At 71.0% G+C, this 230,686-nt stretch carries 178 protein-coding genes, 1 tRNA gene, 1 pseudogene and 2 riboswitches (2 of these 182 only partly in view); of the genes and pseudogenes, 63 read left to right on the plus strand and 117 right to left on the minus strand.

Features of this window, described 5'->3' with window-relative positions:
• The 9 genes from ACIRJR_RS00680 to ACIRJR_RS00720 all read right to left on the minus strand — a co-directional run.
• A protein-coding gene (locus tag ACIRJR_RS00680) for a nucleotide pyrophosphohydrolase (RefSeq protein WP_403771671.1) crosses the window boundary here: on the minus strand, positions 1-210 show its 5' portion. 150 nt of this gene lie to the left of the window's left edge; the window shows 210 of its 360 coding nt (coding positions 1-210); the start codon lies at positions 208-210; the stop codon falls past the left edge of the window.
• Positions 207-1,379, minus strand: coding sequence for an AAA family ATPase (locus tag ACIRJR_RS00685; protein WP_403771674.1), 1,173 nt, complete (start codon positions 1,377-1,379; stop codon positions 207-209). Before ACIRJR_RS00685 ends, ACIRJR_RS00680 begins: the two co-directional genes overlap by 4 nt.
• A gap of 55 nt (positions 1,380-1,434) precedes the next feature.
• The gene (locus ACIRJR_RS00690; protein ID WP_403771677.1) at positions 1,435-1,842 is read right to left on the minus strand and encodes a cell division protein SepF; all 408 of its coding nucleotides are present in this window, start codon (positions 1,840-1,842) and stop codon (positions 1,435-1,437) included.
• Positions 1,843-1,917: 75 nt separating this feature from the next.
• Positions 1,918-3,225, minus strand: a complete 1,308-nt coding sequence (locus ACIRJR_RS00695) for a cytochrome P450 (protein WP_403771680.1) — start codon at positions 3,223-3,225, stop codon at positions 1,918-1,920.
• Positions 3,222-3,836, minus strand: a complete 615-nt coding sequence (locus ACIRJR_RS00700) for a GTP-binding protein (protein WP_403771683.1) — start codon at positions 3,834-3,836, stop codon at positions 3,222-3,224. Before ACIRJR_RS00700 ends, ACIRJR_RS00695 begins: the two co-directional genes overlap by 4 nt.
• On the minus strand, positions 3,814-4,167 hold the full coding sequence (locus ACIRJR_RS00705) for a DUF742 domain-containing protein (RefSeq protein WP_403771686.1): 354 nt from the start codon (positions 4,165-4,167) through the stop codon (positions 3,814-3,816). Before ACIRJR_RS00705 ends, ACIRJR_RS00700 begins: the two co-directional genes overlap by 23 nt.
• Complete coding sequence (locus ACIRJR_RS00710) at positions 4,164-4,586, minus strand: roadblock/LC7 domain-containing protein (RefSeq protein WP_403771688.1); 423 nt, start codon at positions 4,584-4,586, stop codon at positions 4,164-4,166. The genes ACIRJR_RS00705 and ACIRJR_RS00710 overlap by 4 nt, the downstream gene beginning before the upstream one ends.
• On the minus strand, positions 4,583-6,160 hold the full coding sequence (locus ACIRJR_RS00715) for an ATP-binding protein (protein ID WP_403771691.1): 1,578 nt from the start codon (positions 6,158-6,160) through the stop codon (positions 4,583-4,585). Before ACIRJR_RS00715 ends, ACIRJR_RS00710 begins: the two co-directional genes overlap by 4 nt.
• A 66-nt stretch (positions 6,161-6,226) precedes the next feature.
• Positions 6,227-7,219: an MBL fold metallo-hydrolase gene (locus ACIRJR_RS00720; protein ID WP_403771694.1), complete on the minus strand. Its 993-nt coding sequence runs from the start codon at positions 7,217-7,219 to the stop codon at positions 6,227-6,229.
• Positions 7,220-7,624: 405 nt separating this feature from the next.
• On the opposite strand from ACIRJR_RS00720, the gene ACIRJR_RS00725 reads away from it, so the two are divergent.
• On the plus strand, positions 7,625-8,512 hold the full coding sequence (locus tag ACIRJR_RS00725) for an SIS domain-containing protein (RefSeq protein WP_403771697.1): 888 nt from the start codon (positions 7,625-7,627) through the stop codon (positions 8,510-8,512).
• A 67-nt stretch (positions 8,513-8,579) separates the two neighbouring features.
• On the opposite strand, the gene ACIRJR_RS00730 is transcribed toward ACIRJR_RS00725, so the two are convergent.
• Together ACIRJR_RS00730 and ACIRJR_RS00735 are read right to left on the minus strand one after the other, a co-directional pair.
• Positions 8,580-9,152, minus strand: a complete 573-nt coding sequence (locus tag ACIRJR_RS00730; protein ID WP_403771700.1) for a hypothetical protein — start codon at positions 9,150-9,152, stop codon at positions 8,580-8,582.
• A gap of 201 nt (positions 9,153-9,353) precedes the next feature.
• Positions 9,354-10,211 (minus strand): transglycosylase SLT domain-containing protein, encoded by an 858-nt coding sequence (locus ACIRJR_RS00735; RefSeq protein WP_403771703.1) that lies wholly within the window; start codon positions 10,209-10,211, stop codon positions 9,354-9,356.
• Between the two features lie 4 nt (positions 10,212-10,215).
• Positions 10,216-10,402, minus strand: a riboswitch (cyclic di-AMP (ydaO/yuaA leader).
• A 356-nt stretch (positions 10,403-10,758) separates the two neighbouring features.
• On the opposite strand from ACIRJR_RS00735, the gene ACIRJR_RS00740 reads away from it, so the two are divergent.
• Positions 10,759-10,989, plus strand: coding sequence for a hypothetical protein (locus tag ACIRJR_RS00740; RefSeq protein ID WP_403771706.1), 231 nt, complete (start codon positions 10,759-10,761; stop codon positions 10,987-10,989).
• A gap of 493 nt (positions 10,990-11,482) precedes the next feature.
• Here the strand turns inward: ACIRJR_RS00740 and ACIRJR_RS00745 are convergent, their stop codons facing one another.
• The 8 genes from ACIRJR_RS00745 to ACIRJR_RS00780 all read right to left on the minus strand — a co-directional run bounded on the left by ACIRJR_RS00745 (position 11,483) and on the right by ACIRJR_RS00780 (position 19,796).
• Positions 11,483-11,674 (minus strand): ferredoxin, encoded by a 192-nt coding sequence (locus ACIRJR_RS00745; protein ID WP_403771709.1) that lies wholly within the window; start codon positions 11,672-11,674, stop codon positions 11,483-11,485.
• A 52-nt stretch (positions 11,675-11,726) separates the two neighbouring features.
• Entirely contained in the window at positions 11,727-12,950 is a 1,224-nt protein-coding gene (locus ACIRJR_RS00750; protein ID WP_403771711.1) for a cytochrome P450, read from the minus strand.
• Positions 12,947-14,185 (minus strand): NAD(P)/FAD-dependent oxidoreductase, encoded by a 1,239-nt coding sequence (locus ACIRJR_RS00755; protein WP_403771714.1) that lies wholly within the window; start codon positions 14,183-14,185, stop codon positions 12,947-12,949. Before ACIRJR_RS00755 ends, ACIRJR_RS00750 begins: the two co-directional genes overlap by 4 nt.
• 84 nt (positions 14,186-14,269) lie before the next feature.
• A complete protein-coding gene (locus ACIRJR_RS00760) occupies positions 14,270-14,917 on the minus strand; it encodes a TetR/AcrR family transcriptional regulator (protein ID WP_403771717.1) in 648 nt (215 codons plus the stop codon).
• A gap of 332 nt (positions 14,918-15,249) precedes the next feature.
• Complete coding sequence (locus ACIRJR_RS00765) at positions 15,250-15,702, minus strand: flavodoxin family protein (protein ID WP_403771720.1); 453 nt, start codon at positions 15,700-15,702, stop codon at positions 15,250-15,252.
• 76 nt (positions 15,703-15,778) lie between these two features.
• The gene (locus tag ACIRJR_RS00770) at positions 15,779-18,049 is read right to left on the minus strand and encodes a heavy metal translocating P-type ATPase (protein ID WP_403771723.1); all 2,271 of its coding nucleotides are present in this window, start codon (positions 18,047-18,049) and stop codon (positions 15,779-15,781) included.
• 175 nt (positions 18,050-18,224) lie between these two features.
• Entirely contained in the window at positions 18,225-18,665 is a 441-nt protein-coding gene (locus ACIRJR_RS00775) for an NUDIX domain-containing protein (protein ID WP_403771726.1), read from the minus strand.
• A 159-nt stretch (positions 18,666-18,824) separates the two neighbouring features.
• The gene (locus ACIRJR_RS00780; protein ID WP_403771729.1) at positions 18,825-19,796 is read right to left on the minus strand and encodes a LysR family transcriptional regulator; all 972 of its coding nucleotides are present in this window, start codon (positions 19,794-19,796) and stop codon (positions 18,825-18,827) included.
• A 149-nt stretch (positions 19,797-19,945) separates the two neighbouring features.
• Here ACIRJR_RS00780 and ACIRJR_RS00785 point away from each other — a divergent pair, with 149 nt between their 5' ends.
• Both ACIRJR_RS00785 and ACIRJR_RS00790 read left to right on the plus strand, forming a co-directional pair.
• A complete protein-coding gene (locus tag ACIRJR_RS00785; protein WP_403771732.1) occupies positions 19,946-20,824 on the plus strand; it encodes an SDR family NAD(P)-dependent oxidoreductase in 879 nt (292 codons plus the stop codon).
• Between the two features lie 237 nt (positions 20,825-21,061).
• The gene (locus tag ACIRJR_RS00790) at positions 21,062-21,907 is read left to right on the plus strand and encodes an SDR family oxidoreductase (RefSeq protein ID WP_403771735.1); all 846 of its coding nucleotides are present in this window, start codon (positions 21,062-21,064) and stop codon (positions 21,905-21,907) included.
• A gap of 150 nt (positions 21,908-22,057) precedes the next feature.
• Here the strand turns inward: ACIRJR_RS00790 and ACIRJR_RS00795 are convergent, their stop codons facing one another.
• From ACIRJR_RS00795 to ACIRJR_RS00810, 4 genes are all read right to left on the minus strand, one after another.
• Positions 22,058-22,612, minus strand: a complete 555-nt coding sequence (locus ACIRJR_RS00795; RefSeq protein ID WP_403771738.1) for a hypothetical protein — start codon at positions 22,610-22,612, stop codon at positions 22,058-22,060.
• 213 nt (positions 22,613-22,825) lie between these two features.
• Complete coding sequence (locus tag ACIRJR_RS00800) at positions 22,826-24,154, minus strand: enolase C-terminal domain-like protein (protein ID WP_403771741.1); 1,329 nt, start codon at positions 24,152-24,154, stop codon at positions 22,826-22,828.
• A gap of 49 nt (positions 24,155-24,203) precedes the next feature.
• Positions 24,204-25,541 (minus strand): gluconate:H+ symporter, encoded by a 1,338-nt coding sequence (locus tag ACIRJR_RS00805; protein WP_403771744.1) that lies wholly within the window; start codon positions 25,539-25,541, stop codon positions 24,204-24,206.
• 100 nt (positions 25,542-25,641) lie between these two features.
• Positions 25,642-26,613 carry a 5-dehydro-4-deoxyglucarate dehydratase gene (locus ACIRJR_RS00810; protein WP_403771747.1) on the minus strand — a complete coding sequence of 324 codons (972 nt, stop codon included), beginning with the start codon at positions 26,611-26,613 and terminating at the stop codon, positions 25,642-25,644.
• A gap of 97 nt (positions 26,614-26,710) precedes the next feature.
• Here ACIRJR_RS00810 and ACIRJR_RS00815 point away from each other — a divergent pair, with 97 nt between their 5' ends.
• Positions 26,711-27,499 (plus strand): IclR family transcriptional regulator, encoded by a 789-nt coding sequence (locus ACIRJR_RS00815; protein ID WP_403771750.1) that lies wholly within the window; start codon positions 26,711-26,713, stop codon positions 27,497-27,499.
• A 178-nt stretch (positions 27,500-27,677) separates the two neighbouring features.
• On the opposite strand, the gene ACIRJR_RS00820 is transcribed toward ACIRJR_RS00815, so the two are convergent.
• From ACIRJR_RS00820 to ACIRJR_RS00835, 4 genes are all read right to left on the minus strand, one after another.
• A complete protein-coding gene (locus ACIRJR_RS00820) occupies positions 27,678-28,904 on the minus strand; it encodes a cysteine desulfurase-like protein (RefSeq protein ID WP_403771753.1) in 1,227 nt (408 codons plus the stop codon).
• Between the two features lie 214 nt (positions 28,905-29,118).
• Positions 29,119-30,594 (minus strand): aldehyde dehydrogenase family protein, encoded by a 1,476-nt coding sequence (locus ACIRJR_RS00825; protein ID WP_403771756.1) that lies wholly within the window; start codon positions 30,592-30,594, stop codon positions 29,119-29,121.
• 322 nt (positions 30,595-30,916) lie between these two features.
• Positions 30,917-32,476 (minus strand): polysaccharide lyase family 1 protein, encoded by a 1,560-nt coding sequence (locus tag ACIRJR_RS00830; RefSeq protein WP_403771759.1) that lies wholly within the window; start codon positions 32,474-32,476, stop codon positions 30,917-30,919.
• 658 nt (positions 32,477-33,134) lie between these two features.
• Entirely contained in the window at positions 33,135-34,343 is a 1,209-nt protein-coding gene (locus ACIRJR_RS00835) for a CaiB/BaiF CoA transferase family protein (RefSeq protein ID WP_403771761.1), read from the minus strand.
• A 242-nt stretch (positions 34,344-34,585) separates the two neighbouring features.
• Between ACIRJR_RS00835 and ACIRJR_RS00840 the strand changes: the two genes are divergently transcribed.
• The 3 genes from ACIRJR_RS00840 (at position 34,586) to ACIRJR_RS00850 (ending at position 38,705) form a co-directional block, all read left to right on the plus strand.
• Entirely contained in the window at positions 34,586-36,019 is a 1,434-nt protein-coding gene (locus ACIRJR_RS00840) for a hypothetical protein (protein ID WP_403771764.1), read from the plus strand.
• 101 nt (positions 36,020-36,120) lie between these two features.
• Entirely contained in the window at positions 36,121-37,431 is a 1,311-nt protein-coding gene (locus ACIRJR_RS00845; RefSeq protein ID WP_403771766.1) for an AAA family ATPase, read from the plus strand.
• On the plus strand, positions 37,428-38,705 hold the full coding sequence (locus ACIRJR_RS00850) for a VWA-like domain-containing protein (RefSeq protein WP_403771769.1): 1,278 nt from the start codon (positions 37,428-37,430) through the stop codon (positions 38,703-38,705). The genes ACIRJR_RS00845 and ACIRJR_RS00850 overlap by 4 nt, the downstream gene beginning before the upstream one ends.
• Before the next feature lie 143 nt (positions 38,706-38,848).
• Here ACIRJR_RS00850 and ACIRJR_RS00855 read toward each other — a convergent pair whose 3' ends face one another.
• The gene (locus ACIRJR_RS00855; protein WP_403771772.1) at positions 38,849-39,814 is read right to left on the minus strand and encodes a DMT family transporter; all 966 of its coding nucleotides are present in this window, start codon (positions 39,812-39,814) and stop codon (positions 38,849-38,851) included.
• Positions 39,811-40,629: an SDR family NAD(P)-dependent oxidoreductase gene (locus ACIRJR_RS00860; RefSeq protein ID WP_403771775.1), complete on the minus strand. Its 819-nt coding sequence runs from the start codon at positions 40,627-40,629 to the stop codon at positions 39,811-39,813. The genes ACIRJR_RS00855 and ACIRJR_RS00860 overlap by 4 nt, the downstream gene beginning before the upstream one ends.
• A 142-nt stretch (positions 40,630-40,771) precedes the next feature.
• Between ACIRJR_RS00860 and ACIRJR_RS00865 the strand changes: the two genes are divergently transcribed.
• From ACIRJR_RS00865 to ACIRJR_RS00890, 6 genes are all read left to right on the plus strand, one after another.
• The gene (locus ACIRJR_RS00865; RefSeq protein WP_403771778.1) at positions 40,772-41,353 is read left to right on the plus strand and encodes a TetR/AcrR family transcriptional regulator; all 582 of its coding nucleotides are present in this window, start codon (positions 40,772-40,774) and stop codon (positions 41,351-41,353) included.
• Positions 41,354-41,650: 297 nt separating this feature from the next.
• Complete coding sequence (locus ACIRJR_RS00870) at positions 41,651-42,799, plus strand: serine hydrolase domain-containing protein (RefSeq protein ID WP_403771781.1); 1,149 nt, start codon at positions 41,651-41,653, stop codon at positions 42,797-42,799.
• 175 nt (positions 42,800-42,974) lie between these two features.
• Positions 42,975-43,121 carry a hypothetical protein gene (locus ACIRJR_RS00875; protein WP_403771784.1) on the plus strand — a complete coding sequence of 49 codons (147 nt, stop codon included), beginning with the start codon at positions 42,975-42,977 and terminating at the stop codon, positions 43,119-43,121.
• 125 nt (positions 43,122-43,246) lie between these two features.
• Entirely contained in the window at positions 43,247-44,002 is a 756-nt protein-coding gene (locus ACIRJR_RS00880) for an IclR family transcriptional regulator (RefSeq protein ID WP_403771787.1), read from the plus strand.
• Between the two features lie 190 nt (positions 44,003-44,192).
• Entirely contained in the window at positions 44,193-45,377 is a 1,185-nt protein-coding gene (locus ACIRJR_RS00885) for a 4-hydroxybenzoate 3-monooxygenase (RefSeq protein ID WP_403771790.1), read from the plus strand.
• A 461-nt stretch (positions 45,378-45,838) separates the two neighbouring features.
• Positions 45,839-46,357, plus strand: a complete 519-nt coding sequence (locus ACIRJR_RS00890) for a hypothetical protein (protein ID WP_403771793.1) — start codon at positions 45,839-45,841, stop codon at positions 46,355-46,357.
• An 84-nt stretch (positions 46,358-46,441) separates the two neighbouring features.
• Here ACIRJR_RS00890 and ACIRJR_RS00895 read toward each other — a convergent pair whose 3' ends face one another.
• Positions 46,442-46,840 (minus strand): VOC family protein, encoded by a 399-nt coding sequence (locus ACIRJR_RS00895; protein WP_403771796.1) that lies wholly within the window; start codon positions 46,838-46,840, stop codon positions 46,442-46,444.
• Between the two features lie 196 nt (positions 46,841-47,036).
• On the opposite strand from ACIRJR_RS00895, the gene ACIRJR_RS00900 reads away from it, so the two are divergent.
• A complete protein-coding gene (locus ACIRJR_RS00900; protein ID WP_403771799.1) occupies positions 47,037-49,049 on the plus strand; it encodes a beta-N-acetylglucosaminidase domain-containing protein in 2,013 nt (670 codons plus the stop codon).
• Positions 49,050-49,168: 119 nt separating this feature from the next.
• Here the strand turns inward: ACIRJR_RS00900 and ACIRJR_RS00905 are convergent, their stop codons facing one another.
• Both ACIRJR_RS00905 and ACIRJR_RS00910 read right to left on the minus strand, forming a co-directional pair.
• Positions 49,169-52,921 carry a S8 family serine peptidase gene (locus ACIRJR_RS00905; protein WP_403771802.1) on the minus strand — a complete coding sequence of 1,251 codons (3,753 nt, stop codon included), beginning with the start codon at positions 52,919-52,921 and terminating at the stop codon, positions 49,169-49,171.
• Positions 52,922-53,248: 327 nt separating this feature from the next.
• A complete protein-coding gene (locus ACIRJR_RS00910; protein ID WP_403771805.1) occupies positions 53,249-54,784 on the minus strand; it encodes an alanine/glycine:cation symporter family protein in 1,536 nt (511 codons plus the stop codon).
• 960 nt (positions 54,785-55,744) lie between these two features.
• On the opposite strand from ACIRJR_RS00910, the gene ACIRJR_RS00915 reads away from it, so the two are divergent.
• Entirely contained in the window at positions 55,745-55,930 is a 186-nt protein-coding gene (locus ACIRJR_RS00915) for a DUF1737 domain-containing protein (RefSeq protein ID WP_403771808.1), read from the plus strand.
• Positions 55,931-56,100: 170 nt separating this feature from the next.
• Here ACIRJR_RS00915 and ACIRJR_RS00920 read toward each other — a convergent pair whose 3' ends face one another.
• Positions 56,101-56,745 (minus strand): TetR family transcriptional regulator, encoded by a 645-nt coding sequence (locus ACIRJR_RS00920; protein ID WP_403771811.1) that lies wholly within the window; start codon positions 56,743-56,745, stop codon positions 56,101-56,103.
• Positions 56,746-57,011: 266 nt separating this feature from the next.
• Between ACIRJR_RS00920 and ACIRJR_RS00925 the strand changes: the two genes are divergently transcribed.
• The 3 genes from ACIRJR_RS00925 to ACIRJR_RS00935 all read left to right on the plus strand — a co-directional run bounded on the left by ACIRJR_RS00925 (position 57,012) and on the right by ACIRJR_RS00935 (position 60,933).
• Complete coding sequence (locus tag ACIRJR_RS00925) at positions 57,012-58,616, plus strand: GMC oxidoreductase (protein ID WP_403771814.1); 1,605 nt, start codon at positions 57,012-57,014, stop codon at positions 58,614-58,616.
• A 20-nt stretch (positions 58,617-58,636) separates the two neighbouring features.
• Positions 58,637-60,034 (plus strand): lipase family protein, encoded by a 1,398-nt coding sequence (locus ACIRJR_RS00930; protein WP_403771816.1) that lies wholly within the window; start codon positions 58,637-58,639, stop codon positions 60,032-60,034.
• 329 nt (positions 60,035-60,363) lie between these two features.
• A complete protein-coding gene (locus ACIRJR_RS00935; protein ID WP_403771819.1) occupies positions 60,364-60,933 on the plus strand; it encodes a hypothetical protein in 570 nt (189 codons plus the stop codon).
• Between the two features lie 318 nt (positions 60,934-61,251).
• On the opposite strand, the gene ACIRJR_RS00940 is transcribed toward ACIRJR_RS00935, so the two are convergent.
• The 3 genes from ACIRJR_RS00940 to ACIRJR_RS00950 all read right to left on the minus strand — a co-directional run bounded on the left by ACIRJR_RS00940 (position 61,252) and on the right by ACIRJR_RS00950 (position 65,135).
• Entirely contained in the window at positions 61,252-61,644 is a 393-nt protein-coding gene (locus ACIRJR_RS00940; RefSeq protein WP_403771822.1) for a type II toxin-antitoxin system death-on-curing family toxin, read from the minus strand.
• Positions 61,641-61,835 carry a hypothetical protein gene (locus ACIRJR_RS00945; RefSeq protein ID WP_403771825.1) on the minus strand — a complete coding sequence of 65 codons (195 nt, stop codon included), beginning with the start codon at positions 61,833-61,835 and terminating at the stop codon, positions 61,641-61,643. Before ACIRJR_RS00945 ends, ACIRJR_RS00940 begins: the two co-directional genes overlap by 4 nt.
• Before the next feature lie 255 nt (positions 61,836-62,090).
• On the minus strand, positions 62,091-65,135 hold the full coding sequence (locus tag ACIRJR_RS00950; protein ID WP_403771828.1) for an AfsR/SARP family transcriptional regulator: 3,045 nt from the start codon (positions 65,133-65,135) through the stop codon (positions 62,091-62,093).
• A 268-nt stretch (positions 65,136-65,403) separates the two neighbouring features.
• Between ACIRJR_RS00950 and ACIRJR_RS00955 the strand changes: the two genes are divergently transcribed.
• Complete coding sequence (locus ACIRJR_RS00955; protein WP_403771831.1) at positions 65,404-65,952, plus strand: hypothetical protein; 549 nt, start codon at positions 65,404-65,406, stop codon at positions 65,950-65,952.
• Between the two features lie 118 nt (positions 65,953-66,070).
• A complete protein-coding gene (locus tag ACIRJR_RS00960) occupies positions 66,071-67,591 on the plus strand; it encodes a PQQ-binding-like beta-propeller repeat protein (RefSeq protein ID WP_403771834.1) in 1,521 nt (506 codons plus the stop codon).
• 316 nt (positions 67,592-67,907) lie between these two features.
• Here ACIRJR_RS00960 and ACIRJR_RS00965 read toward each other — a convergent pair whose 3' ends face one another.
• A complete protein-coding gene (locus tag ACIRJR_RS00965) occupies positions 67,908-68,591 on the minus strand; it encodes an ABC transporter ATP-binding protein (RefSeq protein ID WP_403771837.1) in 684 nt (227 codons plus the stop codon).
• Positions 68,588-69,676, minus strand: a complete 1,089-nt coding sequence (locus tag ACIRJR_RS00970) for an ABC transporter permease (protein WP_403771840.1) — start codon at positions 69,674-69,676, stop codon at positions 68,588-68,590. The genes ACIRJR_RS00965 and ACIRJR_RS00970 overlap by 4 nt, the downstream gene beginning before the upstream one ends.
• A gap of 173 nt (positions 69,677-69,849) precedes the next feature.
• Between ACIRJR_RS00970 and ACIRJR_RS00975 the strand changes: the two genes are divergently transcribed.
• The 3 genes from ACIRJR_RS00975 (at position 69,850) to ACIRJR_RS00985 (ending at position 72,473) form a co-directional block, all read left to right on the plus strand.
• A complete protein-coding gene (locus ACIRJR_RS00975) occupies positions 69,850-71,070 on the plus strand; it encodes a sensor histidine kinase (protein ID WP_403771843.1) in 1,221 nt (406 codons plus the stop codon).
• Positions 71,067-71,702: a response regulator gene (locus tag ACIRJR_RS00980; protein WP_403771846.1), complete on the plus strand. Its 636-nt coding sequence runs from the start codon at positions 71,067-71,069 to the stop codon at positions 71,700-71,702. Before ACIRJR_RS00975 ends, ACIRJR_RS00980 begins: the two co-directional genes overlap by 4 nt.
• Positions 71,703-71,900: 198 nt before the next feature.
• The gene (locus ACIRJR_RS00985) at positions 71,901-72,473 is read left to right on the plus strand and encodes a recombinase family protein (RefSeq protein ID WP_403771849.1); all 573 of its coding nucleotides are present in this window, start codon (positions 71,901-71,903) and stop codon (positions 72,471-72,473) included.
• Positions 72,474-72,687: 214 nt separating this feature from the next.
• Here the strand turns inward: ACIRJR_RS00985 and ACIRJR_RS00990 are convergent, their stop codons facing one another.
• Entirely contained in the window at positions 72,688-72,933 is a 246-nt protein-coding gene (locus ACIRJR_RS00990) for a transposase (protein ID WP_403771852.1), read from the minus strand.
• Between the two features lie 478 nt (positions 72,934-73,411).
• Between ACIRJR_RS00990 and ACIRJR_RS00995 the strand changes: the two genes are divergently transcribed.
• From ACIRJR_RS00995 to ACIRJR_RS01030, 8 genes are all read left to right on the plus strand, one after another.
• The gene (locus tag ACIRJR_RS00995) at positions 73,412-73,759 is read left to right on the plus strand and encodes a hypothetical protein (RefSeq protein WP_403771855.1); all 348 of its coding nucleotides are present in this window, start codon (positions 73,412-73,414) and stop codon (positions 73,757-73,759) included.
• 289 nt (positions 73,760-74,048) lie between these two features.
• Positions 74,049-74,303 (plus strand): hypothetical protein, encoded by a 255-nt coding sequence (locus ACIRJR_RS01000; protein WP_403771858.1) that lies wholly within the window; start codon positions 74,049-74,051, stop codon positions 74,301-74,303.
• Positions 74,304-74,357: 54 nt separating this feature from the next.
• Positions 74,358-74,591: an alpha/beta hydrolase gene (locus ACIRJR_RS01005; protein ID WP_403773730.1), complete on the plus strand. Its 234-nt coding sequence runs from the start codon at positions 74,358-74,360 to the stop codon at positions 74,589-74,591.
• A 246-nt stretch (positions 74,592-74,837) separates the two neighbouring features.
• Positions 74,838-75,353, plus strand: coding sequence for a hypothetical protein (locus ACIRJR_RS01010; RefSeq protein WP_403771861.1), 516 nt, complete (start codon positions 74,838-74,840; stop codon positions 75,351-75,353).
• 12 nt (positions 75,354-75,365) lie between these two features.
• Positions 75,366-76,382, plus strand: a complete 1,017-nt coding sequence (locus ACIRJR_RS01015) for a hypothetical protein (protein ID WP_403771864.1) — start codon at positions 75,366-75,368, stop codon at positions 76,380-76,382.
• A gap of 170 nt (positions 76,383-76,552) precedes the next feature.
• The gene (locus tag ACIRJR_RS01020; RefSeq protein ID WP_403771867.1) at positions 76,553-76,873 is read left to right on the plus strand and encodes a hypothetical protein; all 321 of its coding nucleotides are present in this window, start codon (positions 76,553-76,555) and stop codon (positions 76,871-76,873) included.
• 150 nt (positions 76,874-77,023) lie between these two features.
• On the plus strand, positions 77,024-78,028 hold the full coding sequence (locus ACIRJR_RS01025; protein WP_403771870.1) for a hypothetical protein: 1,005 nt from the start codon (positions 77,024-77,026) through the stop codon (positions 78,026-78,028).
• A 44-nt stretch (positions 78,029-78,072) separates the two neighbouring features.
• Complete coding sequence (locus ACIRJR_RS01030) at positions 78,073-82,545, plus strand: hypothetical protein (protein WP_403771873.1); 4,473 nt, start codon at positions 78,073-78,075, stop codon at positions 82,543-82,545.
• 67 nt (positions 82,546-82,612) lie between these two features.
• Here the strand turns inward: ACIRJR_RS01030 and ACIRJR_RS01035 are convergent.
• The 6 genes and pseudogenes from ACIRJR_RS01035 to ACIRJR_RS01060 form a co-directional block, all read right to left on the minus strand.
• Positions 82,613-82,816 (minus strand): annotated as a pseudogene (locus ACIRJR_RS01035) (transposase); the annotation flags it as partial.
• 122 nt (positions 82,817-82,938) lie between these two features.
• Entirely contained in the window at positions 82,939-83,538 is a 600-nt protein-coding gene (locus tag ACIRJR_RS01040) for an SMI1/KNR4 family protein (RefSeq protein WP_403771876.1), read from the minus strand.
• 480 nt (positions 83,539-84,018) lie between these two features.
• The gene (locus tag ACIRJR_RS01045; RefSeq protein ID WP_403771879.1) at positions 84,019-85,278 is read right to left on the minus strand and encodes a TIGR02679 family protein; all 1,260 of its coding nucleotides are present in this window, start codon (positions 85,276-85,278) and stop codon (positions 84,019-84,021) included.
• Positions 85,269-89,384: a TIGR02680 family protein gene (locus ACIRJR_RS01050; RefSeq protein WP_403771882.1), complete on the minus strand. Its 4,116-nt coding sequence runs from the start codon at positions 89,382-89,384 to the stop codon at positions 85,269-85,271. The genes ACIRJR_RS01045 and ACIRJR_RS01050 overlap by 10 nt, the downstream gene beginning before the upstream one ends.
• Positions 89,381-90,613, minus strand: coding sequence for a TIGR02678 family protein (locus ACIRJR_RS01055; protein ID WP_403771885.1), 1,233 nt, complete (start codon positions 90,611-90,613; stop codon positions 89,381-89,383). The genes ACIRJR_RS01050 and ACIRJR_RS01055 overlap by 4 nt, the downstream gene beginning before the upstream one ends.
• Positions 90,610-92,238 (minus strand): TIGR02677 family protein, encoded by a 1,629-nt coding sequence (locus ACIRJR_RS01060; RefSeq protein WP_403771888.1) that lies wholly within the window; start codon positions 92,236-92,238, stop codon positions 90,610-90,612. Before ACIRJR_RS01060 ends, ACIRJR_RS01055 begins: the two co-directional genes overlap by 4 nt.
• Before the next feature lie 279 nt (positions 92,239-92,517).
• On the opposite strand from ACIRJR_RS01060, the gene ACIRJR_RS01065 reads away from it, so the two are divergent.
• From ACIRJR_RS01065 to ACIRJR_RS01075, 3 genes are all read left to right on the plus strand, one after another.
• Positions 92,518-93,720, plus strand: a complete 1,203-nt coding sequence (locus ACIRJR_RS01065; RefSeq protein WP_403771891.1) for a protein kinase — start codon at positions 92,518-92,520, stop codon at positions 93,718-93,720.
• A gap of 120 nt (positions 93,721-93,840) precedes the next feature.
• Positions 93,841-96,735: a DEAD/DEAH box helicase gene (locus ACIRJR_RS01070; RefSeq protein WP_403771894.1), complete on the plus strand. Its 2,895-nt coding sequence runs from the start codon at positions 93,841-93,843 to the stop codon at positions 96,733-96,735.
• Between the two features lie 10 nt (positions 96,736-96,745).
• Positions 96,746-101,824, plus strand: a complete 5,079-nt coding sequence (locus ACIRJR_RS01075; protein WP_403771897.1) for a class I SAM-dependent DNA methyltransferase — start codon at positions 96,746-96,748, stop codon at positions 101,822-101,824.
• Positions 101,825-101,879: 55 nt separating this feature from the next.
• Here the strand turns inward: ACIRJR_RS01075 and ACIRJR_RS01080 are convergent, their stop codons facing one another.
• Positions 101,880-102,083, minus strand: coding sequence for a DUF397 domain-containing protein (locus ACIRJR_RS01080; RefSeq protein ID WP_403771900.1), 204 nt, complete (start codon positions 102,081-102,083; stop codon positions 101,880-101,882).
• On the minus strand, positions 102,080-102,919 hold the full coding sequence (locus ACIRJR_RS01085; protein ID WP_403771903.1) for a helix-turn-helix domain-containing protein: 840 nt from the start codon (positions 102,917-102,919) through the stop codon (positions 102,080-102,082). Before ACIRJR_RS01085 ends, ACIRJR_RS01080 begins: the two co-directional genes overlap by 4 nt.
• Before the next feature lie 213 nt (positions 102,920-103,132).
• Between ACIRJR_RS01085 and ACIRJR_RS01090 the strand changes: the two genes are divergently transcribed.
• From ACIRJR_RS01090 to ACIRJR_RS01100, 3 genes are all read left to right on the plus strand, one after another.
• A complete protein-coding gene (locus ACIRJR_RS01090) occupies positions 103,133-103,537 on the plus strand; it encodes an ATP-binding protein (RefSeq protein ID WP_403771906.1) in 405 nt (134 codons plus the stop codon).
• 76 nt (positions 103,538-103,613) lie between these two features.
• On the plus strand, positions 103,614-103,892 hold the full coding sequence (locus ACIRJR_RS01095; RefSeq protein WP_403771909.1) for a DUF4357 domain-containing protein: 279 nt from the start codon (positions 103,614-103,616) through the stop codon (positions 103,890-103,892).
• 81 nt (positions 103,893-103,973) lie between these two features.
• Positions 103,974-104,387 carry a hypothetical protein gene (locus ACIRJR_RS01100; protein ID WP_403771912.1) on the plus strand — a complete coding sequence of 138 codons (414 nt, stop codon included), beginning with the start codon at positions 103,974-103,976 and terminating at the stop codon, positions 104,385-104,387.
• A 116-nt stretch (positions 104,388-104,503) separates the two neighbouring features.
• On the opposite strand, the gene ACIRJR_RS01105 is transcribed toward ACIRJR_RS01100, so the two are convergent.
• Positions 104,504-107,533, minus strand: a complete 3,030-nt coding sequence (locus ACIRJR_RS01105; protein ID WP_403771915.1) for an AAA domain-containing protein — start codon at positions 107,531-107,533, stop codon at positions 104,504-104,506.
• A 255-nt stretch (positions 107,534-107,788) separates the two neighbouring features.
• On the opposite strand from ACIRJR_RS01105, the gene ACIRJR_RS01110 reads away from it, so the two are divergent.
• Positions 107,789-114,616 (plus strand): DEAD/DEAH box helicase, encoded by a 6,828-nt coding sequence (locus tag ACIRJR_RS01110; RefSeq protein ID WP_403771918.1) that lies wholly within the window; start codon positions 107,789-107,791, stop codon positions 114,614-114,616.
• Entirely contained in the window at positions 114,613-116,865 is a 2,253-nt protein-coding gene (locus ACIRJR_RS01115) for a UvrD-helicase domain-containing protein (RefSeq protein ID WP_403771921.1), read from the plus strand. Before ACIRJR_RS01110 ends, ACIRJR_RS01115 begins: the two co-directional genes overlap by 4 nt.
• 532 nt (positions 116,866-117,397) lie before the next feature.
• Here ACIRJR_RS01115 and ACIRJR_RS01120 read toward each other — a convergent pair.
• The 4 genes from ACIRJR_RS01120 to ACIRJR_RS01135 all read right to left on the minus strand — a co-directional run bounded on the left by ACIRJR_RS01120 (position 117,398) and on the right by ACIRJR_RS01135 (position 125,560).
• Positions 117,398-117,471 (minus strand) — tRNA-Met (locus tag ACIRJR_RS01120).
• 86 nt (positions 117,472-117,557) lie between these two features.
• Positions 117,558-121,217 carry a S8 family peptidase gene (locus ACIRJR_RS01125; protein ID WP_403771924.1) on the minus strand — a complete coding sequence of 1,220 codons (3,660 nt, stop codon included), beginning with the start codon at positions 121,215-121,217 and terminating at the stop codon, positions 117,558-117,560.
• A 797-nt stretch (positions 121,218-122,014) separates the two neighbouring features.
• On the minus strand, positions 122,015-123,358 hold the full coding sequence (locus ACIRJR_RS01130; protein ID WP_403771927.1) for a class I SAM-dependent RNA methyltransferase: 1,344 nt from the start codon (positions 123,356-123,358) through the stop codon (positions 122,015-122,017).
• Positions 123,359-123,496: 138 nt separating this feature from the next.
• On the minus strand, positions 123,497-125,560 hold the full coding sequence (locus tag ACIRJR_RS01135) for an APC family permease (protein WP_403771930.1): 2,064 nt from the start codon (positions 125,558-125,560) through the stop codon (positions 123,497-123,499).
• 368 nt (positions 125,561-125,928) lie between these two features.
• Here ACIRJR_RS01135 and ACIRJR_RS01140 point away from each other — a divergent pair, with 368 nt between their 5' ends.
• Together ACIRJR_RS01140 and ACIRJR_RS01145 are read left to right on the plus strand one after the other, a co-directional pair.
• The gene (locus ACIRJR_RS01140) at positions 125,929-126,597 is read left to right on the plus strand and encodes a TrkA family potassium uptake protein (RefSeq protein WP_014153600.1); all 669 of its coding nucleotides are present in this window, start codon (positions 125,929-125,931) and stop codon (positions 126,595-126,597) included.
• Entirely contained in the window at positions 126,597-127,274 is a 678-nt protein-coding gene (locus ACIRJR_RS01145) for a TrkA family potassium uptake protein (RefSeq protein ID WP_277331512.1), read from the plus strand. The genes ACIRJR_RS01140 and ACIRJR_RS01145 overlap by 1 nt, the downstream gene beginning before the upstream one ends.
• A gap of 88 nt (positions 127,275-127,362) precedes the next feature.
• On the opposite strand, the gene ACIRJR_RS01150 is transcribed toward ACIRJR_RS01145, so the two are convergent.
• The 8 genes from ACIRJR_RS01150 to ACIRJR_RS01185 all read right to left on the minus strand — a co-directional run bounded on the left by ACIRJR_RS01150 (position 127,363) and on the right by ACIRJR_RS01185 (position 134,872).
• On the minus strand, positions 127,363-128,133 hold the full coding sequence (locus tag ACIRJR_RS01150) for a DUF3159 domain-containing protein (RefSeq protein WP_403771933.1): 771 nt from the start codon (positions 128,131-128,133) through the stop codon (positions 127,363-127,365).
• 3 nt (positions 128,134-128,136) lie between these two features.
• The gene (locus ACIRJR_RS01155) at positions 128,137-128,553 is read right to left on the minus strand and encodes an OB-fold nucleic acid binding domain-containing protein (protein WP_403771936.1); all 417 of its coding nucleotides are present in this window, start codon (positions 128,551-128,553) and stop codon (positions 128,137-128,139) included.
• Between the two features lie 71 nt (positions 128,554-128,624).
• Positions 128,625-129,332: a response regulator gene (locus ACIRJR_RS01160; RefSeq protein WP_403771939.1), complete on the minus strand. Its 708-nt coding sequence runs from the start codon at positions 129,330-129,332 to the stop codon at positions 128,625-128,627.
• A 55-nt stretch (positions 129,333-129,387) separates the two neighbouring features.
• On the minus strand, positions 129,388-131,931 hold the full coding sequence (locus ACIRJR_RS01165) for an ATP-binding protein (protein WP_403771942.1): 2,544 nt from the start codon (positions 131,929-131,931) through the stop codon (positions 129,388-129,390).
• A gap of 168 nt (positions 131,932-132,099) precedes the next feature.
• Entirely contained in the window at positions 132,100-132,834 is a 735-nt protein-coding gene (locus ACIRJR_RS01170; protein WP_403771946.1) for an ABC transporter ATP-binding protein, read from the minus strand.
• Between the two features lie 154 nt (positions 132,835-132,988).
• The gene (locus ACIRJR_RS01175) at positions 132,989-133,759 is read right to left on the minus strand and encodes a DUF3710 domain-containing protein (protein ID WP_403771949.1); all 771 of its coding nucleotides are present in this window, start codon (positions 133,757-133,759) and stop codon (positions 132,989-132,991) included.
• A 1-nt stretch (position 133,760) separates the two neighbouring features.
• Positions 133,761-134,288, minus strand: a complete 528-nt coding sequence (gene dut, locus ACIRJR_RS01180; RefSeq protein ID WP_403771952.1) for a dUTP diphosphatase — start codon at positions 134,286-134,288, stop codon at positions 133,761-133,763.
• Entirely contained in the window at positions 134,288-134,872 is a 585-nt protein-coding gene (locus tag ACIRJR_RS01185) for a PaaI family thioesterase (RefSeq protein ID WP_403771955.1), read from the minus strand. Before ACIRJR_RS01185 ends, dut begins: the two co-directional genes overlap by 1 nt.
• Before the next feature lie 58 nt (positions 134,873-134,930).
• On the opposite strand from ACIRJR_RS01185, the gene ACIRJR_RS01190 reads away from it, so the two are divergent.
• Positions 134,931-135,386 (plus strand): DUF3093 domain-containing protein, encoded by a 456-nt coding sequence (locus tag ACIRJR_RS01190; protein WP_403771958.1) that lies wholly within the window; start codon positions 134,931-134,933, stop codon positions 135,384-135,386.
• A gap of 81 nt (positions 135,387-135,467) precedes the next feature.
• Here ACIRJR_RS01190 and ACIRJR_RS01195 read toward each other — a convergent pair whose 3' ends face one another.
• From ACIRJR_RS01195 to ACIRJR_RS01210, 4 genes are all read right to left on the minus strand, one after another.
• Complete coding sequence (locus tag ACIRJR_RS01195) at positions 135,468-136,418, minus strand: hypothetical protein (protein WP_403771961.1); 951 nt, start codon at positions 136,416-136,418, stop codon at positions 135,468-135,470.
• Between the two features lie 12 nt (positions 136,419-136,430).
• Positions 136,431-136,727 carry a DUF4193 domain-containing protein gene (locus ACIRJR_RS01200; RefSeq protein ID WP_003965732.1) on the minus strand — a complete coding sequence of 99 codons (297 nt, stop codon included), beginning with the start codon at positions 136,725-136,727 and terminating at the stop codon, positions 136,431-136,433.
• Positions 136,728-137,131: 404 nt separating this feature from the next.
• A complete protein-coding gene (locus ACIRJR_RS01205; protein WP_403771964.1) occupies positions 137,132-138,373 on the minus strand; it encodes a sensor histidine kinase in 1,242 nt (413 codons plus the stop codon).
• A 7-nt stretch (positions 138,374-138,380) separates the two neighbouring features.
• A complete protein-coding gene (locus ACIRJR_RS01210) occupies positions 138,381-139,034 on the minus strand; it encodes a response regulator transcription factor (RefSeq protein ID WP_403771967.1) in 654 nt (217 codons plus the stop codon).
• 366 nt (positions 139,035-139,400) lie between these two features.
• Here ACIRJR_RS01210 and ACIRJR_RS01215 point away from each other — a divergent pair, with 366 nt between their 5' ends.
• Positions 139,401-139,574, plus strand: coding sequence for a hypothetical protein (locus tag ACIRJR_RS01215; RefSeq protein WP_167747357.1), 174 nt, complete (start codon positions 139,401-139,403; stop codon positions 139,572-139,574).
• A gap of 102 nt (positions 139,575-139,676) precedes the next feature.
• Here ACIRJR_RS01215 and ACIRJR_RS01220 read toward each other — a convergent pair whose 3' ends face one another.
• Both ACIRJR_RS01220 and ACIRJR_RS01225 read right to left on the minus strand, forming a co-directional pair.
• On the minus strand, positions 139,677-140,477 hold the full coding sequence (locus ACIRJR_RS01220) for an inositol monophosphatase family protein (RefSeq protein WP_403771970.1): 801 nt from the start codon (positions 140,475-140,477) through the stop codon (positions 139,677-139,679).
• A 72-nt stretch (positions 140,478-140,549) separates the two neighbouring features.
• Complete coding sequence (locus ACIRJR_RS01225; protein ID WP_403771973.1) at positions 140,550-141,674, minus strand: ferrochelatase; 1,125 nt, start codon at positions 141,672-141,674, stop codon at positions 140,550-140,552.
• A gap of 124 nt (positions 141,675-141,798) precedes the next feature.
• On the opposite strand from ACIRJR_RS01225, the gene ACIRJR_RS01230 reads away from it, so the two are divergent.
• The gene (locus tag ACIRJR_RS01230; protein ID WP_403771976.1) at positions 141,799-143,043 is read left to right on the plus strand and encodes an MFS transporter; all 1,245 of its coding nucleotides are present in this window, start codon (positions 141,799-141,801) and stop codon (positions 143,041-143,043) included.
• Positions 143,003-144,322 carry a D-arabinono-1,4-lactone oxidase gene (locus ACIRJR_RS01235; protein ID WP_403771979.1) on the plus strand — a complete coding sequence of 440 codons (1,320 nt, stop codon included), beginning with the start codon at positions 143,003-143,005 and terminating at the stop codon, positions 144,320-144,322. The genes ACIRJR_RS01230 and ACIRJR_RS01235 overlap by 41 nt, the downstream gene beginning before the upstream one ends.
• A 24-nt stretch (positions 144,323-144,346) precedes the next feature.
• Here ACIRJR_RS01235 and ACIRJR_RS01240 read toward each other — a convergent pair whose 3' ends face one another.
• Positions 144,347-145,417: a hypothetical protein gene (locus tag ACIRJR_RS01240; protein ID WP_403771982.1), complete on the minus strand. Its 1,071-nt coding sequence runs from the start codon at positions 145,415-145,417 to the stop codon at positions 144,347-144,349.
• A gap of 496 nt (positions 145,418-145,913) precedes the next feature.
• Here ACIRJR_RS01240 and sepH point away from each other — a divergent pair, with 496 nt between their 5' ends.
• Positions 145,914-146,978 carry a septation protein SepH gene (gene sepH, locus ACIRJR_RS01245; RefSeq protein ID WP_403771985.1) on the plus strand — a complete coding sequence of 355 codons (1,065 nt, stop codon included), beginning with the start codon at positions 145,914-145,916 and terminating at the stop codon, positions 146,976-146,978.
• An 81-nt stretch (positions 146,979-147,059) separates the two neighbouring features.
• On the opposite strand, the gene ACIRJR_RS01250 is transcribed toward sepH, so the two are convergent.
• Positions 147,060-147,887 carry a sulfurtransferase gene (locus tag ACIRJR_RS01250; protein ID WP_403771988.1) on the minus strand — a complete coding sequence of 276 codons (828 nt, stop codon included), beginning with the start codon at positions 147,885-147,887 and terminating at the stop codon, positions 147,060-147,062.
• 239 nt (positions 147,888-148,126) lie between these two features.
• Between ACIRJR_RS01250 and ACIRJR_RS01255 the strand changes: the two genes are divergently transcribed.
• Positions 148,127-148,903: a VOC family protein gene (locus ACIRJR_RS01255; protein WP_403771991.1), complete on the plus strand. Its 777-nt coding sequence runs from the start codon at positions 148,127-148,129 to the stop codon at positions 148,901-148,903.
• 151 nt (positions 148,904-149,054) lie between these two features.
• Here ACIRJR_RS01255 and ACIRJR_RS01260 read toward each other — a convergent pair whose 3' ends face one another.
• The 5 genes from ACIRJR_RS01260 to ACIRJR_RS01280 form a co-directional block, all read right to left on the minus strand.
• A complete protein-coding gene (locus tag ACIRJR_RS01260) occupies positions 149,055-150,296 on the minus strand; it encodes an FAD-dependent monooxygenase (RefSeq protein ID WP_403771994.1) in 1,242 nt (413 codons plus the stop codon).
• Positions 150,297-150,628: 332 nt separating this feature from the next.
• Positions 150,629-151,279 carry a thymidine kinase gene (locus ACIRJR_RS01265; RefSeq protein WP_403771997.1) on the minus strand — a complete coding sequence of 217 codons (651 nt, stop codon included), beginning with the start codon at positions 151,277-151,279 and terminating at the stop codon, positions 150,629-150,631.
• Between the two features lie 51 nt (positions 151,280-151,330).
• Complete coding sequence (locus ACIRJR_RS01270) at positions 151,331-152,518, minus strand: alkaline phosphatase family protein (protein ID WP_403772000.1); 1,188 nt, start codon at positions 152,516-152,518, stop codon at positions 151,331-151,333.
• On the minus strand, positions 152,518-153,114 hold the full coding sequence (locus ACIRJR_RS01275; protein ID WP_103515587.1) for a DUF5998 family protein: 597 nt from the start codon (positions 153,112-153,114) through the stop codon (positions 152,518-152,520). The genes ACIRJR_RS01270 and ACIRJR_RS01275 overlap by 1 nt, the downstream gene beginning before the upstream one ends.
• Positions 153,115-153,175: 61 nt before the next feature.
• The gene (locus ACIRJR_RS01280) at positions 153,176-156,112 is read right to left on the minus strand and encodes a GNAT family N-acetyltransferase (protein ID WP_403772003.1); all 2,937 of its coding nucleotides are present in this window, start codon (positions 156,110-156,112) and stop codon (positions 153,176-153,178) included.
• A 164-nt stretch (positions 156,113-156,276) separates the two neighbouring features.
• On the opposite strand from ACIRJR_RS01280, the gene ACIRJR_RS01285 reads away from it, so the two are divergent.
• Entirely contained in the window at positions 156,277-156,558 is a 282-nt protein-coding gene (locus ACIRJR_RS01285) for an HPr family phosphocarrier protein (protein ID WP_018520603.1), read from the plus strand.
• 173 nt (positions 156,559-156,731) lie between these two features.
• Here ACIRJR_RS01285 and ACIRJR_RS01290 read toward each other — a convergent pair whose 3' ends face one another.
• The 4 genes from ACIRJR_RS01290 to ACIRJR_RS01305 form a co-directional block, all read right to left on the minus strand.
• Positions 156,732-157,439, minus strand: a complete 708-nt coding sequence (locus ACIRJR_RS01290) for a GntR family transcriptional regulator (RefSeq protein WP_403772006.1) — start codon at positions 157,437-157,439, stop codon at positions 156,732-156,734.
• Between the two features lie 223 nt (positions 157,440-157,662).
• Positions 157,663-158,457 carry a M23 family metallopeptidase gene (locus ACIRJR_RS01295; protein WP_403772008.1) on the minus strand — a complete coding sequence of 265 codons (795 nt, stop codon included), beginning with the start codon at positions 158,455-158,457 and terminating at the stop codon, positions 157,663-157,665.
• Positions 158,458-158,469: 12 nt separating this feature from the next.
• A riboswitch (cyclic di-AMP (ydaO/yuaA leader) is annotated at positions 158,470-158,639 on the minus strand.
• A gap of 190 nt (positions 158,640-158,829) precedes the next feature.
• On the minus strand, positions 158,830-160,212 hold the full coding sequence (locus ACIRJR_RS01300; protein ID WP_403773733.1) for a M16 family metallopeptidase: 1,383 nt from the start codon (positions 160,210-160,212) through the stop codon (positions 158,830-158,832).
• A 26-nt stretch (positions 160,213-160,238) separates the two neighbouring features.
• Positions 160,239-161,600, minus strand: coding sequence for a M16 family metallopeptidase (locus tag ACIRJR_RS01305; protein ID WP_403772011.1), 1,362 nt, complete (start codon positions 161,598-161,600; stop codon positions 160,239-160,241).
• A gap of 245 nt (positions 161,601-161,845) precedes the next feature.
• On the opposite strand from ACIRJR_RS01305, the gene ACIRJR_RS01310 reads away from it, so the two are divergent.
• Complete coding sequence (locus tag ACIRJR_RS01310; RefSeq protein WP_403772013.1) at positions 161,846-164,296, plus strand: DNA topoisomerase (ATP-hydrolyzing) subunit A; 2,451 nt, start codon at positions 161,846-161,848, stop codon at positions 164,294-164,296.
• Positions 164,297-164,323: 27 nt separating this feature from the next.
• Here the strand turns inward: ACIRJR_RS01310 and ACIRJR_RS01315 are convergent, their stop codons facing one another.
• Both ACIRJR_RS01315 and ACIRJR_RS01320 read right to left on the minus strand, forming a co-directional pair.
• A complete protein-coding gene (locus ACIRJR_RS01315) occupies positions 164,324-165,388 on the minus strand; it encodes a CobW family GTP-binding protein (RefSeq protein ID WP_403772016.1) in 1,065 nt (354 codons plus the stop codon).
• A 21-nt stretch (positions 165,389-165,409) separates the two neighbouring features.
• Positions 165,410-166,573, minus strand: coding sequence for a citrate synthase/methylcitrate synthase (locus ACIRJR_RS01320; RefSeq protein ID WP_403772019.1), 1,164 nt, complete (start codon positions 166,571-166,573; stop codon positions 165,410-165,412).
• 147 nt (positions 166,574-166,720) lie between these two features.
• Here ACIRJR_RS01320 and ACIRJR_RS01325 point away from each other — a divergent pair, with 147 nt between their 5' ends.
• Positions 166,721-168,112 carry a citrate/2-methylcitrate synthase gene (locus tag ACIRJR_RS01325; RefSeq protein WP_403772022.1) on the plus strand — a complete coding sequence of 464 codons (1,392 nt, stop codon included), beginning with the start codon at positions 166,721-166,723 and terminating at the stop codon, positions 168,110-168,112.
• A 26-nt stretch (positions 168,113-168,138) separates the two neighbouring features.
• Here the strand turns inward: ACIRJR_RS01325 and ACIRJR_RS01330 are convergent, their stop codons facing one another.
• Entirely contained in the window at positions 168,139-169,146 is a 1,008-nt protein-coding gene (locus tag ACIRJR_RS01330) for a LacI family DNA-binding transcriptional regulator (protein ID WP_403772025.1), read from the minus strand.
• A 157-nt stretch (positions 169,147-169,303) separates the two neighbouring features.
• Here ACIRJR_RS01330 and ACIRJR_RS01335 point away from each other — a divergent pair, with 157 nt between their 5' ends.
• Together ACIRJR_RS01335 and ACIRJR_RS01340 are read left to right on the plus strand one after the other, a co-directional pair.
• A complete protein-coding gene (locus tag ACIRJR_RS01335; RefSeq protein WP_403772028.1) occupies positions 169,304-171,187 on the plus strand; it encodes an ATP-binding protein in 1,884 nt (627 codons plus the stop codon).
• Positions 171,184-171,861 (plus strand): response regulator, encoded by a 678-nt coding sequence (locus tag ACIRJR_RS01340; protein WP_403772031.1) that lies wholly within the window; start codon positions 171,184-171,186, stop codon positions 171,859-171,861. The genes ACIRJR_RS01335 and ACIRJR_RS01340 overlap by 4 nt, the downstream gene beginning before the upstream one ends.
• Before the next feature lie 24 nt (positions 171,862-171,885).
• Here the strand turns inward: ACIRJR_RS01340 and ACIRJR_RS01345 are convergent, their stop codons facing one another.
• From ACIRJR_RS01345 to ACIRJR_RS01370, 6 genes are all read right to left on the minus strand, one after another.
• Positions 171,886-173,478 carry a cation acetate symporter gene (locus tag ACIRJR_RS01345; RefSeq protein WP_403772034.1) on the minus strand — a complete coding sequence of 531 codons (1,593 nt, stop codon included), beginning with the start codon at positions 173,476-173,478 and terminating at the stop codon, positions 171,886-171,888.
• Entirely contained in the window at positions 173,475-173,915 is a 441-nt protein-coding gene (locus ACIRJR_RS01350) for a DUF485 domain-containing protein (RefSeq protein WP_403773736.1), read from the minus strand. The genes ACIRJR_RS01345 and ACIRJR_RS01350 overlap by 4 nt, the downstream gene beginning before the upstream one ends.
• A gap of 129 nt (positions 173,916-174,044) precedes the next feature.
• Positions 174,045-174,722: a response regulator gene (locus tag ACIRJR_RS01355; protein ID WP_403772037.1), complete on the minus strand. Its 678-nt coding sequence runs from the start codon at positions 174,720-174,722 to the stop codon at positions 174,045-174,047.
• On the minus strand, positions 174,719-175,882 hold the full coding sequence (locus ACIRJR_RS01360) for a sensor histidine kinase (RefSeq protein WP_403772041.1): 1,164 nt from the start codon (positions 175,880-175,882) through the stop codon (positions 174,719-174,721). The genes ACIRJR_RS01355 and ACIRJR_RS01360 overlap by 4 nt, the downstream gene beginning before the upstream one ends.
• A complete protein-coding gene (locus ACIRJR_RS01365; protein ID WP_403772043.1) occupies positions 175,879-176,409 on the minus strand; it encodes a DUF1453 domain-containing protein in 531 nt (176 codons plus the stop codon). The genes ACIRJR_RS01360 and ACIRJR_RS01365 overlap by 4 nt, the downstream gene beginning before the upstream one ends.
• A gap of 122 nt (positions 176,410-176,531) precedes the next feature.
• Entirely contained in the window at positions 176,532-178,658 is a 2,127-nt protein-coding gene (locus tag ACIRJR_RS01370) for a type IIA DNA topoisomerase subunit B (protein ID WP_403772045.1), read from the minus strand.
• 432 nt (positions 178,659-179,090) lie between these two features.
• On the opposite strand from ACIRJR_RS01370, the gene ACIRJR_RS01375 reads away from it, so the two are divergent.
• Complete coding sequence (locus tag ACIRJR_RS01375) at positions 179,091-179,324, plus strand: hypothetical protein (RefSeq protein ID WP_014153643.1); 234 nt, start codon at positions 179,091-179,093, stop codon at positions 179,322-179,324.
• 109 nt (positions 179,325-179,433) lie between these two features.
• Here ACIRJR_RS01375 and ACIRJR_RS01380 read toward each other — a convergent pair whose 3' ends face one another.
• The 6 genes from ACIRJR_RS01380 to ACIRJR_RS01405 all read right to left on the minus strand — a co-directional run bounded on the left by ACIRJR_RS01380 (position 179,434) and on the right by ACIRJR_RS01405 (position 187,512).
• Complete coding sequence (locus tag ACIRJR_RS01380) at positions 179,434-180,264, minus strand: S1 family peptidase (RefSeq protein ID WP_403772048.1); 831 nt, start codon at positions 180,262-180,264, stop codon at positions 179,434-179,436.
• A 128-nt stretch (positions 180,265-180,392) separates the two neighbouring features.
• Positions 180,393-181,937, minus strand: a complete 1,545-nt coding sequence (locus ACIRJR_RS01385) for an RNA polymerase sigma factor (RefSeq protein WP_403772051.1) — start codon at positions 181,935-181,937, stop codon at positions 180,393-180,395.
• Between the two features lie 323 nt (positions 181,938-182,260).
• Positions 182,261-183,127, minus strand: coding sequence for a FadR/GntR family transcriptional regulator (locus ACIRJR_RS01390; RefSeq protein WP_403773739.1), 867 nt, complete (start codon positions 183,125-183,127; stop codon positions 182,261-182,263).
• 181 nt (positions 183,128-183,308) lie between these two features.
• The gene (locus ACIRJR_RS01395; RefSeq protein ID WP_403772054.1) at positions 183,309-185,069 is read right to left on the minus strand and encodes an ATP-binding cassette domain-containing protein; all 1,761 of its coding nucleotides are present in this window, start codon (positions 185,067-185,069) and stop codon (positions 183,309-183,311) included.
• A gap of 146 nt (positions 185,070-185,215) precedes the next feature.
• Positions 185,216-185,980 (minus strand): NUDIX domain-containing protein, encoded by a 765-nt coding sequence (locus ACIRJR_RS01400; RefSeq protein ID WP_403772057.1) that lies wholly within the window; start codon positions 185,978-185,980, stop codon positions 185,216-185,218.
• 131 nt (positions 185,981-186,111) lie between these two features.
• The gene (locus ACIRJR_RS01405) at positions 186,112-187,512 is read right to left on the minus strand and encodes a DUF4192 domain-containing protein (RefSeq protein WP_403772060.1); all 1,401 of its coding nucleotides are present in this window, start codon (positions 187,510-187,512) and stop codon (positions 186,112-186,114) included.
• A gap of 111 nt (positions 187,513-187,623) precedes the next feature.
• Here ACIRJR_RS01405 and ACIRJR_RS01410 point away from each other — a divergent pair, with 111 nt between their 5' ends.
• Together ACIRJR_RS01410 and ACIRJR_RS01415 are read left to right on the plus strand one after the other, a co-directional pair.
• On the plus strand, positions 187,624-189,795 hold the full coding sequence (locus ACIRJR_RS01410; RefSeq protein ID WP_403772063.1) for a RecQ family ATP-dependent DNA helicase: 2,172 nt from the start codon (positions 187,624-187,626) through the stop codon (positions 189,793-189,795).
• Positions 189,796-190,011: 216 nt separating this feature from the next.
• Positions 190,012-190,644: a hypothetical protein gene (locus tag ACIRJR_RS01415; protein ID WP_403772065.1), complete on the plus strand. Its 633-nt coding sequence runs from the start codon at positions 190,012-190,014 to the stop codon at positions 190,642-190,644.
• Positions 190,645-190,701: 57 nt separating this feature from the next.
• Here ACIRJR_RS01415 and ACIRJR_RS01420 read toward each other — a convergent pair whose 3' ends face one another.
• The 6 genes from ACIRJR_RS01420 to ACIRJR_RS01445 form a co-directional block, all read right to left on the minus strand.
• Complete coding sequence (locus ACIRJR_RS01420; protein ID WP_403772068.1) at positions 190,702-191,337, minus strand: hypothetical protein; 636 nt, start codon at positions 191,335-191,337, stop codon at positions 190,702-190,704.
• Positions 191,338-191,395: 58 nt separating this feature from the next.
• Positions 191,396-192,106 (minus strand): ribonuclease HII, encoded by a 711-nt coding sequence (locus tag ACIRJR_RS01425; protein WP_403772071.1) that lies wholly within the window; start codon positions 192,104-192,106, stop codon positions 191,396-191,398.
• Between the two features lie 791 nt (positions 192,107-192,897).
• Positions 192,898-194,715, minus strand: coding sequence for a DUF4153 domain-containing protein (locus ACIRJR_RS01430; RefSeq protein WP_403772074.1), 1,818 nt, complete (start codon positions 194,713-194,715; stop codon positions 192,898-192,900).
• Positions 194,716-194,958: 243 nt separating this feature from the next.
• Complete coding sequence (locus tag ACIRJR_RS01435) at positions 194,959-195,870, minus strand: ADP-ribosylglycohydrolase family protein (RefSeq protein WP_403772077.1); 912 nt, start codon at positions 195,868-195,870, stop codon at positions 194,959-194,961.
• Positions 195,871-195,889: 19 nt separating this feature from the next.
• On the minus strand, positions 195,890-196,549 hold the full coding sequence (locus ACIRJR_RS01440; protein WP_403772080.1) for a histidine phosphatase family protein: 660 nt from the start codon (positions 196,547-196,549) through the stop codon (positions 195,890-195,892).
• A gap of 153 nt (positions 196,550-196,702) precedes the next feature.
• Entirely contained in the window at positions 196,703-197,308 is a 606-nt protein-coding gene (locus ACIRJR_RS01445; RefSeq protein WP_403772083.1) for a YdbC family protein, read from the minus strand.
• Between the two features lie 197 nt (positions 197,309-197,505).
• Between ACIRJR_RS01445 and ACIRJR_RS01450 the strand changes: the two genes are divergently transcribed.
• Positions 197,506-198,036: a TerD family protein gene (locus ACIRJR_RS01450; protein ID WP_403772086.1), complete on the plus strand. Its 531-nt coding sequence runs from the start codon at positions 197,506-197,508 to the stop codon at positions 198,034-198,036.
• A 182-nt stretch (positions 198,037-198,218) separates the two neighbouring features.
• Here ACIRJR_RS01450 and ACIRJR_RS01455 read toward each other — a convergent pair whose 3' ends face one another.
• The 3 genes from ACIRJR_RS01455 to nrdR all read right to left on the minus strand — a co-directional run bounded on the left by ACIRJR_RS01455 (position 198,219) and on the right by nrdR (position 202,237).
• Positions 198,219-198,344, minus strand: a complete 126-nt coding sequence (locus ACIRJR_RS01455; protein ID WP_403772089.1) for a hypothetical protein — start codon at positions 198,342-198,344, stop codon at positions 198,219-198,221.
• 311 nt (positions 198,345-198,655) lie between these two features.
• A complete protein-coding gene (locus ACIRJR_RS01460; protein ID WP_403772092.1) occupies positions 198,656-201,565 on the minus strand; it encodes a vitamin B12-dependent ribonucleotide reductase in 2,910 nt (969 codons plus the stop codon).
• Positions 201,566-201,721: 156 nt separating this feature from the next.
• Positions 201,722-202,237 carry a transcriptional regulator NrdR gene (nrdR, locus tag ACIRJR_RS01465; protein WP_403772095.1) on the minus strand — a complete coding sequence of 172 codons (516 nt, stop codon included), beginning with the start codon at positions 202,235-202,237 and terminating at the stop codon, positions 201,722-201,724.
• Positions 202,238-202,771: 534 nt separating this feature from the next.
• Here nrdR and lexA point away from each other — a divergent pair.
• Complete coding sequence (gene lexA, locus ACIRJR_RS01470) at positions 202,772-203,569, plus strand: transcriptional repressor LexA (protein WP_033305197.1); 798 nt, start codon at positions 202,772-202,774, stop codon at positions 203,567-203,569.
• Between the two features lie 126 nt (positions 203,570-203,695).
• Here lexA and ACIRJR_RS01475 read toward each other — a convergent pair whose 3' ends face one another.
• From ACIRJR_RS01475 to ACIRJR_RS01495, 5 genes are read right to left on the minus strand one after another with little or no spacing between them, the layout of a single operon-like run.
• On the minus strand, positions 203,696-205,663 hold the full coding sequence (locus tag ACIRJR_RS01475) for an ATP-dependent DNA helicase (RefSeq protein ID WP_403772099.1): 1,968 nt from the start codon (positions 205,661-205,663) through the stop codon (positions 203,696-203,698).
• A gap of 50 nt (positions 205,664-205,713) precedes the next feature.
• Complete coding sequence (locus tag ACIRJR_RS01480) at positions 205,714-207,564, minus strand: IucA/IucC family protein (RefSeq protein ID WP_403772102.1); 1,851 nt, start codon at positions 207,562-207,564, stop codon at positions 205,714-205,716.
• Between the two features lie 60 nt (positions 207,565-207,624).
• Positions 207,625-208,347, minus strand: a complete 723-nt coding sequence (locus tag ACIRJR_RS01485) for a GNAT family N-acetyltransferase (protein WP_403772105.1) — start codon at positions 208,345-208,347, stop codon at positions 207,625-207,627.
• Positions 208,348-208,386: 39 nt separating this feature from the next.
• On the minus strand, positions 208,387-210,300 hold the full coding sequence (locus ACIRJR_RS01490) for an IucA/IucC family protein (RefSeq protein WP_403772108.1): 1,914 nt from the start codon (positions 210,298-210,300) through the stop codon (positions 208,387-208,389).
• Between the two features lie 28 nt (positions 210,301-210,328).
• Positions 210,329-211,720: a diaminobutyrate--2-oxoglutarate transaminase family protein gene (locus ACIRJR_RS01495; protein ID WP_403772111.1), complete on the minus strand. Its 1,392-nt coding sequence runs from the start codon at positions 211,718-211,720 to the stop codon at positions 210,329-210,331.
• Positions 211,721-212,061: 341 nt separating this feature from the next.
• Here ACIRJR_RS01495 and ACIRJR_RS01500 point away from each other — a divergent pair, with 341 nt between their 5' ends.
• The gene (locus ACIRJR_RS01500; protein WP_403772114.1) at positions 212,062-213,273 is read left to right on the plus strand and encodes a trypsin-like serine peptidase; all 1,212 of its coding nucleotides are present in this window, start codon (positions 212,062-212,064) and stop codon (positions 213,271-213,273) included.
• A 138-nt stretch (positions 213,274-213,411) separates the two neighbouring features.
• On the opposite strand, the gene hflX is transcribed toward ACIRJR_RS01500, so the two are convergent.
• The 7 genes from hflX to miaA all read right to left on the minus strand — a co-directional run bounded on the left by hflX (position 213,412) and on the right by miaA (position 222,940).
• Entirely contained in the window at positions 213,412-214,932 is a 1,521-nt protein-coding gene (hflX, locus tag ACIRJR_RS01505) for a GTPase HflX (RefSeq protein WP_403772117.1), read from the minus strand.
• Between the two features lie 133 nt (positions 214,933-215,065).
• The gene (locus ACIRJR_RS01510; protein WP_403772120.1) at positions 215,066-216,556 is read right to left on the minus strand and encodes a M1 family metallopeptidase; all 1,491 of its coding nucleotides are present in this window, start codon (positions 216,554-216,556) and stop codon (positions 215,066-215,068) included.
• Between the two features lie 105 nt (positions 216,557-216,661).
• Positions 216,662-218,809: a RelA/SpoT family protein gene (locus ACIRJR_RS01515; protein WP_403772123.1), complete on the minus strand. Its 2,148-nt coding sequence runs from the start codon at positions 218,807-218,809 to the stop codon at positions 216,662-216,664.
• A gap of 140 nt (positions 218,810-218,949) precedes the next feature.
• Entirely contained in the window at positions 218,950-219,822 is an 873-nt protein-coding gene (gene dapF, locus ACIRJR_RS01520) for a diaminopimelate epimerase (protein WP_403772126.1), read from the minus strand.
• A 62-nt stretch (positions 219,823-219,884) separates the two neighbouring features.
• On the minus strand, positions 219,885-220,322 hold the full coding sequence (locus ACIRJR_RS01525) for a hypothetical protein (protein ID WP_403773741.1): 438 nt from the start codon (positions 220,320-220,322) through the stop codon (positions 219,885-219,887).
• Between the two features lie 523 nt (positions 220,323-220,845).
• The gene (locus ACIRJR_RS01530; protein ID WP_403772129.1) at positions 220,846-221,517 is read right to left on the minus strand and encodes a hypothetical protein; all 672 of its coding nucleotides are present in this window, start codon (positions 221,515-221,517) and stop codon (positions 220,846-220,848) included.
• A 484-nt stretch (positions 221,518-222,001) separates the two neighbouring features.
• Positions 222,002-222,940: a tRNA (adenosine(37)-N6)-dimethylallyltransferase MiaA gene (miaA, locus tag ACIRJR_RS01535; RefSeq protein WP_403772132.1), complete on the minus strand. Its 939-nt coding sequence runs from the start codon at positions 222,938-222,940 to the stop codon at positions 222,002-222,004.
• A 174-nt stretch (positions 222,941-223,114) separates the two neighbouring features.
• On the opposite strand from miaA, the gene ACIRJR_RS01540 reads away from it, so the two are divergent.
• Positions 223,115-223,360, plus strand: coding sequence for an antitoxin (locus ACIRJR_RS01540; protein ID WP_403772135.1), 246 nt, complete (start codon positions 223,115-223,117; stop codon positions 223,358-223,360).
• Positions 223,361-223,509: 149 nt separating this feature from the next.
• Here ACIRJR_RS01540 and ACIRJR_RS01545 read toward each other — a convergent pair whose 3' ends face one another.
• Both ACIRJR_RS01545 and miaB read right to left on the minus strand, forming a co-directional pair.
• Positions 223,510-224,229 carry a class III extradiol dioxygenase subunit B-like domain-containing protein gene (locus ACIRJR_RS01545; RefSeq protein ID WP_403772138.1) on the minus strand — a complete coding sequence of 240 codons (720 nt, stop codon included), beginning with the start codon at positions 224,227-224,229 and terminating at the stop codon, positions 223,510-223,512.
• A gap of 14 nt (positions 224,230-224,243) precedes the next feature.
• Positions 224,244-225,764 carry a tRNA (N6-isopentenyl adenosine(37)-C2)-methylthiotransferase MiaB gene (miaB, locus tag ACIRJR_RS01550; RefSeq protein WP_403772141.1) on the minus strand — a complete coding sequence of 507 codons (1,521 nt, stop codon included), beginning with the start codon at positions 225,762-225,764 and terminating at the stop codon, positions 224,244-224,246.
• Positions 225,765-226,026: 262 nt separating this feature from the next.
• On the opposite strand from miaB, the gene ACIRJR_RS01555 reads away from it, so the two are divergent.
• Entirely contained in the window at positions 226,027-226,941 is a 915-nt protein-coding gene (locus tag ACIRJR_RS01555; RefSeq protein WP_403772143.1) for a YceI family protein, read from the plus strand.
• 106 nt (positions 226,942-227,047) lie between these two features.
• Positions 227,048-228,046 (plus strand): TAXI family TRAP transporter solute-binding subunit, encoded by a 999-nt coding sequence (locus ACIRJR_RS01560; protein ID WP_403772147.1) that lies wholly within the window; start codon positions 227,048-227,050, stop codon positions 228,044-228,046.
• Positions 228,047-228,062: 16 nt separating this feature from the next.
• Here ACIRJR_RS01560 and ACIRJR_RS01565 read toward each other — a convergent pair whose 3' ends face one another.
• A complete protein-coding gene (locus ACIRJR_RS01565; protein WP_403772150.1) occupies positions 228,063-229,457 on the minus strand; it encodes an ATP-binding protein in 1,395 nt (464 codons plus the stop codon).
• A 16-nt stretch (positions 229,458-229,473) separates the two neighbouring features.
• Positions 229,474-230,166, minus strand: coding sequence for a response regulator transcription factor (locus ACIRJR_RS01570; RefSeq protein ID WP_403772152.1), 693 nt, complete (start codon positions 230,164-230,166; stop codon positions 229,474-229,476).
• A gap of 362 nt (positions 230,167-230,528) precedes the next feature.
• Between ACIRJR_RS01570 and ACIRJR_RS01575 the strand changes: the two genes are divergently transcribed.
• On the plus strand, positions 230,529-230,686 hold the 5' end (the start) of the coding sequence (locus ACIRJR_RS01575) for an amino acid ABC transporter ATP-binding protein (protein WP_365887535.1). Its footprint extends 628 nt past the window's final position; 158 of the gene's 786 nt are visible here — the first part of the coding sequence; its start codon is at positions 230,529-230,531; the stop codon falls past the right edge of the window.

Here is a 230,686-nt window from a genome sequence, read left to right on the forward strand (position 1 = left end):
CTCGTCCGTGACCCGGAACGCCGTGCCGGGATCCTCCATCACCCTCGCCGACTGCTCCGGCGTCAGCCACTGGAAGATCTCCAGGAGTTCCGACGCCTCGACGCTGAGCGCGACAGCGAGGTTCTTGGGCGTGTGGTACGGCTCCCAGGCCCGGGAGGCCGCGAAGTCGGCCAGGCGCCGCTGCAGTTGCGCTACATCCAGTTCGGTCACGGTGCCAGGTCTACCACTGTCGTGCCGGCCGCCCCGCGGACGGCCGCCGCGGTCGCCTCACCGACCGTTCCCAGCAGGCGCATGTGCCCGTCCGCGCAGATCGACGCCGCCAGGGAAAGCAGCTCCCCTGCCTGCCGGGCGTCGAGGCTGCGGTCGAGTCCGTCGGCCAGGACGGTGAGCGCCTGCATGGCCGACGGCACCTCCGCCGCCGGATCCACCACCAGCACATGAGGCCCCGTCAGCAACACCAGGGCGAAGGCGAGATACCGGAGCTCGCCGTCGCCGAGGCGGCCGATGGGGGTGCCGCGCCCCGGACCCCGGCCGGTCACGGCGCGCACGGTCCCGTCCTCCAGACGCTCGACCGTCAGACCGGTCACCCGTCCCGCGCATCCCGAGTCCGCCGTGGCGACCAGACGGGCGTGCCGTTGCGCGCACTGGCTGTGGGTACGGTGCAGGACGTCGGCGAGGTTGTCGCAGGACGAGGTCAGGCGCCCCTGCCCGACCGGGACAGCCGCGCGCATCCGCCGCGGCTGCGGGTCGCAGACGAAGGCCGACCGCAGGGCGACCACGACCTGTTCGGCGGCGGCCAGGACCCTGAGCTGGCCTTCCGTGGTCCCCGCGACCCGCAGCGGCAGCAGGGCCGTACCGAGCCGGTCGTCGGGGAAGGGAGCGCGCGTCACCGGCACCGCCCCCGCCGTGTACCAGGCCGCCTGGACGGACGGGCGCCGCGGATCCAGCAGGGCCGTGGTCAGGAGGGTCTCCCCGCCGGCGCTCAGGCGCTCACCGACGATCCGGAGCGCGGGCTCGGCCTGCACGGCGAGATCCAGTGTCACCGGGCCCGCCGGTCCCTCCACCGTGCAGCCGATCCTGAAGCCGCGCCGGCCCTGTGCGTCGGCGGCCGCACGGTCCGGTACCCAGGCCCCCGGATCGGGGAAGACGTCCTCCAGCTGATCGCCGGCGGCCAGCCGCGCGAGCGCCTCGTACCCGCGCAGGGCGGTCGTCTTCCCGCTGCCGCTGGCTCCGGCGAGCAGCGTGAGCGGCCCGAGCGGGATGACGGCGCGGCGGTGCGAGGCGAAGGCGGCGAGGCGGAGTTCCCCGACGAAGGGGCGGGCGGGGCGGGCGGCGCCGGACGGCTGCGGAGCCGTCCTCCCCGAGGAGATCACAGTCATGAGCGGACCGTACGCACGCCCCGGAGCGGCGAACCGTTCCGCCCGCGCGACCTTCCTACGATTGAGGTACGCCCGCCGCGGTGACCCCCTCGACCTCCATGCCGACCGGCGCCAGCAGGAACACGTTGCGGTCCACCCGGTGCATCCCGCTGCCGAGACCGAAGACCACACCGCTGCTGAAGTCCAGGATCCGCTTGGCCACGTCGCTCTCCGCCCCGGTCAGGTCCAGCAGGACCGGGATCTGCGCCACGAGGTACTCGGCGACCTCGCGCGCGTCCGCGAACACCTGCACCCTCAGGACGACTAGGCGTCGCTGCTCGGCCGCCTCCCGCTGGTCCGGGACCGTCCGGTGGTCGACCCGGGAAGGCCATTCGTTCCGGCCCCTCAGGGGTACGACCTGGGCGAGCCCTTCCCACTGTTCGTCGGTGGCGTCGTACCTGTCGTACCTGTCGTACCTGCTCACAGAACCACCCCGTCCGTGTGCCGGTTGGCTGTGCGCCGGCTGCGCTCGCTGTTCATCGGGCAATTCTCTCGCCCCTCACCCGTTCGGCGTACCACCGACACGGTCCGGAGCCTGATCGGAGTCGTCCGGTGCGCTCGTGCCGTCCGGTCCGGGCAGCGCGTCGAGCGGGGTGAAGCGGACCGGGAGATGGGCCGGAGCACGGTGGAACGGGCCCGGCCGCCACACCAGCGCACCGGGGTCGACGGCCAGTTCGAGGTCGCAGAGCTGACTGGTGATCTGCTCGATCGCGGTCATCGACATCAGCAGGGCCGGCTGTTTGGCCGGGCATCGGTGCGGTCCGGTCGACCAGGCGAGGTGAGCACCGTCGCCGGAGCGCACGGCGCGGTCCTGGACCGAGGGCGGCGACTGCGTGTTGGCGGCGGCGAACGAGACCAGCACCAGCTGCCCGGCGCGCATCGGGACCCCGTGGAACTCCGTGTCGTGGCGAGGGAAGTGCGCGCCCATGTTGGCCAGCGGCGGATCGCGCCAGAGCACGTCGTCCACCGCCTCCCGCGCGGTCATGGCGCCGCCGTGCAGGGATCCTCCGTATCCGGTGTCACTGAGCATGCGCAGCAGCGCGTTGCCGATCAGGTTGGTGGTGGGGTCGTGGCCCACGCTCATGATGAGCGTGATCTGCCGGACGGCCTCGTCGTCGTCGAGGCCCGCCGGGTGTTCGAGGAGGTACGTGGTGAGGTCGCGGCCGGGTCTGCGCCGCCGGGCGGAGACGAGAGCGGTGACGACGCCGACGAGGTCGTCGTAGGCGGCTGTCGCGTCCGCCGCCGGGTCCATCATCCCGGCGGTGCCGCGGATCACGCGCTCGCTGTCCTCGGGCGCCACCCCGAAGGAGGCGGTGAAGACGTGCAGGGGCAGCCGGCGGGCGTACTGGGCGATGAGGTCGCCGGTGCCGGTGGCCGAGAACGCGGCGATGAGCCGCTGCGCGACCCGGGCGACCTCCGCGCGCAGCAGATGGGGTTCGATCAGGGCGAGGGTGTCGTTGATGGCGTCGCGGTAACGGGCGTGGACGGCACCGTCGGTGAAGAGCGCGGTGGGCCGGTGGCCGAGCACGGGCAGGACCGGCGAGTCGGCGGGGACGCCCGCCTGCCAGGCACGCGGGTCCTTGGTGAAGGTCTCGGTGTCGCGGAGCAGGTCGACGGCCGCGTGGTAGTCGGTGACCAGCAGCGCGTCGACGTCCGGGGCGATGCGCACCCTGGCCACGGGCCCCTGGGCACGCAGCCTGCGGTAGTGGCCGTGCGGGTCGGCGGCGAACCCTGCCCCGTACAGCGCGAGCGGTTCGAGGACGGAGGGGGCGGTGCCGGCCGAAGTGGCGGCCTCGGGAGGAGTCATGACGGTTCCTGGGACGCGGGCAGACAGGTCAGCGCGTGCTCGGCGAGCGCGATCAGGGCGTTGATGCCGCCCGCGCGTTCACGGGCGTCGCACTGCACCAGCGGGGTACGGGCGTCGAGGTCGAGGTGCTTGCGGAGGACCTCGTCCGCGTGGGCGGGGGCATCGGGGAAGCGGTTCACCGCGACGGCGTACGGGAGTCCCTGCTCTTCCACCATGTCCATGACGGCGAAGGAGTCCTCGAGCCGGCGGGTGTCGACCATGACGAGGGCGCCGAGGGCTCCGCGCGCGATGTCCTCCCAGAGCGGGAGGAAGCGCTCCTGGCCCGGGGTGCCGAACATGTAGAGCACCAGGTCGTCCTGGACCGTCAGCCGGCCGAAGTCGACGGCGACCGTGGTCGTGGTCTTGTCCGGAAGCCCGGCGGTGTCGTCGAGTCCCGTGCTGGACTGCGTCATCACCTCTTCCGTGTGCAGGGTCGGGATCTCCGACAGGGTGCGGATCAGGGTCGTCTTGCCCACGCCGAAGGGACCCGTGACGACGAGCTTCATCAGGGTCTCGGCGGCGCTCGGCAGATAGCCGACGCCACCCCGGTCAGTGGAGGGAACGGAGTCCAACGAGCAGCCTCTCGACGAGCGACCGGTCGATCTCACCGGCGCTGGGTATCGGTGGTCGAGCGTGCAGGTGTCCGGCGGCCACGAGGTCCGTGGCCAGGAAGACCGTCGCGCTGACCGGCAGTTCCAGATGGGCGGCGCATTCGACGACGGTGAGCGCTCCCGGCTCCAGGAGCTCACAGAGCCTGCGCTGCTCCGAACCGGTTTCCGGCGCCAGGGCCGAGTCGGTACGGATGAGCACGGCGAGCCGGTCGAGCGCGGGGCCGGTGGGCTTGGAGCGGCCACCGGTGACCAGGTAGGCGGGGATCAGGCGGCGTCCTGGGCCGGGGCTCATGGCCGGGTGGCAGCGTCCGGTTGGCGGGTGGGGGCGTGCATGGCCCGGGTCAGCGCGGTGACCTGCACCTGCATCTGGTAGGCGATGTTCCCCAGGTGTGCGTCGGGGGCCGCGAACAGTGCCAGCGTGGTGTTCCTGCCTGCCGGTACGACGATGGCGAAGCCCAGGTCGGACTCCACGACCGTCTGTGCCAGGCGCGGCGACTCGGCCTCGGTGAAGGCGGTGGTGAAGGCGCGGGCCGAGGCGTGCAGGGTGGCCGTCATCGCCGCGACGCGTTCGGCGGACGCGCGGTCCAGGCCGGGCGACGCGCCCTCGACGAGCCCGTCGCCGGTGGCGACCACGGCGTGCTGTACGCCGGGGAGCTCCAGCAGGGGGGTCAGCACCCAGGCGAGATCACCGGCGGTGGGGGTGGTGCTCACGTCTCGTCGTCTCCTTGGTCGTCCGATGGGGATGCCGGGGGCGCCGCTGGTGCGGGCGCCCTCCTGCCGCTGAGGGTGCCTTCCTGGAGGGCGGCCCAGGCCGCCCCGGCCCGCTCGGGCGTGCGGGGCGGGGGCTCCTCGCCGGCCCTGCGCGGGACGGTGTCCGCCTCCGGGGAGGGCGCTCTGCGGGATCTGCGCCGCCGGGTGGGCAGCCCTGCCGTGGGCACCGCGTCCTCGTCGGCGGAGGTGTCCTCGGCAGTGGGCTCGGTGGCCGGTTCTGCGGGCGCGGGGGGTTCGAGCGGCACGGCGGCCGGTTCTGCCGGCGTGGAGGGCTCTACGGGCACGGCGGCCGGTTCGACGGCGGGCGCGGACGGTCCGAGCGGCACGGCGGCCGGTTCGACGGCGGGCGCAGAGGTTTCGAGCGGCACGGCGGCCGGTTCGACGGCGGGCGCAGAGGTTTCGAGCGGCACGGCGGCCCCGGCCGACGGGGCCGGGCGGGTGTCGGTTCCGGCCCCTCGCGCGTGCACCGGCGTCGGGGCGAGCACGGACAGGGTGCGGTCGTCGTCCATCACGGTCAGCAGATGGGCCGGGATCCGCAGCATCGCGCGCATCCCCCCGTACGGGGACGACTCGATGTGGCAGCTGAAGCCGTAGCGCGCGATGAGCCTGCCCACGACGGCGAAGCCGGTCTGCGGCGGGTCCCCCAGCTCGGTGAGGAGCACCTCGGAGGGGCCCGACAGCAGGGCGCGGGCACGGTTCAGCGCGTCGTCGTCCATGCCGATGCCCGCGTCGTCGACCAGGATCAGCGCGCCGCGCCCCGGGGTCTGCTGGACCGTCACCGGCACCTCGGTGTCCGGGTGGGAGTACGCCGTCGCGTTGGCCAGCAGTTCGGCGAGCGCGATCGCGAGGGGCTCGGCGGCACGGGCGACCAGCGCGAGCCGCTCCTGGCGCAGGTGGTTGGCCACCTTGATCCGCTCGTACCCCGCGACCCGGGACTGGGCGCCGAGGACGACCTCGACGAGCGAGGAGTTCTGCCGGGCGAGTCCCGGCCAGGCGTCGCAGAGCACGGCCGTGGCCTGGGTGCGGCGCAGCGCCAGCTCGTTGCGGAAGTCGAGCTGCAGGATCCGCGGGTCGTCGTACTCGTGCTGGAGCTCCTGCAGCAGGTGCTGCGACTGGTTGAGCAGCGACTGGATCTTGGCGGAGGTGCCGCGCATGGCCGAGCGCGCCGCCGCGTCGACCCGCCGGCGTTCCTCCAGGACCGCCGTGCGCGCGGCCTGGACGGCCTCGCTGAGCAGCCGTGCCGCGTCACCCTCGATGTCCGCGGCCTCGCGCAGCCCGGGGACGGGAGCCGCCCGGTGGGAGAGTGCGGTGGCCGCGGCGGGTATCCGCTTCCGGGCGAGCTGGCGGATCTCCTCGGTGAGGGCGAGGGTGCGGGCCTCTGCCGCCCTGGCCTGCCGTTCCGTCAGCTCGGCACGCGCCGAGGCGCCGTAGGCCTCGCGCCCTGCCTGGTAGCTGCGCGCCGATGACCATATCGCCGCCACGACGGCGATCAGTGCCACGATCCATGCCACCACGGCGTCACCGCGTCTCTGTTGTCGGGGACGGCGTACGGCCCGCGCCGCCGTCGTGCCGGCCGGCCGTCATGCCGGCTCGCCGGTACACGCCGTGCCGGTCTCGTGGGCGACGGCGGCGACGTCGGCCATCACCTCGAGGACCCCGGGGAGTTCGGATCCGTCCAGGTGCCGGTATTCACTTCCGATGGTCACCACGAGCCTCTCCGGGAGGCCGAGGTCCGGGTAGCGGCCTTCGGCGATCACCCGGCGGGCGGCCTCGGTCGCGGGCACCCCCGCCTCGTGGAGGGCGTGGGCGCGTTCGCGTACGTACGCGAGGTAACCCATGTGCTCCCGGACTCCGGCCGGGCCCAGGACGGGTCCGTGGCCGGGCACGATCACCTCGGCCCCGGTGGCCAGGACCCGTTCGCAGGCGTCGATCACATTGCTCAGGGGGCCGGCCCAGTGCACCGGGTGGTCCCCGGGCTGCCGCGGGGTGGAGGAGAAGATGACGTCACCGCTGAACACCGTGCGGTGCGCGGGCAGATGCACGATCAGGTCCCCCGCCGTGTGCGCCGGAGGAAGGGACGACACCTGGACCGTGTGCTTTCCGAGGGTCAGTTCGAGCTCTCCGGTGAAGTACGTCGTCGGCCGTACGGCATCGGTCGCCGACCAGTCGAAGACACCGAAGTGGCGGGAGAGGTAGGCCCCGAGGGGAGTGGACGGATCACTTCCGGCCACCAGGGCGTGCTGCTGCTGCGGGGTGGGGTCGTAGTGGATGTGCTCCCGGGCCTCCCGGGTCACGATGATCTCCGCGTCCGGGAGCACCCCGGCGCCCCAGAAGTGGTCACCGTTGGCGTGCGTGACGATGATCCGGTCGATTCCGGCGCCGTCGGGCAGCCGCTTCTGGCTCTCCACGAGGAACTGTCCGGCCAGCAGGGGGTCGTACGGGGTGTCGATCCACAGCGCGCCGCGCGGCGACACGAGAAGGCCGCAGTTGGCCAGGCCCCAGCCACGCTTCGGCGGCAGCCAGGCGTACAGGCCCCGGCCGAGGTCAACGACGTCCCCACCCGTGATCGACATGGGGCGATTATGCCGACCTCGATCCGGCCGCGCGTTCGAAGTCGGCCAACGCGTCGATCCGATGACGTGAAATCACCGCTCCCACTGACCGTCGGCCGTCGGCCGGTGACCGTCCGGGGTCGCCCCAGATCGGCTTCACAGGGGATTTTCCACCCGATGTGCGGGATAACGACCACTCGGATCGACACGCGCGACGGATACCCACACCCGGGCGACAGAACCGGATTGAGCCGACTACCCACCGAGCATGGCCGAAAACCGACGCTGCATGAATCGCGAAGTCGCACGCCATTTGCTTGTTCCTGCTCGATAGACCCCTGTAACATGCAAAATTGAACAAGTGGGTGACGATTTCACTTGGCCCACCTCATCAGGCGCGAGCAGCAGCGGAAGCGGAGTGCGGACATGTCCCATGTCGAGACCGAGACAGCCGGCCAGCCCGAGTGCTGGCGCCGCGCCGCGGAGATCGCTGCCGACCGGAAGGCGGTCCTGCCCGCCACCGGTGAGCGCATCGCCGTCGTCGGCTGCGGAACGTCGTACTACATGGCGCAGGCGTACGCCTCGCTCCGCGAGGCCTCCGGGCAGGGCGAGTCGGACGCTTACGCCGCCTCGGAGTTCCCCGTCGGGCGCGCGTACGACCGCGTGGTGGCCCTGACACGTTCGGGAACCACGACCGAGGTCCTCGGCCTGCTGGAGCGGCTGCGCGGCACGACCCGCAGCGTCGCCGTGACCGCCGACCCGCTGACCCCCGTGATGGGCGCCGCGGACGAGGTGGTGGTCCTCGATTTCGCCGACGAACGGTCCGTGGTCCAGACGCGGTTCGCGACCACCGCGCTGACCCTGTTCCGCGCCCATCTCGGGCTGCACACGGAGGACGTCGTACGGGACGCGGAGGCGGCCCTCGCGGAACCGCTGCCCGACGGGCTGCTGGAGTGCACCCAGTTCAGCTTCCTGGGGCGCGGCTGGACGGTCGGGCTCGCCAATGAGGCGGCGCTGAAGATGAAGGAGGCGTCGCTCTCCTGGACGGAGTCGTACCCGGCGATGGAGTACCGCCACGGCCCCATCAGCATCGCCACGGCCGGTACCGCGACCTGGATGTTCGGCACCGCTCCGGAGGGGCTCCGGGAGCAGGTGCTTGCGACCGGGGCCCGCTGGGTGGAGAGCGGACTGGACCCGCTGGCCGACCTGGTCCGGGTCCAGCGGCTGGCGATCGCCCGCGCGGCCGCCCGCGGTCTCGATCCGGACCTGCCGCGCCACCTGACGCGGTCCGTGGTGCTCGGCGCCGGAGCCTGAGCCCACCTCATGGCATGCCGAGCACCGGGCCGGCGGGCGGCCCGGTGCTCGGCCGTGGACGCGGAGGTCAGGCCTCTTCGAAGTAGGCGTCCAACGCCTCGTCGAGCTCCGCCGTCCACCCCTTCAGCTCACTCCTGGCCCCGGCCTCGACCTCGGCGTTGAACCACCGGCGGCTCGACAGGTGGACGGTCACGGTGAACCGGCGCCCGAAGCGGCCGGTCTTGACCTCGACCGCGCCGATCTCGGACCAGTCGAACTCCGCCTCCTGGTCGTCGAGCCGGAAGCGGACACCCTCGGCGTCCACCCTGATGGATCCACGGCGGTCACTGACTTCGAAGACGGGTCCGTCCTCGTCGCCGGCGTCCTCGCGCACCGCTCCGGCGTCCTGGACCTCCTCGGCGTCCGGGGTCCCGGCGTCGGCAGCCGTGGAATCGTCCACCGCCTCCTCTGCCGCGTCCTTGACGAGCGGGGCGCCGACGTCGGCGCCCCGGCCCTCCTCGGGCCCCTCGGGCTCCGCCTTCTCCGCTTCCGCTTCCGCCTCCGTCCGCGCGGGGGCAGGGGCCGTCAGGCCGGGGATGTACGCCGGGTCTGTCCCTGCGGCGAACTCGGGCTGAGTGTTCGAATCTATGCGCTGCTCCACGGCGGGCAGTATGGACGACGAACCTGTACGAGACCAGTCACCCCGGTCTTGACCGGCCTGTCGCGCGGGCGGCGCCGCCCTGCGGTGGCTCCGGACACGACTGACGGGTGGTGTGGGTTCCGCCGAACCCGCACCACCCGTCAGTACTGCTCTGTCCCTCTGTCACATGCCGTCTGTCAGAGGTCCCGCGTCCGTGAGGGCTCAGTAGGCCCCGAAGACGTTGTCGATCGAGCCGTACCGGTCCGCGGCGTAGTTGCACGCGGCCGTGATGTTGGCGACCGGGTCGTAGCTGTCCATCGACGTGCCGGGCACGTGGTAGGCCTGGAAGGTCGGGTCGATGACCTGCAGGAGACCCTTCGACGGAACACCGTTGATCGCGTTGATGTCCCAGTTGTTGATGGCCTGGGGGTCACCCGCGGACTCGCGGATGATGTTGCGGTGGATGCCCTCGTAGGTGCCGGGGATGCCGTGCTCGGCCATGACGGCCAGCGACTCCTTGATCCAGCCGTCGAGGTCGTTCGTGTACGAGGTCGACTCGGCCGCGGGAGCGGCCTCCGCTGCGGGCGCACCCTCAGCGGCGATCGAGGTGCTCGTGCGCTCCGAACGGTCGGCGCGGTCGGAGCTCTTCTCGGCACGGTCGGACGCCTTGGATTCAGCCTTCTCGGCCTTGTCCGCGGACTTCTTCTCACTCTTGACGTGAAGGGTGATCTTCAGACCGGGGTGAATCAGGTCCGGGTTTCCGCCGACGACCTTCTTGTTGCCGTCGTACAGGGCCTTCCAGCCACCGCTCACGGAATGCTCGCGAGCGATCTTGGCGAGGGTGTCGCCCACGGCCACGGAATAGGTGGCGGACTTCGACTTCTGCGCGGCAATTCCCTTGCCGGACACAGCAGTAGAGGTTGCGGCCTTTTCCACGGCCACCGGCTGGGCCGGGGCGGCGAAGGCACCGGTGGCACCGATCAGGGGAAGGGCCAGTGCGGCTCCGCCCGTGCTCACGGCGATGATGCCGCGGGTCAGCGAACTGGTCCTGGAACGACGGTGCTTACCGTTTTCGGGCATGCTGAATTCCTCTCCGTCGCCTGCGAAGTGAGCTGTCGGGTTCGAGCTGGAGATGCCCGGCCGCATAGGGATGCGACTTCACCCCGAGCCGCTCCGGGTTACCGGATCGGCGCTTACTTGGGTCCCCCGCTCCTGCCGTACGAGAAGTGGTCGGGTAACCAGGCGGCGGCAGGATTCGGCGTTCCGCCCGGAGTGATGGTGACCGTAGGCGAGAAATAGGGAAAGGAACAAGCCTGGCGCGGTGATCACAATTCATCCGCAAGATCAATTCACGGGAATTCATGTAATCCACCCCACACGGCGCCATCCATTTCTCTTGGCGCAGAAGGGAACCGGCCGCCGCGAACCCGCGTCCGGGACGCAGGAGGTGACCCTGGTCACGGAGTCCGATTCGGGCGATTTGCGCCCGCGCGAAGGGGGCCAGGTCGCACGAAATGGCCTTTTATGGATTACGGGATTAATTTCTAAAAACATTCCAAATCGGGCATATGAGCCACAGTGGACCACTCCGGCATATCTGGAGTGTTGGTGTGGAACCGATCCGCCTATGACGGAAAATCCCTACGCCGCCGCTCCCCGCATCACCGTCCTGCCGGTCCAGCCGGGGGACCCGCCCTTCCGCGTCGTGGAGATCGACGGAGAGGTGATCGGGCGCGCCACCGCCGTGACCGACGTCCTGCTGGCCGCCGCAGCGGCCGGCGTTCCGGTCCACGACCTCGATGACCCGGCCTCCGTCCGCTGGGTGGGGGGCGGCAAGCTCAGCTGGAGGCCGCACTGAGCGGCACGGGGCGGGGCGGACGGGGCAGGGTGGGGAGCAGGGCAGGAACGGGCGGCCGCGGCGGGACACCGAGGCGCCCGCCCGGCCACCGGGCCGACCGCCGCCGAGGGGGGCAGGTGCGGCGGATCCCTGAGCGCCCTTCGCCCGTCAGGCCCCGGACGGTGCGTCGTGGCGGCCGTGGCGCGCAGCAGGTCCAGCGCCGTGTCCGGCGCCGCCTCCAGATGGGTGATCCGGCGGGCGGACTCGGGATGACCAACCCGCGGGCTGCGTTGCTCCCCGGCGCCGGAGGGCGCTACCGGTCGGAGTCACGGAACGGGCACACCGCTCGGGGCCACGGCGCGCACACCGCGCCCCCGGGGGCGGGGCTCCACGAGCGATATCCGCCCCGTCCCCGTAGCGGCCCGCCGGGGAGACAGAGCGGGAGGCCGCCCCTCCCCCGGCGGCCCCGCCGGGGCAGGGCTGTGCGCCACGGCCCTCCCCGGCCTCGGTCGTGTCAGTCCTGGACCGTGATGGCGAGGGCCGGGCAGACCGCCGCGGCCTGCTGGACGTCGTCGGCGCGCGCCGACGACGGCGCCGGGTCGAGCAGTACCGCGATGCCGTCGTCGTCCTGGTCGAACACGTCGGCGGCGGCGACCACGCACTGTCCGGACGCCACGCACCTGTCCTGGTCGAGGGTCACCTTCATGAGCACTCCTTCGTCGTCGGTGTCGCGGTGGGGCAGGGTCGGGGTGAGGGGGTCACCAGGCCACGGGCAGTTCGTGGACGCCGTAGACGGATCCGTCGTGCTTGAACGACAGCTGCTCCAGGCCCGTGTCCAGGCGCAGGGTGGGGATGCGCCGGTAGAGGGTGCTGTAGACGACCTGCAGCTCCATGCGGGCCAGCGGCTGGCCGAGGCACTGGTGCACGCCGAAACCGAAGGCGACGTGGCGTCGGGCGTCGCGCCGGAGGTCGAGCCGGTCGGGGTCGGCGAAGACCTCGGGGTCACGGTTGCCGATGTCGTTGGGCACGATGATCCCCTCCCCCGCGCGAATGACCCCGCCGGCGATCTCGATGTCCTCCAGGGCCACACGCCGGCGGCCCCCATGGGTGATGTTGAGGTAGCGCAGCAGTTCCTCGACGGCGCCGGAGACCGCCTTGGGGTCCTCGGTGTCGCGGAGCAGAGCGAGCTGATCAGGGTGCTCCAGGAGGGCGAGGGTGCCCAGAGCGATCATGTTGGCGGTGGTCTCGTGCCCGGCGAGCAGCAGGAGTACGCCCATCTCGGCGGCTTCCCGGCGGGACAGTTCCCCCGCCTCGACGCGCGTACCGAGGCCGGACAGGAGGTCGTCCGCGGGACGGGCGATCTTGTCGCCCATCAGCTCGTCCAGATACCCGATCAGGTTGCCGTGCGCGGCACCCCGCTCCTCGGGCGCGGCGCTGCGGCTGATCAGGGTCTTGCTGTTCCTCTGGAAGAAGTCGTGGTCGGCGTACGGCACTCCGAGCAGTGCGCAGATCACGAGCGAGGGGACCGGGAGGGCGAACGCCTGGACGAGGTCGGTCCGCGCGGGGCCGGACAGCATCTCGTCGATCAGTCCGTCCACGATCTCCTGGACGACGGGGCGCAGGGCCTCCACCCGCCTGATGGTGAAGGGGGCCGTCACCATCCTTCGCTGCCGGGCGTGTTCGGGGTCGTCCATCAGGATGAAGCTGAAGCTCGACCCCCTCACCGGCGCCGGACTGGGATAGCCGGGGCGGGTCACGTCGGCGCTGATCCTGGGGTCGGCGAGGAGGGTTCGCTGATCGGCGTAACGGGTCACCAGCCAGGGCGTGGTCCCGTCCCACAGGCGGACCTTCCGTAGCGGCCCCTGCTCCTGCTCGGCCTTCAGGGCGGGCGGTGGGTCGAACGGGCACCCCGCCGCCCGGGGCATCGGGAACTCCTCGGCCGAGGGCGCGTGCGCCTCTTCCGGACGTACCGAGCTGGTCATCGCTTCCTCACTTCGTCGTGCGGTGGCTGACGTCGCGTCGACCGCGTCACGGCGCGGACGGTTCGGGGGGACAGGGCGGGGCCGCCGATCTCGGGACGGCGGAGCCGGGCCTGTCCGGGCATGTTCCAGCCGAGGACTCCGGTGACCCGGCCGTCGCGTGCGTAGCGGGCGACGAAGCGGCCGCTCGCCGGTTCGCCGTCCACGACGGTGACCTCGGCATCGGGCCCGAGACGTCCATGGGCCTGGATCCGGGCGTCGAACTGGTCGGTCCAGAAATAGGGCACCGGGACGTACGCCCGGTCGGCGCCGAGGATGTCGTCAGCGACGGCGAGGGCCTGCTCGGTGGCGTTCGTACGGTTCTCCAGGCGCATCGGGGTGCCGAAGACCTCGTGGTGCCAGGCCGCCACGTCCCCGACGGCGTAGATCCCTTCCGCCGCCCGGCAACGGGAGTCGCACACGAGGCCGTCGTCGATGCGCAGCCCGCTGCCCGCCAGCCATCCGGTGGCGGGATCGGCACCGATGGCGACCATGACCACATCGGCCGGGAGCACCTCCCCGGTGTCCATGCGCACCCCGGTCACCCGGCCCCGGGCGGTCGTCAGGCCTCCGACCGCCTCGCCCAGCCGCAGGCGCACGCCGTGTCCGGTGTGCAGGGCGGCGAGCCGGCCCGACACCGCCGGCCCGAACTGCGCCAGCATGGGCGCCGGGAGGGGGCCGGCCAGGGTGACGTCCAGCCCCATGGCGCGAGCGGTGGAGGCGGTCTCGGAGCCGAGCACACCCTCCCCGACCACGACGAGCCGCCGTGACACGAGGAGGTCCGACCGCAGCGCGAGGGGGTCGTCGAGCGTCCTCAGCACATGAACGCCCTCGGTTCCCTGCCCGCCGGGCAGGGTTCTCGGTCGGAGTCCGGTGGCCACGACGACCGCGTCGGCGCCCAGTTCGCGGCCCGACGCGGTGCGCACCGTACGGGTGCGTGGGTCGAGGCCGGCAGCCGGATCGCCGAGCAGGAGTGCGGCGTCCAGGGCCGCCAGCACATCGGGGGTGCGCAGCCGGGTCGTGTCGGGGGACCTGGTGCCGGCCAGCACCTGTTTGGACAGGGGAGGGCGGTCGTAGGGCGGGTGGAGCTCACCGCCGAGGAGCGTGAGCCTTCCGCGGTAGCCCTTGCGGCGCAGCGCCTCCGCGGTGGCCGGCCCGGCGGCGGACGCGCCGACCACGAGCACGCGTGAGGGGGTCATGGGACCTCTGCTCTCGGCACGGGCAGCCCGCGGGGACCGCCGATGCGCTGGTGGGGGGAGTCAGGGGGCGGAGTCGGGGGGCCGTCAGCGGCAGGGCGTGACCGGAGCCGTCCATAGTCCGACGACGGCGTCGATGAGACCGGTGGCGGTGTCGTGCCAGTTCGTTCGGGGCGTGGCGGTGTGCGCTGCGAGCGCGCGTTCACGTTCCGCGCAGGTGTGGAGGATCAGGTTGCGCGACATGGCCGCTCGCTCGACGTGGACGTCGGCCGGCAGGTCGGGCAGGCACCGGTTGAGCCCTTCGAGGGTGCGCAGCGTCGGTGGGCAGGCGAGCGATTCCTCGGCCATGATGTCCTGCAGCGCCGGGTCGGTCATGACCTGGGCGCAGAACCGCGCGAACCAGGTGGGGCTGCCCAGGGCGGCCAGGTGCTCGGTGGTGGGACGCACCAGGCAGGCGACCCATTCCCCTATGTCCGCCGGGTCCTCGATACCGGCCAGCAGACGCGCACGGGCCTCCTCGATGGGGCGGCTGTGTTTCCGCGTGATCGCACGCACGAGGTCGGCCTTGGTCCCGAAGTGGTAGCCGACGGCTGCGTTGTTGCCCTGCTTCGCGGCCTCGCTGACCCTGCGGTTGGACACGGCGTAGACGCCGCGCTCGGCGAAGAGGCGCTCCGCGGCGTGCAGGATCCGTTCCCGTGTCTCGCCGACCTGCTCGGCCCGCGCCGTCCGTTCCATGCGCCGTCTCCTCGGTGGGGGCGTTCGGGCGTCCAGGCAATCCGGTCCGGCGAGGTCGGTCAAGCAACTGACTTAAAGATGGCCGAGATGGTCACACACCCACCGCGGGAAGGTCTCCTCATGTCCGCGGCACCCGTCCCACCTGCCACGATCGGCCCGCGGGTGACGGTGCTCCCGGGGGTGCCCGCCGCCGTGCGGGATGATCCCGCCTGTGCCTGGACCGGGGCGTGAAGTCCTCGGCAGGCGTGCGGGATCGGCGCAAAGCAGCCCGGCGCGCCCCGGCCGCCGACGCGAAGGCGGCGGAACCCGGTCCGTCAGCCCGGCGGGGGCCCTCAGTCCATCAGCCCGGCGGCGACCGTCGCCCCCAGCTCCCAGCACGCCTCGGTGTCGGCCCTGCCCGGCTCGCCGGTGACGGTCACGGCGTCGGCCGTACGGCGCCATCCGAGGCCCGTGGTGATCGCCTCGATGCCCCGCACGGCCCCGGTGACGTCGTTGCCGCCGTGGACGTAGTAGCCGAACGGGCGGCCCTTGGTCGTGTCCAGGCACGGGTAGTAGACCTGGTCGAAGAAGTGCTTCAGGGCGCCGGACATGTACCCGAGGTTCGCCGGGGTGCCGAGCAGGATGCCGTCGGCGGCGAGCACGTCGGACGCGGTGGCGGCGAGCGCGGCCCGCCGCACGACGCGTACGCCCTCGATGTCGTCCGTGGTCGCGCCGGAGACCACCGCCTCGAAGAGCGCCTGGCAGTTGGGCGAGGGCGTGTGATGCACGATCAGTAGAGTGGCCACACCTTCAGACCCTGCCGCTCCGGCCCGCCGGGCGCAAACCCCGGGCGTGTTGCCACGGCCCGGGAGGCGAGCCGCCTCAGCCGGCCGCCCGGAAGCCGCGCAGGCGGAGGCTGTTGCCGACGACGAAGACCGACGAGAGAGCCATGGCCGCTCCCGCGATCATGGGACTGAGCAGACCGGCCGCGGCGAGCGGGAGGGCCGCCACGTTGTAGGCGAAGGCCCAGAACAGATTCGAGCGGATCGTGCCGAGCGTCCTGCGGGCGAGCCGGATCGCGTCGGCCGCCACCCTCAGGTCCCCGCGCACGAGGGTCAGGTCACCGGCCTCGATGGCGGCATCCGAGCCGGTCCCCATGGACAGACCCAGGTCCGCCTGGGCGAGCGCGGCCGCGTCGTTGACGCCGTCGCCGACCATGGCGACGGTGCGCCCCTCCGCCTGTAGCTTCCTGACGACCTCGGCCTTGTCCTGCGGCATGACCTCGGCGATGACCTCGGCGATACCGACTTCGGCAGCGACGGCTTCGGCGACGGCCCTGTTGTCCCCGGTCAGCAGGACGGGCTTCAGTCCCAGGGCGCGCAGCCTCCGGACCGCCTCGGCGCTGGTCTCCTTGACGGCGTCCGCGACCTCGATGACCGCGCGCGCCTCACCGTCCCAGGCCACGGCGATCACGGTGCTCCCGCCCTTCTCGGCCAGGTACTTGGCGCTGCCGAGCTCCTCGGGAAGCACGACGCCCCGTTCGGCCAGCAGTTTCTCGCGGCCCACCAGGACGGCGTGACCGTCCACGACACCCTGGACACCGAGGCCGGCGATGCCCGCGAAGCTCTCGGGAGAGGGCAGAGCACCCACCCTCGCGCCCGCGCCCTCGGCGACCGCGCGGGCGATCGGGTGCTCGGAGGAGTGCTCCAGCGCACCGGCCAGACGCAGGACTTCGGCCTCGTCCGTGGACCCGGTGGTGTGGACCCTCAGCAGCGCCATACGGCCCGTGGTGACGGTACCCGTCTTGTCGAGGAGGATCGTGTCGGCCTTCCGGGTGTTCTCGAGGACCTCCGGCCCCTTGATCAGAATGCCCAGTTGCGCCCCGCGTCCGGTGCCGACCAGGAGTGCGGTGGGCGTCGCCAGCCCGAGCGCGCAGGGGCAGGCGATGATCAGTACCGCTACGGCGGCGGTGAAGGCCGCGGTGAGTCCGGCGCCCGAGCCGAGCCAGAAGCCGAGGGTGGCGAGTGCCAGGGCTATGACGACCGGCACGAACACCGCCGAGATCCGGTCGGCCAGGCGCTGAGCGGCGGCCTTCCCGTTCTGGGCCTCCTCGACGAGCGCGGCCGTCCGGGCCAGCTGGGTGTCGGATCCGACCCTGGTGGCCTCGACGACCAGGCGTCCGCCGGCGTTCAGTGTGGCCCCGGTGACGGAGTCACCCGCGGAGACCTCGACGGGCACCGACTCACCGGTGAGCATCGAGACGTCCACGGCCGAGGACCCCTCGACCACCCTCCCGTCCGTGGCGATCTTCTCGCCGGGGCGGACCAGGAATCGGTCTCCGGCCCGCAGGGCGGCCGCGGGCAGAGTGATCTCACGGCCGTCCCGCAGCACCGTGGCCTCCTTGGCACCCATCTCCATGAGCGCCCTGAGCGCGGCTCCCGCCTTGCGCTTCGAGCGGGCCTCGAAGTACCGGCCGGCCAGGACGAAGGCCGTGACACCGGCCGCGGCCTCCAGATAGATGTTCCCCGCGCCGTCGCTGCGGCCGATCGTGAACTCGAACGGATGCGTCATGCCGGGCATCCCGGCCGTTCCGAAGAACAGCGCCCACAAGGACCACAGGAACGCGGCCGACGTACCGACCGAGATCAGGGTGTCCATCGTCGCCGCACCGTGCCTGGCGTTGGTCCAGGCGGCGCGGTGGAAGGGCCAGGCCGCGTAGGTGACGACCGGCGCGGCGAGCGTGAGGGAGAGCCACTGCCAGTACTCGAACTGGAGGGCCGGGACCATCGCCATCGCGATGACCGGCACCGCGAGCAGGGCCGCGGTGACGAGCCTCCGGCGCAGGGACAGGAGCTCGTCGGCGGGTCCTTCCTCGCTCCGGCCGTCGGGCGCGGTCCTGGAGTCGTCGCCTCGGGGGCGACGCGGGGGCGGCCGCCGGGCGGTGTAGCCGGTGGCCTCGACCGTGGCGATCAGGTCGTCGACCGAGACGTCCTCGGCGTAGGTGACCCCGGCCCTCTCCGTGGCGTAGTTGACGGAGGCCTCGACCCCCTCCATGCGGTTGAGCTTCTTCTCTATGCGCGCCGCGCACGAGGCGCAGGTCATGCCGCCGATGGCGAGCTCGACCCGGGCGGCGCCGGAAGTCGTGGGAGTCATCTCCTGCTCCTGTCCGAACGGGAACCAATATACCCCTAGTGGGTATCAGCCACTCCTTGCATGTATACCCCCCACCCGTATCCATCGCAAGTCGTCCACGCATACCGGTAGGGGGTATATGGCCGGCGGCGCAAGATCTTCGGAGTCCCGGCCTACCGGTTGTTCCTCACCCCGGTCACTCCGGAAAGAGGGGCTCGCACCGCCCCAGCCATGCGTCCTGACCATCGGCGAGCGGCTGCCGCAGGGGAAGAGGGAGGAAGCGGCAGGCGAAGAGGAGACCGGCGTCGTCGCCGCTGCCCCGCACCCGGTGGTGCCACGCGTCCGGGGTGTCCGCCGGCGCCAGGAGCAGGAAGAAGGTGGTCCGGCGCGACTGCCGTGTCCTGGGGTGGGGCCGGTCGTCCACGGCGATCTCGCTGATCACGGTGGCGATCGAGAGGCCGGTCTCCTCCACGACCTCCCGCAGGGCCGCTGCGGCCGGCTCCTCTCCCGGCTCGACTCCCCCGGCGGGCACCTGGGTTCCCGCCTCCGGCATGCCGACGTGGTCGAACACCAGAAGCTCGACGACGGCGCGGCGCCGGACCACGTAGGCGGCGACACGCTTCCTCAAACCGGTCACCCCAGCTCCTCGCGGCCGCCGGAAGGTGCCGCTACGGCTGCGTGAGCGGCGTCGGCCTGCTCGACCAGGAGTGAGGAACTCAGCGGTTCCCAGGGGCATGCCAAGTAACCCTCCGGCTTCCGGCGGCCGGCGCCCGTCCGGATCCCGCTCCGCGAAGGCTCAGGAGGTCACGGGGACCGGCGCGGCGGGCCGGATCTCCCCGGCGCCGTCGTCCGAGGGCGTCCCGCACTCCACCGGGGTCGTCACGCTCCGCCCCCTCGCCCGGAACGACGTGACGGTGTGCCGGACGAAGCGAAGGATGCCCGGTGTCGTCCGCTCCTTCGGCCAGACCAACCGCAGGGGCACGGACGGCCCGTCCTCCAGACGGATGCCGACGGTCCCCTCGGGCGCACCGGCGCCCTCCGACGGCGCGGCCGCGAGCGCGACGGCCTGCCCCAGCCTGACGACCGCCAGCATCTGCAGACCGTCGCTCACCCGGGGGCCCGGCGTGCCCGGCAGCCCGTCCGGCCAGAAGCCCGGGTCGTCGAACGGGGCGCCCGTACCCGCCCAGCCGAGCAGGGGCTCCCCCGCGAGATCGGCGACGCGCAGGCTGTCCCTGCCCGCCAGCGGGTGCCCGGCACCCATCAGCACGCAGACGCTTTCACGGCGCAGTACCACCCCGCTGAGCCCGGGGTCGCGCAGCGGTGCGCGCCACAGCGCGATGTCCGCCCGCCCCGACCTCAGCCGTTCGAGCTGGTCGTCGATCGTGCCGACGGCCGTCCGGGCGGGATGGGCCGGGTCGGTGTCGTTGTACGACCGGACCATCCCGTCCAGCAGAGCCATGTCGCAGCCGGGACCGCTCACCGTCACCGAAGCCCGCTGCTCGGCGACCCGGCGCACGCGTGCGGTCACGTTCCCCGCCTGCGCCAGCAGCGACCTGCCCTCGTCGAGCATCGCGCTGCCGGCAGCCGTGAGCGTGACGCCTTGTGGGGTGCGCAGCAGCAGGGTGGTGCCCATGGTCTTCTCCAGGGCCAGGATCGCCCGGGAGAGTGCGGGCTGCGTCATCGCCAGCCGTCGGGCGGCGCGAGTGAAATTGCCCTCCTCGGCCACAGCGACGAAGTAGTGGACCTGGCGGATCTCGACGTCACCCATACGGACATCCTCCCCCACCTGAGGCCATGCCGTCGGGGCATCGCACCATGCCGGATCGGAACTTCCATGATCGGCGCCGGGGCTGTCTGCTGGAGGCACGGACGGAGGGCGCCCCGCCTTCCGGACACAGCGTCGAATGGGAGCACAGGATGAACGAGCGCACCCCGAAGAGGGCAGTGGTGACGGCCGCCACCGGCGGCATAGGCATGGAGACGGCTCTCGGCCTGGCACGTCAGGGGTGGGACGTCACCGTCGTGGCGCGCGACGAGGGACGGGGAGGGGCGGCGGTGGCCCGCATCGACGAGGCCGCCGGGCGCCGGGCGGGTCGCTTCGTCCGCGCGGATCTGTCCTCCCTCGCGGAGACCCGGCGGATCGGGGAGCGCCTCGCCGGCGAAGGCCCCCTGGATCTGCTGGTGAACAACGTCGGCGGCATGTGGACCGATCGCAGGGAGAGCCCGGAGGGCATCGAGGCGAGCATCGTCCTGAACCACCTCTCTCCCCGTGTCCTGACCGAGGTGCTGCTCGACGCCCTCGCCGCGGCGGCCCCGAGCCGCGTCGTCAACGTCACGTCGAGCGCGATCGCCGCGGCACAGACCGTCTTCGACGACGCCGAACCGCCGGGCCCGCACTACGGCCTGGCCGTCACCGGACGGGCCAAGCTGGCCCATCTCGCCTATTCCATGGAGCTCGCCGGGCGTCTGGGGCCCCGGGGCGTCACGGTCCTCGCCGCCGACCCGGGCGCCGCCGCGACCGACAACGCGGCGCAGATGACCATCGAGATACTGCCGCCGGCCCTGCGACCCCACTGGGAGCAGATCCAGAAGGGCGTCTCGGCTCCCGTCGCGTCCGCCGCGACGGGCCCCTTGGCCGCCGCCACCGATCCCGCCCTGGAAGGACGTACCGGACTGGTCATCGGCCCCACGGGCACCGTGGACGACACGCTTCTGGCCTTCGTCACACCCGAGCTCACCGAGGCCGTACGCGCGTGGACGGCCGGGCTCATGGCGACGGCGGCCCAGCGGTCCTGACAAGGGGCCAGGGGCCCGGAGAGCCGCTCGACGGGCCCGCCGGTGGACCGTGGCTCGAGGCCGGCCCGGACGCGGAGTCCGGCGCGGGCGGGCTCCTCGCGGATAGTCACTTTCCTATAGGTACCTACTATATCGACGGTGCTAGCTTTCGTCGTGTCGCAGCGAGGCCACCCCGGCCCGCGGCGTTCTCGCCCGCTCGGGCGTGAACAACACGGCGAACTGACACGGGAGTTGATCATGATCGTGGTACTGGGAGCGACCGGCAACGTCGGCCGACCGCTGGTGCGGGCACTCGCGGCAGCCGGTGAGCAGGTGACGGCGGTGTCCCGGGGAAGGTCGGAGGTGGTCCTGCCGGAGGGTGTCCGCCACCAACAGGCCGACCTGACCGCCCCTGAGAGCCTTCGGCCTCTGCTCGACGGCGCCGACGCGCTGTTCCTGCACGACGGCGGTGGCAGTGTGCAGTCGTTCAGCCCGCAGGACATCCTCGACGTCGCGAAGGCCGGCGGAGTGGGACGCGTCGTGCTGCTGTCCTCCCAGGGGACCGTCACCCGGCCGCAGTCGCTCTCCCATGGCGGCGTGGGACGGTCCAGGGAGGAAGCCGTACGGCAGTCGGGCACGGAATGGACCATCCTGCGGCCTGGCGGCTTCCACTCCAACGCATACGCCTGGGCCGAGTCCGTCCGTGCCCGGCGGACGGTCGCCGCGCCGTTCGGCGACGTCGGCCTCCCCACCGTCGACCCCTCCGACATCGCGGAGGTCGCCGCAGCAGCCCTGCGCGAGGACGGCCACGCCGGACGGTTCTACGAACTGACCGGTCCCGCCCTCAGCACGCCCCGGCAAGGAGCGGAGGCCATCGGCGACGCGCTGGGCGAGCCGGTCCGGTTCGTCGAGCAGACCCGCGACGAGGCTCGCGCACAGATGCTGCGGTTCATGCCCGAGACCGTGGTCGAGACCACCCTCGGCATCCTCGGCGAGCCCGGTCCGGCCGAGCAGCGGATCAGCCCCGACGTCGAGCGGGTCCTCGGCCGCGCACCCCGCGCCTTCGCCGACTGGGCCCAGCGCAACAGCTCCGCCTTCCGGTAGGAACCGGACCCGCCTGTCGGCCCCGGCCACGGCGTGAGCTGCCGCGGGTGACGGCGCACGAGGGTGTCCTGATGGGTACGGGGCAGGATCGATCCGGCCTCCAGTGGCGGGGCCCGGTGTCGAGGGGAACGGGGGATCTGCCGGTACCGGTCACCGTGTTGTCAGCGCACGGCTCCTCGCTCGGTTCCTCGCGATGTTCCGGATCTTCCTGGTGCTGCCCGACTCGGCGAGCAGGGCGAGCACCGCCGGCGACATCGACGTCTCGGCGAGGACGCGCTGCATCCAGTCCGTGGCGTTCGACAACTCGACCGGTGTCGGCACGTGACCGTCCTCGACGGCCAGACGGAGCAGCCAGTCCTGGATGCGGCGGCGGATGAACTCGCGGTACCCCGCCGTCCGGAACCGATCCGTCTCCGGTCTCAGTTCGTCCGTCCACTGCCGGAATTCGCCAGGCCCGGCGGCCTTCATCGCGATCCCGTCCACGAGGGCGACCACCGCCGACTTGGACACCATGTCGAGGGGATCGCGCAGGATCGTGGCCACGAGCGCCCGGTCCCGGTCGCGGCTCCGCGAGGAGACGGCCACCGAGACGACGCGTCGGTACGCGGACGACCGCACGTGCTCGTCCGCGACGGCGTCGTCGACATCCACGTCGAGGATGCCTGCCCCCGCCAGCAACTCGGCCACATCGGCGTGCAAGGTCACTGTGTCATCCCTTTCACGGGACCGGGCTCCCCGTCGAAGTCGTCGAGCCGGGCTCGGAGTCGCTGCCGCGATCCGCTTCGGCAACATGGGAAGTGTCCGCTCCGGCACACCGTGGCACCAGGCCCGGGACCTGGTCCGTCCGCTCACTCTCGCAGACCGGCCCGGGCCGGCCGGAGCGGCGGCTCCCGGCCGCCGCTCCGGATCCTGGTGTGGCTACCGCACCAGGCAGGGCCGCTTGGCGTCGAAGGTCCAGCCGGGGACGAGGTACTGCATGGCGTCGGCGTCGTCCCGTGCCCCCAGCGCCTCCTGCCGGTAGAGCTCGTGGGCCGCGTGCAGGCGGTCCATGTCCAGCTCGACGCCCAGGCCGGGGGCGTCCGGAACGGCGATCTCGCCGTCGGCGATCCGGGGCGGGTTCACGGTGAGCCGTTCCAGGCCCTCCTGCCAGATCCAGTGCGTGTCCAGGGCGTTGTACTCACCCGGGGCCGCGGCACCGCAGTGGGTGATCATGGCAAGGGAGATGTCGAAGTGGTTGTTGGAGTGGCAGCCCCAGGTCAGGCCCATCGCGTTGCACAGCTGCGCCACCCGCACCGATCCCTGCATGGTCCAGAAGTGGGGGTCGGCCAGCGGGATGGACACCGACTGCAGGGCCAGGGCGTGGGTCAGCTGCCGCCAGTCGGTCGCGATCATGTTGGTCGCGGTCGGAAGGCCCGTCGCGCGTCGGAACTCGGCGAGGACCTCGCGCCCCGAGTAGCCGTCCTCCGCACCGCAGGGGTCCTCCGCGTAGGCGAGGGTGCCGACCAGCGGGGCGCACAGCTCGACCGCCTCCCGCAGCGACCAGGCGCCGTTGGGGTCCAGGGTGATGCGCGCGGCGGGGAAGCGCTCCTTGAGGGCGCGTACGGCCTCTACCTCCTCCGCGCCCGCGAGGACGCCGCCCTTGAGCTTGAAGTCCCTGAAACCGTAGAGGTCGTAGGCGGCCTCGGCCTGGCGGACGATCGACCCGGGCGTGAGGGCCTCCTCGTGCCGGATGCGGTACCAGTCGACGTCGGACGCGGGCTCGCGGACGTAGTCGAGGCCGGTGCGGTCGGGGTCGCCGACGTAGAAGAGGTAGCCCAGCACCCGCACCGAGTCCCGCTGCTGACCATCGCCCAGCAGGGCCGCGACCGGGACGTCGAGGTGCTGGCCCAGCAGGTCGAGCAGCGCCGACTCGACGGCCGTGACGGCGTGCACGGTGGTCCGCAGGTCGAAGGTCTGGGCGCCGCGTCCGCCCGAGTCGCGGTCCGCGAACCGGCTCCCGATCTCACGCAGGACTCGCTTGTAGTCGCCCACCTTCGCGCCGACGACCAGCGACTCGGAGTCCCGGAGGGTCCGGGTGATCTTCTCGCCCCCGGGCACCTCCCCCAGTCCCGTACGCCCCTCGGAGTCCTTGAGGACGACGATGTTGCGGGTGAAGAAGGGGCCGTGCGCTCCGGAGAGGTTCAGCTCCATGCAGTCGCGGCCGGCGACGGGGTAGACGGCGAAGTGGGTGACGGTCGGCTGGTTCATGCGGGTCGGATTCCTTGGGTACGAGAGGGGCAGGGGTGGGATCAGGTGTTCAGGGACTGAGGGTGTCGAGGGCCCACTCCGCCGCCAGGACGCCGCCGAGGCCGAGGACCGCGAGCACCGTCGTGTAGCCGGTACGGACCTTGATCGCCTGGATGACCGAGAGGTTGAAGTACTCCTTGAACAGCCAGAACCCCGGGTCGTTGACGTGGGAGAAGGCGATCGATCCGCACGAGACGGCGAGCACCATCATCTCGGGGTGGGTGCCGCTGCCCGCCAGGAGCGGCAGCACCACGCCGGAGGCGGTGACCACGGCGACGGTCGCGGAGCCCAGCGCGATGCGCAGGATGGCGGCGATGAGCCAGGCCAGGATGATCGGTGAGACGGACCAGTGCTCCGTGAGGTCCTTGATGTAGTCGGATATCCCGCCTTCGACGAGGACGTTCTTGAAGGCACCGCCCGCGCCGATGACCAGGAGGATCATCGCCATCGCCTGGGCCGCCGAGGCGCAGGACGCGCTGACGTCGGCCAGACTGCGGCCGATCCGCGGCCCGAACGCCCAGGCCGCCAGGAGCAGGGCCAGCAGGAGCGCGATGGGCGCCGACCCGATGAAGGCGACCCCGTGGAGGACGGGGCTCTCACCGGTCGTGAGCATGTCGGTGACGGCCGCTCCGGCGATCAGCACCACCGGGAAGAGGGCGACGAACAGCGACCAGCCCATGCCCGGCATCTCCTCGTCGGTGAACTCGCGCTCACTGACCAGACCCTTGGGCATGGAGGGGTTCATGGCCCTGACGAACGGCAGGCGCGGCCAGACCAGCGCGACGAGCGCACCCACGGGTACGGCGATGAAGAGGCCGTAGAAGAGGGTGTGTCCGACGGAGGCGTGGAAGGTCGCCGCCACGGCGGTGGGGCCGGGGTGCGGCGGCAGGAAGCTGTGCATGGTGGACAGCGAGATCGACATCGGCAGGCCCACCCACAGCAGGTTCACGCCGGTGACCCTGACGAGCGTGAACGCGATGGGCACGATGATGATGAAGGCGACCTCGTAGAACATGGTCACGCCGATGAGCATGGACGTGACCACCATGGCCAGCTGGACCCCGCGCGGCCCGAAGGCGTCGAGCAGTCTGCCCGCGATCCGCTGGGCCGCTCCGGAGTCGCCCATGACCCGGCCGACCATGGCGCCGAGGCCGATGGTGAGCATGGTGTCGCCGATCTGGTCCCCGATGCCCGCGGAGAGGACGTCCGGGATCTCGACCGCCGGGATCCCCTGGACCAGCGCGACGCCGACCGCCACGAGGAGGAGCGCGGCGAAGCCGTTGAGTTTCATACGGGTCATCAGGAGCAGCAGCACGACAACGCTGATCCCGACCACGAGGAGCGGCATGTCAGTTCCCCTTTGAACTGTCGGACGGTGGGGCGGTCGGACCGCCGGCCCGCGAGGACTCCCCGGGGGGAGCGACGGGCCGGCGCTGTGAGGGCGTCGCTCAGGCGGAGCGGTGGCGCGGGGCGCCGACCAGGTCCAGCCCGGCGTCGAGGACCTGCTCCAGGTCGGCGAGGTCGCCCGGGCAGGGGTCGGTGAGCGGGGCGCGCACGGGACCGACGGGAAGTCCGCGCAGCCGGGCGGCGGCCTTGACCAGGGACACGGCGTACCCCGGGACGCGGTCGCGCAGCTCGACCAGAGGGACGTAGAAGTCGCGCAGGAGCCTTCGCGTCACCGCGTCGTCGCCGTCCCTCAGCGCGGCGAAGAAGGCGTCGGCGATCTCGGGGGCGAAGGCGTGGACGGCCGATGAGTAGGCGGGGACGCCCACGGTGGAGTACGCGCGGGCCTGGATCTCGGCGGTGGCGGCGCCGTTGAAGAAGAGGAAGCCGCCTGGTGCGGCGAGGGTGAGGCGCTGGAGCCGGTCGAGGTCGCTGTGCCCGTCCTTGAGTCCGATGACGCCGGGGATCTCCGCGATGCGGCGCACCCCGTCGGCGTTGAAGGTGACCTGGCCGCGCTGGTAGGCGATCAGCGGCAGCCGGGTTCCGGCCGCGATCCGGCGGAGCTGCTCGACCAGGCCGTCCTGCGGTGCCGCGACGAGGTAGTGGGGCATGACCAGCAGGGCGTCGGCTCCGGCCTCCTCCGCGATGCGGGCGAAGCGCAGCGCCTGCGCCCAGCCGTAGCCGGTGCCCGCGACCACGGGCAGCCGGCCGCCGGCGGCCTCGACCGCCGTCCGTACGACCGCGCGGTACTCGTCCTCGTCGAGCGCGCCGAACTCGCCGGTCCCGCAGGCCGGGAACAGGGCGCCGGGGGCGGTGGCCACCTGGGCGGTCAGATACGCCCGGTACGACTCCAGGTCGAGGCCGCCGTCGTCCCGGAAGCTGGTGAGGGGGAAGGAGAGCACCCCTTTCGCCATGCCGTCCCGCAGCCGCTGGGCGACGCCTTCGGTGTCCGCGCTGAACCGCTCCACAACTCTCATCCCCATATGCAGATGGCGTACATGTATGAGAACGGAGGTTAGGCGGGTGAACGCGACGGGGTCAATGGGTACGGCGGCCCGGATCTAGGATGAGGAGATGCCGGAGAACAACGGGGTCCGCGGGGTGAAGTCGGCGTCCCGCACCGTCGCGCTGCTCGAACTCCTCGCCGCACGGGGTGACCGGCCGGCCCGCCTCGACGAACTCGCCGAGGAACTGGGCGTGCCACGCAGCAGCATGTACCAACTGCTGCGGACCCTGATCGACTGCGGCTGGGTACGCACCGACACGACCGGGTCCCTCTACGGCATCGGCATCCGCGCCCTGCACACGGGGACGAGCTACCTGGACAGCGACCCGCACGTCCGCGCGGCCCGTCCCCACCTCGACGAGGCGTCGGACGCGCTCGGCGAGACGATCCACCTGGCCCGGCTGGACGGGCCCAACGTCGTCTATCTCGCGACGCGCGAGTCCCATGAGTACCGGCGCACCCTCAGCAGGGTCGGCCGCAGGATCCCGGCCCACGCCGGAGCGCTCGGCAAGGCTCTGCTCGCCGAGCGCCCGGATGACGAACTACCCCTCCCCGAAGGCCCCCTGACGCCCCGTACGGAGCACACGCACACCGACCGCGCCACCCTGCTGGCGGACCTCGCCGGAGTGCGCGAACGCGGCTACTCCGTCGAGCGCGAGGAGACGGTGACGGGCATCGCGGGCTTCGGGTTCGCTCTGCGGTACGACTCGCCGGCCGTCGACGCGATCAGCTGCTCCGTGCCCGTGGAACGGCTCAGCGAGGAGCACGAGACCCGGGTCGTGGCGGTCATGCGGGAGATCCGGACGAAGATCGAGAGCGTCCTGTCCCCCGCGTCGGGCGCTCCCGACTGGCGCTGACCAGGCGCGGCCGGGAGGGCGAAAACGGGCAGGAGCACCGGACGGCCGGGAAGGCGGGACAGCCCGCAGGGCGGGACAGGCGGGAGCCCTGGCCGCCGGAGGCCGCCCCGCCCGGGACGGCCCCCCGGCCCTGATCCGCCGGGCCCGAGCGAGCGCCCGGCCGACGCCGTCCGCCGCCTCAGCCGCGCGGCACGTCGAGCGCGTTCAGCAGCCGGTCGACGTCGTCGTCACACGTGTAGGGCGCGAGACCGACCCGTACGCCGCCCTCGTCGCCCAGCCCCAGCCGCCGGGACGCCTCCAGCGCGTAGAACGATCCGGCCGGCGCGTCCACACCGCGCTCGGCCAGGTGCCGGGAGACGTCTCCCGGCGTCCTGCCCGCCACCGTGAACAGGGTCGTCGGGGTACGCCGTGCCGCCCTCGAATGCACCGTGATGCCGTCCAGCGCGGCCAGCCCCTCCTCGATGCGCCCACGCAGCCGGTCCTCGTGCGAGGCGAGCGCCGTGAACGCGCGGCCCAGCCCCTCCCGGCGGCTGCCCGCGCCGGGGACGAGACCTGCGAGGAAGTCCACGGCGGCCGTCGCACCGGCCAGCAGTTCATACGGCAGCGTGCCGAGCTCGAACCGCTCGGGAACCGCGTCGGACGACGGCAGCAGCTTGTCCGGCCTCAGGCTCTCCAGCAGTTCGCGCCGCCCCGTCAGGACGCCGAGGTGCGGCCCGAGGAATTTGTAGGGAGAGCAGACCAGGGTGTCGGCTCCGAGCGCGGTCAGATCCAACGTGGCGTGCGAGGCGTAGTGCACCGCGTCGACGTGGAAGAGCGCGCCGGCCCCGTGCACCAGCGCCGCCAGGGCCGGGATGTCGGGGCGGGTGCCGATCAGGTTGGAGGCGGCGGTGACGGCCACGAGCCGGGTGCGGCGGGAGAGCACGGCCTCGATGTCCCCGGTGCCCAGCTCACCCGTCGCGGGATCGAAGTCGGCCCACCGGACCGTCGCTCCCACCGACTCCGCGGCCTGGATCCAGGGCCGTATGTTCGAGTCGTGGTCCAGCCGGGACACCACCACCTCGTCACCCGGACCCCACTCCTTGGCCAGGGTGCGCGCCAGATCGTAGACGAGCTGCGTGGCGCTGCGGCCGAACACCACCGTGTCCGCCTCCGATCCGAGCAGATCGGCCAGCGCCCCGCGCGCGCCGGCCACGATCGCCTCGGCGTTGCGCCCGCCCTCCGTGAGCACCCCGCGGTTGGCCAGCGGCCGGGTGAGCGCCTCCGTGACCGCGTCGATGACCGGCTGGGGCATCTGGGTGCCACCGGGCGCGTCGAAGCGGGCCGTTCCCGCCTTCAGCGCCGGGAAACAGGCGCGGACCGCCTGTACGTCGAGGGTGTCGGGGGTGGGGCCGGTCTCGCTGCTCAAGGGGTCTCCAGGGGGGAAGGGCGGATGGCCGGAGCGGCGCGGGTCAGCCCACGCGCTCCTTCACCCGGGCGGCAGGTAGCAGGCCCGGCTCGGGCGCACACCCAGCCGGACCAGGGATTCCAGGCTCAATGATGGCAGCACCGGTCGGGTCTGCGAGGGGGCGGAGGGGCCGTCCCGGGCGAGCCGTCCTGGAGCTCCACGGGCCGCCGGACCGTCAGAAGGGATAGCGCTCGATGTGCGCCTGCGCGGTGATCCACTGCACCTCGGAGAAGGTGTCCAGGCTCGCCCTGCCCCCGAAACGGCCTCCCGTGCCGGACGCCTTGCTGCCGCCGAAGGGGGCCACGGCCTCGTCGTCCACCGTCTGGTCGTTGATGTGCACCGCGCCCGATTCGATCCGGTCGGCGAGCTCCCACGCGGCGAAGGCGTCCCCCGTGAGGATCGACACGGACAGCCCGTACTCCGAGGAGTTGACGAGGTCGATGGCCTCGTCGACGGTCTCGTACGCGACGACGGGGGCGACGGGGCCGAACACCTCCTCGGCGAACGCCGGTGAGTTCAGCGGGACGTCGGTCAGGACGGTGGGCCGGTAGAACAGCCCGTCGTAGGTGCCGCCCGCGGCGAGGACCGCGCCCTGCTCGACGCTGCGTGTGACGATCGAGTGGATCCGGTCGCGCTGCCGCTCGTCGATGACCGGGCCGAGGGCGTTGGCCGGGTCGGTGGGATCGCCGACCGGGAGGGCGTTCGCCTTCTCGACGAGCCTGGCGGCGTACTCGGCGGCCTGCGACACGTGGACCAGATGGCGGCCGGTGGTCATGCAGATCTGGCCCTGGTGCAGGAACGAACCCCAGGCGCCGGCCGAGGCCGCGGCCTCCAGGTCGGCGTCCGGGAGGACCAGGAGGGCGTTGTTCCCGCCCAGTTCGAGGTGGACCTTCTTGAGCAGGGGGCCGGCGGCCGTGCCGATGGCCCGTCCGGCCGGGGTGGAGCCGGTGAAGGAGATGCAGGGGACGTCCGGGTGCGCGACCAGGGCCTCACCGACCTCGGCGCCGCCGGGCAGGACGTGCAGCAGCCCCTCGGGCAGTCCCGCGTCGGCCAGCAGTTCGGCGAGGGCCAGGCCGCCGGAGACCGGGGTGCGCGGATCGGGCTTGAGGACCACCGCGTTGCCCGCGGCCAGGGCGGGGGCGACGGAACGCAGGGCGAGGATGGCGGGGAAGTTGAACGGGCTGATGACGCCCACGACACCCAGCGGGACCCGGCGGACTGCCGAGAGCCTCGGCTTGGAGCTGCGGAGCAGCTCGCCGTACGGCTCCGAGGTCAACGCGGCTGCCTCGTTGAGCTCCGCGACGAGCAGCCCGACCTCGAACCGCGCCTTGCCCTGGCCGGAACCGGATTCGGGGACGAGCCACCGCACGATGCGGTCCGGGTCCGCGGCCAGCAGGGCGGAAGCCTTGATGAAGACCTGCGCACGCTCGGCGTGGCCGAGCTTCGCCCAGACGCGCTGTGCGGTCCTGGCCGCCACGACGGAGGCGTCGACGTCCCCGGCGGTGGCCGCGCCCACGGTCGCGACGGTCGTGCCGGTGGCGGGGGCGATGACGTCCAGGGTGCCGCCCCGCGCCGCACGCCAGGAGCCGTCGAAGATCTTCGCTGACCAGATCGGCGCGGACGCGGAGGGGGTGGAGTCTGTGCTGGTCATGGCGCTTCCTTGTCGCGGGTCGGGGTCGGATCGGCCGGTGTGGAGCTCACACGGCCCGGTCCCCCGATTGCATCACAGGGCTCGTCGCGGGGCTGGTCGCCGTCCGGGAGGCCCTGTTGCCGGTGGCTCGCGGGGGCGCCTCCCGGACACGCGGAGCGGGGGCCGTCGCATGGACAGGAGCGGGGGCCGTCGCATGGCGACGGCCCCCGCTCCGGGATGTCCGGCGGCGAGCCGTCGTCACGGCTCACCGCCTCCTGCCCCGCGGCCGCCCCGGCGGTTCCGGGGCAGCCGGCCCCGGGCACGTGCCCGGGCCTGGCCACTGTCAGGCGTACGTCTCGAATTCGGCGACCTTCGGCGTCCCCGTCGAACCCGTGATCTCGAAGGTGACCTTCTTCAGTGAGGTCTGGGGGATGGTGATCGTCCCCGAGCCGCTGCCGGACTTCAGGACGGCACCGGTGTCACCGTTGATCAGCTTCCAGGAGCCGATGGCGGAGCCCGACGCCTCCCGGATGTTGACCTTCGACACGGAGGTGGCGGTGGACCACTTGACCGAGATGGAGCCGGTCGAACCGGCCGGCGACCAGAAGGTGTTCAGGTTGCCGTCACGCACGTTGCCGTAGCTCGACCCGGAGGCCTTGCTCGAGCCGTCGGCCCCGGCCGCGAGGCTGAGGTTGGTGCCGCTGGGCTGCGTCGGGTCCGGCGTGGGGTCGGTCGGGTCCGGGGTCGGGTCCGTCGGGTCGGGGGTCGGGGTGGGCGTCGGGGTGGGCGTGGTCGGCGAGCAGCTGCCGTCCGACACCTTCAGGCCCTTGTTGGCGCCCGCCGTCTGGCCCACGATGCCGGGCACACAGCTCGCCGCGTCGAGGGTGAAGGCGTAGGGGATGCTGACCGTGGTGTTGGACGTCGGGTTCGGACCCGCCGGGTTGTTCTCACTGCCGCGCGCGGACCACGTCACGTTGTCGAACGTGTTGCCGCTGACCTGCCAGTAGCCGGCCGCGTCGGTGTAGAAGGTGCCCAGGACGTCCTTGGAGTCCTTGAAGTAGTTGTTGTCGACCTTCGCCTTCGCCCCGGCCCGGGAGTTGATGCCGGACTCGTTCAGCTTCACGTAGTAGTTGTTGTACATGTGGGCGATGCCGCCGCGCAGCAGGGGGGCGCGGGAGTCGATGTTCTCGTACAGGTTGTGGTGGTACGTGATGAAGCCGTTCGAGAGCTCGGTCTCGCTCGACCCGATGAGTCCACCGCGGCCGGAGTTGCGCAGGGTGCTGTAGGACAGCGTGACGTACTGCGTGTTGTCCTTCATGTCGAAGAGGCCGTCGAAGCCCTCCGACTCGCCGCCCGAAGCCTCGAGCGTGGTGTGGTCGACCCAGACGTTGCGGACGCCACTCTCCATGCCGATGGCGTCACCGCCGTTGGACGTGGGCGAGCCGGACTTCTTGACGTTCTTGACCGTCACGTTCTGGATGATGATGTTGCTGGACTCACGTATGTGGATGCCCAGCTGGTCGAAGACGGCACCGCTGCCGACACCGACGATCGTGACGTTGCTGATCTGCTTGAGCTCGATCACCCCGGCGGCGGTGTTGCAGCTGTCGCCCGACACCTTCGCGGTGTTGCCGTGGTTGATCGTCCCCTCGACCTCGATGATGATCGGGGTGCTGTCGCTGGCCCGGTTGCACAGCGCCGTGTGGATCGCGGTGCCCGTGGTGGCCCGCACCGTCTGTCCGCCGGCACCGCCGGTGGTTCCGCCGTTCTGAGTCGCGTAGCCGGTGGCACCACCGGCTACCGCGGCCGATGCCTCGGGCATCGTCAGGACCACGCCGGTCGCGCCCGCGACCGCCATCGTGGCCACTGCCGCATACAGTCGCCGTGCGACTGATCGTCTCATGTTCGTGTCCCCATTCGTCTGCGCATGCTGAGGTGATCAGCTGCTTCGTGCCGCGGTCGCAACGGCGAGCCTCCGGGGCTGCCGCCCGGTCAGGGGGGCAGCCTCCGAGGCTGGTTGTGCAGGAACTTCTCGATGCGGCCGGGACGGCCCTTCAGCCGTGACCCGACCCCTGAGCAGGCCCTGTGCCGAACCGGTGGCGGCTCATGCACGTGCGTCGCGAGGCCGTCACGACGCACGCTTCCACCGGAACGGCGCCCAGGAGGGGAAAGCGCTTTCTGTTCGTGACAATAGAGCGGCCCGGCCCCGACTGACAAGGTTCATGACACTTGCGAATCCAGCCCCACCGTGCCGCGCACGGGCCCCTCCGCGACTGCGGGGGCCGCAGACCGCCACGAAGGGCGTGGACCGCCCAACTGCCGTACGAAGAAGGCGTTCCGGTACGCCGGAACGCTCGGTCAGGTGGGTGCCGGAGCTGGGCGGCCCCCTCGGAGGAGACCGCCCGTCCGCCGGGTGCGCGCCCACGACCCCGACCGCGTCACCCTCGGACAGGACGTCGGGGGTGCTCATGCGGAGAGGCCTCCTTGCCGCGGTCGTGCCGGCGTCCCGGATGGCCGGACGGCGCTGCGAGCCGCCGTGGGTGCGGGGGCCGGCGAGCTGCTCAGACGGCGCCGCGGGCGCGCAGTTCGTCGATCCGGGCGGGTGTCCGCCCCAGCTCCGCCAGGATCCGCTCGGTGTGCTCACCGAGGGCGGGGACGGCCTCCATGCGCGGGGTGGTGCCGGCCAGGTCGACGGGCGGGATGAGGGCCTTCACCGTCTCCCCGCCGGGTACGGGCACGTCCCGCCAGCGGTCCCGGCCGGACAGCACGGGATGCTCCAGGAACTGCTTCACGTCGTTGACCGGCGCGTTGGCGATGCCGATGGTGTCGAGCAGCTTCATCACCTCGGCGCTGTCCGACAGGGCGATCCGCTCGGCCACGAGCGCGTCGACCTCGTCGCGGTGGCGCACCCGGGCGGACCCGGTGGCGAAGCGGGGGTCGTCGGTGAGGGCGGGCGCGCCGAGGAACCGCTCGCACAGGGCGGCCCATTCACGCTCGTTCTGCACGGACAGCAGGACGTCCCTGCCGTCGGCCGCCGCGTAGGTGCCGTACGGGGCGATGGTGGCGTGCCGGGTGCCGACCCGGGGCGGCTGGGTGCCGCTGTACGCCGTGTAGTAGGCGGGCTGGCCCATCCACTCCGCCAGCGCCTCGAACAGCGAGACCTCCACGGCGCGCACGGTGCCGCGGGTCGCACGCGTGAACAGGGCGGTGAGGATGCCGCTGTACGCGTACATGCCCGCCGCGATGTCGGCGACCGACACCCCGGCCCGGGCGGCCTCCCGGGCACTGCCCGTCAGGGAGACCAGGCCGGTCTGGCACTGCACCAGCAGGTCATAGGCCTTGCGGTCGGCCCAGGGGCCACTCGATCCGTAGCCCGTGACGGAACAGGGGATGAGCGACGGGAAGCGCTCCGCCAGTGCCTCGGCTCCCAGGCCCATGCGTGCGGCGGCTCCGGGTGCGAGGTTCTGCACGAACACGTCGGCCGTGCACAGGAGTTCCTCCAGGATGCCCCGCCCCTCCTCGGACTTCAGGTCGAGCGTCACCGACTCCTTGGACCGGTTCAGCCACACGAAGTAGCTGGACTGGCCGTGCACCGTGGTGTCGTAGGCGCGGGCGAAATCGCCGCCGTCCGGGCGCTCCACCTTGATCACCCGCGCGCCGAGGTCGGCGAGTTGGCGGGTGGCGAAGGGTGCGGCGACCGCCTGCTCGATGCTCACGACCGTGATGCCGGACAGCGGCAGGTCGTCGGCGGGCGCTGCTTTCTCTGCCATGCGTTGTCCTCCGGAGGTGTCGGTGACCCGGGCGGGAGTGCCATCATGTGCGTTCGTGCGGAGCCGGGGGAAACCAGGGCACCCCTCCGCCACGGGTGGCCCGCTGACGGTGCCGAAGGCCGAGGCCCCGGCGTCCTGGCCCAAAAGGTGTGGCCCCCGCGGGCCGTCCGGGCTACGCTCCCGCCGATGACTACTCGATGTGTTCGCAGATTGGGGGTCCCGTCCGCGCAAGGTGAGTGCTGATGCTCACCGGGACCGCGTTCGGAGATTCCCGCCTTTCCCTCTGGCTGCACGTGCGCGACGTCGCCGTGCCGCCCCTCATGATCCGTACGGCGACGGCCCGGCGCACCGTCGGCGACTGGGCGGGGGCGTGCGCCGCCGCCGGATTCGACGTCGACCTCGACCTGCGTTCCGTCTCCCGCGTCCACGGCGGTGACACGGCGGCCCGCCTCCGGGCGGACCTGCGCCGGCTGGCACCCGATCTGCTGCGGTGGCACCTGCCGAGGACCGCGCCCGACGGCTTCCTGCGGCCGGGTACGACCCTCGTCCTCGCCCGGTACGCCGAGCCCGGGCACGCACGCCCGGTGGACCTCGTGGCGCGCACCGCACCAGCCTGGGCGGGCTCCGGGCAGCGGATCAGCCTCGCCGTGTGGGACGGAGCGGTGCCATCCGGCCGGGAGTCCGGGCCGCGCGGTTACCGCGCCCCCGACCGTCGATTCCGGCTCGACCTGCACCGCCATCTGTGGGACGCGAGCCGCAGCGGTGAACTGCGCGCGCGTTCCGGGGACGTTGCCGCCTCGCGCGGACCGCACCGCCGGCCCCCGCCCACGTGGGCCTCGTCGGTTCCGGACCCGGAGCGGTTCGCACTCGACAGGTGGGCCGCCGAGGCGGCCCTGCTGCTGAGGGCGGAGGAACGTCCCGGGGGAGGCCGGGTCGCGGTCCGCCTCGGCGCCCGGCGCCGGCTCCTGCTGGACGTACGCCCATCTCCCGTCAGGCCGGGGGGAAGTGACGGAACCATGGAGGTGCGGTCGGCATACCTCGCACGGGCGGGCGCCTGCCCAGGGCTGCCGGTCCTCCCCGACGCCGCCACCTGGGTCCTGCCCGATCTGGAACTGCTGCGCGGCGGCTGGATCGCGGCCGGCCGGCTGCACCCCCTGGTAGCGGCGGCCCTGGCGCCGGGAGCAGGCCGGGACGGCCCCGGCGCGGACGAGTCCACGGGCACGGACGACGCGGTGCCACGCGTCGTGGAGTGCCGAGGCTCGCGGCACCGGATCGGCCTGGTCGACGGAGCGCTGGCCCCGCTGGACCACGACCCCGCAGAGATCCGGCGGGAGGAACTCCTCGCCGCGCTCACCGGCACGCCGCTCCCCTGCCTCCAGGTCATCGACGCGGCGCACCGCCGCCCGGGCCGGCTCGCCGACGTCCGTGACCGGCTGGCGCACGGCGATGCCACCGGCGCGCTGGCCAGGGTCGAGAGCACGCTCGGGGCCGGGGCGCTCCTGCGCGACGGCGATCTGCGCGACGCGCTCCACGAGGCCGCCGGACAGCGGGTCAGGCACGGCCTGTTCAGGGCTGGACTGACCGGTGGCGGCCCCGGGCGGCAGGAGCCACCCGGCCGCGCGCCTTCCCGCCCCGCCACCCACCGTTCCCGGCCCCGGCAAGCGGCCTCTCGCTGACCTCTTCCGGAAGCGGATCCGCTTCGGTCCGCCCCTCCTTACCCCTCGCGCGTCCGTCCGCGGGCCGCGACCGCCTTCGACGACCCCTCAGGTGATGCCTCATGCCCACGTACACCCCGTTCTCCCCGGCGCCGCAGCCGACGGATCCCTCCGCCGCCTCCGCCCCGGCCACCGCCCCCTTCGCCTCCTCCCTCTCCGGACCGGCCACGCGCCTCGACGTGTCGGGGGAGCTGCTGGCGCTGCTGCGCGACACGACCACCGCACCACGCCCGGACGCGCAGTTGGAGGCGCTGACCCTGGCCGTGTCGGCCGACCTGCCCGTCCTGCTGTGGGGCGAGCCCGGCATCGGCAAGACGGCCGCGCTCACCCAGCTCGCCACCACCCTGGACCTGCCGCTGACCACGGTGATCGCGAGCGTGCACGAGCCGTCGGACTTCTCCGGACTCCCCGTCATCGGGGACGATCCGGCGGAGAACGGCATCCCGATGGCTCCACCGGACTGGGCGGTACGGCTCGTACGGGCGGGACGCGGCCTCCTGTTCCTCGACGAACTGTCCACCGCGCCGCCCGCGGTGCAGGCGGCGCTGCTGCGGCTGGTACTGGAGCGCCGGGTCGGCGCTCTGCGGCTGCCGCCCGGCGTCCGCATCGTGGCCGCCGCCAATCCCCGGTCCTCCGCCGCCGACGGCTGGGAACTGAGTCCGCCGCTCGCCAACCGGTTCGTCCACCTGCGGTGGGTCCACGACGCCGAGGTCGTGGTGCGTGGCCTCGGTGGTGTCTGGCCCCGGGCCACGCTGCCGACGCTCGATGCCGGCCGGCTGCCCGAGGCCGTGGCGTTCGCCCGCCGCGCGGTGTGCGGACTGCTGGGCGCGCGGCCCGCCCTGGTGCACCGGCTGCCCTCCGGCGAGGCCCTGCGGGGCGGCGCCTGGCCCTCGCCCCGCAGCTGGGACATGGCACTGTGCCTGATCGCGTTCGCCACAGCCGCCGACGCGTCGCGCGACGTCCTGTCGCTGCTCGTCAGAGGCACGGTGGGCGACGGTCCCGGGCTGGAGCTGCTGGCCTACCTGGACAGGATGGACCTGCCGGACCCGGAGGAACTGCTGGCCGATCCCGGCGGCGCGGAGCTGCCGGACCGAGGCGACCTGCGGCAGGCGGCCCTGGACGCGGTGGTCGCCGCGGTCCGCGCCCGACCGGAGCGAGCCCGGTGGGACGCCGCGTGGGCGCTGTTGGCGAGGGCGGCGGAGACCGGTGCCCCGGACCTGCTGGTCGTCCCGGCGACGACGCTCGCCTCCCTGCGCCGCGAAGACTGGGACGTGCCGGTGTCGATCGAAGGGCTGGCCGGGGCGGTCTCGGTGTCCCGGCGGGCCGAACTGGCGACGGTCCGGGCCCTGTCCGTGGCGCGGGCGGACCGGTGAACGGTTCCGCCCCCGGCCGGCCGGTCGCGCCCCGCGCCGTCCCCGGGAGCGCTCTGGACACGGGCAAGCTCTTCGCCGCCCGCCTGCAGGCCGCGCGGGTCCGTCCCTATCTGGCGACGGCACTGTTCGCCCTGCACCCCGTGGAGAGCAGCCGGGTACCGACCATGGCCGTCGACGCGCACTGGAGGTGTTACGTGTCGCCCGCCTACGTGGACCGCACCCCTGTGGAGGAGCTGGCCGGGACGTGGGTGCACGAGGTGTCCCACCTGCTGCGCGACCACCACGGGCGCAGCGACCGCTACGCGCACCGGCACGAGCTGAGCGGCGCGGCCGAGCGGCTGCGGATGAACATCGCGGCCGACTGCGAGATCAACGACGACGTCTTCGGTGACGGCCTGGCAGAGCCCGAGGGGGCCGTCCTCCCCGGGCACCTCGGCCTGCGGGACGGCGAGCTGATGGAGGACTACCTCCGCCAGTTCCGGCTGGGGCCGCACACCGCCCACCTGGCGTGGCTGGAGTGCGGCAGCGGCGCGGACGGTCTCCCGCGCCCCTGGGACCTGGGCCCGGACGGGGCGTACGGGCTCAGCCCGCAGGAACGGGACGCGGTCCGCTTCCGCGTGGCGCGGGGGATCGACGGACGTCCGGGGAGCGCGCCCGCCGGGTGGCGGAGGTGGGCGGAGGAGGCATTCCATCCGCCGCAGCCGTGGCGGCAGTTGCTGGGTGCGGCCGTGCGCTCGGCGGCCTCCGCGCCCGGCACGGGAGAGGACTACGTCTACGGCAGACCGGCCCGGCGCTCGGCCGCGGTTCCCGGCGCCGTCCTGCCGAGCCTGCGGCGCAGACCGACGCGGGTCGTCGTCGTGATCGACACCTCGGGATCGGTCAGCGACGCCGAACTGGGCAGTGCGCTGCTGGAGGTGGCGGCGATCTCGCGGGCGGTGGGCGGCCGCGGCGATCTCGTCGGCGTACTGCCGTGCGACGCGGCGGCGGGCCGGGTCCGCCCCCTGTGCGGGGACACGGAGGGCGTCGAGCTGCTCGGCGGCGGGGGAACGGACCTGCGTACGGGCTTCACCCGGGCCCTGGAGTCCCGGCCCCGTCCGGACGTCGTGGTGGTCCTGACCGACGGTCAGACCCCGTGGCCGTCCCGTCGGCCGGCGTGCCGGACGGTCGTGGGGCTGTTCGGCCGTCACCACGGGGGCTCGTCCTACGACGAGTCCGATCCCGAGTACCGCCCCGACGGCCCACCCGCGTGGGCACGGGTGGTGACCGTCGGTTGATCCCGCGTCTCCCCGGCCCCCGACTCGACGGGGACGGCTCGACGGGGACGGCTCAAGGCCGTCGGCTCCGGTGCCAGGATCCGGCCGGGCCGGGCCGGGGTGGTCGGAGGCTCGCCCGCCCGTGCGAGGCCGGACCCCCGCGGTCAGTTCCGTTCCGCCTTCGCTGTATCCGGGGCTTCGGACAGGACCGCCTTCGCCGTGTCCGGGGCTTCGGACAGGACCGCCGGTCCGCGACGTGCACCGTCCGCCGGCGCCGGCCGCAGCCCGACGGCGACGCCTGCGGCGACGAGCAGAGCGCCCGCGACATCGGCGGGGCCCACCTCCCCCAGCCCGAGCACGACCGTGGTGAGCAGCGCCCCGACCGGGACGAGTCCGGCGAAGAGCCCGGCACGGTCGGCGCCCAGCCGGCGCAGTGCGTCGTACCACAGGAAGAAGGCGGTGGCTGTGACGAGCGCGCCGAGATAGCCGAAGGCCGCCGCCTCGGTGGGCGTGGGCAGGCGCAGGGCGCTCGCGCCGTCGAAGGCGATACCGGCGGCCAGCAGCGCGGGGACGGACAGCGCCGCGGGGTAGGCGGCGACCCTCAGGGGGCCCAGCTTGGGCAGCAGAGGCAGAGCGAGCAGGGAGAAGGCGACCTCGCCGGCGAGTGCTCCCAGCGACAGCAGCACACCGTGCATGCTGCCGCCGCCGAGCCCGGCGGCGACAGCGGCCCCCAGGGTCACGACGACCGCGGCGCCCACGATCCGGGCGGTGGGACGGCGGCGCTGCGTCAGGGGCCCGACCAGGGCGAGGACGACGGGGATCATGCCGACCACGGTGCCGATCATGGCGGGACTCGCGTGCCGGGTCGCTTCCACGAGGAAGATGTTGAAGCCGACCAGACCGGTGGCGGCCAGAGCCGCCAGGAGCAGGAAGTCACGGGGCGTCAGACCGGCGCGGGGTAAGCGCCGGCGGCGTACGACGGCGAGGAGGATCGCGGCGGCGAGCGCGTATCGCAGGGCCTGCCCGCTGAGGACGGGGTAGTCGGCGATCGTCGCGGACACCGCCGTCGACGTGCCCACGAGCAGCATCGCGGCTGCGGCACCCGCCGCCGGTGCGGTGGCCGAACTCATGCCGCGTACTCCTCGGTCCGCGGGGCGACGTCCGGGGGGCTGAGGACCTTACGGGTGACGCGTTCGGCGACGGCGGCGACCAGGGTGCGCGGCCGGCGCGGCAGCAGATGCGCGGCCAGGGCGTTGCCGAGTCCGGGGGTGACGTATCCGCGGTCACGGTCGAGCGCGCGAAGAGCGGCGCGCACCACCGGCTCGGGTGTGGTCATCGAGCCGTTGACGGCCGCCTTACGGGTGCCGATGGCATCGAAGAAGGGGGTGTCGACCGGGCCGGGGCACAGGGTGAGCACGCGTATGCCGCGGTTGCGGTACTCCTGGCGCAGGGCGAGCCCGAAGTTCAGCACGAACGCCTTGGCGGCGCCGTAGACGGCGAAGTACGGGGCGGGCTGGAAGGCCGCGGTGGAGGCGACGTTCACGATCGCGCCCGAGCCGCGCTCCAGCATTCCGGGCATCAGGCGGTGAGTGAGGTCGACGAGCGCGACGACGTTGACCATCAGCTGGTCGTGGTCACGGTCAGCGGATATCTCCTCGAATCGGCCGCACGTGCCGAACCCGGCGTTGTTGACGAGAAGGCCGACGGTCAGGGACCGGGCGGCGAGCCGGCCGTGGATCAGCCGGGCGGCATCGGGCTCGGCGAGGTCCTGGACCAGGACATGGGCACGGATGCCGTGTTCCGCGATCAGCCTCTCGGCGAGGGCGGTGAGCTTGTCCTCGGAGCGCGCCACCAGGATCAGATCGTGCCCGCGGGCGGCGAGCTGCGCGGCGAACTCCGCGCCGAGTCCGGATGAGGCGCCGGTGATGAGCGCTGCACTGTGCACAGGAAGACCCCTTCAAATCGACGAGCAACTGATACGGAATCGTACCCACTTTCTCTGTAACTGCAACACCAATGTCGCAGCTTCTCTGAAGATGGCGCATCGATGTATTGTTTTGTCGTCGATCAGATGAGTGGGAGGCGCCATGAGTGAGTCAGCGGCACGGCCGTTGCGGGCGGACGCGGAGCGCAGTGTGCGCGCGATCCTGGAGGCGGCCGAACGCGTGCTCGCCACCGATCCCGGCGCGACGATGGAGCAGATCGCGACCGCGGCCGGGGTGGCCAGGACCACGATCCACCGACGGTTCGCCCACCGGCAGGCACTGATCGACGCGCTGGCCTCCTCCGCCGCCCGCCAACTCGCCCAGGCCGTGGAGGACGGCCGGCCCGACACCGCCCCTCCGCTGGTGGCACTCCACCGGATCACGGCCAACGTCCTCGAGGTGAAGGGCGCCTGGGCGTTCGCGCTGGAACTCCCGGCCGACCCGGGCAGCGAAGCGGCCGCTCTCCACCAGGACATCGCCCGGCGATGCATCACGGTGCTGGAACGGGCGCGGGCGGACAAGCTCATCGACGAGGCGGCCGACCTCCACTGGGTGCGGCGCGTCTACTACGCACTCCTCGGAGAGTCCCTCCACGGAAGCCCGGACGACACCGGCATCGACACCGACACACTCGCCGCCCGCCTCATCGAGACCCTGCTCCACGGCGCCGGGCCGCGCACCTGACGACGACCGTGCGCGGGCAGGTGCCGCCACACGCCGCTCCCCGGGCGAGTGCCCCGGTCGGGGGCCGCTCGTCCTCGCTGTTCAGGTCCGGGATCCTGGGGCATCCCCCAGCACCCGCATGGCGGGAACTCCCGGCGCGTCCTGAGGGCAGCACGACGGCATGCCAGGGGGACAGCCGGATGGGCCGGCCCTCCTCTCCGCTGGTGGGATGGTCGCCACCAGCGGCTCGGGGGCGACACAGCCGCGGCCACCGCCTGAGCGGCCCCTGAACGCGCAGGCGACTCGAACGGACGTGAAATGATCAAGGATCTGCCACGAAGGCGCCGTCACCTGCTCGCCACCGGTCTGGCCTGCGTCCTCCTCGCCGCATCGGCCGCGCCTGCGGCCGCGACGGAGCCGCAGGGCACCGGCCCGCTCGGACAGCAGGTGGACGTGATCCACGGAACCGGGGCCGTCGGGGTGTCCGCGGAGACGACGTCACCGGCCGGACGGGAGAGAGCGCGCGCCGGGACGGCCCGGACCGGCACCGGGCGCCCGATGCCGTGGGACGGCAGATTGCGGATCGGCAGCGCCACCAAGACCTTCACCGCCACGGTCGTGCTGCAGCTCGTCGGCAAAGGGCGGCTGTCCCTGGAGGACACCGTCGAGAAGTGGCTGCCCGGAGTGGTCCGGGGCAACGGCAACGACGGCAGCCGGATCACCGTGCGGCACCTGCTCCAGCACACCAGCCACATCCCCGAGGTACTGCCGGAGGTACCCGCGCTGAACAGCGCGGACGGCTATCGGGCCGAGCGGTTCCGCACCTACACCCCCGAGGAGCTGGTGGCCACGGCGATGCGACGGGCTCGCGTCCCGGGCTCCGGCTGGTCGTACTCCAACACCAACTACATGCTCGCCGCCATGATCATCCACAAGGTCACCCGTCAGAGTTGGGCACGGGAGGTCGAAGCCCGCATCATCCGCCCACTGAACCTGGAGGGCACCTTCGTGCCCGGCACCTTCCCGTGGATCCCGGGCCCGCACGCCCAGGCCTACACGGCGTTCGGTACGGGCGCAGGCGTCGGCAGCGACGTCACGGTGCTCGATCCGAGCATGGCCGTCGGCTCCGGCTCCCTCATCAGCACCACGCACGACCTGAACACGTTCTACGCCGCACTGCTCGGCGGCCGTCTGCTGCACCGGGACCAGCTCGGCGAGATGACGACCACCGTGCCCACGCCTGACCCGGGCGTGAGCTACGGACTCGGCCTCGGCGAGATCGAGTTGTCCTGCGGCGGCAGCTACTTCGGCCATCCGGGCAACCTGCTCGGCTATCGCACCTGGGGTGGCGCCACCCGGGGCGGGGCCCGGACCGCCGTGGTGTACGTCAACAGCGACGGCGGCCAGGAGACCCAGGGGGCGATGACCGCGCTCGTGGACCAGGCCCTGTGCCGGACCCGCTCCTGACACTCCGTCCCGGGACCGCGTGGGCGCGGGGCCGGCCGCCGGCCCCTGCAGGCGTCGGACCCAGTACGCCTCCGGGGGGCCGACGCGTGTCCACCGGGTGCGGTCCCGGAAGTCCAGGACGGACGTCCCGTGGATCACCCTCCACGGCGCGGCGGCGTGGAGGAACCGCAGCAACATGGTGCCACCGGTGAGCGGGGCGCCGACGGACAGGGAGATCGAGGCGTCCGCCCGCACGGACATCCGGACAGCGAGGGCGTGCACGGTGATCGGGGCGATGGGCGCCGCGGAGGCCGTGCTTCTCCGGATCATCCGGGAGTCCTGATGGGCCTTCGGCGGAGAATGGCCCGACGGGACGCGGTACGGCCGATCGGCGGCCGGTGCGGCACGATCCGGGGCCGGCGGTTTCCACCGCCGCCGGGCGGCGCGGAGCAGGAGCGGAGACGGACGATGGCGAACTCACCCTCCGGGGAGACCCTCACGGAGCGGATCGTGCGCGTCCTGGAGACGTTCGACACGGACCGTACGGTGCAGACGCCCGCCGAGATCGGGCGACGTGCGCGGCTCCCCTCGTCCACCGCTCACCGGATGGTGACCGACCTCGTGGAGTGCGGGCTGCTGGAGCGGGACGAGGACCAGCGGGTACGCCTGGGCATGCGGCTGTGGGAGCTGGCTCTGCGCGGTTCACGCGCGCTCCGCCTGCGGCAGGCGGCGCTGCCCTTCATGGAGCGCGTGCAGGCCCGCATCCGGGAACACACCCAGCTCGCGGTGGTGGAGAACGGCGAGACGCTCTTCGTCGAGCGCCTGTCGCACCCGAAGGGGGGCGCGAACATCGCGCGGGTCGCCGGCCGTCTGCCGCTGCACGCCTCGTCGTCCGGGCTCGTCCTGCTCGCCAACGGCCCCGAGGACCTCAGGGAACGCGTGCTGGCCGGGCCGCTCGAAGCCGTGTCTCCCGAGACCGTGACCGATCCTGCGCGCTTGCGCCGTCACCTGGCCCGCATCCGCCGCGAAGGCGTGGTCGTGGCTCCGGGCTCGGTCGAGGGCGTGTCGACGGGCGTCGCCGTCCCGGTACGGGAGCGCCCCGGCCAGGTGGTCGCAGCGCTGTCGGTCGTGCTGCCCCGGGACGCGCCGTACGGACCCGCGATCGAGGAACTGCGCGCCGCGGCAGCGGGCATCACCGCCGCGCTGGGGGCACAGCGCCCGTAAGCGCACCGGGAGCCCGCGCCTGCGCGCCTGCCAGGGGCCAGGGGCCGCCTTCCGCCTGCTGCCTTCCACCTGCCGCCCGAGACCCGCTTCCCGTTCAATGGCATCCGGCGTCGCCAACGGGCCTCGCTGGCACCAAACTCCCTTTACTCCACCGCCTGTTGCATCCCAACCCCGCGTAGAAGGAGACGTCATGCCCGAACGCACCCGCGTCGCCGTCGTCGGCGCAGGCCCCGCCGGCCTGCTGCTGTCCCACCTGCTCGACCGGTGCGGCATCGAGTCGGTCGTCGTCGACTCCCGCACCCGCGAGCAGATAGAGACCACGATCCGGGCCGGGATCCTCGAACAGGGCACCGTGGAGATCCTCACCGGGACGGGGGCGTCGCAGCGTGTCCTCTCGGCCGGGCAGAAGCACGAGGGCATCGAACTGCGCTTCGCCGGCGAGGGGCATCGCATCGACTTCACCGACACCGTCGGCCGGGCCGTATGGCTCTACCCGCAGCACGAGGTGCTGAAGGACCTCGTGGCCGCCCGGCTCGCAGCCGGGCAGGACCTGCGTTTCGGCGTGACCGCCACACGGGTGGAGGACACCGAGACGGCCCGGCCGCGCGTGATCGGGAAGGACGCCGAGGGCAACGCGGTCGAGATCGAGGCCGACGTCGTGGTCGGCGCCGACGGCTCACGCAGCGTCGTCCGCGAGGCCGTGACAGGTGCGTACGGGGGCTCCTTCCGGGAGTATCCGTTCGCCTGGTTCGGCATCCTGTGCGAGGCCCCTCCCAGCTCCGAGGAGCTGATCTACAGCAACTCCCCCGACGGTTTCGCCCTGATCAGCCAACGCAGCCCCGACGTGCAGCGCATGTACGTCCAGTGCTCCCCGGACACCGACCCCGCGGCGTACACCGAGGAGCAGCTGTGGGAGATGCTCCAGGCGCGCGTCCCCGGCACCACCCTCCGCGAGGGCCGCATCTTCCAGCGGGACGTGCTGCGCTTCCGCAGTTTCGTCGCACACGAGATGCGGCGCGGCCGCGTCGTCCTCGTCGGCGACGCGGCGCACACCGTGCCGCCCACCGGTGCGAAGGGCATGAACCTCGCCGTCGCCGACGTGGTCCTGCTCACCCAGGCCCTGCGGGCGCTCCTGCTGGACCGGGACGAGACCCTGCTCGACGCCTTTCCCGAGACCGCGCGGCAGCGCATCTGGAAGGCCCAGCACTTCTCGTGGTGGATGACGAGCATGCTGCATCTGCAGCCCGGCGCGAGCGGCTTCGACCGCATGCGCCAGATGGGCGAGCTGCGTACGGTCGTCGAGTCGCGTGCCGGCCGCACCTACCTCGCCGAGGCGTACACCGGCTGGCCGCTTCCGGGCGGCCTGCCGGACTGATACCAACCCGGGCGACAGAATCACCGGCCCGCAGCCGACCGGGGGGACAACCTCGGCCGCCATGGTGCTCGTCCAGGGCCTGCAGCACGGCCCCGAGCACTCCGGGCCGGTGACAGAACGCCCACGGAGCGCCCGAGCCGAGGTCGCCGTCCCCGCGCCGCGACGGTGCTCGCTGACCGCCGTCCCCGCGCCGCGACGGCGCTCACTGCCCTCTGTCACCGTCTGCGGAGCCGGCAGGGCGACGGTCGGCCGGGGCCTGGAGCTCGGCGCATCCCGCACAGCGACTGAGCTGCACTTTCAGGTCCCTCCCCTCATGTTGACACCACCACTCACCAAGCATGGCGCCATAAAGACTCTCCAATGGCGTCACTTGTGTGCCATACTGATGCCACCGGGAGAGGTGCCCGGCGTGACCGCCATCGGTGCGCTCGTCACGAAGTCACACACAAGGGGGTCGGGCCATGGAGACAGCAGCGAGCGGGAAGCAGGCGGCGCCAGGGGCCCTCACCGCCTTCGCCCGGTTCGCTCTCTGTGGCGGCGGAGTCGGGATCGCCGCCGGCTTCGCGGTGACGGCCCTCGCCTCATGGGTCCCCTGGGCTCTCGCCAATGCGATGATCACGGTGGTCTCCACGCTTCTCTCCACCGAGCTCCACGCCCGCTTCACCTTCGGCGCGGGCGGACGCGCGACGTGGCGCCAGCATGCGCAGTCGGCCGGATCGGCGGTGGCCGCGTATGCGGTGACCTGCATAGCGATGGTGGTCCTGCAGCAACTGGCGGCGGACCCGGGTGCAGCACTCCAGCAGGTCGTCTACCTGTCGGCCTCCGCCTTCGCCGGCGCAGGGAGGTTCGCGGTGCTGCGACTGGTCGTGTTCGCACGGAACCGCTCGCAGCCGGCGGCCCCGAGCACCGTTCCCGTATGCGCGGCCGAGGCCCGCGTCTCACCCCGGTCCGACCCGGCAACCCTCTGCTGCGCCGCCTGAGGTTGCTCCCGGATCCCGGCGCCTCACGTGCGACCGGCCGGGCCCGTCAGCCGGGCTCCCGTGTCCGCCTCGTATCCAGCATGGTCAGGACGCCCTCCGCTCACTCCCTCCGGGCACGTGGCCCAGGTCCACCACGCAGAAGATGTTGTCGTCCGGGTCGGCGAGAACGACGAAGTCGGGGTCCGGCGGATAGAGGTCCCAGTCGACGGCCCGCGCACCGAGAGCGGTCAACCGGGCCACCTCGCGCTGCTGCTCCTCCCGCGTCTCCGCATAGAGGTCCAGGTGGACACGGGGTCGGGGCTCGGCCGGGGACGTAGTGCGCATCAGCCCGAGGGCACGGCCGGAGCCGTCGGCGTGGTCGAGGAACCGCCACGTCTCGCTCTCCGCCTCACGGGAGGCTACGAGATCCAGGGCCGCGGTCCAGAAGGCCACCGCGCGGGGAATGTCCGCAACACCGATGGCGGGGACTCCGAGTCTCAGCATGGAGCGAGTCTAGGCCCGGCACCCGTCGCACCGCCCGGGCCGGTTCGGGGCGGACCCGCAGAAACCGACACCCCGTCAGGGACCGGTGCGCTCTTTCTCGGAGCTTGATCTTGACACCGGCGCTCACGAGTGGTGGTTTAGACCACTCCACCACCTGAATGCAGTGGTCCACTTTCGTGGAGGTGCAGTGACCCGTATGCCTCGAAGTCATCCGTACCGTCTCCCCCGAGTCCCCCGTCTCCCCCTTCTCGGTGCCGCGGCTCTACTGGCCCTCGGTACGCTCTCCGCTCCCGCCCGGGCGGCCGGAGAGCCGGCGGCCACCACGGCGCCGCCCTCGTCCGGCGGCCCTTCCTCCGCAGGCCGGCCCGTCGTCACCCCCACGCCGCAGCAGATGAAGTCGGCCGGCCGGGACCTCCGGGTCCCGGACCGCGTACGCCTCGTCCTCGGTGACGACGTCGACGCCCCGAGCACCGGAGTCATCAAGAAGGCACTGGCCTCGGCCGGAGCCCGTCACATCACCACGAGCACGGCCGGAGCCTTCGCCTCGGCGCCGCCCGGCCGTGGACCGACGCTGACCGTCGTGGCGGGTTCCGTCAAGGACCGCGCGGTGGCCGCCGCCCTGCGCGCCACCGGCGGCACCGTGCCCGGCTCCCTGGTCCCGGAGGGCTACTCCCTCGCCTCCCGGGGAGACACCGTCGTGCTCGCCGGCAACGACGGGGACGGCATCTACTACGCCGCCCAGACGCTGCGGCAGCTGGTGACCGGGAAGCACACCCTGGCGGCGGTATCGATCACCGACCACCCGGCCATGCCCCTGCGCGGGAGCATCGAGGGCTTCTACGGCGCGCCCTGGTCGCACACCGACCGGCTGGACCAGCTCGCCTTCTACGGCGACGTCAAGGCCAACACCTACATCTACACGCCGAAGGACGACGCGTATCTGCGGGAGGAGTGGCGCGAGCCCTACCCCGCCGACAAGCTGGCCGACCTGCGTGGGCTGATCGAGCAGGCCACCGCACACCACGTCGACTTCACCTACGCCGTCTCCCCGGGACTGTCGGTCTGCTACAGCGACCAGGCGGACGTGAGCGCCCTGAAGGAGAAGCTGGGCACCCTCTACGACCAGGGCGCCCGCAGCTTCTACGTGGCGCTGGACGACATCAGCTACACCAGGTGGAACTGCGACGCCGACCAGGAGAAGTACGGCGCCCCCGGCAGAGGCAGCGCGGGCCGGGCGCAGTCCGACCTCCTCAACGCCGTGCAGCACGACTTCATCGACACCCACGCGGATGCCGAGCCGCTCCAGTTCGTGCCGACGGAGTACTCCGACACGGCCGACTCCGCGTACAAGTCCGTGCTGCGTGAGCGACTGGACCCGAAGGTGATCGTGCAGTGGACGGGCACCGACGTCGTTCCCCCCTCGATCAGCGTGGAGGACGCCCAGGCCGCCTCCACCGTCTGGGGACGCAAGGTGTTCCTCTGGGACAACTATCCGGTCAACGACTACGGGCAGACGGCGGGCCGGCTGCTGATGGCCCCGTACGACAAGCGGGAAGCCGGGCTTCACAAGGCTCTGAGCGGCATCGTGCTCAACCCGATGAACCAGGCCGCGCCCAGCAAGGTCGCTCTCTTCGGCGGGGCGTCCTTCGCCTGGAACGACGAGGACTACGACCCCGACCGCACCTGGCGCGCGGCGGCCGGCTACCTGGCCGGCGGTGACCCCGCGACGGCCCGGGCCCTGCTGGCCTTCTTCGACACGGAACATCTCGCGCCGACCTTCGGCGACACGAACTGGCAGCCGCAGGCACCCGAACTGAGCGCGAGGCTGGCGGACTTCACCCAGGCGTGGAACAGCGGGTCCCCCGCCCGCAGGCAAGAGGCGCTGCGGAAGCTCGGCGCGTACGCCGACGTACTGGCCGGCGCTCCCGAACAGATCCGCTCCGGTGTGCGGGACCCGGCCTTCCTGGCGCAGACGAAGCCCTGGCTGGACGCCCTCGACGTGTGGGGCGGCGCGCTGGACGCCACCCTGGACGGCCTGCGGGACCGGGCCGACTCGGGCGACGGCCAGTCGGACTTCACCAGGGCGGCGGCCCTGGCGAAGCAGGCCGCGGCGTTCACCACCATCCCGGGCACCACCCGTCCGCAGGGCCCGGTCAAGGTGGCCGACGGGGTGCTGGACACGTTCATCAAGCAGGCCCCGACGATGTGAACCGTGCCCCGGGCACCGGGACCCGGCGCCCGGGGCCGCTCGAAGAGTCCGTCACGTGAGGAGGCGGACCGGACCGGCGGCTCCGCGTCGCGCGGAGGCCGCCGGACCACCACCGAACCTCAGCGCACCTCGTACGCGCGGACCAGTGTCTGGCTCACCCGTGCTCCGCGGCTGTCGGTGAGGGTGACCCGCAGGTGCACGAAGCTGCCCGCGGGCGCGTCCGCCGGGAGCTTCGCCTCCCAGGTTCCGTGCGCGTGCACCGGTCGTGCCGTGTGCCAGCCGGAGACCGCCTCGACGGTGCTCTGGTCGCCGTAGGCGTACTCCAGCGTCGCACCCTCCAGGGTCGCGGGGGCGTCGGCGCCGTCGACGACGGCGCCGATCCCGATCGTGGTCGTCTCACCGGCGGGACGCGTGTTGCGCAGGTCGCTGGCGACGTCGATGACCGGGACGAGCAGGCGCTGGGCGCCCTGGTCGGCTGCGCCGGAGGAGAACGTCCACTCGGTCCCGTAGGCCAGGCCCGTGCGGTCGGCGGCCGACACGGGGCGGCGCCACGTCTGGCGGAACGTGATCTCCGCCTTCTCCTGGGGCACGGTGAACATACCCGCGGTGGAGGCCTGCGGCTCGCCGTTCACGAGGAGCTGCCGGGTGCCGTAGTCGCCCCGGCTCAGGGTCGAGTCGTGCCCTCCCGCGTCACCGAACGGAGCCATGACGTACGAGAGGCGGTTGCCGTCACGGGTCATCATCGTCCGGGCGTAGGTGTTGCGGACCGGGCCGTAGGGCGACTTGTACCAGTTGGCGGTCTCCCTGCCCTTCTCGACCGTGTGCGGGCCGTCGTAGGCGGTGCCCTCGTACACGCCGAGGTCACGGCGCATCAGCGTCGTCCAGGTCAGCCCCTCCGAGCCGGCCGGGGTGAAGAACTCGGTGCGCGCCTGCGGCGCCCTCATCCCCAGCGTGGTGCCGCCGGCCCAGACCGACGGCATGCCCGGCAGCCCCACCTGGACGTCCGACCAGTAGGTCGTGTCGCCCGCGTTCTGCACGTGGTAGCGGGCGTCCCGGACGGCGAGGGCGGAGTCGTGGACCCGCTTGCCGCCCGGACGGATCGCGCCGCGCGAGACGTACGCCAGGTTGTAGACGTACGGGCTCTTCGCCGTCGCGGTGCCGGACCAGCGCACGGTGGCCTTGCCCTGGCCGGCCCGCGCCTTCAGAGCCAGCGAGTCGGCCCAGGTGACGGAGGCCTGCTGCACTCCCTCGGCCCCGGACATCTGGAACCGGCCCTCGGTGTCGGGAACCGCCGCCAGGACGCCGACCGCACCGGCCTTCGCCGCGGCTGTCGCCCAGGTGTAGCCGTTGCCTCCACCGGTGCCCGCGTCGACCAGGGCGATCCTGCCCTTCAGGTCGTGGGCGGCGAAGTTCTCGTCCGTGCCCTTGCCCACGGCCACGACCTCGGCGGAGCCCTTCCCGTCGAACTCGGTGGCCTTCTGCAGCGGAAGCGAGTCCAGGACACGGCCGTCGGGGGTGCTCAGCTCGGCGAGCGGGGCGACCTGCCGTGCGGACGCGAGGAAGGTGAGCCGGTCGTCGCCGGAGGTCCGTTGCGCGTAGATCCCCTTCACATAGGACGGCACGGTCGGGACGTAGCCGGCGAGCAGCTTCCTGCTCGTGTCGAGTCCGAAGGTGGTCCCGAGGGCGAATCCGGCCGGCTCACTGGGCCGGTCGGTGTCCCAGCTGACCTCGCGGGCGTCGCGTGCGTCGAGTGTGACGGCGGTGTCGCCGGTCACCTTCAGCTCGGCGTCGTACAGCTGGGAGACGGACGCCACGCTGCCGACGTTGCCCGCCACGTCACGCGTCATGATCACGCCCCCGAGGGCGTAGGTGCCGAGCGCCACCCGGATCGTGGTGCTGCCGGCCGCGGAGTAGCCCAGGGTGTACCGCTTCGCGGTGTCCCGGTGGTCGTCGAACAGCTGGAACGTCGACAGGGAGTCCACCGGGTCGCCGTGCCGGTCCAGGCCCTTGACCGTGAGGTCCGCGGAGGGCTCCTCCATGTGCACGCCGAACGGGACGGTGACACGGGTGCCGTGCGCGCCGGTGCCGACGAGGCGCCCGGTGACGGTGCCGTAGTCACCGGCGTCCAGGCGGGCCGACGGATCGATCCGGACCGGGACGCCGGCGTCGCCGTGCGCCGGGACGGTGACGAGGCGCTCGGCCGGCGTGGCGAAGCGGGACAGCCGGGTTCCGTCGTCGCCGCGCACGTCCTGCACGGTCAGGACGAGGGTGACGGGCTTGTCGGTGATGTTCGTCAGGGTGACCTGCTTCTCGACCGCGTCGAGATCTGCCTGCGGGTACGCGAAGTCACCCAGCAGCGGGACGGGTTCGGCGACCACCGGCTGGGTGGTCGCACGCGCGACGTCGAGCGGGCCCGACCCCTGGTCCAGGACGGGCGCGTCGGTGCGCGCCGCGGAGGCCGTCAGCACCCCTTTGAGCTGGGCCGGGGTGAGTTCGGGGTGCTGCTGGAGAAGCAGCGCGGCGCCACCCGCGACGTGCGGGGTGGCCATCGAGGTCCCGGACATCGACCGGTACGCCTGTTCGCCCCGGCCGCCCGACCTCGCGGCGACGACGTCGACGCCCTGGGAGGCGATGTCGGGCTTCGCGCTGAGGCCGTCCACGGACGGGCCGCGGCTGGAGAAGGAAGCGGTGTGGTCCTTCCGGTCGACGGCGCCGACCGTGAGGGCCTTCGGTGCGCAGCCGGGTGTGGAGACGGTGCCGCGCAGCGAGGCGTTGCCCGCGGCGATGACGAACAGGGCCTTGTCGCTGAGTTTCTGCACCGCGTCGACGTCCGGGCCGCTGCAGCTGGTGGAGCCGTCGGCGCCCAGTGACATGGAGACGATGTCGGCGCCCTGGTCGACGGCCCACTCCATGCCGTTCACGATTCCGCTGAGGCTGCCGGAGCCGTCGTCGCCGAGCACCTTGCCGATGAGGAGGCCGGCCCCGGGCGCCATGCCGGCGTACCTGCCGTGCGAGGCCGCGCCGGTACCCGCGATCGTCGAGGCGGTGTGTGTGCCGTGGCCGGTGCGGTCCTCGCCGTCCTGGGCGTTGACGAACACCTTGGACGCGGCTATTCGTCCGGTCAGGTCGGGGTGGGCCGCGTCGACACCCGTGTCGAGCACGGCGACCTTCACCCCGGAGCCGTCGAGCCCGGCGCGGTGCGCGGTGGTGGCACCGGTGAGCGGGACGGTCGGGGTGCCGAGGGCCGGGGCCGCCGTGCCCCGCACCCTGGCGTCGAGCCAGATCCTGCGAATGCCGCCGGCGGCGGCCTTGGCCCGCCCCTCCTGCGGGGCGAGGGCCTTCCAGGCGTCGGCGGCGGATGTCTTGGTGACGGCCAGACCGGCGCCGCCGATGGAGTCGAGGCCGGCGGTGGTCCTGGTGCCCGGGGCGGCGCTGCGGGGGGTGCGCCCGCCCTCGTAGGCGACGATGACGGGGAGGGTGTCGGTGCGGGCGTCGTCGTAGCCGTCGGACACCAGCTTGCCTATGTCGAACAGCGCGGCGTCGAGCCTGCCCGCGTCCACCAACCGCTCGGTGCCCTGCGGGAACACGTAGGTGTGCGCGCCGTCCTGCCAGACGGCGGCGGGGTGGTCGGTGCCGTCTGCGGTGCGCGGGGCCGCGGACAGGACCCGGCCGGCCGCGTCGACACGGGCGTCGACGATGTCACCGGTGATCAGGGTGACGGTGACGGGCCGTCCGGGGTCCGCGGTGTCCGAGGTGACGGGGGCCGCACCGTCCGCGGAGTCGTCGGCGGTGGCCGCGGGGGTACCGATGCCCAGCAGGGCAACGGCCGTGACTGCGGTGGCGGTTCGCCACCACGATCTGCTGCGTCTCACAGGTGTCTCCTGGGTCGACGGGGGATCCGGTGAGCGACAGCCTCGCCAATTCGTGTGCCGGACGGTGGCATCGGAGGTGGCGAGTGGTGCCGTGGCGAGAATCCGCCACCCCTCGCCGCCCCGGGACGGCGCCTCGCACGCGGGGCGGCCGGACCTGCCCGGTGCCGCGCGACGCGGTGGGCTGCCGGCCCGGAGGCCGGACCGGCTCCCGGACAGCCCGGCTTCCGGGCCTTCCGCCGTCGGCGGGGAAGGAGTCTCACCCGCGGGAACGCGGGACAGGCCCGTTCCCACCCGGGCATCGGGTGGGAACGGGCCTGTCGGAAGCGGTCAGACGGTGGCCTGCACCTGCTCCTGGTCGGTGTCGTCCTCCGGGCCGGCGCCCGCGTCACGCTTCTTCACGTAGGCGAGGAAGGAGTTCAGCTCCCGCTTGACGACGGGGGCGAGGAGGTAGAGACCGATGATGTTGATGACGGCGAGCGTGAACAGCACCGCGTCCGCCAGGTCGATCAGCGTCTGGAGCGTGAGCAGCGAGCCGGCGACGGCGAAGACCGTGTAGACGACCTTGTAGACGAGCTCGCTGATCCTGCTGCGGCCGAAGAGGTACGTCCACGCCTTGAGGCCGTAGTAGCCCCAGGTGAGCACGGTGGAGATGGCGAACAGCAGCACCGCGACGGTGAGGACGTACGGGAACCAGGGCATCACCGTGGCGAAGGCGTCGGAGGTGATCGTGACACCGCCGATGGACGCGTCCGAGCGGGCGTCCGTCAAGCTGGCCGGATTGGCGATGACGATGGTCAGCGCGGTCATCGTGCAGATGACGACGGTGTCGATGAACGGCTCCAGCAGGGCGACCAGGCCCTCGCTCGCGGGCTGCTTGGTCTTGACCGCGGAGTGCGCGATCGGGGCCGAGCCGAGCCCCGCCTCGTTGGAGAACGCCGCACGCTTGAAGCCGATGATCAGCGCGCCGAGCACACCGCCTGCGACTCCCTGCGGGCTGAAGGCACCCTCGATGATCTCGGAGACGGCGGCGGGCACGGCGGTGACGTGCACCAGGATGACGGTCAGGCAGGCGGCGATGTAGAGGCCCGCCATGGCGGGGACGAGCCTGCTGGTGACGTTGGCGATGGAGCGGATGCCGCCGAGGAGCACGATGCCGACGATCGCGGCGACCAGGATGCCGAAGAACAGGGCGCCCGTGGAGGAGCCCATGAGGCCGTCCTCGCCGCCGGTGACGGAGACGAGCTGCGCGTAGGACTGGTTGACCTGGAACAGGTTGCCGCCGAAGAGGCCGAAGAACAGGATCATGAAGGAGGCGAGGACCGCGAGGACCTTGCCGAGGGTCTTGCCGTTCTTGCCGAAGCGCTCGGCGAGCCCCTTGGGCAGGTAGTGCATCGGGCCGCCGGAGACGGTGCCGTCGGCGTGCACCTCGCGGTACTTCACACCGAGCGTGACCTCGACGAACTTGGTGGCCATGCCGAGCAGGCCGCACAGGATCATCCAGAACGTCGCGCCCGGGCCGCCGATCGTGACGGCGACGGCCACACCGGCGATGTTGCCGAGGCCGACCGTGCCCGAGACCGCGGCGGTCAGGGCCTGGAAGTGGTTGACCTCACCGGCCGACCCCTCCTCGTCGTACTTGCCTCTCACGACAGCGACGGCGAGACGGAACTTGCGGATCTGTACGAGCCCGAACCAGCCGGAGAAGACCAGCCCGGCGACGACGAGCCAGGCGACGATGAGGGGGAGGTCCGTTCCGCCGACGGGAACGGCGTAGAAGACGATCTCTCCGAGCCATGTGGCTATGGGTTCGAAGAATCCGCTGACGGCCTCGTCGACGGACTGCGTGATGGAGTCGAGTGACACGGTGAATACCTCGTGACGCAGGACCGGCGCGGGGACTGCGCCGGTAAGTGTGCGGTCTTGGAGCGAACGCCGTTGTCCGATCGGCGAACCGTGGTGTTCCCGGCCCGTGGACGCGGACCGTGATCACACCGGACGTACTCGCCGGCAGTGCGCCGGCCACCGCACAGGTGGCGAGGGGTCGTGCCACCTGCGGAGTTGCGCATTCCTACCACGAGATTCCGAGACGTCGAGTGACGCACTTCACATGACGTACGGTGATCCACGAAAGCCCCAGCGAGCGTGACGCGACCGTTATACGGACATCGATTTACATTCACCGGACACTTATCTCCGCAGGTCAGCGCCTCCCCCGGAGTCACGGGGCGCCTGGAGGTGCGACGAGAGCACCCCCGGCGCACGGAGCCGGGCCCGCTCCCGGGTCAGGCGCTTCCCGGCGCACCCCCCCGGACGCGAGGTACACCGACAAAAGGATTCAGACCGCAGGTAGACGATCCCGAAGTGGCACGTTCCTGTCGCCAGGCAAGGCGCGGTCCCGGCACAGGCTCAGTCGTGGGCAAGCGGCGCGCCACCGGACCGGACGCGGCCCGCACCCGGACACCCGCTCGCGCTTGGATCCCGCGACCGGTGAGCGGCCCGCCGGAGGGCGAGGTGCCACCCGGTATCGGACAGACCTTCCGCCACGGCATTCGGACCGGTGTCGCGGTGCCCGGCAGTTCTTGGACCACACTCTCCAGGGCCGGGCCGGCGCGCTGCCCTCCGCCGAGCGCACAGCATCAAAACAGCGCCCGCTTCGGCACGGATCATCCGACCCGGAGGGAGATCGCCAAGTAGAACATCTTCGTCAATCCGGTCCAGGAGACGGCCTGCCACTACCAGGTCCTGGCCGCCGACAGCTCCCGCCTGCACGGTTCTCACGCCTGCACGTTGGCCTTCGCCGCGGGAACGTCCGAGTCTTCTCCCATGAATACACCACCGGACGGACTGCCCCTCTACCGTGTCATCACCGGCCCGGACGACGCCAATTTCTGCCGACGCGTGAGCGAGGCGATCAGCCTCGGCTACGCACTGCACGAAGGCCCCGCCCTCACCTTCAACGGTGAGAACGTCGTCGTCGCCCAGGCGTTGGTCTGGCGCGCAGCTCTGTAGCGGCCTGCCGACCAATCAGTACGCACCCGGGATGTCCCGACAGGCAGGCAGATCGCCGCCCTCGATGCGACGGTGCCGCCCGGCCGCACGTTCCCACCGGGCGGCAACCGGGGGCTCCGGGGCCCAGGGGCCTCCGTTCGGGGCGGCGGTCCCGTCCACACGAACGGGACTCAGTACGGCAGACCCTCGGCGGCCGCACGCAGAGCGACCAGGATGCAGGTGGCGATTTCGCTGCCCGCCGCCTCGGGTTCCTCCGCGTACCGGCGGGCGAAGTCCTCCGAAGCGGCTCGCAGGGCCCCGTTGAAGGTGGCCGCGTGCACCCTGGTCCGTAGGTCGTCGGGGCTGCCGCCGGACCGCTCGGCGAGGAGCTGGGCCAGGACGGGCAGGGCGTCGTCGTGGGCCTGGAGCCAGACGGCCCGCAGTGCCGGGTCAGTGGTGGTCATGCGGATCAGGTCGAGGATGGCGGGGGCCACGGCGGGCAGGTCACCGGCCCGCAGCGATCGCGTGACGAAGTCCAGCAGGCTCATGTCCGCAGGCCAGTCGCGCAGTTGGGCGACGGCGAAATCGAGCCCTGCGGAGAGCAGCGGCAGGACACAGCTCTCCTTGGTGGGGAAGTGGCGCCACAGGGTGCGCGAGGAGATGCCGACGGCGCGGGCGATCTGTTCGCCTGTGGTGCCGGTGACACCGTGCACGGCGAACAGGCGGACGGCCTCGGCGGCGATCTCGAAGCGGAGGGTCTCCTTCCTCCGCTCGGCCAGCGACGGCCGCGCCGCCTGAACTGTTCTCGCATGTCCGGCCGTTGGTGCTTCGCGCACGTTCACCCCTTCCCGCCCCGCCTTTCGTCGCAGCATATCGAGCCCTTCGAGAATGGCGCGTGCAGACGTCTTGTCTCTCACTGACACACCGACCTACGCTGCCGTAAGTGACCAGCGAGTAACAGCGCTGCTCCATAGGCGTTTGGCATGCACGGGCCATATCGAACGAGTCCAGGCGGCATCGAGCACCGGAGATCCGCCCCGCCTGGGCCGCTCGTACGGCCAACCGATCATCCGGCACCCCATCCCCACGCAAGGAGCCGCACATGCCCATTCCCAGCAGGCGCGCCCTGCTCACCGGCGCTGCCGGAGTGGCAGCTGCCGGTGTTCTCCCCACGCCCACCGCGTCGGCGGCATCCGCACCCTCCCGGGTGAAACTGGCCCGGGAGGAACACCGGGCCGTCATCATCGGCTCGGGCTTCGGCGGCGGAGTGGCCGCACTACGACTGGCGCAGGCCGGCGTGCCGGTCACCGTGCTGGAACGGGGCCGGCGCTGGCCGACCGGCCCGAACGCGGAGACGTTCCCCCGCGTCTCCAGCCTCGACAAGCGTGCGCTCTGGTACGGAACCCTCCCCGCTGCCGTCCGGCCGCTCGCCCAACTCATCGGCGCCCCGCTGAACTTCGGCCCCTACGCGGGACTACTGGAGCCGGTACTCGGAGAGAACATCCTGGGCGTCTGCGCGGCCGGGGTCGGCGGCGGCTCCCTCGTCTACCAGGGCATGACGCTTCAGCCCTCCGAGTCGGTCTTCGACACCTGGCTGCCCCAGGAACTCGACTACCGGCGCATGAACGAGATCCACTATCCCCGGGTCGCGGCGATGCTCCGGGCGGCCACGGCACCGGACGAACTGGTCGGCTCCCGCACCTACTACGCCGCTCGGGTCTTCGCCGAGCGGGTACGCAGGGCCGGGTACGGCCTGGAGAAGATCCCGATGCCCATCGACTGGGACTACGCCCTGGCCGAGCTGCGCGGCGAGATGAAGCCGTCCTACACGAACGGGGACTGCGCACTCGGCGTCAACAACGGCGGCAAGCACTCAGTCGACGTGACCTACCTCAGTCAGGCGGAAGCGACGGGGAAGGTGACCGTCGCAACCCACCACAACGTCACCTCCGTGGAACGCGCACCGGACGGCCGCTGGGAGGTGCACGCCGACCGGACCGACGACACGGGCCAGGTCCTGGAGCAGAAGATCCTCACCACCCGCGCCCTGATCATGGCCGCAGGCAGCATCAACACCAGCAAGCTCCTCGTCCGCGCGGGAGCCACCGGCGCCATCCCCGACCTGCCCGACGGGCTCGGCGAAGGGTGGGGAACCAACGGCGACCGCATATACGCCTGGACCAACCTCCAGGAGGACTTCGGGGCCGAGCAGGGCGGCCCCGTCGTCTACGGCAGCAAGGCATGGGACGACCCCCACACCGCGAACACCATCATCCAGGCGTCACTACCCCCGCTCGGCCTCAACTCCCGTACGACCATGCTGGTCGGCTTCGGGGTGAGCGCCGACCGCGGCCGATTCCGCTACGACGCCGCCACCGACTCCGTGTCGCTGCACTGGCCCCTCGGCGGGGACGCCACCAGCCACCGCGCCATCCAGCGCCGCGTCAACAGGGTCGCGAAGGGGCTCGGTGTCCTCACGGACACCAACGCGCTGGTCAACAGCACCTGGCACCCACTGGGCGGCGCCCCGATGGGCACCGTCTGCGACCTGGAAGGACGCGTCCGGGGCCAGCGCGGTCTCTACGTCCTCGACGGTGCTCTGATCCCCGGCACGACCGGCGCCTGCAACCCCTCGATGACCATCGCAGCCGTGGCCGAACGGGCCATGGACCACATCACCGCCACCGACATCGACACCCTCATCTGACGACGGACCAGGAGCACACCATGAGCCGCAAGAGAACACCTCCCCTCGCCACCCTCCCCGTCCCCGCCGGAACCACCGCCCGCGCCAACCGGACCGGCCGGCGCCTGCTGGCCGGTGTCGTCGCAGTCGGCACCGTCTGCACCGGCCTGTCGGCAGTACCGGCCTCGGCCGCCGCGCCGGGACCCGTCGTCTCCCGCGGCGTCACCATCCCCGCCTTCTACACGCCACCGACCGAACTCCCCACGAAGAACGGCGCTTTGATCCGCACCGAAGCGCTGCCGCTCGGCCTCAGCATCCCCGGCCTGGACGGCCGCCCCATGCCGGGCACCGCCACCCGCCTGATGTACAGGTCGACCGACTCGGCCGGTCTGCCCGTCGCCGTGACCGGCGCCTACATCGAGCCCTCGGCCGCCTGGAAGGGCAGCGGGCCGCGGCCCCTGGTCGCGGTGGCCTCGGGCACCATGGGCCAAGGCGATCAGTGCGCGCCGTCCTTCGCCCTGCAGCACCCGCTCACCCTCAACGGCGACACGGTGTCCGTGGGCTACGAAGCCCTGGCGATCTACCGCATCCTGGCCGGCGGAGCGGCCGTGGTCGTCACCGACTACGTCGGCCTCGGCGCCACAGACCGCCTGCACACCTACGTCAACCGCCTCGACCAGGCACACGCCCTCCTGGACGCGGCCCGCGCCGCCCGCGCCGTACCCGGAGCGTCGATCACCGCGGCCTCCCGCACCGGCCTGTACGGGTACAGCCAGGGCGGCGGCGCCAGCGCCGCCGCCGCAGAACTCCAGCCCTCCTACGCACCCGACATCCCGCTCTCCGGCACCTACGCCGGTGCGCCCCCGGCCGATCTGACCTCCGTCATGAAGGGCATCGACGGCAGTGCCCTCGCCGGGGCACTCGCCTGGTCGATCAGCGGATTCGCCCAGGCCGATCCGGACCTGCGCGCGGTCGTCGACGCCAACGTCAGCACCACCGGCAAGGCAGCCCTGGCCGACGCGTCCACCATGTGCGTCGGCGACGCGCTCTTCGGCTACGGCTTCACCAAGAGCAACAAGTGGACCACCAGCGGCAAGTCCATCGGCGACATCATCGCGGCCGACCCCCGGGCGAAAGCGGCCCTGGACAAGCAGCGCATCGGCAGGCTCAAGCCGACCGGCCCCGTACGCCTGGCCACCGGCGTCCAGGACGACATCGTCCCCCACTCCCAGGCCCGTCAGCTCGCCGTCGACTGGTGCGACAAGGGCGCCGACGTGACCTACGACGCCATCGTGCTGCCGAACCTCGGCGACAAGATCCTCACCAACCACCTCGTGCCGCTCATCACCGACCAGGGCGACGCCGTCTCCTGGCTGACCGACCGCCTCGCAGGCAAGCCCGCCACCTCCAACTGCTGGTCGATGCCCATCCAGCCCTGAACTTGCCCACACCCGCGCTGATCCTGCCGCGCCGACCGGGGCACCCCTGGGCGAGCGCGGCATGATCCTGAGGAGGGGCGGCCCCAGGGACAGCCTCAGCCGGGGGACGGTCGTCGCACCGGCCCCGCGGGCGGAAGACGGTCAGTCACCGTCCCCGCCCGCCAGGGATGTCCACTCACGGCATCACCCGCCACCCCGTGATGGGCTCAACGCGCAGGCGATCGACGTGAAGAACGTGAATACGATCCTGTCGTGCGATTCCGGACTTGATCCCCCCTACAACATCCTTACGTCCATGCCCGCCCCGTGACCGATCGACCGGAAGCCGAATGACCCCCATCGACAGCACTGTCTGGGACGCCACACTGGAACGGCTCCTCGACGAGGTGTACACCCTCGCGATGACCGGGCCCCGACGAGACGACGACTGGGGGCAGGACGTCCTGGCCGTCATGGACCGGTCGGCCACCGACCCGCGAGGCTGGCGGACCCTGGAGTGGCAGATCGACAAGGAGGGGCGTGAGAACGTGCGCCCTTCCTTTCCGTTTCTTCCGCTCACGGCCGAGCAGGTACACGAGTGGACGTATCCCGTCACGGCCTCCGCCGCCGCTGAGCTGCTTGCTTCTCTGACTCAGGAGTGGTTCTTCGAGGGCCGCCCCGTCCGGAGGCGCGTCGACCGTGACGATGTGCTGGCCGACGCCCGGATGGTGCTCAGCCGGTTCGGTACCGACGCCGTCTTCCGTACCTCCTCGGAGCTGGCCCGGGTCTCCGCCTCGCCGGACTTCCTCGCCGATGACCTCGCCGGCGGCAGGGCATTCACCGACTATGTGACGGATCTGGGGCTGATCGCCGTGAACTCGGACGAGGTCGGGATCTTCTGGTCGTTCAACGCGAACTGAGAACACACACACGGGCCGCCGACCACGCTGACGAGATCCGGGATGTGCCCGACCGGGAAATGCCCTGAAACCCCCACCGAGAAGGGCCCGACGCGGCTCAGAACCCGGAGCGCGAGGCGTCCCTCACGTATCCCTCCGTCGCCCACCCGCCGGAGTTCATCGCGAGGCCTCTCAAGGAGATCGATCGGGACAGTGCCGAGAACCTGCTCCTCGCCCTTACGGACGACGGCTGCACCCTGTCCGGGATTGGAACCGCAGGTGTCGAGCACGCCGGCTGCGCCCGAGCAACCCACAAAAGCGCCCCTGCCCCGTCGAACGTCAGGAAACGGGGAACCAGGTCGCGAGGCGCTTGGCGCTCGCAGGTACATCGACGTTGTCCTGCGCGACGTCCTCGACGAACGGCCCGGCCACCGACACGGGCGGCGGGACGGTACTCGCACTGACGCCGTTGAGCCGCAGGAAGACACGCATGGCGAGCCACGCGGTGCGCTGGTTACCGTCGATCAACGCGTGATTGCGGGCAACGGAGTGCAGCAGCGCCGCCGCCTTCTCGTGCAGTGTGGGATACAGCTCGGCCCCGAACACGTTGGTCCGGGGCCGTTCGATCGCGGACACCAGAAGCCCCATGTCACGCACGCTGCGCTCCGTGCCGTTGACCTTACGGGCAATGGCGAGGATCTCGTCGATCTGGATGTGGCGCACCTCGGTCACTTCAGGTAGTCCAGGATCTCCGCATCGCTGTCCATCAGCTCGGCCAGAACGTCATCGACCTTCAGCTCGGCCCGGTCCTGGGCGTCACGGATGGCCTCGATCGCAAGCTCCTGCTTGCTGCGGCGCTCCCGACGAGCCCGCTCGGTGAGCTTGGCGTCAAGGTCAGCGGGGAGTCGGAGTGTCATCGCCATAGAACGATGATACCAGGCTGGTATCTGTGCGGCGGGATGATACAAGCCACTCGAGACCCACGGGCCGGGGAGGTCCGTGGGGCCAGACCTCCACTTCGCGCGTCACCCCGAGCGTCAAGAGTTCGGAGCGAGACCATGACGGCGTCGCCGACGTAAGCGCCTCTCTCGTGAACCCGCAGGTCAGGAAGCCTGCTAGGGCGATCCGCCCTAGCGACCCGGTCCACGGTGGGAAACAGGTCGAACAACCCACCCGGATCAGATGTTCTCTTCAGGCGGGCAGCGCACCTCGTCGCCTCTCAGCCCGTCGCGTGCCATGCCGTTCTGCCGGGGGTGGTCACCGGCTCCGGGCAGAGAGAGGGCGGTCCGGAATTCATGTCGCGCCTCTGCGCGGCGGCCTGCCGCAGCGTACGTGTTACCGAGACGGATGCGTACCTCCATCTCCAGCCATGTGCTCGTGCTCTGTGTGAGGGTGGACAGGGCCTCGTGGTGGATGTCGACGGCAGAGTGGAGATCGCCCTGGACATGTTCCGCGGTGGCGAGACGGGACAGGCTCGCCGCGTGCAGTGGCAGGTCTTCCGCCTCGCGGGTCAGTTCGACCGCCCGCCGCAACAGGTCGGCGGCCTCCGTGTGCCGGCCCAGAGCCAGGTTGGCATCGGCGGCGAAGCACAGGGCGTTGCTGATCGTTCTGGGTCTGCCGTTCCTCTGGGCGATGGCGACGGCGACGGTGTAGTGCTCGAGCGCCTGCTCATGCCGCCCTTGCTGGGATCGGATCGCGCCGAGATTGCAGAGCGCGATCCCGGTCAGCCAGTCGTCGCCGAGCCGGGCCGCCAGCTCCAGCGCCTCGCCCAGGTGAGCAACCGCGTCCTCGATGCCGCCCAGCATCCACTCCGAGGCCCCCATCCCGGCGACGGTCCGAGCCTGGTTCCGCAGATCGTCGTGGCCGCAGCCGTGGCGCCGCGCTTCGGTGAACCAGGCGTGCGCCTGCCGGAACCGCCCCTGGTAGATGTCGACCAGTCCCATGCAGTTGCGCAGCGAGGAGGGCATCCGCCGGTCGGCGGCCATGTCCGCGCACGGCAGCGCGAGCTCCAGGGCTGCACGGCACTCGTGGAACCGGCCCTCGTGGACCAGGTGGTCGACCAGGGCTTCGGCGATCCGGCAGGCGTGGTCGAACTGCCCGGCGGCGGCCGCGTAGGCCACCACGTCGACCAGCTCTCCGCCCGCCGCCTTCAGCCATGCCGAGGCTTCCCGCCAGGTCGGGAACGGTGAACCCCCCGCGCAATCGACACCGGTGGGGAAGCCTTCGGGGCCCCAGTCGCTGGCGGTGCGACCTGCGGCCGTATAGAGGTGCAGGACAGCGGCGCGGTCTGCGGCCGCCTCCTCGGGCGCTTCGGTGGCGAGTCGCCGCGCGTGTGCCCGTACGAGATCGTGCAGCCTGTAGCGGCCGGGATGCGGCTGCTGCAGCAAGCTCGCGTCGACCAGGTCTTCCAGGATGTCCTCGGCGTCCTCATGGGAGTTGCTCAGCATGGCGGCGAGGGTGAGCACGTCGAAGCGTGCGGTCGGAGCCAGGCCCAGTGCGCGGAATGCGCGCCGCTGTTCGGGCGTGAGCTGGTCGTACGACATCCTGAAGGCGGCTTCCACGCTGCGGTCCTCGGCACGCAGCTCGCCGAGGCTGCGTGCGTCGTCGGACATCCGGCCGGCCAGGAAGGCCAGGGTCCAGGACGGGCGGTTCTGCAGCCGAGCGCTCGCGATGCGCAGCGCCAGGGGCAGGCCGCCGCAACGCCGGACAAGCTCGAGTGCTGCCTGGGGCTCGTGGTCCGCGCGGATCTCCCCGATGAGCTCCCGGAGCAGGCCGACGGCCTCGCCCGTGCCGAGTGGCTCGACGGTGAGCCGCAGATCGGCGTCGAGGCCGGGCAGGCGTTGCCGGCCTGCCACCAGAACCCGGCTCCCCGGCCCGGCGGGAAGGAGCGGACGCACCTGCTCGGCACTGCGGGCATCGTCGACGACCAGCAGCAGCCGTAGTGCACTCGTGGCCGCACGCCAGGCCGTGACCAGGTCCACCACGTCATCCAGATCGTCCGGGGTCTCGTCACCGCTGGCGCGGACCGCGCGCAGCAGCCGCCGTAGGGCCCGCTGCGGGCCGACGCTCTCGTGGGCGGCGCCGTGCGTGTGCAGGTCCACGAACAGGCAGCCGTCGGGGTAGGCGTCGTCGAGCGCCCAGGCGGCGCGTACCACCAGGGCGGTCTTGCCGACGCCCGCCGTGCCGTCGACCGTCACCACGGACACGCCCTCTGCGGACACCGGTGCGGTGAGCAGGGCGAGTTCACGTTCGCGGCCGACCAGACAGGCGGTGTCACCGGGAAGGTCGTTTCGACGGGGGCGGGGGCCGCTCGGGTGATCGGATGCGTCGGGGAGGCGTTGCTCGGGCGGGGATTCCTCCGGCTGCGTGTCATGGGGAGTCGGGGTGCCGGACGCGGGCGCCCCCGCCGAACGGGTGGGCAGCAGCTGGTGGTCCCGGCGCAGGACCGCCTGGTGCACGCCGCGCAGTTCCTCTCCGGGCTCCATGCCCAGCTCGTCGAGGAGCCGGCGCCGCATCTCCTGGTAGACGGCCAGCGCCTCGGCCTGCCTGCCGATGCCGTACAGCGCACGCATCCGCAGGGCGGCGAGCGGTTCGTCGTGCGGACGGGCCAGGGGCGCTGCCATGAGCGCGTCCAGGGCCTCCGGGTAGCGCCCGAGCAGCACCAGACACTCCGCCCGGTCCTGGTGCAGCGTGCGTCGCTGCCGTGCCAGCCGCTGCCGCTCCGTGTCGGCGAGCGGCCCGGGCAGACCCGGCAGCGGCTCGCTGCGGAGCAGGTCCAGGGCCCGGCCGCCGTGGTCGAGCGCCGCGTCGAAGTCACCGTCGGCTTTGGCGTTTTGGGTACGGGCGACCAGTCCGACGAGGTCTTCGAGGTCGGTCCGGGCTCCGCCGGGCACGAAGCGGTAGCCGCCGCGCCCACCGTGAATCACCGAGTGGACCGGCCCGGCGCTCGCCCCGTTCAGCGTCTTGCGAAGCGCGTAGACATAGCTCGACAGGACCCGGTGGCCCGTCCCCGGGGGCTCGGTTCCCCATACGTCGTCGAGGAGTTGCCGGTATGTCACGAAGGCCGGTGCCCGCAGGATCAGGGCGGCGAGAACCGCCTGCCGTCGTACCGGTCCGAGTTCGAGCGGCGAGTCGCCGCGTCGGGCCCTGACCGGCCCGAGCAGGTCGATCCGCAGGTGCCCCGTCGAATCGACCGGATTCGCGCCCGAATCCACCGCGTCCACGCCCACTTCGAAGTCCCCACGTCCCCGTGCGCCCCGTGCCGGGGCAGCTCTCAAGTCCCTGCATCAGCAGGATTTCACCGGCATTTCAGCGCGTCGCGAAAGAGTTTGCCAGGTTGCTTCGGTGCCGGCGCCCGGGCGAGGGGTGAGCTGCCCCACGAGTCACCGAACGGTCGGGCATCGGCAGATGGTCAGCCAACAGACCCTCTCGTGCACGAGGTTGCGGACGGCGAACGCCCGGCCGACACGACATCAAGAGAGAAAGAACACCATGTCGCATATCAATCGCACCACCGGCACACAGCCCACCCGCCGCGGTGGGCGATGGGAACGCTACCGGGTCGCCCACCCGTTCTCCGCCAAGGATCAGGCGGGGCTGTGGGGCTTGATCCTGGGCGTCGTAGCACTGGCCGTCCTGCTCGGCTGGGCACTCGACATGAAGGGCGGTGTGGTCATCGTCGCGGCGGTCCCCTTCATCATCACCTGGTTCGAGAAGCGACGCACCGCGTTCCAGTTCGACGCAGCCGGCGCCCGGTTCGGCCACGTCCTGCTGCCGTGGACGGACGTCACCCAGTTCGTCGTGGCCACTCCGCCGAACGACCGGCACGCGCTGATCGGCGCACGCCTGCGTCCCGGTGCGACCTTGCCGGCGGATGCCGTCGGCCCGTCGCAGAACCCGGCCATGCCCGCACCGATCCATGTCGCCGTTCCGCGTACCAGGTTCGATCTGGCGAAGATGGTCCGCAAGGCGCGTAAGTACGCCCCGCCGCACATCGAGATCGTCGTCGCCGATCCGTCCGGCGAACGCGCAGCAGGTTAGGGGCCACCCCATGTCCGCCAGCCATGAACATGCCACCGTGAGATGAGGAGAGAAAGATCGTGACGTTCCGAGTGCGGCGGGGCGAAGACTGATGCCTCGCTCGCCACAGCCCTGGGACATGCCACCCCCGGAGCAGCGACCGGTGCCGGGCAACCCGTACGCCACGGACGGCTACGGCCCTCCGGTGCCGCCGGGCCGCCGCAGGCGCTTCGGGACGATGCCGGCGATCGCCGCGGCCGTCGTGCTTCTGCTCCTGGTGGCAGGTGGAGCGGTGTACGCCGTCTCCGGCGGCGGGTGGGGCGGCTCCACCGCGCCCGAGGCGGAGAAGGCAGCCCGTCCCTCCGGGACGCCGACCGCTCCCCGTACCCCCGCGGTCCGTACCCCCGAACCGAAGCGGATCCCGACGTCGAAGGAGATCAACGCCGCGCGCGAGCCGGGGGATGCCACAGCGTGGATCGTCGACGACCGGACCGATCTGCCCCGTCGGAACATTCATCTCAACGATCTGTGGATCGTCGGCGACGCCGTCGTCCAGGCCGTGTACAGGAAGGTCACCGCCCACCGGCTCTCGGACGGTGCCGAGCTGTGGAGCGTGCCGTTGCCCGCTCCCGTCTGCGAGACACCGGTCGACCCGACCCCTGACGGCAAGGTCGTCCTGGTGTACAAGAACAGCCAGGCCCGGAACGGGAACCGGTGCAACCAGCTCCAGATGATCGACCTGCGGACCGGGAAGGCCGGCTGGCACCGGGAGCTCACCGAGACCGGCTCCGGGGACGACACGATCATCGTGCACACCGCCATCAGCGGGGGCACCCTCGCGGTCGTGCAGGGCATGAGTGCCGCCGCGTACGGGGTCGGCGACGGCGCCAAGCTCTACGACATCCCGATGGAAGACCCTGGGAAGTGCTACCCCGACGACGTGGCGGGCGGCTCCCGGCTCCTGGTGAGCTCCGACTGCGCGATCGGTTCCGACCGCAGCAGGACCTACAGCCAACTCCGCGAACTCGACCCGCGCACCGGCAAGGTTCTCCGGCGCTTCCGGACCCAGCCGGGCTGGAAGGTCGGCAAGGTGCTCTCCGTCGACCCTGTCGTCTTCACGACGCTCCACGCAGAGGAACGCAACGACAACTGGCGGATCGTCGCCCTGGGACCCGGCGGCAAGGTCCGCACCACCATCGACGCGAGGCAGAAGGGCTTCAAGCACTGTGCCGACATGGGGGACGCGGGCGAGGGCATCCAGAACTGCGACGGCACCGCCGTCGGCAAGGACACCGTCCATCTGGGGGGCACCGACCAGGTCGGCGCGTACGACCTCACCACCGGGAAGTTTCTCTGGGGCGTGAAGTCCGATGACAGCACCCTTCACCCCCTGTACGCGGAGGACGGCACGCACGCGCTCGTGTACGAGGCGGCCTCGCTGCGCAAACCGGGCGGGATCATCCGGTTCGGCCCAGGTGGCGTGGACACGGACGAACAGGTGCTCCGGCATCCCGAATCGGCCCGGGCCTCGGAGTACGGGATGCTCGCCGGGAACCTGGCCTACGCCAACGGTCGGATCGTCATCACGCCGTCGTTCGTGAACGGCGACGACGCGCGGCCCGCGGCCCGCATGCTGTCCTTCGCCGCCGAGGCCCCGTGAGCGGGCCGTACGGGCGCTGATGTCCGGCACCGGCACCGTGCCGCGTTCTGTATGCGGGCAGACGATGGACCACCTTGCCGTCCAGGACGCGACCTTCCGGAGGTTTGGCCGCTTGCCACCCGAGTTCGAGCCGGCGTCTCCTACGGCGCGGGCATCAGCCTGCTGATGCCCGCATGGACGCCGTATCGACCGGCTCCCGCAGGTTCAGAGGCCCGGCAGAGGGCGGTCGTGCCCGGTCGGCATCTTCGCGTTCCCTTGGCCGCCGCCGCAGACCCGTGGAGCCGCGTGTGCGGCCGGTACGCACGGGTTGCGCGTCCTACCGGTTCACCGCCGGGAGGCGCAGGCGTCCGTCGTGGGCTTCGGCGATCTGGTCGACGGCGGTGAGGTGGGCGCGGTCGTGGGTGACCAGGATGGTGGCGGTGGCCTGCTGGTGGGTGAGTCGGGTGATGAGGTCGATGACGGCGGCGCCTCGTTCGTGATCGAGGGCGCTGGTGGGTTCGTCGACCAACAGGACGGTGGGAATGTTCATCAGGGCGCGGGCGATGTTGATGCGCTGGCGCTGGCCCCCGGAGAGCTGGTGGGGGCGGCGGCCTGCCTGGTCGGCGAGGCCGACGGCGTCGAGGAGTTCCATGGCTCTGCCGCGTGCGGTGCGGGGTTTGCGGCCGTCGATCTGGGTCATGACCTGGAGTTGTTCGGCGGCGGTGAGGGAGGGCAGCAGGTTCGGCTGCTGGAAGACGATGCCGATCTTGTGGCGGCGCAGTTCGGTCAGTTCGCCGCGGCTGAGGCCGGTGGTGTTCTGGCCGTCGACGGTGACGGTGCCGGTGTCGGGGGTGATCAGCGTGGCGGCGACCGCGAGGAGGCTGGACTTGCCGGAGCCGGAGGGGCCCACCACGGCGCTCAGGCTGCCGTTGGGGACTGCCAGGCTGACCTGGTCGAGGGCGGTCAGACGGGTGTCACCGTCGGGGTAGGTGAGGGTGATGTCGGTCAGGTTCAGGCTCATCGGACGCTCCCGAGGGCGGTCAGCGGGTCGACGGAGGTGATGCGGCGGATGGAAAGGGCGGCGCCGAGCGCGCCGAGGACGATGATCACGAGGGCAGGGACGAGGACGGTGGCGGGGGTCAGGAGGAACGGCACGGCGGAACCGGACACCAGGGCGCCGAGGGCGGCGGCGCTGCCGGTGCCGATCAGGGTGCCGCCGACGAGCAGGACGACGGCCTGGCCGAGGGCGTCCTTGAGCAGGTTGGCGGTGGAGGCGCCCAGCGCCTTGAGGACGGCGACGTCGCCGCTGCGCTGGATGGTCCAGACGGTGAAGAAGGCTCCGATGACCAGGGCGGAGATGGCGAACAGGAAGCCGCGCATCAGCTGCAGCGAGCCGTTTTCGGAGGTGTAGGAGCCGATCGCGGACAGCGAGTCGTCGGTGGTGAGCGTCGTGGTGCCGGCCTGGCGGTCGGTTGCGGCCGTGTCGGCCTGCGAGGTGGTGTTCAGGGCGATGACGGTCGCGGTCGTTCCGCGGTCGGTGCCGGTGGGCGGTGCGGTCTTCTGCCAGGTGTCCAGGCTGGTCCAGATCACCGGGGTGTGGCTGAAGTGGGCGTCGCCCTGGACAGCGGCCACCTTGAGCTGCTGGCCTGCCAGAGTGAGGGAGTCGCCGGGCTTCACGCCAAGGTCGTCGGCCGCCGTGGTGGACAGCACCACCTCGTTGTTGGTGATTTCGTCGCTGTCCGGGGCGAGGCGGGAGCCGGTCTCGACGCCGAAGGCGGAGACCCCGGTGCTCTTGTCCCGTGCCGTGGCCTTGGTCGTGGTGATTCCCAGAGGTTCGGCGCTTTCGACACCGGGTGCCTTGGACCACTGCTGCCACTGCTGCCGGGTGACGGTGGAGTTGGAGTACGACGGGTCCTGCCCCCCGCCGGGCGCCTGGAAAGCGATCTTGTCGGTGGGCAGGCCGGTGATCGCGGAGATGTTCTGCTGGCCCAGTCCGGCCGTCAGCCCGGACAGCAGCCCGACCAGCAAGGTGATCAGCACGATGACGGTCCCCATCAGGGCGAAGCGCCCCTTGGCGAATTTCAGGTCTCTCCAGGCGACGAACACGGCCTTGGACTGTCCTTTCCAGCAGCGGAATCGGGTATGACTCCACCGTCGCCGCCGGCCCCCCGTGCGCGCGTCTGGCGCAGGATGGCACCTGGCGGGCCGAAAGACGGCACGCGAGTTGTAACTTTCGACGGAGGCCCCGCAGCCGCAGTCTCCGTAACCTGGACCGCACTGTGAAAACCGCTGCTCCCGCCCTGACTCCGACCACCCGGCCCCTGGCCTGGTGCCTGCACCTGCTGGTCATCGGCCTGCTCGCACTGACCGCCGCCCGGGCCGTGACCGGCGAGGGGCGCCCCGCCGGTTGGATCACCGCCGCGTCGGCGGCGTGCGGCCTGATGTACGCAGCCGGCCCCGTACTGCCGGTCATACGGCGCTCGCGAGGTGCCGCCGCACTGTGGCTGGCCGCCGTGGGCGCCTGCTGGCTGGTGCTGCTCGCGCTGTCGCCCGACGCCGTGTGGGTGGCCTTCCCGCTGTACTTCCTCCAGCTGCACCTGCTGCCGAGTCGCGCCGCACTGGCAGTCGTGGCCGCCACCACCGCCGCTGCGATCGCGGGTTTCGCCGCCCACCAGCAGTCTTTCCACCCCGCCATGGCCATCGGCCCCGCCCTCGGCGCCGCCGTCGCGGTCGCGGTGGTGTGGGGATATCAGGCCCTGTACCGGGAGAGCGAACACCGCCGACGCCTGATCGAGGAACTCACCTCCACCCGCGCCGACCTGGACGCCGCCCAGCACACCGCCGGGGTGCTCGCCGAACGCGACCGTCTGGCCCGCGAGATCCACGACACCCTCGCCCAGGGCCTGACCAGCATCCAGCTGCTGCTGCGCGCCGCCGAACGCGCTCTGCCCCAGACTCCGCAGGACGCCGCCCGCTACGTCGACCAGGCACGGCAGGCCGCCGTCGACAACCTCGCCGAGGCCCGCCGCTTCGTCGCCGCCCTCACCCCGCCCACCCTGGAAGGCACCACCCTGGCCCACGCCCTGGAACGCCTGTGCACCACCACCTCGGCCCGCCACCGCCTCACCGCACGCTTCCACCTCACCGGGGAGCCCGCCCCGCTCGCCACCGCGCACGAGGTCGCGCTGCTGCGCATCGCCCAGTCCGCCCTCGCCAATACGGTCCGCCACGCCGACGCCACCACCGCTGACGTCACGCTCAGCTACCTCGGCGACCACGTCGCCCTCGACATCGTCGACGACGGACGCGGCTTCGACCCCCAGCGCCTGCCCGCCCCCGACCTCGAGACCGGCGGATTCGGCCTGGCCACCATGCGCGCCCGCGCCCAGTCCCTCGGCGGCACCCTCACCGTCGAATCCACCCCCGGCCACGGCACCGCCCTGGCCGCCCAGCTGCCCCTCACCCCGCCAGCCGAGAGCGAACCCGAGGCCCGCCCGTGACCGACACCCCCATCCGCCTGCTCCTGGCCGACGACCACCCCGTCGTACGGGCCGGACTGCGCGCCGTGCTGGAAACCGAACCCGGCCTCGTCGTCACAGCCGAAGCCGCCACCGCCGAGGACGCCGTCACCCGCGCCGCCGAGGGCGGCATCGACGTCGTGCTCATGGACCTGCAGTTCGGCAAAGGCATGGGCGGCGCCGAAGCCACCGCCCAGATCACCGCCCGCCCCGGAGCCCCCCGAGTGCTGATCGTCACCACCTACGACTCCGACGCCGACACCCTGCCCGCTATCGAAGCCGGCGCCACCGGCTACCTCCTCAAGGACGCCCCGCCCGAGGACCTGGCCGCCGCCGTACGCACCGCGGCCGCCGGGCGCACCACGCTGGCGCCCACAGTCGCGGACCGGCTGATGAACCGGCTCCGCACACCAGGCACCGCCCTGACCCGGCGCGAGAGCGAAGTCCTCGCTCTGGTCGCCGACGGCCTGTCCAACCACGCCATCGGCAACCGCCTCCACCTGACCGAAGGCACCGTCAAGTCCCACCTCGCCCGCATCTACACCAAACTCGACGTCGACTCCCGCACCGCCGCCGTCGCCACCGCCACCGACCTCGGCCTCATCCGCCGCTGACCCGAACGCGCGCCACGCCCGAAGCCGACGCGATCTGGTACCGATCGAGCCACCGCGACGGACAGCCGTTCTCACAAACGACCATCTGGGAGAGTTCTGAGAACGGGCCCCCGGGTGATCACGTTTCCGCAGGTCGCCGTTCGCAAAAATCTTCTCGAAACCGGTGTGTTGTGAGAGGCACTTCCAGAGAGCGCCTCCATGGATCTGACGCCCCATCAGTCCGCACGTGCGATTGGACGTCACGACTGCCCGAACTGTGACGCGCCCGCCGGCAGCGCCTGCCGCACCCGGGGCGGGAAGACCGCCGCGAACTACCACACCCCGCCCTTCGTCTTCGTGCCCGCGGTCGGCGAGGAACTGGAGATCCCCGTCCCCGCCGACCGCGCTTCCGGCCGCGCGTGGAAGCAGGGCTCCACACTCGCCGTCGTCCCCGCACCCCGCACCGAGCTGCCGGTGAGGATCGGGTACGCAAGGACATCGACCGCCCGCCAAGAGCTGGCGAGCCGGCTCGAAGCCCTTCACCGGGCCGAGTGTCACAAGGTCTTCAAGGAGCAGATCAGCACCCGGGTGAAAGTGCGGCCGGAGCTGGAGAAGGCGCTCGCGCTGGCCCACCAGTTCAAGGAGGCCGCACCCGATACACCGGTCATCTTCACGGTGCACGAGCTGAAACGTCTGGCCAGGAACGCGGCCGAGCCGATGACGCTGTCCGCCGAGCTCCAAGCCGGCGGCATCCGGCTCGAACTCCTCACCGGCCTGCTCACCGGGATCTAGGACCCCAACGGCATGGGAGCCATGTTCTTCGCCGTGCTCGCCGGCTACCGCCACGAAAGCGAACGGCTGCTCCAGCTCGCCGCCAACTGGCGCGAGGCGGCGCTGGAACTCGGCGAGTTCGCCCCGCGGCGCCCGCCCTCCGGCTGGTCAGCGAGACGACAGCGGGGGATGAGGACTGAGGGCGGTGGCGCGTGGGCGACGGTCCAGGGGCCAATCACCGGCGTTTCGCGAGCCTCTTGTAGCAGGTGAGGGCTGCTGCGAGGCCGAGGAAGGCGAGGAAGTGGCTGCCTTTTCGCTCGTACCGGACGGTGAGGCGGCGGTATCCGAAGAGCCAGGACATCGACCGCTCGATCTTCCAGCGGTGCCGTCCGAGCCGCTCGCCGGACTCGATGCCGGGGCGGGCGATCGTGGGATGAGGTTCCGGCTGCGGAGCCGGCGCAGGTGCTCGGCGGAGTAACATGCCTTGTCCGCACGGACCTTCCCCGGCCGCCGCCGGGGTCCGCGCCGGGATCGGACGGCGGGTATGCCCAGGATGAGCGGCTTGAACGCCTGGGCGTCGTGCATGTTCGCCCCGACACCGCGACGGCCAGCGGCAGGCCCTGGGCCTCGGACAGCACATGCAGTTTGCTGCCTTTCTTGCCACGATCGACGGGATTCGTCCGGTCAGCGAGCCCCCTTTTAGCTCGTACCGACGCGGCGTCGACGATCGCGGACGACCAGTCCAGATCGCCTCGACGCGACAGATCAACCCTCACGAATCAGCTACATGCCCGTGTGGAGGCTCAGTCGTTGTCACCGCAGGCACCAGATAGCCTGCGCGAAGAGCAGTTCGAATCAACCGGTCTGTCACCAGAGAGGCGTTGCGGTTGCCACACATGGGCGACGCCTGGGTTGAACGGGTACCGGTGCGTAGCATTCCTCGCGAGGAGCTCATCGCCATGCTTCGCGAACAGACCCAGGCATGTGGACCTGCGCGTGAAACCTTGATCGCCGGGGGGACCTTCGTCGTCTTTGACGGTCTGGTTCCCGCCAACCGCCACGCGGGGGTATTCGGACGCCGCATCCGCTCAGCTGCCCGCCGTGGCCACACGATCGAGGGCCTTGCCGACACCGTCGAAATCCTCCGACAGTACGGGGAAGAGCTTCTTCGTACTGGTTTGATTGATTCCGTGGACAGGTCGTCGGTGTTCACGATCTTCCTGAACTCTTCAGCGACAGAAGTCCTTGGCTGTGCCGGCGGGCCGCGGCCCGAACCACCGCAAGTGCCAGCAGACGTCCCCGGGTGACAATCTGTCGGCCTTGGTGGCAACTACCGCGCTTCGGCGCTCAATGCCGCATCAACGAACCGCCACGTGAGACATCCTCTTGGTCGTCGTGCTCGCAAGTTCCGCCAGCTGACGCGTACTCCACGCCACCAGAATCCCTTTCTCCGGCATCGTTTCCGACGCCCATTCAGAACCGTGCCCCAGGGGCACGGTCAACCACGGCCGGTTCCACGCCGGCCCTTGTTGACCCTGCCCCGAGGGCACGGAGTGGGATGGTCGCGACCCCGAACCGGCATGCGGAGACTTTGACATGAAACGGCAAAGCAGTGTCGGCCAGAGCCTGGCCCTCCTGGCGGTCCGCGGCCTGTCACCCGTTCCCAGGGAACCGGCGGACGGGGCATTGTCACCGACCGACAACGCCCTGACCGTGTTCCTCTCCGTCACCTGCAACGACGTCGAGTGGCCCGAGGACGGCAACACCTACCGGCGGGGCGTCACCGAGGACCGCGAACGCTATCCGTTGTTCGGCGCTGCCACCGCCAACATCACACCATGTGCCTTCTGACCCTACGCCGCCGCCGAACCGCCGGTGAAGATCGCCCCCGAGGGCCTGCGCAACGTGCTGCTCCTGCAGAACCGGCGGGACGCGTCGACCCCGCATCGGGGCGGGAAGACGCTGCGCGAGAAGTTCGGGGACCGGGCGCGGTTGGTCACACGAACAGGTTGGCCCGGGCCGTTCGATCGCGGACACCGGAAGCCCCATGTCACACACGCTGCCCTCGGAGTCGGAGTGTCATCGCCGTACAGCGATGACACCAGGGAGCTCCTGACGGACTGGCGATCTTGGTCGTGAACCCGTCCACCAGGCGAATTCTTCACGCCCGCCGTCGAGGACGCCTACCCGACCCCCCGTCAGGCCGAAAGAGTGTCACTACCTCCAGGACCAGCCGAACCCGCTGGTCACAGCCACAACTCAGCGTCTCGTCCGGACCCGGAACGAGTGAGCCTGACATGTCTCGATCACGCAACATCCCTGGCCAGAGCACCCCCCACGGTGTGAAGATCCTTCTCGCACAAATGATCTTAGGATGGAGATTCGATGACGGGCATCCGCTTCAAGAAGAAGGCAGCCGCCTTCGCCACGTCCTTGGCAGCCGTAGCGGCTGTGATGGCGACCGCCGGGCCGGCGCATGCGGCGGAGTTCAAGGTCACCGACAACTGTGACGTGCCGTGGATTACATGCTCGTACGGTGATCTGTGGCTCTTCTATAACACGAAGCAATTCGCCGTCCAGGACGGCTACATCAAGTCGGCGTTCACGACTTTCTACAGCAACGTGTCCGACCACTCGGGTACGAGCCAGTACCAGGGATCGTCACTGACGACCTATCGGTACGTCTTCGGCAACGGTGGCAACGGCAACGGCGCGTACATGAAGAACAATGCGGGGTCCGTGCAGAACTGCGCCCGAGATGACAACTACCGCGTGTACTACAACTCCGGCTACGGCGGCGCATCGCAGTACTTCGCGAAGAACGGGCCCTACGGAGACTGCAATCTCACCGACCTGATCTCCGCTCTGCACAACAACAACGCCTCCTCCCACTTCGCGTAAGAAGGAACCTCCGTGAAGCACACCAAGCGGATAGCCACCGCAGTAGCCCTGACCGCGTCGATGTTCCTGGTCAGCGCCTGCTCCTCCGACACGGCCCCGGACGCCACGCAGAACGTGGCGGACGGCAGAACGATCGTGAACAAGGAGAACTGGCCCGAGAAGACCCCCACCAGGGGCCTGACCAAGGATCTGACCCTTCCCCTGGAGACGTACATGGCCTCCTACGAGGACCAGGTGGCCGTCGAGCAGGCCGCCAACGATCTCCAGCAGTCCTGCATGAAGGACTACGGAATCGACCTGACGCTGCCACGAGCGGGCGCCAACCCGCCTCCCAGCGACAACGATGCCAACATCGAGCGCCGTTACGGCATCACCGACCGGGCCGATGCCGAGAAGTACGGCTACCAGCTCGCCCCGGCACTGCAGGAGCACACCGAGCAGCCCCTGCGCGATCTGTCCGGTGTCGAGGTCGAGGTCCTGACCGGCCACACCAAGCCCGAACCGCTTCAGGCGCCCAGGGGCGTTGAGGCCGGAGAGCCGTTCGCCGGCCCGGGCCAGGGAACCAAGCCGGCTCGAGCCGAGCACAACGGGAAGAAGTTGAAGGCGGGCGGCTGTATCGGCTGGTCCAAGGATCAACTCGGTGTGAAGGAAGCCGACCCGATCATCGTGGCACAGCTCTCCGGCGACAGCCTGATGCAGTCGATGAAGGATGACGCAGTCATCAAGGTCATCGCCGCGTGGTCTTCGTGCATGGACGGCAAGGGACACGCGGGCCTTGCGGATCCGTACAAGGCGATGGACCAGGGTGTCGCCGACGACGGGGAACCGTCGCAGGAGTCCATCGCTCTGGCGGTCGACGACATCGACTGCAAGGAGCAGACGGATCTGGTGAAGGTCTGGTCCGATGTGGAATCTGCGATCCAGGACAAGCAGATCGCCGACAACAAGAGCCGGCTGGCCGGGATCAAGAAGCAGCGCGGCATCGAGATCGCTGCCGCGCGTCAGCAGATGGCGGCCTCCTCCCAGTGAAGACCGACGGCGTCGCGCCCGGACCGTTCAGGGTCCGCGCGCTGTCCCTGATGGCGGTGTGTGTGCTGGCTGCCGGGTGTACGGGCGAAGCCGCTGACAGGGCCTCCGAGTCGCAGCGGCCGGTGACTCCGAGCGCGGAGGAGAGCAGTCCGGAGGTGCGGCCGTCGCCTGTGGCTTCGGTGCACTCCGAGGGCCGGACGCGCGTCCTGGAGTACGGAGACCTGGTCGTGCGTGCCACGCCGGAAGGCAACGGGGTACGAACCGAGATCGCGGTAGCCAATACCTACGAGCGCGATGCGACGTACTCGGTGCAGATCAGCATCGCCGACGGTGAGGGCTGGACCGCGTACAACCGCTTCTGGCTCCAGGATGTCCCTCCGGGAGAGACCGGGCGGCAGGGCTCGGTGATCGGTTCGAAGGACATGGGTCCCCCTCCGGAGGTTCCGAAGATCTACGTCGACGAGTTCAGTCACGTGGTCGACAAGAAGTAGAAGGGGGAACACCGCACGGCGGCGTCCCATGCGAAGGATCCGCCGGACGATCCGAAGGTGTCCATCGATCGCGTGCAGCACTACTGAGAAGTGCGGCCGGCACGCGCCACGCACGTGGGCCACCTCGCGTCACGTAGGGAAGGAAAACCCATGCACGAACTCAGGCGAACGACCGCCGCCATCACTGTCATGCTCGCGACACTCTCGCTCGGTGCCTGCTCCTCGTCGGAATCGGCCTCCGACTCGGCCAAGGCCAAGGCCAAGGCCCCGATCGACCGGGCCGACTGGCCTGCGGAGGTGCCCACTGCCGGACTGGTCAAGGGCCTGGAGCTGCCGCTCGAGTCCTACCTGCCCTCCTACGCGGATCAGGTCGCCGTCGACACCGCGCTGCGCACCCTGCAGACGCGGTGCATGTCCGAGTACGGGCTCACCATCGACCTGCCGCGCCCCGGCGCGAACCCGCCGCCCCACAGCAACGCCGTCTCGATCGAGCGGCGTTACGGCCTCAGCGACCGCGCACAGGCACAACAGTACGGGTACGGGCTGCCGGAGGAGCTGACCCGAAGCCTCGAATCCGTCGAGGAAGGGCTTTCAGGCATCGAGGTGGAGGTCCTGACCGGGCGGAAGAAGCCCGAGTCCGCCCCGCCCAAGGGCGCCAAGGGCGCCAAGGGCGCCAAGAACAGCTACGGCAATTTCGGCAGGGTCCCGGAGCCCGCGCGCGCCGAGCACAACGGAAAGAAGCTGCACGAGGGCGGCTGCGCCGGCTGGGCGAATCGGCGGCTCGATGTGAACGAGGAAGATGCGGGCTTTGTCTCCGTGCTCGCCTCGACAAGCCTCTCCGAGTCCCGGCCGCTGAAGCCGGTCGAGAAGGCCCTCAAGAGCTGGTCGGCCTGCATGAAGGACAAGGGCCGCAAGGCCGCCGATCCCTTCCGGGCGATGGAGCAGGGCTACGCCGACGGCGACGGCACCACCAAGAACGCGATCGAGCTCGCGCTGGACGACATCGACTGCAAGGAGCAGACCCGTCTGATCGAGGTCTGGTTCGAGGAGGAGTCGGCCGTCCAGAAGCGGCTGATCGAGGAGAACAAGGACCAGCTTGCCGCCGTCAAGAAGCGCATGGGCGAGGTCCTTGCGGCCGCGAAGGCAGTCAAGTAAGCAGAGAGGGAACACAGTTGAGACCGATACGTACCCGTCTGCGCGTGCCGATCACCCTTGCGGTGACCATCGCGCTGGCGATACCGCTGAGCCTGCCCGCGCAGGCCGGGGAACCGAAGCCGCCCAAGGGCGCGGCGCAGGGGTGGAGCGACACCACCCAGCAGCAGCAGAAGCTCTCCCTGGAGCCCTCCGCGATCCCCGAGAAGGACCGCGCCGGCCTGCTCGGCAAGGGCTACGAGAGATCCGCGGACACCGCGGTCACCACGACCGGTGACGGCACCGGCTTCCACCTCCTTGCGGGCAAGGAGAAGGACGGCTACCAACTCAGCACGGTGGCCAGCCTGTTCGAGGAGGGCTTTGCCTCGGACACCTGGATCGGCAACCACTGCGTCACCGAGTCCGGCACGTACGCGGCCGTCTCGTACGCGCCGCGGATGTTCACCAACAAGCCCGAGCTGATGGTGCGCGGCGCCTTCACCGCGGTGGTCGACCTGACCTCGGGCAAGGTCACCAAGCTGCCGTTCCAGTCGTCGCTCGCCTACTTCTCGCCCGGCTGCGGCCAGGGCGATCAGGCGGTGTTCACCCAGCTCACCCATGACGGTGACGACAAGCAGCAGACCCGTCTGATCACCGTCGACGCGGCCACCGGCACGGAGTCGACGCCGGTCACGCTCGCCGGCCAGATCACCTCGGCGATCCCCACCGACGCGGGCGTCGTCGCCGCCCACGGCAACAAGCTGGTACGGATCAACGGCACGGCCGAGAAGACCCTGGCGTCCACCACCACGGTGCCGTTCCAGATCACCGCCGACGCCGACGGCGGTATCACCTTCATCGACCGCGAGTTGGACAAGAAGGCGTCCGACAAACCGGCCGCCTGGGCCAAGCACCTGGACCGTGCGAAGGTGAGGCAGGGCAAGAAGACCGAGCCCGTCACCGTCGCCTCCGGCGGACTGCACGCCTGGGACCTGACCCGCTCGGCACGCGGCGAGGTGTTCGTCACCGGTGACGCCACGTCCAGGTCCCTGCCCAAGCGGGTGCACAACCCCGGCAAGCTCCCCAAGGGCGCGGCGATCTCCAGCCACGCCCAGGCGGCCCTGACCACCACCTGGTCCGACGGGAAGACCACCCTGGTCAACCCGGAGGACGCCGCCAAGCCGCGCACCGCCCGTACGGCCCTGCGCATGCTGGGCTCGGGCAGGTCCGTAACCCTCGACCTGCGCCCCGGCGCGCACCGCGTGGGCGACGGGGCACAGGGGCGCGCCGTGTCCCCCGCTCTGCCCACCGGCGGCCCGGTCGACTCCGGCCCGGACACGGGCAAGAAGAGCACAGACGGCCTGTCCACGCAGAGCGTCCGCACCCAGGCCCTCACCGCGCAGGCCGACAACCCGAGCGAGGGCACCGGGGAACGCTACTGCGCGGTGGCCCGCAACGACGTGAAGAAGCAGGCGTTCCAGCCCACTCCGCGCCAGGTCGAATGGGCCGTGGACCAGGCCGTCGTCGGCGAGCTTGACTTCTACCGGTCGCCGGACTGGAAGAACACCGGTACCGGCGGCTACCAGCCCCAGGGCCTGTTCCCGCCGACTGTGCTCGCTGGTGACCCCAACGGGACCCTCGACAATGAGGACCCGGACGTCACCGACAAGTGGCACATCCCCGCGCAGGTGATGCTCGGCATCACCGCGCAGGAGTCCAACATGTGGCAGGCCACCCGCTACGCCGTGCCCGGTGTCACCGCCAACTCCCTGATCGGCAACTACTACGGTGTCGACTACGCCGCCTCGGGCGAGCAGCTCGACCCCTGGCGGATCAACTGGGCGGACGCCGACTGCGGTTACGGCATCACCCAGGCCACCGACGGTATGCGCCTGGCGGGCAGGACCAAGCCGGGCGAGACCGCGCTGTCCACTCTCGCGCAGGAAGCCGTCGCCCTCGACTACACGGCGAACATCGCCGCCGGTGTGCGGATCCTGTCCGAGAAGTGGAACCAGACCTACAACGCCGGGATGAAGATCAACGGCGGCCACCCCAAGTGGATCGAGAACTGGTTCTTCGCCCTGTGGGCCTACAACTCCGGCTTCTACGACACGGCTGACTCCCAGGGGCACTCGGGCGTCGGCTGGACGAACAACCCGGCCAACCCGCTGTGGAAGGCCAACCGCGTTCCGTTCCTGCAGAGCGCGTCCAACCCGGCGGGGGACGACTACAGCCACGCCGCGCACCCGCAGGACTGGCCGTACGAGGAGAAGGTGATCGGCTGGGCGGCCCGTCCGATCTCGGCGATGTTCGCGCCCGGTGACTTCCAGGCCGGCTACCGCCCCGCCTGGTGGACCACCGATGAGGACCGGACCAACGCCAAGCCGCCTGTTGACCTGTTCTGCAGCGGGTCGAACTACTGCGATCCGTCCAAGATCGGCGACAACGACTCCAACGACCAGGGCATGGGCGCCTGCACGCTCGACGCGGGTGACAGCGACACCAACCCGCACTGGCTGCACTGCTGGTGGCACGAGGAGATCACCAAGGAACAGTGGAAGGACTGTGAACGCCTCGCCGAGTGCGGAAACGGCGTGCACCGCTTCCCCACGTCCTACGGCGAGCAGGCCGACGCCGGCTCCTACCCGCCGAACTGCTCCATCGGGTCTCTGCCCGCTGACACCTTGGTGGTCGACGACGTGCCCGACGGCACCACCCCCGCCGGGGTCGGCACCAGCCGCGGCTGCGGGTCGGTGAAGTCGAGCGGCACGTTCAGCCTCGACTACGCACCGTGGGACACCCAGATGGATCTCACCGATGACGGAACGGACAACCCGACCACTGTCACCACGTATCCGGGGAAGATCGACACGCACCAGATCGGCGCGGGCTACGGCAACCACTTCTGGTTCACGCACACCCGCTCGCCGGAGTCCTACCCGGCCAACGCGAATCGTCTGAAGGTCACCGGCACCTGGAAGCTGAACGCTCCGCTGACCAACACGACGCGTCAGGCGAAGGTCTACGCGCACATCCCCGACCACGGGGCGCAGACCTCCAACGCCGTCTACCGGATCCAGACCCCGACGGGGGAACGGGCCGCCGCGGTCTCCCAGAAGTCGAATCAGTCCAACAAGTGGGTGAGCCTGGGCGCCTACACCTTCGGCGACCAGATCCCCGAAGTGCGTCTGGACAACTTCAACGGCGGCTCCGGAGACGCCGACATCGCCTTCGACGCCATCGCCTTCGTGCCGGGAACCTTCACCGGCATGGCGCTCACCGGCAGCATGACGGCCGACCCGACCGCTCCGGAGCCGGCGCCGGTCGAGCCGGACGAGGACATCACCGACGGCCTCCTCTCCGCTGCCGGCAGCTCCTCGGCAACAACCGCCACGGCGGCGCCGATGACGATGGCCGCTACGAGCACCGCGTCCTGCTCGACGGTCAACCACTCCCTCAGCCGCAAGCGCACCACCGGCTGTATCCACAGCGACTACGGGATGACGGAGTACTCGAACACCGTCCCGATCGGAAACGCGGCCTTCGACCTCTACATCACCTACTACCTCGACCCGAAGAGTGCCGAGTTCTCTCAGGTCACCACGATCCGGCTCAAGATGATGGACGGCACGGCGAAAACCGCCACCTTCGACTACGAGACCAAGTGCCGCGGTTACTGCGACGTCACCAGCGTCGACTGGAACGGGTCGAAGACCTTCTCCAAGGGCGACACGCTCCTGCGGACCGTCACCACGCGGTTCAAGTGGACGCCCAGCGGCACCAAGAACACGATCACCCCGTACCTGTCTCTCGGCGGTAAGATCAACACCACCACGATCGTGAACCCGTCCGAATTCGAGAGCACCAAGCTGGACGTCCGCTGCGACTCCCAAGTCTCCAACGCGGGTACCGGCTGCGTGTTCTCCGGCTACAAGCCGACGTATGTCATGAACTCCAAGAAGTTCCCCGGGGCCGCGGCACACATCGACTTGATGTGGCGCAAGACCAGCATCAAGTGGGGTCAGCGCAGCAGCGGCAAGCCGCTCACCTACCTCGGCAACAAGAAGGTACCCGGCGGTACTCGCCTCCAGAAGACCGTCAACCGGGAGAAGCTCTGCACGAAAAGCTCCACGAACTTCAACGAATACGACGTTCCGGGAGACCCCAACCAGGGCACTGGGCTCTTCAGTGACCTGTGGACCGCCGATTCGGGGACCGCGAAGACGGACTCCATCACCTGCGACGAGTTCTCCTTCGCCAACTCTTTCCAGAGCGGCGGCAACATGACTGGCCCGAATCCGGTCAGCACCAATGGCAGCGAGTGTGTGCAGACTTACCTCAAGCGCAACTCCGACGGCACCATGAGCCTTCACCTGCGGCCTGACTACCCGGACCCGGTCTGGAACGAGCCCTGCGGCCGGTCCAGCATGTCGAGGTGGCAGAACACCCAATCCATGCAGCCCTTCGGCGGATTCATCCGTGAACAGCGACTGATGGAAGACGACGACTACTGGGTCGACCTCGACGGGTTCACCCCCTGACAGAACCCCACACAGGGAGGGCCCTCACGGGAGCCTTGGGTTCAAGGGGTCCTCACAACACCTGGTTTCAGGTGGTGAGTAGTTCACGTAGACGCTCGGTCGGGGCATCCCAGCCGAGCGTCTTGCGTGGGCGGCCGTTGAGTCGCCGGGCTACGCGCTCCAGGCCTTCGGGACTTTGGGCCCTCAGGTCAGTGCCCCTTGGGAAGTACTGGCGCAGGAGTCCGTTCGTGTTCTCGTTCGAGCCGCGTTGCCAGGGCGAGGCGGGGTCGCACTCCCTCGATCCCGCACGATCATCACGTTCGACGGCCACGGTCCTCGCAACTCCCGCAGATCGCGGGTGTTGCGAGGGCCGTCAGAACCCAAGAACATCTACGGGGGCCTTCCCCCTGCGCCTCATTGGAGGGTGACGCAGCCATCCTGGATCCGCTGGCTGGTTTCCTCCGGACCAAGGATTCGCTCCAGATCCTCGAGGACCGATGCGAAGAATTCCGAAAGATCCGGGAAGAGGTCCATGGTCTCTACGTCGCCGTCACTCCACTGGCCCACCGAACCCGTCTCCGCGTCGACGAAGAAGCCATACATCTCACCACACGCATACGACTCAGCGGCGAAGGGAATCCACTCCTTCCTCCAATAGCCCTTGTCCTCGCTCGGACCAGGCATCATCTGATGATGCAGCCGCTCGATACTCGACAGAGGCAGCAGCGCCCATCCGCCGACGAGGAACTCGCCTTCCGGGCAGGACCCCGCCAGGCCGTTCGACCCATCGAGCCGGGTGACGGTCCCGTTGTTGACCTTCAGATAGGCACGCAGATCCTCCGGGAACCGCACACCTGCCTTCTCCTCGACAGCGGCGATCTCCTCCTCGCGCGCCGCATCCCCCAGAGCACGGTGACTGACCGGGGCATACTCACGCAGCCAGGACACAACACGCTGCCACGACTCACCTATATCACTCGGCACGCAGACCTCCATCAAAAATGCACTGTTCACGCTGGGACATTCGCGCGGCAGGGAAGATCCTGCCCCTGCGTCACAAGCAAATTCCAGCGCCACGGCCAGTTCACGCCCACACCGCCCCCTCTGCTGACACAGCCAGGAACGTAGGCGGGAGCCCGTGTCGCGGGGCCTTTACGGACCCTGAGCCCCAGATCGGGCCATATCGAGCACGACGTCACCTGCAGAACCCAAGCACCTGACGCCTCATCAGGACGTGCGCCAACCGTGCCTCAGAAGGGCCCAGCGTGCGTCGAACACGCGTGTCGTGCCCCGCACCCTCTTTCCGACCAACATCATGGGCCAGGCCCGCCGGCCGACAACACCCCGCACCCGGGTGGAGGAACTCCTCGGTCTCGGACGCCAACGACTTCGCGCTGCACCGGGAGAACCCCATCACCGTCCCTGCTGATGTCTCCGCCGAACCCGGAACGGTGCACTCTCAACTGCCCCTGTCCAGACGGACGTTCACGATCCTCACGTGAGATCGGACAACAGCGGCTCCAGCTCCCTCTCCTCCTCGACACGAACACCGAGTTCGGCGACGGCCGTAGCGAGTGCGGGCTCCCAGGGGGTCTCCGTCGGGGTGCTGACGAGCGGTGACAACGGAGGTTGGACACAGCGGAGCACGGCGGCGCGGTAGTCCGCGGCCGTGTAGCGCCAGGGCAGCCAGGGGACGCGGCGGCGAAGGACGCCGGCGATCCGAAGCCCTCCCCAGTCGAAGTCCCCGTGGTAGTACAGGGTCGCTCCGTGGTCGCGCAATCCCCGGAGCAGTGTGAGGGCGGCGGCGGAAGGCTGGCCTTGGAGGCAGACCAGGGGCGGGCAGGCAGGGCCGAGCATGTCGGCCGCCGCCGCGAGGACGGTCGGGTTCTCGCAGATCCGCACCACGGGATCGGCGACGGCCGGAGGCCTGCGGGTGAGCTGGCGAAGGGTGAGCACACAGGGTTCGCCGTCTTCGGCCAGGCGGTCCAGGGCCGGGGTGCCGCGCAGGTTCAGGGTCAGGACGGTCGAGGACAGCTCGTCCCGCAACAGCCCCACCGAGGCCCAGGCCTCACGTCGCCATTCGGCGCCCTGACCATCGTGGAAACCGGTCAGCGCACGGGCCCCGGACAGAGTGAGGGTGGCCAGCGGTGTGCCGTCGTCAAGGGCGTGGGCCCAGCCGAGGACCCGGGCAGCGAAGGCGGGCAGCGAGACGACCGGGACGGCGGGGAGTGCGTGCAGGGCGGTGCACACACCGGTGAGCAGGCCGAACGTGACGTCTGGTGTGCGCCCCAGACGCCGCGCCAGGCCGTCGGCGCGTATCCGGGCCGCCCACTCCGCAAGCGCGGGGACCGTGGCGACGAGCTCATCGAGCGGCGTGTGCGCCCTCCCCCAGGCTTCCTCCTCCTCTTGGCGGGCTTGAACGAGCGATGTGACAGGCCCGGTGAGCGCCACGACCGCGGCGGCGAGGCCGTTCGGGCTGGCGCCCGAACGGCGCAGTACAGCGTCGACCGCTTCCAGCCGTACGGTCAGAGACCTGCCGCCACCGGGGGCCCGGGCGAGAAGTCGTTCGGCCGCTGCTCGCTGGGCCGGCGTGGGATCGGCCAGGGACACGGAACCAGTCATTGGCTGCCCGGCCACCAGTCGTCGGCGTGCTCGTTCGACGAGCCAGGAGAGGTCCGGCGTGCCGAGCAGCCTGGCCAGCCGCGGGCTGTCGACTGCTTCGGTGCCGGGCTCGGGCCCGTGGGTCAGCCCCACAGCGACTCGGTCTCCTCAACGCGGGGCGCGTCCTGGAGGGCGTCCCGTACGGGGTCCTCGCGGCGCTGCCGTCGCGTGCCGTCCCATTCCCACCGGGTGACGAGGACCGCCGCCACCTCGTCGATCCGGGACAGCTGGGCGATGGCGATGCCGGGCACCTGCGGGTAGCAGGCCCACTCCCGTTCGCTGGTCATGACCACATCGAGGTCGAAGGCGCTCAGGAGGCCGAGGCACTTGGCGCGGGAGTCGTCGTCCACGCCCGCGAACGCCTCGTCCAGGGTGACCAGGCGGGGCGCGTGCGGGCTGCCCGCGCTGGCGTAGTGGGAGGAGGCGGCGGCGAACAGCGGTACGGACACGGCGAGGACGCGTTCACCGCCGGAGGCGGGTCCGGTGGCGGGTACCCAGCGCCCGTGCTGGTGGCGTTCGACGCCGAATTCGTGCCAGGAGCGGTAGTCGAGCGCTGCGGTGAGGTGCTCGAGCCAGCTGCCCGGGCCGTCGTCGGACTGCTGGCGGGCGATCTGGGCCTGGAGGAACTCGCCCACCGCCGCGCGATCCTCCGACGTCCAGGCGTCCGCGGACTGGCGCAGCCTCTCGCGGGCTTGGTCCAGTCCGGACGGGGCCTTGCGCGAGGCCCGCCACACCAGCCGGAGTCTCATCCCGGTGGAGGTGGGGCGGTCCTCCAGTTCGGTGTTCATGTCCCGCACCTGTCGTTCGGCGGCACCGATGAGTTCCTGGAGGGTGCCGGCGACCTCGGTGATCAGGTGGGTTTCGAGGATCTCGCGTTCGTGCGCGGACAGGATGCGGGTGAGCTCGCCGACCTCCGTGGCGAGTGCTTCGGCGAGTTCGGGCACGGCGCGCTCACGGCCCTGGTAGACGATGTCGACGACCATGCCGTCCTCGACCATGCGGGCGGACGCGCTGTGTCCGTGCCGGGACAGTGTGTCCTGAAGGGCCTTGAGTTCCTCGCTGAGTCGGCGCTGGACGCGTTCCCAGGCCGCGTCCGTGTCGTCGGTGGACGACAGGCCGGAGTCGATGGCCCGGGCGAACGCGATGGCCGGGGTCGCGGCCCAGTGGCCGTCGTCCGAGGCGGGGACGGTGACCTCCGGCAGCGCGACAGCGACCAGGCCGGTGGCCGTGAAGCGCTGGAGCGCGGCGATGGCCTCCGCACGTGCGTCGACGACTTCGGCAAGCTCCTTCTCCAACTGCTCGATCCGCCCTTCGGCCCGGCTCGCCTCCCGGTCCGCCTGGGCGTGACGCTGCCCGGCGTTCTTCCGGTCGGTCTCACAGATCCGCTGTGCCTCGGCGGTCTCGGCGAGGCGCCGTTGGAGTTCGGCGACGGCGGCGCCGACGGTGGAGCGCAGGGTCCGGTGCCGCTCGTCGGCCGCCGCCGCCTCGCGCGCCGCCTCTTCCGCCCGCCGGGCGAGGCCGACGACCCGCTGCTCCGCCTCGGCCGCCTCGGCACGCTCGTCGTCCACCTGCCGTGCGGCCTCCCCTTGTTCGCGCAGCGCGGGCCACAGAGCCGCCAGCGCGGTGGCGAGGGAGCCGAGGGCGTGACGCACGGCGGTGAGTCCGGCCCGTTCGGCGGGCAGCCCCAGATCAGCGGCAGCCTCGGTGAGCTCGGCGGCAGCCCGCTCGGCGAGTTCAGCCGCCTCGACGACCTCGGTGGCACGCCCTTCGTACCGGGCACGGGCCTTGCGCACGGTCTCGGCGGCGGCGCTGACGAGCGCGTGTGCCCTGGTGAGCGGCGACTCGTCGGGGACGTCCGCGAGCTCGGCGTCGAGCGTGCGCCGTCGTGCCGCGATCGCCGCGGAGCGAGCCGCGAGAGTCTCCGACTCCTCGCGCAGAGAGGCGAGTTCGATGCCGAGCGCCGCGACCCGGGCCCGGCGCGCTGCTTCGCGTGCGCCCTCGCCGATGTACGTGGCGGCGGGCTTGGCCCATATGCCGGTGAGCGCACCGACCCGGAAGCGTCCGTCGGGTGCCGCCCATGTCGTGGCTCCTCCCCCACTGTCGAGGCCGATGCAGGCGAGCAGTCGGGGCACCGACGTCTCGTCCAGGGCAGCGGCCCGCCCGTCGCCGTGGTCCGCGGCGGGGCCCAGAACGTCTGCCAGTGAGGGGCCGCTCACCGGTCCGTTCGCCGGGGAGAGGAGGACATCGTGTCCGTTCACGGCGAGGGCGGAGCCGTCGGGCAGCACCCAGGCGTCGAGCAGCCCGGAGGCTTCGAGCGCCGCTTCGAGCCCGGCACGGCCGGCTTCGGGCAGTTCGTCACGGAAGTCGACCAGGCGCCAGAGCGGCGCGCCCGGCAGCGTTTCGCGCAGGCCGGGGGTGCGCGTCGCCGGGGGCCGGGGCTCGCGTCCGGCGCCGGCTTCCAGTGCGGTGAGTTCGCGACGGGCCTCGGCGGTGCGCTCTGCCAGCTCCGTGGTCGCGCGGGCGGCTTCGGCCGCCTGGTCGGCGAGGTCCACCGAGCGGGCGGTGTGCGCCCGGGTGGCCGAGACCCGCGCCGGGTAGGGGCCGTCGAGGTGGCGGGTCCACTCCTGGAGTTCGTCCAGGAGGCCCGTCGGGTCGGCGTAGGACAGCTCCTTCCAGGCGCGGGCGCGTTCGCGTACGTCGTCCAGGAGGGCCCGGCCCGCCCGTGCCGCGTTCTCCTCCGCCTCGCCGTGCGTCTCGGCGGCCAGCGCGTGGTCGGTCTCCGCCTCGTCGAGACGGCCCGACCCCCGGCGGTGCTCGGCGGCGGCCTGTTCGGCCACTTCGAGGCGGCCCTCGATGTGGCCGAGCGCCCGCCGGGCGCGGTCCGCGGCTTCCTCGACGGCCCGCCGCGATGCGGGCTCGGGCAGCAGGTCGTCCGCCGGCAGGGCGACGTGCGCGGCGGCTGCCTGCTCCCGCACGTGGGCACAGGTCTCTTCAGCGCGGCCCCGCGCCGCCCGCAGCCGGTTGTCGGCGGTGCCGAGCCGCCCGAGGGCCTTGGTGTGAAGGGCGTCCGCCTGCTGTTGGTCCTCCCGCGCCCGGTCCGCCGCCTGCCCGGTTCGCGTCACGGCCTGGGCGGCGTGCTCCAGCTCTCGGGCGTCGCGCATCTCGGGCGCCTCGCGCAGCGCTGCCTCCTGGGCCCGCAGACGTTCACCGGTCTCGGCCAGGGAGCTGATCTCCTCTTCGGCCGCCGCTCGCTTCTCCTCGGCCCGGGTTCGGCGCTCCTGGTCCTCGGCCAGATCTCGCTGCACGCGCTCGTAGCGGGAGTGCTCGGTGCGAGGGAGCCGGGCGCGGCGCCGGGTGGCGATCCGGGCGTACCGCCGGTAGTGCTCCAGGAAGGCGGAGGCGGCCCGCTCGGCGGCGGACGCGGCGGCCAGCTCGTCCTTCTCCTCGTCCAGGGAGCGGAACGCCTCGGCCACGTCGGCGACGACGGCCTGGTCCACGGGCGGCAGCGCCTCGGTGAGGGCACGGGAGAGAGCGGCTTCGTTGGGCCGCTTGGAGAGCTGGGGCTGGCGCAGCTGGATGAGCAGGTCGACCAGGGCCGCGTAGCGCTGCTCTCCGAGGCCGAAGAGCGCTTCGTCGACGGCCCTGCGGTACGCCTTGGCCTGGTCGTACACCATGCCGTGCCCGGCGACGGCCTCGGCGAGACGGTCCCTGGACAGGGCCGTGCCGGTGGCGTCGAGGAGCCGGAAGCCCTCCTCCGTCCGTTCGGTGGAGCCGTGGTCGACGCGCTGGCGGGTGACGGCGTACCAGTGTCGGGCGATGCCCCGCCCGCTGACGGCCTTGAGCCCGCACAGCAGGGTGCGGAAGTGCTGCTCGCCGGTCGCGTCGTCCAGCCTGCCGAATTCGATCCAGGTGTAGCCGAGTCGTTCGGTGTGCGGGTGCTCGCCCCCGAGGAGCAGGTTCCACTCCATCCGCTTGCCCGGGTCGCCGTCGGGTTCGACACGACGCGGACTGAGGTCGCCGTCGAGCAGGAACGGCAGGGTCAGGGCGAGCACCTTGGACTTACCGGTGCCGTTGTTGCCGCGCAGCAGCAGGCGCCCGTCCCGGAAGCGGAACTCCTCCACGTCGTAGTGGAACAGGTCGACGAGCCCGATGCGCAGGGGTTGCCAGCGGGAACGCCGCGGGGTGGGGAGGCGGGTCACGAGGTGGCCTTTCGCTGCGGAGGCACGGGGGCGGAACCGGGTTCGCGGATGACGGTCTCGCCGACCGCGTACCGGGCGAGGGCGGGTCGCACCACGACCGCGTAGGGAGTACGGGAGACCAGGCCGAGCGCGGCCAGCCGGGCGACGGCCTGTTCGACGAGCTCGGTCTCCATGCCTGGCTCCCGGGCGGACTTCGACCAGAATCCGCCGTGCTGGGAGGCGAGTTCACGGATCCGAAGGGCGAGCTCGTCGAGACCGACGGGGCCGTCGGCGGCGGCCAGGTGCTCGGCGAGCAGCAGGGTGACATGGCCGTAGGTGCCCTGTTCGGGCATGCGGAGGTCGGTGAGGTCGTCTTCGGGGTCGACCATGGCGATCCCCTCGGCCCGCACCTCGGCGACCAGTCCGGTCAGCTCGGTGATCCGGGCGGTGAGAAAGCCGCGCTGCCGGGTGAGGTAGCCGAGTTCGGCGTCGCTCAGGTCGTCGTAGTAGAGCACCGGATCGTCGAGGAGCCTGCGGGTGAGCGAGCGGCGCATCGCGCGGAAGCGCAGCTCGTCGCTGTCCATGGCCGCTTCGGCGACGAGTTCGGCGAGCCGGTCGTCGAAGGCTTCGGCGTGGACGGTCGAGGGCCCGCGGCGGGATGCCAGAAGCCCGGCGAGGACCCGGCGTTCGACGTCGTACAGGACATCGCCGGCCCCGCTGACGTAGGCCTCTTCCTCGCCCGCGACCCGCCTCAGCACGCCGAGGCCGAGCAGCAGCCGTACGACGGCGGCGAGATCGAGGCGCTCGTCTCGGCGTTCCAGGGCGAACTCGATCCCCGTCGCGGCGAGTCGGGGATCGGCGGCATCGAGGACGATCTGGTCGGCGAGGCGCCCCAGGGCGATCTGGGCCTCGCCGCGTTCGAGGGCGGCGAGCGCGAGGCAGAGCAGGACGTAGCGGCGTCGGGTGAAGGGGGCAGCACCGCGGGTCGTGTCCCGTGCGGGGTGGGTGGGGTCGGTCAGGACACCGGGACTCTTGCGCAGCCGCACGGCTTCCGTGTCTGCCTGGAGCGCCCAGCCGGTGTTGCGGTCGAACCACTCCCGTAGCTCCGACGCGTGCCGGCGGGCGAGGCGGAACTCGTCCGCGTACCGGCCGCGCGCGAGCAGAAGCGGCTGCTTGAGCAGGGCGCGGGCGGCCTTGCGCAGCTCGGCGGCGTGCTGGCCGTCCAGGACCTCGGCGAGTGGTGTGGTCATCGTCGGGGTTCTCCCTCCGTCGGACGGTCTCCGCCCGCCAAGCCGTCTCCGTCCGCCAAGCCGTCTCCGTCCGTCAGGTCGAGGATTTCGATGAGGTGGTCCGGGCCGCTGAAGACACCGCCAGGGGTGCGGACCTCGGCGGTCATACCGTCGGCGAGTGCGGTGAGTCTGATCCCCATGGAGCCGTCGCTGCTGGTGGCGGTGGTGTGCCGCATACCGGGCCGCCATGTGGCCAGGGCGTCCCCGAGCAACTGGAGGAACAGCCCGAAGGAGTCCGGGTCGAGCTCACCGAGGCCGGACAAGCGCGTGACGCCATGGGTGACGAGCCGGGCGCGGGCGCTGACCGTCTCGGCGGCCTGCTTGGCAGCGGTCTCGGCGAGCGAGCGCCGCAGCTCCTCCCGGTCCTCGACCTTGCGGGGCTTGCCTCGCCGCTCGTAGCTGCCGGTGCGGCGCAGCTGCGGGCTGATACGCAAGGGCTCGGCCTCGGCCCACGGAGTGGCGGCCGGGACGGGCCGCGCCGCGCGGGCGGCGAGGGTGTCGGCGTCGACGGTGAGATGCCGGGCCGGATAGAGGCCGAAGGCGGCCCGCCACAGCCGGTGCCGGGCATCGTCGTCGGGCGCCTCGGCGAACCAGCGCGCCAGCGTACGGAAGTCGGCCGACCGGTCGGAGCGGCCGGACCGGCGCTCGCTCAGCGCTCGTACGACGGCGAGGAGCTGGGGAATCGCGCCGAGTGCCCGGCCGCGCAGGAGCCTGGCCTGCGACTCGCGCCCGTCCCTGCTGAGGAACCACGCGCCGAGCCCCGACCAGCGGGCGGCCCACCGCTCGTACATCTCCCGCTCCGCGTTCGCGGCCTCCTCCGGCGAGGCGTCGACGGCCTCCCGCCCGGCGGCTGCGCGAAGCAGGGGCTCCACCCTCCCGTCCTCCTCCAGCTCCAGGATCAGCCGCGCGATCCGTCCGCCCAGCGTGATCAGGTCCTGGATGAACCGCTCCAGGTACTGGATGAGCCGGTCCTTGTAGGCGAGGAAGACCGCCTCTTCGACATCGTGCAGGTCGATGGTCTGCTGGAGCGATCCCATGAAGGCCCGCGCGTTGTCGGCGAGCGCGGCGAACCGGCTGGCCAGCGCGTCGAGCGCCAGATGCGCTTTGGCCGGATCGGGCTGCTCCTCGGCAGCCAGGACGAGAAGGGCGCGCAGCTGGGTGACGATGTCGTGCAGGGCCACGGCCTGGAGGGCACCGCGCCGCCCGAGCGCCTCGTCATAGGCGGACAGCGCCTCCTCGGCGGCCTCCCCCTCCCGCGTGAGCTGGTAGATGAACCGCTTCCGGTAGAAGTCCTCGACCGCGGTCACCCGGGCGGTATCGGGATCCGCCCGCAGATTGCCCCAGCCGACGAGCCTGTCGAGCGCGCCGACGACGGCGTCCGGCTCGGTGGGACGGACATCCGTCGGCAGCGCGGTGTGCACGTCCTCGGGCCGCAGGTGGACCGCGAACCGTTCCTTGGCCGTCAGGAACGTCCGCATCACGTGGCGGTAGAGCGGGGTGTTCGGCACCGTGAGATGAGCGAAGGGGCCGAAGTCCGACGGCTCGGGAAGGGGGCCGGCGGAAGCACCGGGGGCGGTGACAGTCATCGCCGCCATTGTCCCTGAGGCGCGGCAGCCTCGGAAAGAGACCGAAATATCCGGCCGATTCACCCCGTTCCGACCGGTTCAGGATGTCAGGTCGAAGCCGAAGAGGGGGCGTCTCCCGACCGCCCGCGGGCGGTATCCGTTCGGGGCAAGGGTGACCTGCCCCGAACGGGACCTGCTGTCGGATACCGCCGATACCCTTGGCCGTGGGCGCGCGACCGTCCGACCGTACGCGCGCGGCCGTCGCACAGCCTTCGGCAGACCTTCGAGGTGGGGACCAGAGTGAACGCAACGCCGCTGAGCCCGGACGATCCGGCCGAGCTGGGCGGGTTCACGCTGCTGGGTCGGATCGGCCACGGCGGCATGGGCCAGGTCTACCTCGGCGAGTCCGCCGCCGGTGAGTCCGTCGCGGTGAAGGTCATCAAACCCACGGTCGTCGATTCGGAGACCCGGCAGCGGTTCGCCCAGGAGATCGAGGTCCTCAAGACGATCTGGGGACCGCGCGTCGCCGCGTTCGTGAAGGCCGACACGGAGTCGGAGCAGCCGTGGCTCGCGACCGAGTACGTGGAGGGACCCGACCTGCGCCGGCTCCTCGACACCCGGGGTGTTCTCTCGCCTCTGGCCGCTGCTTCGCTCGGAGCGACCCTTGCCGAGGCACTGGCCGGAGTCCACAGCCAAGGGCTGCTCCACCGGGACCTCAAGCCCGCGAACGTCCTGCTCGGGCCGAACGGCCCCAAGATCATCGACTTCGGCCTCGCCGTGTTCGCCGAGTCCAGCGCCTCCCTCACCGCACCGAACATGGTGATGGGAACTCCCGCCTGCATGTCTCCGGAGCAGGCGAACGGGGAGAAGCCGCTGACGGCCCCGGTGGACGTGTACGCGCTCGGGGCGGTGCTGCTCTTCATGACCACCGGCCACTATCCGTACCAGGCCGACCACGTGCAGGTGCTGTTCAGCCACATCGTCAACCCCGAGAAGGCCCCCGACCTGTCGGGAGCCCCCGAGGAACTGGTCGGTCTCCTCTCGTCCATGCTCCGGTACGCGCAACACGACCGTCCGACGATGGACGAGGTCGTCACCGAGTGCGTTGCGGTCATCAAGGCGCACGGGGCGACCGTGGCCCAGGCCCGGCGGCAACTGGCCTCCCTGGCCGAGGTCGCGTACGAACCGCCGGAACCCTCCCCCGTACCGGCTCCTGCGCCACCGCCGACGGACGCCGAGGCCCTCGCCGAGGTGTCGACTCTCCTGGCCCCGAACCCGGCGGCCACGGCGCCGACCATCCCACTGCCGCAGCCGTCCGCCACCCCCGCCCACCCGCCGGGTTACACCCCGACGGTAGCGGTGGCCACCCCGGACACCGAGCCCGCGTCCGAAGCCGCACCGCAGCCCACGCCCGCGCCGCGTCCCGGCCCCCGCCGTTCCGCCGCCGCGCTCCGGATCGCGGCACAGTTGCGGGAGACGTACGCGTCGACGGCTCCGTTCTGAGCGGGACGGCAGGCCGCGAGGCTCCGGGGCGCACGGGACCGAGGCCCCCTCGCCCCTTGTCCGGGGCCGTGGCCCGCACGAAGATCTACACAGTTCAGCAGCTATCAGGAGGTACCGCGGGTGACCGCCCAGCAGTCCAGTAGGCAGTCCAGCGGGCAGCCCGCCCCGGGCACCGGTACGAGCCTCCCGCCCGGCGCCCAGATCGTCGTACGCGACGAGGAATGGCTGGTCAAGAACGTCACCCGGACCGATCACGACGGCGACCGCATCGAGGCCGTCGGGATCTCCGAGTTCGTCCGCGATCAGGAGGCCGTCTTCTTCACGGGCCTGGAGCGCACCCGCGACGGCGAACCCGGCATCGAGCTGATGGACCCCGCCAAGACCACCCTGATCAGCGACGACTCACCGAACTTCCGCCGCAGCCGGCTCTTCCTCGAAGCGATCCTGCGCAAGACCCCGCTGCCCCAGTCCGAGCGCGGCCTGGCCCTCGCCGACAGCTTCCTCCTCGACCCGCTCCCCTATCAGCAGCGGCCCGCGCAGCTCGCGCTCTCGGGCCGGAACCTTCGCCCCCGCATGCTGATCGCGGACGTCGTCGGCCTCGGCAAGACCCTGGAGATCGGACTCACCCTCGCGGAGCTGATCCGCCGCGGCCGCGGCGAGCGGATCCTCGTCGTGACCCCGCAGCACGTCCTGGAGCAGTTCCAGCACGAGCTGTGGACACGGTTCGCCATCCCGCTGATCCGCCTCGACTCGGCGGGCATCGAGCGGATCCAGCGGGAGATCCCGGCCGGCCGCAACCCCTTCACGTTCTTCAAGCGCGTGATCGTCTCGATCGACACCCTCAAGAACACCGATCAGTACAAGCACCACCTGGAGCACATCCGGTGGGACGCCGTCGTCATCGACGAGTCGCACAACCTGATCAACCGCGGTTCGCTGCGCAACCAGCTGGCGCAGCTCCTCGCCCCGCAGACGGACGCCCTCATCCTCGCCAGCGCCACCCCCCACAACGGCAACGCCCGCTCGTTCGCCGAGCTGATCGCGCTGCTCGACCCGGCGGCGATCCGTGACCCGGAGCGTTACTCGGCGGAGGACATCAAGCACCTGTTCATCCGCCGCACCAAGGTCAGCGCCGAGGTACGGGAGAAGATGTCCGGCCAGTGGGCCGACCGAGGCCCTTCCGAGTCGGTGCACTGCCCGGCGACCCCGGCCGAGGAGAAGATCTTCGACGAGCTGGCCCAGGTATGGCTGCCCGCCGAGGGGCGCTCGGTGAGCGACGTCCCGCTCTTCCCGTACACCCTGCTCAAGTCCTTCCTCTCCTCGCACGCCGCCCTGAACTCCACGGTCGAGGCCCGCATCAAGACGCTGGAGAAGAAGAACGACCCTGACGCGACGGGCGCCGAACTGGCCGCCCTCCAGCGTCTGCGGGAGCTGACGGCCGTTCTGACCGCGCAGGATTCCGGCAAGTTCACCGCTCTCGTCGAGCAGTTGAAGGCGATCGGCGTCGGACCGCGCAGCGAGACACGTGTCGTGGTCTTCTCCGAGCGGGTCCAGACCCTCGAGTGGCTGCGGTCCGCCGTGCCTGCCGCGCTCGGGTTCAAGGGCAAGGCCCTGGAGGAAGCGGCCCGCGTGATGCACGGCGGCCTGTCCGACGAGCAGCAGATGCAGTGCATCGAGGACTTCGGCCTCGCCGACGCACCCGTACGCATCCTCTTCACCGGTGATGTGGCATCCGAGGGTGTCAACCTCCACCGGCAGTGCCATCAGCTCATCCACTACGACGTTCCGTGGTCGCTGATCCGCATCGAGCAGCGCAACGGCCGTATCGACCGTTACGGGCAGGTCCACAAGCCTCAGTTCCGCGCCCTGATCCTGACCAGCGAGGTGGACGGCGCGAAGGACGACCGCACGGTCGCCGAGCGTCTCCTCGAACGGGAGGACGAGGCGCACCGCTCGCTCGGCACGGCGGAGGCGGTCTCCGGGCTGTACCGCGCGGAGGCCGAGGAGAAGTCGCTGATCCAGGACCTGCTCAGGGGCCGGACGGTCGACGAGTCGCTCCAGCACACCGCGGACGAGGCGGGCGGCGCGGACGATTTCCTGGCCGGCTTCTTCGCCCAGGTCGACGACGTGTCCGCCGAGCCCGCCGTCGCGGCCCCCGCGTCGGACGGTTCCTCGGTCGCCCCGCCGAAGGCCCACGTGCCCCGTCTCTTCACGACCACCCGCGAGTTCGTCGACGAGGCGGTGCGGGAGGTCTTCCCGGACGCCCAGCAGTCCCTCGGGATGGACCGCGACCCCGAGAACGGCCTGATCTCCTTCAAGCCCCCGGCCGACCTGGTGCACCGGCTGAAGGCGCTGCCGCCCGACTACCGCCGCGAGCAGCGTCTGAGCGAGCGGCTGCTCGTCACCCTCAACCGCAGGCTGGCCGACCGGGCCCTCGTACGGGCCCGTGAGTCGGGCACCTCCAGCTGGCCGGAGATCTCCCTGCTCACCGACCTCCACCCGGTGGTGGAGTGGCTGACCGACAAGGTCCTGGTGAAACTGGGCCGCCAGGAGGCCCCGGTCGTCACGGCCGACGTCGACGCCCCCGTGTACCTCGTGCAGGGCATCTACTCCAACGCCCTCGGCCGCCCCACGGTCGTGAAATGGATGGCTGTCACCGGCGACCACGTCACGGACGACATGGTGGGGACACTGCGCGAGGCAGGCATCGGCCCGACGATGGCCAACCCCTTGCAGCCCCACGACGCCGACGGCCTGCGGGCCGGTATCCCGGCCGCCCTGGAGGCAGCCGAGGCCTTCCTCTCGCGCCACAGCTCGGAGTGGGACAAGGCGCTCCTCGCCCCGATCGAGGAGTACCGGCAGCGTCTGGGCCAGTGGGAACAGCCCACCCTCGCCGGCGAGGAGACCAAGGACGACCTCTCCCGCCTCGCTGACTCCCTGCTGACGACGGGCCGGCCCATGCTGCGCGTCCTGGCCGTCCTCGATTCCGCCCACGGCTCCGCCGCGCACGCCTAGGAGAATCCCCATGACGTACGACTCCCTGGTCAACCGCGGTGACTACTTCTCCGCGCACTACCTGGCCGAGGTCTTCCCGAAGGACCTCAAGTCCGGTCTCCTCGCCTCCTGGAAGACCCGCGAGGAGGAGGCGAAGTCGTCCGAGTCCGTGGATCAGGAAGCGGCCCCGGACGCCCTCCCGGTCACCCCTCGTCTGGGTCTGCGCGCCCTGCGCCGCCCGTACTTCCGTACCCGCGCCTTCTTCGCGGAGGCGGCGGTCACACACGACGACTCGACGACGTACGACGCACCCGAGTGGCGCGAGCGCGCGGCCTCCCTCAACGCCTCCGTCCTCCGCGCCCTCGGCTACGACGCCAAGCCCCGGACCCTGACGGTGTCCCGGGCAGACCACACGTACGAGATCCCCGTCGCGCACGCCGAACCGGGCCTGGTGGCCGTCGACTGCGGCTGGGCCGCCGAGCCGGACGCGGCCCTGGACGCGGACGGCTCCGGCCGCCTCCTCACCCCCGTACAGCTGGACGCGTCCACCGCTCTGCGTACGGGCTCGAAGCTCGCCTCGTTCCTCTTCGCGAGCGAGGACGCGCCGCGGTACGTGCTGCTGCTCGCCGGCGGCGTGATCGTCCTCGCGGACCGGGCGGCGTGGGGCGAGGGTCGCTACCTGGCGGCCTCCCTGGACACGGCCCTGGACCGCAACAACACCAAGGACGGCCAGGAAGTCGACACCCTGGCCGCCCTGTTCGGCGCGGACTCGCTGCGCACTCCGGAGGAAGGCGGCGAGAACCCGCTCGCCGGGCTCGTCGACAAGTCCACGAAGCATGCCGTGGGCGTCTCGTCCGAGCTCCGTGACGGCCTGCGCGAGTCGGTGGAACTCATCGCGAACGAGGTCCTGGCACGGATCGCCGGCCATGAAGGCGTCCGCCTGGAGGACGTGAAGGAACTCCCGGAACTCTCCCGGCAGCTCACCCGCGAGTCGCTCCGCTACCTGTACCGCATCCTGTTCCTCCTGTACGCGGAGGCCCGCCCGGAGCTGGGCATCCTGCCGTCCGACTACCCGGAGTACCACCAGGGGTACGGCCTCGGCCGCCTCGGCGAACTCGTCGCGGAGCGGGACCTGGTGGGCGAGAAGGCCCGCGAGGGCGTGTACCTGTACGAGTCCCTGGACCTGCTCTTCAGCAAGGTCCAGGAGGGCTACCGGCCGCGTCGCACGCACGGGGTGGGCGCCAAGGACTCCGAAGACGTCGGCCTCCGCTTCGAGCCCCTGCACTCGAAGCTCTTCGAACCGGAGTCCATCCGCCTGATCGGCGCCGAGTCGGTCAAGGACCCCCGCCACGACGACGACTCGGACGAGGGCTCGCGCTACCTGGACACCCGCCTCCGCAACGCGACCCTGTACAAGGTCCTGCGGAAACTGATGCTCACCCGGGGCAGGAAGGGCGAGCGCGGCGGCTTCATCTCGTACGCCCAGCTCGGCATCAACCAGCTGGGCGCGGTGTACGAGGGGCTGATGTCGTACGCGGGCTTCATCGCGGGTGAGGAACTGTACGAGGTCGCGAAGAACGGCGACCCGAAGGACGGTTCCTGGCTGATCCCGTCCTCGAAGGCCGACGAGTACGCGGATTCCGTCTTCGTACGCCGCCGGGACGAGGAGACGGGCGCGGATATCCGGGTCCGGTACCGACCTGACTCGTTCGTCTACCGTCTCTCGGGCCGCGACCGCCAGACCTCGGCCTCGTACTACACGCCGGAATCCCTGACGAAGGTCACGGTCCAGCTGGCCTTGCAGCACCGCCTGGACCAGGACGACACGGTCACGGAGGCCCGGGAGCTCCTGGACTGGAAGATCTGCGAGCCGGCCCTCGGCTCGGGCGCGTTCCTCAACGAGGCCATCAACCAGGTCGCGGTCGAGTACCTGCGCCGCCGCCAGGACGAGACCGGCCGGGCCATCGACACCGAGCAGTACCCGGTGGAGCTCCAGAAGGCCAAGGCGTACATCGCGCTGCACAACTCGTACGGCGTGGACCTCAACTCGACGGCCGTCGAGCTGGCCGAGGTCTCGCTCTGGCTGAACACGATGCACCCGGGCATGGAGGCGCCGTGGTTCGGCCTCCACCTGCGGCGGGGCAACTCGCTGATCGGCGGCCGACGAGAGATCTACTCTGCGGACCGCCTGAAGAAGGGCGGCTGGCTGGGCGCCACGCCGGAACGCTTCCCGCTCACGGAGGCGTCGGCGGGCCTGCCGACCGGCTCGGTCCACCACTTCCTGCTCCCGGCGAAGGAGTGGGGCGCGGTCGCCGCCGAGAAGGAGGCGAAGGCCCTGGCCCCGGAGGAAGCGAAGGCGCTGGGCGCCTGGCGCAAGGCGATCACGAAGTCGCCGAGCGCGAAGCAGACGGCCCGGCTTCAGGGGCTCGCGCGTCGGGCGGAGTACCTGTGGCAGCTGGTGGTGCGCCGCCTGGAGATCTCCGAGCGGGACATCAGCCGCAGGATCGACGTCTGGGGCGCGGAGCCGGAGTGGCTGAGGCAGCCGGTGGAGGCAGTGCAGAGGGAAGAGGTCCTGGCGGACCTTGAGGCGGTGGACACGCCGTACTGGCGGCTGAAGACGCTGATGGACGCGTGGTGCGCGCTGTGGTTCTGGCCGGTGCAGGAGGCGTCGCTGCTGAATGGCACGAATCCCCGTTACCGGCAGGCGGCGGAGCTGGCGGAGCAGTCGGCCGTGTATGAGGTGGCGGTCTCGGGGGCGGAGGACGAGGGGGAGGACGAGGACGAGAGCGCCGGTGTCCTGATGTCCTGGGAGGAGGAAGCACTGCCTGGTTTCGGCACTGAGGCCAAGCAGCTGTCCTTGACCCAGGAGTCCGTGGCCAAGCGCCGGATGGGCCGCCGCAAGGAGTCGATCACTGAGCGGCGCCGCGAGGTGATCCCGCTGGCGAACCTGGACGACTGGCTGGACTTCGCGGAGTCGCTGCTGGGGACGCAGGATGTGCCGGCGGAGTCGCTGATCGCGGAGTTCGAGTCGCTCACTGAGCTGACGCCGTATGAGGACGCGCTGCCGGACTTGATGGGGATGGATCGATCTTATTGGCTGGAGTCCCGGTTCCCTTGGGCGGCACAGGCGAAGGACGTCGCTACGCAGCAGGGGTTTTTCCACTGGGAGCTGGAGTACGCGCAGGTCTTTGAGCAGGGGGGCTATGACCTCCAGGTCGGCAACCCGCCTTGGGTGCGGCCAAATTGGCAAGAAGACCTGATCTTGGCCGAGCAGGATCCATGGTTTGCTTTGACAGAGAAACCCAGCGCAAATGAATGGAAAATCCGCAAAAATGAGACCTTGACGGAACGAGCAAAAGCATATTTCCTCAGAGAGCTGAGTCGAAATGTGGGCACAGTCGAGATCCTCGGCTCAAGCGCAAGCTACCCACTGATCGCAGGGACCCGCCCCAATCTATACCGCTCTTTCATGTGCCAAGTGTGGGCTCACGCAAACAGTGACGGAATTTCCGGAATGGTTCACCCTGATAGCCATCTCGAAGGAGTGAAGGAAGGCCCACTCCGAGCAGCCACCTACCACCGCTTGCACCTACACGCAACATTCGTAAACTCGGGAAACTGGGCCTTTGAAATCGGCCGAACAGTTTCCTTCGGTCTCCATATTTACGGCCAGGCAAAGCAAGAGATCGACTTCTTGACGCTCAGCCAACTCCATGCCGCCCAAGTACTTCCCGATTCCCTGACACATGATGGATCAGGCCCCGCCCCCACGCAGAAGTACGCGGGAGCATGGGATGTCCGCCCGCACCAAACCCGGGTGGTTCGCGTCACCAAATCACTGCTCGGCGCTTGGCAAAAGATCGGCGGCGATACAAATGGACCGGTAGAGCACACACAGCTTCTTCACCCAATCACTACCGCAGAGCAGGGCGCCATTACTGCGCTAGCTGGGGCGCAGCAGCGAATTAGACAATTCAACCCACCTGTGAGCTCTGGCTACAATGAGGCAACAGCGAAGACAGACGGCCTAATTCGCTACGAAGTCGGCTACCCCGGCGCCTGGGATGAAGTAATCCTTCAGGGGTCCCACTTCTCCATCGCGACACCGTTCGCAAAACAGCCGAACCTTCCTATGCGCAACGCCAAGGACTGGGGGACCTGGGACCTCACCGCCCTCCCGAAGGACGCTATCCCTCGGGCAACCTACGTCCGATCCTGCAACCGCAGGGAGTACGAAGGTGCGCAGGATCGCTGGGGAGATAGTCGTTATACTCAGCATTTCCGGCTCGCCTGGCGCGCCATGATCGATCCGAAGAACACCGAGCGCAGCCTTTTTGCTGCCCTCATCCCACCTGGCCCGGCTCATGTCCATGCAGTGCACTCAATGGCTCTGGAAGACAACCGATCTACCGCCTTGAACGCGGGCTTTTGGGCCTCCCTTCCCATGGACTACCTCCTCCGTATCACCGGGCGCTCGCACCTGCAGTTCACCGAAGCGCTGAAGATGCCGGCGGCCAGCCCAGAGCACCCCCTCGCAAGCCCCCTTCTGCTTCGCGCACTGCGAATGAACTGCATGACCGAAATCTACGCACCGATCTGGGCTGAGCTGTTTCACCCAACTTGGCCCGGCTATGAAGACTGGGCACACGCATGGCCGCAGATCTCACCCCTCACCACTCACCTTGATTCCGAGTGGCGGCCGGACACCCCGCTCCGGAGTGAGTTTGAGCGTCGGGCAATACTCGTCGAACTCGATGCCCTCGTGGCCGTATGGTTGGGCATTACAGCGGATCAGCTCACTGCCATTTACAAGTCCCGCTATGCCGTGCTTGCCGACCGCGAAGCAGAGATGTACTTCGACGCCGCTGGCCAACGCATTGCACGCGACCCCTACGCGTATGGACGCGGACAGTCCAAGAAGGCGTACTCCGTTCTCCTCGATCACCTGGACAACCCAGCCACCACCCCGCCGCCCGAGGGGTACACCGCCCCCTTCTACAAGGCCGACCGCGAGACCGAGATGCGGGCTGCGCACGCGCACTTCTCTGCTCGGCTCGACGCGGAGATCGCCGCCGGCCGGTGGACGCCACCCGTGAAGGCTGACGCGTAGGAAGACGAGCGGGCCGCACCAACCGGGTTTGGTGCGGCCCGCATTGTCGTACAGGTCAGTGCGACGCGAAGGCGACGAACGTCGCCCACTGCTCCGTGCCGAAGCTCAGCACAGCCCCGGCCTTGTTCTTCGAGTCGCGGACGTGGGTCGAACCGACGACCTGCGCCACCTCCACGCACTCACCTCCCTCGCCGCTGCTGTAGCTGCTCTTGAACCAGGCCGATTCCGGCACGATCCGCACAGACTCTTCGACGCTCATGTCTCTCCCAGCAACTTCTCGACGACGGTCAGCGATTCGCGCGGAGTGAGGGCCTGCGCCCTGAGAAGCCCGTACTGCTCCTCGATCTCCCGCACCGAGTTCCGATCCGTATGAAGGCGGCTGTCTTTGAGCACCTCCACGTAGGCGATCCTCCGCCCTTCCCTCGTCTCGATCAAGGTGAACGGGCCCGCCAACCCAGCATGGTCCTCACGCTCTGTCGGCATCACCTGGATCGCAACGTTGCGGCGGTGTCCCACCAGCAGCAGGTGCTCCAACTGCCCCCGCATCACGTCCCGCCCACCCAAGGGGCGACGCAGCACGGATTCCTCGATCACGAAGCTGATGGTGGGCATCGGCGTGCGGGAAAGAATCTCGTGCCTGGCCAGCCGGGCCGCGACCCGTTCCTCGACGGTCGCCTCATCCAACAAGGGCCGCCGCATTGCGAACACCGCCCGCGCGTACTCCTCCGTCTGCAACAGCCCTGGCACCGCCTGCGCCGCGTACACATGCAGCTCCACGGCCTCCTTCTCCAGCTTCGCCGCGCCCCGGAAGAACGCCGGGTACTGCGCCCGCGCCACCTCCTCCTTCATCTCCTTCAAGATGCCGCGCGCACCCAGCAACTCATCCGCCTGGTCGATGAACTTCGGCGGCGGAATCCGCCGCCCCTGCTCGTACGCCGCGATGGTCGCCGCCGAGTACCCCGCCCTCGCTCCGAACTCCGTCCGGTCCAGCCCCGCCCACTCCCGGAACCGCTTCAGCTGCCGCCCGAACACCTGAAGGATGCCCGAAGCCCCCTGCTCGGCCTCGTGCCCGGCTTCCGATTCCCGATCGTCCATGATCCGCGCCTCCCACGCCCAACGCCCCGGCCGTCCCGCCGGTCACGCCCCGTACCGCCGACACCCTCCGCACCGACGCATACAGCCCGCACCCGTCCGCGCGTCACTCCTGGTCAACGTTACTCACGCAACGCCACCGTTGGTGGCATGAAATCCACAACTCACCCCACCCGGCCCGCACGCGAAATCCACGCCCCCGGTCAGGAGTTCGACATGCGTTTCACATCCACCGCACGCGGCGCGCGGCTCGCCCGGCGCCTCGTCTCGCACCGGCTCCACGAGTGGGGCCACCCGTACGACACGTCCACCAACGACACCGTCACCCTCATCACCGCCGAATTCGCCGCGAACGCCGTACGCCACGGCCACGTCCCCGGCCGGGACTTCCACCTCCGCCTGACCATTGACACAGGCGCAGACGTCAACGCCGGCTCCACGACCATCCGCATCGAGGTCACCGACACCCGCACCGAGCGAATGCCCACCCCCACCTCCCCCGCACCGGACGCCGAAGCCGGCCGCGGCCTGCTCCTCGTGGCGGCCCTCGCGACCCGCTGGGGCATCACACCCCGCACCGCCGCCCCCGGCAAGACCGTCTGGGGCGAGGTGGACGTCTGAGCTCGTCTCCCCTTGACTACAGATTCACTCTGTCGTACTGTCTTCTGTAGAGAGAATAGTAAACAGAGGAGAAACCGTGCACCTTCCCCCGTCCGGCGTCAGCCTCCACACCCTCATCTCACGCGGCCTCCTGCGCCCCGGTGTCACCCTCCACTGGACGCGCCCGCAGTCCGGCGAGACGCACACCGCCTTCCTGCTCGCGGACGGCACCCTCGCCCTCATCGACGGGACGCGCCACACCACACCGTCCGGGGCCGCCAGTCATGTCGTCGGACGCCCCGAGAACGGCTGGGACGTGTGGAAGACAGCGAACGGGAAGCCCATTTCCACGCTCCGATACGGGCTGGCCGTGTAGCCCACCCACCTCGGCTTCCCCTCTCCGGAATGCCAAGATAGACTCTCTCGGAGAGAAAATAGTGGAAAGAGGTCCTTCTCGGTGGACAGGGAGATCCAGGTCGACGAAGAGGTGTACGCCCAGCTCCAGGAGAGGGCCGAGCCGTTCGTGGACTCGCCGAACTCGGTTCTGCGGCGGCTGCTCGGCCTGCCCGACAGCGAGGGCAACGGCGCACCCAAAGGCAAACGCGTCGTACGCCTGAAGCGCGGAGCTCTCCGTCCACTGATCGAGGACGGCAAGCTCACCGAGGGCCAGTCCCTCGTGTGGAAGCGCCGCAACCACGGCGACGCCTTCCACGCGACCGTTCTGGCCGACGGCCGGCTGGAGCTCGACCACGACGGTTCGCGCCATGGGACGCCGTCCGCCGCCGCCACCGGTGTCGCCGGTTACCCGGTCAACGGATGGACCGTCTGGGAAACCGAGGACGGCACCACCCTCTCCACGCTCCGGAGCTAGATACGACTCGCCCTCGGCGGTTCGCCGGCAAGGTGGCCTGGTGATGTCTTCCCTGACCACCGGGCAACGCACCGCGCACACCCAGGACTTCCCGCGCGGCTCGCGGTGAGTCACGGCTACGGCAGCCAGCGGGCCGCCTGTTCCCGGGTGACCCTGGCCGCGTCGACCCACCAGTGCCGGGCCTCCTTGTCCCACTGGGCCCGGAGCAGGCGCTTGGCGTCGTTCCTCTGCTCGTACGAGACATTGAGGTACAGACGGCCGTCCCGTTCCAGTCCCGGGTACACCTTGCCTGCCGGCGCCTCGGCTCGCTGGGCAGGCACCTCGGACGCCGGAGCGGTCTCTCCTGCGGGGCGCCACTGTGCGCGCGCCGGACGTTCCATGCGGGTGCGCTCCATCAGCCGCCGTACGCGGTCGCAGGAGGCCGGGTCGGTGTAGCGCATCATCAGGTCCGTCGGCCCGATGTTCGCGAGCAGGTTCTTCGAGCCGTGCCACAGGACCGAACCGTCCAGGATGAGGACCTTCTCGTGCATGCGGTCGCGGAACTCGACCCGGCAGCCGACAGCCTCCAGCTGCCCGACCAGTTCCCGGTGCCGCGCCACGCGGGAGGGTTCCTGCTGCTCCTCCGGCGGGCGGGTGAAGACCGTGACCTGGATCCCGGCAGCCGTTTTCGGTTCGAGCATCCTGGCCCACCGGCGGACCGGCGGCGCGTCCATGAACGCCGAATACAGCTCGATGCCGCGCTGCGCTCGCTCCACGTCCCATGCCACCGCTTCCAGGACCTCGCTGTGCTCGAAGAAGGCGGGCCGGGCCAGCTCCTCCGCCGACATGGTGGCCAACTGGTCCGCGTCACGGACCGGGATCAGCTGGTCGGCGGAGATGGTCTGCGCGTGTGCCTCCAGATGGTCGACCATCGCCAGTGCCTCGCTGTGCGGGGCCAGGTGCTTGCGCAGGAAGGCGACGTCCGCCACGACGACCAGGTGGTCCTGGGCCCGGCTGAGAGCGACGTTGAGGAGGCGACAGGTCTGCGAGGACAGCCCTGTTCCGCTGTAGAAGAAGCCGGGGTCCTTTCCGGCGCCCGCCACCGTGTCGAGGAGCACCACGGGACGCTGGCTGCCCTGAAACCGGTGGACGGTGTCGACCAGGCCGTCGTAGTCCTCCCCGAAACGGTGGGCCAGGCTGCTCTTGAGGGCCTTGACCTGCTCCCGGTACGGGGAGATGACGGCGAGCCGGTCGGTCGCCCGCTCCCCTTCGGGGACCTCCTGCCACTTGCGGCCGGGCAGGATTCCCTCGTACTGGAGCCCTCGGACCAGTTCGTGAATGACTGCGGCGTGAACGGCGTTCGTCATGTGGGGCTTGCGGCCGCCTCCGGGGATCCGGCGGCCGGACGTGTCGATCAGGATCACCGGGGAGTCGATGAGCGGGGCGAACGGCAGACGGCTGGTGTTGCCGCGCCCGGTCCTGAGCGGGGCGTCCGGATACGCCACCTCGTTGACGACCGCGCAGATCGGTTCCCGCATCCGGTACTGGGTGTCGAGCGCCACCAGTCGAGGGTCCTGGCGTACCCGGCCGGAAGGGTCGACCAGGCCTGCGGCGTGGAAGGCGTCCCGCGCCGCCCACTCACGGGAATGGGCTCGTTCCTCCTCGCTCGCCGCCCGGTCGCCGTCGCCCTTGGTCACGGCGGGCAGCTGCCGGAAGTCGCCCGCCACGATCAGCCTCTTGCGGGCGAGTCCGGCGGCGAACCAGGCCGAGGGAAGGTTGACCATGCCGGCCTCGTCGATCACCACGACATCGACCTCGTCGAGCAGCTTTCTCGACTGGACGGCCTTGGCCACGGTCGCTCCGAGCACCCGGCAACGGGAGCGGACCTCGTCCTGGATGCGCTTGCGTTTCTGCCCGAGTTCGTCGAGTCGCTCCTGGAGAGAGGCAGTGGACTCGACGACGTCCTGCCTGGGCGGGATCCCCACGACGGCGGCGCGGGCAGCAGGGAGGGCTCGGCCGGCCTCGGCGGCCTGCTTCTCACCCGCCGTGTGGCGACGGGCCGCGCGCGAGACGTCCTCCCTGGCCCGCGTCGCCTCGTCCTCCTCATGCGCCAGGGCGGCCTGGAGGTCACGGACTTTCGCCGCTCTGCGCTCGGCGAAGAGCCCGGTCGACTGCCCGGCCTTATTCATCTTCAGCCGCAGCTGCGCGGCCAGGGCGTCCGCGGCAGCCACCGCCTTCGCCGCCGCGGCGTGGTCGCGGCCGGCCCCAGCCATCTCCTGTGTGCCGGTGGCCTGGTCCGACTCCAGCTCCCGGACCCGGTCGTGCAGGACCAGCGCCGCCCGTGCGCCCTTGAGCTGGTCGGCCGCCGTGCTGATCTGCCGGTCGATGCTCTCAACCAGCAGGGCGGCGATCCGGGCCGGGTCGACCTGGTCGCCGTAGCGGCTGCGCAGCGACGGCAGGACGATGCTCCCGGACCGCTGGACGATTCCCTCGGCGAAGCCCTCCTCGTGCTCCAGCAGGGAGCACATCCGCTCAAGGGCCTGGTCCACCGCAACATTCGTGGGAGCCAGGAAAAGGACCTTGAGTCCTTGGCGGAAACTGCCCTCGACGATGTGCCCGACGACATCCGTCTTCCCGGTGCCGGGCGGCCCCCACAGGAACAGCACCTCACTGGCGAGGGCCTGCGCAACGGCGTCACGCTGGCGCGGGTTCAGCTGGAGCCCCGCCCAGTTCGCCACCCACTGCCCCGGGTTCACGGCACGGCCGGTGCGCGGGGTGCCCCGGCCGACCAGCCAGCCCGCGTGGTCCGCGTCGATGGGGCTGTCCTGGCTGCCGGCCGTCTCCAGGCGCTCGGCAAGCGCAGCCCAGTTCGCGGAGTCGTCCTTGCGGATCTGGATGTTCGCGGGCGTCGCCCCGAAATCGGCTTTCGTCGCGAGCCGTACGGTTCCGTCAGGAGCACGCGATGCCTCTGCCGGATCCCATGCCTTCCGGGAACGTGACGGACGGGCGAGGACGGGAGCACCGTCCAGGCTGTCGTGCCACGTGCGGCACTCGAAGAGGTACTCGCGGGTCCCCCCGGACTGCGAGAGGAGCCGACCCTTGGACAGGGCGACCTTCACAGCGCCGTCGGCGTCGCTCCGCTGTTCGGCGAGGATCTCGGCGCGCACCGCCGTCAGAAGCTCCTCGACAGGATAAGGACGTCCCGCCCCGGTCATGTGCACCACTCCCCCACCATCGCCCCAAAGATCCGGTGACTGTACGTGAGTCCGCAACCGCCGAACGGTGCATCGGACGGCCATGGCCAGGCACAACCTGTCGCTGGCCTGAATCATTCGCGATCAGTCATTGCCGGGAGCGATGTCGGCAGCGCCGTATACCGTTGACGCAGCTCACCGCCCTGGCACGAAGCGAAGGAGAACGTCGTGAGGCCCACGCTGGCCGCCGCGCAGCTGCGGGGCAGTCTCACCCAGTACCTCACGACGACGTACGCGCTCACCGACGAGGACACCCGTCGGGCGCTGGAGCGGTTCCTCGAACATCCCGAGACCGGGATGTTCCGTGGCCCCTATCTGCGGATCAGGACTCCCTTCCACAAGGCCGATGCCGGCTGGGAGAAGCACCTGGAGTGGAACCCGGGATTCACCCCGTACCGGCACCAGGCGAAGGCGTACGAGCGGCTGAGCACGCTCCACGGGCCCGCCCTGCCGACGCTGGTCACGACGGGGACGGGTTCCGGGAAGACCGAGTCGTTCCTCGTTCCCGTCCTCGACCACTGCCGCCGCGAGAAGGCTCTCGGGCGCCGCGGGGTCAAGGCCGTGCTGCTCTATCCGATGAACGCGCTCGCCACCGATCAGGCCGGCCGCATCGGTGAGTACCTCGCGCAGCCGGACCTGGCCCAGGTGACCGCGGGGCTCTACATCGGCGACCGGCCGGACACCGACTTCCGCCGGGTGATGACGCGGCGTGAGGAGATGCGGCAGTCGCCGCCCGACCTGCTCATCACGAACTACAAGATGCTCGATCTGCTGCTCCAGCGGACCGAGGACCGCGCGCTGTGGCAGGACGCCGGCATCCAGTACGTGGTGCTGGACGAGTTCCACACCTATGACGGGGCGCAGGGCACGGACGTCGCCATGCTGCTGCGCCGCCTGGCGATGGCCACGGGGCAGAGCGAGCCCGGGCGTCCCCTCGGTTCGATCTGCCCGGTGGCGACCTCAGCGACCCTCGGTGAGGGCGGGCCCGGGACCGGTCCCGGCTCCATCCTGGCGGTGGCCGCTCAGGTCTTCGGCATGCCGTTCTCCCCGGACGCGCTGGTGGGCGAGGAGCGGATGACGCCCGAGCAGTTCACCGGGCCGGTGAACTACGGTCTGCCCGAACCGCCTTCGCCCGAGGAGGTCATCGCCTGCTCGGGCGGCCCCGATGTGGTGTCGCGTCCGGACACGCTCGATCTCAATGCCCTGGCGGCACGGATGCTCGGACAGCAGGGCCTGTCCGCCTTCGAGATCGGACGGCTGCTCAAACAGCACGATTTCACTCAGGGGGTGCTGTCCCTCCTCGACGGGGACCCGCTGAGCGAATGGGAACTCCGAGACCGCCTCGGCCGGTTCGGGTACACCTGGGGCCGGACCGCCCAGGAGAACCCCCGCCTCGCCCTCGCCGCGCTCGCACGCTTCGTCGCCCTGCTGTCGGCCGCCCGCGATCCGGAATCGGACGAGCGCCGCCCGCGCCCCTTGCTGCACGTCGAGACCCACCTGTGGGTCCGGCCGGTCGGCCGGATCGTGCGCGGAGTCGGCCCGGGCAAGCCCGAGTTCCACTGGTACGAGGACGATCGCGCTCGGCGCTCCGCCCTGCTCGCGACTCCCCCTGAGGGCGACGAGGAGCCCGAAGCCGGCCAGATCGGGCACGTGGCGCGTTCTCATCGCGCGCAGTCGGCGATCGGCGCGGACACCGCCGTACGGCAGGCGAGCATAAGGCTGCCTGCCGTGTACTGCCGCAACTGCGGCCGCTCCGGCTGGGCGGCCGTCTCCCCGGAAGCCGATCCCCAACAGCTGGTGATGGCCCACGACAAGATCTGGCGCGCCAGCGTGGGGCGGGAGAGGCGGCGGGTCCGCTATTTCATCGCCGCCACGGCCGCGGAGCAGGAGGACACGCTGGCGGCAGTCAGCCAGTCCCGCCCCTCGACGGGAGGCGGCCAGCCACCGGCGCTGATCCTGGACGGTGCTCAGGGGACGTACCGGCTGCCGGTCGCCCAGGACGCCGGGAGCCTTCAGGACGCCTGCTTCGTCCTGGCGATCACCGAGAAGAAGTCCGCCGACCGGGCCGCCGTCGATCAGCGCTGCCCCGCCTGCGACACGGACAACGCGATGCGCTTCCTCGGCACCCGGCCGGCAGCCCTGGCGGCCGCGACGGTGACCCAGCTGTTCACCGGTCAGGAGGTCGCGCTCGAATCGGAGGAGCGCAAGACCCTCCTGTTCAACGACTCGACCCAGGACGCCGCCCACCGCGCGGGCTACGTGGCGAACCGGTCGTTCACGTTCTCGCTGCGCTCACTCCTCGCGCGCAATCTGGACGAGTCCGGCAAGCCGTCGGCTCTCAACGACCTCATCGGGAACGTGCTCGACTCCGTCGAGGATCCGCAGGCCCTCGCGGCCGTCGTGCCGCCCGATCTGTACGACGAGCCGGGCGTGGACCGGCTGCTCTCCGGGCGGGGCACGGGCGATCTGCGGACCTGGAAGCTCATCGGAGAGCGGCTCGCCTTCGCCACCGTCATGGAGTTCGGGCTCCGTTCCCGGCAGGGCCGCACCCTGGAATTGACCCGGACGGCGGCCGCCGAGGTCGTCATCGGGGACCAGCACCGGATCACCATGCTCGCCCGCGACCTGCACATGGCCCTGCCCGGCCAGCTTCTCGGCACCGGCCTGCCGACGGCCGAGCGCTATCTGGCCTTCGTCCGCGGGCTGCTGGAGCGGGTCCGGCTGCGCGGCGGGGTCCGGCACCGGTGGCTGGAGTCGTGGGTGAAGGACGCCGGGGTGACCCGGTTCAAGATCTGGGGCGGCAGGCCCGACGGCATGCCGGCGTTCCCAGCCGGTGTGGCCGCGCCGCGCTTCCTGCTCGACGGCGACAAGGGCAGGTCCGACTTCGACTCGACGACGGCCCGCACCGGCTGGTACCAGGACTGGGCGCGCCGGTGCCTGGGCCTCGACGCCCCCGGGGCTGCGGAGTATCTCCGCAGGCTGCTGCCGGTCCTCGTCGACGAGGGTCTCCTCGCGGTGCGGACGGCACAGGACCGGACGACGAAGGTCTACGGCCTGCAGCCCGGCCACGTCGAGGTGCGGCTGCTTGAGGACGACATCGTCAACAAGGCCTTCGTCACCTGTGAGGCGTGCGGCTGGCAGCAGGTGGTCCATCCCTCCCGGCGGACCCGCTGGTACGGCCATCCCTGTCCCCGGTACCGGTGCCGGGGACAGATCACCGCACCGCAACCGGGCCAGCCCACGGTGCTGTCCTCCGGTTCCACCAGCTTCGGCGGCCCCCGGCCGCGCGACTACCGCGATGACTACTACCGGCACCTCTACCGGACGGGCGGCACCTTCCGGGTGGTCACGGCCGAGCACACCGGCATGCTCACCCGGCCGCAGCGGGAGCGCGTGGAGCGGGCCTTCCGCGACGGCACCCACTACACCGACCCGAACGTGCTGTCGTGCACTCCGACCCTGGAGCTCGGCATCGACATCGGAGACCTGTCCGCGGTCCTGCTGGGTTCGCTTCCGAAGGGCCCTGCCAACTACGTGCAGCGAGCGGGCCGTGCGGGCCGCAGGACGGGCAACGCCCTGGTGGTGGCCTTCGGTGGTCGCCGGGCCCGCGATCTGTACTACCTCGACGAGCCGCAGGAGATGATCGCCGGGGACATCGTGCCGCCCGGCTGCTATCTCTCCGCGGTGGAGATCCTGCGCCGCCAGTACACGGCGCACCTCCTGGACCTCGCGGCGCGGGGCCGGCTCACGACGAGCGACGGTGAGCCACTGCAACCCGCGCCGCGCCTGGTGTCGGCGCTGTTCGGCAGCACGGCCTGGTGCCAGGATCTCGCGGACGCGGCCCTCGCCCATGGCGCCGTGCTCGTCGAATCGTTCCTGGCCCTCTTCCCCTCACTCCCGGGCCGGCCGGACACCGGGGTCTCCGGCCAGGCCGCCGACGCACTCCGCGCGTACGCGTGCGGTGGCATCGTGCGCGCGCTCCAGGAAGCCGAGGAGGAATGGACCGGCCGCGGTGAGGAGCTCCGGCGCCGGCTCCACGCCATCGACGCGGCGATGGACCAGCTCGTGCGCAGCGACCCCGAGCAGGAACGCGAATGGCGCGAGTTGCGCGCCGAGCGCTACGCGACGGGCAACCTGCTGCGCGACCTGAACCAGACCAGTGCCCACGGGGCTCTCGTCGAGCTCGGTCTCCTGCCCAACTACACCCTCTCGGACACCACCACGCAGCTGGAGGCCACCCTCTACTGGACCGAGCAGCCCGAGACCGAAGAGGCCAAGAAGACCTACCACAGCGAGGTCCGGGACTACGAGCGCTCCCGCCGGTCCGCGCTGTCCGAACTGGCGCCCGGAAACAGCTTCTACGTCAACGGCTACAGGCACGTCGTCCGGGCCCTGGACATCGGCAGTCCGGAGCGCCGTGCCTGGTCGGTGTGGCGCATGTGTCCCGCCTGCGGCTACGTCCGTACGGAGAACGCCCAGGTCGATGCCTCGCCCTGTCCCCGGTGCGGCGGCCGGGAGATCGCCGACGCCGGCTGTGTCCAGCGCGTTCTCGAACCGAAGCGGGTCATGTCGCGCGACAAGCGGGACGACGCCCGCGTCCGGGACGACAAGGACGAGCGCGACAGCCGGAGGTACGCCGTCCTCACCACCGTGGACGTCGACCCCGTGCACCTGGCCACGGGCTCCTGGCGCCACGACACCGCCGTCTTCGGCGTCGACTTCACCCGCCAGGCCGTGGTGCGCACCCTGAATCTGGGCCTCGACCGCCAGGACGGCAGCAGCACCGTGCCCCTCGCCGGGGCCGACGTACGGATCAACCCGTTCTACGTCTGCACGAGCTGCGGCGGCGCCACCTCCGAGGGGCGTCCGGTCGTGGACCACCATCAGGACGCGCTCACCGAATCCCTTGCCGCGGCCACCAGGGCCAGCGCCCACCACCAGCTGTGGTGCCCGCGCCGCAAGGTCCGTACAAGCACCCCGGAAGGTCAGGGGAAGGGAGAGGACGTCCCCCTGCTCCTGGCCCACGAGCTGACCACCGAGGCCGTCCGTATCCTGCTTCCCGCGTCGGTCGCCCGCGTCAAGGAACGCCTCGCGTCCTTCACCGCCGCACTGTTCGTGGGCATCGCCGCACGCTACGGCGGCGACCCGGACCACATCGACATCACCGCCGCGTCCATGCCCGACGGCAACGACCCGGAATGGCCTCGCCGTTTCCTCGTCGTCTACGACCGTCTGCCGGGCGGCACCGGCTACCTGCACCGGCTCGCCACCTCCGAGGGCTTCCGCGAAGTGCTGCTCAGGGCCCGCGAGGTGATCGACAACTGCCCGTGCATCGCGAAGGGCCTCGACGGCTGCCACCGCTGTCTGCTGCGCCGCGTGCCGGCCGGCGACTACGACAAGGTCAGCCGCAACGAGGTCCGGCAGATGTTCGACGAGCTGCTGGGAGCCGACGGCGGCGACTGGGCCACCTCACCGGTCGCGGCCACCCACCAGATCCCTCTGGAACGGCAGGCCGAGAGCGATCTTGAGGTCATGTTCCTGGAGACCTTGGGCGAATGGGCGAAGCAGCCCTCGGCCAAGGCCAGTGCGGACGCCTACACGACCACGGCCGGAACGTACTCACTGGACCTGCGGCTGACCGGCGTGGACGGGGCCACCGTGAGCTGGCGGGTCTCCCAGCAGCGGGTCCTCGACGGCACCCGCCCCGACGTCCTCTTCGAACGTACCGATGCACCCGGTCCGCGGATCGCGCTCTACCTCGACGGATACGAGTTCCACGCCGGGCCGAAGCACAAGGACAGGCTCGCCGACGACGCCGTCAAGCGCACCAGGCTGCGCGCCGACGGAATACGGGTCTTCCAGCTCACCTACTACGACGTGAAGGACTGGCGGACCCGGGTCCGTGACACGGGGTACGCGAGCACCGGGCCGGAGAACCCGGTCTGGGTGCCGTACGGCGATCAGGGCCAGAAGCGTGCCCGTGACTACTACGCGGGCGTGCACGGCGGCCTGCCGGGCGAGCTGTCCGAGAACCTCTGGGTGAATCCGGCCGACCTTCTGATCGCTCATCTGCGTGCCCCGGACGCTTCCTTGTGGCAGCAGCGCGCCGAGGCCGCCGTCGCGGGGCTGCTGGGTGCCGGGGCCCGGATCGCCGCACTGCACCCTCAAGCCGTCGGCGAACAGCTCCTCGCCGCGCTGCGGGGCGGCGCCCCGCAGGGGCCCAAGGGACCGGTGCAGCTGCTGACCGCGGTCGACGCCGCAGGATGTGTGGTCACCGCCGCCGCGGACGGTCGCCACCGGCCGCCGATGTGGACCGGGCTGACCCTGCTCGACGACAGCGACCGGGCTGTCTCGGACGAGGCCGGGCACAAGCGGCGCTGGCAGGGCTGGCTCTACTGGAGCAATGTGCTGCAGTTCCTGGAGCACGGAGGCGGTGACAGTGTCCAGTTGACGACCAGTCTGCTGGACGGATTCACCGTCGACGGCCTCGCCGTCGCCGGAGGCTCGGGCTGGCTCGAATCCCAGCGGGCCGAGAGGCCGGCCGCCGCCGTCACGGCGCCCCCCGCCGGAGACCTCGTGGAAGAGCCCGCCCCGGTCGTCCCCGCCTCTCGGCCGGCACAGCACTCCGACACAGCCCATGACACGGGCTGGGAGCAGGTGCTGGAGTTCCTCGACCCCGATGAACCCGGTCTGCTCCCCCTCAGCCAGGGGCTGCGCGCTCTGGGCGTGGTGCCGCCGGAAGCCGGCTACGAGCTGGACGAGCAGGGCTGGATGGCCGAACTCGCGTGGCCCTCCGCCCGGATCGCCGTGGTGACGGCCCACCGGCCGGCCGACGGGGAGCGCGACCACGACGCGGAGGACCGGGACAGGGCCTTCGCCGCGGCAGGCTGGTGGATCAGCACAGCCGTCTCCTGCACCCCCCGGGACATCAAGGACCTCCTCGCCTCGGCAGAAGGCGAAGACACGGACACGAACGACGGAGACCAGCAGCGATGACGACCACGGGCGTGACCCTGCGTCTGCTCGACAAAGCGGACAAGGAGATCCTGAGGCTGCCTCGTGCGGTCAAGGGCGCGATCTACGACTTCCAGCACAAGTTCAAGGAGAACCCGCAGCTGCGGGGTCTGCGGTTGAAGCAACTGGAGGGTCACGACCGGCTCTGGTCGGCCCGTGTCAACGACGAGTACCGGGCCCTGCTGCTGCGCCTGGCGGAGACCGACTGGCTCATCGTCTCCGTCAAGCACCGCAAAGACGTGTACGAGAAGCTCGACCGGCTCTCCTACGGAATCAACCGGATCACCGGCGGCATCGAGTACGTCGACCTCGAGATCGTCGAGGAGAGCGTCCTGCGTCGAGCGGCGACTCCCGCGCCCGCCACCGCCCCCATCGAGCCTGCCCCGGCGCCCGCTCCCGTCCCGCTGTTCGCCGCGTTCTCCGACGAGCAGCTCACCGACCTCGGCGTCGCGGGACCGCTCGTACCGGTCGTCCGGACCCTGACCACAGAGGATCAGCTCCTCGGCCTGGCGGAGTACGCCCCGCAGCTCACTTCCGAAGTCCTGCTCGCACTTCACGACGGCGCGTCGTACGACGCGGTGCTGGAGCAGATCACCAGTCCCGTCTCCGCACCGGACCCCGTCGACACCGACGACTTCCGGGCCGCCGCCGAGCGGCCGGCCACCATGGTCACGACGACGGACGAGGCGCTGCGCGAAGCCCTGGAAGGCGGCGACTTCGGCCGGTGGAAGGTATTCCTCCACCCGACCCAGTCCCGCCTCGTCGAGCGCGAGTACTCGGGCCCCGCCCGGGTGGGGGGCGGACCGGGCACCGGCAAGACCATCGTGGCCCTGCACCGGGTCAAGCACCTGGTGGACCGGCTCCCTCCCGGCCGCAACAAGCCCGTCCTCCTCACCACGTACAACAAGAATCTCGCCGCCGACCTCAGGTCACGGCTGCTCCAGCTGGGCGGCGAGGAGCTGCTGGCGCGGGTGGAGATCAGCCACGTCGATCAGCTCGCGCTGCGCGTCGTGCGCGAGGCCGAGCCCGGAAGCGCCAAGCAGACGCTCGACGAGAGCCAGGCTCTCCGGGAGTGGCGTGCCATGCTCGACGAGCTGGGCGAAACCGGGTGGGACGCCCAGTTCCTGCACGACGAGTGGTCGCAGGTCATCCTGGGCCAGGCCGTCGTCTCCCGCACCGAATACTTCCGTGCGCGGCGAGCCGGCCGGGGCAAGAACATCGCACGGGCCGAGCGCGCCGAGATCTGGCAGCTCGCGGAGCGTTTCACCCAGCGGCTCGACCGCCTCGGGCGGCAGACCTGGGAACAGGTCGCGGAGCGCGCGGCGCGGCTGGAGATGGACCGCGAGCGGCGGATCCAGGCCGTCGAACGTCAGCGGGAGGAGGCGGGTGGTCTCGACAACATCCATCTTCAGGCCGGCTCCGCGGGCTGGCTGCACCACCGCTTCCAGCACATCGTCGTCGACGAGGCACAGGACCTGCGGGCCGCGCACTGGAAGCTGCTGCGGGCGATGGTGCCGCGTGCCGCCAACGACATCTTCCTCGTGGGCGACACGCACCAGCGCATCTACGGCAACCAGGTCACCCTGGGCAGCCTCGGGGTCCATATCCGCGGCCGCTCGGCCAAGCTGACGTTGAGCTACCGGACGACGCGGCAGATCCTCGGCTCCGCTCTCGGGGTGCTCAGCGGTGAGGGCTTCGACGACCTGGACGGCAGTACCGAGGACCTGGCCGGGTACAGGTCCGTCCTGACCGGAAGCCTTCCGCAGTTGCACGGTTGCGAGGACTGGGAGTCCGAGCAGGAGTCGATCGCCGCACTCCTCGCCGACTGGATCGCCCTGCCGACACCCCCCGGGCAGATCGCCGTCTGCGTTCCGACCAACGCCATGGCGAGCGAGCTTGCTTACACCCTGCTCGCCCACAAGGGAATCAAGGCCGTCGAGATCGGCCCCGAGGGCCCACGCGGCGACGAAGGCGTCCACATCGGCACGATGTTCCGCTTCAAGGGTCTTGAGTACCAGCGCATGGTCATCGCGGGCGTTCGGGACGGACTCGTACCCCGGGAAGCGGTCACCCGCCTGCGGAGCGACGATGCCGTCCGCTACCGGCGTGAGCTCCAGCGGGCCCGCTCACTGCTCTTCGTCGCTGCCACCCGTTCTCGGGACAGCCTCGCCATCTTCTGGCACGGCCGTCCGAGCCCGTTCCTCGAACCCCTCATGCGTGTGCCCGCTTGATGAACGCACCGGGCGGCTGAGCCACCCTGGAGCAGGAGATCCTCGGGGGACTCAGCCGCCCCGTTCGGCGAGCCCAACGCTCGGGAGCATGGCGCAGGTGACCCGTAATCAACAGTGGACGGGACGACGAGAACAGCTCAGCCCAGCGCGATCCCTCGGTCACTCCCGACACGCTTGCGCGATCAGGCCGTCCCTTCAATCCGATGCGGCTTCACCTCCTGCAGAGACAGCCGGGCCTGGAGGTTCGACCTCATCGGTGACACCCAGAGGCAGCTGCGCCGAAGTCAACGTGACAGTCGTCTCTGACACCACAACAGCTCTCGCCGTCGCGGTCGTCTATTTCTCGGACGCAGAGCATCGTGATCGCTAGCGGCTCTCCGCAGTCGGATGGCACGAGGAGGCCACGAAGCGCGCAGAAGGACGCGACGCCCCGTGCGGCTCGGTGAACTCGAGCCTTGAAACACCCGGACACACCCCCTCCGCACCACGACGAAGGCCCGGCACATGACGTGCCGGGCCTTCGTCGTACAAGTAGCGGGGACAGGATTTGAACCTGCGACCTCTGGGTTATGAGCCCAGCGAGCTACCGAGCTGCTCCACCCCGCGTCGGTGAACGCAACCTTACGGTACTCGGAGAGGGTCCTCCTCCCGATGGTCTGTCGGCTTCGGTGCGGCAGCCTGCCCCGGCGAGGTCACCTCAGGCCGATGGCCGAGATCACTTCCTGCTCGACGGTGAATCCGCCCGGCGCCTGCGCGGTGACGCGCAGGGACACCGAGTGCGCGGTGCGCGGCGTGCGCAGGTCGGCCGTCCAGCGGCCGTCACCGCGGCGGTGCAGGTTCACGTTCTGCCAGGTCACGCCTGCGTCGTAGGAGACCTGGAGCGTCGCTGCGTTCGCCTTGACGTCACCGGGGACCGTGGCTGCGCTGACCCCCAGGTCGAGGGTCTTGCCCGCCCGGGCGAGGCCCTGCAGATCGGTGTCGAGGGAGTAGCCGACGTTCAGCAGGGGAACGTCGGCGCGGGCGGCCGGGCGTGTGAAGTCGAAGCCCCACGCCGTGCTGGTCCGGGTGGACGTCGGCCACGTGGTGTTCGACCGCTGTCCGGTCGCCGTCAGTGTGTAGGAGCCGGCGGGAAGGTTGATCGCCCGGCCCGCCCGGGAGTTGACCGCTGCCACCTGGGTTCCGTCGGCGCGCGTGAGGACAGTCCTGAAGCCCGTACCGCCGAAGCCGGTGTGGCTGTCGTCGCCGCCCGACCACATCGGGATGTTCCACTGCAGGGTGCCGCTCACGGAGGCGAAGGCGGCGTAGGCGGAGTCCAGGCGCGGGGCCTGGACCGGCTTGAACCAGTCGTTGTCGTACCGGCGGCCCGCCGTGTAGTGCGCCTCGTCGTTCTGCTCGTACCAGCCGGCCGCGTCGCCGCTGGTGCCCGCATGCTGCTCGTACCAGTAGCCGAGGTCGGAGGGTGCCTGCGTCACGAACTCGGTGACGGTCCGGCCGAAGCGTTCGTATTCGTCGCCGCCCAGGGCCGGGCCCCACGAGGGGACGAAGTACCGCGATCCCTGGCCGAGTGTTCCGGCCGCCGCGTAGTAGCTGCTGTCCACGCGGGCGAGGTCCCGGTCGGAGGGACGGTAGACCAGCGAGTGGTCGGGGACGCTCCCCCGGTAGCTCTGCAGCAGGTCGTACGTGTAGTCCGGGTACTGCTTCTGGCTCACGTGGAGCTTGCCCTTGCCGGACTTCGCCTCGGCGACGAGGCGTGTGCCGCTGTTCCGCATGACCGAGGCGACGGTCAGATCGGCGACGCCGGTGAACCTCTCGTACAGGCGGCCGTTTGTGTCGTTGACGACGATCAGCATCGCCGCGCCCGCCGCGGAGGCCGCCTGGGCGCGCCCGGCCGCGGTGACATCGGCGCTGTGGGCGACGACGACGGCCTTGCCGCGTGCGTCGATGTGCGCGTACTCCGCCGAGGTGCCGGTGCCCGCGTACACCGTCTTCAGCGTGCGGGTGCCGTCATGGAACGTGGAGCCGCCCTGTGACAGCAGTGCGATGTCCTGGCCGGTGCCGGTCCGGGCATCGAGCGCCTTCTCCCGCATCCGCCAGTGGACGAAGACGTCCAGGGTCCCCTTGCTGACCTTTCCGGTCGGGGCCAGGTAGACCGAGTCGTACCTGCTCGAGAGCATGAAGGCGCTGTTCCAGTTGCGTCCCGAGGTGACCGGGGTGCCGTCGTAGGCGCGTGAGAAGTCGATGACCGCCTGGGACGTCTCGCTCTCGCGCTCCGGTACGGCGTATGCCTTGTGCGCCTTGCTCGCGTCGAGGACGGCCGTCGCCCTCGGGTGGGCGGCGTCGAGCGTCGCGTTCGGCGCGATCAACAGCGCCCTGCCGAGCGAGTCGGAGGTCTTGTCGGTCACGTCCATCGAGGACCAGGCGGTGTAGTCGCCCGGGGCCAGCCGCACGGTGGTCTCACCGTCGACGTTGATGTACGTCGGGTCGGTGGATCCGGGGCTGTTCAGCACGACCGTGTCCGCGGCCGGCTTCCCGTCCCGGCCGATGGCCTTGATCGTGTAGTCGTACATCTCCCGCTCCTTGAACAGAGCGAAGCCGGTGTGTGCGACCACAGCGCCCGAGGCGGTGTCGGTGGCGACGACCTGACCGGAGAAGGTGGTGTCGACCGGGACCTTCGACGGGTCGAGGGTCAAGGTCACCTCGGCGGTGCCGTTGGCCGGGACCGCCACGGAGGAAGCCGACAGGCTGTAGGCGGCGTCGTCGGTGTCCAGGGCCAGGCCGAGCGTCACGTCCGCGTCACCGTCGTTGCGGTAGGTGACGGTACGGGTGGTCGCCTTCGCGTCGGCGTGGGGCCAGTTGTACGTGGCCGCTGCCACCGAGCCTGTCGCCTCGATCGTGGAGTCCACGGCCGCGGCGGCGTCCACCCGTCCCGTACCGACCTCGTACGGGGTTTCGGCGGTCTTGTGCGAGGTCGACATCAGGGCGTTCTTGATGCGCTCGCCGCTCCAGTCGGGGTGGCGCTGCTTGAGGATCGCGGCCGTGCCGGCGACCAGCGGTGTGGCCATCGACGTACCGCTCATCGTCCGGTACAGGCCGCCGGTCCAGCCCGCGACGGACTGCGAGGCGGCGGCGGTGACGTCCACGCCGGGCGCGGAGACGTCCGGCTTGAGGCCGTGGCTGCCGGTCAGCGGGCCCTGGCTGGAGAACTCGGCGCGCTGGTCGTTCCTGTCGACGGCGCCGATGGTCAGGGCGGCCGTCGCGGCGCCCGGGGCGCCGACGGTTTCGGGACTGTAGGTGTTGCCCGCGGCGATCACGAAGAGCGGGCCGCCGTTCGCCGACAGGGTGTTGACGGCCTGCGACATCGGATCGGAGCCGTCGGACCCGTCCGGGGTACCGAGGCTCATCGACACGATGTCGGCGCCCTGGTCCTTGGCCCACTCCATGCCTGCGATGACATCGGAGTCGCTGCCGGAGCTGCCCTTGTTGCTCAGGACCTTGCCGACCAGCAGCCGGGCGCCGGGGGCCGCACCCTTCTCCTTGCCGCCGGAGGCGGCGCCGGTGCCGGCGATGGTGGAGGCGGTGTGCGTGCCGTGGCCATGGCCGTCGTCGACATCCTCACCGGTGACGAAACTCCTGGAAGCGGCGACCTGGCCGACGAGGTCGGGGTGGTCGAGGTCGGCGCCGGTGTCGAGCACCGCGACCTTCACGCCCGCACCGTCGTAGCCCTTCTGCCAGGTGTCGGTCGCCTTGATCTGCGACGTCTCGTCCGCAAGGGAGGCCCTGACCCTGCCGTCCAGCCACAACTTGCCAATGCTGTGCGATAGTTGACGCGGTGCACTGCCCGGGGCGACGGACTTCCAGAACGTACGGGCCCGGTCCTTCTCCGTGTGCAGCGCCGTCGCGTGGATCGACGTCAGCGAACGGTCCGCGCTCGCCCCCGCGGGGGCCGCCGGGGGGCGGGCGGAACGGGCGGACGGCGACGCGGTGGCGATCAGGGGGACGGCGTCGGTGTGCGCGTCGTCGTACCCCATGGCGACCAGCTGCGAGACGTTGAACAGGCGCGGGTCCAGCTTGCCGGCGGCCAGCAGCGGCATCGCGTCGACGGGCACCACATAGGTGTCGTCCCCGTACGTCTGCACCTGTACGCCGCCCGAGTTCCCGGCGGCGGAGTCCACGGTCACGACGTCGTGCGCGCCGGACCGGTCGGTGTAGTGGACGAGGTCGCCCGTCACCAGCGTGATGTCGTAGGACTTCCCCGACGGGGTGGCGCCCGGCGCCGGGTCGGCTGCGGGTTGCGCTGATGCGGCCGCAACCCCCGCCCATCCGGTCACGGCCATGGAAAGTGCGATGGCCACGGGGAGCAGCCTGCCGCTGGATATAGGTCTCATGGCAAAGATCTATACGGCGGCCCGTGCAGACCCAAGTGATTCCCGTGTCGGGTCTCCGCCGTGGCGCAGACTCGTCACGGGAACGGTGCTCGGCGCGGTCAGGCGAGCAGCTTGGGAGGGGAACGGTCGCTTCCTTGGGTCCGGCCAAGGACGCGAAGTACTCGATTGTCGCCTTCACGTACTTCGCCGACTTCGGCGTCACCCGCGCGTACAGCGCGTCCACCGCGTCAGCCCCGCACGGGCCGCCTCCAACGCCTACGCCTATCGCGTCAAGCACCTCGAAGAACAAGCAGACGCCTGGCACCAGACCAAGCGCCTGACCGAATACGTCACAGCAGTACGCGACCACGCCACATCGCTGCCACCCGGACAGGAAAGAACAGAGATCGAGGCGTGCCTCGCCTTCACGGACACCCGGCTCCAGCACCTCACCGAGTCCGCCGCAGCGCCGAAGCTGCCCACCCCACCCAAGCCCAGCGGCGACGACCTCAAACCCTTCCTCGGCCACTGGAGCCCTTACGGACCCCGTTCCTACTGAGCCTTAAATCAGGCGATATCGAGCACCGGTTCACCAAGAGACGGTAAAGAGGGAGCCCCCTCAAGCCGTACTCGACACACCGTCACCTGCAGAAACGGGCATCTGGCACCTCATCAGAACGTGCGTCAAACGTGCGTCAGAAGGGCCCAACATGCGTCGAATATGCGTCAAGATATCGCCCGTAACGCCCACAGCGCACATAACGCACACTCGGCGAAACCGCAGGTCAGACACCCTTTGCGGCAGGCTCAAGGATCGCGACGCACTCGACATGGTGGGTCATCGGAAACAGATCGAACGCCCGCAGCGTCCGTACCCTGTACCCGCCCTCCGCGAAGTACGCGATGTCCCGGGCCAGCGCCGCCGGGTCACAGGCAACATACGCGATGCGGCGTGCGCCCAGGGCGACGAGCTGCTTGACGGTGCCCTTGCCCGCGCCGGCGCGCGGCGGGTCCAGGACGATCAGGTCGCACTCGGTGATGCCCGTGCGCGGCAGGACCTGGTCGACCTTGCCGTGTTCGATGCGGACCCGGTCCAGGTCCTTCAGGTTGTGCCGGGCGTCCTCGACCGCGCGCTTGCCGGACTCGATGCCCAGCACCGCACCCTTCTCGCCGATCCGCTGGCCGATGGCGCCGGCGAACAGGCCGACGCCGCAGTAGAGGTCCAGCGCCGTGTCGTTCTTGCGGGGCAGCAGCCCCTGCATGACCGCGCGGACCAGCGTGTCCGCCGCCTGCGGGTGGACCTGCCAGAAGCCGCCCGAGCCGACGCGGTACGTACGGTCGTCGGCGCGCTCGCGGACGAAGGCGCGGCCGTGGACGCGGTGGACTCCGCCGTCCTTCTCCTCGACGCGGAGCACGGAGACCGGCTTGTCCAGCTCGACCAGCGGGAGCCGGCCGCCCTCGCGCGGGGTCAGGATGACCTGGCGGTCGTGGGAGCCGGTGGCGGAGATCGCCTCCACCGTGGCCATCTGCGGCCAGTCCTGCTTCTCGATGCCGAGCTCCGAGACGCCAGGGGCGGCGATCATGCAGTGGTCGACCGGCTGGACCTCGTGCGAGCGGTGCTTGCGCAGTCCGACCAGACCGTCCGCGTCGACCGCGTACTGGACCCGGGTACGCCAGGCCGGGACCTGGCCCGGCGGGAGCTTGTCGCCCTCGGCAGGCATGACCGTGCCGTCCCAGCCGGCCTCCTCGGGCGTGAGGCCCGCGAGGCGCAGGAGCTGCTCGGCGATCACTTCGCCCTTGAGGCGGCGCTGGGCGCCGGGCTTGGCGTGCTGCCAGTCGCAGCCGCCGCACTTGCCGGGGCCGGCGTACGGACAGGGGGCCTCGACCCGGTCCTTGGACGCCTCGATGACGGTGACCGCGTCGGCGCGCAGGAAGCGTGAGTCGCTCTCGCCCTCGGTGACCCTGGCGACGACCTTCTCGCCGGGGAGGGTGTGGCGCACGAAGAGCACCTGGCCCTCGGACGTACGGGCGATGCAGTGGCCGCCGTGGGCGACGGGGCCGACCTCGACCTCGTACTCCCGACCGATCAGCGACTCCCCGGCCTGCGACGACGTGGATTCGTTCTGCATGAGGGGGTGGCTCCAGAGATCAGGAAACGAGGAAACAGCCGGACGGCGCCGGATGACGGCCCGGCGGCGGCCGGACGACAGCCCACCAGTCTACGTGGGCGGAAGCCGACCGCTCACCACAGGCGGCGGGGGACGGAGTCAGCCCTTGTCGCCGGCCTTGTGGCCGGCTTCCTTGGTGTGACGCCGTTCCACGGGACCGCGGCGGACCGAGCCCGGGGCGGTCCAGTCCGCGCGCCTCCTGGCCCGCACCTTCGCGGCCTCGGAGGACTCCAGCTGGTACGGCACCGAGGTCACCATCACACCCGGGGTGAAGAGGAGCCTGCCCTTGAGCCGCAGCGCGCTCTGGTTGTGCAGCAGGTGCTCGTACCAGTGGCCGACCACGTACTCGGGGATGTAGACGCTGATCACGTCGCGGGGGCGGTCCTTGCGCAGGCCCTTGACGTATTCGATGACCGGCCGGGTCACCTCGCGGTAGGGCGAGTCGAGGATCTTCAGCGGGATGTCGATGCCCCGCCGCTCCCAGTCCTCCCTGAGCGCCTTGGTCTCCTCGTGGTCGACGCTGATGGAGAGCGCCTCCAGCTGGTCGGAGCGTACGAGCTTGGCGTACGCGAGGGCGCGCAGCGTGGGCCGGTGGAGCTTGGAGACCAGGACGATCGAGTGCACCCGCGAGGGCCGGACGGTGTCGTCCGACGGGGCCTCGTCGGCGGAGATCTCCTCGGCGACCCGGTCGTAGTGCTTGCGGATCGCGGTCATCGTGCCGAAGAAGATCACCATGCCGAGCAGCGCGACCCAGGCACCGTGGGTGAACTTGGTGGCCAGGACCACGACGAGGACCAGGCCGGTGAAGAAGGCGCCGAAGGTGTTGATCGCCCGGGAGCGGACCATGTGCCGCCTCGCCGCAGGGTCCTTCTCCGTGCGCAGATGACGGTTCCAGTGCCGCACCATGCCGGTCTGGCTGAGCGTGAAGGAGACGAAGACGCCGACGATGTAGAGCTGGATGAGCCGGGTGGAGTCGGCCCCGTAGATCCAGACGAGCAGGATCGCGGCACCGGCCAGCAGCACGATGCCGTTGGAGAAGGCCAGCCGGTCGCCGCGGGTGTGCAGCTGGCGCGGCAGGTAGCGGTCCTGGGCGAGGATCGAACCGAGCAGCGGGAAGCCGTTGTACGCGGTGTTGGCGGCGAGGAAGAGGACGAGCGCGGTGGCCGCCGCCAGGAAGACGAAGAGGAACGTGCCCTCGCCGAAGACCGCCGCGGCGACCTGGGAGATCACCGGGTCCTGGACGAAGCCCGCGCCAACCGCGGCACCGTTGTGGATGAGGTCCTTGGCCGGGTTCTCGGCCATCTTCACGTCGGTGGCCATGGCGAGGCCGATGATGCCGCAGAACATCGTGACGGCCAGCAGGCCCATCGCCGCGAGCGTGGTCGCGGCGTTCTTGCTCTTGGGCTTCCGGAACGCGGGTACGCCGTTGCTGATGGCCTCGACTCCGGTGAGCGCCGCACAGCCGGAGGAGAAGGCGCGCAGCAGCAGGAAGACGAGGGCGAAGCCGGCGAGCCCCTGGTGTTCGGGCTTGATCTCGTAGTCAGAGGTCGGCGCGTGCATGGTGTCGCCGAGGGCGAGCCCCCGGAACGCACCCCAGAGGATCATCACGAAGACGCCGGCCACGAACAGGTACGTGGGGATCGCGAAGAGCTTGCCGGACTCCTTGACGCCGCGCAGGTTCATCAGCGTGAGGAGCACGATGGCGCCTATGGCGCAGAACGTCTTGTGCTCGACGACGAAGGGGACGGCGGAGCCGAGGTTCTCCACGCCGGAGGAGATCGACACGGCGACCGTGAGGACGTAGTCGACGAGGAGCGCGCTGGCGACGGTCAGACCGGCCTTCGGCCCGAGGTTGGTGTTGGCGACCTCGTAGTCGCCGCCACCGCTCGGGTACGCCCGCACGTTCTGCCGGTACGAGGCGACGACGGTGAACATCAGGACCACGACGGCGACCGCGATCCACGGGCTGAAGTGGTACGCCGACACGCCCGCGATGGACAGCACGAGGAGGACTTCCCCGGGTGCGTACGCAACGGAGGACAGCGGGTCGGATGCGAAGACGGGGAGCGCGATGCGCTTGGGGAGGAGTGTTTCCCCCAGCTTGTCGCTGCGCAGCGCCCGGCCGATCAGGATCCGTTTGGGCACGTCGGTCAGTTTGGACACGGTGAGGATCGTAAGCGCTGGCAGGACACGCCGCCGAAGCACCACCCCCTCGGCATCCGGAAAACCTTCATAATTACCCGCCCTCACCGGAAAAGTCCATGGAATCCTTAACGAAATCCTTGCGTGACGGAGGGGTGGCCTCGGGGCGGCGGACGTCCGCCGGGCGCCCCCTCCGGGGGTCGCTTTGCTCATCCGCCCGCGAGGTACGCACACTCGGATGAGGCGGTGCGGTTGTGGCCGCATAAGCTCTTCCCCGGGCAACGCCGAAGGTGGTTGCCCCATTGTTTGCCCCGCAAGCTGAGAGAGAAGTGTGAGCAGGGTGTTTTCGCAGGTCATCCGGACGACCAGGACGGCGAGGTAGGCGCGAGGTGCACATCGTCATCATGGGCTGCGGGCGCGTCGGAGCCGCTCTCGCACAGACCCTGGAGCAGCAGGGGCACACGGTCGCCGTGATCGACCAGGACCCCACGGCGTTCCGCCGGCTCGGTTCCGGGTTCGGCGGCCGGCGGGTCAGCGGGGTCGGTTTCGACCAGGACACACTGCGCGAGGCGGGGATCGAGGAGGCCGGAGCCTTCGCCGCCGTCAGCAGCGGCGACAACTCCAACATCATCGCGGCCCGGGTGGCGCGCGAGATGTTCGGCATCGAGAACGTCGCGGCGCGCATCTACGACCCCCGTCGTGCCGAGGTCTACCAGCGCCTGGGCATCCCCACGGTCGCCACGGTCCGGTGGACCGCGGACCAGATGCTGCGGCGGCTGCTGCCGTCGGGCGCGGAGCCGCTGTGGCGCGACCCGAGCGGCGGTGTGCAGCTCGCCGAGGTGCACACGACGCCGTCGTGGATCGGGCACAAGATCAGCACACTGCAGGAGGAGACGGGCGTCCGCGTCGCCTTCCTCACCCGGTTGGGTGAGGCCATACTGCCCACGTCGCAGACGGTTCTGCAGGAGGGCGACCTGGTCCACGTGATGATGCGTACGGACGAGATCGCGAAGGTCGAGGAGGCCTTTGCCGAAGGTCCCGAGGAGGGCGGTCACTGATGCGCGTGGCGATTGCCGGGGCCGGTGCGGTGGGCCGTTCCATCGCGGCCGAGCTCCTGGAGAACGGGCACGAAGTACTGCTGATCGACAAGGCCCCGACCGCCATCTCGGTGGAGCGGGTCCCGATGGCCGAGTGGCTCCTCGCCGACGCCTGCGAGATCACGTCGCTCGACGAGGCTGCGCTCCAGCGCTGCAACGTCGTGATCGCCTCGACCGGTGACGACAAGGTCAACCTGGTCGTCTCGCTGCTCGCGAAGACCGAGTACGGCGTCCCCAGGGTCGTGGCCCGGGTGAACAACCCGAAGAACGAATGGCTGTTCAACGAGTCCTGGGGTGTCGACGTGGCGGTCTCCACGCCGCGCCTGATGTCCGCCCTGGTCGAGGAGGCGGTGAGCGTCGGTGACCTGGTCCGGCTGCTGCGCTTCAGCCACGGCGACGCCAACCTGGTCGAGCTGACGCTGCCGCCCGAGTCGGCGCTCGCCGGCATCCGGGTGGGCGACGTGGACTGGCCGGAGGACACCTCGCTCGTCACGATCATCCGTGGCACGCGCGTGCTGACGCCGAGCCCCGAGGAAACCCTGGAGGCCGGTGACGAACTGCTGTTCGTGGCCGCCCAGGCGCGCGAGGAGCAACTGGAGGACCTGTTGTCGGTCCGCCGGGAGCCCGCCGAGGACTGAAGTCCGTGATGAACGCGTGGGGCCCGGACCGGTTCCCGGATGCTGTCAGCTGCATCCGCTCCCGGTCCGGGCCCCACGCGCAGGCGTGTCAGATCTCGGAGTCGCGGGCCTCCGCGGCCCGCGCGCTCTGCGCCGCCTTCCGCTCCTTCTCGGCCTGCTCCTCCGCCTCCATCTCGGCGAAGACGTCGATGGGCGGCGGCGCCTTGGCGAGGAAGACCCAGGTCAGGTACACCGCGAGCAGGAACGGCGGGATCTTGAGCGCGACCAGCACCCAGCCGAGCTGGGCGGTGTCGGCCCACCAGTACAGCGGGAAGAGGATCGCGCACTTGGCGAGGAGGATCAGTCCCCAGGCGTAGCTGGCCTTGGCGTACGCCTTCTTGCGGCCGGGGTTCCTGGTGCGCCAGGAGAGGTTCTCCTTGAAGACCGGGCCGAGGATCAGCCCGATCAGCGGCACCCCGGCGAGCGTCGTGAACAGGTAGGCGAGGGCCAGCCCGAGCGTGTAGATCATGCCCGGCAGGTAGAAGTCCTTGGCGTTGCCCGTCATCATCGCGAAGACCACGCCGAAGCCGACGCCGAAGACGCCGCTGAAGGCGTGCTTGACGGTGTCCCTGCGGATCAGCCGTACGGCGACGAGGGCCAGGGAGACCGCCAGGGCGGCGATCGCGGAGGCCTTGAGGTCCTTGTTGATGGTGAAGATCGTGACGAAGAGCAGCCCGGGCAGGACTGTCTCCACCATGCCCCGCACGCCGCCGAACGCCTCGAAGAGCGCGGCTTCCGTGACCGCCTTCGCCTCGGCGTCCTGCTGGTCGGTGCGGTGGGGCTGGTCCGTGTCGGACGTCGGCTTGTCGAGAGACGTCACCGGCTACTCCTTGCCGAGCGGTCGGAGTTCGTATTTGGGATTGAACAGCACCCGGCGTCCGTGGCTCATGGCCACGCGGCCCGACGCTATGAGCTTGCGGCCGGGCTCGATGCCGACGATGGAGCGCCGTCCGAGCCAGACCACGTCGAGCGGCGCGGTACCGTCGAAGAGCTCCGCCTCGAGCGCGGGCACTCCGGCGCGCGGTCGCAGGGTGACGGTCCGCAAGGTACCAGTGACCTTGACGATCTGGCGGTCCGAGCACTCGGAGATGCGCGTACAGCCCGAAGCATGCGTGTCCTCCCGCAGCTCCTCGGACTCGAGGTCCTCCTGGGAGCTGGACAGCCGGTCGAGCATGCGGCGGAAGCGGCCGGACGGCCTCTCCGCCCTGCCTGACTTCTCGAATCGGGGAACGGCGCTCATACCCGAAGGGTACCGGTCTCCCGTGGTGGGGGCTGGCCCGCACGGACACCACCCGGACGAGTGACCTCTGATCACTCCGGAACGGGTCGTCCACGCTCGAAGCGGTATCCCATCCCCGGCTCGGTCACGAAGTGCCGGGGATGCGAGGGGTCCGTCTCCAGCTTGCGGCGCAGCTGCGCCATGTAGACCCGCAGATAGTTGGTCTCGGTGCCGTAGGAGGGTCCCCAGACCTCCTGGAGCAGCTGCTTCTGGCTGACGAGCCGGCCCGCGTTGCGCACGAGGACCTCGAGGAGGTGCCACTCGGTGGGGGTCAGCCGCACGTCGCGGCCCTCGCGGTGGACCTTCTTCGCCGAGAGGTCGACGGTGAACCCCTCGGTCTCGACGACCACCAGGCCGTCCCCGCCGTCCTGGCCGACCGGTTCCGCCCGGCGCACGGCGGCGCGCAGCCGTGCCAGCAGCTCGTCCATGCCGAAGGGCTTGGTGACGTAGTCGTCGGCACCGGCGTCGAGTGCCTCGACCTTCTCGTCCGAGGTGTGGCGGGCGGAGAGCACCAGGATCGGCACCCGTGTCCAGCCGCGCAGTCCCCTGATCACCTCGACGCCGTCCATGTCCGGCAGGCCGAGGTCGAGGACGACGACGTCGGGGTGGCGCGCCGCCGCCAGCTGCAGGGCGGTGGCCCCGTCGGGCGCCGCGTCCACCTCGTACCTGCGCGCCTTCAGGTTGATCACGAGGGCGCGCACGATCTGCGGCTCGTCGTCGACCACGAGGACCCGGGTCATCGCGGACCTGCCTTTCCGGAATACGTGTACGGGGCGGGGGTGCGCCCCGGAGATCTCATGAGGTGACGTGTACGGGAGGGAGCGGGCCGGCCCGGACCTGTCCCGCCGCGGCCGTGAGCGTGAGGACCATGGTGAGTCCGCCGCCGGGGGTGTCCTCGGCGTCCAGGGTGCCGCCCATGGACTCCACGAATCCGCGGGCGACGGCGAGGCCGAGTCCCACTCCGGCGCCGCGCGGGGCGTCGCCGTACCGCTGGAAGGGCTCGAATATGCGTTCCTTGGCCTCGTCGGGGACGCCGCGGCCCCGGTCGGCCACCCGCAGCTCGACCCGCTCGCCCAGGGCGCTGGCGGCGACGGCGACGCGTTCCTGGCCCGGGCTGTACTTGACGGCGTTCTCGACGATGTTGGCGACGGCCCGCTCCAGCAGCCCCGGATCGACGGCGACCATGGGGAGCGTCTCGGGGATGTCCAGGTCGACACTGCCCTCCGGTACGCCGCCGAGCGCCATCGGGACGACCTCGTCGAGGTCGATCTCGCGGATCAGCGGGGTGACCGTGCCGGTCTGCAGGCGCGACATGTCGAGGAGGTTGCCGACCAGGTGGTCCAGGCGGTCGGCGCCGTCCTCGATGGCCGCGAGGAACTCCGCCTCGTCGGCGTCGGACCAGGCGACGTCGTCGGAGCGCAGGGAGCTCACGGCGGCCTTGATGGCGGCCAGCGGGGTACGCAGGTCGTGACTGACGGCGGCGAGCAGCGCGGTCCTGATCCGGTTGCCCTCGGCGAGGCGCCGGGCCGCCTCGGCCTCCCCCACCAGTCGCTGCCGGTCGAGCACGACGGCGGCCTGCGCGGCGAAGGCGCCGAGGACCCTGCGGTCCTCGGCGGGCAGCACACGCCCGGAGAGCGCCAGTGCCATGTGGTCGCCGACGGGCATGTCCACGTCCGCGTCGTCGGGCCGGACCACGGGCGCCGGGCCGACGGATCCCGCACAGGTCCACGGATCGACGTCGCTCTGCCTCTCCAGGAGGGCGACGGACTCCATGCCGAAGGTCTCACGGACCCGGTCAAGCAGGGCGTCCAGGGCGGTCTCGCCCCGCAGGACGCTCCCGGCGAGGGCGGAGAGGATCTCGGACTCGGCGCGCAGCCGGGCCGCCTGGTGGGTGCGGCGGGCCGCCAGGTCGACGACCGAGGCGACCGCGACCGCCACCGCGAAGAAGATCACGATGGCGACGAAGTTCTCCGGGTCCTGCACGGTCAGGGTGTGGGTGGGCGGGGTGAACCAGTAGTTCAGGAGCAGGGAGCCCGCCGCCGCCGAGGCCAGGGCGGGCGCGAGGCCGCCGAGCAGAGCGGCGGCGACGGTCATGAAGAGGAAGAGCAGGACGTCGTTGGCGAGGCCCGGCCCGTTCTCCATGCCGTGCAGGAGCAGGGTCAGGAAGGCCGGTCCGCCCACGCCGACCAGCCAGCCCGAGGAGATCCGGGTGCGGCTGAGCCGCGCGCCGCGTGCGATGGGCAGTCCGCGCCCCTTCGCGACCGCTTCGTGCGTGACGATGTGCACGTCCAGGTCGGGTCCGGACTCCCGGGCCACGGTGGCCCCGACCCCGGGGCCGTAGATGTACTGCCAGGTCTTGCGGCGGCTGGACCCGAGGACGATCTGGGTGGCGTTGACGCCCCGGGCGAACGCGAGGAGGGCCGAGGGTATGTCGTCGCCGATGACGTGGTGGAAGGTGCCCCCGAGGTCCTCGACCAGGGTGCGCTGCACCGCGAGCTCCTTGGGCGAGGCGGAGGTCAGCCCGTCGCTGCGGGCGATGTAGACCGCGAGGATCTCGCTGCCGGAGCCCTTCGCGGCCATCCGTGAGGCGCGGCGGATGAGCGTACGGCCCTCGGGGCCTCCGGTCAGTCCGACGACGATGCGCTCGCGGGCCTGCCAGGGCGCGCTGATGTCGTGCTCGCCACGGTACTGCTGGAGGTACTCGTCGACCCGGTCGGCGACCCACAGGAGCGCCAGCTCGCGCAGGGCGGTGAGGTTGCCGGGGCGGAAGTAGTTGGACAGCGCCGCGTCGACCTTGTCGGACTGGTAGATGTTCCCGTGGGCCATGCGACGGCGCAGCGCCTGGGGCGACATGTCGACGAGCTCGATCTGGTCGGCCCGACGGGCGACCTCGTCGGGGATGGTCTCCTGCTGGCGCACGCCGGTTATCGACTCGACGACGTCGCCCAGGGACTCCAGGTGCTGGATGTTGACGGTGGACACCACGTCGATGCCGGCCTTGAGGAGTTCCTCGACGTCCTGCCAGCGCTTCGCGTTACGGGAGCCCGGCACATTGGTGTGGGCGAGCTCGTCCACGAGCGCGACGGCCGGGGCGCGCTCCAGGACGGCGTCGACGTCCATCTCGGCGAAGACGGCCGAGCGGTACTCGATGTCGCGCCGGCGGACCTGCTCAAGGCCGTGCAGCAGCACCTCGGTGCGCGGCCGGCCGTGGTGTTCGACGAACGCGACGACGCAGTCCGTGCCCCGTTCCACCCGGCGGTGGGCCTCGGACAGCATCGCGTACGTCTTGCCGACGCCAGGTGCCGCACCCAGGTAGATCCGAAGCTTGCCGCGTGCCATGGCCCCATTGTCTTCTCTGCAACCGGCTGCCGCCGATACGGGAGCCACTGTCGAAGCTACCCCGAGAATTTCCGGCATATGGGGTCAGGGCCGGGCTCGGAGGCCGTATTGACGGGATTCTGATGCCGGCCCGGGTGCACGGCTGTACGGCTCGGACTCCGCCCGCGGCTACACGTGCTCGACGATGTGCCCGTCGCTGAGCTCCAGGACCCGGTCGGCGAAGCCGAGCAGCTGGGGGTCGTGGGTGGCGACGAGGACGGTGACGCCCTCGCTTCGCACGACGGCCCGCAGCAGGTGCATGACCGCGAGCCCCGTCTCCGCGTCGAGCTGCCCGGTGGGCTCGTCGGCGATCAGGAGGGCGGGCCGGTTGGCGAGTGCCCGGGCGATGGCGACACGCTGCTGCTGACCGCCGGAGAGCTCCCCGGGGCGCTGCTGGGCGTGATCACCGAGTCCCACCAGGGAGAGCAGCAGCGCCACCCGCTCGTCGCGCTCGCGGGGGTCGGTCCTGCGCAGCCGCATGGGTACACCGACGTTCTCCGCGGCGGTCAGGATCGGGATCAGGCCGAAGGACTGGAAGATGAAACCGATCCGGTCCCTCCGCAGCTCCAGCAGCCCGTCCTCGCCGAGCTCCGAGAGGTCGGTGCCGCCGACGGCGATGCGGCCGCCGTCCGGTGTGTCAAGGCCTCCGACGAGGTTGAGCAGCGTGGTCTTGCCCGATCCCGAGCGGCCCTTGAGCGCGACGAGCTCTCCTCGCGGGATCTCGAAGGAGACGCCGCGCAGGGCGTGCACGGCCGCGGCTCCGGAGCCGTACGAGCGGTGCAGGTCCTCGACCCGCACCATCGGTCCGTCGGCGGAACCCTCGGCCAGGGCCGTGCCGGTCCGCCCGTCGGTGCTCCGTGTCATCGCTCTCCCCCCGTGCGTACGCCGCCGTGCGTACCCGCTCCCTCGGCAGCCGCCAGTATGTGCATGAGGCACCCGGTGAGGCAATGGAGAGGCCGGTGGGCCGCATCCCCTCCCCGGGATGCGGCCCACCGGCCTCGGACGCGCCGGGGCGCGGTCAGCGCACCTCGGTGATCTCGGGCCCGCGCTGGAGCTGGCCCATGCCGCCGGAGAACTTCGAGCTCTCCTGGTCCTCCTGCTGCACACCCTCGGGCACCATCTGGGCGTCGTCGGGAAGCTTGAGGACGATCGGGTCGCGCGGAGCCATCGGTCCGTCACCGCGGACGACGACGGTGTCCCTGAAGATCGTCTCCAGCAGCCCGGCGGCCTCCGGCTGCACCGCGCCCTGGCCGGAGATCACACCGCGCAGGAACCAGCGCGGCCCGTCGACCCCGACGAAGCGCACCAGCTGTACGCCGTTCTTCCCGTCCGGGAGCTGTACGGGCACCTGGGCACGCAGCTCCCAGCCCAGCGGGCCCTCGACCTCGTCGATGATCCCGCCCTGCTGGGTGATGCCCGAGGCGATCTCCTCGCGCACCTCACCCCAGATGCCCTCCTTCTTGGGGGCGGCGAAGGCCTGCAGCTGGACCGCGCTGTCACGCAGCACGACGGTGGCCGCGACGATCGCGTCGCCGGCGACCTCCACCCGGAGCTCCATGCCCTCGACCCCGGGCACGAAGACGCCGCCCAGGTCCACCCTGCCCTCGCCGGGCTTGGAGACCTCGGAGATGTCCCACGGCCCGTCGGGGCGGGGAGCCGGCGGAAGGTTCGTGCGGCGCGAGCCGCTCTCGGCCCCGGTGCCGTCGAGCTCGTCGGCGACCTGCTCGGCCTCGCGCGCTTCGTCCGCCGTGTCCTCGGCGGAACCACTGTTCTTGCGACGTCCGAACACGTCAACGTCCTTCCCGGTCGGATACGACCGAAGCGTAGCTGTTCCCACCCTGGGTGTTACCGCCCGTGACGCCGTCCACTTCGGCATGGCCGCCGGTGGATCCGAAGCCCCCCTCGGCCCGTGCCGAGCCGGGAAGCTCCGTCACCTCGTGGAAACGCACCTTCTCGACCTGCTGGACGACCAGTTGGGCAATCCGGTCGAACCGTTCGAACCTGACGGTCTCGCGCGGGTCGAGATTGACCACGATGACCTTGATCTCCCCACGGTACCCGGCATCGACCGTCCCTGGGGCGTTCACGAGGGCCACTCCGCAGCGGGCGGCGAGGCCCGAACGGGGGTGCACGAAGGCCGCGTAGCCGTCGGGCAGGGCGATCGACACCCCGGTGGGGAGCACCGCCCGTTCCCCGGGGGCGAGTTCGGCGGCCTCGGTGGTGACCAGATCCGCACCGGCGTCGCCCGGATGCCCGTAGCCGGGGATCGGCACGTCCGGGTCGACCCTGCGGATGAGTACGTCGACGGGACGGCGCATCAGGGGTTCACCTCGAAGGCACGCGCACGCCTGACCTGGTCCGGGTCGGACATGGCGGCCTGGATGTCCTCCGGCCGTCCGTTGTCGGTGAAGTGCTCCACCTTGACCTCGATGAAGAGGGCTTCGGCGCGTACCGCGACGGGACCCTCCGGGCCGCCGGTCCGTCCTGTCGCGCGGCAGTAGATCTTCCGGCCGTGGACTGCGGTGGCCTCGGCCTCCAGGAAGAGCACGGTGCCCACGGGGACCGGCAGGACGTAGTCGGTCTCCAGCCGTCCGGTCACCGCGATGACCCGCAGCAGCCAGCTCAGGGCGCCGAGAGTCTCGTCCATCGCCGTGGCCAGGACCCCGCCGTGGGCGAGTCCCGGAGCGCCCTGGTGGGCGGCCTTCACGGTGAACTCGGCGGTGACACTCACGCCCTCTCCGGCCGTCGCCCGGAGGTGCAGTCCGTGCGGCTGTCCGCCCCCGCAGCCGAAACAGTGTTCGTAGTGGGAGCCGAGGATGTCGCCGGGCGCCGGGGCGTCGGGGTGCCGGACGGGCTTCACCGCGTCGGCCGGGGGTGTCAGACGTGCAGATGTTCCACTCACAGGCGCAGACCTTACCCGCGCTGCCGCCCGCGGGTCGCGCCGTGCCAAGCTTGCTTTCATGCAGCCTTCCGCACCCCCCTTCGACGAACGCCTCACCGCACCCCGTTCGTGGTGGCTCATCGCGTTCGGCATCGGCGTCGCCTGCGCGCTGATGCTCCTGCCGGTCGGCACCCTGCCCATGCTCGGCGGCCTGGTCGCCGGCACGGCGGCGGCGTGCGCGGGCGTGAGTTCGTACGGCTCGGCGCGCATCCGGGTCGTGGCGGGCGCCCTCGTCGCGGGCGACGCCCGGATCCCCCTGGAGGCCCTCGGCGACGCCGAGGTGCTGGACGGGGAGGAGGCGCGCGCCTGGCGGTCGTACAAGGCGGATCCCCGCGCCTTCATGCTGCTGCGCAGCTACGTCCCCACGGCGGTGCGGGTGAAGGTCACGGACCCGGCCGACCCGACGCCGTACCTCTATCTGTCAACCCGTGAGCCGCAGGCCCTGGTGGCGGCACTCGCGCCCGTACCCGCCTAGGACCTTCGAGCCCGGCATGATCCGGACGAGAGGCCATGGGGCGGGAGTCTCCGTACCGGGGCGGGTCCTCGTGTCCGGCCGTCAGCGGCCGGGATCGTCCAGGCCCTCGGGGAGCTCCTCCGCGGGCCGCGCGGGCTGTTCCAGCGCGGGAAGCTCCGTGAGGCGGTCCCAGGGGACCTGATCGCGCCGCAGGTCGCTCCTGACCCGGTCGGCGAGCTTTCTGGTGTCCCGACGGTTCATCATCGCGCCGACGGCGGCACCGATCATGAACGGGATGAGATTCGGCAGGTCGCGCACGGTGCGCTTCATGATCTGCTGGCGCAGTTCACGCTTCATCTGCCCGCCCAGGGCCGCGTTGAGCGTGGTGGGGCGGGAGACGTCGATGCCGCGCTCCTCGGTCCAGGACGTCAGATACGCGGTGCTGCGCTGGCCGAGGTTGCCCGGAGGGCGCCTGCCGTAGACCTCGTGCAGCTCGGCGACGAGCTTCATCTCGACGGCGGCGACCCCGGTGATCTCCGCTGCCAGCTCCGCGAGCATGGCGGGAGGTACGGGCATCATCGCGGCGGCCCCGATGCCGGCGCCGACGGCAGCGGTGGCGCCGCACGCGCCCGCGACCAGCTTGTCGGCGAGTTCTTCGGGGCCGAGCCCCGGGAACTGCTTGCGCAAGGTGGCGAGGTCCCGTACGGGGACGCGGGGAGCGATGTCGATGATGCGGTCGGCCACCACGCCGACTGCGGCGACGGCGCTCTCCCGGCTCTTGCGCACGCCTCGTCTCAGTGTGTGCAGGCGGCCGGATCCCTTCGGGGCCGGTCCGTCCTGCCCGGACCCGGAGGGCGGGTCCGCCGCCCGTACCGCTTCGAGCGAGGCCGGAAGGCCCCGCCCGTCGTCAGGTGTGCCGGGAGAGGCAGGCAGGGCGGCCTGGTGCTCGGCAGCGGGGCTCTCGCCCTCTGCCGGGCCTGTGCCGCCCTGATGCGCCTCCGACGACTTCGTGCGCCGCAAGCGCCGCTTCCGGAACGGTGTGTCGCCTGCCACGGCCGACCGGCCTCAGTCGCAGTCGCGGCAGATGGGCTGACCGTTCTTCTCGCGCGCCAGCTGGCTGCGGTGGTGCACGAGGAAGCAGCTCATGCAGGTGAACTCATCGGCCTGCTTGGGCAGGACGCGCACGGCCAGCTCTTCGTTGGACAGGTCTGCGCCGGGCAGCTCCAGTCCCTCTGCCGCGTCGAACTCGTCCACGTCGACGGCGGACGCCGTCTTGTCGCTCCGACGAGCCTTGAGCTCTTCGAGGCTGTCCTGGTCCACGTCGTCGTCGGTCTTGCGTGGGGTGTCGTAATCCGTTGCCATGTCGCTCTCCCCCTCTTGGGTGTCTGCGGTGTCTCAGCGCACGTAACGCGTGAGAGGCCGGACTTGTGCCCGACCTGAGGCGGAGATTTTGCCTCACATCAAGGTCTGTTACTCAATCGACACCCAACCGGATCTCTCGTGAGCGATCAGCTTGGGTGGCGAAGGGGACCGTACACGGTCCGATTGCTGCAGTTCACGGGCGCCACCCCGTGTACTTCCCGTGATATCTACCCCCGGAAACCCGGACGTTTCCAGGCTTTCGGACGGACATGTGATCACGGAGAGTAGAGGGACCTAAATTCGCTTCTGTGATCGATCACACAGGGGCGGAACGGAAACGCGGTTCAAAAATTCCGCCCAAAGCGAACAGAGTCATCCAATGCGACTTCACACCGTGAAGCCTCTCAGACCGGAAGGGTGACGCGCATCACGAGACCACCGCCCTCGCGGGGCTCCGCGATGATACGGCCTCCGTGCGCCCTCGCGACGGACCGCGCGATCGACAGGCCGAGCCCGACCCCCTTGTCGCTGCCCGTGCGCTCCGTGCGCAGCCGCCGGAACGGCTCGAAGAGGTTGTCGATCTCGTACGCCGGCACGACGGGCCCGGTGTTCGAGACGGTCAGGACCGCCTGGCCGTGCTGGAGCTCGGTGGTGACCTCGACCCAGCCCGCCTCCGGCACGTTGTAGCGCACGGCGTTCTGCACGAGGTTCAGCGCGATGCGTTCCAGGAGGACCCCGTTGCCCTGGACAACCGCGGAGGCACGCTCACCGCGGATCTCCACGCCCATCGCCGTGGCCTCGGTCCTCGCCTGGTCGATGGCGTGGTCGGCGACCTCGGCGAGGTCCACGGGCTTGCGCTCGACGATCTGGTTGTCGCTGCGGGCGAGCAGCAGCAGCCCTTCGACCAGTTGTTCACTGCGCTCGTTCGTGGCCAGGAGCGTCTTGCCGAGCTGCTGGAGCTCCGTGGGGGCCTCCGGGTCGGAGAGGTGCACCTCCAGCAGGGTGCGGTTGATCGCCAGGGGTGTCCGCAGCTCGTGCGAGGCGTTCCCCACGAACCGCTGCTGCGCGGTGAAGGCCCGTTCGAGGCGGTCCAGCATCTCGTCGAAGGTGTCGGCGAGCTCCTTCAGCTCGTCGTCGGGGCCGTCCAGCTCGATCCTGCGGGTCAGATCCGTTCCGGCCACCCTGCGGGCGGTACGGGTGATCCGGCCGAGCGGGGACAGGACGCGCCCCGCCATCGCGTACCCGAAGGCGAAGGCGATGATGCTGAGGCCCACGAGTGCGAGCAGTGCCCGGTTCAGCAGCGAGTCGAGGGCGTGCTGCCGCTGGGCCGCGGTGCAGTCCTTGATCGCCTCGTTGAGCTGGCCGTTGTTCTGCGCGGAGCCGAGCTGCGGACACATGTCGCTGGAGATCCGCACGTTGGTCCCGGAGACCTGGAACTCCAGACCGCCCGCGTCGTGCAGTGCCTGGGCGGCCAGCATGTAGATGATCGACAGCAGCAGGATGCCCGCGATGAGGAACATCCCGCCGTACAGGAGCGTGAGCCGTATCCGGATGGTCGGGCGCAGCCAGGGGTACGGGGATTCCTGCGCCTTGGGTTCCCAGGTCGGTTTCGGCGGCGCCTTCATGGGCGCCGGGGAGGCTGCCATCACGTCCTCAGATCCGGTATCCGGAGCCCGGGACCGTGACGATGACCGGTGGCTCGCCGAGTTTGCGCCGCAGGGTCATGACGGTCACCCGCACCACGTTGGTGAACGGATCCGTGTTCTCGTCCCACGCCTTCTCCAGCAGCTGCTCGGCCGAGACGACCGCGCCCTCGCTGCGCATCAGGACCTCCAGGACGGCGAACTCCTTCGGGGCGAGCTGGATCTCCTGCTCGTCCCGGAAGACCTCGCGGCGGTTGGGGTCCAGCTTGATCCCTGCCCGCTCCAGCACGGGCGGCAGCGCGACCGTGGTGCGGCGCCCCAGAGCGCGTACGCGGGCGGTCAGCTCGCTGAAGGCGAAGGGCTTGGGCAGGTAGTCGTCCGCCCCGAGCTCCAGACCCTCGACCCGGTCGCTGACGTCACCGGACGCGGTGAGCATCAGGACCCGGGTGGGCATGCCGAGCTCGACGATCCTTCGGCAGACGTCGTCGCCGTGCACCACCGGGAGGTCCCGGTCCAGCACGACGACGTCGTAGTCGTTGACCCCGACGCGCTCGAGGGCCGCCCCTCCGTCGTAGACGACGTCGACGGCCATGGCCTCCCGGCGCAGCCCGGTGGCCACCGCATCGGCGAGCAGCTGCTCGTCCTCGACGACGAGTACGCGCACGGCGCAGTCCTTCCCTAGATCTCCGAAAAAACGGCGAGCGGCCTCAGATCCGGCCGCCCGCCGCACGTCAGCGGCACCGACTGTGCGCGTCCATCCTGCCCGTAACGCGCATAAACCGGCGGTAAGACGGCGCGGCACCGATCATCGCTCCGGGGAATCGATCGGATTCCCGGGCCAGTTGAGGTTTCTCGCGGGCCGCCGACGGGGAGGACGCTCTCACACCCGCGATCACGCCATGCATGTGGCGTTCCACAGCCCGTCCTGCTTCCAGAGGGACTGCGTGATCACCCGCACTCCGGCCGCCCGCGGACCGGAGGACCACCGGGCACACCCCCGTGCCACCGACCCACGACGAGGGGGCGCTTCATGGACGCTTTCACCGCAGGTCTGCTGCAACGAATCAAGACCACCGAGTCCGACCTCACGAGGGCTCGCGAGACGGGCGACGACTTCCTCGCGGATGTCGAGCAGGGAGAGCTCGACGACCTGCACCGCCTCGCCGCCGAGCACGGCGTGGAAGTCGGCGCCACAACCGTCTGAGCCGCCACGAGAGGGCCCCGGGGCTGTCATGGCTTCCCGGGGCCCTCTCGTGCGCGGTGCGCCGCCCCTGGGTGCCGCGGTGGGCTCCGGGAGGGGCTTGCGTCAGTCGTGCCAGGCGCCCAGTTCCTCGAGGAGCGCCTGCAGCGGCTCGAAGACGCCGGGGGTCGCGGCGACCGTGAGGTCTCCGTCCGCCGGCCGTCCGGGCCTGCCTCCGGTGAGGGCGCCTGCCTCCCTCGCGATGAGATCGCCCGCCGCGACGTCCCAGGGGTGGAGCCCGCGCTCGTAGTAGCCGTCGAGCCGGCCGGCCGCGACGTCGCAGAGTTCGATGGCGGCCGATCCGCCGCGCCGGATGTCCCGCACCCGCGGGATCAGCTGCTGGGCCACGGCCGCCTGGTGGGTGCGGACCTCGGTGACGTAGTTGAAGCCGGTCGCCACCAGGGCCTGGCCGAGGGGGGCCGTGGGGCGGCACCGCAGCCGTTCGCCGTTCCCGTACGCGCCGCCTCCGAGCACCGCGTGGAACGTCTCACGCCGCATCGGGGCCTCGACCACGCCGACGACCCGCTCCCCGTCGCGCTCGGCGGCGATGGAGACCGACCAGGTGGGGAGGGAGTAGAGGTAGTTCACCGTGCCGTCCAGCGGGTCGATGACCCACCGGATGCCGCTCGTGCCCTCGGCGCTCGCTCCCTCCTCCCCGAGGAAGCCGTCGGCGGGGCGGTGCTCGGAGAGGTAGCCGGTGATCAGCTTCTCCGCCCGGATGTCCATCTCGGTGACCACGTCGATCGGGCTGGACTTCGTCGCGGCCACCCCGAGGTCGGCGGGACGGCCGTCCCGCAGCAGCGCGCCGGCCCTGCGGGCCGCGTCGAGGGCGAGATCGAGGAGTTCGGAGAGCAGGGGGTCGGTCACAACGCTCCAGACGTGGTGTCGCGGGGCCGGTACGGGCGTGCGGTGAGCCCGTACCGGCGGGGAGGCGGGCGGTCAGAACGGGCTGTCGGCGCCGGCGGCCGCCGGCTTGGGGGCCCTGGCGGGACAGCAGCCGGCCGGACACAGGTCGTGGGAGGGGCCGAGCGCACCCAGCGCGCACGGGGTGACCGGGCGCTCCTGCTCGGCGGCGGCGCGCTCCAGGAGCAGCTCACGCACGGCGGCGGCGAACCGGGGGTCCGCCCCCACCGTCGCGGAACGGCGGACCGGCAGGCCCAGCTCGGCGGCCTTCGCCGTGGCCTCCGTGTCCAGGTCGTACAGCACCTCCATGTGGTCGGAGACGAAGCCGATGGGGGCCATGACGACGGCGGGGACGCCCTCGCCGTGGAGCGCCTCCAGGTGGTCACAGATGTCGGGCTCCAGCCACGGGATGTGCGGGGCGCCGCTGCGCGACTGGTAGACGAGCCGCCACGGGTGCTCGACGCCGGTCTCCTCGCGCACGGCCTCGGTGATCAGCCGGGCGACGTCCAGGTGCTCGGCGACGTACGAGCCGCCGTCGCCGTGGGTCTCCGCCGGCCCGGAGGCGTCGGCCGCCGAGATGGGGATGGAGTGCGTGGTGAAGGCGAGGTGCGCCCCCGTCCTGACGTCCTCGGGGAGATCGGCCAGCGAGGCGAGCACACCGTCCACCATGGGCCGGACGAAGCCCGGGTGGTTGAAGTAGTGCCGCAGCTTGTCGACGCGGGGCACCGCGAGCCCCTCGGCCTCCAGCGCGGACAGCGACTCCGCCAGGTTCTCGCGGTACTGGCGGCAGCCGGAGTACGAGGCGTAGGCGCTGGTGGCGAGGACGGCGATCCTGCGGTGCCCGTCCGTGATCATCTCGCGGAGCGTGTCGGTGAGGTACGGGGCCCAGTTGCGGTTGCCCCAGTACACCGGCAGGTCGAGCCCGTGGCCGGCGAAGTCCTCGCGCAACGCGTCGAGCAGGGCCCTGTTCTGCGCGTTGATCGGGCTCACGCCCCCGAAGAGGAAGTAGTGCTTGCCGACCTCCTTGAGCCGCTCCTCGGGGATGCCCCGGCCGCGTGTCACGTTCGCGAGGAACGGGACCACGTCGTCAGGGCCTTCGGGACCGCCGAAGGAGAGCAGCAGCAGGGCGTCGTAGGGAGCGGGATCGCGCAGACCGGACATGCACCCGATCCTGCCACCCGCCGCCGGCCGCACGGCAACCGCCACCGGCGGGTCCCCCCTCAGTCGTCCGCCCGTAAGCTGTATCGGCCCCCAGCACTCCTGACAGGCCTTCCCGGAGCACCCCTTGCCCAGCCCTTACCGCGCCATCTTCGCCGCCCCGGGCACCCGGGAGTTCTCAGCGGCCGGGTTCCTCGGCCGGATGCCGCTGTCCATGATGGGGATCGGCGTGGTGACGATGGTCTCCCAGCTCACCGGCCGCTACGGGCTGGCGGGTGCGCTCTCCGCGACCCTCGCCATGGCGGCCGCCGTCACGGGGCCGCAGGTCTCACGGCTGGTGGACCGCTACGGGCAGCGCCGGGTGCTCCGTCCCGTCACACTCCTCGCCGCCGCTTCGGTGGCCGGGCTGCTGGTCTGCGCCCAGCAGCGGCTGCCCGACTGGACCCTGTTCGTCTTCGCCGCGGGCGCCGGCTGCGTGCCGAGCGTGGGGTCGATGGTCCGGGCCCGCTGGGCCGAGATCTACCGGGGCACCGGACGCCGGCTGCACACCGCGTACGCCTGGGAGTCGATCGTCGACGAGGTGTGCTTCATCTTCGGGCCCATCGTCTCCATCGGACTGTCCACCGCCTGGTTCCCGGAGGCCGGTCCCCTGCTCGCCGGCACGTTCCTGGTGGCCGGTGTCTTCTGGCTGACGTCCCAGCGGGCGACCGAACCCGTGCCGCACCCGAAGGAGCACCACACGAGCGCTTCGGCCCTGCGTTCGACCGGCCTCCAGGTGCTGGTGGTCACCTTCGTCGCCACCGGGGCCATCTTCGGAGCGGTGGACGTGGTGACCGTGGCCTTCGCCGAGGAGCGGGGCCACAAGGCCGCGGCCAGCCTCGTGCTGGCCGTCTACGCCCTGGGGTCGTGCCTCGCCGGGGCGGTGTTCGGCCTGCTGCGTCTGCGGGGGAGGTCTTCCACCAGGTGGCTGGTGGGAGTGTGTGCGATGGCCGTGAGTATGATCCCCCTCCAACTGGCCGGGAGCCTGCCGTTCCTGGCCGTGGCGCTCTTTGTCGCGGGCCTCGCCATCGCACCGACGATGGTCACCACGATGGCTCTCGTCGAACAGCACGTACCACGCACCCAGCTCACCGAGGGCATGACCTGGACCAGCACAGGACTCGCGGTCGGGGTGGCGCTCGGCTCCTCCGCCGCAGGCTGGGTCGTCGACGCCTCCGGGGCGGAGGCGGGGTACGCGGTGCCCGCCGTGGCGGGAGCGCTCGCGGCCGCGGTGGGGTTCCTGGGGTATCGCCGGCTCACCGAGCCGGTACCTACGGGAGGGCGCGGGGAAGATGACCGACACCTACGCACGGACGGCGAGCACGTGGCGTAACTGGGCGGGCAACGTCACCGCCCGGCCGGCACGCGTGGCGTCCCCCGCCTCGGTCGACGAACTCGCGGCGGTGCTCCGCAGGGCGTCCGAGGACGGTCTGACGGTGAAGCCCGTCGGCACCGGCCATTCGTTCACCGCGACCGCCGCGACCGACGGGGTCCTCATACGCCCGGACCTGCTCACCGGCATCCGCGACATCGACCGTACGGCGATGACCGTGACGGTCGAGGCGGGCACGCCGCTCAAGCGCCTGAACGCGGCGCTCGCCCGTGAGGGGCTCTCCCTCACCAACATGGGCGACATCATGGAGCAGACGGTCGCCGGGGCGACCTCCACGGGTACCCACGGAACCGGCCGCGACTCGGCGTCGGTCGCCGCCCAGATCCGCGCGCTGGAGATGGTCACGGCCGACGGCACGGTGCTGCGCTGCTCGCCCGACGAGAACCCGGACGTCTTCGCGGTGGCGCGGATCGGGCTCGGCGCGCTCGGCGTGGTCACCGCCGTCACCTTCGCGGTGGAGCCCGTCTTCCTCCTCACCGCCCGTGAGGAGCCGATGACCTTCGACCGGGTGACGGCCGACTTCGACCGGCTCGTCACGGAGAACGAGCACTTCGAGTTCTACTGGTTCCCGCACACCGGCAACTGCAACACCAAGCGCAACAACCGCAGCGCCGGGCCCGCCGCTCCGCCCGGGCGGGTCAGCGGCTGGATCGAGGACGAACTCCTCTCGAACGGCGTCTTCCAGGTCGCCTGCGCGGTCGGCCGCGCCGTCCCCGGCGCCATCCCCTCGATCGCGCGGATCTCCAGCCGCGCCCTGTCGGCCCGTACGTACACCGACATCCCCTACAAGGTGTTCACCAGCCCCCGCCGGGTGCGCTTCGTCGAGATGGAGTACGCGGTGCCGCGCGAGAGGGCCGTCGAGGCCCTGCGTGAGCTCAAGGCCATGGTGGAGCGCTCACCGCTGCGGATCAGCTTCCCGGTGGAGGTCCGCACGGCGCCCGCGGACGACATCGCGCTCTCCACGGCGTCGGGCCGGGAGAGCGCGTACATCGCGGTGCACCTGTACCGGGGCACGCCCTACCAGGCGTACTTCACGGCCGTCGAGCGGATCATGACGGGGTACGACGGCCGCCCGCACTGGGGCAAGATCCACACCCGGGACTCCGGTCACCTCGCCGCGGCCTACCCACGGTTCGGCGAGTTCACCGCCGTACGCGACCGGCTCGACCCGGACCGCCTGTTCACCAACGACTACCTGCGCCGCGTGCTCGGGGACTGAGCACCTCGGGCGCGGCGGCACCGGTCACCGGCCCGTGTCCGTCCCGGCGGCGGGCCCGTCCTGGCCGTCCGGGGCCTCGTCGGCTCCGGACGGTTCCGGTGCGGCCGGTGTGGTGCCGTCGGGGCCCGGTGTCGCCGGGGCGCTGGGCTGCGGGGTGGTGGCCCCGGCGGACGCCGAGGGCGTGGGGGTGGGGCCGGTCGTCGTACCGTCGTCGCCGGAGGGGTCGGGCAGCCCGCTCCGGCCGTCGTCCGGGCCGGTCCCGGGAGTCGTCGGGCTCACGCCGGGCGTGCCGCCGTCGTTCCGCCGGTCCTCGCCGTCACCGTCCTGGACGGTGCTCCCCGAGGGCGACGGCGAGGCCGGGCCACCGTGCCGCTCCCCGCTCACGACGGAGCCGATCGTCGTTCCCCCGTTACCGCCCAGGTCGTGGCCGGAGGCCATTTCGTACACGGTGATCCCGGCCATGGACAGCGCGAAGACCCCGGTGGCCACGAGGACGGACCGCTTCCAGCCCCGGACACGGGTGCCGTGGGTACGGGCGTCGGAGTAGGCGTCGTCCGTGGGCCCGTCGCCGTGGCCGGGGCCTGCCGGGGCGGCCTCGCCGGGCCGGACCTGGCGCAGCATCGTGGTGCGCTCGGCGCCGGGCTCAGCCTCACCGGGCCGGACCTGCCGCAGGAGCGTGGTGCGCTCGGCGCCGGGCTCAGCCTCGCCGGGCCGGACCTGCCGCAGGAGCGTGGTGCGCTCCGCCCCGGTCTCCGCCGTGCGCAGCACCGTCGTCGCGCCGTCCTCCTGGCGGCCCGGCGCGGGCCGTGTCTCCCGGGTCCGCACGGTCACCTGACGGCCCGCCGGATGCTTCACCTGGACGGTGACTTCGCGGATCTGCTCCCCGGTGCGGCGGAAGAAGTGCTGGAAGACAGATCCCCCGCAGGTGGCCACCACACTCATCACGCCGGCGCCGGCGATCGTTCCGTACACACCGAGCTGCGAGGCCATCACCGCCGCCGCGACCGCCGCGACGGCGCTGCCCGCGACCTGCGGCAGGCTCAGATCTATGCGCCTTTCCTTGCGTTCCGCATCACTCTGCGGCTTCTGAACCATGATCAGCCCCTGCTCGACAACTACCCCACCTTGCACCAGGAAGGGACATTTGAGCGAACGAGATAGTTCCATTTCTGGAGATTGTGTGAAGCAGCACACGCATCGGGCACATGCCGCACATCACGGGGCAGTCCAACTCCCGTACTTCGCGAGAACTTCGGCGGCGCGCCGGTCCACCCACGTGGCCCGAATGGAGTACTGTGGCGAGCCCTGGGGCCGGACTCCCGCACGGATGTCCGGAACCTACGGGAGGGGGCCGAAGGCCGGCACCCGAACCGGCGGCGCCGCGGCATCGCACGGGCGCCTGCTGCATGGAGCGACCATCCGGTCGCTCCGCGTCGCAAAGGTGACCGTGTCATAGTGGCGTTCCAGGGCCGAGGCCCGACACGCCGGGTAACTTGGCAAGGTTGTGGCAGGCTGAACCCGGGCAGGTCACACTCGACTAGCGGAAGCAGCGACGCACGTGACGTCGGCAGGCACCACCCGGGAGGTTCCCATGCCCGAACTGCGTGTCGTGGCCGTCTCAAACGACGGCACACGACTGGTGCTCAAGGCTGCGGACAGCACGGAGTACACGCTTCCGATCGATGAGCGGCTGCGTGCCGCCGTGCGCAATGACCGCGCCCGGCTCGGCCAGATCGAGATCGAGGTGGAGAGCCATCTCCGCCCCCGCGACATCCAGGCGCGTATACGTGCCGGCGCCTCCGCCGAGGAGGTAGCCCAGTTCGCCGGCATTCCGGTGGACCGGGTGCGCCGCTTCGAGGGCCCTGTGCTCGCGGAGCGCGCGTTCATGGCCGAGCGCGCCCGTAAGACTCCCGTGCGACGCCCCGGCGAGAACACCGGCCCGCAGCTCGGCGAAGCCGTGCAGGAGCGGCTGCTGCTGCGCGGCGCCGACAGGGAGACCGTGCAGTGGGACTCCTGGCGCCGGGACGACGGCACCTGGGAGGTCCTGCTGGTCTACCGCGTCGCGGGCGAACCGCACTCGGCGAGCTGGACGTACGACCCGCCGCGTCGGCTGGTCCAGGCCGTGGACGAAGAGGCGCGCTCGCTGATCGGCGAGACCGACGACGTCGCGGCACCGGAGCCGAGCTTCCCGTTCGTGCCCCGGATCGCCCGGCTGCCGCGCGACCGGCCGCTGGACCGTGCGCTGGACCGGCAGATCGAGCGCCCCGCATCTCCGGCTCCGGAGCCGGAGGAGCGCGTCAGCGGTGTGTCGGCAGGCGAGCGCGACTCGCTGACCAGCCTCCTGGAGGCGGTTCCGAGCTTCCGTGGCGACATGATCGTCCCGGAGCTGCCCTCCCAGCCCGAGGCGCCCGCGCTCGAGCCCGCGTCGCAGGAGGAGCCCGAAGCGGACGAGCCTCCGGCCGCCGCGGCGTCCGCGGGTGCGGGTTCCGCCTACGCCGATGTCCTGATGCCCCGGGCCGTGGCCGGCCACCGCGACCGGCTGACCGGGACGACGGACCGCCAGGCCGAGGCGGACGGCGTCCGTCCGGGACGCCGTGCGGCGGTGCCCAGCTGGGACGAGATCGTCTTCGGCACCCGCCGGAAGAAGCAGGACTGAGGGCGCCCGGACACCCGTGGCGCGAAGAGGGCCCGTACGCAGAGGCGTACGGGCCCTCGCTCCGTCCGGAGAGCGGCCGTGTCAGACGGGGTCGGGCCCGGTGGCGACGGGACGGGACTCGTCGGAGGACCACTCCGACCAGGAGCCGGCGTACAGGGCGGCCCGGTACCCGGCGAGTTCGAGGGCCAGCACCTCGTGGGCGCCCGAGACGCCGGAGCCGCAGTAGACACCGACCTCTGTCGCACCGTCGGCGCCCAGGGCCCTGAACCGCGAGGTCAGCGAGCCGGAGGGCAGGAAGCGTCCCTCCGGGCCGACGTTCTGCGCGGTCGGGGCGGACACCGCGCCGGGGATGTGGCCGCCGACCCGGTCGATCGGCTCGACGTCCCCCCGGTAGCGCTCGGCGGCACGCGCGTCGAGCAGCAGGCCGGAACGGGCCAGATCAGCGGCCGCGTCCGCGTCCAGGACGTCGAGCGCGCCCGGCTGCGGCCGGAAGTCGCCCTCGGCGGGCTCCGGGATGCCGGTGGAGAGCTCGCCCGTCCACGCCGCGAGGCCGCCGTCCAGCACGCGGACATCGGCGTGCCCGGTCCAGCGCAGCAGCCACCAGGCACGGGCCGCCGCCCATCCCTGGCCTCCGTCGTAGACCACCACGGGAGTCCCGCGGCCGACCCCCGCGCGCCGCATGACCGCCCCGAAGGCCTCCGGGTCCGGCAGGGGATGACGGCCGCCCTCGCCGGCCGGGCCTGCGAGCTCGGCGTCGAGATCGACGAACACCGCGCCCGGCAGGTGCCCGGCTTCGTAGTCGGCGCGGCCGTTCGGTCCGCCGAGCTGCCAGCGGATGTCCAGGACCACCGGGGGTCGCGCCCCCGCCGACTCGCTCGTGTATTCGGATGCGGTGATGATGGGCTTCATGGGTGCCATCTTCGCGCAGGGGCCACCCCTCGTGTCGCCGCATCGAAGCGGACGTACCACATCAAAACGGTCTTAGGTGTTTGCGTAAGCCGCGAAACGCGGCGCGGCCGGGGTGCCTCGGAGCCTGAGTGGTGCGAGCATCTGCACGGAGCGTACGCACCCGTATCCGTACCGCTGGACGCCGTGCAGGCCCCGTCCCCCCGTACGGCCGCCACGATGGTACGAGGAGAGAGAAGAAGATGACCGAGGCTGCCGCCCGGCGCGCGCCCGGAGCGCCGTGCTGGGTGAGTCTGATCGTGCACGGCCTGACCGCGACCCAGGACTTCTACAGCCGGCTGTTCGGCTGGGAGTTCCGGCCGGGCCCTGAACAGCTGGGGCCCTACGTCCGCGCCCTGCTGTCCGGCAAGGAGGTCGCGGGCATCGGACAACTGCCGCCCGACCGGCACCTCCCGATCGCCTGGACGACCTATCTCGCCAGCGAGGACGCGGGAGTCACGGCGGAGGCGATCCGCTCCTGCGGCGGGACGGTGGCCGTCGGCCCCATCGACGCGGGGAACGCCGGCCGCCTCCTGCTCGCGTCCGACCCGAGCGGAGCGGTCTTCGGCGTCTGGCAGGCCGCCGAGCACCTCGGCACCGCACTCGCCGGCACTCCGGGCACCCCCGTGTGGAACGAGCTGGTGACCAGGGAGACGGCGTCGGTCGCCACGTTCTACCGGACCGTGTTCGGATTCGAGACCGAGGCGGTCGTGTCGGCGGACTTCGACTACCAGACCCTGCACCTCCAGGGCCGCCCCGTGGCCGCCCTGCACGGCGTGGGGCACGCACTGCCACGCGACCGCGGCCCTCACTGGATGACCTACTTCCAGGTCGCCGACACCGACGAGGCGGCGGCACGTGTGGTGGAGCTCGGGGGCCACGTGCTGCGGGCCCCCAGGGACGCCTCCAGCGGCAGGCTGGCGACCGTGTCGGACCCCGAAGGCGCGGTGTTCACGATCGTCCGGCCACCTGGCAGCTGACCTCGGTCCGCCGGGTCCACGAGCTGGTCACCACGCCGGCCGACGAGGCGATCGCCCTACTGCTGGTGTCCCCCGGCCCGGACAGGGCCGCCCGGGTGCGCGCTCGAACTCGCGCCGACGGTCCTCCGAGCACAGGCGGCGGTGACCGCCGTCAGGTCGCCCGCCTCACACCGGGCGGACCGGCCTTCAGACTGTGGCCGCCGAAGCCGCTGCGCCGGTCGGATCCGCTGTTCTGGTCCTGCCACCACACGTCGAACTCCGCCTGTTCCATGGCGGACCAGTCCGGCGTGTTCTCGACCTGCGCGCTTCCCATCCTGCGGGCCAGCGCGACCATGGCCGCGCCGACCGGGCCACGGCCCGTGTCGTACCGTTCCAGGACCTCTTTCCAGGTGTCCCCGGCCACCCAGGCGGCCTCCAGAGCGGTGGCGTCCTGGAGCGCCTTCACGCTGCCGCCGCCGATGTGCGGCCGGGCGACGCTCGCCGCATCACCGACGAGCACCATCCGCCCCCAGGTGTAGCGCGGAACCTCCAGGTCGTAGATCGGCTGGATGAAGGTGTCCTCGGCGGGCGTGCACAGCACTCTGGCGGCCCAGTACGGCGGGAAGTTGTCCGACACCAGGGAGCGCAGGCGGGCTGTCAGTCCGGCGTTCAGGCGTCCCGGGGGCAGAGAGGTCGGGGTCCGCAGATCGGGTTGCAGGGCGTCGGTCTGCGGGGGTGCCGTGTAGAGCACCCAGTTGAGCCGGTGTCCGCCGCTCCCGTCCGGGATGCGGTAGATCATGCAGTGGCCGCCGGGGAAGACGATGTTGTGCGCCGAACGGCCTTCCAGGGGCAGCCCGTCGACGTCCGACGAGGTGCCGCGCCAGCCGACGTATCCGGCGTACGTGGCCTCGGTGCCGGGGAACATGGCCTCGCGGACGACGGAGCGGTAGCCGTCGGCACCGATCACCAGGTCGAAGTGCTGCTCGTGGCCGTCGGCCAGACGTAGCGTGACCCCCTCCGGGTCCGGCTCCACCGAGGTGACCGTGGCGCCGGACCGGTAGGTGACCCCATCGGGCACCCGTCGGCGCAACTCGCCCCACAGCGAACCCCAGTTGTAGGCACGGAAGGGGAACGGCTGCTCGCCCACAGCCCGGCCGTGCTCCGCCTCGCCTTCGCGCACGCTCCACACCCGGGTGGTCAGCGGCGCCCAGGGCATCTCGGGGGCGACGTACCCGGCGTCCCGCAACTCGTCGTAGCGGTCGCTCTGCAGGGCTATACCCACGCCCCTGTCACGGAGTTCCGCGTCGGCGCGCTCGAAGACGGTGACCTCACCGGCTCCGCCGCGCGACACGGCCAGAGCTGCGGCACACCCCGCTATGCTGCCGCCGACCACCGCGATGCTGCCTCCACGCATGTACGGCTCTCCACTCACTCGGCGGACCGGTCGGCCGTCCGGGGCCATGCCGCGTCGGCACGATCAGGCTGAAGTACACGACCACGAAGGCCTGTTGTGCCTCTTGGGTGGTCCGGAGCACGGACGGAATCCTATCCCGGGCATACGGTCGGCGAGCGGCGCTCGTCGGCTTCGGCTCGCCCGCCCGATCGCCGTCGAGCACTCCCGGTCGACGGCCGAGGGGAGGACGGGGCCGGGCCCCCGCGCCGCACCATCAGATCGACGGCGCGGGCCCGGGAACTCGTCGCCTCGCCGCCGGCCGTGCCGGGCTCCTGTGACGAGTCGGGGCCTCTCTAGGCCGGGGCGACCGGCAGGACGTCCGGGGAGAGAGCGCCGGCCTGCGCGACGGCGCTCGTCAGCCGACGCCGGTGGTGGCGCCGGCAGAGAACCTCGTAGCCGATCTCGCCCAGCGGCCGGTTCACGTCCCCGACCACGACCTGGGCCCCGTCGGTGACCATCTCGCCGTCTATGGTCCGTGCGTTGTGGGTGGCGCGTGCTCCACACCAGCAGAGAGCCTCGACCTGGAGCTGCTCGATCCTGTCGGCCAGCTCGATCAGTCGCCGCGAACCGGGAAACAGCCGGGTGCGGAAGTCCGTCGTGATTCCGAAAGCGAAGACGTCCTTTTCCAAGTCGTCCACGACGCGCGCCAGTTGATCGATCTGGGCCGGAGCGAGGAACTGTGCCTCGTCCACGATCACATAGTCGATCCGGCCGCCCTTGGTCAGCTGGGCAACCACGTAGGCGTACAGGTCCATCCCCTCGTCCGCCTCGACCGCCTCCGTCACCAGACCGAGCCGCGAGGACAGCTTGCCCTCACCCGCACGGTCGTCGCGGGTGAAGATCACACCCCGCAGGCCGCGCGCCGACCGGTTGTGGCCGATCTGGAGGGCCAGCGTGCTCTTTCCGCAGTCCATCGTTCCGGAGAAGAACACAAGCTCGGGCATGAGAAGTCGGGCGCCTTTCGGGATGTGGTGTGCGGGAGGGGGCGAACGCGGCTACGAGCGTACTTCGAGGAGCGGGACGAGCTGCTCCACAGGGGTGAGGGATCCGTGCATCCCCACCATCGCCGACTCGTGGGGCTCGTTGACCGAAGCGGTGATCACCACGTCGTCGTGGGCGGCCGCGACGACGTCGCCGATCCTGCCGTACACCCGTTCGTCGATCTGCGGCCCGAACCAGCCGGCGGCGATGGCCTCGTCCCGGCTCGCCACCCAGAACTGCTCGCCGAGCACCTCGCGCCAGACGGTGAGCACGTCGGCCTCGGCCCCGGGGACCGCGTACACGTGGCGGGCACGGCCCTCGCCGCCCAGCAGGGCGACTCCCGCGCTCAGCTCCCAGTCCTCGTCGAAGTCGATCCGGGACTGCTCGTCGAACGGGATGTCGATCATGCCGTGGTCGGCGGTGATGTAGAGCGCCGAGCGGGGCGGCAGCTGCTCCGCCAGGCGCCGGGCGAGCCCGTCGACGTACATCAGCTGCCCCCGCCAGGCGTCGGAGTCGACGCCGAAGCGGTGCCCCTGGCCGTCGACCTCGCTGTAGTACGTGTAGACGAGCGATCTGTCGCCGGCGGCGAGGCGCTCGGCCGCGAGGTCCATCCGGTCTTCACCGGTGAGCCTGCCGAGGAAGGAGCCGCCGCTGAGCGCGACCTTGGTCAGCGGGGTCTGCTCGAAGCCCGGGGCGGAGACCTGGGCCGTGCGGACACCCGCCGCGTCGGCGAGCTTGAAGACGGTGGGGTACGGCTGCCAGTCCTTGAGGTCGGTCCACGGCCGCCAGCGGAGCTGGTTCATCAGCGCGCCCGTCGACGGGTTGCGCACCGTGTAGCCGGGGAGGCCGTGCCGGCCGGGAGGCAGGCCCGTGCCGACCGAGGCGAGCGAGGTCGCGGTGGTCGAGGGGAAGCCCGCGGTGACCGGCCGGCCGGTGCCTCCGCGGGAGGTGGGCAGCAGCGAGTACAGGAAGGGCGCCTCGTCGGGGTGGGCCTTGATCTGCTCCCAGCCGAGCCCGTCGATGAGGAAGACGCAGTTCCTGTCGGCGGGGGTGAGCTCCGGGATCGTCGCCTCGAGACCGGGTACGCCCTGGCCGGCGGCGAGCGTCGGCAGCAGATCTGCGAGCGATCCGGTGCCGTATTCGGGTACGGGGGCGCTCTCGGGCGGGAGCAGGACGGGATCCTGCCAGGCGGGCTGGACCATCAGCGGGCGGGCGGCGCGGTCACGGCCGTGGCCTCGGAGAGGGCCTGGGCGAACGCGAGGGTCTGGCGCACGGTGTCCGGGCCGTCGCCGGCCTCGCTGACACGCAGGCTGAGGTCGTCGGCGGTGGAGCTGCCGGTGTAGCCGTGGTCGGCCTCGCAGTTGGGGTCGCCGCAGGCGGCGGGTTCGAGATCGATGCGGGAGACCGCGCCCCAGCCGATGGTCAGGACGACCTCGCGGGGCAGGGAGCCGGGCACGTACTTCTCGGGGTTGGCGACCACACGGCTGACCACGACGGACGAGATCCGGTCGAGCTTGACCGACTCCGTGGACGTCGTGGCGTACGGCGTCGGGGAGCTGGTGTCGGCGGCCTGCTCGTCGGTGTGGCTGACGATGAAGCGTGTGTCCGTCAGGACGAGGACCGTGACATGGCGGCGGACCTCGTTGGAGTCGAAGGTGGTCTCCTGGTGGACCAGGTACGAAGCGACCGGCTCCCCGCCGACGGCGGCCTCCACCGCCTCGGCCACGAGGGCCGGGTAGTAGCCGCTGCGCTCGATCGCCGCGCGCAGCCCCTGGGTCGTCGTACCGGTCTTTGCCATGAGGACCATCCTACGGTGGGCCGGTGGCTGCCGGGGACGCCGTGCGCGGGTCCTCGGACGGTCAGTAGCTGGGAAGCCGGCGGGGACCGAGATCGCTGCGGGCGGGCGGCGGGGCGAGCCGGACGCTCGCGCCGAGCACCGTCAGGCCCTGCGTGGCCACGACCACGGGTTCCAGCGCGACCGACACCACCTCGGGATGGTCGTCGACGAGGCGGGACACCCGCAGGAGAAGCTCTTCGAGCGCGGCGGTGTCCACCGGCGCGGAGCCTCGCCAGCCGAACAGCACCGGAGCCGCCCTGATGGAGCGGATCAGCTCGGCGGCGTCCCGGTCGGTGGCGGGCACGAGGCGGTGGGCCGTGTCCCCCAGCAGCTCGGAGGGCGCTCCGGCCAGGCCGAAGGAGAGGACGGCGCCGGCCGCCGCGTCGATCGACGCCCTGACGACGGTGTCGACGCCCCGGGGCGCCATGGCCTGGACGACGGGACGGAGCTCCGCGGGCGTGCCGAGCAGATCGGTCAGCTCGTCGTACGACCGGCGCAGGGCGTTCTCGTTGGCGAGGTCGAGCCGGACCCCACCGAGGTCGGCACGATGGCGGAGATGGGGAGCGGTGGTCTTGAGGGCGACCGGGTAGCCGAGCTCCGCGGCGGCGGCCGCTGCCGTGTCCGGATCAGGGGCGGGGAGCGCCGACCGCACGGTGACTCCGTAGCGCGCGAGCAGTTCGCGGGCCTCGTCGTGCGTGAGGGGGCGCCCGCGCGGATCGGGAGCGGGGCCGAGCAGCGTCTCGATCAGCCCGGCGGTCCCGTGTTCGTCGATGGTGTCGCCCAGGAACTCGGGCACCTTGCCCGGGGCTGCCGCGTGGCGCCGCCACTGGGCGTACTTCACCGCTTCGGCGAGCGCCCTGACGGCTCGCTCGGCGGCCGGGTACGCGGGGATGCGCCCGGCCGCGGGCCCGGCGGCGCGCGCTTCCGCCGCGGGGGCGTCCGGCACGGGGTCCCCGCTTCCGGCCCCGCCGGCCTCCGGTGCTCCGGGCGGCCTCGGGACGTCCGGCGCCGCGGGCGGGGCGAGCGGCTGGGACGGCGGTGCCGGGTCGGCGGCCGGCGCGGCCGGCCGCCGGCCGGGCGGCGTGGCCGTGCTCGTCGCCGCCGCCAGTGCCTGTGCCAGACCGCCCATCTCCACGTGGACCACCGCCACCGGCTTGGCGGGGCCGGTGGCCGCCGCCTCGCGCAGCGCGGCCGCGAGGACCTCGCCGTCCCCGGTCTCCGCCTCTCCGTCCTCCCCCACCCAGGGGATCGCGGTCACGATCACGGCGTCGCTCGTCCGGTCGGCGAGGGCCTCCGCCAGCGCGTCGCGGAAGTCCCGCGGGCCCGCCGCCGTCGTGAGGTCCCGGGGCGGGCGCGGGCGCAGCCCTTCCGCCAGGCAGGCGTCGTAGGTGAGGAGGCCGAGGGACTCCGAGTTGCCCAGGATCGCCACCCGGGGCCCGTCCGGCAGGGGCTGGCCCGCGAGGAGCAGGCCCGCGTCGACCATCTCCGTCACGGTGTCGACGCGGATCACGCCCGCCTGCCGCATCAGGGCGGACACCGTCGCGTCGGGGATCCGGCTGACGGGGACCGCGTGGCCCGGCGGGTTGGATCCGCTGTGCCGTGCTCCCTTCACGACGACGACGGGCTTCACGGCGGCGGTCCGGCGGGCGAGCCGGGTGAACTTGCGGGGATTGCCGAGCGATTCGAGGTACAGCAGGGCGACATCGGTGCCCTGGTCCTCGAACCAGTACTGCAGGAAGTCGTTGCCCGAGACGTCGGCCCGGTTGCCCGCGGAGATGAACGCCGAAAGGCCCGCGCCCCGGCGGTGGAGGCCGGACAGCACGGCGATCCCGATCGCACCGGACTGGGTGAAGAGACCGATGCGCCCCGCCCGGGGCGACTCGGGGGCGAGCGAGGCGTTGAGCCGGACCGTCTCGGAGGTGTTGATGATGCCGAAGGCGTTCGGCCCGATGATCCGCATGCCGTACGAGCGTGCCTGCCGGACCAGTTCCCGCTGACGGTCCCGTCCCTCCGCGCCGCGCTCGGCGTAGCCGGCGGAGAGGACGACGAGTCCCTGGACCCCGTGCTCCCCGCAGTCGGCGACGGCCTCGGGCACCCGGTCGGCCGGGACGGCGACCACCGCGAGGTCGACCTGCTCGCCGATCTCGCCCACGGAGCGGTGGGCGGGGACTCCCTCGACCGTGCCGAGGTCTTCGGCGAACGACGTGTTCACCGCGTAGGTGCGTCCGGTGAAGCCGGAGCCGAGGAGATTGCGCAGCACGGTCCGGCCGACGCCCCCGGCCGCACGGCCGACGCCGACGACCGCGACGGATCCGGGGGCCAGCAGTCGCTGGACGGAGCGCGCCTCGGCCCGCTGCTCACGGGCGCGCTGTACGGCGAGGGACTCGGCCGTGGGTTCGAGGTCGAGGGTGAGGTGGACCGAGCCGTCCTCGAAGCTGCGCTGCTGGGTGAACCCGGCGTCCCGGAACACCTTGATCATCTTGTTGTTGGCGGGGAGCACCTCCGCGGCGAAGCGCCGGATGCCCCGCTCCCTGGCCACCGCGGCGATGTGTTCGAGCAGGGCCGACGCGACGCCGCGGCCCTGGTGGGCGTCCTGGACGAGGAAGGCGACCTCGGCCTCGTCCGCCGGCGCCGAGGCGGGCCGGCCCCGCCCGTCGATCCGGTCGAAGCGCACGGTGGCGATGAACTCGCCGCCGATCGTGACGGCCAGCCCCACCCGGTCGACGTAGTCGTGATGGGTGAAGCGGTGCACGTCCCGGGCGGAGAGACGCGGATACGGGGCGAAGAAGCGGTAGTACTTCGACTCGTCCGACACCTGCTCGTAGAAACTGACCAGCCGGTCGGCGTCGTCCGTGGTGATGGGCCTGACGCGCGCGGTGCCACCGTCGCGGAGCACCACGTCCGCCTCCCAGTGGTCGGGGTACGCGTGGTGCGGACTCTGCTCCACAGTGGGCTCCATGGGCAAAGCCTACGACCCGGCGCACCGGTCGCGGCGGGTTGACGGCGGAGGCACGCTGAGGGAGCCGGCGGCCGGTGGGCGGCCGGTGCCGACGCCGGGCACAGCAGTGCGCACCACATGAGAGACTGGTCTAGACAACCCATTGATACGTGAAGGGCAGAACCATGGCTGAGCGCCGCGTCAACGTCGGTTGGGCCGAGGGCCTGCACGCCCGCCCCGCTTCCATCTTCGTCCGTGCCGCCACGGCCTCCGGCGTCCCCGTGACGATCGCCAAGGCGGACGGCAACCCCGTGAACGCCGCCTCCATGCTCGCGGTGCTCGGCCTGGGCGCCCAGGGCGGCGAGGAGATCGTCCTCGCGTCCGAGGCGGACAACGCCGAGGCCGCCCTGGACCGTCTGGCGAAGCTGGTCGCCGAAGGACTCGAGGAGCTTCCGGAGACCGTCTGATTCCGGCCGTTCCGAACCGGATTCCTCTCTGCGGAAAAGCCGCGGCACCCCCGACCGGGAGCCGCGGCTTTCCTGTTTCCGGAACACGAACGGCCACGGTCCCGGAATTTCCGAATCAGGGCAGCAGAAAGAAAGCCCTCCGATAATTACCTTCTTTGTATACGGCGCAATTGTTAATGACGGACTCCCGCGATGTTTACGGGGTGTTGCGAAGTCCTCACCCGGGCCGCGCCGCCCCCCGTGTGCCCCGGCCGGTCCGTGCGGCGCAGCCGGTGGGCCGCGGTCACGCGTTCGGCGTGCTGCGCGGCGAGCGCCCGGGCCCGCTCGGCGTCGCGGCGCGCCACGGCGTCGACGAGAGCGCCGTGCTCCGCCCAGGAGTCCGCGGGACGGGCCGGCTGCTCGACGGCGTACATCCAGGTGATCTTGTGCCGGAGCTGGGTGAGCAGCGCGATGAGGGCAGGGCTGCCCGAGGCCTGGGCCAGCGTCTCGTGGAACCAGCCGCCCAGGGAGCGCAGGTCCTCCCCCTCGCCCCTGCGTACCCGCTCCTGCCCCAGCCTGACCAGGCCGCGGAGCACCTTGAGGTGTGCCTCGCTACGGCGCTGCGCCGCGCGTGCGGCCCCCAGCGGTTCCAGCAGCATCCGGATCTCCAGGAGGTCGGCGGCCTCCTGTTCCGTGGGCTCGGCGACACAGGCGCCTGCGTGGCGGCGGGTGACGACGAACCCCTCGGACTCCAGGGTGCGCAACGCCTCTCGCACGGGGACGCGGGAGACGCCGTAGCGACGCGCGAGCACCTCTTCGGTGAGGCGGCTGCCGCGCTCGAAGACACCGGAGACGATGTCGTCACGGATTGCCGTGCATACCGAATGCGCGGGAATGCGCATGTCCGAACCTCCGCCTTAATCCCCGCGAAACGCGGCTGATCGACGCCTGTTCTGTGACTCTATTGCAACCGGCGGGAATTTCCGATGGCGGGGTGGAATCCATGGATATCTTTTGGCCAGGGAGCAGTTCCGCGAGGGGTCTCGCCGTGCCTCTGTCCGGAGGCACGGCGAAGGCCCCGGCGGTGCCGGGGCCTTCGTCGGAGCGATCTCGTGCGGTGTGGGGTCAGACCTGGACGCCGTGGGCGCGGAGGTAGGCGACGGGGTCCATGTCCGAGCCGTACTCGGGGGTGGTCCGGGCCTCGAAGTGCAGGTGCGGCCCGGTGGAGTTGCCGGTCGAGCCGGAGATGCCGATCTGCTCGCCCGAGCCGACGCTCTGGCCGACGGAGACGCCGATCGAGGAGAGGTGGCCGTACTGGGTGTACGTGCCGTCCTTCATCCTGAGCACGATGTTGTTGCCGTACGCGCCGCCCCAGCCCGCCTCGACGACCGTGCCGGCGCCGACCGCGACGACGGAGGTGCCGGACGCCGCCTGGAAGTCCACGCCGGAGTGGGTGCCGGAGGACCAGAGCGCGCCGCCGGACTTGTAGCCGGTGGTCACGTGCGAGCCGGCGACCGGGAGGTGGAAGGCGTTCAGCCGGGCGCGCTCGGCGGCGCGTGCGGCGCGCGCCTTCTCCTCGCGGGCCTCCTTGGCGCGGGCTTCGGCCTTGCGCTTCGCCTCGGCCTCGGCCTTCGCCTTGGCCTTCGCGGCGGCCTTCGCCTTGGCGACGACCTCGGCCTGGTGCGCCTGCGCCGCGGCCTGGGCGTCGATCTGGGCGGCGAGGTCGGTGTCGAGGGCGACGGTCTGCGTCAGGCCGGTGGAGGAGGCGGTGGCGGCCTCGGAGTCCGCGGCGAGGGCCGGGGACGCGGTGGCGCCGATGACACCGGCGGTGGCCAGGGCGGCGATGCCCGCGACCTCGGCGCTCTTTCGCGTCAGGCGGCTCGGGGCACGGTGCTTCCCGGTGGCACGGATGAACGCCATGGAGGGGCTGGTCCTTTCCTTCCTTCTCGCCTACCGGGTTAGCTGACGGGTTCGGAGCAGGAAGGTCTCCTACGGGCCCCTGAGCCCCGTGTGAGGGTGCAGGGATCCGATTCACCCCAGGGACTTCGTGGGTCCCCGGCTCCCCAGGCTCGCGCCTGACGGGGACTCGGCGATGACTGCCCGGCGCCACGGATGCGGCATTCGTCTGGCGGACAGCCGGGCCGACGCTAGAACGGGCCGCTTTGCCCCGCCAAACGGAACGGGTCTTTTGTCGCACATCCCACAGGATGAACCTGTATTTTCCGCTTAAAACAGACAAAAGGCGGGACCCCGGCGAGAGCGCCCCGCCGGGGTCCCTGATGTGCCGTCATGTCAGCCGGTGACGACCGACACCTCACCGATGCCGAGCGCCTTCACGGGCTCCGCGATCTGTGCGGCGTCCCCGACCAGGACGGTGACCAGCCGGTCCACCGGGAAGGCGTTGACCACGGCGGCGGTCGCCTCGACCGTGCCGGTCCCGGCCAGGCGCGCGTACAGCTCGGCCTGGTAGTCGTCCGGCAGGTGCTGCTCCACCTGGTCGGCCAGCGTGCCCGCGACCGAGGCCGCCGTCTCGTACTTCAGCGGGGCGACACCCACGAGGTTCTGCACAGCGGTCTCGCGCTCGGCGTCGGTGAGCCCTTCGGCCGCCAGGGTGCGCAGGACCTTCCAGAGATCCTCGAGCGCGGGCCCGGTGGACTCCGTGTCGACGGAGCCGCTGATGGCGAGCATCGCTGCACCGGCCGCTCCGGCGGGGGAAGCCGGCGCCGTCGAGCGCAGCACCTGCCCGAAGGCCCGGACGCCGTAGGTGTAGCCCTTCTCCTCACGCAGCACACGGTCGAGGCGCGAGGTGAGCGTGCCTCCCAGGCAGTACGTGCCGAGGACCTGCGCGGGCCACACGCTGTCGTGCCGGTCCGCGCCGATCCGGCCGATCAGCAGCTGCGTCTGTACGGCTCCGGGGCGGTCGACGATGACCACACGGCCGGTGTCGTCGGCGGTGATCGGGGGCACCGGGCGCGTCCGGCCGGCGTTGCCCGACCAGTCCCCGACGGTGTCGGCGAGCAGCGCGTCCAGGTCCACGTCGGTGAGATCGCCGACGACGACCGCCGTCGCCGTGGACGGCCGGACGTGGGCGTCGTAGAAGGCGCGCACGGCCGCGGCGTCGATCCGCCGGACGGTCTCCTCGGTGCCCTGGCGCGGACGCGACATCCGCGCCGTGGCGGGGAAGAGCTCCTTGGACAGCTGCTTGGCGGCCCGCCGGGCGGGGTTGGCCTGCTCGTGCGGGATCTCGTCGAGGCGGTTGACGACCAGGCGCTCCACCTCGTTCTCCGCGAAGGCCGGAGCCCGCAGGGCCTCGGCGACCAGGCCGAGGGCCTTGGCGAGCCGGGAGACCGGGACCTCCAGGGAGACGCGGACCCCCGGGTGGTCCGCGTGGGCGTCCAGCGTGGCGCCGCAGCGCTCCAGCTCCGCGGCGAACTCCTCCGCGGAGTGCTTGTCCGTGCCCTCGGACAGCGCACGCGACATGATCGTCGCCACACCGTCCAGCCCCTCGGGCTCGGCGTCCAGCGGCGCGTCGAGGAAGATCTCCACGGCGACGACCTGCTGGCCGGGGCGGTGGCAGCGCAGCACGGTCAGCCCGTTGGGCAGGGCGCCTCGCTCCGGCGCGGGGAAGGCCCAGGGCCTGGCCTCGCCGGCGGTCGGCTGCGGGTGGTACTCCATCGCTACTCCAGTCACGGCGGCGTCGGTCACTTGTCGGCCCCCTCGTGCGCGTCGGTGCCGTCCGTCTCGTCGGCCTCGTCAGCCGGTTCGACCGGCTCGTACACCAGGACCGCACGGTTGTCGGGGCGCAGATGTGCCCGGGCCGCGGCCTTGACCTCGTCGGCCGTCACGTCCAGCACCCGGCCCACGGCGGTCAGGGCGAGCTGCGGGTCACCGAACAGGACGGCGTACCTGCACAGTTCGTCGGCGCGGCCGGCCACCGTGCCGAGCCGGTCCAGCCATTCACGCTCCAACTGCGCCTGGGCGCGTTCCATTTCCTCGGGAGTCGGGCCCTCCTCGGCGAAGCGGGCCAGCTCCTCGTCGACGGCCGACTCGATCTGCGGCACCTCGACACCACCGGACGTCTTGACGTCCAGCCAGCCCAGGGAGGGCGCTCCGGCCAGCCTGAGCAGCCCGAAGCCCGCGGCCACCGCCGTGCGGTCGCGGCGGACCAGGCGGTTGTGCAGACGGGACGACTCGCCGCCGCCGAGCACGGTCAGAGCGAGGTCCGCGGCGTCGCACTCACGCGTGCCGTCGTGCGGCAGCCGGTAGGCGGCCATCAGCGCACGCGCGGGGACCTCCTCCTGGACGACCTCGCGCAGCTGCTCGCCGATGACGTCCGGCAGAGTGCCGTCGCGCGGGGGCTGCTTGCCGTCGTGCGAGGGGATGGAGCCGAAGTACTTCTCGATCCAGGCGAGCGTCTGCTCCGGGTCGATGTCCCCCACGACCGAGAGCACCGCGTTGTTCGGCGCGTAGTACGTGCGGAAGAACGCCTGCGCGTCGTCCAGGGTCGCCGCGTCCAGGTCGGCCATCGAGCCGATCGGCGTGTGGTGGTACGGGTGGCCCTCCGGGTAGGCGAGGGCGGTGAGCCTCTCGAAGGCCGTGCCGTACGGGACGTTGTCGTAGCGCTGGCGGCGCTCGTTCTTCACGACGTCCCGCTGGTTCTCCATGGACTCCTCGTCGAGCGCGGCGAGCAGCGAGCCCATCCGGTCGGCCTCGAGCCACAGGGCCAGCTCCAGCTGGTGCGTGGGCATCGTCTCGAAGTAGTTGGTGCGTTCGAAGCTGGTCGTGCCGTTCAGGGAACCGCCGGCCCCCTGCACCAGCTCGAAGTGCCCGTTCCCCTTGACCTGGCCCGACCCCTGGAACATCAGGTGTTCGAAGAGGTGCGCGAGACCCGTGCGGCCCTTGACCTCGTGACGGGAACCGACGTCGTACCAGAGGCAGACCGCGGCGACGGGGGTCAGATGGTCCTCGGAGAGCACCACGCGCAGGCCGTTGGCCAGGCGGTGCTCGGTCGCCGTCAAGCCGCCGGAACCGGCCTGGGCTGTGGCCGTGTGACCCATGGGCATGTACGTCCCTTCGATCGGTACAGGATTTCCTGCCGGACCTGCCACTCTAAGCAAGCGCACGGGCACCTGGCGAAGTTCCCCCGGGGTGAATGTTGTCGTAGATGCTGCCGTAAACGGCGGTTCCGTGGGCGCCCCGGGACCGCTTCGGACGGGTCGAGGTCGGCGTTGTCGGTACGGCGGTCCACAATGGTCGGCGTCAGAACCTGAGGTTGCCCGACAGAATCTGTGAAGGAGTCGCAGCCGCGATGGCCCGCCGCAGCACGAAAACCCCGCCGCCGGACGACTTCGAGGAGAAGATCCTCGACATCGACGTCGTCGACGAAATGCAGGGCTCCTTCCTCGAGTACGCGTACTCGGTGATCTACTCCAGGGCGCTGCCCGACGCCCGCGACGGCATGAAGCCCGTGCACCGCCGCATCGTGTCCCAGATGCACGAGATGGGGCTCCGCCCCGACCGCGGCTACGTGAAGTGCGCACGGGTCGTCGGCGAGGTGATGGGCAAACTGCACCCGCACGGCGACGCGTCGATCTACGACGCACTGGTGCGCATGGCACAGCCGTTCTCGATGCGCCTGCCCCTCGTCGACGGGCACGGCAACTTCGGCTCCCTGGGCAACGACGACCCGCCGGCCGCCATGCGGTACACCGAGTGCCGGATGGCCGACGCCACGTCCCTGATGACGGAGTCGATCGACGAGGACACCGTCGACTACCAGTCGAACTACGACGGCCAGGAGCAGGAGCCGGTCGTCCTCCCGGCGGCGTACCCGAACCTCCTGGTCAACGGTGCTTCCGGGATCGCGGTCGGCATGGCGACCAACATGCCCCCGCACAATCTCGGCGAGGTCATCGCCGCCGCCCGCCACCTGATCCGGCACCCGGGCGCGGACCTCGAGACGCTGATGCGCTTCGTGCCGGGACCCGACCTGCCGACCGGTGGCAGGATCGTCGGCCTCGGCGGCATCAAGGACGCCTATGCCTCCGGACGCGGAACGTTCAAGATCCGCGCCACGGTCGCCATAGAGAACGTCACGGCACGCCGCAAGGGTCTCGTCGTCACCGAACTGCCCTTCTCCGTCGGTCCGGAGAAGGTCATCGCCAAGATCAAGGACCTCGTCGGCTCGAAGAAGCTCCAGGGCATCGCCGACGTCAAGGACCTCACCGACCGCGCCCACGGTCTGCGTCTGGTGATCGAGGTCAAGAACGGCTTCGTCCCCGAGGCCGTGCTGGAGCAGCTCTACAAGCTGACGCCGATGGAGGAGTCCTTCGGCATCAACAACGTGGCGCTGGTCGACGGGCAGCCGCTCACCCTGGGGCTCAAGGAGCTCCTGGAGGTCTACCTCGACCACCGCTTCGACGTGGTGCGCCGGCGCAGCGAGTTCCGCAGGACCAAGCGCCGCAACCGGCTGCACCTGGTCGAAGGGCTCCTCGTGGCGCTGCTCGACATCGACGAGGTCATCCGCCTCATCCGGGACAGCGACAACTCGGCGCAGGCGAAGGAGCGCCTGATGGAGCGCTTCTCGCTGAGCGAGATCCAGACCCAGTACATCCTGGACACCCCGCTGCGCAGGCTCACCCGCTTCGACCGGATCGAGCTGGAGACCGAGCGCGACAAGCTCACCGAGGAGATCGCCGAACTGACCGCGATCCTGGAGTCGGACGCCGAACTGCGCAAGCTCGTCTCCGCCGAACTGGCCGCGGTGGCGAAGAAGTTCGGCACCGAACGCCGCACGGTGCTTCTGGAGTCGGCGGGTTCGCAGGTCGCCTCGGTGCCGCTGGAGGTCGCCGACGACCCGTGCCAGGTGCTCCTGTCCTCGACCGGCCTCCTGGCCCGTACGGCCAACGCCGAGCCGGTCGTACAGCCCGAGGACGCCAAGCGTACGAAGCACGACGCGATCGTCTCGGCCGTCGCCGCCACGGCACGCGGGGACGTGGGCGCGGTGACGTCCACCGGGCGGCTGCTACGGCTCTCCGTGATCGACCTGCCGCAGCTGCCGGACACCCATGCGGCCCCCAATCTGTCGGGCGGGGCGCAGATCTCGGAGTTCCTGACGCTGGAGCCGGACGAGGAGTTGGTCTGCCTCACCACGCTGGACGAGGAGGCGCCCGGTCTGGCGATCGGCACGCTGCAGGGTGTGGTCAAGCGTGTGGTGCCCGACTATCCGGCCAACAAGGACGAGCTGGAGGTCATCGCGCTGAAGGACGGTGACCGCGTCGTCGGAGCCACGCAGCTGCGCACGGGCGAGGAGGACCTGGTCTTCATCACCTCCGACGCGCAGTTGCTGCGCTATCCGGCCGCCTCGGTGCGTCCGCAGGGACGCGCGGCGGGCGGCATGGCGGGCGTCAAGCTCGCACCGGACACCGTCGTCCTCTCGTTCACAGCGGTGGACCCCTCGGCGGACGCCGTGGTGTTCACCGTCGCCGGGTCGCACGGCACGCTGGACGACTCCGAGCGGACGTGGAAGCTCACCCCGTTCGATCAGTATCCGCGCAAGGGAAGGGCCACCGGCGGGGTGCGCTGCCAGCGCTTCCTCAAGGGGGAGGACGTCCTGGTGTTCGCCTGGGCGGGCGAGGCCCCGGCGCGGGCCGCGCAGAAGAACGGCATGCCCGCGGAGCTGCCGGCCCCCGATCCTCGCCGTGACGGTTCGGGCACCCCGATGACGAGCCAGGTCGCGGTGGTCGCCGGTCCTCTGTAGGACACCGCCCGGACGGCGGCGGAGGCCTCAGGCCCCGTCGTCGTCCGGCTGCCGCACGTACCGCAGGACGCCCCACATGCTGCGCTCCAGCTCCTCGGTGGCGTCCTGCCACGCGTCACGGCAGCCCTCGAGTTCCTTGCGCAGCGCCTCGGCGTCGATTCCGGATCCGATCAGCACCAGCTGGGTCCGCCGCGGTTCGCCGCGGGGCCATGGCTCCGGCACGAAGCGCAGGAACCGGCCGACGGCGTGCAGGACGTACCGGTTGCCGGGGTCGCCCGCACCGAAGTCGGCGAAGCCCTTGATCCGGTAGAGCCCCGCGGGCCTGGAGTCGAGGAACGCCATGAGCCGGCGGGGGCTGAGCGGCACGTCGGTGGCGAAGGAGACGCTCTCGTACGCCGCGTGCAGATGGGCCTCGTGCGTGCGGTCCGCCTCGGGAAGCAGGTCCTCGAACGTCAGCTGGCGGACCGGGTCGTCCTCGTCGGGCCGGAGCACCGGGTCGACGAGCAGCTCCGGGTCGATCCTCCCGTACGCGGTGGAGATGACCGCCGCCCTGCCGCCCGCCGTTGCGACGGCCTCCCGGACGGCCCGCAGCTCCGTGCCGGCGACCCGGTCGGTCTTGTTCAGGACGATGAGGTCGGCGGCTGCGAGGTGGCGGCCGATCTCCGGGTGGCGCTCCCGTGTGGCGGAGAACTCCGCGGCGTCGACGACCTCGACCAGCCCCCCGTACCGGATGTGCGGATTGTCGCTGGCCAGCAGCATCCGCACGAGCTCCTGCGGCTCGGCGAGGCCGCTCGCCTCGATGACGATCACGTCGAGCCGGGCGGACGGCGCGGTCAGCGTCTCCAGGTAGGTGTCCAGCTCGCTCGCGTCGACGGCGCAGCAGAGGCAGCCGTTGCCCAGCGAGACCGTGGAGCCGACCTGGCCCGCGACGGTCATGGCGTCGATCTCGATGGCGCCGAAGTCGTTGACGACGACGCCGACGCGGTTGCCCGCCCTGTTGCGGAGCAGATGGTTGAGCAGGGTCGTCTTGCCGGATCCGAGGAAGCCCGCAAGGACGACGACCGGGATCTGCGAGGTGCGGGGCGGGGGCAACAGGTGGCCTTCCTCGGTGGGTCAGGGCGCCGGCACGGGGTGCGGCGGCGGGGTCCCGACGTAGCGGGCCGCCGGACGGATGATCTTCGGGTCTTCCGCCTGCTCCAGGATATTGGCGCTCCAGCCGACCATGCGCGCGGCGCAGAAGGTGGGGGTGAACATCTCGCGCGGCAGTCCGCAGAGCTCCATGACGACACCGGCGTAGAACTCCACGTTGGTGTGCAGCTCCCGTCCCGGTTTGAGCTCGGCGAGGATCGCCTCCACCTGCCGCTCCACCTCGACCGCGAAGTCGACGAGGGGGCCGCCGAAGCCCAGGGCGACCTCGCGGAGCATGCGGGAACGGGGGTCCTCGGTGCGGTAGACGGGGTGCCCGAATCCCATGATCCGCTCCCCTGCGAGGACCCGCTCACGGATCCAGCCGTCGATCCGGTCCGGAGTGCCGATGGCGTCCAGGGTGTCCAGCGCACGGCTGGGCGCTCCGCCGTGCAGCGGCCCGGAAAGTGCGCCGACGGCCCCGCCGAGGCAGGCGGCGACGTCCGCGCCGGTGGAAGCGATCACGCGCGCGGTGAAGGTGGACGCGTTGAAGCCATGGTCGACGGTCGAGACGAGGTACCGCTCCACGGCGGCGGTCCGTGCCGCCTCCGGCTCCTCGCCGGTGAGCATGTACAGGTAGTTCGCGGCGAACGGCAGGTCGCCGCGCGGCTCGACCGGCTCCAGCCCCCGGCCCAGGCGGTACAGGGAGGTCAGCACCGTGGGGACCGCGGCGCACACGGCGAGCGCGTCCTCACGGCGGCGGTCGGAGCGGATGTCGTACACCGGACGGAATCCCGCTGAGGCCCCGAGCAGCGAGAGCGCGGTCCGGAGGCCGGCGAGCGGTCCTGAGACCGCCCCGGCACGGGCGATGGCGGGCAGCGCCTCCCGCACCTCGGCCGGCAGGCCGCGCAGGCCCGCGGTGCGGGAGGCGAAGGCGGCGCGAGCTGCCCGGCCGGGCAGCTCGCCGTGGAACATCAGGTACCAGACGTCCTCGAAGCTGCGGCTCTGCGCCAGCTCCACCGCCGAGTACTGGCGGTAGTGGTAGAAGCCCTCGCGTCCGCGCACGTCACCGAGCGCGGTTTCGGTGACGATCACGCCGGAGAGGCCCCGGGGCACGTCGAGTGGGGCGGTGTACGTCTGCGTCGCAGGCATGGCAGGTCTCTCCTCCACCGTGAACTAAATATTGATTCAACTGTCCATGCTTGACTAAGAGGGTGTCAATATTGATTGAATCAACATGAGACCCCTGCTACATATGGTCGACATGGACGAGCCATGGACATGGATACGGTGGGCCCCATGACGCATCACTCCTCACACGGGACCGGTACGCGGGGCGCTGGGTCCGGGAGTGCCCCGGACACGCCCAGGCTCACCACCCGTGAGGCGGCCGGACGCCTCGGGGTGAAGCCCGAGACCGTGTACGCGTACGTGAGCCGGGGGCAGCTCACCAGCAGACGGGCCCCCGGGGGCCGTGGCAGCACGTTCGACGCCGCCGAGGTGGACGCGCTGGCGCGCCGCACCGGCCGCCGGGACCCTTCGCCGTCGGCCCCGGGCGAGCTGGTCTTCCGTACCGGCATCACCCTCATCGAGCCGGACCGCTACTTCTTCCGCGGAGTCGACGCCGCGGAGCTCGCACGCCTGCACACCTTCGAGGAGGTGGCCGAGTGGATCTGGACCGGCGAGCTCCGTCCGGGCATCCGGTTCGAGGCCGCGCCCGAGGCCCTCGCCGCGGCGCGGCGCACCGCCGCCGCACTGCCACGGCACAGCAGCTCGACGGACCGTCTCCGGGCCGCCGTCGCCGCCGCCGCCGCTGCCGATCCGCTGCGGTTCGACCTCTCCCCGCAGGGGGTGCTGAACAGCGCCCGCACCCTGCTGCCCACACTGGTGGGCGCCCTGCCCTCCGCCGGGGAAGCCTCCTCGACGGTGCCATCGGCCGGGGAAGCCTCCTCGACGGTGCCATCGGCCTCCTCGCCCGGCGGGGAGGCCGATGCCGGTGACTCGCTCGCCCGCCGACTGTGGCCGAAGCTCTCGGACCGGCCCGCCGACGCGGCGTCGCTGGCAGTGCTCGACACCGCGCTCGGGCTGCTGGCCGACCACGATCTCGCGGCGTCGACCCTGGCCGCACGCGTCGCCGCGTCCACCCACGCGCACCCGTACGCCGTGGTCTCCGCGGGTCTGGGGGCGCTGGAGGGCCCGCTGCACGGCGCCGCGAGCGGAGCGGCGCACCGCATGCTGTCCGAGGCCGTCGGGCGGGGAGGCGCGGCTCCGGTCGTCGCGGAACACCTGCGCGCCGGCCGGCGGGTACCCGGGCTCGGCCATCGCCTCTACACGGGCGAGGATCCACGGGCGGGCGTGCTGTTCGCCCTGCTGGACGAGATCCCGCAGGCGGCCCCCGCGATGGCGGCGGCACGTGACGTGGTCGCGACCACCGCTCGGCACACCCCGCTGCACGCCAACGTCGACCTCGCCCTGGCCGCCCTCTCCGTCACGTGCGGCATGCCCGCGGAGGCGGGTGAGACAGTGTTCGCCGTGTCCCGCACGGCGGGCTGGATCGCGCACGCGATGGAGGAGTACGCCGAACGGCCGCTGCGCATGCGGCCGAGCGGCCAGTACACCGGCCCGCGCCCGCCCCAGCCGCTGCCGTCCCCGAGCCGGGCCGCCCCTCCCGGGACGGGCCCTGCAAAATAGCTACAGCCTGCGCAAAATCCCTCGCCCTAGCGGGGCGGGCGGGCCGTGGAACCGCGGACGACGAGCTCCGGCTCGAAGAGGAGCTCGTCGGACGAGACCGTACGCCCCCCGATCTGCACCGAGAGCAGTTCGACGGCGGCCCTTCCCATCGCTTCGATCGGCTGGCGCACCGTGGTCAGCGGCGGCTCGGTGCAGTTCATGAACGCCGAGTCGTCGTAGCCGACGACGGAGACGTCCCCGGGCACCGAAAGCCCCCGGCGGCGCGCCGCGCGTACGGCACCCAGGGCCAGCGGGTCACTCGCGCAGATGATGCCGGTCACCCCTTGGTCGAGCAGCCGCATGGCTGCGGCCTGGCCGCCCTCGAGCGAGAACATGGCCCGCGCCACCCGCTCGTCCGGAACAGTGGTCCCCGACTGCCCGGCCAGCACCCGTGCGGCGGCGAGTTTCCGCTGGGAGGGCATGTGGTCGGCCGGACCGAGGACGAATCCGATCTTCTCGTGGCCGAGGGAGGAGAGATGGCGCCACGCCTGCTCGACGGCCACCGAGTCGTCGCAGGAGACCGCGGGGAAACCCAGGTGCGCGATCGCCGCGTTGATCAGGACGACCGGGATCTTTCGGTCGGCGAGCACCTTGTAGTGGTCGTGCGGGGCGTCGGCCTGGGCGTAGAGACCACCCGCGAACACGACCCCTGAGACCTGCTGCTGGAGCAGCAGCTCGACGTAGTCGGCCTCGGAGACTCCCCCCTTGGTCTGCGTGCAGAGCACCGGGGTCAGCCCCTGCTGGGCGAGCGCGCCACCGACCACTTCGGCGAAGGCCGGGAAGATCGGGTTCTGCAGCTCGGGCAGGACCAGCCCGACCAGCCGGGCACGCTCACCGCGAAGCTGGGTCGGACGCTCGTAGCCCAGTACGTCGAGGGCGGAGAGGACGGCTTGCCGGGTCGCGTCGGAGACGCCCGGCTTGCCGTTCAGCACGCGGCTGACCGTGGCCTCGCTGACTCCAACTTTCTGGGCAACCTGAGCAAGTCGTCGCGTCATGAACGCAAGATTAGCGCAAGAAACGCAAGAAGATTGCGGAGTGGCCGATACCCACAGAACGCTCACAGATGGACGGCTCAGAGGCAAGAGCAGGGCCTCACCGGGGCCGGCCCCCGGAGATTTCGGTAAGCACGGTTCGCCCTCTACCGTTCGTACGATGAGCGCCCCATCCACCACCGCGCGGGGACCGCGCCGGTTCGGCTGGCCGCAGCGGGTCTTCTCGCAGGTCCTGCTGATGCAGCTGGCCATCATCACCGGTGTCACCGTCCTCGTGACGGGCCTCTTCCTGGCGCCCCTCGGCGCTCAGCTCGACGACCAGGCGATGCGCCGTGCCCTGGCGATCGCCCAGAGCACGGCGGCACAGCCGCAGATCGCCGCCTCGCTGACCAGCACCGAGCCGCACCCCGACGGTGCCGTCCAGACCGCGGCGGAACGGATCAGGCGGTCGACCGGGGCCGAATACGTCGTGATCATGGACAAGCAGGGGGTTCGCTGGTCGCACACCGACACCACCCGCATCGGCGACGTCGTCTCCACCGACCCCAGCACGGCGCTCGCCGGCAGGTCCGTGATGGAGATCGACAGCGGCACGCTCGGACGTTCGGCCCGCGGCAAGGTCCCGCTGCTCGACGGTTCCGACCGGGTCGTGGGTGCCGTATCGGTCGGTATCGCGTACGACAGTGTCCGTGCCCGGCTGCTCGCCGCGATCCCGGGGCTGCTCGCTTACGCGGGCGGGGCACTGGCCGTGGGAGCCCTGGCCGCCTATCTGATCTCCCGCCGTCTCCAGCGGCAGACGCACGACCTGGCGTTCTCCGACATCTCGGCGCTGCTGACCGAGCGCGAGGCCATGCTGCACGGCATCCGCGAAGGGGTCGTCGCACTGGACCGCACGGGCCGCATCAGGCTCCTGAACGACGAGGCGCAGCGTCTGCTCGGCCTCGGCCCGGACGCCGCGGGCAAGGAGCTCGACGAGGCCCTCGGCACGGGCCGGACCACGGACGTGCTGGCCGGGCGGGTGGTCGGCGACGATCTGGTGACCGTCCGCGGCAGCCGCGTACTGCTCGCCAACCGGATGCCGACCGACGACGGCGGGGCCGTGGCCACGCTGCGCGACCGCACCGAACTGGAGTACCTCGGCCGCGAACTCGACTCGACCCGCGGCCTGATCGACGCGCTCCGCGCCCAGGACCACGAGCACGCCAACCGGCTGCACACCCTCCTGGGCCTGCTCGAACTGGAGATGCACGAAGAAGCCGCGGAGTTCGTCACGGAGGTGGTCGGCGTCCACCGGGCGACGGCCGAGCAAGTCACCGAGAAGGTCCATGACCCTCTGCTGGCGTCGCTCCTGGTCGGCAAGGCCACCGTGGCCGCGGAGCGCGGTGTCGCCCTGCGCATGGCTCCGGAGACGCTGCTGCCTGACCGGCTGGTGGACCCGCGTGGCCTCGTCACCGTCCTCGGCAATCTGGTCGACAACGCGCTGGACGCTGCCGCGGGGTCGGCGGAGGCCCGGATCGAGGTCGGGCTGCGGGCCGAGGGCCGCACGGTGGAGGTACGGGTGCGCGACAGCGGCCCCGGCGTGCCGTCCGGCGACCACGAGTCCATTTTCACGGAGGGCTGGTCGACCAAGGAACTGCCGGCGCACGGCAAGCGCGGCCTGGGGCTGCCTCTGGTGCGGCGGCTCGCCGAGCGGCAGGGCGGCAGCGCGTCCGTGTCGGGCTCCCCGGGCGGCGGGGCGGTGTTCACCGTCGTCCTTCCGGAGGCGCTGAGTGAACCGCGACCGCTCGGTGGTCGTGACCCCGCCGGCCCGGAGGACCTGGGCGCTCCCACGCCTGAGCGACCGGACGCTCACGCTCTGGAAAGGCCGGCACGACCGGACGACCCGTCCCCCGGTGGGCCGCCGGAACGTCTGGTCGTCCACGCTCCGGGTGAGTTGGCACGACCCGACCGTCCTGCCCAGGGTGAGCCGGCACGACCGGGCAGCCCCGCCCAGGGCAGCAGTTCGGCCCCCGTACGACCCACGACGTCAGGAGACGCCCCGTGATCGAGGTCCTGGTGGTGGACGACGACGTGCGGGTCGCCCGGATCAACGCGGCATACGTCTCCAAGGTCCCCGGATTCAGGGTCGCCGCCATGGCCCACTCCGCTGCCGAGGCCCTCGCCAGGATCGCCGAGGTGCCCATCGACCTGGTCCTGCTCGACCACTACCTGCCGGACCGCAACGGCCTTGCCGTGGTGCGGGAACTACGGGGTCTCGGCCATCACACCGATGTGATCATGGTGACCGCGGCGCGCGATGTCGCGACCGTGCAGGCCGCGATGCGCCACGGAGCCCTGCAGTACCTGGTGAAGCCCTTCGCGTACGCAGGGCTCCGCACCAAACTGGAGGCGTACGCGGCACTGCGCCGCACGTTCGAGGGCGGCGGCGAGGCCGAGCAGACGGAGGTGGACCGTCTGTTCGGAGCCCTCTGGGCCACGGGCGGCTCCGACCTCCCCAAAGGGCATTCGACGACCACCGCGGAACTGATCCGTCAGGCCCTGCGCGCCGCCGACGGGCCGCTCTCCGCGCAGGAGATCGCGGAGAGCGCCGGAATGAGCCGTCAGACGGCGCAGCGCTATCTGAAGCTGCTGGAACGCACGGGCAGGGTACGGCTGTCCCTGAGATACGGCGAGACGGGCCGCCCGGAACACCGGTACACCTGGGCCACCGGTTCCTGAGACCGCCACCCTCCACGCCGTGGCCTAAGCCGCCCCCGCCCCGGTCAGCGACCGGACCTCCGTCTCCGCGTGCTTGGCCGGGTCGGGCGGCTCGGGTGAGGTGACCGTGCCGATCCAGCCGGCCAGGAAGCCCGCTGGAATCGACACGAGGCCCGGATTCTCCAGCGGGAAGAACGCGAAGTCCACTCCGGGGAGGAGGGAGGTCGGACTCCCCGAGACGATCGGCGAGAGCAGGACGAGCACGACGGCCGGGATCAGTCCGCCGTAGACGGCCCAGACCGCTCCCCTGGTGGTGAAGTCCCGCCAGAACAGGGAATAGAGAAGCGCCGGGAGGTTGGCGGAGGCCGCGACCGCGAAGGCCAGCCCCACCAGGAAGGCGACGTTCAGGTCCTGCGCGAGGAGCCCGAGGGCGATGGCGACCACCCCGATGCCCGCTGCGGCCACCCGCGCCACGCCGACCTCGCTCCGCTGCTTGGCACCTGGCCGCCGGAACGAGGCGTAGAGATCGTGGGCCACGGAGGCGGAGGAGGCGAGGGTGATCCCGGCGACGACGGCGAGGATCGTGGCGAAGGCGATCGCGGCCACGACGGCGAAGAGCACCGTGCCGCCCGTGGAGCCCTCGCCGCCTCCGAGGACGAGCGCCAGCAGGGGAACAGCCGTGTTCCCGGACGCGTTGGACGCCCGGACCTCCGTGGAGCCGACGAGCGCGGCCGCCCCGAACCCGAGCACGATGGTCATCAGGTAGAAGCTGCCGATCAGCCCGATCGACCAGACGACGGAACGCCGGGCCGCACGGGCGGTGGGCACGGTGTAGAAGCGCGACAGGATGTGCGGCAGGCCGGCCGTGCCGAGGACGAGCGCCAGGCCGAGGCTGATGAAGTCGAAGCGTGCCGTCCAGCTCCCGCCGTACCTCAGTCCGGGCGAGAGGAAGTCCCTGCCGTGACCACTGCGTTCGGCTGCGGAGGTGAGCAGGGCGTTGACGTCGCCGTGGAAGCGGGCGAGCACGAGGGCGGTGAGCGCGACGGCTCCGGCCATCAGCAGGACCGCCTTGACGATCTGGATCCAGGTGGTGGCGCGCATGCCGCCGAGCGACACGTAGACGACCATGAGCGCGCCGACCCCGACCACGGTCCAGGACCGGGCGGTGTCGCTCGTGCCGCCGAGCAGAAGGGCTACGAGCGTGCCGGCGCCCACCATCTGTGCCACCAGGTACAGCACCGAGACGGTGACGGACGATGTGCCCAGCGCCGTACGCACCGGCCGCTCCGCCATCCGGGCGGCGACCACGTCGGCGAGGGTGAACCGGCCGCAGTTGCGTACGAGTTCGGCGACGAGCAGCAGGACGACGAGCCAGGCCACGAGGAAGCCGACCGAGTAGAGCATGCCGTCGTAGCCGTAGAGGGCGATCAGCCCCGAGATGCCGAGAAAGGACGCGGCGGACATGTAGTCGCCGGCGATGGCGAATCCGTTCTCCATGGGCGAGAACAGTCTCCCGCCCGCGTAGAACTCCTCCGCGGAACCCTGCCTGTTCCGGCCCACCCAGGTGGTGATGCCGAGCGTCACGGCGATGAACACGCTGAACAGCAGCAGCGCCAGCGTCTGGTGCTCGCCTCTCACCGGCCGGCCCCTCTCGTCATCTCCTGGGTCTCCCAGCGCAGGTCCAGAGCGGCACGGTCCCGGTGCAGACGGGCGTGGCGGGCGTACGCCCAGGTGAGCAGGAACGTGGTGAGGAACTGTCCGAGCCCCGCCACCATGGCCACATTCAGCGCTCCGGCCACGGGACGCGCCATCAGATCGTGCGCGGTGGTGGCGACGATGACATAGGCGAGGTACCAGATCAGGAAGGCGGTCGCCGCGGGCACGACGAACCTCCGGTAGCGGCGGCGGACTTCACGGAACGCCGGGCTGCTCTGCACCTCCAGATAGATCTCCGCCGCGCTGTGGCTGCGCTGCTCCGCCGACCGGGACCGCCTGGCGCCGGAGACGGCCCCCGCACCGTCCGGCTCGTCCCACCCGGCGGCCTGCGCCTCGTACCACGGGTCGTCGAGCCGCACCGCTGCGGCACCCGGCCCTGCTTCCTTCTCCACCAACAACTCCCTTGTCCACGAGCCTTTTCGGCCGCGTAGCCAAGAATGGGCAGATCGGGAAGATCCCGGGCACATCATTCGCTGTGCTTCACCATTTCAGGTGACGGAAGTGCCGGGCGGGTGCGCGATCCCGCGGCCATACGCATAGCGCACCGCCCCTGTTCTGTCGCGTGCCCCCGTCTTGGCGAAGAGATTGTTGATGTGGGTCTTCACCGTGGCCCGGGAGATGTGCAGGGCTCGCCCGATCTCCGTGTTGGACAGGCCGTCCGCGATGAGGACGAGCACCTCGGCCTCCCGCGGAGTGAGTCCGTCGGGCAGCTCCGAGGGCAGCGGTGACCCGCTTTCGACAGCGCGGGCCGTGACCCGCTCCAGCAGTCGGCTCTGCACCTTCGGCGAGAGTCCCGCCTCGCCGGACATCACAGCCGCGACGGCCTGCGCGATCTCCTCACCACGGGCGTCCTTGGTCAGGTAACCCCGCGCACCCGCCTGCAGAGCCGTGAACAGTGAGTCGTCGTCCGCGAAGGTCGTGAGGACCACCACCTGGGTCCTGGGGTGCTCCCGGCGAATCCGGCGGGTTGCCTCGACACCGTCGCAGCGGGGCATCCGCAGATCCATCAGAACCACATCCGGGTCCGTCTCGGCGACGAGAGCGACCGCCTCGTCACCGTCTCTGGCGGATCCGACCACCTCGATGCCCGGCAGCAGCCCCAGCAACATGACGATGCCCTCACGCACCACCGCCTGGTCGTCGGCCACCACCACCCGAGCGCTCACGCGGGCACCCGCAGATTCACCACGAACCCCTCCTCGTCCGGCCCTGCCTCCAGCGTGCCGCCGAGCAGTTCGGCACGCTCCCTCATCCCCACAAGACCGTAGCCGGAACCACTGACCGCGAGCTCGCCCGCCGGACGGCGACCACCCGAATCCCGTATCCGCAGGGCCACCAGATCCTGCTGGTACTCCAGCCGGATCGAGACGACTGCCCCTGGAGCGTGCTTCCGGGTGTTGGTCAGTGCCTCCTGCGCCACTCTGCGCACCGTCTGCGACGCCTCCGCGGTCAGTTCCCGCCGTTCCCCCACCACGGACACCTCGGCGCGCTCGCCGGCCACCAGCTGCCGCAGGAAGTCCTCCACCGGAGTCATCTCCCCTCGCAGCGCGGAAAGCGCCTGCCTCGTCTCGGCGAGGCCCTCACGCGCCATGGAGCGTGCCGCCACCACCCTCTCCAGCACCTGGTCGCGGAACTCCGCCGAAGGCTCCCGTTCGATCAGCAGCCGGGCCGCCTCCAGGTGAACCAGCTGGGCGGAGAGACTGTGGGCGAGTACGTCATGGATCTCGCGGGCGATCCTTGACCTCTCCGCCAGCGCGGCCGCACCGGCTTCAGCCTCCCGTGCGGCCCTCTCCTGAGCGAGGAGCCGGCGGGAGGTGCCGCGGGCCTCGGCATCCAGCCGCAGCACGTATCCGCCCAGACACAGGCTTCCCGTGGTGATCACTGTCGTCAGCCAGCCGTCCTCCTTGACGACGGCGTAGGCGAGGAGCGTCACGGCTGTGAGGGGAACCGCGGCGAACAACGGCAGCCGTTCCAGCGCGACCACGGCGCATCCGCACCACAGCACGACCGCCAGTGCTCCGGCCCCTGCCTCCAGAGCCCCGAACGCCACCACGGTCAGCAGCACCAGCAACCCGAGGGACGGCCCCAGCCGGTGCTCCCTGGTGGTGCGGAAGAACGCTCTGGCAGCCGCCACGCAGCCCGCGGTCACCGCCAGCCCCACCGCGACCTGCCACAGGGCGAACCTCCCGTCCCCGAAGGCGTTCCAGAAGAGGCCGGCGAACACCGCACTCCACACGAACCGCCCGATCAGGGTTCTGGACCGGCTGTGGGGCGCTCGGGTGAGAGCCTCCCTGGAAGGCCAGCTCGTCCATGTACCGCGGTTCACGCCCCACCCTTCGCCATGGCCGCCGACGGCACCTCGCCGGCGTGGAAGCCCGCGGCGGCATCGTGCCGCTCGCGTACGCTCCTGGCCCGCACGGCCAGCACGCCACTGCGCGCGAACAGCATCGCCGCGAGCGATATCAGCAGGGCCGACGTCCCCTGGTGAATGCCGAGCACCACGGCCGCCAGCACCAGTGCGACGCGCAGCGCGATCCCTCCGGCCCATACGAAGAGGGTGGCCCTGGTGCCCCGGCTCCAGACGGATTCGTCGGACTCCTGCCACAGCCGGGCGGTCCATCCCCATCCGGCCCCGGTGACCAGGCCCAGGACGAGTCCCGCGCCCAGCATCGCCGCCGACAGGGTCTCGTGACGGGGATCGAGGACTCCGTCACTGCGCAGAGCGACGATGGAAAGGATCACGGGGAGCACCCACCACCGCTTCCGGTCGCCGACCCGCTGGGCCGAGAACTGACGCGCGGCCACGAGTGCGACAACCGCGACGATCACCAGAACGTCGAAAAGCTCTGACATGGCAGCCTCCGAGGGCGAGAAGATTCGATGTCCTCGACGCTACGGAGACAGAGGGATCAAGGGATCGGCTCACGGGCTGACCGTGGGTGGAGAAAACCTCTCCACCCACGGGTGGAGAGACCTCAGACGTCGATGCGCGAGCGGTCCAGGGTGGCCGCCGAGCTGGTGATGAACTCCTTGCGGGGAGCGACCTCGTTGCCCATCAGCAGATCGAATACCTGCTCGGAGGATTCCAGGTCGCCGATGTTGATCCGCCGCAGGGTGCGGTGGCGCGGGTCCATCGTGGTCTCCGCCAGCTGGTCCGCGTCCATCTCCCCGAGGCCCTTGTAGCGCTGGATCGAGTCCTTGAAGCGGACGTTCTTCCGCTGAAGCTCCAGCAGGGTCTGACGGAGTTCGTTGTCGGAGTAGGTGTAGATGTACTTGTCCTGACCCTTCTTGGGCTGGACGAGCTCGATCCGGTGCAGCGGGGGCACAGCCGCGAAGACGCGTCCCGCCTCGACCATCGGACGCATGTACCGCTGGAAGAGCGTGAGCAGCAGGGTCCGGATGTGCGAACCGTCGACATCGGCGTCCGTCATCATGATGACCTTGCCGTACCGCGCCGCGTCGATGTCGAAGGTGCGCCCGGAGCCCGCTCCTATGACCTGGATGATGGCGCCGCACTCGGCGTTCTTGAGCATGTCCGAGACGGACGACTTCTGAACGTTGAGGATCTTTCCACGGATCGGCAGCAGAGCCTGGAACTCGCTGTTCCGGGCCAGCTTCGCGGTACCGAGGGCCGAGTCGCCCTCCACGATGAAGAGCTCGCTCCGCTCCACGTCGTCGCTCCGGCAGTCGGCGAGCTTCGCGGGCAACGAGGAGGACTCGAGCGCTGTCTTACGGCGCTGCGCGTCCTTGTGCTGACGTGCGGCGATGCGGGTGCGGGCCGCGGCCACCGCCTTGTCCAGCACCGCCCTGGCCTGGGCCTTGGCATCACGCTTCGTAGACGTCAGGAAGGCCTTGAGCTCCTTGGCCACCACGTTGGCGACGATCCTGTTGGCCGCGGAGGTGCCCAGCACCTCCTTGGTCTGCCCTTCGAACTGCGGCTCCGCGAGCCGCACGGTGACGACCGCGGTCAGACCTTCCAGCGCGTCGTCCTTGACGATGTCGTCCTCGGCGACGCGGAGCAGCTTGGCGGACCGCAGGACCTCGTTCACCGTCTTCGTGAGCGAGCGCTCGAACCCGGAGACGTGGGTGCCGCCCTTGGGGGTGGCGATGATGTTGACGAAGGACTTGAGATTGGTGTCGTAGCCGGTACCCCAGCGCAGGGCGATGTCGACGCCCAGCTCGCGGGTGACCTCGGTCGCCGTCATGTGCCCGCGGTCGTCGAGGACCGGCACGGTCTCCTTGAACGTTCCCGTCCCGGTCAGGCGCTGGACGTCGCAGACGGCCTTGTCCTGCGCCAGGTACTCGCAGAACTCGCTGATTCCGCCGTCGAAGCGGAAGGTCTCCTCGGTCTTGCCCTCGCCGTCGATGCCTCGCTCGTCACGCACGACGATGGTCAGACCGGGCACGAGGAACGCCGTCTGGCGTGCCCGCTGGTACAGCGTCTCCAGGTTGAGCTTCGCGTCCTTGAGGAAGATCTGCCGGTCCGCCCAGTACCGCACCCGGGTACCCGTACGCGTCTTGGGGACCCGCTTGCCCTTGCGGAGGCCGTTGGCGGGGTCGAAGGGGCTGTCCGGACCCTGCTCGGTGAACATGCCCGGCACACCGCGCCGGAAACTGATGGAGTGGGTCGCGCTGTTGCGGTCCACCTCGACGTCCAGCCGGGCCGAGAGCGCGTTCACGACCGAGGCGCCGACGCCGTGCAGACCGCCCGACGCGGCGTAGGACCCGCCGCCGAACTTTCCGCCGGCATGCAGTTTGGTCATGACGACCTCGATGCCGGAGAGCCCGGTCTTGGGCTCCACGTCGACCGGGATGCCCCGGCCGTTGTCGCGGACCTCGACGGAGGTGTCGTCGTGGAGGATGACCTCGATGGAGTCGCAGTACCCCCCGAGAGCCTCGTCGACGGAGTTGTCGATGATCTCCCAGAGGCAGTGCATGAGTCCGCGGCTGTCGGTGGACCCGATGTACATTCCGGGGCGCTTACGAACCGCTTCGAGCCCTTCGAGGACGAGAAGGTGCCGCGCGGTGTAGTTGGAGCTGTCCCTGTCTGCGCCGCCTGCTCCGGTCAGCAGCGCAGTGGACGGCACGGAATCGGCGGTCACGCGGTTCGCTCCTCGCTGAATTTCATTTGGGGCCCAGTGGGTAACGGGCTCGGCCTCGGTAGCCGCTGAGAGCCTACCGAGGCCTGGTAGAGCGGTTGTAACGCCACCCAGGGGGAATCATTATGGTAGTCCAGCCTCGCATACACGTTCGATCACTCGTGGGAGTGACGCGCACATCACGTTCCCTTCGAGGCATGAACCATTTAGGCTCCGGGCACGTCCTCATGAACAACCGGCAACCCAGCCGGGGGACCGGCCCACACAAGCAACGCGAAACCGTAGCGCTACGCAATACGGCACATTCGCCGCCAAACGGCAACAGACAGCCACCCTGAGAAGAAGTTTCGAAGAAATGCCACGAGCGGGAACGTTTTCGGCCTGGTTGGATGTTGACCCTGGTACGACAGCTCGTCGAGCTAGAGAAGAGGCGACGTGACTACTGTTCTGACCCCCGCGAGCCCGCTGACCGCAGCAGACCGCTGTGACCGTTGCGGCGCCCAGGCTTATCTGCGCGTCGTCCTCATCAGCGGCGGTGAACTGCTCTTCTGTGCCCACCACGGGCGCAAGTTCGAGCCGGAACTCAAGAAGATCGCCGCGGAAATACAGGATGAGACAGATCGGCTCACTGCCGTGCAGGCCAGTGCCGCCGACGAGGAACAACACTGACACCTCGCATCCACGACGAGCCAAGGGCACGGTCCAGGACCGGCCGACGGGCGGCCTCCCCCACAGGGAGAGCCGCCCGTTCTCATACGTCGCGACGTGATGCCGGAGCTCAGCTGCCGGCGGCCATCCACCCGATCGCCGCTGACACGCGTGTGTACACACCGGGGCTGCCAGGGCTCCCGCAGCCGCTGCCCCAGGAGACGAGCCCGACAAGGCGCCCACGGGCCACCAGCGGGCCTCCGCTGTCCCCCTGGCAGGCATCCCGCCCACCCGCGCTGTCACCGGCGCAGAGCATCGACGAGGCGTCGTACGCGCCCTGTGTGCCGCCGGGGTACGCCCGGCGGCAGTCGCTGTCCGGCAGCACCCGCACGGAGGCGGCACGCAGCCCGGAGGCATAGGCGCCGTATCCGGTGGTGTCGCCCCAGCCGTACACCTTCGCCGCGGTACCCGGCTCGTACGCCGCGCTTCCGGTTCCGGCCATCGGGATCACGCTCCCCTTCGGCAGCGCCCGGACCAGGGTGAGGACAGCCAGGTCGGCGGCGTTCGTGTGCGGGTCGTAGCCCGGATTGACCCACACCGACCGCACGGGGACCTCCTGACCACCCGGCCCGCTCAGCTCATCCCGACCGGCGATGATCCGGAGGTCCCGGATCTCCGGGACGGCGGCCCCCAGGACGTCCTCCCTCAGGCAGTGCGCGGCTGTCAGGACCTTGGTGGGGGCGATCGCCACTCCGCCGCAGAACTGGCCCGCGCGTGTTCCTCCGAACCGGTCACGGCTCGACAGGGCGACGGCCCACGGACTGTCCGCGACGGACACCGGTTTCCCTCCGACGATGATGCTGTCCGCTGCGGCCGACGCCGAGGGACCGAGGGGTATCACTGCCGTGGCGAGCGCCAGGGTGAGGGCAGCGGGGAGAGCGCGGACGGGAACGCGGGGCATGGGAGCTCCTGACGCCGAGGTGAACAGTGCCCACTCAGCGTCATCCGCCGCATCGCCCACCGCATGCGGACGTGGGCCGGGCCCGGAACCTCTTCAGGTTCCGGGCCCGGCCCACGCTCGTCCCCGGTCTAGTCGAGGTAGTCGCGCAGCACCTGCGAGCGCGACGGGTGGCGCAGCTTCGACATGGTCTTGGACTCGATCTGGCGGATGCGCTCGCGCGTCACTCCGTAGACCTTGCCGATCTCGTCCAGCGTCTTCGGCTGGCCGTCGGTGAGACCGAAGCGCATCGAGACCACGCCCGCCTCACGCTCGGAGAGCGTGTCGAGCACCGAGTGCAGCTGCTCCTGGAGCAGCGTGAAGCTCACCGCGTCCGCAGGAACGACGGCCTCGGAGTCCTCGATCAGGTCTCCGAACTCGCTGTCGCCGTCCTCACCCAGCGGGGTGTGGAGAGAAATCGGCTCGCGGCCGTACTTCTGGACCTCGATGACCTTCTCGGGGGTCATGTCGAGTTCCTTGGCCAGCTCCTCCGGGGTGGGCTCACGGCCCAGGTCCTGGAGCATCTGGCGCTGCACCCGCGCGAGCTTGTTGATGACCTCGACCATGTGCACCGGGATACGGATGGTGCGGGCCTGGTCGGCCATGGCCCGGGTGATGGCCTGACGGATCCACCACGTGGCGTACGTGGAGAACTTGTAGCCCTTGGTGTAGTCGAACTTCTCCACCGCTCGGATCAGACCGAGGTTGCCCTCCTGGATGAGGTCCAGGAAGAGCATGCCGCGACCGGTGTAGCGCTTGGCCAGCGAGACCACGAGACGGAGGTTGGCCTCCAGCAGGTGGTTCTTGGCCCGGCGGCCGTCCTCGGCGATGATCTCCAGCTCGCGCTTCAGCTTCGGTGCGAGCTTGTCGGAGTTGGCGAGCTTGTCCTCGGCGAAGAGGCCGGCCTCGATGCGCTTGGCGAGCTCGACCTCCTGCTCGGCGTTGAGGAGGGGGACCTTGCCGATCTGCTTCAGGTAGTCCTTGACCGGGTCGGCCGTGGCGCCGGCGACGGCGACCTGCTGTGCAGGTGCGTCGTCCTCGTCGTCGTCGGAGAGGACGAAGCCCTTGTTCTCGCCCTCGCCCTCCTCTTCCTCACCCTTGCCGGCCTTGACTTCCTCGGCCGGCTCGTCGCCGTCGAGCAGTTCGTCGTCCTGCTTGCCGGACTTCTTCGCGGCGGTCTTCTTGGCGACCGTCTTCTTCGCGGCGGTCTTCTTGGCAACCGTCTTCTTGGCTGCCGTCTTCTTCGCAGGAGCGGCAACGGCGTCGTCGGCCGTCGCGTCCGCGCTCTCGGCCGCCGGGGCGGCAGATGCCGCGACGGTCCTCGTCACAGCCGTCTTGGCCGTGACTGTCTTGGTGGCGGTGCGCTTGACCGGGCTCTTCGCTGCGACGCTCTTGCGGGCGCGCTTAGGCGACTCCGCGGCACTGACCATCAGCGTCACACCCTCTTCCTCGAGGATCTGGTTGAGGCTGCGCAGAACGTTCTTCCACTGGGTTGGCGGAATCTGGTCAGCCTCGAAGGCCCGACGCACGTCATCGCCGGCGATCTGCCCATCAGCCTTTCCCCGCTCGATGAGCGCCATCACAGACTCGGACTCGGCGATCTCCGGCGGGAGCGTACGGGATGTGCTGGCCGACACGAACAACCTCTCGGAACGATGGAAACGGCTTCCGGCCCGGCCCTGGAGAGAGCTGGAACCGACGACCGTCGGCTGGGGATGTCGCCGACGGCGCGGGTTTGGCCTCAGAACTGCACAGCGCACTTCATGGCTGCTGTATTCCTTCCGCGACGGTCACCTCTTAGGTCATCGCACTGTTTCGAGGAGTGTTACGCCCAATTCGCGTGGCCCCAGTCACACCTCATTCGCGACAAACAGAACCAGAGGTCACCTGTCCGTACAAACGCGCCGCCGAACCACTCGGGCCCGGCGGCACACGGTCCGCGTACCCCGGTCGGCCTCGCTCAGTGCTCTCGGGGCGCGGGAACCACTCGGTCCGAGTCGGTATGACCCACCAGAAGCTGCCGCATGGCGGCTTCGGCTCCCGCGGAGTCACCCGACGCGAGAGCCTCGGCGATCCGCGCATGGTGACCGAGCGACGCCTCCGCCGGCCGGTCACAGCCGGTGACGGGGCCGCCGGAGACATGCAGTGCCGCCGACACGATCCCGGAGAGGTGCTCGAGCATTCGGTTGCCCGCCGCCTGGATCAACAGGGCGTGGAACTCCGCGTCCGCCCTGGAGAACGTGATGGCGTCCCCCTGCCCCATCGCGTGTCCCATGATCTCGATCATGTCGCCGAGACGCTGCTGGATGTCCTCGCGCCCATGACCGGCGGCCAGGCGGGCGGCCAGCGGCTCAATGGTCCACCGGAGGTCCTCCAGCTCACGACGCTGGTCATCACGCTGCGGGCCGAAGGCGCGCCATTCGATGATGTCGGGGTCCAGCAGATTCCAGTCACTCACCGGACGGACCCTCGTGCCCACGTTGGGCCGGGCACTGACAAGGCCCTTGGCCTCAAGAACGCGCAAGGACTCCCTCACGACGGTACGGGAGACCTCGAATCGCTGACCGATCTCCTCAGGCACGAGCGGCCGGTCGGCCCCGAGGTCACCGGAAACGATCATCTGGCCGAGTTGCTGGACCAGTTGGCCGTGAAGTCCACGGCCCCGACTGGCCGTGCCGCGCCGGCTCGCCCGCCCGAGGTCGGAGTCGCCACCACCCCAGGGACGGAGCGCGGCACGCTCGCCGGCCGGCGACTCCGTATAGGGGTAGCGATCGAGTTCGCCCGGGCCGGCGAGGCCGGAGTCGGCGGAGCGGGCGGCGGTCATCATGGTGTGCGCAAGGGTACTCACGCATCCTTTTTCGGCGCGGCTCGCCCAGCCCTTGAGGTCTTTGCTGAAAAGCACACGAAAGGGTGATCGGCACCCACCTCTCAATTGACGCGTTATCGGCAGAAATCACACCCTTTCAGGAGAGTTACTCCCAGAGGGTGGCCCGGCCTGGGCGATCCGGTCACCAACGAGCCCTCCCTCGCAGGCTGGTGAACACATACGCGCAGATCAAGGTGGACAACGACAAGGAAAGCGCCAGCCCCACGGGTTGAGCCACGACCCTCACGGCCGCCATGGCCCACCGGTCGGCCTCGTACGGCCACTGCAGCCAGCCGAGTTCACGCAGCCGGCCCGGCAGTCCGGTGATCGAACGAGCGGACGGGCCGGCGAGGAGCTTCTGCATGAGCGGTACGACGAGGACCGGAACCGCCAGCACCGCCGCGACTCCCGCACCGGTCAGCCGGAACACACCGGCCCCCAGGAGTCCCGCCCAGGCGCACCCGACCGACAGCCCTGCCCAACTGGCGGCGAGCTGAGGCGCGTTGTCCGGGACGGCCACCAGGCCGCCGCCGTACACGAGGCGCAGGGCTTCGGCGTTCGCCAACACCGAGAGCACGGCCAGCAGCAGTGCGACTCCCCCGGAGACCGCCAGTTTGGCCAGCAGGAGACCGAGACGGCGCGGAACCGTCCCCCGCCCCGCCGCGAGCGCCGGGTATCGGAACTCGTCACCGAAGGCGAGGGCGCCCAGCACTCCGGCGGCGAACGCGGCGGGAGGCAGCGGCAGCAGGTCCGGCCAGGCGACCAGGAGATCGGGGAGGGGTGTTCCGCCGGAACGGGCCAGCAGCACGGAGAGGCCGGCCGACACGACCAGGACCGCCGCCAGGATCAGGGCGGCGGTCCTGACGCCGAAGAAGCGGCGCAGTTCGTACCGCAGAGGCCGGAGCGGGCCGCGGGCCGGACGTACGGGGATCGGAGGCGGGAGTCGCGAGATCGCCACGGTCGACGCAGGCCCCGGCAGAACGATTCTCGCCGGTTCGCCGCCACGGCCACCGACCGGTACGGCGACGGGGCCCGCGTCGCCCGTCTCGTCGGCGAGTTCGTGGACGGGAACGCCGTGCCGGTACGCCGCGTCCCCGACCTCCGCGCAGCTGCTGCCGTACACGGAGAGCCGGCTCCCCCCCTCGGCCACCACTTCGACGGAGCGCTGGGCGGTGCGGGCCTCGCGGCTCATCACGGCGGCCAGCCGGGCCGCGTGCGGGGTCCGCACAGCGACTCGGGGCCTCAGCCGCGTACGGGAGAAATCGGCGACGTCCTGGTCGGCCACGAGGCGCCCGTGGTCGATGGTGACCACCCGGTCGGCCGCGCGGGCGGCCTCCTTGGGGTCACCGGTCGTGTGCAGAACCGTGCCGCCTTCAGCCGCGTGCGCGCGGAGCAGCCCGTGGAGCCAGCTCCTCTCGCGCGGGGAGAGGCCGCCGGTGGGCTCGTCGAGGACGAGCGTGTGGGGATCGCCGAGCAGCACCGAGGCGAGGCCGAGCCGCCGGTCCATCCCGGCCGAGAGGGTTCCGATGCGCTGGTCCCCCAGGCCCGCGAGACCGACGACCTCGAGCAGTTCGTCGGCTCGCGAAGCCGGCACCCCGGCCGCGGCACAGAGCATGCGGAGCTGACCGCGGGCGGTGCGCGCGGGATGCCCCGGGACATCCCCGAGCAGCACCCCCACCTCGCGCGCAGGATGACCGATGCGATGCAGCGGCCGGCCTTTGAAGTAGGTGACGCCCCTCCCCGCTTCCAGCTCGAGCATCAGGCGCAGGGCGGTGGTCTTGCCGGAGCCGGGAGCGCCGAGCAGCGCGGTGACACTGCCGGGCGGGGCTTCGAAGGTCAGGTCGTCCACGACGGGAGGACGGTCGCGGCGGGGGGCACTGGTGAGTCCGATGGCCTGGAGCATCGCTTCTCTCGCGGAGGGTGAGACCGCTCAGCGGCAGGGTGGGGTACCCCAGCAAGATAACGCGACATTTCGGACTTTTGGCGCACCGATGCTTCTGTGGGCGTTCCGCAGCGTCGCCCGGCGCGAAGCTGTGGGTCGGTACCCGCTCAGACTTCCGGCCTCAGCATCGGAGGGTTCAGCACCGTCGCCGCACCGGCACGGAACAGTTGCGCGGGGCGCCCTCCCTGCCGCGTGGTCGTCCCTCCGGACGGCACCAGGAAGCCTGGTGTTCCCGTGACCTTGCGGTGGAAGTTCCGGGGGTCCAGGACCACACCCCACACCGCCTCGTACACCCTGCGCAGCTCTCCGACCGTGAACTCGGGCGGACAGAACGCCGTGGCCAGCGAGGAGTACTCGATCTTCGACCGGGCCCGCTCCACTCCGTCGTCGAGGATCTTCGCGTGATCGAAGGCCAGCGGCGCCGACTGCTCACCCTCACGGCCGAAGCCACCCCCCGGACCGAGCAGGTCCTCGACGGATGCCCAGCGTGCGCTGTTCGCGTCACCGCCCGCACGCGGGGCGGGGAGGTCGGGCGCCAGTGCGAGGTGCGCGACGCTGACCACCCTCATCCGAGGGTCCCGCCCGGGGTCGCCGTAGGTGGCCAGTTGCTCGAGGTGCGCCCCGTTCCCGGCAGCGGGGACAGCCGGATCATGTGCGCAGAGCCCCGTCTCCTCGACGAGTTCACGCGCAGCCGCCGCACCGAGGTCCTCGTCCGTCCTGACGAATCCGCCAGGTAGTGCCCAGCGCCCCTGGAAGGGCGATTCACCACGGCGGACCACCAGCGCGCAGAGCGCATGGCGTCGCACCGTGAGTACGACCAGGTCGACGGTGACAGCGAAGGGCGGGAAGGTCGACGGGTCGTAGGGCGGCATGCCGAAATCATAGTCGTCTTCCTGACGATAAACACTCCCTTCGCAACACCCTTTACGTGTTCCGACCGCTCCCGATCCGCTCCGGCCGCTGACCGCGGCCGGGCCTGCCTCGCCCGGGGCGCCCCGGGCAGTCAGTCGCGGCTCCTCGCGCCGCGGTGACCGAGCCGCCCGGTCTCACGGACGCCACCCCGGCTCGCGGTCGGCCCGGAACGGGCAACGGAGCTCCGGGCCACCCGAGGCGCCGCCTTCCGTCCCCGCTTCCCGGCCGGGGTCCGCGCGGGCCGCCGCCCGGGCCGTCCCTCCACGCGCCGCCCGCCACGCTCCTGGGCAGGGCTGCCGCTTCGATGTCGCGGTGACGGACTGTCGTCGGCGCGCTCCCGAGGTGGGCTGTCACTGCCATGGCGATCGCGCAGGACGCGCTCCCCCCGGAGACAGCGGCGCAGCGTTTCCGGGTCCAGCCCTTGGTTGCAGGCCTGGTGCAGAAGTTGGGCGAACGTGTAGTCGGGGTCGGCCCGCAGGGCTAGCCCCAGCGCCACCCTGGCGCCCGCCTCGTCACCGGTGGACCACGAGACCCAGCCTGCCAGCGTGAGCGGTGCCGCCGAGTGTTCCACGTACGGGCCGACACACCGGCGCGCGAGCGCACGCCAGAGCCTGAGCGCGGAGTCCGCCTCGCGGCCCTCCATCCACTCTGCGACCCGGTCCCTGGTCTCACGGTCCTGGAGACCGAGAATCACCGCGGCAGCCTCCTCCGACGTGATCAGGCTGTCGTCACCACCGTCGGTCACGGACCGGCCTTCGGCCGGGACACTCCCCAGGCGTTCCATGAGGTCACGAGCGAGCACCAGCGTCTCCCTCGCCACCTCACGTCGCCCGTCGGTGTCCAGGATCCTCGACACCAGCACGGCACCCGCCGAATCGAGAGCCCGCTCCTGCTCCTGAGCCGCCGCGGAGTCCCACGGCGTGAGCCGCACCTCCATGTCCTTCAGCGATCCGCGCACCTGGATACCGGCGAACGCGGCGGCGGCCGCCATCACCGTCGTGCCCGGGAGCGCGAGCGGATTCCCTTCTGCCGGGCAGCAGCGGTCGTCGGGACAGCAGTAGGACCAGTAGCGGCCGTCGGAAATGCAGAGCACTTCGAGCACGGGAACGTCGAGCGCGCCGCAGGCCGTGCGCAGACTCTGCGCGAGCGGCCTCAGCCGCTCCATGGCCTGCGGGGCGCTCTCCCCCTCGGCGGGATCCTGGCAGAGGAAGACGACGATCGCGTCGGGGCGGGAGTCACGCCTCTCGCTCCCCTCGATCAGGCTCCGCGCGAGCTGGTCGGCCACGGGCCCCCACTCCTCCGGCTCCGGCGGAATGCCCAGCCTGAGCCGGCCTCCGAAGCGGCCTCGACCGCCGTGCAGGGCGACCATGACCACGCTGTCGTTCGGATGGAAACCCATCAGGTACGGAAGGGCGTCGGCGAGTTCTGCGGGACCGCGGAGGGTGATCTGCTGCGCGTCCGACGGTCCGGTGGTTTCGTCGTGCTTGTTCATGGCATGACCGTCCCGCGGGGACCGGATTTCCGCGACCCCCTGTGGATAAGTTGTCCACAGGGGCCGGACCACCGTTCGCGGTTTGTCGTGGGCATCGGGTTGCATGGGGGCATGACCAACGCAGACCGCGCAGAGCTCAGGGCCTCGGCCGATTCCGTACTCGCCCGTCTGGTCGGGGACGCCACCGGCACCGCCCGGCTGCGCGAGGACCAGTGGCGGGCCATCGAGGCCCTCGTCGCCGACAAGCGCAGAGCCCTGGTGGTGCAGCGGACGGGGTGGGGCAAGTCCGCGGTGTACTTCGTCGCCACGTCGCTGTTGCGCGCCCGGGGCAGCGGGCCGACGGTGATCGTCTCGCCCCTGCTCGCCCTGATGCGCAACCAGGTGGCGGCCGCGGCCAGGGCCGGCATCAGCGCCCGCACGATCAACTCCTCCAACACCGAGGAGTGGGAGACGGTCCAGGCCGAGGTGGCGGCGGGCGAGGTGGATGTGCTGCTGGTCAGTCCCGAGCGGCTCAACAACCCCGATTTCCGCGACCAGGTGCTGCCGCGCCTCGCCGCGGCGACGGGCCTGCTGGTGGTCGACGAGGCCCACTGCATCTCCGACTGGGGGCACGACTTCCGCCCGGACTACCGGAGGCTGCGGACCATGCTCGCCGACCTGCCGGCGGGTGTTCCCGTGCTCGCCACGACGGCCACCGCCAACGCCCGCGTGACCGCGGACGTCGCGGAGCAGCTCGGTACGGGAGCGGGCACGGACGCGCTGGTGCTGAGGGGGCCGCTGGACCGGGAAAGCCTCAGCCTCGGAGTGCTCCGACTCCCCAACGCCGCGCACCGCCTGGCCTGGCTGGGTGATCACCTCGGGGAGCTGCCCGGCTCGGGCATCATCTACACGCTCACGGTCGCCGCCGCCGAGGAGATCACGGCCTACCTCCGCCAGTGCGGACACCCGGTCACCTCGTACACCGGCAGGACCGAGAACGCCGACCGGCAACAGGCCGAGGACGATCTCCTGGCCAACCGCGTCAAGGCCCTGGTGGCCACGTCCGCGCTCGGCATGGGATTCGACAAGCCCGACCTCGGATTCGTCGTGCACGTGGGGTCGCCGTCCTCCCCCATCGCCTACTACCAGCAGGTCGGACGCGCGGGCCGTGGGGTCGAGCACGCCGAGGTGCTGCTGCTCCCGGGGAAGGAGGACGAGGCCATCTGGCAGTACTTCGCCTCCGTCGCCTTCCCACCGGAGGAGCAGGTCCGCCGGACCCTCGACGTCCTCGCCCAGGCCGGACGGCCTTTGTCCCTGCCTGCCATGGAACCTCTGGTGGACCTGCGCCGCACCCGCCTGGAGACGATGCTCAAGGTGCTGGACGTCGACGGTGCGGTGAAGCGGGTCAAGGGCGGCTGGATCTCCACGGGCGAGCCGTGGGCCTACGACTCCGAGCGCTACGCCTGGGTCGCGCGCCAACGGGCCGCCGAACAGCAGGCCATGCGCGACTACGCCTCCGGGACCGGGTGCCGCATGGAGTTCCTCCGGCGTCAGCTCGACGACGAGGAGGCCACCGCCTGCGGGCGCTGCGACAACTGTGCCGGCCCCCGGTTCGACGACAAGGTCTCCACGGCGGCCCTCGACGGGGCCCGCGGTGAGCTCGGCCGGCCGGGGGTGGAGGTGGAGCCGCGCAAGATGTGGCCCACGGGGCTCTCCGCGGTGGGGGTCGATCTCAAGGGCCGCATCCCGGCAGGTGAGCTGGCCTTCCCCGGCAGGGCGCTCGGCAGGCTCTCGGACATCGGCTGGGGCAACAGACTGCGTCCGCTGCTCGCGGCACAGGCCCCGGACGCCCCGGTACCCGACGACGTCTCCGGCGCGGTGGTCACGGTCATCACCGACTGGGCCAAGGGCCCCGGCGGCTGGGCCTCCGGGGCGCCGGGCGCGGCCCCCCGGCCGGTCGGAGTCGTCACCGTCGCCTCACGGCGGAGGCCGCGGTTGGTCAGCTCGCTCGGCAGCCGTATCGCCGAGGTCGGCCGGATGCCTCTGCTGGGGACGGTTTCCTACGCGCCGGGCAGCGAGGACCTGCGCATCTCCCAGACCAACAGCGCACAGCGGGTGCGGGCGCTGCACGAGGCGCTCGTCGTGGAGCCCGCGCTGGCGGAGGCACTCGCCTCCGCGGGAGGGCCCGTCCTGCTCGTGGATGATCTCTCCGACACCGGCTGGACACTGGCGGTCGCGGCACGGCTCCTCCGACGCGCCGGAGCGGAGGGGGTGTTTCCGCTGGTCCTCGCGGTTCAGGCGTGACGAGTGGCTTCATTCGCCGCTGAACGGGCAGGGATATGTGTGTCATTCCGTCAGATAACCGTCAGCCGCGCCAATTGCTCGTTGCCGCCTGCCGGTACGACAGGAAGAATTGGAGTCGCTCCCCGCACGGTCTTTTCGCGGGCCCGGAAGGGCTGTGCCGCGGCGCGCCCTCATTCGACCCTGCCCGCACCGTGGGCGCGTAGCGAAGGGAGGACCGTGACCTTCGGATTCGCTCCGTCCGCAGCCACTTCACTGTCGGCGTCCGCCGGCTCCGTCAACCACGTCGCCAGGATGCTCGAACCGGCAGAGTGGGCCGCGGCCGGCATACCCCTGCTGCGCAGCCCACGGGAGGTCGTCAGCGGCCTCCACGCAAGGCACCGGCCGACTTCGGCCACCGCGGTCGTCGCCGTCCTCGATCATGAGGAACGGCTCACGGCCAGCGCGTCGTTCGCCCGGCGGGCCACCGCGGCCGCGGACGGCTGGGAGTTCCGCAACGCCCTGCTGGCACACCTGCGCCGGGTGATCCCACACGATCTGCGCCGCCGCACCCCGGTGCGTACCGCGGTCCTGCTCTACTGCCGCGAGGGCGACGAGCGCTGGACGGAGGAGGACGGGGCGTGGATGTGGGGCCTGAGGGATGCCTGCACTCTGCACGGCCTCCGCTGCGGCGCGTACATCACTCTCACACGTGGCGGCTGGCAGGTCCTCGGGGAGGGCAGGGGCGGCCGCATGCCGACGCTGTTGTCCAGGCCGTCGGACCTGGCGGACGCGTCCACGGGGCACGACCCCGTCCCGCTGCGCACCGGTGGCGGGGCCGCCGAGGCACTGCGGCGGAGCGCCGCCCGATGAAGCGGCCCGTGGGTCCCGGCCGTCCATGAGGACGGCCGGGACCCACGGGCGCGGGGATCAGACTCCCGCGCCGAGCGCGGAGTTGACCTTCTGCGGGTCACCGCACACGATGAGCAGCTCTCCGGCGCGCGTCCGCACCTCCGAGAGCGCACGGGCCGCCGTCTCGTCCAGGTCACCGTTGACCGCGACGACGACCACGGAACGCGGTGCGCAGCGGCCTGCGTTCGCCGTGCGGGCGAAGAACACGTCATCACCCGCGTCGTGCTGGGCCCAGTACGCGGCCTCCCCGAAGGAAAGCTCGTGAGCGGCCCAGGGGTGCTGCTCGCCGGTGGTGAGCACCAGGATGTCGCCGGGTGCCCGCCCGGAGTCGAGCAGGAGGTCGACTGCCTCGTCGGCAGCGTCGACCGCGCCGCCGGCCGCAGCCGGAATCAGCTGGAGCTGCGCGGCGGAACGGTCTTCCGGCAGCTTCCGTCCGGCGGGAGCCGGAGCGACGGGAGTGGATGTGGGGCCAGGGCGCGGCGCCGGGGGCGTGGGCCGGGCAGGGCCGCGACCCGGACTTCCGGGGCGGGGCGTGGCCGCGGAACGCGGGCCGGGTACGGGACGGGGGGTCGGCGCGGTGCGGCCGGCGGCCGGAGTGACGCGGGGACCCTGGGCGCTCTCGGGAATCTGAGGCTCCTCGGGGATGAGAGGCATGAATGGTGGTCTGTCACGGCCGACGCGCACGCGTCGGCGGCTGGGTGCGCATGGGCGGTCAGAAGTCGAAGCCGAGCTGGCCCCCGCTTTCCGGTGCCGCCGCCTCGGCGGAGAAACGGACCTTCTTCAGGTGCTGCCACCTGGGCAGCGCGTCGAGGTAGGCCCAGCTGAGGCGGTGGTGAGGTGTAGGCCCCTGTTCCTCCAGTGCGGCCCGGTGGACCGGTGACGGATAGCCGGCGTTCGCGCCGAAGGCGAAGTCTTCGTACTGCCCGGTGTCCGCGCCCAGTTCGGCCATCACCGTGTCCCGGTGGACCTTGGCGATCACCGAGGCCGCGGCCACGGCGATACAGGACTGGTCGCCCTTGATCACGGTACGGACGTTCCAGGGCAGCCCGAGGTAGTCGTGCTTGCCGTCGAGGATCACGGCGTCCGGCCGGACGGGCAGGGCCTCGAGCGCCCTGACAGCCGCGAGGCGGAGCGCCGCGGTCATACCGAGGTCGTCGATCTCCAAGGGTGAGGCGTGCCCCAGCCCGTAGGCCGTGACCCACTTTTCGAGCACCGGGGCGAGTTCGGCCCGGCGCCTGGGACTGATCAGCTTGGAGTCGGTCAGACCCTCAGGGGGTCTACGGAGACCGGTGACAGCCGCACAGACGGTGACGGGGCCGGCCCACGCTCCGCGTCCGACCTCATCGACACCGGCGACGGTCCTGGCACCGGAGGTAGCGCGCAGTGAGCGCTCGACGGTGTGCGTGGGTGGTTCGTACGGCATGGCGCCTGCCAGGGTACGCCGACGGGGACGGCAAGAACACCCCGGGGCACCGTCCAGCGCTCCGGCCCGCGTCTCGTCGTGTCCGGGAGACCGACGGCGGTCGCGCCGCACCGGGTAACAGCGGCCTCGGAAGGCGCGGGACAGCGCTGCGGCCGGACGACCTTCCGGGGCGCCACCCCGGTCCGGTCATTCGCGTAGGCACACATATCCGACTGCACCCAGGTCGGCGTCCGCAACCTTTGGCTCGAAGACACAGACAGGCGCCTGTCTCGCTATCTGCCATCGAGAATTCAATCGACTGGAGAAGTTGATCCCGAGCCACTCCCTGCCAGCAGGAGCAACCCCTGGCACCCCACAATCCGGAATGACATCGCATACGCGAACATCGACACCAGCAAGCTCGTCGCGCTCCCGGACGGAATCACCGGACGCGAGTGACGCCGTCCGGCACCTGCTGCACAGTCCGAAGGTCACCGTCTACTCCGGGCCGCCGGGGAGCTTCGCCACCTGGGCCACCGGAACGACACGGCTTCCCCGAACCGGCTGAGCCGACCGAGCCGACCGAACCGACCGAACCGACTGAGCCGACCGAGCCGGCCGAGCCGGCCGAAGGAGCCGTACCGGCCGAAGGAACCAAAGGAACCGAACTGGTCGAACGGACCACCGGCCGCCCCGAACGCCCCATGACATCGCATCGGAAGCGTTCAGAGGGCCCTGGGTCTCCGGGGCGTTCGTCCACCTGGGCCGGAAGCGGTGGAGCACACGAGCACGTCCTCCCGGTCCGGGACCGCTCAGTACGGATCGTAGGAGGGCTCCTCCTCGAAACCGTCCCGCTCGTCGGCCTCCTGCCCGAGGCCGTAGCACTCGGTCCCGTGGTTCTGGACGGAGGCCGCCTTCAGGATGTCCCTGGCCCTGGCCTCTCCCCAACTGGTGGCGTACCACGGGGTGTCATCGAGGGCGAGATCTCGCTGGAAGTGCTCCAGCACACAGGACCTCAGCGGTTCCGGCAGTTCGTTCAGCGCCGGGACGGCATCCGCGGAAAGCCCCTTCAGGTACTCGATGTCGATCGTCTTGCCGCTCGTGCTGTCACTGGTGTACCGGTGGACGTTCTGCTCGGCGATCATTCCGTCCGGCGAGAGCAGGCCGAAGGCCATCACACCGACGGCGGCACTCGCCGCGATGGCACGCGGAAGCATTCTGGCCCCGAAGATCCCTGCCGCGATGATGAGGATCAGCACCACTCCGAGCCAGAGCTCCACGGCGGCCACGGAGATCCGCAGACGGGTCAGCCCGAAGGCGTGGACGTAGAGGTCCATGCGGCGCAGCGCGGAGGCCACGACGACCAGCGTAAGCACACACAGGACGCCGAGGACACTCCGCACCAGGATCCGGTCGCGTGGCCCTCCTCGCGGAGCCCAGCGCAGGGCGAGCGCGATGACGAGCAGCGTCAGGACGGTGGCCCACAGCAGCTGCCAGAAGCCCTGGCGGGCGTATTCGGCGGGCAGCAGGCCCGTCTCCTCCAGGACCTTGTCGTACCCGCCGAGGAGCACGACGAGCTGGAGCGCGATGAAGGCCGCGAACAGCAGGTTGAGCACGATCAGCGGAATCGCCCACTCCGCCCGTTCTCTGGCCTTGCCCGGCCGGACGGTGATGCCGTCCCAGCGCACCGGGGCCGCAGCACTGTACGCGGCGGTGAGAGCGCCGGCCGCTCCCAGAACGAAGAGGAAGACGCGCCAGGGGCTGTCACCGATCGACACGTCAGGGGTGAGGCTGCCCAGCAGGTCGGCGAAGGCGGCGTCCGCGGAGGCGAAGAGCGCGCCGAAGACGACGAGGAGCACGGCCGCCACCGCTGCGCTGCGCACCACGGCGCGCACACGGCCCCCGGAGTCGCCCGCACGGGCGCGCACCCCCCGCCATCCCCAGCGCACACCGCCCGCCACCGAGGGGAACAGCCCCAGCGATCCGAGCAGCACACCGGGCCAGCTGCGGCTCCCGTGCAGGGCGAGCGAACCAAGGGCGAGGGCCGACACCACCGCGAGGAAGACCGGCCACCCCGCTTCGCGGAGCGCCGGAATCACCAGGAGCGCCAAGCCGCCCACTGCCCACGAAGCGGTCCAGGGCTTCAGCACACGCCCTGCCGAGCGCGCGGCGAAGTACGCCCCCAGAGCAGCGGGCACGGCGACGATCAGCAGGTTGGGCCCCAGACCGTCGGCGAGCAGCAGGGCACTGAGCAACGCCGTGGCCAGGACCGACCAGAGGGTCGCCGACGCGGCTGCGGGCGGGGACGGGGGCCGTAGCCGGGACAGCACGCCTGGTGGCGGCTTCTGCCCACGCCTCTGCCAGACGTCCGTTACCGGAGACGTCCGCAGACCGGCGGACGCTGCCGGGCCGGCGTTCTGCGGCGGTACCGGCGGCGCGGAGGCCTGCGGCGGTACCGGCGGCGCGGAGGCCTGCGCCGGTTCCCCGGCCGGCGCTTCGCTCTTCGGCTCCGCCGCGGCAGTGGACGGGAGACCGGCGCCGGACACGGATTCCCCCGTGCCGCCGGACTCAGGTGACAGCTCGGGCCGGACGGACGTGTCAGGCGACTGATCGGGCGACTGATCGGACATGGGACCCCTCCCCCACCGGGGTCCGCTCGCACGGCCACATCGCGGCGCGACGGCCCCGGAGTCTCTAGGCGCACGCCCACCAAGATCGATGAGCGCGGCGTGGCCGAAAGAGTAAGTCCCGACCGGGCGCCTCAACCGTTCGAGGCCCTCGCTGTGGCAGGACCGTGACACTGAACGGGACCGTGGCGGCCGAGGGCCGGGGAGCCGGGGCCTTCACCCGGCCCCAGGCCCCCCGGCCAGGGATCAGCGACGCCCAGGAGCGAGGGGGACCCAGTCGGGCAGTCGCTCCGTGCGGGCCAGCCAGTCGGAAGGAGGGGCGCCCACCGGTTCCGCGGCGACGATCCCGCCGACGATGGCGCAGGTGGTGTCCACATCGCCGCCCGCCTGCGCCGTCACCCAGAAGGCCTTCTCGAAGTCCCCGAGACTCCGCGCCGCCGACCACAGGGCGAAGGGCACCGTGTCATGGGCACTCGTACGGCGTCCGTTACCGAGCACCGCCGCGACCGTCCCCGCGTCCCGGTAGTCGAGCATGTCGCGGGCCCTGCGCAGCCCGGCACCGACCGCGCTGCGCGGGATGAGGGCGACGACCCCGTCGAGCAGGTCCTCCGGTGCCGGCGGTCCTCCCGGTGCGGCGACGAGGGCGGCGGCCGCGGCGACGGCCATGGCCCCCACGACGGCCTCGCGGTGCTGATGGGTGGTGTACGACGAGATCTCTGCCTGGTGGGTGGCCTGTTCCGGGTCATGCGCGTACCAGGCGCCCAGCGGTGCGATGCGCATCGCCGACCCGTTCCCCCAGGAGCCCTGCCCCTGGAAGAGCGCGGACGCCAGCTCCCGCCAGTCGCCCCCCTCCCGCACCAGCCGGAGCAGCCGGTTCACCGCGGGTCCGTATCCCCGGTCGAAGTCGTGGTGCCGGGCGAAGGAGTGGGCGAGCGCGTCCTGGTCGATCCGCTCGTGCGTGGCCAGCACGGCCAGCACCGAGCAGGCCATCTCGGTGTCGTCGGTCCACTGCCAGTCGTCGGGCGGAAGGTCCCGGGTCTTGAGCAGCGGGTAGTTGGCCGGGACGAAGAACTGGGAGCCGAGGGCATCTCCTACGGAGAGCCCACGCAGGCTGGCCAGAGCGCGTTGGAAACGGTCGGAAGCGGAATCAGCGGTCATGGTCATCGCCCTGTCCACTCTATCCGCTGATGCCGTACGGCTCAGGGGTGCGCCACTGCGCGAAGGGCCGGTCGAGCGTGTAGCGGCCGTCCTCTCCGAGCAGCAGCGTCCTGGATTCGCCGTTTCCGGGATTGGACAGTGATTCGAACTCCGCCACCGACCAGTGGAACCAGCGCATGCAGAAGAGCCTCATGGTCAGCCCGTGGGTGACCAGCAGCACGTTCGGCGGATGGTCGGGGGCCTCGAAGCTGCGGTGGAGGCTCTCCAGGAACGCGTCGACCCGGTCGTACACGTCGGCCCCGGACTCGCCCTGCGCGAAGCGGTAGAAGAAGTGCCCGTACGCGTCCCGGTATGCCTTCTGGAGCCTGACGTCGTCCCGGTCCTGCCAGTTGCCCCAGTCCTGCTCGCGCAGCCGGGGCTCCTCCCTGACCCGCACGCTGGCGGGGTCGAGGCCGAACTCCCTGAACGTCTCGTGCGTGCGCCGGTAGGGCGAGATGTAGACGCTGACGCGCTCGTCCCCGAACGCCTCACGCAGGCGGGAGCCCGTCGCCTCTGCCTGGCGAAGGCCCTTCGCCGTGAGCCTGAGCGCGTGGTCGGGCTCACGTTCGTAGACCGTGTCGTCGGCGTTGCCCTCGGATTCACCGTGTCGGACGAGGACGATGCGTTGGGGTCGTGCCATGTACCGACCCTAGATGCCGTCCGGCCCGATCGAGCAACCGTGCGGGCTCCATCGGGCGTATGTGACCAAGGGAACGACGACGGTACCGGGCGCAGGGGGAACGACGACGGTACCGGGCGCAGGGGGAACGACGACGGTACCGGGCGCGGACGATCAGACCGTCCACGAGGGTTCGAGCTGCACCACGTCCCCGGTGAGCGCCTCGACGTCCCTCTCGGTCTCCGCTCGCGCCGAGAGCCGTGCGAGACCCTCGGGCCGGTACTTGCCGCGCTCGGCGCTCGACTGCCACATCGACAGCACCAGGAACTCGTGCCCCGGAGCTTCCCCGAAGACTCCGCGCAGCATTCCGGGGGACCCCGCCATGGCCGGGTTCCACACCTTCTGCTGCATGAGGGCGAAGTGGTCGACCCGGTCCTCGTACACCCGGCTGTGCGCCACCCTGACGACGTCGGCATCGGTGAAATCCGGCTCGAAACCGGTCTTCACGTCGAAGCGGTACTCGAAGAGCTTCACACGCATGTCCTTGTAGGTGCCGGACTGGGAAGCAGCGAGGCGGTCGTGGCCGCGGGCCATGAAGGAGTCGTAGAAGACCCTGTTCTCCCAGAAGGCGAACACGTGGGCGACTTCCGGCCGCCCCCGGCTCCATCCGCCGCTCTGCCCCAGGAACCCCGGCTCGCCGAGTATCCCCGCCCACTTCCGCTGCCCCCGCTCGAAACCGCGACGGTCGACCACGGAGCAGCGAATCCACTTGACCAGCACAGCGCCATCGTACGGCGCGCGGCGTGGCGCGGGTCACGCTCCGGCCGGACCCGGTGGGACGGGCACCGGCATCACGCGGTCCCGGTCCCCGCCATGGCCCGAATGTGACGCCCGAATCCAACACGGTTGGATTCACGGAAAGTTACGGCCATGATCTGAGGGAGGTCTGTCGGCCCAGCAGCGAGGAGACACGTGCGATGAGCACTCCCAACAAGGACATCGACAAGGTCGAAGTCAGGGTCAAGTGGGACCCGAGCGCCGCCGGCGAACCCGCCAACGACCTCGACATCATCGCGGCAACGTACGGGACGGACGCGCCCTACGGCAGTCCCGTGTACCTCGTGCACTTCGACAGCAGGTCTCCGGACGGGACGATCACGCTGAACCGCGACAGCCGGACGGGACAGGGGTACGGCTTCGACGAGGTCATGACGCTCGAACTGGACCGGCTGTCGGACAGGTACGCCAGGGTGGTGGTCGGCGTCGCCATTCAGCAGCGTGACGGCCGCAAGACCTTCGGCCAGATAGAACACACGGCCGTGCAGATCCGCGAGGGCTACACGAATCTGGCCGAGGACGACTTCTCCGCGGTGGCCTCCGCCACGGCCGCGGTCGTCGCCGAATTCGTCCGGGACTCTTCGGGGGCATGGGGGTTCCGCGGAGTGGTCCGCGGGTTCGACGGCGACCCCGACTCGTTCGCCACCGTGATGGGGAGCGGTTCCGGCTGACACACGGCGGGGCCGCAGTGCCCCCAGGTCCTCCACGGGGACGAACGCGGTCGACGAGGCTTCCTGGACGGGCGGATCGCCTGCGGATGGCGGGCGGCTTCCGGTCGGCCGCGGGCAGCTACCCGTCACGTGGACGGCGCCGCAGCATGCCTCCGGTGCATCCGGCTTCGGCGAGCCGGACCTCACGGCGTGCAGGTCGCCCGCAGTGGGGCCTGCGGGCCCAGCAGACACCGGGGATCCTCGGCCGGGCCCTCCTCGAACACGTCGGCCAGGATGTCCCGCCCGTCGACGACGGCCCTGCGCTCCACTTACCCATGGGTCCCGATCGGTGGCACGACGGTGCGGAGGAACAGGCGGGGTTCTGTGGTCACCGGCCCGACGGTCCCGGAGCCGAGGCGCCTTGTCAGCCGGTTTCGTGCCCGAGGCCGGCCCGGACCGATGCCGCGGTGCCCGGCCGGGCGTGCGGCGGGGATACGGCGGACAGGCGGGACGGCGTCGCGGGCCCGGACCCGGACGCGGCGAAGGGGACCGGCCGCCGGCCGGTCCCCTTCGTCAGCTGCTGGTCAGCCGGCCGCGCGGACCGCGCCGGACGACGTGCCCGGCGCGGTTCCGCCCTTGGTCAGCTGCACCCGCTGGTCGAGCCGCAGCCCTCGCAGATGTAGCAGGACCCGGCGCGCTGCATCTTCGTACCGCACGAGAAGCACAGCGGCGCGTCCGCGCTGATACCGAGCTGCATCTCGACCAGTTCGGCCGAGGTGTGCGCGGTCCTGGGTGCCGGCTTCTCCGCGGCGCTCACCTCGGGCGACGCGACGGCCTTCAGCGGCTCCACGAGCACAGGAGCGGACTGGGCCAGGCTCTCCGAGTCGAGGTCGTCGTCCCCGAAGGCGGGCTCGTACGAACCGGTGTCCAGGTGACGCTGACGCTCCTCGGCGGAGTGGATGCCGAGCGCGGAGCGCGTCTCGAACGGCAGGAAGTCGAGCGCCAGGCGACGGAAGATGTAGTCGACGATCGACTGCGCCATCCGCACGTCCGGGTCGTCCGTCATACCGGCCGGCTCGAAACGCATGTTGGTGAACTTGGAGACGTAGGTCTCCAGCGGCACGCCGTACTGCAGGCCGACCGAGACCGCGATGGAGAAGGCGTCCATCATGCCCGCGAGGGTGGAACCCTGCTTGGACATCTTCAGGAAGACCTCACCGAGACCGTCGTCCGGGTAGGAGTTGGCGGTCATGTAACCCTCGGCGCCGCCCACCGTGAAGGAGGTGGTGATGCCGGGACGGCCCTTGGGCAGACGCTTGCGGACCGGGCGGTACTCGACGACCTTCTCGACCGCGGCGCGGATGGTGTCCTCGGTCTTCGCGGTCACCTCGTCCTTCTTCTCCTCCCACTTCTTGGTGGAGAGGGGCTGGCCGACCTTGCAGTTGTCGCGGTAGATCGCGAGCGCCTTGACGCCCATCTTCCACGCCTCGAAGTAGACCTCCTCGACGTCCTCGACAGTGGCCGTCTCCGGCAGGTTCACCGTCTTGGACAGCGCGCCGGAGATCCACGGCTGGATGGCCGCCATCATCCGGACGTGCCCCATGGCCGAGATGGAACGCTCGCCCATGGCGCAGTCGAAGACCTCGTAGTGCTCGGTCCTGAGGCCGGGCGCGTCGATCACGTTGCCGTTCTCGGCGATGTGGGCGACGATCGCCTCGATCTGCTCCGGCTGGTAGCCGAGACGGCGCAGGGCCTGCGGCACCGTGCCGTTGACGATCTGCATCGAGCCGCCGCCGACGAGCTTCTTGAACTTGACCAGGGCGAGGTCGGGCTCGAGGCCGGTGGTGTCGCAGGACATCGCGAGACCGATGGTGCCGGTCGGGGCGATGACCGAGGCCTGGGCGTTGCGGAAGCCGTTCTTCGCGCCGAGGCGGATCACGTCCTGCCACGCCTCCGTGGCGGCGGCCCAGACCGGCGAGTCCAGGTCGTCCACGTGCACGGCCACGGCGTTGGCGTCCGAGTGCTGCTTCATGACGCGCTGGTGCGGCTCGGCGTTACGGGCGTAGCCGTCGTACGGGCCGACGACCGCGGCCAGCTCGGCGGAACGCCGGTAGGACGTGCCGGTCATCAGCGAGGTGATGGCGCCGGCGAGCGCGCGGCCGCCGTCGCTGTCGTACGCGTGGCCCGTCGCCATGAGCAGCGCGCCCAGGTTGGCGTAGCCGATGCCCAGCTGACGGTAGGCGCGGGTGTTCTCGCCGATCTTCTGGGTCGGGAAGTCCGCGAAGCAGATCGAGATGTCCATCGCGGTGATGACCAGCTCGACGACCTTGGCGAAGCGCTCGGCCTGGAAGGACTGGTGGCCCTCGCCGTCGTCCTTGAGGAACTTCATGAGGTTCAGCGAGGCCAGGTTGCACGAGGTGTTGTCCAGGTGCATGTACTCACTGCAGGGGTTCGAGCCGTTGATGCGGCCGGACTCCGGGCAGGTGTGCCACTTGTTGATCGTGTCGTCGTACTGGATGCCGGGGTCGGCACAGGCCCAGGCGGCCTCGGCCATCTTGCGGAAGAGGGACTTGGCCTCGACCTCTTCGATGACGTCCCCGGTCATGCGGGCACGCAGGCCGAACTTGCCGCCGGCCTCGACGGCCTTCATGAACTCGTCGTTCACACGGACCGAGTTGTTGGCGTTCTGGTACTGGACGGACGTGATGTCGTCGCCGCCCAGGTCCATGTCGAAGCCCGCGTCACGAAGGGCGCGGATCTTCTCCTCCTCCTTCACCTTGGTCTCGATGAAGTTCTCGATGTCGGGGTGGTCGACGTCGAGGATGACCATCTTGGCCGCGCGGCGGGTGGCGCCACCGGACTTGATCGTTCCTGCGGAGGCGTCGGCACCGCGCATGAAGGAGACCGGACCGGAGGCGTTGCCGCCGGAGGAGAGCAGCTCCTTGGAGGAGCGGATGCGGGACAGGTTCAGGCCGGCGCCGGAGCCGCCCTTGAAGATCATGCCCTCTTCCTTGTACCACTCGAGGATCGACTCCATGGAGTCGTCGACGGCCAGGATGAAGCAGGCCGAGACCTGCTGCGGCTGAGGCGTTCCGACGTTGAACCACACCGGCGAGTTGAAGCTGAAGATCTGGTGCAGGAGGGCGTACGCCAGCTCGTGCTCGAAGATCTCGGCATCGGCGGGGGAAGCGAAGTAGTTGTAGTCCTCGCCGGCCTTCCGGTACGTCTTCACGATCCGGTCGATCAGCTGCCGCAGACCGGTCTCGCGCTGCGGCGTGCCGACGGCACCCCGGAAGTACTTGCTGGTGACGATGTTGACCGCGTTCACCGACCAGAAGTCGGGGAACTCGACGCCACGCTGCTCGAAGTTGATCGAGCCGTCGCGCCAGTTGGTCATGACGACGTCCCGGCGCTCCCACGCGACCTCGTCGTACGGATGCACGCCGGGATTCGTGTGGATGCGCTCGATGCGCAGGCCCTGCTTGGTCGCAGTCGACTTGGCTCCCTTGGTGCGGGAACCTCGTGCCGGGCCGCTCGCCGTCTCTGTCATGCCGCCTCCCATATGTGGGCAAAAACGCCCTGAAGTGCCCAGTTCTTCCCAGGGCACAGTGTGTGTCTGATGCTCCGGGCGCCGCGCACAGCGCCTCGGAACAGGTCTGGTGCCGCCCACCGCCGGCCCCGCAGTCCCTGCGGGCCGGCTCGGTGATCAATCAGCGGCGACTGCGGCGGGGGCGGGGACCTCGACGGTCTCGCCGCTCCCGCATGGTTCTGCGGGCGGCCGCTCCTCGCGGAGCTCCGCGATGGCGGTCTCGAAGTCTTCGAGCGAGTTGAACGCCCGGTACACCGAAGCGAAACGCAGGTACGCGACCAGGTCGAGTTCCCGCAAGGGGCCGAGTATGGCCAGACCGACGTCGTGTGTCGTCAGCTCCGCGCTCCCGGTGGCCCGGACCGCCTCCTCGACCCGCTGGCCGAGCTTCGCCAGGGCGTCCTCGGTGACCGGGCGCCCCTGGCATGCCTTTCGGACCCCTGAGATGACCTTGGTACGACTGAAGGGTTCGGTCACGCCGCTGCGCTTGACCACCATCAGCGAACAGGTCTCCACCGTCGTGAAGCGACGGGAGCAGTCGGGGCACTGACGGCGTCGTCGGATCGACGTCCCGTCGTCCGTCGTGCGACTGTCCACGACCCGGCTGTCGGGGTGCCTGCAGAAGGGGCAGTGCATATCTCCGAACCCTCCTTCACAGCACGACTGAATAGCCCTCCGGGTCCGTCACGGACCCTCGAAGACAGCCCCAAGCATAGGCGATGAACTGGAGCTCGAAGGACCGGGGACCACTACTTGTGGGTGGCGATAGCAGGGCAACCACTACATCTAGGGTTTTGCTCCACCTTCACCCCCCGCGCGTGTCGCGCTCCCCCTGGGGCCGGGGGGCAGCCTACGGCCCGGCACGAGGGTACGGGAAACGCGCCACGGGCGCGGCCGCGGGGCACTGCACGGCGGATCGCACGGGCCCCTGCGGACACACCCGCGGCGGACCGGAGGAGAGACCCCCCGGACGCGGAATCGGGCCGGGGGAACGCTAGCGTGAGCCCTGGCGGCCACCACGTGATTCCGGGTCCACGACCCCAGCTCATACACCTCTCGGCAAGCCCGCGACAGCCCTTTATTTGTTTTTCACTCGAACGTGTGTTTGGCGCAACCTTTCGAAAGCTACTACCGTTGCCTAACCAGGGAGACCATTCGAGAGGGGCCGACGTGACCACCACCGCAGACAGTGCCACCATCACTGCCCAGGACCACCGCTCCCAGGGCCGACTTGAGCCGGTGCATGCCATGAATGACTCAGTCATGAACGCGGAGGGGCCTGAGCCCACGCGACCCGCACGCTCCTTGCCCGGCCGCCCTCCAGGCATCCGGGCGGACAGCTCGGGGCTCACGGACAGGCAGCGGCGCGTGATCGAGGTGATCCGGGATTCCGTGCAACGGCGGGGCTACCCGCCGTCGATGCGCGAGATCGGCCAGGCGGTGGGGCTGTCCAGCACCTCGTCCGTCGCCCATCAATTGATGGCCCTGGAGCGCAAGGGCTTCCTGCGCCGTGACCCCCACCGTCCACGCGCCTACGAGGTCAGGGGCTCGGACCAGCCCAGCACCCAGCCGACCGACACCACCGGGAAGCCCGCCGCCTCGTACGTGCCCCTGGTCGGCCGGATCGCGGCCGGCGGCCCGATCCTCGCCGAGGAGTCCGTCGAGGACGTCTTCCCGCTCCCCCGCCAGCTCGTCGGTGACGGCGAGCTCTTCGTGCTGAAGGTCGTCGGGGACTCGATGATCGAGGCAGCGATCATGGACGGGGACTGGGTCACCGTCCGGCGCCAGCCCGTCGCGGAGAACGGCGACATCGTGGCAGCCATGCTGGACGGCGAGGCCACGGTCAAGCGGTTCAAGCGCGAGGACGGCCACGTATGGCTGCTGCCGCACAACTCCGCCTACCAGCCGATCCCCGGTGACGAGGCGACGATCCTCGGCAAGGTCGTGGCGGTGCTGCGGCGGGTTTGACTCCGCCGGTTCGGACTGGGCCCCGGGATCTCTGCGCCGATCCCGGGGCTCTGACGCGTCCGTCGCCCCGCCATGGCGGCCCGTCGTGGCGGCCCGGTCCGGACCACCCCTCGGGCGCCTGCCCGATCACTGCGCGGTCTTGGCCGCCGCGTCGATGGCCGCGAGCGAGCGCCGAGCCTGGTTCCGGTCCGTGGTGTACCAGAAGTCGGGCAGCGAGGCGCGGAGATAGCTCCCGTAGCGGGCGTTCGCCAGCCGGGGGTCGAGCACCGCGACCACGCCCTTGTCCCCCATGGCCCGGACGAGCCGGCCTGCGCCCTGTGCCATCAGCAGCGCCGCATGGGTCGCTGCCACCGCCATGAAGCCGTTCCCGCCGGCCTCCTCGACCGCCTTCTGGCGGGCGCTCATCAGCGGGTCGTCCGGCCGGGGGAAAGGGATCCGGTCCATGACCACGAGCTGGCAGCTCGGCCCGGGCACATCGACGCCCTGCCAGAGGGACAGCGTCCCGAACAGACAGGTCTCGGGGTCAGCGGCGAAATTCTTGATCAGCTCCCCCAGCGTCTCCTCACCCTGCAGCAGGACCGGCTTGTCCTGCCGGCCGCGCATCTCCTCGGCTGCGGCCTGTGCCGCCCGCATGGACGAGAACAGGCCCAGGGTGCGACCGCCGGCGGCCTCCACCAGTTCGGCGAGCTCGTCGAGCATGTCCGTACGGGAGCCCTCGCGGCCCGGCGTGTCCAGGTGCCGGGCGACGTAGAGAATGCCCTGCTTCGGATAGTCGAACGGCGAGCCGACGTCGAGGCCCTTCCACTGCGGGATGTCGTCGCCGGCCGTGCCCTCGGGTGCGAGTCCCAGCGATGCGCCGACCCCGTTGAAGTCGCCGCCGAGCTTGAGCGTGGCCGAGGTCAGGACCACCGAGCGGTCGGCGAACAGCTTCTCCCGCAGCAGCCCGGACACAGAGAGCGGTGCGACCCGGACGGACGCCCCGAAGCGGTCGTGGCGCTCATACCAGACGACGTCGTACTCGGAGCCCTGCGTGATGCGCTCCGCGACACCGTGGATGGACTCGACCGAGGCCATGGCCTGTTTGCGCACCGCGTCCTCGTCCTGGACGGACTTGTCCCGGGTGCCGCCGAGGGCGGAGATCACCGTGCGCGCGGCATCACGCAGCGCCATCAGTGCGTAGCCGAGGTCTTCCGGCACCTCTTCGAGGCGTCCCGGGAGCGCCAGCTCCATGACCCGCTCGAACCCCTCCGACGCGGTCAGCAGGGCGTCGGCCGCCTTCTCGTTGACCAGCTTCGCCGCACGGCGCACCGCCCGGTTCACCTGGCCGGGGGTGAGCTCACCGGTGGCCACCCCGGTGACCCGCGAGACCAGCTCATGGGCCTCGTCGACGATGAGCACCTCGTGCTTGGGGAGCACCGGGGCGCCCTCGATCGCGTCGATCGCGAGGAGAGCGTGGTTGGTCACGACGACGTCGGCGAGCTTGGCCCGCTCACGCGCCGCTTCCGCGAAGCACTCGGCTCCGTAGGCGCACTTGGTGGCACCGATGCACTCTCGCGAGGAGACCGAGATCTGGGCCCAGGCGCGGTCCGAGACACCCGGCGTCAGGTCGTCCCGGTCGCCGGTCTCCGTCTCGTCCGACCAGTCACGCAGGCGCAGCAGGTCCTGGCCGAGCTTGCTGGACGGCGCCGCCGCCTCGAACTGGTCGAAGAGGCCTTCCTCCTCGTCCTGCGGTGCCCCCTCGTGGAGCCGGTGCAGACAGAGGTAGTTCGACCGGCCCTTGAGCATCGCGAACTGGGGCCTGCGGCGCAGCAGCGGATGCAGCGCCTCGACCGTGCGCGGAAGGTCCCGCTCCACGAGCTGGCGCTGAAGAGCCAGCGTCGCCGTGGCCACCACGACCCGCTCGCCGTGTGCCAGCGCCGGGACCAGGTAGCCGAGGGACTTGCCGGTTCCGGTGCCGGCCTGGACGAGCAGATGGGCGTTGTCGTCGACGGCCTCGGCCACGGCCTCGGCCATGGAGACCTGGCCGGGCCGTTCCGTACCGCCGACGGCGGCTACGGCGGCGTGGAGGAGCTCGGGGAGAGATGGCTTCGTCATAGCGCGTCCACCCTACGGCTCCCCACTGACACCATCGATCGCTCCCGGCCTCACGCGGAGGGGTGGAGCGGGTTGGGGACCACGCCGTGGACTGCGGCATGCGGGCGCTCGGGCCGGTCGCGGTAGCCGTCCAGATGCAGACGGTTGCGGTTGAGGCACAGACGCTCGATCGTCGGCGTCAGCATGTCGAAGAGCTCGAAGCGGTCCTTGAGCTCGGGAAAACGAGCGTGGTGGCGCAGGATCTCCGCACGGACGAGTGACCAGAATTCACCCTCCGGCACGTCCAGCTGTTCCGCGCAGAGAGGGGACAGATAGCGGAAGACACCCACGAAGAGCCCGGAGTGGATGAACTGCGTGAGGAAGGACGGATCCTCCGTGAGCAGGATGGCGCGGACGTCCTCGGGCATCGTGTCGTGCTCGGGCAGCGGCCTGGCGCTGACGTTCACGTCGTCGACGAAGTCCTTGATCGCGAGGCGCACGGGTACGTCGTTCTCGTCGAAGACGACGATGGTGTTCTCCCCGTGCGGGGAGAACACCGTGCCGTAGCGGTACAGGAAGTGCAGCAGCGGGGGCAGCAGGGACGCGAAGAGCCGGGTCAGCCAGGCAACCGGGGTCAGACCGGAACGGGCGACCAGCTCGGCGGTGAAGGAACGGCCGTCGGGGTCCGTGTGCAGGAGCGAGGCCAGCGTACGGGCACGTTCACCGGGTGCGAGTCGCGGCTGGAGGGGCTCCCGCCAGATCGCCCCGAGGATCTCCTTGAACTGGTACGGCGTCTCCGGGAGGTGGTCGTAGAGCGGATGCTCGACCGTCACCGAGGCGACCTCTCCGAGCAGGATGACGCCGCAGGTGTCCCGGAGGAACGGATCGCCGTCGCAGAGCCCCTGGACCCACGCCGTGACCGCCGGGGCGGCGAGCGTGCGTTCGGTGGGCAGGCCCCGCCAGACGAGTGTGTTGAGGATCGACAGGGGCAGCTTGACCGTGTGCCGGTCGGGCCGGCCCACATTGGTGAAGGTACGGATGGACTGCTGCGGGAGCCGCAGGTCACCGTCGGTGTGCAGCGGCACGATGTCGCCGTCCGCGATCGCGGGGGCGAAGAGCGGGACGACCCATTCGTCCCACTGCCACGGGTGCACGGGCAGGAAGAGGAAGCCCGTGGGGTCGAGCCCCCGTCCGCGCAGGATCTCGGTGAAGGATTCCCGGACAGCCGGGTCCAGTTCCTGGGCGTAGAGGTCCTCCGAGGCGGCGACCCGGCCCACGCCCCGGAAGTCCGCTATGCGGGTGCTGACGGCGATCCAGGGAAGTGCGGCGGCAGCCCGGGCCTCGGGAGTGAAGCGGGCGGCGTCGGCGGCGGAGAACCCGAGGCGGCCCTTGTTCGCGACGAGCCAGGGGTGACCCGTCTGGTGTCCTTCGAGCTCGGCGTAGGGAAGTTCGGCGAGCCGGGCGACGCCGAGCGCGGAGTGGTCGAGCCGTACGTCGGCGGTGAGTGTCGCGGTGAGTTCGCGGATGAGGTGGCCGAGGGTGGCACCGTCGAGCCCGAGGAGACGGCGGCCACGGGCGAGGAATCGCAGCGGGTCACGGAAGGGCGCGCCGTCCGCGTCGGTGCCCCCGGCGGTCGTCTCACGGATCGACCCGGGGTCGACGCGCCAGCTTCCGTAGACACCTCGCCGGGCGGTGAAGACCAGGGCCGCCCCGTCGTCGAGGGGCAGGGTGTAGGAGCCGGTCCGCTCCGCACCGTCGTCGGTGAGGCGCGCGGGGGCGACGACCTCCTCGTAGGCGAATTCACCGAGCATCTTGGCGAGGAGTCTCGCCGCGGCCCGCTCCCAGACGGTCCGGTCGAGTTCAGGGGTGTCGAGCGGCCTGTGCGGCTCCGCCGGATGATGGCTCGCAGGATATGTCGGCACGGGGACTCCTCCGGGTGGGACCGATGGGGTTCGAGCAGGACGTGTGGTGCGGCGAGTTGTTCACAGGTGATCGCGATGGGCTCGGTCACGGACCATCAGAGCGGCACGCTTGTCGGGCAGGTCCACTTCCCCGAAGAAGCGGAAGCCGGCGCTCAGGAAGGCGGACACGGACGGGGTGTTACGCAGGTCCGGCTCGGCGACGACACGTCCGCAGAGCGGGCGGTTGTCGAGCACGAGGTCGGAGACGGCTCTGAGCAGTACGGTGCCGATGCCCCGCCCACGGAATCCCACACCGCCGATGAGGAGGTGGACCCCCATGTCGTGGGGCCGTGAAGGGTAGTGGCGGGCCAGCGGGTCCAGATCCGCCCGGTAGATCTCCCAGTAGCTCATGGGCGAGCCGTCCAGGACACCGAGGCAGGGCACGCTGCGGCCGTCCCCTGCGAGCTGGCGGCGGAGGTGGGCGCCGGTGACCGACTCCGGTCCGGACAGCTCCCAGAAGGCGGCGACCGCGGGGTCGTTCATCCAGCGGCTGATCATCGGCAGATCCCGTGCGGCCTCCACCGGAACGAGTCGGAGAACCCCGGCGGAGGTAGTGACCGGGCTCCATGCGCCGGGGTCGCCCACGAGAGCGGAGGCGTCGGTCGCCGCGGGGGCCGCGGGCTCGTCACCGAGCAGGGCGAGGAGCTCCTCGGTGAGCCGCAGCTCCAGGGTGTCCTCGCTGCTGGTGGCGTCGGACGGGACGGCACCGGCCCCGGTCCCGGTGTGGGCATCTGCTTGATGCACCGTGACGCTCTCCTCTCATGGGTCAGGCGGGCATGTCTCTCAACTGCGCAGGGGGTTGGCGATGGTGACGTACACGGACTGGGTGTCGACCGGCCCGACCAGTTCGTCGAGGCCGTGCATCCGGGTCAGGAGGTTCGCCTTGCAGCGCAGCTGCCCCGTCTCCAGGAGGTAGCCGGGCAGGGAGGAGCCCAGCGGGACGGCCGCTTCGAGGAAGCGGCGGAACGCGGCGAGGAGCAGCTCTTCGCGGGCGAGCCCTTGGGCGCCGAAGGCTCCGATCAGCCCGAAGACGTTGTTGATGCCGAGGTAGTAGGCGAGCCGCTCGTCGGTGACGGCGTCGGAGACGAAGGTGTCGCTGACGGCTCCGATACCGGGGAGACGGCGTTCGAGTGCGGAGCGGTGGGACTCACGGAAGTAGTAGCCCTGGTTGTCGCGGTACCTGCCACCGACGGGCCAGCCGTCCCGGTCGAGGAGGACGAGCGTGTTCTGCTGGTGCGCCTCCAGGGCGACGCCGGCGTGTGCGTCGAGCCAGAGGACAGGGAGGACCACGCGGTCGAGGTAGCGCAGGAACCACTCTGCGCACACGGCGCCGGTCGTCCGGCCGGTGCGGGCGGCCAGGGAGGAGACCGTGTCGGCGAGCCGCGAGTGCGTGCCGGGACGGCCGGGCCACGGGCGGGGGGCGGTGAGTCCGGCGATGCACACCGCGTCGTCGGCCGGTCCGAAGGGGTTGTGACGGAGCATCACGTCGAGGCCGGGGACGGGGCTGCCGTCCGGGTGGTCGACGGCCAGCCAGGCGGGGTCCCGGACGATGTCGAAGCCCGGGTGTGCGGCCTGCCACAGCTCGGCCAGTCCGGTGCGGAGCAGGCGGTGGACCTCGGCTCCGCGGTGGAGTTCCTTGCGGAGGTTCTCCCGGCGGGAGTTGGTGATGCGTACGCCCAGGGAGAGCTTCAGCATGAGGTCGGATCCGGGCCGGTACACGGTGCGGACGGACGAGGTGGGGTGCCAGCGCTCCCCGTACGGGCCGAGGTCGTGCAGGAGGCCCTTCTCGCACAGTGCCACGACCTCGGGGCGGCGCAGGACCTCCGCGGCCTGCCACGGGTGGAGCGGGAGAGCCGCGGTCCCCTCGGGCAGGCGCAGCCCTTCGGCGTGGGGGGAGAGGAGCACCTCCGCGGGGACGGTCCTGCCGGCCCTCGTCCACGACGACTCACTGGCCAGCACGGAGCGGTCCACGGCCATCCAGTGGAGCGGGAAGGAGCCGCGCAGCTCGGGCGAGTAGAGCGGCGTCTCGGACTCGGAGAGCCCTTCGCGGCTCTTGGGCGTGGGGTGCAGGGGATGGCCGAGCACGAGGGACTGTTCGGCCGCGAGGAAGAGGTCGGCCTCGGGCGGGTCGGTGGGCCTGCCGCGCCGGTCCGCGATGAACGCCGCGGTGTGCCGTACGGAGTCGGCAACCCTGGCCACCAGATCGGCCCCCGCGTTCCGCTCGCCCTCCCGGCTCAGCAGGGCGGCCACCGTGACGGCGTCTACGCCGGGGGCGCCTGCGGGTGCGTTCTCGAGGGCCGGAGTCCCGAAGCGGTGCCAGCCCGTGGCCGACCAGTGTGCGACCGGGACCAGCAGCGCGGTGCCGCTCGCGGGGAGCGGAACGCGCAGGGTGCCGCCCTGCGGCCGGGGCAGGGCCTGCTCCCTGGTCCAGCAGCGCAGCAGGTTCTCCACGCCGGCCGAGTCCGCGGCCCTGAGCGGGTCCGGATGGTCGAGCGGGTCCTGCCGCGTGTGGCCGGGGCGCTCCGCGGGGACGCCCGTCGGGGTGTCCGACCCGGCGCGCTGGGTCCCGTGGGGACGACCGGCCTTCTGGCGCGGCACGGTCGTCGACTCGACGGCCAGGGGACCGTCCGGCAGGTCATGTCCTCGCTGCTGGCTGGTGAGGGGGCCGTCGGCCTCGGGCGCAGGGGTGGGGTTCACGGCGGTCTTCCTTGAGAGGGGTCCGGGATCAGCGGGTCGGCCCGGCAGCGGCCCGGCGGTACGGAGAGCGCTCCGCCGCTGTCAGCGCGTCGGCGAGGCGGTCGACGACCGCCGTCGCCTGTTCGTCGGTGAGCGTGAGCGGAGGGAGCAGTCGGACCACGGCGCTGTGGCGCCCGCCGAGTTCGACGATGAGACCGCGGTTCAGGCACTCCTGCTGCACCGCGGCGGCGAGGGCGGGGTCGGGCGGCGGGGCGGATCCGTTCTCCGCGGTGACGGTGAGCGGCTCGGCCTCGGGGTCCACGAGCTCGATCCCGATCATCAGGCCCCTGCCCCGGACGTCGCCGATGCCGGGATGGTCCGTGCTCAGTGCCTGGAGCCTGGCGAGCATGCGCGCCCCCAGCGTCGCCGCGCGTTCGGCGAGGTGGTTCTCGCGTACGAAGGCGAGCGTCGCGGCACCGGCCGCCATGGCGAGCTGGTTGCCCCGGAAGGTGCCGGCGTGGGCGCCCGGCTGCCAGAGGTCGAGCTCCGAGCGGTAGACGATCACCGCGAGGGGCAGCGAGCCGCCGATGGCCTTCGAGAGCACCATCACGTCGGGCACGACACCGCTGTGCCCGACCGCCCAGAACGTGCCGGTCCTGCCGACACCGGTCTGCACCTCGTCCGCGATCAGCGCGATGGAACGCTTCTGGGTGATCTCCCGCATCCGGCGCATCCAGCCGTCCGGGGCGGGGTTCACCCCGCCCTCGCCCTGGACAGGCTCCAGGATCATGGCGGCCGGGGCGGGCACACCGCCCTTGGGGTCGTCCAGGAGGTACTCGGTCCAACGAGCGGCGAGGTCCGCGCCGCGCTCCCCGCCCGCTCCGAAGGGGCAGCGGTAGCTCTGCGGGAAGGGCAGCCTCGTCACCCGCACGTCCTGGGCACCACCCGATGCGGCGAGGGCTCCCGCGGTCATCCCGTGGTAGGCGCCGGTGAACGCGAGGAGTTCGCTGCGCCCGCTCGCCGCCCGGACCAGCTTGAAGGCCGCCTCCACGGCGTCCGTGCCCGCCGGGCCGCAGAACTGGATCCTGGCGTTGTCCGCCAGCTCCCGGGGAAGCGTGGCGAACAGCTCGGTCGTGAAGGCGTCCTTGACGGGTGTGGCGAGATCGAGCACGTGCAGCGGGGCGCCGGAGTCGATGACCTTCCTGATGGCCTCGAGCACCACGGGGTGGTTGTGACCGAGCGCCAGCGTGCCCGCCCCTGACAGGCAGTCGAGATACCGGCGGCCGTCCGCGCCCTCGATGGTCATGCCCCGCGCGCGCACCGGCACGATCGGCAGGGAACGCGCATAGGTGCGGGCCGCCGACTCGCGCAGCGCCTGACGCCGGAGAATCCCCTCGTGGGCAGGGGAGAGTGCCGCCGGAGCTGGTTCGGTCACGGCCACGGCTGTCGGTCCTCCTGCTGTAACGGTTGCGTTGCGCCTCGGTACGGCTCCCGGAGGGCAAACCGCTCCGATGAACGCGGTCCGGGTGTCCCCCGTACGTACCAACGACGCGAACGCCGGGAGATCACGGGTAAATCGGAAGATCCTTGCGCCGGCGGAACCGTGGACCTGCCGCGCGCCGTCCCCATCGGCACCGGCATAGTAGGGGCCGCACTCGGGGTGGAGCCGCCGCTCCGCGGGGTGTGTGCCACGTGCCCGCAGGGCCGTGCCGCGCATCCCGGGTCCGTGGTGCGGTACCGAAGTCAGTGACGAAGTCCCAGGGGGATCAGCAGATGCGACGCATGCGCCCGACCGAAACCGCACACCGCGGGGGGAGCGCTCGTCGCACCCCCCGGGTGTTCGCGGCAGCCGCCCTCGCCGCCGCCCTCACGCTCGGCGTCTCGGCCTGCGGGCCGGAGGAGGACGGCGCGATCAGCGAGCCGAGCGGTTCCACCGGCCGGTCCTCCGACGGGAAGGTCGTGATTCCGGACGATCTGAAGGACCGTCTCAAGGAGCGCGGGATCGACCTCGACAAGTGGAGGGACGGCGAGTGGAGGAACTGGGACAAGGACAAGTGGCTGCGTGAGGCCAAGGACTACGTCAACCCGATCATCGAGGACCTCTGGGACCCTGACCGGATGCGTGAGGCCGACAAGCCCCCGGAGAACCCCGTCGACAACGACATCTCCGGCGACGAGGGCGTGACGGACCCGACGCCGGCCCCCGTCGAGGCGGCGGGCCTCCAGACGCCGTACCACGGCAGCGCACCGGCGTCCGGCAAGCTCCTGTTCGACGGGCCGGAGGGTTCGATGGTCTGCTCGGCGACCGTCGTCCAGGACCCGGCCCACCCCGGCAAGTCCAACATGGTGTGGACCGCGGGGCACTGCGTGCACGCGGGCAAGAACGGCGGCTGGTACCGCAACATCGCCTTCGTCCCGTCGTACAACGACAGCGGGATGTCGACGTCGGAGCTGGAGAGCGCCTCCAAGGAGGAGATCGCCCCTTACGGCGTGTGGTGGGGCCAGTGGGCGCAGACGTCCGACCAGTGGATCAACCAGGGCGCGGCGACCGGCGGGCAGGGCGCACCGTACGACTTCGCGGTCCTGCAGGTCGCACCGGAGAAGGGCTCTACGGGCAAGTCCCTTGAGGAGACCGTCGGTTCGGCGCTCCCCGTCGACTTCAACGCGCCGGCCGTCCCCGAGATCGACAGCATGACGGCGACCGGCTATCCGGCGGCCCCGCCGTTCGACGGCCAGAAGGCCCTGCAGTGCACCGACGAGCCGGGACGCCTCGCCGTGTTCGAGCAGCAGCCGACCATGTACCGCATCGGGTGCACGATGACCGGTGGTTCCTCGGGCGGCGGCTGGGTCGCGAAGGGCCAGGACGGTAAGCCGGCCCTGGTCTCCAACACCTCCATCGGCCCGGTGGCGGCGGGCTGGCTGGCCGGCCCCCGTCTGGGCGAGGAGGCCAAGGGCGTCTACGAGGCCGTCAGCAAGAAGTACGCGGGACAGTAGGACCTCATGCCTGGGGCCCGGTACGGCGTCGGCCGGCCGAGCCCCAGGCGCGCTGGCACCGGACACCGGGCACACGCGTGCAGGAGGCCGGGCCCCCCTCGTTGCGAGGGGAGCCCGGCCTCCTGTGTGCCCACCGCGTCAGTGGGCCGCCGGAGCGAAGCCGGCGAGGTCCGCGCCGAGTTCCTCGTGGACCCGCGCCTTGAGCAGCGTGCCCTCCGGGGTGTGCTCCTCGGAGATCAGCTCGCCCTCGGCGTGCACCCGGGAGACGAGTCCGCCCTGGGTGTACGGCACGAGCGCCTCGATCTCCACGGACGGCCGCGGCAGCTCGGCGTCGATGAGCGCGAGCAGCTCGTCGATGCCCGCACCGGTACGCGCCGACACCGCGATCGCGTGCTTCTCGGTGCGCAGCAGGCGCTGCAGCACGAGAGGATCCGCGGCATCCGCCTTGTTGATCACGACGACCTCGGGTACGTCGACGGCGCCGACCTCCCGGATCACCTGACGCACGGCGGCGAGCTGCTCCTCGGGCACCGGGTGGGAGCCGTCCACCACGTGCAGGATCAGGTCGGAGTCGCCGACCTCCTCCATCGTGGAGCGGAAGGCCTCGACCAGGTGGTGGGGCAGGTGCCGCACGAACCCGACGGTGTCGGCCAGGGTGTAGATCCGGCCGCTCGGTGTCTCGGCCCGGCGCACGGTCGGGTCGAGGGTCGCGAACAGGGCGTTCTCCACGAGGACGCCCGCGCCGGTGAGCCGGTTGAGCAGGGAGGACTTCCCGGCGTTGGTGTAACCGGCGATCGCCACCGAAGGCACCTTGTTGCGCTTGCGTTCCTGCCGCTTGATCTCGCGGCCGGTCTTCATCTCCGCGATCTCCCGGCGCATCTTCGCCATCTTCTCGCGGATCCGCCGCCGGTCGGTCTCGATCTTGGTCTCACCGGGACCACGGGTGGCCATGCCGCCGCCGCCGCTGGAACCGCCGCCGCCCATCTGACGGGACAGGGACTGACCCCAGCCGCGAAGGCGCGGGAGCATGTACTGCATCTGTGCCAGCGAGACCTGCGCCTTGCCCTCCCGGGACTTGGCGTGCTGGGCGAAGATGTCGAGGATCAGGGCGGTCCTGTCGACCACCTTGACCTTGACGACGTCTTCCAGATGGATCAGCTGGCCGGGGCTGAGCTCTCCGTCGCAGACGACGGTGTCGGCCCCGGACTCGAGGACGATGTCACGCAGCTCCAGCGCCTTGCCCGAGCCGATGTAGGTGGCCGGGTCGGGCTTGTCGCGCCGCTGGAACACTGCGTCGAGCACCTGGGCGCCCGCCGTCTCGGCCAGCGCCGCGAGCTCCGCGAGGGAGATCTCCGCGTCATGGACGGTCCCCGATGTCCAGACACCGACGAGCACCACGCGCTCGAGGCGCAGCTGCCGGTACTCGACCTCGGTGACGTCCTCGAGCTCGGTGGAGAGACCCGCCACACGGCGCAGGGCCGCGCGCTCGGAACGGTCGAGCTGGTCGCCGTCCCGGTCTCCGTCGATCTCGTGGCTCCAGGCGACGTCCTCTTCCATCAGGGCGTCGGCCCGAAGGCTCTCGGTGAGGCTCTCGGATTCGGCTTCCGGTGCGCTCTGCGCGTCCTGCGCGTCCTGGGGAAGGGAAGAAGAGGAGGTCATTGGATCCTTACGTCGATAGCAGTCCGATACGTCAGTCACAACGCGTGACCCTGCCGGAAGATTCCCCGGGGGGAGACCGTCCGGCCGGCCGCCGTGCCGACGCGTCGATAGTGGCATGTTCGCGCCCGGCTCGTCACTCGGGTTTCGGCGCCCGCGCGGAGCTCTGTGCGCCCGTGGCCTTGCGGGGTGTCTCGCTGCGCCAGTCCGGATGGCCCGGCATCGGCGGGGTCTTCCTGCCGTACAGCCAGCCGTCGAAGAACGCGGTCAGGTCCCGTCCCGCGATGCTGGAGGCCAGGGTGGTGAACTGCTGGGTGGTCGCCGATTCGTCGCGGTGCCCGCGCACCCAGCTCCGCTCCAGACGGCCGAACGCGGCCTCGCCGATCTCCTCGCGCAGCGCGTACAGGATGAGGGCACTCCCGTCGTACACGACGGGCCTGAACAGGCTGATCTTGTGGTCGGGGGTGGGGACGTCGGGGCGGGCCGGCGGGCCGCCCGCGGCGCGCCAGGTGTCGGAGCGGGCGTAGGCCTCGCGCATCCGGCGCTCCAGCGGCTTCTTCGCGTGCTCCTCGGCGTAACGGGCCTCGTACCAGGTGGCGTGTCCCTCGTTGAGCCACAGGTCGGACCAGGACCGCGGGGAGACGCTGTTGCCGAACCACTGGTGGGCGAGTTCGTGCACCATGACCGAGTCGACGTACCACTCGGGGTACCCGGTGCCGGTGAACAGGGAGCGTTCGAAGAGCGAGAGGGTCTGGGTCTCCAGCTCGAAGCCGGTCTCCGTGTCGGCGACGAGCAGTCCGTACGTCTCGAAGGGGTACGGCCCGACCTGCTTCTCCATCCAGGCCAGCTGCGCCGGGGTCTTCTTCAGCCAGGGCTCCAGCTTCTCGCGGTCGGCCACGGGCACCACGTCGCGTAGCGGCAGCCCGTGCGGTCCGGTGCGGCGCAGGACGGCGGAGCGGCCGATGGACACCTGGGCCAGTTCGGTGGCCATCGGGTGCTCGGTGCGGTAGCTCCAGGTCGTCGCGCCGTCGTGGTGCCGCTTTCCGGCGGGGAGCCCGCCCGCCACCACGGTGTACTCCTTCGGGGCGGTGACCCGGAAGGTGAAGTAGGCCTTGTCCGCGGGGTGGTCGTTGCCGGGGAAGACCCGGTGCGCGGCATCGGCCTGGTTCGCCATCGCGAGACCGTCGGCGGTGGGGACCCAGCCCCCGTTGGACTTGTCCCCCGTGGGATCACTCGTGTGCCGGACCGTGATCCGCACCGGCACTCCGGCCGGAAGCGGGACGGGGGCGTCGACGACCAGGTCCTCGCCCGCGGTGACGTACTCCGATGACAGCCCGTCGACCTCGACGCCGCGGACGGTGCCCCGGGCGAAGTCGAGGTTGATCCGGTCCAGGGGCGCGGTGGTCCGTGCGTCGATGGTGGTGACCGCGTCGAGCGGCTTGGTGTTGCTGCCCTTGTAGGTGAGCGAGATGTCGTACGCGAGGACGTCGTAGCCCGGGTTGCCGAGGTGGGGGAAGAGGCGGTCGCCGATGCCGAGCGGTTCGGGTGCGGGCAGAGTGGCGGCGACGAGGGTGACCGACGCGGTGGCCAGCAGAGCGGCGCGCAGGCGGCGGGAGGTGAGCGGCATGCACTACGGCTACCAGCGCGCACCGTCCACGGAGGTGCGGCGCGCGCCGCACCACCCGAACGGGGTCGCCGAGGCGCGGCATGGAGGGCCGGGCAGCGGGGGCTGTCAGCCCGTGGCGGCGGTCTGCTGGGCCCGGCTCACGTCGTACACACCGGGTACGTCGCGCATCGCCCGCATGAGGCCCGGCAGTCCGGCCGCGTCCGGCAGTTGCAGCGTGTAGGTGTGCCGGACGCGCTGCTCGCTGGGCGGCTCGACCGTCGCCGAGACGATGGCCGCGTCCGCCGTCGCGATGGCCTCGGTGAGGTCGGCGAGGAGACGGGGCCGTCCGAAGGACTCGGCGACGAGGGTGACCCGGTAGTCGGCGGTGCCGCTCCAGTCGCCCGGGTCGCTCCAGCGGGCAGCTACGGCCGCCCGCCCGATCGCTCGCATCCGGGCCACGGCGGGGCACTCCTCGCGGTGCACGGTCACGGCACCGCCGCGCACGGTGAACCCGACGATGCCGTCGGGCGGGACGGGGGTGCAGCATCCGGCGAGCCGGACCGGTGCCCCCGGGGCCTCGACGGCCACGCTCGGAGCCCTGCCGCCGGCCCTTCCCCGGCTTCCCGCCGCGTCGTCGGCGGGCTGGGTCTGTGCCCTCGGTGCGTCGGGGCGGCTCTTGTTGGTCCCCTGCGCGCCGTCGGGATGGGCGTCGAGCCATGCGGTGATCGCGATCCGGGCGGCGGGGGTGCGCGCGTGGTCGAGCCACTCCGGGGAGGGGCCGGACGACGCGTCCTGCGCGAGCAGCAGCTGCACGGTGTCGCCGTCGTTCAGGACGGTGCTGAGGGTGGCCAGGCGGCCGTTGACACGGGCTCCGATACAGCCGTGCGCCTCCTCGCCGTACTGTGCGTAGGCGGCGTCGACGCAGCTGGCGCCGGCGGAGAGCCCGAGCGTCCCTCCGTCGGTGCGGAAGACCGTGATCTCACGGTCCTGCGCGAGGTCGGCGCGCAGGGTGGCCCAGAAGGTGTCGGAGTCGGTGGCGGACTCCTGCCAGTCCAGGAGGCGGGAGAGCCAGCCCGGCCTGGTGGGGTCGGCGCGCTCCCCGTCGGCGGGTTCGGGGTGGTGCGCGGCGGTGGTGCCGTCCTGGGTGTACGGGTTCCCGAGCGCGACGACGCCCGCCTCGGCCACCTTGTGCATCCGGTGGGTCCGGATCAGGACTTCAGCGACGGCGCCCTCGGGACCGACGACCGCGGTGTGCAGCGACTGGTAGAGGTTGAACTTGGGGGCGGCGATGAAGTCCTTGAACTCGGAGATCACCGGGGTGAAACAGGTGTGCAGTTCCCCCAGGACGGCGTAGCAGTCGGCGTCCTCCCCGACCAGCACCAACAGCCGTCCGAAGTCGGTTCCCCGCATCTCGCCGCGTTTCATCCGCACCCGGTGGACGGAGACGAAGTGCCTCGGCCTGATGAGCACTTCGGCGCTGATGCCGGCTTCGCGCAGTGTCTTCCTGACGCTGTCGGCGATCTCCGTGAGCGGCTCCTGCGCACCGTCCCAGGCGGAGATGAGGGCCTGGGTGCGCTCGTACTCCTCCGGGTGCAGGATCGCGAAGACGAGGTCTTCGAGCTCCGTCTTGAGGGCCTGCACGCCGAGGCGTTCGGCGAGCGGGATGAGCACGTCGCGGGTGACCTTGGCGATCCTGGCCTGTTTCTCGGGACGCATGACGCCCAGGGTCCGCATGTTGTGCAGCCGGTCGGCCAGTTTGATCGACATGACCCGGACGTCGTTGCCGGTGGCGACGAGCATCTTGCGGAAGGTCTCGGGCTCGGCGGCGGCGCCGTAGTCGACCTTCTCCAGTTTGGTGACCCCGTCGACCAGATAGCAGACCTCGTCGCCGAACTCCTCCCGCACCTGGTCGAGGGTCACCTCGGTGTCCTCGACCGTGTCGTGCAGGAGCGAGGCCGTCAGGGTCGTGGTCTCCGCACCGAGTTCGGCGAGGATCAGGGTCACGGCCAGCGGATGCGTGATGTAGGGCTCGCCGCTCTTGCGCATCTGACCGCGATGGGACGTCTCGGCCAGGACATAGGCCCTGCGCAGGATGGAGAGGTCGGCGTCCGGGTAGTGCGCGCGGTGGGCTTCTGCGACATGCCCGATGGCGTCGGGCAGCCGGTCCCGGGAGACCGGCCCGAGCAGGGCGACACGGCCCAGCCTGCGCAGGTCGATCCGTGGACGACCGCGCTTGCGAAGGGGAGCACCTGGATTGGTGGCCTCTGCGCTCATGGGGCACCTCCGGCAGCGTCGACCGGCGGTGGAGGGGTGCGGATACACCCCCGGGCCGGTGCTTGATGCTATCGACCCCACCACGTGGCGCAGTCCCGCTCTCGCTCAGCGTGAAACGGATCACCCATTCGAGCGAAGCTCTAACCGATCATCGTTTCGAGCCAGGCGGGGTCGATCACACCCTCGGCGACGATCACCGCGGGCCCTGTCATGTCGATCCCGCCGTCCGGGTACTCGGTGATCACCAGGGTGCCACCGGGCAGGTCCACGGTGTACGTGGCCGGGTCACCGGTCCGCGCGGGGTCCGCTCCGTCCCTGCGTGCGGCCGCTACGGCCACGGCGCAGGCGCCGGTGCCGCAGGAGCGGGTCTCGCCGGATCCGCGCTCGTGGACACGCATGGCGACGTGCCGCGGCCCGCGGTCCGCGACGAACTCGATGTTGACTCCGTCCGGATAGACGGACTGCGGGCTGAACGGCGGTACGGAGCGGAGCTCTCCGGCGTGTGCCAGATCCTCGACGAACGCGACGGCGTGGGGATTGCCCATGTTCACGTTGCGGGCGGCCCAGCTACGGCCGTCGACCGTGACCGTGACCCCGTCCTCCGGCAGCACGGCGCTCCCCATGGAGACCGTGATGTCGCCGTCCTTGGCGATGTGCACCCGCTTGACCCCGCCCCGGGTCGCGACGGCCAGATCGCCTTCTGCCACCAGTCCGGCGCGCTGCAGGTAGTGGGCGAAGACACGCACTCCGTTGCCGCACATCTCGGCGGTCGAACCGTCGGAATTGCGGTAGTCCATGAACCACTCGGCCTGTTCGGCCATGGCCCGGGCCTCCGGGTGCGCCGCGGACCGCACGACGTGCAGCAGCCCGTCGCCGCCGATGCCCGCCCGGCGGTCGCAGAGCCGCGCGACGACGGGAACGGGCAGGTCGAGGGCGTTGTCCGGGTCAGGAACGATCACGAAGTCGTTCTCGGTGCCGTGGCCCTTGAGGAAGCTGATCTGCGAAGTGCTCACGAGGCAACTGTACGAGGCTCCGCCGTCAGGCCGCGGATCCGGGTGCGAGGAGGGCCGGCGGATCAGCGGAGCCGGGCGACGCGCCAGACGGCCAGGGCCACCAGTGCGGCGCACACAGCCACGTACAGCGTGATCACCCGCCAGTCGGGGCGTTCGTCCGATCCCCTGCCCGGCAGGCCGGGCCAGGTGTGACCCACGCGGCGCGCCGCCATCATGCCCCAGCCCGCGGCGCAGCCGCTGATGAGCAGTCCCAGCATCGCCACCACGGCGCCGCCGCCGCCGAACTCGAAGGCGAGCGGGAAGGCGAACATGAGGGAGCCGACAGCCGCCAGGCCCACGATGGGCGCGAGCTGCCAGATGCGCAGACGGCGTGCGGGGCGGAGCTCGACCTCGACCTCGGGGGTCACGACAAGCTCGTCCGGCCCGTCAGGGCTCAGGCGTCCTGCCTCGTGCCGCGCACCCGGTGCGTCTCGGTCTGTGTCGCGAGGGCCGGCCTCCATCGCCACGCGCCCTCCCAACTCGGACTCCACTGGTCGATCGATGCTCGATGATGGCACGCTCACGACCGCCGAAATGACTGGCGGGGCTTCCCGATGCCATCACGTGATCAGGCTGTTACAGCCCCGCTTCTGGGTTTGCGCAGGTCAGACACGTACCGCTGGTCGGCGAGTCAGCGAGGGGCCAGTAATAGCCCCAGGTCAGCGCCCGATTGGCCGGGCGCGGCCGACCGGGAGGAGAAACGCCGTCGAACAAGCTTGCGCGGGGTGTGGGGAGCTCCTTCCACGCCCTGCGAGTGCCGTCGGCCGTCGAGCCGCTCGCACCCCTGCGCGGTCCGCCTCCGCGACACCCGGGGCAAGCAGGCGGAGGAGTCCGGCTTCCCCACCAGGACGCCGCCGTCGAGCGCCTGACCCAGCTCCGCGAAGACCACGGGGGCACCCCGAGGACCGCAGCCGAACAGTGGGGGATCCTGGGTGGCGGAAGGCGAGGAACGGAGCAACGCCCGGGCCCGGCCAGGAGCGTTCGTCATGGCAGTGAGAACCGGAAGGACCGCACGACCGCGAGCGTCGTTCCTCCGGCGAGCAGCAGGGCGAGAGCGATCAGCTGTACCTCGTAAGCCGTTTGCTCACCGGGCTGCGCCATGCCCCTGACCGGTATGCGGCCGGTCGGGTCGTACAACACCGTGAGCACATCACCCGGATCGGTGGAACGGGTACAGCCTCTCCAGATCTTCGTGGGCGGGGACACACCTGGTCCGTCAGGGTCCACTTCGCACAGGAAGCGGCGCGGATCGTGCCCCCTGCTCTCGACGGACGTGACCTGGGCCGACTGCTCCTGACCACGGTTGGCCAACGCCCGTCCAGCAGCAGCCTGGGGGACCGCCAGGGCGAGGCACACACCCAGCACGCCGACGAGTCCGACGAGGACGCGCCCCGCCCGCAGAACCGTCAGATACAGCACCAACGCGGCGACGGTCACCAACCCGGCCTCACCGCTACGGAGCATCGAGGGGCCGGCCCACATGCCCACCACGCCCGCGCCGGTGATCACGATGACGCCGAGGATCCCCACGGTCAGCCCATGCGTCAGAAGGCCCGCCCCTGGGAGGCCGACGAACTCGGCGGGCCCCCACAGGGTCGACCTGAGGTGGGCTGCGAGACCAGGAACAGGTTCGCGCCCACGGCCCCGGTCACGCATGTTCAAGCAGCCCCTTTCCCGTCGGTCCTGGAAGGCCCGCCCGGATCGGGCGCTGCGGCCGGCGCCAGCACATGATGAAGCCCCGACCGCGCTCTCGGCACTGCCTGGATGCCGACACGTATCGCGTGCTTCCTTGCCAGATCCGAGCAGTCACGCGGACCCCATGACCCACGACGAAGCTCAGTCCCGTGACCCGTCGACAGGTCCGCCCGGCCAGACGGGCGCAGAGCGCTGTCGTCCTGCGTCGGCACAGCCGGTTCTCCGCCCGCCTCGTCGAAGGCGGTCAAGGCGCTGACGAGTGCGAGGCGCCGAACAGGGGCGAGCCGTTCGAGATCGCGGCGATCTCCCGCTGCCGCCGTGTCGTCACGCGTCCCTCCGGAACCGGGGATCACATCGAACCTCGCACAGCATCCGAGCTTCTCGCCGACCTGTTTCGGTGCGGCGACGGGGGTTCCCGTGACGCCGTCGTTCCCCTGTCATGCGATCAGGCTGTGACCGCTCGTTCGACCAACGCCAGCGCACGGTGCGGGAGTTCTCCGCGCTGCTCCTCGGCACCACTCAGCCACCGGACGCGCGGGTCGCGCCGGAACCACGAGTCCTGACGCCGCGCGAAGCGCTTGGTGGCGCGTACGGTCTCGGCGCGCGCCTGGTCCTCGGTGCACTCCCCCGCGAGTGCCGCGAGCACCTGCTGGTAGCCGAGCGCCCTGGAGGCGGTCCGCCCCTCGCGCAGGCCCCGGGCTTCCAGCGTGCGCACCTCGTCCACCAGGCCGGCGTCCCACATCCGGTCCACCCGGGTGCTGATCCGCTCGTCGAGCTCGGGGCGTTCGACGTCCACGCCGATCTGGACGGCGTCGTAGACCGCCTCGTCGCCCGGGAGGTTGGCCGTGAAGGGCTTGCCCGTGATCTCGATGACCTCCAGGGCGCGGACGACACGGCGCCCGTTGCTGGCCAGGATGGCGCGGCCCGCTGCGGGGTCCGCCGCGGCGAGCCGTGCGTGCAGGGCGCCGGAGCCGTACTCCGTCAGCTCCTGTTCGAGTCTGCCGCGCACCTCGGGGTCCGTCCCGGGGAACTCCAGCGCGTCGACGGCTCCCTTCACGTAGAGACCGGAGCCGCCCACCAGGACGGGCGTCCGCCCTTCGGCCAGCAGCCGGTCGATCTCGGCGCGGGCGAGCCTCTGGTACTCGGCGACGCTCGCGGCCTCGGTGACGTCCCAGATGTCCAGCAGGTGGTGGGGCACCCCCGAACGCTCGGGGAGAGTCAGCTTCGCGGTGCCGATGTCCATGCCTCGGTAGAGCTGCATGGAGTCGGCGTTGACCACTTCGCCACCGAGCTGCCGGGCGAGGAACACACCCAGATCGGACTTTCCGGCGGCGGTGGGACCGACGACGGTGATGACACGGGGGGCGGGAGCTGGTCTTCTCACCGGGACAGTCTCCCAAACTCCGGGGCGTGCACCGACCGGTGCCGCGTCGCCCGGGCCGCTCCGGAACCCGCCCCGGCCGTTTCAGGCCACGCGCGGACGGACACGGCGAGTGACGCATGTTTGCTCACAGACGGGTAAAATGTGACAACAGTCCCCCAGCACGGAAGGTGACCCATGGGTTTCCTGGACAACCTGAAGGCCAAGCTGGCCCCGGCCAAGGAGAAGGTCGGCGACCTCGCGCAGCAGCACGGGGGCAAGATCGACCAGGGCCTCGACAAGGCGGCACGCACGGTCGACCAAAGGACCAAGGGCAAGTACAGCGACAAGATCGTGTCCGGCACGCAGAAGGCCAAGGACGCGGTCGACCGCCTGGGCAACAAGAACGAGGGCGGCACTCCGCCTCCGCCGCCCGCCACCTGAGCCGGGCGCCGACGGAATCGAGGGCCGTGGAGCGGCTTCGCTCCACGGCCCTCGCACGTCCCGGTCACACGCACCGACGGGGCTCACGACCGGGCGGTGGTCACCGCCGGCAGGGGCTCTTCACCTGCTGTTCCTCGAAACAGGAGGCTTCACGACCAGGCGGCGACGGCGTAGCCCACGCCGTACGGGGCGCCCTCGTAGAGCAGCCGGCCACCCAGGTTCGCGCCCCGGGCCGCGCCCGCGAGCACCTGCCAGGGCGCACGGCCCGCCACCTTCAGTTCGTACGCGAGGGACTCGTCCAGAGCACTGAGCGCGGCCACGTCCGCGTCGCCCAGGGCGCGCGTCGCCTCGGCGTCGAAGCCGGCCGCCCGCTCGTCGAGGTAGCCGGGGGCCTTGACCGTGCGGCAGGCGCTGCCGTCTCCCATGACGAGCAGGGCGACCCGCTCCGCCCTGGCCGCCAGGTCCGCCCCGGCCCGCAGGCACTCTCCGGCCGGGAGCCTCTCCCCCACACCGAGTCCTTCGACCGGGGCACCGCCCCACCGGGCGCGGTCCAGCAGCCAGGCGCCCACGGCGAGGGACGCCGGGAGCGGGCGTTCCGGGGCGGACGCCCCCACGGGCCGCTTCCCCAGCCGCACCGTCAGACCGACGCCGAACCCGGCGAAGGAGCCGGCGGATCCCGGGGGGAAGGAACCCGGATCCTCCGCCCCCGCGGGCCCGGCCACGATCAGCAGATCCGGCCGCGCGGCCGCGAGTACGCCCAGCGCGTCGAGGGCCGCGTTCCTCGCGGCGTCGAGTTCGGGCCCGGCTCCCGCGGCCACCTCGGGAACCAGGAGCGGCGGGCAGGGGCAGACAGCGGCAGCGACAAGCATGCCGGTCAGCGTACTCAGTCGCAGCCGCACCCCGGGGTGGCGGCCGCGGGGAGCGGCGCCGGGGCGCCGATGCCGGGCAGCCCCAGCATGACGCCCGCGGGCTGCGGGGCGGGAGCCGACGTGCGCTTCTCCCACGCGTCTCCCGAGCGGGTGCGGCGGACGCCGAGCGGTGCGCCCTCGGCGAGCAGGTGGTGCGGGGCGGCGTAGGTGATCTCGACCGTCACCACGTCCCCGGGACGCACGTCCTGGGACGGCTTGGTGAAGTGGACCAGCCGGTTGTCGGGAGCCCGGCCCGACAGGCGGTGCGTGGCGCCGTCCTTGCGGCCCTCGCCCTCCGCGACCATGACGTCGAGGGTCCGGCCGACCTGCTTCTTGTTCTCCTCCCAGGAGATCTCCTCCTGGAGGGCCGACAGGCGCATGTAGCGCTCCTGCACGACCTCCTTCGGGATCTGCCCCTCCATGTCCGCGGCGGGGGTCCCGGGGCGCTTGGAGTACTGGAAGGTGAAGGCGTTCGCGAAGCGGGCCTCGCGCACGGCGTGCATGGTCTGCTCGAAGTCCTCCTCCGTCTCCCCGGGGAAGCCGACGATGATGTCGGTCGAGATCGCGGCGTCCGGCATGGCGGCGCGCACCTTCTCGATGATGCCGAGGAAGCGCTCCTGGCGGTACGAGCGGCGCATGGCCTTGAGGATCGTGTCCGAGCCCGACTGCATCGGCATGTGCAGCTGGGGCATGACGTTCGGCGTCTCGGCCATCGCCGCGATCACGTCGTCGGTGAAGTCGCGCGGGTGGGGCGAGGTGAACCGCACGCGCTCCAGACCGTCGATCGCGCCGCACGCCCTCAGCAGCTTGGAGAAGGCCTCTCGGTCACCGATGTCGGAGCCGTAGGCGTTCACGTTCTGGCCGAGCAGGGTGATCTCGCTGACGCCCTCGGCCACGAGGGCCTCGATCTCGGCCAGGATGTCGCCCGTGCGGCGGTCCTTCTCCTTGCCGCGCAGCGCCGGGACGATACAGAAGGTGCAGGTGTTGTTGCAGCCGACGGAGATCGACACCCACGCGGCGTAGGCGGACTCGCGGCGGGTGGGCAGCGTCGAGGGGAACGCCTCCAGGGACTCGGCGATCTCGACCTGCGCCTCCTCCTGGACACGGGCGCGCTCCAGCAGCACCGGCAGCTTGCCGATGTTGTGCGTGCCGAAGACGACGTCCACCCAGGGGGCGCGCTTGACGATCGTGTCGCGGTCCTTCTGCGCCAGGCAGCCGCCGACGGCGATCTGCATCCCGGGGCGCTTCGTCTTCATCGGGGCGAGGCGGCCGAGGTTGCCGTAGAGCTTGTTGTCGGCGTTCTCACGCACGGCGCAGGTGTTGAAGACGACGACGTCGGCGTCGCCGTCGGAGCCGTCGGGGGCGCGCACGTATCCGGCGCCCTCCAGGAGCCCCGACAAGCGTTCGGAGTCGTGGACGTTCATCTGGCACCCGTAAGTGCGTACCTCGTAGCTCTTCTGGACGTCCACTGCTTCGCTCCGGTTGCCGCTGGTCATGTGACAAGGGTAGGCGCTGGCCGGGGCGTGCCCCTACGCCGGAGCCGCGGCAGGACGCGAGCGGCAGCCGCCGGAGCACACCGCCCGGGCCGGGCACGGACGTCCGCCCCTCGTCGGCGCGCGGAACGCTACGGATCCGCCCGGCCCTCTCGGCCCGGCGCGGGACCGGAGCCGGTTGCGCCGGAAGGGGCCCGGGGGGCCGTTGAATGCCTCGTTCCGGTCTGTTCCTATGCTGACCTTCCACGCTCGAAAGGTGCATGTCATGGTCCTCTCTCTCCTCCGCGGCAGGCGATCCAGGGCGGCCTCCAGCGGCGGTGCGAGATTCGCTCTTCCCGTTCCCCCTGGGGCCGGAACCGTCACCTGCGAGGTCATCGACCCGATGGGACAGCCTCTCGGCGGCGCCGAGATCACCATCAGCGCGCAGGATTCCGCCCGGACGGTCGCGAAGGGCACCACCGACCTCTACGGCATGTTCGTCGCCGCACTGCCGCCCGGCGACTACCGCCTGCTCATGACCGCCGAAGGCATGCAGCCGGCCAGCTGGACCTTCGGTATCGCCGCGGGCGAGACCCTGTCGATGGACCGGGTGCAGCTGGACGTCGCCCGGCAGCTGGAACCCCCGGCCCCCGGCACCTGGCTCTTCGACCCTCCGCACACCGCGATCCGTTTCATTGCACGGCACGTCGGCATGGCCAACGTGCACGGGCGCTTCACCACCTTCGAGGGCGGGGTCCGGATCGCTCCCAACGTCGAGGACTCCCAGGTCGAGATACGTATCGACGCGTCGAGCATCACCACGGGCAACAAGACCAGGGACGGCCATCTGCGGTCGGCGGACTTCCTCGACGTGGAGAACTACCCGCACATCCACTTCGCCAGCAGGCGTTTCGTGTACCGGGGCGGAAACAACTGGACCGTCCAGGGCGGGCTGACGATGCACGGTGTCAGCCGCTCCGTCTCCCTGGACACGACGTACCTGGGCGCCGTCAACGGCGGTTACGGCGAGGAGCTGCGCTGTGCGGCGCGGGCCACGGGCGAGCTGCACCGCGAGGACTACACCCTCAACTGGCGCAACATGCTCGCCCGCGGTATCGCCATCGTCGGGCCGACGATCCAGCTGGAGATGGACATCCAGACCATGTTCCAGGGCCCCGACACCCCGACGCCCCCGGAATGACCGGCACGGGCGGCCTGTCCGGTCCGGTGGCGACGCCCCGTCCCGGCACCGGCACGTGACGTGACCGCCCTGGCCAGTACGGGCCGGGGAATGGCAGGATCGCGCCATGCTGCACGCACTGTCCCGTTTCGGCCGGCGACGCACCCTTCAGGGGGGCGTCGCCGCCGTGGTCGTGCTCGGGCTGCTGCTGTGGTGGGTCCTCCCGATCGGGGAGGAGGAACCGAGCGGTTCGCTCACGTTCTCCACCGGCGTACGCAGCGGGGTCTACCAGCGCTACGGGCAGCGGCTGGAGGGCGCGCTGGCCAAGGACATGCCCAAGGTGTCGATACGGCTGCGGACCAGCGAGGGCTCCCAGGAGAACATCGAGCGGGTCGCGACGGGGAAGGCCGACTTCACCATCGCCACCGCAGACGCCGTCGCCACCTACCGGCAGGGCCGGAAGCCGGGCGCCGGCCGGCTGCGCGGCTGCGTCAGGCTGTACGACGACTACGTCCAGCTGATCGTGCCCAGGGACTCCGGGATCCGCACGGTCGCCGACCTGCGGGGCAAGCGGGTCGGCGTGGGCCAGAGGGGCTCGGGGGTCCTCCTCGTCGCGGACCGCCTGATGAAGGCGGCGGCCATCGATCCGACCACGGACATCACTCCCGTCCACGCCGGCATCGACACCATGCCGGAGAGGCTGGCGGACGGCCGGCTGGACGCCTTCTTCTGGTCGGGCGGGCTGCCGACCGGCGCTGTGCAGGACCTCTCGGAGAAGTTCGCGATCCGGCTGGTGCCCCTCGACGAACCGCTGATCAGCGAGCTCCAGGCGGTGGGCGGCTCGACCCGCTACTACCGTTCGGCCGTGATGCCGGCGGACGCCTACCCCGACGCCCAGCAGGGTCAGGCGGTGCAGACGGTCGCGGTCTCCAACCTGCTGATCACCACGGACCGGATGGATCCGCTGACGACCGAGGCGTTCACCCGGACCGTGATCGACAGCAGGGACCGGATCGGCCGCGAGGTGCACTCGGCGCAGCTGGTGGACCTGCGCACGGCGATCTACACGGATCCGCTGCCGCTGCACGAAGGGGCCAGGCGCTACTACCGCTCGGCCAAGCCCTGACGGGCCGGAGCGGGACTCACGCGTGCGGAGGGTTGCGCGGCACGGTGACCGTCACCCGCAGGCCGTGCGGCTCGTGGGTGTCGTAGCCGATCGACCCGCCGCCCGCCGCGAGGAGCGCGTGCGAGATCGAGAGTCCCAGCCCGGATCCCTTGACGTTCTGGTGCCGGCCGCTGCGCCAGAAGCGGTCGCCGACACGCTCCAGCTCCTGTTCCGTGAGACCGGGACCGCGGTCCGTGACCACGACCCGGGTGTCCTCGCCGTCGGATCCGGCCGTGACACGGACCTCCTCGCCCTCCGGCGTGAACTTCAGGGCGTTGTCGATGACGGCGTCCAGCGCGCTGGACAGCGCTATGGGATCCGCCCAGCCGGTCACCGCCGGCGACCCGCCCAGCGTCAGCCGGACCCCCTTCGCCTCGGCCAGCGGGCGCCATGAGGCGACCCGTTCGCCGGTGAGCGCGGCGATGTCCGTGAGCCGCAGGTCCGCCGCGGCGTGCTCGGCCAGCGCGAGGTCCAGCAGGTCGTCGAGCACCTGGGCGAGGCGCTTGCCCTCCGTACGGACCGAGGCGATCTCCTCGTTGCCCTCGGGGAGTTCGAGAGCGAGGAGCTCGATCCGGAGCAGCAGGGCGGCCAGCGGGTTGCGCAACTGGTGCGAGGCGTCGGCGACGAAGGCCCGCTGCTGCTCCAGCACGTCCTCGACGTTGTCGGCCATCTCGTTGAACGAGCGGGCCAGGCGCCTGAGTTCCGGCGGTCCGCCGGACGCGACGACCCGCGACCTCATCCGGCCGCTCGCGATGTCGTGGGTCGCCGCGTCCAGGACCCGTACGGGCAGCAACACCCATCCGGTCAGCCGGAACGCCGCCCCGACCGCCACCAGCATCGCCACGGCCTCTCCCAGGGCGATGAGCAGCCAGCCGCGCAGGGTCCGGGACCGCATGTCGCCGGTGGGCGAGTCGGTCACGACGACGGCGACCACGTCTCCGTCCCGTACGACCGGGGAGGCGACGACTATCCGGCCGGTCTGCCAGGGCCAGACCTGGGGCGGGTCGTGGGAGCGACGGCCGAGGAGCGCTTCCTGGAAGGCCTCCCGGCCCTCTCCCTCGGCGGGCAGGGTCCAGGAGGCGGGGGCCTTGGCGAGAGCTCTGTCGTCCCGGTAGAAGACGCCGGCCCTGATGCCGTACACCGAGTCGTACGCCTCGAGTTCGGTCTGCAGGATCCGCTGACGTTCGTCGGTGCTCAGGGCGTCCTCGCTGACGAACTGGGCCAGCGCGCCGAAACGCGCCGTGTCGTCGATCCGGTCGATGACGACGCGCTGCTGTTCGGCGGCGGCCACCCGCACGGCCAGCGGGAAGCCGAGGGCGAGAAGCACGGCGGCCATCAGGACGATGAGCAGGGGGAGCAGGCGGGTGTGCACGGGGAGTCAGACGTCCTCAGGCCGGCGGGGGGACGAGCCGGTAGCCGACGCCCCGTACGGTCTCGATCAGCGCGGGAAGCCGCAGCTTCGAGCGCAGCGACGCGACGTGTACCTCGAGCGTGCGTCCCGTTCCCTCCCAGCTGGTCCGCCAGACCTCGCTGATGATCTGCTCCCGGCGGAAGACCACGCCCGGTCGCTGCGCGAGCAGCGCGAGCAGGTCGAACTCCTTGCGGGTGAGCTGGACCTCCTGGCCGTCGACACTGACCCTGCGGGTGGGCAGCTCGATGCGGACCGGCCCGACCCGCAGCGCCGCGAGCGGGGTCGGCCCGGTGTCCTCGGCCGCCGTCCTGCGCCGGGCGACGGCGTGGATACGGGCCAGGAGCTCGCCGGTGTCGTACGGCTTGACGACGTAGTCGTCGGCGCCGAGGTTCAGGCCGTGGATCCGCGACCGGACATCGGACCGCGCGGTCACCATGATGACCGGGATCGCCGAGCGCTTGCGGATCTTCCCGCAGACCTCGTAACCGTCCTGGTCGGGCAGGCCGAGATCGAGGAGTACGACCCCGAAGGGCTCCTTGTCGGCCGGCAGGAGCGCGTGCAGTGCCTCTTCGCCGCTGCGGGCGTGGACGACCTGGAAGCCGTGCCGGGCGAGCACGGCGGAGAGGGCGGCCGCGACGTGGTCGTCGTCCTCGACGAGCAGCAGTCTCATGGCTTCCTCACCGCCTCGTGTCTTTTCAAGGTGCTTCGCTTCTCTTCATGACGGCCGGGACCGTGCGTGACGGTCCACCGGTGTTCAGCCCGGCGGACCTTCCCGTGCAGGGGCGATTCACGTCATTTCCCTACCAGGGCATCCACGCCGATGACCGGTACGCCAGTCAAGTCCCTGCCCGTTACCACCGGGTTTCCGTTACCCACCCGGTACGCCTCCGAGCGCCCCGTGACGCCCCCTTCACGCCGTGTGTCCGGTTGCGGCCGGATCGTTATGCTCAATTTCCGCTCAGATGTAATGACGCTGGTAGCACTGCGTCACTAGGGTCCTTCCCTAACCGAGGAGGACGGAGCAAGAAGCCGATGAGCGGAGTTTCAGTGACCAAGGCCGCCGAGGATGCCGCACCAGCGGGAGACGACCTTGTCGTACTGAGCAACGTCAACAAGCACTTCGGCGCGCTGCATGTGCTCCAGGACATCGACCTGACCATCGCCAGCGGCGAGGTCGTCGTAGTCATCGG

It is taken from the genome of Streptomyces sp. NPDC102402 (assembly GCF_044765765.1).
GTDB lineage: Bacteria > Actinomycetota > Actinomycetes > Streptomycetales > Streptomycetaceae > Streptomyces.

What these genes read in the sequence shown, in the direction of transcription:
- ACIRJR_RS00685 (WP_403771674.1), bottom strand. Translation starts at nt 1,379, where the DNA reads ATGACTGTGATCTCCTCGGGGAGGACGGCTCCGCAGCCGTCCGGCGCC.
- ACIRJR_RS00695 (WP_403771680.1), bottom strand. Translation starts at nt 3,225, where the DNA reads ATGACTCCTCCCGAGGCCGCCACTTCGGCCGGCACCGCCCCCTCCGTC.
- ACIRJR_RS00705 (WP_403771686.1), bottom strand. Translation starts at nt 4,167, where the DNA reads ATGAGCCCCGGCCCAGGACGCCGCCTGATCCCCGCCTACCTGGTCACC.
- ACIRJR_RS00720 (WP_403771694.1), bottom strand. Translation starts at nt 7,219, where the DNA reads ATGTCGATCACGGGTGGGGACGTCGTTGACCTCGGCCGGGGCCTGTAC.
- ACIRJR_RS00725 (WP_403771697.1), top strand. Translation starts at nt 7,625, where the DNA reads ATGTCCCATGTCGAGACCGAGACAGCCGGCCAGCCCGAGTGCTGGCGC.
- ACIRJR_RS00735 (WP_403771703.1), bottom strand. Translation starts at nt 10,211, where the DNA reads ATGCCCGAAAACGGTAAGCACCGTCGTTCCAGGACCAGTTCGCTGACC.
- ACIRJR_RS00740 (WP_403771706.1), top strand. Translation starts at nt 10,759, where the DNA reads ATGACGGAAAATCCCTACGCCGCCGCTCCCCGCATCACCGTCCTGCCG.
- ACIRJR_RS00745 (WP_403771709.1), bottom strand. Translation starts at nt 11,674, where the DNA reads ATGAAGGTGACCCTCGACCAGGACAGGTGCGTGGCGTCCGGACAGTGC.
- ACIRJR_RS00750 (WP_403771711.1), bottom strand. Translation starts at nt 12,950, where the DNA reads ATGACCAGCTCGGTACGTCCGGAAGAGGCGCACGCGCCCTCGGCCGAG.
- ACIRJR_RS00755 (WP_403771714.1), bottom strand. Translation starts at nt 14,185, where the DNA reads ATGACCCCCTCACGCGTGCTCGTGGTCGGCGCGTCCGCCGCCGGGCCG.
- ACIRJR_RS00760 (WP_403771717.1), bottom strand. Translation starts at nt 14,917, where the DNA reads ATGGAACGGACGGCGCGGGCCGAGCAGGTCGGCGAGACACGGGAACGG.
- ACIRJR_RS00770 (WP_403771723.1), bottom strand. Translation starts at nt 18,049, where the DNA reads ATGACTCCCACGACTTCCGGCGCCGCCCGGGTCGAGCTCGCCATCGGC.
- ACIRJR_RS00780 (WP_403771729.1), bottom strand. Translation starts at nt 19,796, where the DNA reads ATGGGTGACGTCGAGATCCGCCAGGTCCACTACTTCGTCGCTGTGGCC.
- ACIRJR_RS00785 (WP_403771732.1), top strand. Translation starts at nt 19,946, where the DNA reads ATGAACGAGCGCACCCCGAAGAGGGCAGTGGTGACGGCCGCCACCGGC.
- ACIRJR_RS00790 (WP_403771735.1), top strand. Translation starts at nt 21,062, where the DNA reads ATGATCGTGGTACTGGGAGCGACCGGCAACGTCGGCCGACCGCTGGTG.
- ACIRJR_RS00800 (WP_403771741.1), bottom strand. Translation starts at nt 24,154, where the DNA reads ATGAACCAGCCGACCGTCACCCACTTCGCCGTCTACCCCGTCGCCGGC.
- ACIRJR_RS00805 (WP_403771744.1), bottom strand. Translation starts at nt 25,541, where the DNA reads ATGCCGCTCCTCGTGGTCGGGATCAGCGTTGTCGTGCTGCTGCTCCTG.
- ACIRJR_RS00810 (WP_403771747.1), bottom strand. Translation starts at nt 26,613, where the DNA reads ATGAGAGTTGTGGAGCGGTTCAGCGCGGACACCGAAGGCGTCGCCCAG.
- ACIRJR_RS00815 (WP_403771750.1), top strand. Translation starts at nt 26,711, where the DNA reads ATGCCGGAGAACAACGGGGTCCGCGGGGTGAAGTCGGCGTCCCGCACC.
- ACIRJR_RS00825 (WP_403771756.1), bottom strand. Translation starts at nt 30,594, where the DNA reads ATGACCAGCACAGACTCCACCCCCTCCGCGTCCGCGCCGATCTGGTCA.
- ACIRJR_RS00830 (WP_403771759.1), bottom strand. Translation starts at nt 32,476, where the DNA reads ATGAGACGATCAGTCGCACGGCGACTGTATGCGGCAGTGGCCACGATG.
- ACIRJR_RS00835 (WP_403771761.1), bottom strand. Translation starts at nt 34,343, where the DNA reads ATGGCAGAGAAAGCAGCGCCCGCCGACGACCTGCCGCTGTCCGGCATC.
- ACIRJR_RS00840 (WP_403771764.1), top strand. Translation starts at nt 34,586, where the DNA reads ATGCTCACCGGGACCGCGTTCGGAGATTCCCGCCTTTCCCTCTGGCTG.
- ACIRJR_RS00845 (WP_403771766.1), top strand. Translation starts at nt 36,121, where the DNA reads ATGCCCACGTACACCCCGTTCTCCCCGGCGCCGCAGCCGACGGATCCC.
- ACIRJR_RS00855 (WP_403771772.1), bottom strand. Translation starts at nt 39,814, where the DNA reads ATGAGTTCGGCCACCGCACCGGCGGCGGGTGCCGCAGCCGCGATGCTG.
- ACIRJR_RS00865 (WP_403771778.1), top strand. Translation starts at nt 40,772, where the DNA reads ATGAGTGAGTCAGCGGCACGGCCGTTGCGGGCGGACGCGGAGCGCAGT.
- ACIRJR_RS00870 (WP_403771781.1), top strand. Translation starts at nt 41,651, where the DNA reads ATGATCAAGGATCTGCCACGAAGGCGCCGTCACCTGCTCGCCACCGGT.
- ACIRJR_RS00875 (WP_403771784.1), top strand. Translation starts at nt 42,975, where the DNA reads ATGGTGCCACCGGTGAGCGGGGCGCCGACGGACAGGGAGATCGAGGCG.
- ACIRJR_RS00880 (WP_403771787.1), top strand. Translation starts at nt 43,247, where the DNA reads ATGGCGAACTCACCCTCCGGGGAGACCCTCACGGAGCGGATCGTGCGC.
- ACIRJR_RS00885 (WP_403771790.1), top strand. Translation starts at nt 44,193, where the DNA reads ATGCCCGAACGCACCCGCGTCGCCGTCGTCGGCGCAGGCCCCGCCGGC.
- ACIRJR_RS00890 (WP_403771793.1), top strand. Translation starts at nt 45,839, where the DNA reads ATGGAGACAGCAGCGAGCGGGAAGCAGGCGGCGCCAGGGGCCCTCACC.
- ACIRJR_RS00895 (WP_403771796.1), bottom strand. Translation starts at nt 46,840, where the DNA reads ATGCTGAGACTCGGAGTCCCCGCCATCGGTGTTGCGGACATTCCCCGC.
- ACIRJR_RS00900 (WP_403771799.1), top strand. Translation starts at nt 47,037, where the DNA reads ATGCCTCGAAGTCATCCGTACCGTCTCCCCCGAGTCCCCCGTCTCCCC.
- ACIRJR_RS00915 (WP_403771808.1), top strand. Translation starts at nt 55,745, where the DNA reads ATGAATACACCACCGGACGGACTGCCCCTCTACCGTGTCATCACCGGC.
- ACIRJR_RS00925 (WP_403771814.1), top strand. Translation starts at nt 57,012, where the DNA reads ATGCCCATTCCCAGCAGGCGCGCCCTGCTCACCGGCGCTGCCGGAGTG.
- ACIRJR_RS00930 (WP_403771816.1), top strand. Translation starts at nt 58,637, where the DNA reads ATGAGCCGCAAGAGAACACCTCCCCTCGCCACCCTCCCCGTCCCCGCC.
- ACIRJR_RS00935 (WP_403771819.1), top strand. Translation starts at nt 60,364, where the DNA reads ATGACCCCCATCGACAGCACTGTCTGGGACGCCACACTGGAACGGCTC.
- ACIRJR_RS00945 (WP_403771825.1), bottom strand. Translation starts at nt 61,835, where the DNA reads ATGGCGATGACACTCCGACTCCCCGCTGACCTTGACGCCAAGCTCACC.
- ACIRJR_RS00955 (WP_403771831.1), top strand. Translation starts at nt 65,404, where the DNA reads ATGTCGCATATCAATCGCACCACCGGCACACAGCCCACCCGCCGCGGT.
- ACIRJR_RS00960 (WP_403771834.1), top strand. Translation starts at nt 66,071, where the DNA reads ATGCCACCCCCGGAGCAGCGACCGGTGCCGGGCAACCCGTACGCCACG.
- ACIRJR_RS00965 (WP_403771837.1), bottom strand. Translation starts at nt 68,591, where the DNA reads ATGAGCCTGAACCTGACCGACATCACCCTCACCTACCCCGACGGTGAC.
- ACIRJR_RS00985 (WP_403771849.1), top strand. Translation starts at nt 71,901, where the DNA reads ATGGATCTGACGCCCCATCAGTCCGCACGTGCGATTGGACGTCACGAC.
- ACIRJR_RS00990 (WP_403771852.1), bottom strand. Translation starts at nt 72,933, where the DNA reads ATGTTACTCCGCCGAGCACCTGCGCCGGCTCCGCAGCCGGAACCTCAT.
- ACIRJR_RS00995 (WP_403771855.1), top strand. Translation starts at nt 73,412, where the DNA reads ATGCTTCGCGAACAGACCCAGGCATGTGGACCTGCGCGTGAAACCTTG.
- ACIRJR_RS01000 (WP_403771858.1), top strand. Translation starts at nt 74,049, where the DNA reads ATGAAACGGCAAAGCAGTGTCGGCCAGAGCCTGGCCCTCCTGGCGGTC.
- ACIRJR_RS01010 (WP_403771861.1), top strand. Translation starts at nt 74,838, where the DNA reads ATGACGGGCATCCGCTTCAAGAAGAAGGCAGCCGCCTTCGCCACGTCC.
- ACIRJR_RS01025 (WP_403771870.1), top strand. Translation starts at nt 77,024, where the DNA reads ATGCACGAACTCAGGCGAACGACCGCCGCCATCACTGTCATGCTCGCG.
- ACIRJR_RS01055 (WP_403771885.1), bottom strand. Translation starts at nt 90,613, where the DNA reads ATGACCACACCACTCGCCGAGGTCCTGGACGGCCAGCACGCCGCCGAG.
- ACIRJR_RS01060 (WP_403771888.1), bottom strand. Translation starts at nt 92,238, where the DNA reads ATGACTGTCACCGCCCCCGGTGCTTCCGCCGGCCCCCTTCCCGAGCCG.
- ACIRJR_RS01075 (WP_403771897.1), top strand. Translation starts at nt 96,746, where the DNA reads ATGACGTACGACTCCCTGGTCAACCGCGGTGACTACTTCTCCGCGCAC.
- ACIRJR_RS01080 (WP_403771900.1), bottom strand. Translation starts at nt 102,083, where the DNA reads ATGAGCGTCGAAGAGTCTGTGCGGATCGTGCCGGAATCGGCCTGGTTC.
- ACIRJR_RS01085 (WP_403771903.1), bottom strand. Translation starts at nt 102,919, where the DNA reads ATGGACGATCGGGAATCGGAAGCCGGGCACGAGGCCGAGCAGGGGGCT.
- ACIRJR_RS01090 (WP_403771906.1), top strand. Translation starts at nt 103,133, where the DNA reads ATGCGTTTCACATCCACCGCACGCGGCGCGCGGCTCGCCCGGCGCCTC.
- ACIRJR_RS01115 (WP_403771921.1), top strand. Translation starts at nt 114,613, where the DNA reads ATGACGACCACGGGCGTGACCCTGCGTCTGCTCGACAAAGCGGACAAG.
- ACIRJR_RS01130 (WP_403771927.1), bottom strand. Translation starts at nt 123,358, where the DNA reads ATGCAGAACGAATCCACGTCGTCGCAGGCCGGGGAGTCGCTGATCGGT.
- ACIRJR_RS01145 (WP_277331512.1), top strand. Translation starts at nt 126,597, where the DNA reads ATGCGCGTGGCGATTGCCGGGGCCGGTGCGGTGGGCCGTTCCATCGCG.
- ACIRJR_RS01155 (WP_403771936.1), bottom strand. Translation starts at nt 128,553, where the DNA reads ATGAGCGCCGTTCCCCGATTCGAGAAGTCAGGCAGGGCGGAGAGGCCG.
- ACIRJR_RS01160 (WP_403771939.1), bottom strand. Translation starts at nt 129,332, where the DNA reads ATGACCCGGGTCCTCGTGGTCGACGACGAGCCGCAGATCGTGCGCGCC.
- ACIRJR_RS01165 (WP_403771942.1), bottom strand. Translation starts at nt 131,931, where the DNA reads ATGGCACGCGGCAAGCTTCGGATCTACCTGGGTGCGGCACCTGGCGTC.
- ACIRJR_RS01170 (WP_403771946.1), bottom strand. Translation starts at nt 132,834, where the DNA reads ATGACACGGAGCACCGACGGGCGGACCGGCACGGCCCTGGCCGAGGGT.
- dut (WP_403771952.1), bottom strand. Translation starts at nt 134,288, where the DNA reads ATGCGCCGTCCCGTCGACGTACTCATCCGCAGGGTCGACCCGGACGTG.
- ACIRJR_RS01190 (WP_403771958.1), top strand. Translation starts at nt 134,931, where the DNA reads ATGCAGCCTTCCGCACCCCCCTTCGACGAACGCCTCACCGCACCCCGT.
- ACIRJR_RS01200 (WP_003965732.1), bottom strand. Translation starts at nt 136,727, where the DNA reads ATGGCAACGGATTACGACACCCCACGCAAGACCGACGACGACGTGGAC.
- ACIRJR_RS01205 (WP_403771964.1), bottom strand. Translation starts at nt 138,373, where the DNA reads ATGGCAGCCTCCCCGGCGCCCATGAAGGCGCCGCCGAAACCGACCTGG.
- ACIRJR_RS01215 (WP_167747357.1), top strand. Translation starts at nt 139,401, where the DNA reads ATGGACGCTTTCACCGCAGGTCTGCTGCAACGAATCAAGACCACCGAG.
- ACIRJR_RS01225 (WP_403771973.1), bottom strand. Translation starts at nt 141,674, where the DNA reads ATGTCCGGTCTGCGCGATCCCGCTCCCTACGACGCCCTGCTGCTGCTC.
- ACIRJR_RS01235 (WP_403771979.1), top strand. Translation starts at nt 143,003, where the DNA reads ATGACCGACACCTACGCACGGACGGCGAGCACGTGGCGTAACTGGGCG.
- ACIRJR_RS01240 (WP_403771982.1), bottom strand. Translation starts at nt 145,417, where the DNA reads ATGGTTCAGAAGCCGCAGAGTGATGCGGAACGCAAGGAAAGGCGCATA.
- sepH (WP_403771985.1), top strand. Translation starts at nt 145,914, where the DNA reads ATGCCCGAACTGCGTGTCGTGGCCGTCTCAAACGACGGCACACGACTG.
- ACIRJR_RS01250 (WP_403771988.1), bottom strand. Translation starts at nt 147,887, where the DNA reads ATGAAGCCCATCATCACCGCATCCGAATACACGAGCGAGTCGGCGGGG.
- ACIRJR_RS01255 (WP_403771991.1), top strand. Translation starts at nt 148,127, where the DNA reads ATGACCGAGGCTGCCGCCCGGCGCGCGCCCGGAGCGCCGTGCTGGGTG.
- ACIRJR_RS01260 (WP_403771994.1), bottom strand. Translation starts at nt 150,296, where the DNA reads ATGCGTGGAGGCAGCATCGCGGTGGTCGGCGGCAGCATAGCGGGGTGT.
- ACIRJR_RS01265 (WP_403771997.1), bottom strand. Translation starts at nt 151,279, where the DNA reads ATGCCCGAGCTTGTGTTCTTCTCCGGAACGATGGACTGCGGAAAGAGC.
- ACIRJR_RS01270 (WP_403772000.1), bottom strand. Translation starts at nt 152,518, where the DNA reads ATGGTCCAGCCCGCCTGGCAGGATCCCGTCCTGCTCCCGCCCGAGAGC.
- ACIRJR_RS01275 (WP_103515587.1), bottom strand. Translation starts at nt 153,114, where the DNA reads ATGGCAAAGACCGGTACGACGACCCAGGGGCTGCGCGCGGCGATCGAG.
- ACIRJR_RS01280 (WP_403772003.1), bottom strand. Translation starts at nt 156,112, where the DNA reads ATGGAGCCCACTGTGGAGCAGAGTCCGCACCACGCGTACCCCGACCAC.
- ACIRJR_RS01285 (WP_018520603.1), top strand. Translation starts at nt 156,277, where the DNA reads ATGGCTGAGCGCCGCGTCAACGTCGGTTGGGCCGAGGGCCTGCACGCC.
- ACIRJR_RS01290 (WP_403772006.1), bottom strand. Translation starts at nt 157,439, where the DNA reads ATGCGCATTCCCGCGCATTCGGTATGCACGGCAATCCGTGACGACATC.
- ACIRJR_RS01295 (WP_403772008.1), bottom strand. Translation starts at nt 158,457, where the DNA reads ATGGCGTTCATCCGTGCCACCGGGAAGCACCGTGCCCCGAGCCGCCTG.
- ACIRJR_RS01300 (WP_403773733.1), bottom strand. Translation starts at nt 160,212, where the DNA reads ATGGAGTACCACCCGCAGCCGACCGCCGGCGAGGCCAGGCCCTGGGCC.
- ACIRJR_RS01305 (WP_403772011.1), bottom strand. Translation starts at nt 161,600, where the DNA reads ATGCCCATGGGTCACACGGCCACAGCCCAGGCCGGTTCCGGCGGCTTG.
- ACIRJR_RS01310 (WP_403772013.1), top strand. Translation starts at nt 161,846, where the DNA reads ATGGCCCGCCGCAGCACGAAAACCCCGCCGCCGGACGACTTCGAGGAG.
- ACIRJR_RS01320 (WP_403772019.1), bottom strand. Translation starts at nt 166,573, where the DNA reads ATGCCTGCGACGCAGACGTACACCGCCCCACTCGACGTGCCCCGGGGC.
- ACIRJR_RS01325 (WP_403772022.1), top strand. Translation starts at nt 166,721, where the DNA reads ATGACGCATCACTCCTCACACGGGACCGGTACGCGGGGCGCTGGGTCC.
- ACIRJR_RS01330 (WP_403772025.1), bottom strand. Translation starts at nt 169,146, where the DNA reads ATGACGCGACGACTTGCTCAGGTTGCCCAGAAAGTTGGAGTCAGCGAG.
- ACIRJR_RS01335 (WP_403772028.1), top strand. Translation starts at nt 169,304, where the DNA reads ATGAGCGCCCCATCCACCACCGCGCGGGGACCGCGCCGGTTCGGCTGG.
- ACIRJR_RS01365 (WP_403772043.1), bottom strand. Translation starts at nt 176,409, where the DNA reads ATGTCAGAGCTTTTCGACGTTCTGGTGATCGTCGCGGTTGTCGCACTC.
- ACIRJR_RS01380 (WP_403772048.1), bottom strand. Translation starts at nt 180,264, where the DNA reads ATGCCCCGCGTTCCCGTCCGCGCTCTCCCCGCTGCCCTCACCCTGGCG.
- ACIRJR_RS01390 (WP_403773739.1), bottom strand. Translation starts at nt 183,127, where the DNA reads ATGATGACCGCCGCCCGCTCCGCCGACTCCGGCCTCGCCGGCCCGGGC.
- ACIRJR_RS01395 (WP_403772054.1), bottom strand. Translation starts at nt 185,069, where the DNA reads ATGCTCCAGGCCATCGGACTCACCAGTGCCCCCCGCCGCGACCGTCCT.
- ACIRJR_RS01400 (WP_403772057.1), bottom strand. Translation starts at nt 185,980, where the DNA reads ATGCCGCCCTACGACCCGTCGACCTTCCCGCCCTTCGCTGTCACCGTC.
- ACIRJR_RS01405 (WP_403772060.1), bottom strand. Translation starts at nt 187,512, where the DNA reads ATGAACAAGCACGACGAAACCACCGGACCGTCGGACGCGCAGCAGATC.
- ACIRJR_RS01410 (WP_403772063.1), top strand. Translation starts at nt 187,624, where the DNA reads ATGACCAACGCAGACCGCGCAGAGCTCAGGGCCTCGGCCGATTCCGTA.
- ACIRJR_RS01420 (WP_403772068.1), bottom strand. Translation starts at nt 191,337, where the DNA reads ATGCCTCTCATCCCCGAGGAGCCTCAGATTCCCGAGAGCGCCCAGGGT.
- ACIRJR_RS01425 (WP_403772071.1), bottom strand. Translation starts at nt 192,106, where the DNA reads ATGCCGTACGAACCACCCACGCACACCGTCGAGCGCTCACTGCGCGCT.
- ACIRJR_RS01430 (WP_403772074.1), bottom strand. Translation starts at nt 194,715, where the DNA reads ATGTCCGATCAGTCGCCCGATCAGTCGCCTGACACGTCCGTCCGGCCC.
- ACIRJR_RS01435 (WP_403772077.1), bottom strand. Translation starts at nt 195,870, where the DNA reads ATGACCGCTGATTCCGCTTCCGACCGTTTCCAACGCGCTCTGGCCAGC.
- ACIRJR_RS01440 (WP_403772080.1), bottom strand. Translation starts at nt 196,549, where the DNA reads ATGGCACGACCCCAACGCATCGTCCTCGTCCGACACGGTGAATCCGAG.
- ACIRJR_RS01450 (WP_403772086.1), top strand. Translation starts at nt 197,506, where the DNA reads ATGAGCACTCCCAACAAGGACATCGACAAGGTCGAAGTCAGGGTCAAG.
- ACIRJR_RS01460 (WP_403772092.1), bottom strand. Translation starts at nt 201,565, where the DNA reads ATGACAGAGACGGCGAGCGGCCCGGCACGAGGTTCCCGCACCAAGGGA.
- nrdR (WP_403772095.1), bottom strand. Translation starts at nt 202,237, where the DNA reads ATGCACTGCCCCTTCTGCAGGCACCCCGACAGCCGGGTCGTGGACAGT.
- ACIRJR_RS01475 (WP_403772099.1), bottom strand. Translation starts at nt 205,663, where the DNA reads ATGACGAAGCCATCTCTCCCCGAGCTCCTCCACGCCGCCGTAGCCGCC.
- ACIRJR_RS01500 (WP_403772114.1), top strand. Translation starts at nt 212,062, where the DNA reads ATGCGCCCGACCGAAACCGCACACCGCGGGGGGAGCGCTCGTCGCACC.
- hflX (WP_403772117.1), bottom strand. Translation starts at nt 214,932, where the DNA reads ATGACCTCCTCTTCTTCCCTTCCCCAGGACGCGCAGGACGCGCAGAGC.
- ACIRJR_RS01510 (WP_403772120.1), bottom strand. Translation starts at nt 216,556, where the DNA reads ATGCCGCTCACCTCCCGCCGCCTGCGCGCCGCTCTGCTGGCCACCGCG.
- ACIRJR_RS01515 (WP_403772123.1), bottom strand. Translation starts at nt 218,809, where the DNA reads ATGAGCGCAGAGGCCACCAATCCAGGTGCTCCCCTTCGCAAGCGCGGT.
- ACIRJR_RS01525 (WP_403773741.1), bottom strand. Translation starts at nt 220,322, where the DNA reads ATGGAGGCCGGCCCTCGCGACACAGACCGAGACGCACCGGGTGCGCGG.
- ACIRJR_RS01530 (WP_403772129.1), bottom strand. Translation starts at nt 221,517, where the DNA reads ATGCGTGACCGGGGCCGTGGGCGCGAACCTGTTCCTGGTCTCGCAGCC.
- ACIRJR_RS01540 (WP_403772135.1), top strand. Translation starts at nt 223,115, where the DNA reads ATGGGTTTCCTGGACAACCTGAAGGCCAAGCTGGCCCCGGCCAAGGAG.
- ACIRJR_RS01545 (WP_403772138.1), bottom strand. Translation starts at nt 224,229, where the DNA reads ATGCTTGTCGCTGCCGCTGTCTGCCCCTGCCCGCCGCTCCTGGTTCCC.
- miaB (WP_403772141.1), bottom strand. Translation starts at nt 225,764, where the DNA reads ATGACCAGCGGCAACCGGAGCGAAGCAGTGGACGTCCAGAAGAGCTAC.
- ACIRJR_RS01555 (WP_403772143.1), top strand. Translation starts at nt 226,027, where the DNA reads ATGGTCCTCTCTCTCCTCCGCGGCAGGCGATCCAGGGCGGCCTCCAGC.
- ACIRJR_RS01560 (WP_403772147.1), top strand. Translation starts at nt 227,048, where the DNA reads ATGCTGCACGCACTGTCCCGTTTCGGCCGGCGACGCACCCTTCAGGGG.
- ACIRJR_RS01570 (WP_403772152.1), bottom strand. Translation starts at nt 230,166, where the DNA reads ATGAGACTGCTGCTCGTCGAGGACGACGACCACGTCGCGGCCGCCCTC.